Raw genomic sequence first — 224,077 nt, 5'->3', positions numbered from 1 at the left:
AATCATCCCGCCCACCGCTGAAAACGCCACCACGGCAGCGAACCGAAGAACCGCGCCATCCCCCGCCAAGGGGCTGAAGGCCACCACCGTGGCCAATGCCGTGCCGCCGAAACCGAGGGACAACAGACGGTGCGTGCGCCAACCCGCCCGCATCAAGCCGCCGGCCCCCAGGTTCCCCACCACATTGGCCGCGCAGGCCAGTGCGGTCAGCGCACCGGCAGCCACGCCGCTGACGCCCGCCTGCATGTAGATGGAGGGCAGAAACCCGATGACGGCCAGCCACTGGCAGGAGTACATGCCAAACGCCACCGCCACCACCCAGGGCCCGGGACTGGCCAGGGTGAGCCGCAGCCGCCGCGCCAGAAGGACCACCGCGGGAGACGGCGGGTCGGTGCGCGGCCGCGCCACGGTGGCGCGCAGCGCATCCGGGCCAACGGCCAGGGCCAGCCAGAGCCCCGCGCAGCCCGCCAGCACACCCAGCAGACCCCACCAGGCCTGCCAGCTCCACAGCCCCATGACCACCGGCCCCGCCAGAAGCGCCAGGGCAACGCCGGCGGGCATGTAGGCACCCCACAGCCCCATGAAGGCGGGCAGCCTGGCAGCGGGCACCAGCTGCCGCATCAAGCTGGGCGCCGGCAGCACAACCCACAGAAAACCCAGCCCCTCCAGCGCCCGCAATGCCAGCAGGTCCGCCGGATGGCGGGCCCCCACGCCCGCCAGGCTGGCGATACACAACACGCCCAACCCATACAGCATGCTGCGCCGCAGGCCAAAACCATCGGCCAGCGCCCCCACCAGAACGCCGAGCAGCATGCCCGCCAGCTGGACCGCCGACAGCAGGAAGCCCGCCTCGACCAGCGAGACCCCCAGCGTCTCCCGCAGCACGGTGATGGCGGGTGGGATCTTGCCGATGTGCAGCGCGGCCGCGAGCCCCGCCAGAAACACGGCGATGGGCGCGCGCAGGGGAAAGGAAGTCAACGGGGGCATCTTCAAGGCATGGATTCGGAAGGAAGGCGGGCGGATGGCATGCGCCCCCCACACCATAGCCGACAGCCCCGCCGGCCGCCCGTCACCGCTGCGGCATGTCCTTGACCGAGTAGCCCAGGCTCACCGTCGCGTCGTCCGGGATCGCGGGCATGGACGCATTCCATGCCTCCCAGGCCGCGCGCATCGTCCGCAGCCGCTCGGGTTCCACGGGAGCCCGGTTGGCGCGCTCGCGTTCGTCCTGCGACAGATCGAACAGGTAGTCGTTGCCGTCCACACGCAGGTATTTCCAGTCGCCCTGGCGCATGGCGCGCTGGCCCCGGTGGTTCATGCGCCAGAACAGGGGCGGCGCATCGTGCAGGGCGGCATCGCGCAGCACCGGCATCAGCGAGCGGCCGTCGAGCGGGTAGTCCCCATGCGCCGCCACGCCGGCCGCATCGAGCATCGTGGCCGACCAGTCCATGGTCATGCAGGTCTGCGGGCTCACGCCGCCCGGTGCGATCACGGCGGGCCAGTGGGCGATCCACGGCACGCGGATGCCGCCTTCGGTCAGGTCCATCTTGCCGCCTACCAGGGGCCAGTTGTCCGAGAAGCGCTCGCCGCCGTTGTCGCTGGTGAAGACCACCAGCGTGTCGCGCTCGATGCCGTGGTGGCGCAGCGCGTCCATCAGGCGGCCAATACCTTCATCCATGTGGTGGATCATGCGGCGGTAGGTCTCGATGTTGCCGCCATGCAGGTGGAACAGGTTGCCCTTCACCTCCTGCGCCAGCGCCCCGTCATCGCGCGTCTCCCACGGCCAGTGGGGCGCCGTGTAGTGCAGGCTCAGAAAGAACGGCGTGCCGGCCTGTGCGCCCGGCGCCATGCGCTCCACGTAGCCGAGCGCATGGTCGGTGATGAGGTCGGTGAGGTAGCCGTCCTGCTGTTTTTCCTCTTCGCCCAGGTACAGGTCATGGGTGCCGTTGGAACTGCAGTGCGTGAAGTAGTCCACCCCGCCCGACATGGGGCCGAAGAACTCTTCGTAGCCTGACTGCAGCGGCCCGAAGGCCGGCGGGTAGCCCAGGTGCCATTTGCCCATGAGCGCCGTGCGGTAGCCGCCCGCGCGCAGCAGCGAGGGCAGCGTGGGGTGCGACGGCGGCAGGCCCAGCGTGGTGCTGCCCCGGCTCTTGCTGTTGATGGGCTCCTCAGCCGCGCCGCGCAGGCGGTACTGGTAGCGCGCCGTCATCAGCGCGAAGCGCGTGGGCGAGCACACGGGCGAGTTGGAATAACCCTGGGTGAGCTTCAAGCCCTGCGCGGCCAGGCCGTCGAGCACGGGCGAGACCGGGCCGAAGGCCGCTTCGCGCCCGCCGTAGCAGCCCAGGTCGGCATAGCCCAGGTCGTCGGCGACGATGAAGATGATGTTGGGGCGGGTTTTGATGGTCATCTCGAAGTCCAGTTTCACTAAACCGCGCCCATTGCCTTTGCAACAGGCACGGCCGAGGCGAGGGGCGGCAAGCAAGGGCCGCCCCGCAGCAAGGCCGCCGTCCCCTTCGAGGGGGAAGCGGCAAAGCCGCTCAGGGGGTGCTTCCTGTCAAGGCTTGAAGCCCGAGCGCTGCACGACCGGCGCCCACTGCGCGCGGTAGGCCTTGAGCATGGCATCGGTCTGGGCCATGGTCGCCACCACGGGTTCCATCTTGGCGGTCTCGAACTTGCGCTGGGTGTCGGGGTCCTTCATCACCTCCACGATCAGCCCGGCCAGGCGTTCGGCCTGGGCCTTGGGCATGCTCATCGGGGCGAAGAAGGTGTTCCAGCCGGTGGCGGCCAGGTCCATGCCGGCTTCCTTGAAGGTGGGAATCTTCGGGTCCAGCGGGCTGCGCTTGGCGCTCGACACGGCCAGGATGCGGATCTTGCCGGCCTCGTGCTGGGGCAGCAGGGTGTCGAAGGTGTCGAACGCCACGGGCACCTGCCCGCCCAGCAGGTCGTTGAGCAGCGGCGCCGAGCCCCGGTAGCCCACCACCTCGGCGCGCACCTTGGCGGCATCGCCCACCATCAGCCCGAAGAAATGCGGCAGGCTGCCCGTGGCGGGCACGCCGAAGTTGGCCTTGTCCGGGTTGGCGCGCAGCCAGGCCATCAGGTGCGGCAGCTCCTTCACGGGCACGGCGCTGGCCACGGCCACGCCGAACTCGTAGCTGTTGACGTGGCTCACGGGACGGAAGTCGCGCTCGGGGTCATAGCCCGCGTCGGGGAACACCAGGGGCGCCACCAGCATCACGGCGGGGTTGGCCAGCAGCAGGGTGGGCTGGTTGGCGGGCGCGGCCTTCACGGCCTGGGCCGAGAGGCGGCCGCCCGCCCCGGTCTTGTTCTCCACGATCACGGGTGTGCCGAGCTTGGTGCCCAGCTTGTCGGCCACGATGCGGGCCACGCGGTCGGTGGCGCCCCCGGGCGCATAGCCCACCACGATGCGCAGGGGCGTCTCCTGCGCCTGGACCAGGGACGCGGACAGGGCAAGCGCGGCGGCGAACGCAAAGGCAAGGGGTTTCCACATGGTCGAAATATCTCCAGGGCAAGGGCATGGGCCCTGCGCGGCCGCGCAGGTGGTGAGGTTGATGGGCGCACTGTATTGGCCACACAATCAATTGATCTAATCAATTCTCGCCCGGAAATACCCTGATGCCCGCACCGCCCGGCCACCGCCTGACCGACCCGCAGGCCGCCAACGACCTGCTGATGTACCGGCTCAACCGCCTGCTCGCCGTGGCGGGCAGCCTGGTGGTGCGGCTGTGCGAGGGCGGCTACGGCATCACGCGGCGCGAGTGGGGCCTGCTCATGATGCTGGCCCAGCACCCCGGCATGCCCCCGGCCGAGCTGGCCCGGCGCCTGGGACTGGACCGCGCACGCACCTCGCGGGCCGTCACCTCGCTGCTGGCCAAGAAACTCATCACCCGCGACGCCATGCCCGGCGACCGGCGCCAGGCCGTGCTGACCCTCACGCCCGCGGGCCAGGCGGTGCACGACGGGCTGTTCCCGCAGGTGAAGGCGCTCAACCAGGAACTGCTGGCCGGCCTGGAAGCGCCGGATGTGCGGGCGCTGGACCATGCGCTGTCCGACATGCAGCAGCGCGCCGAGGCGCTGGTCGCGGCGCGCACCGACGTGCCGCGCACCTACCGGCTGCGGGGCGGACGGCACACCGACTGAGGGGCATCCCGCCGGCACCGCCCCAAAACAGGGATGAGGCGATATCCTTCCATTCCGCATGCCGCCGCCGCCGAAAAGCGGCCGCGCGCCCGCCCAGCCGAGTCTCTCCCGCCCGACGGCCCCACCACGACGCCCCCCGCAGACCACCTTTCATGTCCCAGCACCCAACCTCTTTGTGGAGCCCCTTGCGCCAACCCGCGTTCCGGGGGCTGTGGATCTGCGGTGGCATCTTTTTCGTGGGCAGCGGCATGCAGACCATGGCGGCCGCCTGGCTCATGGTGGAGCTCACGGGCTCCTCGTTCCTGGCCGCGCTGGTGCAGACGGCTGTGTTCATGCCCATGTTCCTGCTGGCCTTGCCGGCGGGGGTGCTGGCCGACACCACCGACCGGCGGCGCCTGATCTCCGGCGCGCTGCTGGCGCAGGTGGGGGCCAGCGCGCTGCTCACGCTGCTGGTGCTGGGCGGCTGGGGCGGCCCGGCGTCGGTGCTGTTCCTGGTGTTCGTGTGCGGCTGCTGCACGGCCGTGCTCACGCCCGCATGGAACTCCTCGGTCATCGACCCCGTGCCGCGCGACGAGTGGCCGCAGGCCATCACCGCCGTCAGCATTGCCTACAACGCCGCGCGCGCCGTGGGCCCCACGATGGCCGGCCTGGTGTTTGCCCAGCTGGGCGCGGGCTGGGTGTTCGCCGTCACGGTGACCACCACGCTGGTGATGTGGCAGTCCATCCGCCGCTGGCCGCCCAAGGCCCATCCCCCGTCCAAGCTGCCGGCCGAACGCCTGTGGGGCGGCACCTTGAGCGGCCTGCGTTTTGCCTGGCACTCGCGCATCATCCTCGCGCAGCTGGTGCGGGTGATGGCCTTCAGCGCGGCGGGCTCGGCCCTGTGGGCGCTGCTGCCGGTGATCGCCCAGCGCCAGCTGGGCACGGGCGCACAGGGCTTCGGCCTGCTCATGGGTTGCCTGGGCACCGGGGCCGTGGCCGTGGGCCTGGTGCTGGGGCGCCTGCGCGCGCGCTTTGGCATGGAGGCCATCGTGGGCGCGGGCGGGGTGGTGTTCGCCATGGCCATGCTGGTCGCGGCGCTGACCAAGATGGCCTGGCTGGTCTACATCGCGATGCTGTTCGCCGGGGCCGCATGGATGTCGGCCATGTCCACCTTCAACACCGCCACGCAGGCCAGCGCGCCGCAGTGGGTGCGCTCGCGCGCCGTGGCCATGCACATGGTGGCGGCGCTGGGCGCGTTCGCCATGGGCTCGGCGTTCTGGGGCGCGGCGTCCGACATCATGGGCCTGGCCCCCACGCTCTACGTGGCCGCCGCGCTCATGGGCGTGGGCCTGCTGCTGGCGCGCCCCATGCCGCTGCGCATGGGCGCGCTGCACGAGGTGACGCAGGCCACCCCCTGGGATGAGCTGTTCATCGAGGCCGAACCCCTGCCCGAGGCGGGCCCCGTGGCCGTGGAGGTGGGCTACCGCATCGCGCCCGGCACCGACGCCGCCTTCCTCGACACCATCAGCCAGATGAAGGCCCCGCGCCGGCGCGACGGCGCCACCTTCTGGCGCGTGTACAAGGACCTGGGCGAACCCTCGCGCTACGTGGAGCGCTTCATCGTCGAATCCTGGGCCGACTACCTGCACCAGCGCGCCCGCGCCACCATGGCCGACCAGGCGCTGGAGACGGAAGTGCGGGCCTTCTTGGCGCCCGGCGAGGTCGTGCGCATGTCGCACTACATCGCCGAGAGATAGCTCCCCCCTGAGCCGCTTCGCGTCTTCCCACTGAGGGGGGGACGCCACCCGTGGCCCGGCAAAGCCGGTTCCACGGTGGCGCTGGCAGAGGCGCGCCCTTGGCACAGATCAGCCGAGCCTCCGCCCACCCTGCGACAATCGGTGCATGAGCTTTGCACCCCTCTCCAACGACACCTTCCTGCGCGCCTGCCGCCGCCAAGCCACCGACTACACCCCCCTGTGGCTGATGCGCCAGGCGGGCCGCTACCTGCCCGAATACAAGGCCACGCGCGCCCAGGCCGGCAGCTTCATGGGCCTGGCCACCAATGTGGACTACGCCACCGAAGTCACCTTGCAGCCCCTGGAGCGCTTCCCGCTCGACGCCGCCATCCTGTTTTCCGACATCCTCACCGTGCCCGACGCCATGGGCCTGGGCCTGACCTTTGCCGAAGGCGAGGGTCCGCGCTTTGCCAAGGTGGTGCGCGACGAGGCCGCCGTAGCCGAACTGGCCGTGCCCGACATGGACAAGCTGCGCTATGTGTTTGACGCCGTCACCAGCATCCGCAAGGCCCTGAACGGCCGCGTGCCGCTGATCGGCTTCTCGGGCAGCCCCTGGACCCTGGCCTGCTACATGGTCGAGGGCAAGGGCAGCGACGACTACCGCCTCGTCAAGAGCCTGATGTACAGCCGCCCCGACCTCATGCACCGCATCCTGGCCATCAACGCCGACAGCGTGGCCGCCTACCTGAATGCCCAGATCGACGCGGGCGCCCAGGCCGTGATGATTTTCGACAGCTGGGGCGGCGTGCTGGCCGACGGCGCCTTCCAGGAGTTCAGCCTGGCCTACACCACGCGCGTGCTGGCGCAGTTGAAGCGCACCGGCGTGGACGGCACCGACGTGCCGCGCATCGTCTTCACCAAGGGCGGCGGCATCTGGCTCGAAGACATGAAGGGCATCGACTGCGAGGTGCTGGGCCTGGACTGGACGGCCCACCTGGGCAAGGCCCGGGCCATCGTCGGCGGCCAGGCCGGCGGCCCCGGCAAGGCGCTGCAGGGCAACATCGACCCCAACGTGCTGTTCGCGCCCCCCGCGCAGATCGCGCAGCAGGTGCGCCACGTGCTGGACAGCTTCGGCACGCCGCACACCGACCCCACCACCACCGGCCCCACCCACATCTTCAACCTGGGCCACGGCATCAGCCAGTTCACGCCACCCGAGCATGTGGCCGCGCTGGTCGAGGCGGTGCACGGCCACTCCCGGGCGCAGCGCCAGGGCTGAACAGGCCACCAGCGATGGCGGCACTGCCCGCATCGGCCCTGCTGGCGCCCCCGCCCGCGCTCGCTGGCTGCGTGCGCGCCTACATCTGGCGCGACCTGGCCGCGCTGCCCGCCGGCGCTCCGCGCGACACGCGGGTGCCGGCCAGCCCGTACCCCGGAATCCTCTGGCTGGTGCGCGGCGCCGTGCACCTGCATGAATGCGCGGGCCAGGCCACGGACCAATGGCTGCCCCGCACGGCGCTCTCGGGAGCGCACCGGCACGCCTACCACTCCACCTCCGAACCCGCGGGCGACTTCTTCTGCCTGGCCTTCCAGCCCGGCGCGCTCGCGCTGCTGACGGGGCAGGACCTGCAGCCCCTCACCGACCGCGTGCAGGACGCGCGCGACTGGCTGCCCGCCGGCCCCGGGCGCGCCGACTGGCTTTGCTGGCTCGAGGCGATGCACGCCGCCCCCGGCCACGGTGCCCGCATGGCCCTGTGCGAGGCGTTCCTGGCGCCCCGCTGGGCCGCCGTGGCGCGGCAGCATGCGGCCTGGCTGCGCGTGCTGCAGGGGCGCTGGGAGCGCCCGGCGCGCCAGGCCCTCGCCCGGGAGCTGGGCTGGACGCCCCGCCACCTGCAGCGGCGCGCGCACCAGATCACCGGCCTGCGCCCCGGCGAGGTCGAGCGCATGCTGCGCGCCGAGCACGCCCTGCTGGCCATGCGCGACGCGGGCGCGAGCGTCGTAGACGCGGCCCTGCGGCACGGCTACGCCGACCAGGCCCATTTCAGCCGCGAGGCACGCACGCTCTACGAGCGCTCCCCCGCGGCGCTCAGGACCCACGCGCAACAGCCCGCCGACGACGCGGACTGGCTGCTGCGCCGGCCCGCGCAAATGCCAGCGGAGCCTGGCGCGCGGCGCTAGCCGGTGCTAGCGCGGGATGACCCGGGGCCGCCGGATCCGGCCCTGCAGCTGCAGGATGCCGTAGAGCAGCGCCTCGGCCGTGGGCGGGCAGCCGGGCACGTACACGTCCACCGGCACGATGCGGTCGCAGCCCCGCACCACCGAGTAGCTGTAGTGGTAGTAGCCTCCGCCATTGGCGCACGAGCCCATGGAGATCACATAGCGGGGTTCGGGCATCTGGTCGTAGACCTTGCGGATGGCGGGCGCCATCTTGTTGGTCAGCGTGCCGGCCACGATCATCAGGTCGCTGTGGCGCGGACTGGAGCGCGGGATGATGCCGAAGCGGTCCAGGTCGTAGCGCGCCATGGCCGCGTGCATCATCTCCACGGCGCAGCAGGCCAGGCCAAAGGTCATGAACCACAGGCTGTCGGAGCGCGCGGCCTGGACCACGTCGTCCAGCCGGGCCAGCATGAATCCATCGCGCTCCAGCGTGGGAGCCGCCTCGGCGGGGAAAGGGGGGTGGGAGGAGAAGGAGGAAGCCATGGCGGCATCTTGGCGAGGCCGCTGCCCGCCGTCTTGAAGCAAAGCGACCTCAGGGCCGCCCGCCGCGCCCTGCGACAATGCCCGGCCGCGCGGGCGCATTTCCAGCCAGTCCGTGCGGCCGAAGGCCTGACTTATGCACAAAACTGGCGCAGGGCCCGCGCCGTCCGCGCGGCGCGGCACGCCAGGCAGGCCCGAACGGAAATATTCTCAACCAGCACGTAAGTCATTGATTTCAAAGGATGTAGCAGGACTGCTTTTTTTGCGGGCATTCCGGCGAAAGCACGGCGGCACAAGGGCTTGCACGCCAAACACAGGGGATATCAACAAAGTTATCCACAGAAATTCTGGATTTCTCGCAAAACCTGAAGCAAATCAAGCACTTGCGGCCTACATCGCAGGAAGGCCTCAGCAGGGAATGGGGCGGCTAGCACAATTTTGGGGCTTCCCCGGGCCTTGACGGCCGATCGATGTTCGACTTATGCACACAAATCTTGATGCGACGCAACATAATCGGGCCCGGCAGCCTTAGCACAGAATTTGTACCGAAAATCCTTCAGATGATTGATTCATAAGGATTTTTTGGAGCTGCCGATTTTGTGTGCAATCTGTTCAGGCCCAGTATTCATGCGGGTCGGCAGGGTGCTGGGGCAGGATGTCAACAAAGTTATCCACAGAAAGACGGGATTACTCGCTCGCTCCAACAAATCAAGCACTTAGCCCCCGAACCTCCACACCGCCTCCACAAGCCTCTGTAACTCGCTCCCGTCCGTGTCCGCCTCCCTCGCCATCGTCCACGTCGCGCTGCACACCCCGTCCCACAGCGGCGTGGGGGACCTGCTCAGCTACGCCAGCCCCCAGGCCCTGCCGCCCGGCACGCTGGTGCGGGTGCCGCTCGGAAGCCGCGAAGTGCTGGGCGTGGTGTGGGACGCGGCCGAGGGCACCGGCGAGTTGCCCGAGGGGGCCACCCTGCGCCCCATCGCGGGCGTGCTGGAGGGCGTGGCCCCGCTGGACCTGCCCTGGCGCCGCCTGGTGGCCTTCGCCGCGCGCTACTACCAGCGCGCGCTGGGCGAAGTGGCGCTGGCGGCCCTGCCGCCCCAGCTGCGCGATTTGCGGCCCGAGCAGCTGGCCCGCCGCCTGCGCCGCCCCGCGAAGGCGGCCGGGGACACCACGGACGCTATGCAAACAATAGCACTCACCGCTGAACAGGAAAGCGCCAGGGCCCGGATTTCTTCAGAATCCGGCCCCTTCCTGCTGTTCGGCAGCACCGGCAGCGGCAAGACCGAGGTGTACCTGCGCTGCGCCCAGGAGATGCTGGAGGCGGACCCGGCGGCGCAGGCGCTGGTGATGGTGCCCGAGATCAACCTCACGCCCCAGCTGGAGGAGCGCTTCGTCTCCCGCTTCGCCCCGCGGTTCGGCGCGGGGGCCGTCGTCTCGCTGCACAGTGGCATGACGAACCCCCAGCGCCTCAAGAGCTGGCTGGCCGCGCACGGCGGCGCCGCGCGCATCGTGCTGGGCACGCGCATGGCGGTGTTCGCGAGCATGCCGGGCCTCAAGCTCATCGTGGTCGACGAGGAGCACGACCCCAGCTACAAGCAGCAGGAGGGCGCCCGCTACTCCGCGCGCGACCTGGCCATCTGGCGCGGGCGCGAGCAGGGCGCCAAGGTGCTTCTGGGCTCGGCCACGCCCTCGCTGGAAAGCTGGCACGCCAGCCGCCCGCCCACGCCGGACGACCCCGAGGGCGGGCGCTACGCGCGCCTGGCCATGCCCAGCCGGATCGGCGCGGGCGCCCTGGCGCGGGTGCGCCGCGTGGACATGAACCAGCAGCCGCGCCGCGCGATCTTCAGCGCGCCGCTGCTGGCCGCCATCACCGAACGCGTGGCGCGCGGCGAGCAGAGCATGGTGCTGCTCAACCGGCGCGGCTACGCCCCCGTGCTGCACTGCGCCGACTGCGGCTGGAAAAGCGACTGCCCGCACTGCAGCGCCCACCAGGTCTTCCACAAGGCCGACCGCACCCTGCGCTGCCACCACTGCGGCTACACCGTGCGCGTGCCCCGCGCCTGCCCCACCTGCGGCAGCCCCGACATCCACTCCATGGGGCGGGGCACGGAGCAGCTGGAGGAGCAGCTCTCCACCCTGCTGTCCGAGGTGCTGCGACCCGACCGCACGCCCGCGCGCATCGCCCGCATCGACGCCGATACCACCAAGGCCAAGGGCGCGCTGGAGGCCCAGCTGGCACAGGTGCACGCGGGCGAGGTGGATGTGCTCGTGGGCACGCAGATGATCGCCAAGGGCCATGACTTCCGGCGCATCACGCTGGTGGCGGCCGTGCAGCCGGACGGCGCGCTGTTCAGCAGCGACTTCCGCGCGCCCGAGCGCCTGTTCGCGCTGCTCATGCAGGCCGCCGGCCGCGCGGGGCGCGACGCCGCCTACATGGCCGCGCAGGGCACCCAGTGCGAGATGTGGATCCAGAGCTACCACCCCAAGCACCCGGTGTACGAGGCGCTGCGCACCCACGACTACCCCGCCTTCGCCGCCCAGCAGCTCCAGGAGCGCGAGGAAGCCGCCATGCCCCCGTTCGCCTACCAGGCCCTGGTGCGCGCCGATGCCCGCACGCAGGAGGTGGCCCAGGGCTTCCTGGCCGCCGCCACGGCCGCCGCCCATGCCGCCGGCCTGCCGGGGCTGGACGCGGTCACGCTGTTTCCCCCGGTGCCGCTGACCATCCAGCGCGTGGCCAACGTGGAGCGCGCCCAGATGCTGATGGAAAGCCCGAGCCGCGCCGCGCTGCAGCGCTTCCTGGCCGCCTGGCAGCCGGTGCTGCAGGCCACGCGCGCCCAGCCCGCGCACAAGGGGCTGGTGCGCTGGCTGGTGGATGTGGACCCGCTGGTGATCTAGGCTCAAGATCCAGGGTTTTCATGGCCCTGGCGCTTGATGGACATGCGCGGATAGCTATTTAATTGATAGCAAATTCCGCCACATCCCGCGCATCCTCGCACCCGGCGGATTCCGGGCCGGGGTGCGCGCGGGCCATCCGGTCACCCCTGGCGGCACTGCCGGTCCACGTACTGCAGGGCGTCGGGCAACGCGTCGCGGAACACCAGCCACTCGTGGTCGCCGTCGATCACACGCAGCTCCACCTGCTTGGGCTGAATCTGGTACATCCGCCAGTACAGGGTGGCCGACATGGGAGCGATGCCCAGATAGTCGTGGTCGCCCGAGACGATCCACATCGGCACACGCGGCGTGCCCGCCTTGTAGGCGTCGAGCGCCGCCGCGTAGTTCAGCGACTTCCAGGTGTCGGGGTCAAACTGCCCGTCGCGCACGAACTGCGGGGTGCGCCGTGCCGCCGAGGTGTCCGGCGGCAGCGGGTCATAGATGGCGGGGCTGATCACCGCCGCGGCGCAGAACTGCGTGGGGTTGCGCAGCGACAGGTTCAACGCGCCGTAGCCCCCCATCGACAGGCCGCCGATGGCCCGGCCGCTGCGCTCCTTTTGCACGCGGTAGCGCGACTCGACGTAGGGCAGCAGGTCTTTCATGATGGCGGTGCCCGCCTTCTCGGCCGCGCCGTCGGCCCACCACGACGCCGGGCCCGCCGTGGGCATGACCACGACCGACGGGCGGATCAGCCCGCGCTTGATGAGGCCGTCCAGGGTCTCGACCGCGCCCCCCTTGGTGCGCCATTCGTTCTCGTCGCCGCCCGCGCCGTGCAGCAGGTAGACCACGGGATAGTTCACCGTGCCGCCGGGCTGGTAGCCGTCGGGCACATACACCGTGAACTTCACGTCGCGGCCCAGCGCGGCCGAGGGTGCCTGGTCGGCAAACACCTGGCCTGCCTGCGCGGTGGCGGCGGCGGAAAGAACGGCGGCCGCTGCCAGCCAGCTCCGAAAACAAGGCTTCGCAAAACGCATGGAGGTCTCCTCATGAATGGATGGATACGCCCATGCTGCAGTGGCACAGGCGATAGCATTGTGTGCGCACCACGCCACAGTGGACGTTTCGCCGGCGACAGGCGTGGAGGAAGGCCTTCCCGGGCGCTGCGCCCCCCCGACCGTCACGCGCGATGCGGGCGCGCATGCTGGACGACCACACCCATCCGTTGGAGGCCAGGGCGCTGATCCTGTCCGGCGCGATCGGCAACCCACGGTCGCGCGGGCCCGATAAAACTTGCCTGCCGTGGGCTTGCCCCAGATACTGCGGCCTGGCACTCCAGCGCCTCGGGGCGTGGCTGTGCTGCGCGGGTCCGGTGGACCCGGCATCCAGGGCCCGTCGACCGGCCCCGTTCCCCCTTCCCTCGTCAGAAAGCCTGCCAATGACCGCCATTGTTCGTGCCCTGATCTTGCTGGCCCTCCTCGCGGGGGGGACCGCCGTGCGCGCCCAGAACCTGCTCACCAACGGCAACTTCGACGCCGGCCTGGCCGGCTGGAGCACCTGGACGGCGCCGCCGGGCTTCTGGGATGGCACCTGGATCCACAGCAACGATTGCGACATCTGGGTGCCCACCCAGTGCCCCTTCGGGGGTGCGGGCACCTCGCACGCGCAGAAGAAGGGCAGCGGCGCGGGCAATGCGCACGGCGGCCTGTTCCAGACCGTGGCGGTGACCCCCGGGCGGGTGTACCGGCTGCGCGGCGCCTGGTCAGGGGGCGTGACGGGCAATGCGGGCGGCAACGCCACCTGGTGGGAGGTCGTGGCCTACGACGGCGCCGTGGGGGCCGCCACCATCGACGCCGCGCCCGGCCCGCTGGACACGATGATCGCCCGCCGCGACGTCTCGAACCTCGCGCTCAACGGGGTATTCCAGTTCCAGTGGGAGCCGTTCGATGCCACCTTCACCGCCGCCTCGAGCCAGGTGACCATCGCGCTGAAGACCGGCAGCTTCTTCACCTTCGACGCGGCGGGCTACCACGACGACCTCGTGCTCGAAGAGGTGGCGCCCAGCCAAATTCCCGTCAACTCGCCCTGGGCGCTGGCGATGCTTTGCCTGGTGCTTCTGGCGACCGGTGCCTGGCTGCGGCGGAGCCAGGGGATGCGCCCCAGGTAGGGGGCGGCACAAATTTTCAAGTGCTTCTTGGCCGCCAGCGCTTTGCCAGAAATCGCCTGCAGCTATCGAAAATATAGCAATCAGGCCAGCAGCGCCACCGCCGCCGAAAAGCTCAGGAACGCCAGCGCCGTGGACACCAGGATGATCCGCGCCACGCGCCCGTTGTTGGCGCCGAACTTCTCGGCCAGCAGCGAGACGTTGCTGGCGCTGGGCAGGGCCGCCAGCAGCACCAGCACCGTGAGCGCGAACGGCGTGAGCGGCACCCCGAGCGCGATGGCCGCCGTGCCCGCGCCCCACACCAGCAGCGGGTGCACCAGCAGCTTGGCCAGCGCGATGGGCACGTAGTCGCGCGCGGGCACCTGCTCGTGCTGGTTCATCTGCGAGCGGGCCAGCACCGCGCCGATGGTGAACAGCGCGACGGGCGAGGCCGCGTCGGCCAGCATGGCGATGGTCTTGTCGACCGGGCCCAGCAGAGTGAACTGCAGGGCCGATGCCAGCGCGCCCAGCGCGATCGACCAGGGCATGGGGTTGGTCGCCATGCCCTTGAAGGCGCTGCGCAGCGCCACGCCCACGCCGTGGGTGCCGGCGCCGTCCAGCCGCGACAGCGCGATGCACAGCGAGCTGGTGATGACCATGTCCACCACGATGGTGACGATGGCCGGGCCCGCGCTTTGCGCGCCCAGCAAGGCCACGAGCAGCGGGACCCCCATGAAGCCCGTGTTGGGAAAGGCGGCCACCAGCGCGCCGAAGGCCGCGTCGTTCCAGCCGATGCGCGCACTGCGCGTGAGCGCCACCGTGCCGCCCACCATGGCCAGGGCGCACACCACGTACACGCCCGCCACGGCCGGGTCCAGCAGCTGCCCGATGGGCGTGCTGGCGCCAAAGCGGTACAGCATGCAGGGCAGCGCGAAATACAGCACGAAGGCATTGAGCCCCGGGATGGCCGGCTGGGGCAGCACGCCGCGCCGCGCGGCCAGGTAGCCGCAGAGCACGAGCGCGAAGAAGGGGAAGGTGATGAGCAGGACGGAGAGCACGGGGCTATTGTCCGTGCTGCGCGGTGCGGCCGGTCGCCGGGCGCCGGCGGCGGCCAGCGCAAAGTCAGGCGGGGGCCATCACCCCTGGCGAATGCACGGCGCGAGCGCCGGCGCGGCGGTGCCCTTGCGCGCCACTACTGCTTGCGCTGCACGATCAGGTTGCGCTTGGCGTCCTCGGGGTAGGCGAAGGTGATGGCACCGTTCCTGACCATGCCGATGACCAGCATGTTGCGGGTGATGGCCTCCTTGTCCTGCACGCTGAACGGCTTGTCGTAGGTGGACACCACCCCGTAGTAGGTCTTCATCCTGCCCTCCAGCGATTCCTTGATGGCCTTGCCCGAGAGGTTGCCGTCGCGGATGCCGAGGAAGGAATACATCAGCAGGTACGTGGCGTCGTACGCGTTGGCCGCGGCCATGGGCACGGCCACCTTGCCGTTGTACTTGCGGGTGTAGCTCGACAGGAACGAGGCCCGGCGCTCGTTGCTCGGCTCGGCGATGAAGGTCTGCACCATGAGCGCGCCCTCGGCGGCGTCCTTGGCCCCTTCAAGGAAGAACGGGAAGGACAGCGGCCACGCGCCCACCTGGGGCACCTTCCAGCCCATCGCCTTCTTGCCGTTGGCGATGGTCGCGTTCTCCGGCCCCACGGTGTAGCTGTAGACCACGTTGGCGCCCGCGGCGCGGGCGGCCGCGAGCTCGGCCGTGAGGTCCTTCACGCCCAGGTCGAAGCGCGCCACGTGCACGGGCTTGAGGTTCTTGGCCGCCAGCGCCGCCACCACGTCGTTGTAGCCGCCCTCGCCGTAGCCCGTCTTGTCGGCGAAGATGGCCACCTTGTCCCAGCCGCGCTTGACGATGTCGTCCACCATGAAGGGCGCCTGCAGCGCGTCGCGGGCCTGCACCCGGAAGATGTAGCTGTCGGCGGCCGGGTACCTGGCCGTGACCGCCGTGCCCGTGGAGCACGGCACGATGAGCGGGCTCCTGGCCTCCTGGAACAGGTCGATGGCCTTGAGCGCCACGCCGGTGTTGCAAAAGCCGATGGTGGCGACCACCTTCTCGCCCAGCAGCTCCTGCGAGACCTTGCGACCCTGGTCCGGGTTGGCGGCGTCGTCCTTGATGACCAGCTCCAGCGGCCGCCCCAGGTAGCCGCCCACGGCGTTGATCTCGTCCACCGCGAGCTTGATGCCGTTGAGCATGGGCACCCCGAAATCCGCCGAAGGCCCCGTGAACGGGCCGACCACGCCGACACGCACCGGGGCGGTGCTGCCCAGCTGCGCGTGCGCCGGGGCCAGCGCGGCGGCGCAGGCCAGCAGGGCGGCGCCCAGGGCCCCACGGCCGCGGCGCCGGCGGGTACCAGGTTGCAGCGGTGCCCGGGCGCGAAGGGGGCGAAGGGCGCGGAGTGGGGCAGGAAGGTGCATGGTGGGACTCGTCACGGCGCGGCCACCCGGATCGGGCGAAAACCGATGGGCGTAGTATCAAAGTGTGACGATCCCGTCCCTAGCGGGGTTTCCCGCAGCGCGGGAGCGGCGTCAGGCCCCTGTCAGACCCCGCCGGGGCCGGGGCCGGCCGCGGCGCAACCCGGCCCCGCCGGAGCGCGCCGGTATCATTGCGCGCTCCGGCGGCGCTGCGGTACGCCCGCCCCTGGGTGCCCCCGGCCCCTTCTTCCTCTCCTGCTTTTTCCTTCTTCCTCCATCCATGTCCGCCGGTCTCAATCTCGCCCAGCTCCAGGCTGTCCACTACACCGACGGGGCCTGCCTGGTGCTGGCCGGCGCGGGCTCGGGCAAGACGCGCGTGATCACGCAGAAGATCGCGCACATGATCGAGAAGGGCATGGAGCCCAGGCGCATCGCCGCCATCACCTTCACCAACAAGGCGGCCGCCGAAATGCGCGAGCGCGCCAAGGGCCTGATCGGCCGGCGCGCCAAGGACGTGCTGGTGTGCACCTTCCACGCCCTGGGCGTGCGCATGGTGCGCGAGGATGGTTCGGTGCTGGGCCTCAAGCCCCAGTTCAGCATCCTGGATGCCGACGACGTGACGGGCATCCTGAAGGAAGCCTCGGGCGGCACCACCGACATGGCCACCGCGCGCCAATGGCAGTGGGTGATCAGCAAGTGGAAGAACATGGGCCTGACGTCCGAACAGGCCTTGGCCCAGGCGGTGGACGACAACGAGCGCATCATCGCCACGCTGATGGCGCGCTACGAGGAGCGCCTGGCGGCCTACCAGAGCGTGGACTTCGACGACCTCATCGGCATGCCGCTGCGCCTGCTGCGCGACTTCCCCGAAGTGCGCGCCAAGTGGCAGGCGGCGCTGAGCCACGTGCTGGTCGATGAATACCAGGACACCAACGCCACGCAGTACGAGCTGCTCAAGCTGCTGGTGGGCGAGAACGGGCACTTCACGGCCGTGGGCGACGACGACCAGTCCATCTACGGCTGGCGCGGCGCCACGCTGGACAACTTGAAGAAGCTGCCCATCGACTTCCCGCACCTCAAGGTCATCAAGCTGGAGCAGAACTACCGCTCCACCAGCGCCATCCTGCGCGCGGCCAACAACGTGATCGGGCCCAACCCCAAGCTGTTTCCGAAAACGCTGTTCTCCGAGCTGGGCGAGGGCGAGCCCGTGCGCGTGGTGGACGCCGACAGCGAAGAGCACGAGGCCGAACGCGCCGTGGCCCGCATCCAGAGCCTGCGCGCGGCCAGCAACCCGCCGCCCGACTGGAAGGCCTTCGCCATCCTGTACCGCGCCAACCACCAGGCCAAGCCGTTCGAGAAGGCGCTGCGCAAGGCCAACATTCCCTACAAGGTCTCGGGCGGCACCAGCTTCTTCGACCGCGCCGAGATCAAGGACCTGTGCGCCTGGTTCCGGCTGTGGATCAACAACGACGATGACCCGGCGTTCCTGCGCGCCATCACCACGCCCAAGCGCGGCATCGGCCACACCACGCTGGCGGCGCTGGGCGCGTTCGCCACGCAGCACAAGCAGAGCATGTTCGGCGCGCTGTTCAACGGCATGCTGCCGGCGGCCGTGCCCAAGCGGGCCATGGACGGCCTGCATGAATTTGGCCGCTACATCAACTACCTGGAGTACAGCGCGCGCCGCGTGCATGGCGCCGAGGAGTCGCGCACCTTCCTGAACGAGTGGCTCAAGGAGATCGGCTACGAGCAGCACCTGTACGACAACGAGGACAGCGAAAAGGTGGCCGCCGCGCGCTGGAGCAATGTGATGGAGTTCTGCGACTGGATGGCCCAGCGCGCGGGCGGCCAGATCGACGACACGGCGGGCGCCGTGGTGGCCAAGGAGACCAAGAGCCTGCTGGAGGTGTCGCAGACCATCGCGCTGCTGTCCACCATCAGCGAACGCGAGCAGGAACAGGACATGGTCACGCTCTCGACCCTGCACGCGAGCAAGGGCCTGGAGTGGCCGCACGTGGTGCTGGTGGGCGTGACCGAAGGCATGCTGCCGTTCAAGCTCGACGACGACGAGGGGCGCCAGCAAAAGGTGAGCGACGACACGCTGCAGCGCCTGCAGGAAGAGCGCCGCCTGATGTACGTGGGCATCACCCGCGCCCAGCGCACGCTGGCCGTGAGCTGGACCAAGCGGCGCAAGAAGGGCCGCGAGATGGTGGCCGCGCAGCCCAGCCGCTTCATCGCCGAGATGGGCCTGGACAAGACCACCGCCCGCGAAGACCCGCGCGAGAAGCTCAAGGCCCTGCGCGCCGAATTCGCCGCCAAGGCCCAGGCGACGAGCGCTGCCAATGCCGCCGTGGCCGCCCAGCCCGCGCCCACGGCCTGAGGCGCCCCATGCCCCGGCCGGCACCCGCACGCCCCCGCCCCGCGCCCCGGCGGGGGCCGCTTTTATTTTGATAGCTATCAGCGCTTATCCTACAAGCGCCCACCGCCGAAATGAACCACAATCCACGGCGGCGTGCCCCGCCGCGGCGGACAGGGGCCACCCGCGCCTGCGGGGCCGCTGGCTGGCCGAGCCGCCGGCCCCTGCGCCGGGCGCCACGGCCACGCCGCAGCTGGGGCACCACGCCGCACTGGCACACAGCGTGCGTGGTACCGTGCAGCGTGGCGGCACCACGGCGCCGGTCAGCGGCGACGCCGATGGCGGCGACCCGACCCTGGAAGAATCGATCAACGGCATGAACATCAGCACCCCCTGGACGGGCCAGGTGGTGGATGGATCGTGCGGCAAGGAAATACGCGGAACATGGAACAACGCCACCCCCACCCCTTCAGCTCCATCGGCCCCTTTCGCGCTGCGCAAGCAGGCGGGGTGGCCATGACCGCCACGCCCGCCGCCGCGCCATCGCGTCGCACGCTGGCGCTGCTGGTGGCCGCCGCGCTGGCGCCCGCCGGCGCCGCGCTGGCACAGGCGGTGGCACCGGCCGGCGCCACCGCCTCGGCCGCCGGGGGCGCCGAGAGCGCCTGGCGCCGCTGCACCGCCCTGTCCAGCGACAACCAGGCGCGCCTGGCCTGCTTCGACCAGTGGGCCGCCGACCAGCAAAGCTGGAATGCGCCGGGCGCCTCCGCCGCCGCCTCGGCCGTGCCGCCGCCCGTGGACACCACCCTGCCCGCCACCCGCGTCATCGACGTGGCCCGCACCGAGGGCTGCCGCGACCCGCAGTACAGCGACCTCTCGCGCTTCTGGGAGCTGGAATCGGGCAGCGACTGCGGCACCTTCAGCTTCCGGGGCTACCGGCCCATCACCGTGTCGGTGGTGGCGTCGAGCAACGTGAACCGCCAGCCCACGTCCGACGCGGCGGACCACTCGGCCACCGAATCCACGCCCTACCGCCGCACCGAGAACCGCATCCAGCTGTCGGTGCGCACCAAGCTCGCGCAGGGCCTGCTCACGCAGGGCCACCCCACGCTCAAGGATTCCGTGTGGTTCGGCTATTCGCAGCAGTCGTACTGGCAGCTGTTCACGCCCCAGATCTCGCGCCCCTTCCGCGCCACCGACCACGAGCCCGAGGTCATGTACGTCTACCCCTCCACGGCGCAGCTGCCGTTCGGCTGGAAGTGGCGCTACAGCGGCATCGGCCTGGTGCACCAGTCCAACGGCCAGAGCAAGCCCCTGTCGCGCAGCTGGAACCGCGTGTACCTCATGACCGGCATGGAGCTTTCCAACAGCTTCAGCGTGAACGCGCGCCTGTGGAAGCGCGTGCCCGAAAGCTCGGGCAGCGACGACAACCCCGGCATCAGCGACTACGTCGGCCGGGGCGAGCTGTCGGCGTTCTGGAACGTCAACAAGGACAACACCGTGGGCGCCACGCTGCGCCACTCGCTGTCGAGCAGCGACCGGGGCTCGGTGCGCCTGGAATGGCTGCAGACGGTGGGCACGGGCCTTTTCGGCAGCAAGAGCAACCTGCGCCTGCACACGCAGCTGTTCAGCGGCTATGGCGACAGCATGATCGACTACAACCGCAAGCGCACCGTGTTCAGCCTGGGGCTGAGCCTGGTGGATTTCTAGCAGGGACATCCCCCCTGAGGCGCTGTGCGCCGTCCCCCCGCTCTCGCTGCGCTGCGCTGCGCGGGCAGAGGGACGCAGCCCTCGCTGCGGGGCGGCCCTTGCTTGGCGGCTCTGGCGTGGGCCGCGCCAGTCGCATACGCCTTGGGCAACGCAACGGCCGGGCGCAACCAAAGGCCAGACGCGCCACACACTCTACTCACAACTCGTTACGACATCGCCCTCAAGTTTCGCGCGCTGGCGCCGGGGCGCCGCCACAATGGCACGCGCACAGAAACCAGCGCGGCCCTGGCGAACGGCTCCCGATAAGAGCCCCTTTCCCACCGTTTTACCTGCCATTGCCCGCACCGTGCGCCCTCGACAATGCCGACAGAGAGGAACACACCCATGGACATGCAATACCAGCTCAAGGCAGGCAGCTACTACCTCTACGACATGCGCGAGGCGCCCAGCGCCGTGACGGGTGAGCGCAGGTTCAAGCTGAAAACCGACACCGTGGCGATTGCGTTCGATGCGCACACGGGCGAGGTGCACCAGCACGGCAGCCCCACGCGCATCCAGTCCTGGGCCAACAACACGCGCCGCCGCCTGCGGGCCGCAGGAGCCCAGGACGTGGCCAACGACATCGTGGTGGTGTCGGGCCCGCTGCCCGTGGACGAGCTCAACAAATGCCTGTGGGTGCGCGGCTACGTGCGCCGCATGTTCTCGCGCCTGGCCACCCTGCCCCACGGCAAGCTGCAGCGGCCCGCGGCCGAACCGTTTCGCAAGGCAGCCTGACACGCCGGGCACCCGTCCTTCGAAGATCCCCGCCAGGGCCGCGCACAGCGGCCCTTTTCTTTTCAGGCCCCCCCGAAAAGATCTTGAACAGGTTCTCAGGCCTCGGTGTCTTCGGCCACGTCGCTTTCCAGCGCTTCCAGCACCTCGGCATGCTTGACGATGGTCACCGGCACCGGGCTCGCGTGCGCGACCTCCTGCGAGACCGAGCCCAGCAGCGCGCTGGTGATGGCGCCCTGCCCCTTGGCACCGATGATGACCATGTCGCAGCCCGAGCGCTCGATCATGTCCACCAGCGTGTGGGCCACGTCGCCCACGCCCACGTCGGTCTCGTAGGCCACGCCCGCCGCGTCGAGCAGCGCCCGCGCGGACGCCATGAGGTGCTGGCCGGCCTCCAGGCTGGCGGCGGCGATCAGGTCGGGGTCGCGCGTGGTCACCAATTCGTACAGCGTGGCGGGTTCCTGCACGTTGGCCAGGACCACGCTGGCCTTCAGGCCCTGGCCCAGGAGCGCCAGCGCATGGTGCACGCCGTCCAGGGAGAGTTCCGAGCCATCCACGGCGATGAGGATCTTGAGCATGTTGTTCTCCTTGTGATGGGCTGGTAGCCCGTCTGGAACCAGTGTAGCGATGCGGCGCGCCAACGCCAGCCCATGTCCCTGCGGCCTGCCCGCACAAGGCGGGGGCGGCCCGTCTGGGACAATCGCCCCATCATGCTGCAGTTCGACCTCCTCAAAACCGACCCCACCAGCCACGCACGCCGTGGCACGCTCACGCTCAACCACGGCGTGGTGCAGACCCCCATCTTCATGCCCGTGGGCACCTACGGCACCGTCAAGGGCGTGATGCCGCGCAGCCTGCACGACATGGGTGCGCAGATCATCCTGGGCAATACCTTCCACCTGTGGATGCGCCCGGGCCTGGACGTGATGCAGAGCTTTGGCGGCCTGCACGGCTTTGAAAAGTGGGACAAGCCCATCCTCACCGACTCGGGCGGTTTCCAGGTCTGGAGCCTGGGCGCGATGCGCAAGATCACCGAAGAGGGCGTGACCTTCGCCAGCCCCGTCAACGGCGACAAGCTCTTCATGTCGCCCGAGGTGAGCATGCAGATCCAGACCACGCTCAACTCCGACATCGTGATGCAGCTCGACGAGTGCACGCCGTACGAGACCAAGGGCCACCTCACCACCGAGGCCGAGGCGCGCAAGAGCATGGAAATGAGCCTGCGCTGGGCCAAGCGCTCGCGGGATGAATTCCAGCGGCTGGAGAACCCCAACGCGCTGTTCGGCATCGTGCAGGGCGGCATGTACAAGAACCTGCGCCAGGAATCGCTGGAGCGCCTGGTCGAGATGGATTTCCCCGGCTACGCCGTGGGCGGCGTGAGCGTGGGCGAACCCAAGGACGAGATGCTGGACATCATGGCCCACACGCCGCACCGCCTGCCCGCGCACAAGCCCCGCTACCTGATGGGCGTGGGCACGCCCGAGGACCTGGTGCAGGGCGTGGCCGACGGCGTGGACATGTTCGACTGCGTGATGCCCACGCGCAACGCGCGCAACGGCACGCTGTTCACGCGGTTTGGCGACCTGAAAATCCGCAACGCGCGCCACAAGGCCGACCACCAGCCCCTGGACACCAGTTGCACCTGCTATGCCTGCGCGGGCAGCGCGGGCGTGTCGTGGGACGAGGGCGGGCGCGAGGGTTTCAGCCGTGCCTACCTGCACCACCTGGACCGCTGCGGCGAAATGCTGGGCCCCATGCTCACCACCGTGCACAACCTGCACTACTACCTGAACCTCATGCGCGAGGTGCGCGAGTCGCTCGACGCGGGCGCGTTCGCGCAGTTCCGGGCGCGCTTCAAGGCCGAGCGGGCCCGGGGCGTGTAACCACGATCGGAAGCTATAAAAACAATAGCTATCCGCGCTGGATAGACAAGCGCCAGAGGCCCAAATCATTCCAAAAATCCTGCACCAACTGCTGCGCTGGCCCGCGCGCATGCTGACCGGCCTGGGCAGCGGGCTGCTGGCCCTGCTGATCCTGTTCGAGGAATGGGGCTGGGTACCGCTGCAGCAGTTGCTGGCACGCATCGGCCGCTGGCCCGGCCTGCGCTGGATCGAAGGCTGCGTGCGCGCCCTGCCGCCCTGGGCGGCGGTGGCCGTGTTCCTGCTGCCCACGGCGCTGCTGCTGCCCGTGAAGCTGCTGGCCCTGTGGGCGGTGGGCCGGGGGCACGTGGTGCTGGGCATGACCGTGATCGTGATCGCCAAGGTGGTGGGCACCGCCGTGGTGGCCCGGCTGTACAGCCTCACCCAGGCCGCGCTGATGCAGCTGCGCTGGTTCGCCTGGACCCATGCCCGCTGGATGGGCATCAAGCACGCCGTGCTGGAGCGCGCCCGCGCGTCATGGGCCTGGCGCGTGGCGCGGGTCATCCGGCGGCAGTGGCGGCTACGCTGGCGCCGCCGCTGAGCGCCTCCCCCATCGCGACCACGAACCACAGACCACGGTCCCCGCCTGGGACCGCCACCAACCCGCCATTGCACCGCGACATGGGCATACAGCTTGACCTCCCCACCGTACTCCTGCTCTACAAGACCGCCCTGGTGGCCGGGGCCCTGAGCATCTTTCACGTCAGCCGGCATTCCTACCGGCCCCAGGGGCTGCGGCCGCTGGCCGGGGCGTACCTGCTGCTGGCCATCGGCGCCGAACTGGCGGGCCGGGGCGAGTACCTCATCCTGCCGGACTGGCTCTGGACACACGGCAGCCTGCTGCTCGGCACGGTCGGCTATTGCCTCTTCTGGGCGGGCGTTCGGGCGCTGAGCGGGCGCAGGCGCATCCCGATGGGCTGGCTCGCCCTGGTGCCCGCGGGCTGGCTGGTGGCGGGCATCGCCACACAGTTTCCGCTGGACAACCTCCTGCGGGCCGGTGCCTTCCACGTGACGGCCACCGCAGCCCTGGTGGGCTCGGCCCATGAAATATGGCGCGACCGCCGCGCCGAGCCCCTGCCATCACGGGCCCTCCTGGCGGGGTTCCTGCTGGTCAGCGCCTTCATCTTCGCGCTGCGCCTGTTCTACATCGCCACCGAGAACGCCAGCTCCACCGGTTTCGCCCGGGCCTTCTACGTGCAGATGTTCTGCCACTTCGGCATCGCCCTCATGGTCTCGTCGCTCTCCAGCGAACGGGCCGAGGCGCGCCTGGAGCGGATGGCGCAGACGGACGCGCTCACGGGCGTGGGCAACCGCCACTGGGTCATGTCCCGGCTGCCCGCGCAGCTGCCGGTGGGCAGCGCCATCGCGCAGCTCGACCTGGACCACTTCAAGCGCATCAACGACCGCTTCGGCCACGCGGCCGGCGACCGCGTGCTGGTCGCCTTCGCCGAATGCCTGCGCCGCCAGCTGCGCGACTCCGACCTGCTCGCGCGCATGGGCGGCGAGGAATTCCTGGTCTACCTGCCCGATGTCTCGGCGGGCGACGCCGCCACCATCGCCCAGCGCCTGTGCACGGCCGTGGCGCAGATCCGGCTGACCGAGAATGGCGAGGACATCCCCGTCAGCGTGAGCATCGGCCTGGCCTGCGTGGCCCGCGCCGGCGGAACCTGGGCCGACTGGCTGAGCGCGGCCGACCACGCGCTGTACGACGCCAAGAGCGCGGGCCGCAACCGCGTGGCGGTGGTGCACGAACGCCCGGCCTGAGCCGCCCCTCCCGGCCGGGCGCGGACACACCGCGCCAGGGGGCGGTTGCTGCAGAATGCCACCCCATGCCCGCACCCCCCGCCGTTCCGAACGAGGCGCTCGCACTGGCCTTTCACCTCGCGCCCGTGGGCATGTGCGTGACACGCGACCGCGCCATCGAGCTGTGCAACGATGCCTTCGCCCACATGTTCGGCCATGCCCAGGCCGAGCTGCTGGGCCAGCCGCTGGCGCCGCTGTACCCGTCGTTCGACGAGTTCACGCACACCGGCCACCGGGGCCTGAAGGCCATGCGCGACACGGGCGGCTACAGCGACGAGCGCATCATGCGGCGGCGCGACGGGTCGCTGTTCTGGTGCCACGTGGCGGGCCGCGCGCTCGACCGGGCCGACCCGTTCGCGCGCGCCGTGTGGATGTTCGAGGACATCTCGCACCGCCGCCCCGTCAGCACGCCGCTGACCGTGCGCGAGCGCGAGATCGCGCAGCACATCGTCACGGGCGCCACCAGCAAGCAGATCGGGCGCCACCTGGACATCAGCCACCGCACCGTGGACGCCCACCGCGCCCGGCTCATGCGCAAGCTGGGCGCCAGCAGCACGGGCGAACTGGTGGCGCTGCTGCTGGCAGGCCCCCCCTGACCCTCGCGGCGGGCGTTTGAAATCGTCAACAACGGTGTCCCGGGGGTGCCGGGCGAGCCCCCCACCACGCCCGGCCCGGGGACAATCGGGGGCACCCCCGCCCACCGCCCTCCCGCCGATCCACCGCCATCCACCCATGTACCGCCCTTTCGCGCTCCTGCGACCGCTTCCGCCGCCCCTGGCCTGGCTGGGGCTGGCCCTGCTGATCTTCGCCGCCTGCCTGGTGGGCATCTTTGCGCGGCCCATCGGCTTCCTGTCGGCGTTCTGGCCCGCCAATGCGCTGCTGCTGGGACTGCTGGTCCGCTACCCCCGGCTCGCGCGGCCGCCGGCCTGGGTGGCGGCCGCCGTGGGCTACCTGGCGGCGGACCTGGCCACGGGCAGCGACTGGTCCATGGCACTGTGGCTCAACGGGGCCAACATGCTGGGCGCCACGGCGGGCTGGCTGGTGCTGCGCCGCCTGGACGAACGCATCCGGCGCCTGCAGCGCACGGTGTCGGCGCTGTACCTGCTGGTGGCGGCGCTGGTCGCCAGCACCGTGGGGGCCCTGGCGGGCTGCGGCGCCGCGCCGGTGTACTTCGATACCCCCTGGACCGACCTGCTGTCCCTGTGGTTCAGCACCGAACTCATGAACTACATGCTCATCGTGCCGGTGGTGCTGGCCGCGCCCCGCGCCGACGACCCGCCGCCCGCCATGAACGCCCCGCAGGGCCTGCCGGGCGCATCGCTGTTCTGGCGCGTGGCCCCCGTGAGCTCGCTGCTGCTGGCCGAGGGCATCCGCACCGTGGTCGGCGGGCCCGGCATGCTGGCCTTCGTGGTGCCGGGGCTGCTGTGGTGCGCGCTCAGCTACAGCCCGTTCACGTCCAGCCTGCTGTCGCTGGTGGTGTGCCTGTGGACCATGGCCGGGGTGGCCACGGGCGTGCTCAACTTCACGCCCGCGCATGCCAGCGACGTGTTCTCGCTGCGCGTGGGCGTCACGCTGCTGGCGCTGGGGCCGCTGGCCGTGGCCTGCGCCAGCGCCGCGCGCGCCGAGGCCCTGCGCCGCCTGGACCACGCCGTGCGGCACGACGATCTGACCGGCGTGCTCGCGCGCCGCGCGTTCCTGCAGCAGGGCGAGCGGCTGGTCGCGCGCTACCAGCGCGAATCCGCCGGCCTGGCCGTGCTGATGGTGGACGTGGACCATTTCAAGCAGGTCAACGACCAGCTGGGCCACGGCGCGGGCGACCAGCTCCTCGTCGGCCTCGCCCAGGCCATGGCCGGCGCGCTGCGCCCCCAGGACGTGCTGGGCCGCCTGGGCGGCGAGGAGTTCGCGGTGGTGCTGCCCGATGCCTCGCCCGCCGAGGCGCACGCGATCGCAGAGCGCCTGCGCAAGGTGGTGGAGCAGCAGACCTTTGGCGCCGCCGGGGACGTTCCACGGCATGCCACCATCAGCATCGGCCTGGTGCACAGCGCCACGCTGGGCGGCGATGCAGACATGGACATGCTGCTGCTCGCGGCCGACGCGGCGCTCTACCGCGCCAAGGCGCAGGGGCGCAACCGGGTGATGATGGGGTAGCCCCCCGCGCCGGCCCGCGGCGTCCCTCTACAGATACTGCGCCCAGAGCATGTTGGTCATCCGCCCCGCGGGGTCCCAGACGGCCTTGGCCGCGCGAAACCGGTCCGCCTGCGGGTAGGCCGCCGCGAACTGCGCCCGCGTGGCATGGCGCTGGTAGGGCAGGTAGTAGGTGCCGCCATGCTGCAGGGCCAGGTCGATCAGCGCACGCGTCCACAGAGCCACTTCGGCACAGGCCTCGGGGCGGGTGCCCTGCTTGTAGTACAGCACCCACGAAAACACCTCCTCGCGCGCCCAGGCCATGATGGCATCGGGGTCGGGCGGCGCATGGCGCACCGAGATGTTGAGCACCTGCGCCCCATGCTGCTGCAGGATGCGGGCCAAGCCCCGCGTGAAAGCGGCGAACCGGGCCACGGGCACAAAGTACTCCTGCAGCACGTAGGTGGACTGTGCGCGGCTCGCGGGCTCCAGCGAGGCGGCATCCAGGCTGGCCTCGTGGTTGCGCCACACCACCGGCTGGCCACGCAGCAGCGCCGGGCGCACCACCTTGTGCTGCAGCTGGTGGCCCCCCGGCAGTTCGGTCATGGCCCAGATCACGCTCTTGTCCAGGTCATACCGCTGGCCGCGCGGCACCAGGCGCCCGGGCACGGTCACGGGCTTGTCGGTGCGGGCCCAGGTCACGGCGGTGGCGCGGTCGAAACGGGGGGGCAGCAGGTCGGCGTTGTGCATCACGGCCCGCGCGTTGGCGGCCACCCTGGCGGCAAAGAAGCCGGGGTAGTCGTCCAGCGCCACCTGGGCCACGGTGCGCTCGATGGCGGTGTTGGCATCCAGGTCCAGCTCCACCTCGGTGATCACGCCCAGCCCGCCATAGCCGCCCAGCGCGGCACGGAACAGGTCGGGGTGCTGCTGGCGGCTGGCCTCGCGCACCTCGCCGCTGGACAGCACGATCTGCAGGGCCCGCACGGACGCGCCGATGGGCCCGTGCCCCACATAGCGGCCATGCACGTTCACCGACACGGAGCCGCCCACCGTGAAGTTCGAGTAGCTCTGCATGGTGCGCACCGCCAGGTCGTGGGGATCCAGGTGGTCCTGCAGGTCGCGCCAGCGCATGCCGGCCTGCACGCGCACCGTGCGCGCCCCGGTGTCCAGCCACACCAGGGCATTCATGCCGCGCATGTCGATGTGCAGGCCGCCTTCCACGCCGACCTGGCCGCCCATGCTGTAGCGCCCGCCGCCCACGGCCACCGCGCCGGGCCAGTTGCGCACGGCCTGCGCCACGTCCTGCAGGCTGGCGGGCACCACCACCCGCGACACGCGCACGGGGTACAGGCGGGTCACGTTCTCGATCAGCGCCCCGGGCGCACTGTGGGCCTTCAGCGGCGCACAGGACCCCGCCAGTCCGGCGGCGGCCAGCGCGCCCAGAAGCTCGCGGCGGCGCAGCCCCCCCATGGGTGTCACGCGGGGACCCGCTCAGTCATCCCGCGCCAGCCGCACCCCCGCGCCCGTGCCGCAGGCATGGCAGAAGCGGGCGAAGGCGCTCTTGCGCGTGGTGCAGGTGCCGCAGTGGTCGAACAGGCCGATGCCGCAGTGCGGGCAGAAGTCGATCTTCTCGTTCTTCAAGTCCACGGGCCGCTCGCAGCCGGGGCACACGCTCTTGGCCAGGCGGGCCAGGGCTACGTCGTAGCTCAGCTCCTTGCGGCGCTCCTGGTCGGGCAGGGTTTCGGCCAGCTTCTGGCGCTCCAGGTAGCGGTTGAGCGCGAGGATGGCGTAGCGCCCCACCAGCGCCGTGATGCCGATGCCCACCACGTAGCGCACATAGCCGCCGTAGCTGGGCAGGTAGGGCACCAGCTCCACGAAGAACGCGAACAGCGCGAAGAAGATGAAGCCCCACACGAACGGCCAGTAGGTGCCCTTGCGCTTCTTCACGAACAGCCAGCCGGCGATGGCCAGCAGCGGCAGGGTGAGCGCCAGGCGGTACAGGAACACGCGCAGCTCCACCTTGCGGCGCTCGGCCTCCAGCTTCACGTAGCCATCGGCTTCCATGCTGTTCAGGCGCTCCTGCGTGGCCGCCGCCGCCTGGCGCGCGTCGAGCGCGGCCTGCTGCTGCAGCTCCACCGCCTGCTGGGTCTTGCGCTCGGCGAGCTTGAGCACATCGAGCGCCTGGGTGCGCGCAATGACCTCCGGGTCCTGGTCGGCGCGCTGGGTGGCCGAGCGGGTGGAGAGCCAGTTGTTGAAGGTCTCGCGCGCGGCCTGCGTTTCGCTGCGGGCCTTGCTGCGCTGCAGCTGCGCCTGCTCCAGCGCGGTCTGCGCGTCCTGCTCGGCCTGGCGCGCGTCCTTGACCTGGGCGCGCAGCTTTTCGGCGGCCGGCTTGTCCAGGAAGTCATCCACGCGCAGCGGCGTCTCGACCTTGGGCAAATCGCCCACGATGGTGCCGCCCAGCCCGATGAGGAAGCTGGCGAACACCAGCGCCACCAGCCACAGGCCGCGGCGGAACCATTTTTCAGACAGCCGCAGTGATTTGCTCATGATCATTCCCCTCTGTAGATACTATGCATTTGATAGCTGCCAGCGCTTACCAGTCAAGCGCAATCGGCCCATTTCATCAATTCTTCACGGTCAGCACCACCGGCGCGGCCGCCAGCTGGGCCCGCTGCAGCCAGGCCAGCACCGAATCGACCGTGACGGTCTCGATGCGGTCCGAGAACCGCTTGTCGCCCGGGTGGTCGTCGAACGCGATGTTGGCCGAACCCACGCGCCCGCCCATCCGCGTGAGCGGCCCGAGCTTGAGCGTGGTCGGCTCGTAGCCCTTGAACTGCAGCCAGGCCTGCGCCTGCTCGCGGTTGCGCACCGTGGCGGGCTCCATGGCCACGGCCAGCGTTTCCAGCGCCCATTGGTTGGACTGCTGGTACTTGCGGCCCCACACGTAGCTCACCATGCTGTAGGGCGGGTGCTGCAGCGTCCTGGTGCGGGCCTTGTCCTGCAGCACGGCCAGCAGGCGCTGCTGCACCTCGGGCGTGGGCACGGCATACACGGCCTCGTAGCGCCACAGGTCGTCCAGGAAGAACTCGCCCAGGCCCTGCCGGTACAGGTGCCCCACGGCCGTGCCGCATTCGTTGAGCTTGTGGGCCACGCGCCAGGGGCCCTCGGGTGTCTTGTAGGCCCAGCCCAGGTGCGAATAGCGCAGGCCGTACTTGCTCAGGTCCTGCCCGGCGCGGGCGAGCACCACCACCTGGGCGCCAGACTTCGCATGCTCCGCGTCGAGCGCGGCGGAGGTCTGCTGCGCCAGTTGCATGCCGCGCTCGATCACCTTGGCCGGCACGGGCTTGGCGGCCTCGCAGGAGCGGCCCGCGTGGGCCGCTGGCGCCGCCAGCAGGGCCGCGCCCGCCACCAGGGCCAGGCCGAGCATGGCGGGGTTGAAGGAGCGCACGCGGGCATGCGCCGGGGTCGTCACGGTCATCTGCTGCACATCCATGGGGGTGCCCCTTACAGACGCTCGTTGTGCAGCAGCGCACGGCCGATGGCGTTGGGCACGAAGGCGATCGCCTCGCCCGCCACCGACAGCACCACGCCCGTGCCGATCACGCTGCAGGTCACCACCGTGCCCACGGTGTGCGCCGATGCGCCCACGCCCCGGCCCGCCACCTCGACGCTGACCTGGGCGCCGTCGGAGGCGCGCTCCAGCAGGTACACCGTGCCGGTGGCCGAGGCCTCCACCGTCTTCACGGTCAGCGCCGCACCCGCCACCGACAATGCGGCAGGCACCGCCACGACCGCGCCAGCGGCGGCGGACGCCACCGACGCCGTGCCCACCACCGAAGCGACAGGCAGCAGCGACAGCGCGGCCGAGGCCTCGCTCTGGGCGCGCGCGGGCAGGGCGGCCAGCGTGCACAGCAGGCCGGCGGCCAGGGCAAGGGTCAGGATCTTCGGCAATTTCTTCATGGTTTCACTCCTCACAGGAGGTGCTGCGCAGTAGCGCGGCAGCACCGGTTTTTTTCAGGGCAACCTCCGAGCATCCGCCATGGGGCCAGGGCGAACGCCGGAAACTCAGCTGGCGTTGTTACCAGACGTAGCAGCATGTGCTGCGGCAGCTTCGCGGCGGCCTTGCAGGCGTGCTTCCAGCAGGTCAGCCTCGTGGCGGTCGCGCAGCATCTTGGCCAGCGTGAAGGCAGTGGTGATCAGGTACAGCCAGCTCACACCCAGGAAGGCCTTGTAGGTCACGTTGATCTCCATGCCGAACAGGCCCCAGCCGGTGAGGCCCATGGCCACCACGAAGCCGCCCCAGACCACCAGCTTCCACATGGGCGTGTCGCCCGCACCGCGGCGCGCGGCGCTCTCGTTGTCCCGCACGAACTTGGCCAGCACGAACGCGGCCGAGAGGCAGAACACATAGCCCATCACCATGAACGCCTGCTCCAGTTGCTGGCCCGGCAGCCAGGCCAGCCCCACGGCGCACAGGAAGACGGCGATGCCGAACGAGACCCACACCTGCAGTTGCCAGGCACGGGTGTCACGCTGAACGAGGAAGGGGGCATTGGATGACATACAGAGGTGGGGCCCTTGTCAGGCCCGTGGTTGAACACGGACCTCATGGTGCCGGGCCCGGCCCCCGCCGCCCCCGCCGGGTTGCGCCAGTGGCGGCAGTCCGGCTTCACGGTATCGCCAAACGATACTTTTTGCCCATTGCAAGCGGCACCTGGGCGACATGCCGGCACCCGCTTGTCTTTCACAATCGCATCCCAGCAGCCGGCGGCCGCCCGCGGCGGCGCCCGCCCCTTCCCCCACCCGCACGCAGCAGTGCACGGAGACAGCCCATGACCAAACCCTTCGATCTTGTCGTCCACGGCGCCACCGGCTTCACGGGCCGCCTCGTGGTCGAGTACCTTTTGCAGCGCTATCCCGCCGGCAGCGGCCTGCGCTGGGCCATGGGCGGGCGCAATGCCGACAAGCTCGCCGCCGTGCGCGACGAAGTGGGCGCCCCGGCCGACACCCCGCTGATCGTGACCGACAGCACCGACCCCGCCAGCCTGCAGGCGCTGATGGACCAGACCCGCCTGGTGCTGACCACCGTGGGGCCCTACCAGCTCTACGGCAACGAACTGGTGGCCGCGTGCGCGGCGGCCGGCGTGGACTACGTGGACCTGTGCGGCGAACCCGCGTGGATGCGCCAGATGATCGACGCGCACGAAGCCACGGCCCGGGCCAGCGGCGCGCGCATCGTGTTCTCGTGCGGGTTCGACTCCATCCCGTTCGACCTGGGCGTGTACCTGCTGCAAACCGAGATGAAGGCCCGTTTCGGCCACCCCGCGAGCCGGGTGCGCGGACGGGTGCGCAAGATGAAGGGCACGTTCTCGGGCGGCACCGCCGCCAGCCTGAAGGCCACCATGGCCGCCGCCGCCACCCACCCCGCCGTGCTGGACCTGCTCAAGAACCCGTTCTCGCTCACGCCCGGCTTCGAAGGGCCGCGCCAGCCCTCGGGCAACAAGCCCATGGTGGACGAGGCCCTGGGCGAAGGAGTGTGGGTGGCCCCGTTCGTGATGGCCGCCATCAACACCCGCAACGTGCACCGCTCCAATTTCCTGCTGCAGCACGCCTACGGCACCGACTTCGTGTACGACGAAATGCTCATCACCGGCCCCGGCGAAAAGGGCGAGGCCATGGCCAATGCCGTGGCGGGCGACAAGTCGCTGGGCTCGGACAAGGGCCCCAAGCCCGGCGAGGGCCCTTCCCGCGAGGAACGCGAGAACGGCTTCTACGACGTGCTCTTCCTGGGCACCGACGCCGCGGGCAACAACCTGCGCGTGGGCGTCAAGGGCGACCGCGACCCGGGCTATGGCTCCACCTCCAAGATGATCACCGAGGCGGCCGTGTGCCTGCTGCAGGACGCCACGGACACCCCCGGCGGCATCTGGACCACGGCGCCCGCGCTGGGCGGCAAGCTGATCGCGCGGCTGCAGGCCCACGCGGGGCTGAGCTTCGCGGTGGAAGCGGCGTAACCCCCCGGGGTGGGCCCGGGCATGTCCGTTTTCGCACCAGGCCGGTCGTGAAACGCGCGGCCACGGACCCGCCGGTGCACCGAAAATACAGGGCATGAACACTGCCCTGCGCCCCCGCGATCTCGCCCTGGCCCTGCTCGTCATCGTGGTCTGGGGGCTCAACTTCGCCGTCATCAAGGTGGGCGTGGCCGGTGTGCCGCCCCTGCTGCTGGGCGCGCTGCGCTACCTGCTGGCGGCGTTTCCAGCGCTGCTGTTCGTCAAGCCCCCCAAGGTTCCGCTGCGCCTGTACCTGCTGTACGGCATGACCATGGCGGTGGGCCAGTTCGCGCTGCTGTTCACCGCCATCCACATCGGCATGCCGTCGGGCCTGGCCTCGCTGGTGCTGCAGTCGCAGTCGTTCTTCACGCTGCTGCTGGCGGCCTGGTGGCTGCGCGAGGCATGGCAGGGCAACCAGGTGGCGGGCCTGGCGCTGGCCGGCGTGGGGCTGGTGCTGATCGGCAGTGCCCACGGCGCGTCGATGCCGCTGGCGGGATTCGCACTGACCGTGGGGGCGGCGGCGATGTGGGGCTGCGGCAACATCGTCACGCGCGCCGTGGGACGCTACGGGCCGATGAACCAGTTTGCCTTCATCGTGTGGTCGAGCGTGGTGGCGCCGCTGCCATTCGTGGTGCTGTCCTTGCTGCTGGACGGGCCCGCGGCCGTGTGGGCCGCCGTGCAGCACCTGTCGCTGAAATCCATGGCCGCCGTGGCCTACATCGCCTGGATCTCCACGCTGCTGGGCTTCGGGCTGTGGACGTATCTCATGTCGCGCTACCCGGTGAACCGCGTCGCCCCCTTCACCCTGCTGGTGCCCGTGGTGGGCCTAACCACGGGCTGGTGGGTGTTCGGCGAGCAGTTGTTGCCCGTGCACTTTGCGGGCGCGGGGCTCTTGATGGCGGGGCTGGTGGTCAACGTGTTCGGCGGTCCGGCCTGGGCGGCCGTGGTGGGGCGCCTGCGCGGCGCCCCGTGAGCGGAGGGCTGGCCGCCGCTACAGCGCCAGCGGCAGCTCGGTGGTGGACAGCACATTGCGCAGCACCATGAACGAGCGCACCTGCCGCACCCCCGGCAGGTAGAGCAGCTGCTCGGCATGCAGCCGGTTGAAGCTGTCGTTGTCGCGCGTGCGCACCAGCATGAAGTAGTCGAACTCGCCGGTGACCACATGGCATTCCATGCAGCCGGACACCTTGGCCGCCGCCTTTTCAAACTCGGCAAACGACTCGGGCGTGGAGCGGTCGAGCACCACCCCAATCATCACCAGCATGCCCGCGCCCACGGCCTGGGGGTTGAGCAACGCCACGATGCCGTCGATGAGCCCCAGGCGCTTGAGCCGCTCCACGCGGCGCAGGCAGGCGGGCGGGCTCAGGTGCACCTTCTCGGCCAGCGCCACATTGGACAGCGAGGCATCACGCTGCAGCTGGCGCAGGATGGCCTTGTCGGTACGGTCCAGCTCGGCCGACACATCGGACTGCGGCACATTCTTGGCACGAACTTTTGTTGTGCGCATGATGATCTGTGAGAAATATTAGTTTTTCATATTCTCATACACAAACCTGAAACGCTGAAATCAGGAAGAAATTCGCAACCACTGTATGCGCGTGTTTTCCTACGATGAAGGCACTGCAAGCCACCTCTTGCACCATCCCTTCCATCGACCGGAAACCCGCCATGAACCTGCAGAAATTCGCCCGCCACCCGCTGACCTTCGGGCCCTCGCCCATCACCGCGCTGCCGCGCCTGTCGGCCCACCTGGGCGGCAAGGTGCACCTGTATGCCAAGCGCGAGGACTGCAACTCGGGCCTGGCCTTTGGCGGCAACAAGACGCGCAAGCTCGAATACCTCATCCCCGAGGCGATCGCGGGCGGCTACGACACGCTGGTCTCCATCGGCGGCATCCAGTCCAACCAGACGCGCCAGGTGGCCGCCGTGGCCGCGCACCTGGGCATGAAATGCGTGCTGGTGCAGGAGAACTGGGTCAACTACTCTGACGCGGTGTACGACCGCGTGGGCAACATCGAGATGAGCCGCATCATGGGCGCCGACGTGCGCCTGGACGCTGCGGGCTTCGACATCGGCATCCGCCCGAGCTGGGAGCAGGCCATGGAAGACGTGAAGAAGGCGGGCGGCAAGCCCTTCCCCATCCCGGCCGGCTGCTCCGAGCACCCCTACGGCGGCCTGGGCTTCGTCGGCTTTGCCGAGGAAGTGCGCCAGCAGGAGAAGGAGCTGGGCTTTACGTTTGACTACATCGTCGTGTGCTCGGTCACGGGCAGCACGCAGGCCGGCATGGTGGTGGGCTTTGCGGCCGACGGCCGGGCGCGCAAGGTGATCGGCATCGACGCCTCGGCCAAACCCGAGAAGACGCATGCCCAGGTGCTGCGCATCGCGCAGAACACGGCCAAGCTGGTGGAGCTGGGCCAGGAGATCACGGCCGAGGACGTGGTGCTGGACACGCGCTACGGCGGCCCCGAGTACGGCCTGCCCAACGAGGGCACGCTCGAAGCCATCCGCCTGTGCGCACGCCAGGAAGGCATGCTCACCGACCCGGTGTACGAAGGCAAGTCCATGCACGGCATGATCGACATGGTGCGCAAGGGCGAATTCCCCGAAGGCTCCCGCGTGCTGTACGCGCACCTGGGAGGGGTGCCGGCGTTGAACGCCTACAGCTTTCTTTTTCGCAACGGCTGACGCACCGCCGCGCGAGGAAACGGAGCAACAGCGCCTGTGCCGGCTGGCCGGGCTGTCCGTGATCTGAGCGCCCCCCGCTCTGCCCTCACAAGACCTGCGCATGCCGCCCGGTCTTCCACCGCCATGGTCCCGTGCCCTCATCTCATCGCCCTGGCGGCCTCGACAACTCCGCAGTAGCGACAGGCGTGGCCAGAGCGAGACGAAGACTGGTGCGCCTTCCCCTTGTTCACAGCCGCAACGCAGGGTGAACAACCCGCACCAGAAGGACCGCCACATGAAATGCCCACAGCCCAAAAGACGCCCCAGCGTCGCCTTGTTGTTCATGGCAGCCATCGCAGGCTTGGGTTGGGGGCGCATGGCGCACGCCGATGGCTACCCCGCCAAGCCGGTGCAGCTGGTGGTGCCCTTTCCGCCCGGCGGGGCCGTCGACATCGTGGGCCGGCTCATCAGCAAGAAGCTGGGCGAACGCCTGGGCCAGGCGGTGGTGGTCGAGAACAAGGCCGGCGCGGGCACCATCGTGGGCGCATCCTTCGTGGCCAACGCTCCGGCCGACGGCTACACGCTGCTGATCAGCTCGGGCTCCACCTTCACCGTCAACCCGGCGCTCAACAACAAGCTGCCGTACGACCCGGTCAAGAGCTTCGAGCCCATCGGCATGGTGGCGCGCGTGCCGCTGATCCTGCTGGCCCACCGCGATGTGCCGGTGGCCAACCTCCCGCAGCTGATCGCGGCGGTGAAGCGCGCTCCGGACAAGTTCTCCTACGGCTCGTTCGGCAGCGGCACCACGGGCCACTTTGCCGCCGAACTGATGTGGTCGGCCACCGGCATCCAGCTGATGCATGTGCCCTACCGGGGCAGCGCACCCGCCATGAGCGACCTGATCGGTGGGCAGATCCCGTTCACCATCGACACGGTGGCGGCCGCGCTGCCGCAGCTCAAGGGTGGCAAGATCAAGCCCATCGTAGTCACCGGCGCGGCGCGGGCCACGCAGCTGCCGGATGTGCCCACGGTGGCGGAAAGCGGCTTCGCGGGTTTTGCCGCGGATTCGTGGCTGGCCGTCGTGGCGCCGCGCGGCCTGCCCGCCGAAGTCAAGGCGAAGCTGGGCAAGGCCCTGGCCGAGACCATGGCGGATGCCGAGATCCGCAGCAAGCTCATCGCCAGCGGGCTGGAGCAGTCCTATGCCAGCGGCGACGCCGTGCTGGCGCGGATCGAGGACGAACTGCCGCGCATGCGCGCGATCGCCCAGCGCGCGAACATCCGGGCGGAGTGAGCGCGGCAGCGATGGGGCGCTGGCGCGCGCCGGATCACAGCGCCCAGCTCGCCTGCAACGATGGACGCTTTGAAAATGCCTCGTACCAGGCCGCAACGGCGGGATGGCGCTGGCGCCATCCGAAGTCCGCAAACCTGAGATCCAGGTACCACAGCGCACAGGCCACCGTGAGCGTGCCGATGTCCAGCCGCTGCGGCGCGATGAGTGCGGGGTTCGCGGACAGGTGGGCCAGCGAAGTCTCGGCCTTGTCCAGCTGCGCGGCGCGCCACTCGGGCCAGCGCAGCGGCTCGGGCCGCGCCACGTCCTCATAGCGGGCGATCAGCGCGCCGTCGAGGATGCCGTCTCCGAGCGCCTGCAGCGTCAGCGCATTCCAGCGCGCATCGCCACTGCGGGGAAACAGCGTTCCGTTGCCGATCTCGTCGAGGTATTCACAGATGACGCGGCTGTCGTACAGCACGGCGCCCTCGTCGGTGATGAAGGTCGGCACCTTGCCCAGCGGGTTCCTGGCGATGATGTCCTGGTCGCGCCGGACCGGGTTGGCGTTCGATGGCAGCAATTGCACGCGGTCATTGAGGCCCAGCTCGTGCGCCGTGACCAGGCATTTGCGCACATAGGGAGAGAACGGAGAGAAATAGATCTGCATGGAAGTTCACCGGTTCATGGATGGGAAGGCGCTGCCTGCGCCAGCTGGCGGCCCGCGATCCACCCGAAGGTCAGCGCGGGCCCCAGGGTGATGCCGGGCGCGGGGTACTCGCCGCCCATCACCGAATGCATGTCATTGCCCGCCGCGTAGAGGCCCGGGATGGGCTGGCCGGCGGCATCGAGCGCCTGGGCATTTTCGTTGCAGGCAATGCCCACGGCCGTGCCGATGTCGCCCGCGAACACCTTCACGGCATAGAACGGGCCCTGGCGCAAGGCACCGATGCAGGGGTTGGGCTGGTGCGCCGCGTCGCCCAGGTAGCGGTTGTATTCGGTGCTGCCCTTGCCGAAGTCGTCGTCGCGCCCCTGGTCGGCCTGCGCGTTGAAGCGCTCGGCCGTGGCCTGCAGCGCGGCGCCGCCGATGCCCAGGGCATCGCCCAGCGCCCGCAGTGTCGGCGCCTTCACCAGGTAGCCGGCCTTGACAAGGTGATCGCGCGGCCGCCCGCCCGGCAACGCCAGGCCCATGCCCCACTGCTCCATGAAGTCGCTGTCGCAGACCAGGTAGGCCGGCAGCGTGGGCACTGTCTCGTGCGAGCGGTACATCGCCCGCACGAACTCGTGGTACGACGTCGACTCGTTGACGAAGCGCTGGCCGGCACCGTTCACGGCCATGAGGCCGGGCTTGGCACGGTCCCAGACCAGGTGCGGGTAGCGCACGACCGAGCCATCGGGCCGCTGCAGCACGGAGACCGGGGCCCAGAACGCCGGACTGGTGTGGCCCTGCCCCAGCGTGGCACCCGCCTGGCACGCCAGGGCAATGCCCTCGCCGCGGTTGCCTTGCGGCGACATGGACCACGGCCCTGTCGGCGACGGGTAGTGCGCGCCGCGCAATTCCTCGCTCCAGGGAAAGCCCCCCGTGGCCACGACCACGCCCCGGCGCGCCTTCACCTGTACCGGCGTGCCGCCATGCACCAGCGACACCCCCGACACGGCGCCATCGACCACGTGCAGCTTTTGCACCGGCGTGTCCAGCCAGTAGTCGATGCCCCGGTCGAGCACGCTCTTGAAGAGGCGGGCCGCCAGCGCATTGCCCAGCACCAGGCGCGTGCCCCGGTGGTAGCCGCGCAGCCGGTCGGCGAAGTAGCGCAGCACGAGCTTCATGCCCTCGCGCCAGGCCGTGAACGAGCGCGTGACCGCCAGCAGGTGCCTGGCGTCGGTCATGTTGACCATCATTCCGCCCAGCACCATGAACTCGGGCAGGGGGTCGCGCAGTTCCCGGAAATGCGCGCCCAGTTCCCGCCCGTCGAACGTCGCCGGGTCGAGCGACCGGCCGCCGAAGGCCGCGCCCTCGCGGTCGGGGTAGTAGTCGGGGGAGTAGCTGCGCGCGACAAGCCGCACGGCGGTGTGCTTCTCGAAGTAGTCGACCATGCCGGCGCCGTGGCGCAGGAAGGCCTGCTGCATCCCTGCCGGCGCCGCGTCGCCCACCGTGTTGCGCAGGTAGGTCCATACCTTCTCGAAGCTGTCGGGGTGGCCCACCTGGGCCGACTGCGCGTTGAGCGGCGCCCACACGGCCCCGCCGGACACGGCGGTGGAGCCGCCCACGCGGTCGGTCTTCTCGACCAGCAGCACGCTGCAGCCTTCGATCTTCGCGGTCAGCGCGGCGGCCATGCCGCCCGCGCCCGCGCCGATCACGACGACGTCGTACTCGGCATCCCAGCGGGGGGCCGTCATGCGCCCGACCCACCCAGCGACTTGCCGCCATCGACGAACAGCACCTGCCCGGTGATGAAGCCGGTCTGCGGCGACACGAGGAAGGCCACCGCCTGGGCGATGTCTTCCGGCCTGCCGGCCTTGCCCGTGGGCTGCAGCGCGAGCTGCGCCGCCAGCCGCTCGGGCGTGAGCGCGCGCAGGATGGGCGTGTCGATCAGCCCCGGCGCGATCGCGTTGACTAGGATGCCGCGCGGCGCCAGCTCCATGGCGCTGGCGCGTGTGTAGCCCACCACGGCGGCCTTGGAGGCCACGTAGTGCGGGTGGTTCTTCGCCCCCAGGTACGCGCGCGAAGCGATGTTCACGATGCGGCCGCCCTCGGGCATGGTCTTGGCTACTTCCTGTGTGAGCGTGGCCACGGCGATGAGGTTGACCTCGTAGGCACGGCGGAAGTCGTCGTTGCTCACCTCCAGGAACTTGCGCTCGTCGAAGATGCCGGCGTTGTTGACCAGAGCGCGCACTGGGGGCAGGGAGTGCACCAGGCCGCGCACGGCCGCTTCGTCCGTCAGGTCGAGCACGCGGCACTGCACATCCAGGCCCAGGCTCTTCAAGCGGCCAGTCTCGCGCTGCGCCAGGGCTTCATCGCGGTCCACCATCACCACGGCGTAGCCGTCGCGGGCCAGGCGTTCGACCGTGGCCAGGCCCATTCCACCGGCCCCGCCGGTGACCAGGGCAATCGGTTTGCTGTTGCTGTTGTCGTCCATGTGTTTGCGAAGATTCCGATCAAGCCGAGAGAAAGCCGCCATCGACGGGCAGCACCACACCATTCACATAGCTGGCCATGTGGGAGGAAAGAAAGACCACGGGTCCGACGATTTCCTCGACCTCGCCGCCGCGGCCCGCGGGCACGCGCTTCATGTACCAGTCCGTGCCGCCGGGCACGGCCAGCTGCGGGGCGACCATCTCGGTCAGCATCAGCCCGGGCGCGACCGCATTGGCGCGCACCCCAAAAGGCGCCAGGTCGCGGGCCAGCACCTGGGTCAGCGAACGCACGGCGCCCTTGGAGGCGACATACCCGGCCGACGAGATGCCGCTCACGAACGCCACGATGGACGACAGGTTCACGATGCACCCCCGGGTCTTCTTCAACGCCGGCACGAAGGCATGCGTGACGTTGAACAGGCCCTGCAGGTTCACGTCGATGAGGCGGTCCCACACCTCGGGCGCGTGCGGGTCGTCGATGCGCGCGCGGCCGGAAATGCCTGCGTTGTTGATCAGCACGTCGATCGGGCCGATGCGCGCCTGCAGGTCCGCGGCGCAGGCCTGGACGGCGGCCCGGTCGCACACGTCCAGCACCACGCTCCAGGCCTCGCCGCCGGCATCGCGGATGCGCCGGGCCGTGGCCTCGGCCTTGTCCGCACCGATGTCGGCGCAGATCACCTTGGCGCCCTCGTTCGCGAAGCCCAGCGCAATGGCCGAGCCCAGCCCCCCGCCGGCGCCGGTCACCAGCGCGAGCTTGCCTTTCAACAAATCCATCCAATTTCTCCTGCTGAATGGGCGCCGTTCAGACGCCGAGGTAGGCCCGGCGCACGGCCGGGTCGTCCATGAGCTGGGCCGCCGCGCCCTGCAGCGTGATCTCGCCGTTTTCCAGGATGTAGGCGTGGCTGGCCACCGTGAGCGCCAGGCGCACGTCCTGCTCCACGAGCAGGATGGTGAGACCCTGCTCCCGGTTGAGCCGCTGGATCGCCTCGAAGATCTGCTCGACGAGCAGCGGCGACAGCCCCATCGAAGGCTCGTCGAACATGATCAGCCGCGGGCGGGACATGAGTGCGCGGCCGATGGCCAGCATCTGCTGCTCGCCGCCCGACAGCGTGGCCGCCCGCTGCTCGGAGCGTTCCTTGAGCCGCGCAAACAGGGTGTAGACCTTGTCCAGGTCCTCGGCGATCGCGGCGCGGTCGCGGCGCAGGAAGGCGCCCAGCTCCAGGTTCTCGCGCACGCTCATTTCCTTGAACACCTCGCGCCCCTCGGGCACCTGCACCAGGCCCCTGCGGACGATCTCGTCGGACGGCTGCCGGCGGATGGGCTCGCCGGCGAAGTGGACCTCGCCGGCGGTGGGATCGATGAGGTGCGAGATCGCGTTCAGCGTGCTGCTCTTGCCGGCACCGTTGCTGCCCAGCAGGGCCACGATGGCGCCCTGCGGCACGGCCAGGCTCACGCCCGAGAGCGCCTGGATGGCCCCGTAGGAGGCGCTGATGCCGCGCACTTCGAGCAGTGCGCCCTGGCTTGGTTGCTGCATGGGATCAGGCATGGGCCGCTCCCTTGCCGAGGTAGGCTTCGATCACGGTCGGGTTCTCGCTGATTTCCTTGGGGGTGCCTTCGGCGATCTTCTGGCCGAAGGACATGACGGTGATGCGGTCGGAGATCGACATCACCAGCTGCATCACGTGCTCGACCAGGAGCACGGTGATGCCGTCCTTCTGGGCCAGTTCGGTCAGCAGGTGGTCCAGGTTCTCGATGTCCCGGTTGCGCAGGCCGGCCGCCGGTTCGTCCAGCAGCAGCAGGCGCGGCTTGAGCGCCAGGGCACGGGCGATCTCCAGCAGCTTCTGGTGGCCGAAGTCGAGTTCCTTGGCGCGGGTCTCGCGGTCGTGGGTCAGGCCCACGCGCTCGATGAGGCTGTCCACCAGGTCGCGGATCTCGCCGCCGGGGCGGCGCAGCAGCCGGCCCAGCGTGTTCGCGCTGTGCGAGTGGCAGCCCAGCAGCACGTTCTCGTACACGCTCAGGTCGCCGAACAGCTCCAGGTTCTGGAAGGTGCGCGCGATGCCCATGCCTGCCATGCGCGAAGGTGCATGGTGCGTCACGTCCTCGCCGTCCACAACGATGCGGCCTTCGGTCGGCTGGTAGTAGCGGGAGATGCAGTTGAAGGTGGTGGACTTGCCGGCTCCGTTGGGGCCGATCAGCGCATGGATCGAGCCGCGCGCCACGTCGAACGAGAGGCTGTTCACGGCCACCAGCCCGCCAAAGCGCACGGTGATGCCGGAGACTTCCAGGAAGGGGCGCGTGCTCATGCCTGCACCCCCTTGGCGGGCTTGCGTGCCACGCGGCGGTTGCGGTCGGCGAACAGCCCCTTGGGCATGAACATCATGAACCCCATGAGGATCACGCCATAGATGATTTCCTGCACCGACATGAGCTGGCGCAGCAGCTCGGAGATGAGGCCGAAGGCAATGGCGCCGGCCACCGCGCCGCGCACCGAGCCCATGCCCCCCACGACGACCATGGTGAGGACCAGGATGGTGGTCTGGAAGCCCAGGCTCTCCGGGTGGATGAACGAGGTGAACAGCGTGTACATGCCCCCGGCGATGCCCGCGAAGGCCGCCGAGATGGCGAACGCGCTCTGCTTCATGGCCTTGACGTTGATGCCCATGGCCATCGCGGCCACATCGCTCTCGCGCACGGCCCTGAGCGACGAGCCGTACTGTGAGCGCGCCAGCGCCACGGTGAGCCACAGCATCAGCCCCGCCAGCACCACCACGAAGGGGTAGGCCTGCAGGTCGTTGGTCAGCCTGTAGCCGAACAGATTGGCCGGATCCATCTTCATGCCGTTGGAGCCGCCCGTGACGCGCTCCCAGGTGAGGAAGACCCATTGCATCGCCTCGCCGAAGGCGAAGGTGGCCAGGGCCAGGTAGATGTCGCGCATGCGCAGCGCCAGGTAGCCGATGAGGTAGCCGAGCACGGCCGACAGGGCCCCGCCGGCCAGGACGGACAGCACGAAGGGCGGATGCCATGCCGTGTTGATGATGCCGGCCGTGTAGATGCCGATGCCGAAGAACGCGGCGTGCGCCAGCGCGAACTGGCCCGATTCGCCGATCACGACGTGCATGCCCAGGGCCAGCACCACGAAGACCATCAGCAGGTTGACCACGTACAGGACATAGCCCGACACGGCGAAGGGAAGGATCAACAGAACCAGGGCGGCAGCGAGCAATGCCCAGTGATCGCGGGTCATGGTTTTCATACTTTCTTGACTTGGGGCTTGCCGCCCAGGATGCCCTGCGGACGCACGATCAGCGTGACCAGGATGGCCAGGAAGGGCGCGACCACGATGGCGTTGGTGGAGATGAACAGGCCCACCAGGTTCTCGACGATGCCGATGACGAGGCCGCCCAGCACGGCGCCCGGCAGGCTGGTGAAGCCGCCCACGATGGCCGCCGCGTAGGCCAGGATCGCGATGTGCGCGATGTCCGGCGTGATGAGGATCTTGGGGGTGATGAGCAGGGCGGCCAGCGCGGACAGCAGGCCCGCCATGGCCCACACCATCATGCGGATGCGCGACAGGCGGATACCGACGATCTGCGCGGCGCGCGGGTTCATGCCCACGGCCCGCATCGCCTTGCCGATGCGCGTGTGGTTGAACATCAGGTAGATCAGCACCATCGCGGTGATGGAGGCGGCGAAGATCGCCACGTCGAGCCGCGTGAGAAAGGCGTCGCCGATGATCACGGGGTCGTTGGAGACCAGGGGCGGCAGCGAGCGCGGCGTGTCGCCCAGTCCGGTCTGGCGCACCAGGCCCTTGAGCATGTAGGCCAGGCCCAGCGTGGCGATCACCAGCTGCGGGCCCACGCCCTTGGAATGGGTCACCCGCTCCATCACCACCCGCTGGAAGAGCGCCGCGCCCACCGCCACGGCGACCACCGTGACGGGGATGACCACGGCGTACGACCAGCCCGCGATCAGCAGCAGGGACAGCGCCACATAGCCGCCGATCATGAAGATCTCGCCCTGGGCGAAGTTCGGCACGTCGGTGGTCTTGAAGATCGCGACGATGGCGATGGCCAGCAGCGCATAGACGCTGCCCGTCACCAGGCCGGAAAGGATGCCCTGCTGCAGAAACAGCCAAATCTCACTGAAACTCATGGCGATGGAGGGGCGGCCGCACGCGGGCGTGGACCGGCCCCTTCTCCTGGTTGGTTACTTGGGCTGGTAGGTCCAGAGGCTGCGGTAGGCGCCGGGGACCGCGGTCATGTTGGTGCCGTCGAACTTCAGGTAGATGGCCGATTTCTGGCCCGCGTGGTCGGTGGGCGTGAGCTCGATCGGGCCGGCCATCACGTTCGACTCGAACTTGGTCTGCGACAGCGCGGTGAGGAACTTCTCCCGCGTGAGCTGCGGGCCCGCGGCCTTGAGCGCGTTGACCACGGTCATCGCCGACGGGATGCCGTAGGGCATGTAGGTCTGCGGATAGCCGGGCTTGGCGGCCAGCTCGGGGTAGTAGGCCTTGTACATGTCGTAGACCCACTTGAGCTTGGGGCCGCCGGCCACGTCGGCCATCACTTCCTGCAGGTAGACGTTCTTGAACGCATCCTTGCTGCCCACGTTCTCGACCAGCTGCTTGAGGTCGGCCGTGCCGTTGACGGCGATCACGATGGGTTTGGTCCAGCCCAGCTCCTGCGCCTTCTTGACCAGCAGGCTCACGGGGCGCGCGTAGGTGGTGATCAGCAGCACGTCGGGGTTGGCGGCGCGGATCTTGAGCATCGGCGCGGTCACGTCGGTCAGGTTCGGCGCGACCGACTGGACCTGCAGGTCCACCCCGAGCTGCTTGGCCTGGAACTCCGCCGCTTCGAGGTTCCACCCGCCATAGGCATCGTCGTGGTTGATGTAGCCGATCTTCTTGCCCTTGAGGTGCTCGGCGGCGAACTGCACCATCGAGCCGCCCACCGCGCGCTGGGAGATGGAGAACGCGCCGTAGATGTACTTCGACGGCGGGTACAGGGCGCCGTCGCCCGACGCGTTGAGCATCACCAGGGGGATCTGCGAGCGTTCCACGTACTCGCGCGCGCCCACCACGGCGGCAGAGCAGGAGCCCCCGTTGAGCGCGAAGACCTTGTCCTGCTCGGTGAGCTTCTTCACGGCGGCCAGCAGGTCGTTGGCGTTGCAGCGGTCGTCCTCGACCACCAGTTCGATCTTGCGCCCGTGGATGCCGCCGTCCTTGTTGATCTTGTCGTAGTACATCTTGGCCGCGTTCATCACGTCGAAGCCGTAGGCCATGGAGTTGCCCGACAGCGGCCCGAACAGGCCGAGCTTGATGGTCTTGTCGGTCAGGCCCGGTTCGGTCTGCGCCTGCGCGCAGAAGGTGGAAAGTGCGGCCACGCAGGCCACGAGCAAGGACTTGGCTGGTTTCACGAGAGTCTCCTTTTTTTGGGGGGGGTGAGGTAACGGGGAGCGCAATGGCGTCAGGCGGCCGGCTGTGCGGCCGTGTCCTTCTTCTCGAACCCTGGGCGGGGAATCAGGCCCAGCCAGGCCTGCGTCAGGCCGCCGTCGACGAGGAATTCCTGGCCGCTGATGTAGCTGGCCCGCTCGCTGGACAGGAACAGCACGGCGCCGGCGATGTCCGAGGGCGTGCTGATGCGGCCGGCGGGCACGATCTGTTCGCGCCGCAGGCGCACCGCGGGGTCCGTGTAGATGCCCTCGCTCATGGGCGTGCGGATCATCGCGGGGCTGACCACGTTGCTGCGCACGCCGTGCGCGCCCAGCTCGACGGCCAGCAGCTGCGACAGCATCTTCACGCCCGCCTTGCTCACGCTGTACGCCCCGCTGTAGGGCTGCGGAATGCTGGCCGAGATGGACGCGATGTGGACCATCGAGCCCCCGCCGTGGGCGATCATCTGCCGCCCGAAGGCCTGGGCGCACAGCAGGTAGCCGGTCAGGTTCACCGACAGCAGCTGGTTCCACTTGTCGACGGCGATGTCCATCAGCGCGTCGGCGTACAGGGCCGCGGCATTGTTGACCAGCAGATCCACCGCGCCCCAGGCCTTTTGCACCTGGTCCGCCGCCGCCTGCACGCTGTGCGGATCGGTCACGTCGCAGGTGATCGGCAGGACCCGGCCCGGGTGCTCGCCCAGTCCGCCGGCGATCTCCGCCAGGCGCTGTGCATCGCGGTCGAGCAAGGCGACGCGGGCTCCCGCGGCCAGCAGCTGCACGGCGATCTCCAGGCCGATGCCGCCGCCTGCGCCCGTCACCACACCGGTGCGGTTTGCCAACCCCAGCCAGCCGCCATCTTCACTTGCAACCCTTGCCATATCCACGCTCGCCCTTCTTGATCAAAATCACGCATGGTGCGTGAGCGAGGCAATTATGTATACATGACTACTGATTTATCTCAGGGATAACCCGTAAAAAGGCCGTTAATGGCATCACATGTATACTTGAAGAAAATTTCTACTGGAGCGGCAGGGATGAGAACTTTGGCCCAGGACGTGACCGAGACGCTGCGCAACTGGATCCTCAACGGGGAGATACGGCCCGACGAGCGGCTGGAGGAAATCCCCCTGGCCGAGAAGCTGGGCGTTTCGCGCACCCCCGTGCGCGCCGCCCTGAGCACCCTGGCCAGCGAGGGGCTGGTCGACCACCAGCCCAAGCGCGGCTACCTGGTGCGCGGCTTCAACATGGAGGAGATCGTCGCGGCCTACGAGGTGCGCGCGGTGCTCGAAGGCCTGGCCTGCCGCAACGCCGCCATGCGCGGACTCACGCCCGAACAGGCGCAGCGGCTGCGCGGGGCGCTGGCGGACGGCGACCGCATCCTGGACCTGGGAGAACTGAGGCCCGAAGACCACGAGCCCTACCAGCAGATGAACGTGACCATCCACGACACGCTGCTGGAAGCCTCGGGCAACCCCTGGGTCACGCGCTTCGCGGAGCAGGCGCAGAACATTCCCTTCGCCTCGGACCGCATCATCCTGTGGGACGACCATCCCATCATCCTGCGCTCGCACGGCGACCACCACCGCATCATCGAAGCGGTCATCGCGCGCGACTGTGTGCGTGCCGAGCAGCTGATGCGCGAGCACGTGTACTACGCAGGGCTGATCCTGCGGCGCAACTACGAGAAGCTGCTCTCGTGCGGGGACGCAGCGCCGGGGGCCAAGCCACCGGCGCGCCGGGGTGCGCCCAAAGACTGACCCGGCGACAGGCCAGGTGGAACCGCCCGAGGGCGGTTCCCGGCCCATGTATCCATGCCGGCAGGATCGCGGCTCAGGCGCGCAGCCAGGCCTGCAGGTGCGGATAGGGCGCAACGCCCGAAGAGGCGGCCTGTGCGGGCGATGCCGCGAGGCCCGCCGACACCAGCCCGGCAGCGCCCAGATACACGCCCAGCTCGAAGGTCATGCGCAAGCCCTGCGAGTGGCCGTGGTAGCCCCCTTCGTGGAACAGCACGGCCGATGGCAGCCGCAGATGCTGCAGGGCGGCCCAGGCCCATGCCGTGGCTTCGATCTCGCCGCCGTGCGGCACGGGGGGCAGTTCGGCAAGGGCATCGTCCATGCCCGCGCGCAGGGCTGCGGGCACCACGGCCAGGTGTCCGGCCTCGTGCAGCAGGTCGCCGGGCCACCGCAGCCGCGCCAGGTCCACCCTCAGGCCGCCGCGCGCGATGCGCACGCCGGGCAGGAAGCTGTTGCCGCCGGCAAGCTCGTCCTCGGCCACGTCCAGGCCGATCTCCCGCAGAAAGGCCATGATCTTGCGGGCCAGCGCGGTGCGCTCTTCCTGTTCCACCCGGTCCTGCTCCATGGCGGTCAGGCTCCGAGCAGGTCCGCCACGCGCGAGCGCAACAACGAAGGCTGCACGTCCGACGGCGCCACGGCGTGCCCCACGTTCAGGCCCACGCGGCTGTAGAAGCCCCGCCGGAAGGGCCGCACCATGGCCCCGCCCTGCTCGATGCGGCTGAAGTACGAGCCCCACAGATTGGTCAGCGCCATGGGAATGACGGGCGCTTCGATGCCCTCTTCGCGGGCACGCTCGATGATCTTCATGATGCCGCCCTTGAACTCCTGCAGTTGCCCGTCCTTGGTGATGCCGCCTTCGGGAAAGATGGCCAGCAGGTCGCCTTCGCGCAGCACCTGCGCGGCGCGGTCGAAGGCGGCTTCGTAGGTCTTGGGGTCTTCCTTGTAGGGAGCGATGGGGATGGCCTTGGCCAGGCGGAACAGCCAGCCGAGCACCGGCACGCGGAAGATGCGGTGGTCCATCACGAAGTAGATGGGGCGCGGGCTGGCCGCCATGAGCAGCACGGCATCCACAAAGCTCACGTGGTTGCAGGCCAGGATGGCCGCGCCCGTGCTGGGCAGGTTCTCGTCGCCCTGCACCTTGAAGCGGTAGACGAAACGCGAGGACACCCAGGCCACGAAGCGCAGCAGGTACTCGGGCACCAGCATGAAGATGTAGAACGCCACCACCGCATTGGCCAGGCCGGTGAACAGGAAGATCTGCGGCACCGTGAAGCCGGCGCCCAGCAAGGCACCCGCGATGAGCGAACTCGCGATCATGAACAGCGCGTTCAGGATGTTGTTGGCCGCGATGATGCGCGCGCGGTGCGTGGGCTGGCTGCGCATCTGGATCAGCGCGTACATGGGCACGCTGTACAGGCCCGCGAACAGGCTGAGCAGCGCCAGGTCGAGCATCACGCGCCAGTGCTGGCTCTGCGCGAGAAAGGTGCCAAGGCCCATGATCTCCGCGGGCGGCAGGCTGCGCGCGGCGAAGTACAGGTCGATGGAGAACACGCTCATGCCGATGGCGCCCAGGGGCACCAGGCCGATCTCGACATGGCGGCGCGAGAGCACCTCGCACAGCAGCGAGCCGATGCCGATGCCGATGGAGAACACCACCAGCAGCAGCGAGGCCACCTGCTCGTTGCCGTGCAGCACCTCCTTGGCCAGGCTGGGGAACTGGCTCAGGAACACCGCGCCGAAGAACCACATCCAGCTGATGCCCAGCAGCGAGCGGAACACCACGATGTTGCCATGCGCGAGCCTGAGGTTGCGCCAGGTCTCGGTGAAGGGGTTCCAGTTGATCGTGAGCCCCGGGTCGGTGGCCGGCACCGGGGGAATGAACTGCGCCACGGCGCGCCCCGCCAGCGCGGCCACCACACAGGCCACGGCCACCGTGGTGTGGCCGATGCTCGGCAGCGCCACCAGCAGGCCCCCCGCCACGTTGCCCAGCAGGATGGCCACGAAGGTTCCCATCTCGACCATGCCGTTGCCGCCCGTGAGTTCGCGCTCGTTGAGCACCTGCGGCATGTAGGCGAACTTGACCGGCCCGAACAGCGTGGAGTGCACGCCCATGAGGAAGGTGCACAGCAGCAGGACGGGCACGTTGCCCGCGATGAACCCGAAGGCGGCCACCAGCATGATGGCGATCTCCAGGTTCTTCACGAAGCGGATCATGCGCGTCTTGTCGTACTTGTCGGTGAGCTGCCCCGAGGTGGCCGAGAACAGAAGGAACGGCAGGATGAACAGCGCGCCGATCACCAGCCCCGCCATCGCGGGCGGCAGCCACGACACGCTGAGCTGGTACGTCACCATCACGGTGAATGCGAACTTGAAGAGGTTGTCGTTGGCGGCGCCGGAGAACTGGGTCCAGAAGAACGGGGCGAAGCGCCGCTGGCGCAGCAGCGCGAACTGGTTCGGGTCCTCATGCCCATGGCCCGGGCTGCCCGTGTGCTGCACGGAGTGCACGTGGGGCGCCTGGGGCACGCTGGCTGGGGTGGTCTCGGGGTTCATGCGTTTCTCCTCGTGTCCAATGGGTCGGCGGTGGCTGCTGTGTGTGTTGGTATGGCCCGGCGCACCCGGGGCTGGAGGCCCTGCCCGCGCGCGACACCCATGGTGTGGGCGCCATTCTGCCCGCACATGGCGGCAAATGCGGGGCGCGGTGCGCGGCTGTGGCGCGAAGCCGCCAGCGCATCCAGCGCCATCAGCACCGGCCAGGCAGCGCCAGCCGCCAGCACGTGCTTGAGGCTGTGGCCCGACACCCACTGCGCCGTGGCCTCGAACACAGCATGGTCGGCCGCCTCGAACAGCTTGGCCACGGCGTACATCGCGATCACGGCGCCCAGGTGCACCGGCAGCGTGCCCGCACGCCGGGGCAGCAGGGCCAGCGCCAGCACCACCAGCATCCCGCCCAGCTGCACCACGGCCCAGGGCAGCAGATTGCCGGTGGTGGACCACCACAGCACCGCAGCCGGACCCGCCAGCAACACCGTGCCTGCGGCGGCCCAGCCCGCCCGGGCGCTCACCCGACCACCCGCCGCCAGGCCCAGCAGGCCCGCGAAAGGCAGCACCATGCACAGCCGGTCCCACAGCAGGCCCAGATCGTCGGGCACCGCGTGGTACAGGCCGGAGCCCACGGCCGTGCACACCAGGCCCGCGAAGAACAGGGCCGCGAAGACCCGGGAGGCCGCATCCATGGCCGGGCGCTCCACGCGCCGCAGCCACCGCAGCCCCCACAGGCCGGCGGCGGCGAATGGCAGGTTGCTCAGGACATCCAGCGCGCAAGGGATGCCCCACAGCGCGCGCTGGTCCGCAAAGGCGTGCTGGTGGGTGCTGGCCGGCAGCGCCGGGCCCAGGCACGCCAGCCCCAGCAGCAGCACGGCGAGGCCCAGCAGGGCCCCCTCGGCGCGCGACGGGCCGGGGCGATGGCGAAAGGGAGCGGGAAGAACGGTCATGGTCGTCGTGTCCGTGGGCAGGTGGTGGATCGATGCCGCGCAGTGTCTTCAGCCCAACGGCCCCGGGCCGCGAAAAGTCGCACGGAGGGCCACCCGAAGCACCCTGGGTACCGATAATCGATACCCATGAGCACCACCGCCGACCTCGTTGCCGCCCTGAAAAAGGAACTCAAGACCGCGCAGATGACCTACGCGGACTTGGCCCAGGCCCTGGGCATGGCCGAGTCCAGCGTCAAGCGCATGCTGGCCAAGGGCGACATGCCGCTGTCGCGCATCGACGCTATCTGCCGCGCGCTGGCGCTGGACTTCGCCGACCTGGCGCGCCGCGTGGCCGACAGCCAGCCCTTGCTCAAGGAACTGAGCCAGGAGCAGGAGCGCGCGGTGGTGGCCGACAAGAAGCTGCTGCTCATGGCCATCTGCGTGCTCAGCCAGTGGACGCTGGAGCAGGTGACCACCACCTACCGCCTCACCGAGGCCGAGGGCATCAAGTACCTCGCGCAGCTCGACCGCATCGGCATCATCGAGCTGCGGCCGCTGAACCGCTACCGCCTCAAGCTGGCCAAGACCTTCCGCTGGCGGCCCCACGGGCCGGTGATGAACTACTTTCGCGAGCATGCGCTGCTCGACTATTTCGCGGGCGGCTTCGACGGCCCGGGCGAAGGCGTGCTGCTGGTGCACGGCACCATCAGCCGGGGCCTGGCGCCCGCCTTCATGGAGCGCATGCAGCGCGTGGCGCAGGACTTCGCGCAGCAGCACCTGGCCGACCAGAAACTGCCGCCGCGCGAGCTGGAGGGCTACACCCTGCTGCTGGCCATGCGCAGCTGGGAGTTCGAGGCCTTCACCGGGATGAGACGACTCCCCCCCTGAGCCGCTGCGCGGCGTCCCCCGCGGGGGACGCACCCGGTGGCCCGGCAAAGCCGGTTCCACGGGTGCACCGGCCTTGGGCGCGCCGGTTTCGGAGGGCGATGGCATGGCATGGCGGGGGGCCGGGCGAGCCAGCACAAACACTATCGTTTTGATAGCTTCTTGCGCTTTACCGACAAGCGGTAGAGGGCTAAAAGGTGCTCAGAACAGCCGCCTCCAGCGCACCGAATGCCCGTTTCAGCGCCGGTTGACTCTTTAATGTGAATACACTATTCTTTAAATAGTAAATTTTACCAATTTAAAGATATTAAATGAAGACCACCCGCCAGCAGCAAGATGCCACCCGCCGCCAGATCGTGGCCAGCGCGGTGGACCTCATGACCCGCCAGGGCTTCGACGGCACGACGATGAAGGACATCGCCCGCGCCGCCGGCATTGGCGACGCCACGATCTACAAATACTTCCCGACCAAGGACCGCATCGTGCTGGGCTACCTGGACGACGTGGCCCACCAGGCGCTGGCCGACACCCTGCAGACGCCCGGCTTCGCGGGCTACGGCCTGCAGGAAAAGCTGCAGCGCCTGACCGACGCGGTGCTGGAGCGCCTGCTGGCCGACCGCGAGTTCGTGGCCCAGGTGCGCACTCTGGCGCGGCGCTCGCCGCTGTCGATGCTGGCCGAGCCCCTGGCGGCGCGGCACAGCCTGCGCGAGGCCGTCGCCAGCTTTCTGGAAGCCGCGGAGGCCAGTGGCGAAATCGAGCCCTGCGACTTCAAGGGCATGGCGGGCGGGCTGTACACCGACTACCTGGCCGGTGTGGTGACGTACTGGCTGGCCGACACCTCCGAGGAATTTGCCGACACCACGCAGCTGGTGGACCTCTCGCTCGGCGTGCTGGTGCAGGCGCTGCGCGGAGGGCTCGTCAACCGCGTGTTGCAACTGGGTGGCTTTGTGCTGCGCAGCCAGATGGCCCGCATGGTGCAGCACAGCAGCGGCCTGATGGGCATGCTGCACCTAGCCAGACAGGCCATGGCCAGCGCACCGCCCGGCCCGGCCCCCGCCTACACGGCAGCCGCTGAACCATCCCGGTCGCCGGAGCCTTCCAAACCGCCGCGTGCGCCGCGCAAACCCCGCGCTGCCAGCCCGACACCCGCCGCACAGCCAGTGGCCACGCCCCGCAAGAGGAAGTCCGCATGACCACCGCCCCCGCCGTGCGCGAAATCCAGGTGCCCCCAGGCACCGTCATCCATGCCACCTTGCATGACGCGGATTTTTTTGACGCCTTCACAACGACCGATCCCCGCCCCGCCGCCAGCGCATTGCAGACCTGGCTGGAGGTCTTGGCCAGGACACCGCGGTGGACGGAGCAACTTCTGGCAGTCCGCAACAAGCTGGTGCGGCTGGTGGGCCTCAAGGGCGTGGGGCAGTTGCAGGACGTGCATCCGCTTGCCAGCGGAGCCTCTCCAACCAATGCGCGCAGCTACCGCGTCGGAGACCGCGTGGGCATCTTCCTCATCCGCCATCTGAGCGACACCGAAGTGGTGATGGGGCAGGACGACAAACACCTGGATGTGCAGGTCTCGCTGACCAAGCACGGCCAGCCTGGCAGTGCCCCCACGGTCGTCATCAGCACCGTGGTGCACATCCACAACACGCTGGGCCATGCCTACATGGCCGTCATCACGCCGTTTCACCGCCGCATCGTGCAGGCCATGCTGCAACAACTGGCCGCTTCAAACCATGGCCCGCGCTGACCCGCCGCGCACCAGCCGGCTTGCGCGCGGCACCATCACGGGCCTGGCGGCGGCACGCATCGGCATGGCCCAACTAGGCCATCGCGTGCGCAGCACGCCGTCTGCCCAGGCGCAGGCCGACCACGAGGCCGCCCTGGGCCGCATCCTCTTTGGCGCCCTGGGCCAGCTGCGGGGTTCGGCGCTCAAGGTATCGCAGCTGCTCAGCATGCACCCGGGCCTGCTGCCCGACGGCGTGCGGCAGGAGCTGGCGCGCGCCCACCACCAGGCGCCGCCGCTCAACCGCGCGCTGGTGGGGCGCGTGTTCCGCCAGGCCTTCGGCCAGGAGCCCGAGGCGCTGTTCGACCACTTCGAGCCCACGGCCTTCGCCGCCGCCAGCCTGGGCCAGGTGCACCGCGCACAGCTGGCGGGCCACGGCACGGTGGCCGTCAAGGTGCAGTACCCCGGCATTGCCGCCACCATCGCCAGCGACATGCAGCTGATGCGCACCGCGCTGCGCGCGCTGGCCCACACCGACATGCCCCTGCCCGCCAGCACCGTGGTGGACGGCGTAATGGCCGAGATCGAGGCCACGCTGCTGCGCGAGGTGGACTACCTGCAGGAAGCCGAGCAACTGCAATGGTTTGCGCAGCACGCGGCTTTGCCCGGCGTGGCGCTGGCGCGGCCCATCCTGTCGCACACGCGGGTCCAGGTGCTCACGCAGCAGTTCCTGCCGGGCCAGCACCTGCAGGCCTGGCTGGCCACGCAACCCACACAGCAGCAACGCGATCAGGCCGGGCAGCACCTGTGGGACTGGTTCATGCACTGCACTTTTGTGCTGGGCCGGGTGCATGCCGATCCGCACCCTGGTAATTTTCTGTTCGCCCCCGATGGCACGGTGGGTGTGCTCGACTTTGGCTGCACGCGCAGCCTCTCCGACGGGTTTCGGGCGCAAGTGACACAGGCGTGGTCCGCACTGCAGCGCCCTCCCTCCGACCCGCAGCGCGACGCGCTGGTGCTGCAGGCCTACCAGGCACTCGGGCTCGTCAACGCCGGCCTCTCCGTGCAGGCCTACGCCGCCGAACTCGCCCCCGCACTGGCTGACATGCAGGCCTGGCAGATGGAACCCTTCACGCAGGCGGTTTTCGATTTTGGCGCCAAGACGCCGCCACCCATCACCGCCGCCCGCCACCAGCGCGTGCTGGGCGATCATCTGGTGCAGGTGCCCGGCGAAATGCCGGCGTTCGAGCGCATGTGGATGGGCCTGATGCACCTGCTCACGGGGCTGGGTGCACGGGTGCGCACGCATTGCCCCGCCCTTCTTTCTTCCTAGGAACCCGCCCACATGACCACCCTGACCTCCCCCTCCCCTCGCTCTGCGGCCATGCCGCCTCGCAGCCGCTGGAAGGGCCCGTGGATGCTGGCCGTGGCGCTGCTGCACACGCTGTATGCCGCCGTCGTGTTTCCGACCCAGCTGCAGGAGATCGTGCGGCGCGGCGTTTTCAACAGCGTGCAAAAAGACCCGACCGTGGGCGCCGTGGTCTGGTTTGTGCTGTTCGGCGTGTTGTTCGCGCTGCTGGGCTGGGCCATCCTGCTGGCCGAACGCAACACAGCCATGGCGCCCGTCCCCATGCGCGGGCTCGGTGCCGGGTTGCTGGCACTCACGCTGCTGGGCATCGTGCTCATGCCCGCCTCGGGCTTCTGGCTGGCGCTGCCGCCCGCGCTGGCCCTGTGCTGGCCCCCAAGGCGCTGAAGGCGACGAAGACGGATCGCCGCGCCGCGTCTGCACCTTCCACGGCCACCCTGATTGACTTGAAAACTGTCCATGATGAATACTGCGCTGGTACTGGCAGCCGGGGGCCTCGCCCTGGTGGGCGTTGCGCACTCGGTGCTGGGTGAATTCCTCGTGTTTCGCGCACTGCGCACGCAGGGCGTGGTGCCCACCGGCGGCAAGCCCGTGCTGCACGAGCGGCAGGTGCGCATCCTGTGGGGCACCTGGCACCTGGCCACCGTGCTGGGCTGGGCCCTCAGCGCCCTGCTGTGGCGCCTGGGGACCGTACCCGGGGATGCCAACCTGGGGGCCTGGGTGGCTGACGTGGCCGGGCTGGCCACCTTGGTCAGCGGAATGCTGGTGTTCTATGCCACCGAGGGCAGGCACCCTGCATGGTTTGCCTTGCTGGTGGTGGCGGCCCTGGTGTGGTGGCGTTGACACGCGCAGGCCTGCACCGGACGGCCGCCTGCACGCCCCGGCGTGAAAGAAATCACGAAAAGCCCCGCCTTTGCCGCCACGGGAAACACAACTTCACAAGACTTCGCAATTCGCCTACACCGTCTTGACGCAGCATCTGCACCATGAAGTCTCCGGTTCCGCAAGGAATCATTTTGAGGAGACCATCATGGCCCGCAATGCACTCGCCGCTGCTTCCATCGCCCTGCTGTCGCTGGGCGCCGCGACCGTGGCGCAGGCACAGACCAGCGCCACCGTCGTCATCCAGTCGGGGCAGCCCCACCACTACCAGGCGCCGCCCGCGCCGGTGATGGTGCAGTACGGCCCACCCCCGCCACCGCGCTACGAAGTGGTGCCCCGCCCCCGCCGCGACATGGTGTGGGTCCCTGGGTACTGGGACTGGCGCGGCCACCGCCACGTCTGGATCCAGGGCCACTGGGTAAAGGCCCGCCCGGGCTACTACTACCGCGAGCCCCGCTGGGTGGAGCATGGGGGCCGCTGGGAAATGCGCCCCGGCGGCTGGGACCGCGATGGCGACGGCATCCCCAATCGCTATGACCGCGACCGCGATGGCGATGGCATTCCCAACCGCTACGACCGCGACCATGACAGGGACCGCGACGGCGTGTCCAACCGCCACGACCGCGACCGCGACGGCGACGGCGTGCCGAACCGCCACGACCGCCGCCCGGACAACCCCTATCGCAATTGACGGGGCCTGAGCGCCGCCCGCCCCCCGAGGGCGGCGGGCGCGCCAGGAACTGGCCCTCACCGCCTACGCACACCCCCGCAGGGCGCCTACGCGGCCCGGCTGCCCGTGCCGCCACCATGCAGTGACCGCTTCCGCAAGGAACATCAGGAGAATCCCATGACCTTCATGACCCGCAAGACATTCACCGCAGCCTCCATCGCCTTGATGGCGCTGTGGACCCTCCCGCAGGCGCATGCCGCCACGCAGGGCACCGTCATCGTCCAATCGGGCCAGCCGGAGCGCAGCTACCACGCCACGCAGTACCAGGTGAGGCCCGCGCCCCCTCCCCCCCGCCATGAAGCCGTGCCCCGCCCCCGCCGGGGCCAGGTGTGGGAAGAAGGCCACTGGGAATGGCGTGGCAACCGCTACCAATGGGTGCGCGGCCACTGGGTGCAGGCCCGCGCCGGCCACCAGTATCGCCAGCCGCACTGGGTGGAACGCGAAGGCCGCTGGGAGTTTCAGCGTGGCGGCTGGGACCGTGACGGCGATGGCGTCTCCAACCGCCATGACCGCGACCGGGACGGCGACGGCGTACCGAACCGCCGCGACCAGCAGCCCGACAACCCGCGCCGCAACTGACCCCACGCCCGGCGCGCGCGCCGCGCAGGGCGCCGCCGGTCAGCCCAGTTGAAGTTCGGCGCGCCCCAGGCCGGGAAACTCAGCCACCACCACCGTGCCCGGCGCCACCATCACGGTGCCGGTGCAGGACCCGGTGGTCACCCACTGTCCCGCGCGCAGCCCACCCAGGCTGTGCGCGCCGCCATTGGCCAGCCAGGCGAGCAGGCGCAAGGGATCGCCCGCCGGGTTGCCCCAGCCAGCGTGCCGCACGGCCTGCGCGCCATTCACCGACAGCACCACAGGCTGCCGCATCGGCTGCACCGACTGCGCGCTCTCCGCTCCCGACCCCACGATGAGTGCGCCATGGCAGGCCTGGTCGGCCAGCCGGCTCCACTCGCCTTGCTGCGCCCAGGCGGCGTAGCGCGTGTCGCAGACCTCGATGGCCGCCCGCACCGACGCCACGGCGGACAGCACCTCGGCCTCGCTGTAGGGCTGCGCCCGGGCAGGCAGATCGGCACCCAGTTCGTACACCAGTTCCGCCTCCACACCCAGCACGGCGAAGCCCGCGCAGGACAGGCGCACCACGCCCCCGCCGGCCATCGCAAACACCGAATCGCGCGCCAGGGCCGCCCGCGCAGGCAGCGCCTGCGGCGACGCCGCGCCCACCTTCCAGCCCGCGATCTCGCCGCGCTCGCGCACCACGGCGTCCTGCACGGCATAGGCCTGGGCAGCGTTCTGGGGACGCAATGCGGCGGGCAGGTCGAGCGGACGGGGCGTGCGCCCCAGGCGGGCCATGGTGAGCACGGCCGCGCTGGTCAGCGGATCAAAGGCGGTATCGGGCATCAAGGCGTCCTGGAGAGAAAGGCGAAGGTTCCGGCGGATTATGGCCAACCCCGTGCCCGCAGCATCAGCAACGATTGCGGCTCATTAGCGCGGACAAAGCGGTTTTTGCGCGATGCGGGCTCCTAGAATGGCCCCCGCAGGAGAGTCAGCGGCCCCGCCCGCTTCACCGAAGGCGCAAACTCCCATACACGCTCAGGTCCCGTACTGCACCATTCATCAAAGCCGTCTGGAGAGCCGCTTCGCGCAACGCGAAGCGCACCGAAGGAGCAAACCGCGCGCCATGTGGGCCGCGCGGTGAATCTCTCAGGTACCAAGGACAGGGGGAGCGGCAGCTTGGGCATTCATGCGCCAGCTGCACGCTATTGAATTCATAGCTGCCAGCGCATGTTGTTCTAGCGCCAGAGCCCAGAAAGGCTTTGAAAATCATGCGCGTGATCGTTTTGGGCGCCGGCTTGCTCGGCGTGACTTCGGCTTACTTCCTGCAACAGCGCGGCCACGAGGTGACCGTCATCGACCGCCAGGGTGCGCCCGGCGCCGAGACCAGCTTCGCCAACGGTGGCCAGATCTCGGTGAGCCACGCGGAGCCCTGGGCCAACCCGAGCGCGCCGCTCAAGGTGCTGCAGTGGCTGGGCAAGGAGGATGCTCCACTGCTGTTCCGCCTGCGCGCCGACATGCGGCAATGGCTGTGGGGCCTGTCCTTCCTGCGCAACTGCACGCCCGCGCGCACGCGCCACAACATCGAGCAGATCGTGCGCCTGGGCACGTACAGCCGTGACACGCTGCAGCAGCTGCGCGCGGCCACCGGCCTCCAGTACGACCAGCGCACGCAGGGCATCCTGCACTTCTATACCAACCAAAAGGAATTCGACGGCGCCCTGGCCCCTGCCGAGCAAATGCGCCAACTCGGCTGCGAGCGCCAGGTGATCAGCGCCGACGAGGCCGTGCGCATCGAGCCTGCCCTGGCCCATATCCGCCAGCAGCTGGCCGGAGCCACCTACACGGCCGAGGACGAATCCGGCGACGCCAACCAGTTCACACGCGAGCTGGCCAAGCTGTGTGAAGAGGCGGGCGTGCAGTTCCGCATGGGCCACCACATCACCGCGCTGCGCGAGGCAGGTGGCCGCATCGACCACGTGGAAGTGACCAATGCCGAAGGCCGCTTCGAGCGCGTGCGCGGCGATGCGTTTGTGCTGGCCATGGGCTCGTTCAGCCCACTGCTCGCGCAGCCGCTGGGCATCCAGCTGCCTATCTACCCGGCCAAGGGCTATTCGGTGACCATGCCGGTCAAGGATGCGGGCAAGGCGCACCAGGTGAGCCTCACGGACGACGAGTTCAAGCTCGTGTTCTCGCGCTACACCAGCGAACGGGGTGGCGACCGCCTGCGCATCGCCGGCACGGCCGAATTGAACGGCTACGACCGCCACCTGAACCAGGTGCGCTGCGACGCCATCGTGCGCCGCGTGGAGCAGCTGTTCCCCGGCGCGGGCGATGCCAGCCAGGCCCAGTTCTGGACCGGCCTGCGCCCCGCCACGCCCAGCAACGTGCCGCTGATCGGCGCCACCAAGGTGGCCAACCTCTTCCTCAACACGGGCCACGGCACGCTGGGCTGGACCCACGCCTGCGGCTCGGGCAAGGCCCTGGCCGACATCGTGAGCGGCCGGGTGCCCGAGGTGGACTTTGCATTCCAGGGTCTGCAGGGCTGCGCTCCCGGCAAGGCGCTGGTGCCATCGCGCACCACGGCCTGAACGGGAGCACAGCGGGGTTGCAGCACCGCCGCGCAGGCGGGCGCTGCCACCACGGGCCAGCGCCCGGCCTACCTGGCAGCGCCCGTGGCGTGCGCCACGAACTGCGCCACGGCCTGCATGTCCTTCTCGCTCATGCGTTCGGCATACGAAGGCATCACGCCGATGCCCGCCTTGAGCGCGCGCAGCACGCGGCCCGCGTCGGGCTTGAGCTCATCCAGCACCGGGCCCACCTGCCCCTCGGCACCGGCGGCCTGCAGCGTGTGGCACACGGCGCAGGCAGGCTGGATCTTGATGAACAGCTCCTTGCCCCGCGCCAGCTCGGCGGCATCCGCCGCCCAGCCGGCACCCGTCCACAGCAGCAGCACGCTCGACATGGCCGCGAGCGCAGGCACGCGCAAATGCTGGAAACCGATGCGCCCCAGCACCAGTGGCACCGCGGATCTGGCACGGCCAGTCCGGGGGGCGCGCGCCCCTCCAGGGAGGAAGGCGCGCAGCGTCTCAGGGGGGCGCCCGGTCACGCTGCGGTCACCGTGACCGCATGGTCGCGCCAGCTCGCGTTGTTGTAGCCGCCCAGGTTTTCCTCGCGCTGCTCGGCCTGCACATTGCCTGCGGCATCGGTGGCGCGGCTGGCCAGCACGTGCGTGCCCGCCGCCAGCGTCACCGGCAGCACGAACTGGCGCCACGCGAACTTGCCCAGATCGGGGCCGATGAGCCGCGCGGCCTGCCAGGTCTTGCCGCCGTCCACCGAGACCTCCACGCCCTTGATGGCCTGCGTGCCGCCAAAGGCCACGCCATGCACCTGCACCTGGCCGGCCTTGAGGGGGCCCTTCTCGGGCAGGGGGCCATTGATCCAGGACTTGACGCCCATCTCCCACACCGACGGCTGGTCGGGGCTGGCCTTGGAGCCGGGGGGCGACATGCGGTAGCCGTGCGACATGATGCGCGCCTGCGACTGTGCGCCGGTGAAGGCCACGCGCTTGACGTACTTGATGTTGTTCACGCCCTGGTAGCCCGGCACCACCAGCCGCAGCGGGCCGCCGTGCGCCAGCGAGATGGGCTCGCCATTCATTTCCCAGGCCAGCAGCGCGTCCTCGGTGGCCTTGATGGGCACGGAGCGCTCCACCAGCACGGACAGCGGGTCCACGCCCTCGGGCAGCTTCTCACCCCCCGTGCCCGTGAGGTAGGCCGCGCCATCGGCGAGCCCGCCCAGCGCCGCCACCACATTGCGCAGCGGCACGCCGCTCCACACGACGCACCCCGCCGCGCCCACGGCCCAGGGCGTGCCGCTGGGCTTGCTGGGGAAGAAGCCACGCCCGTTGCCCGAGCACTGCAGCACGGTGGCCACGGTTTCCACGCCCAGGGTCTTGAGCTCGGCCAGGGTGAGGCTGCGCGGGTTCTTCACGCCTTCGACCGACACCGTCCAGGCGTCCCGGTTGTCCAGGATGGCCGCGTCGGGCGCAGGCAGGTTGTTGCGCACATACAGCTGGTTGGAGGGCGTGATGACACTGGTGCCGAAAGCCGAGCGCCGGGTTTCCAGCGTGCTGCTGCTGTGCACGATGAGCGCATCGGAAGACTTCCATCCCGCGTACGCGGGCAGCGGCTTGGCGGGGCTGGCGGCCTGCTGCGCCCTGGCGCTGCCGGTCCATCCGGCCAGGCCCAGCGCGCTCAAGGCAGCGGCGCTTCCGGCCAGCATGTGGCGGCGCGGCAATGTCATGGAATCTTTCATGGAAACGGTCTCCAAAATAATGATTGAACAGGCAGGCTCGCGACAGCGGTGGGCAGGCCCCCGGCTTTCAGCCTAGGCCGCATTCTGTGCGGCAGCCCCTGCGCACCGCGCGCGACATGGCGTTAGTAAACGTAACAAATACAAAACATCGGAAACATTCGTACGCAGATACGGAGGGCGTGGGCATATTCGCCCTTTCTTTTGAGAGAGGGCGCGCGCCATGAACACTGACTGGAGACCCATGGGCGGCAAGCTCGCGGTGCTGCTTTTCGCGTGCGCGGCCTGTGCCGTGGCGCAGGCCCAGCTCACCGCCATGGTGGCGGTGGAGCCCACGGCCCGCAAGGCGGCCCACTCCATCCTGCGCACGGCCGCCGAGTCCGGGCTCTCCAAGGCGGCCGGCCAGACGGTGGCCCTGGCCACCAGCGACGAACTGGCCGACGTGATGCGCGCCACGCGCAGCGCCAGCCACGACATCTTCATCGGCCCCGCCCAGGTGGCCGCTTCCGCCCTGCAGCGCGGCTATGAACTGGTGGGCGCGACGCAGAAATCGGACAGGTACCTGCTGGTCGGCCTGCCGCAGATCGACGCGGTGCCGGCGATGAAGGGCCGCAGGCTCTACCTGCCCCAGCAGGATTCGCTCTATACCTACATGGCGCGCGGCATGCTCAACGAGGCGGGCCTGTCGTTCCAGGACCTGCGGGCCGTGCAGTACGAGAAGTTTCCCCAGGCGGGACTCACGGCCCTGACGCTGGGCACGGCCGACGCCACCGTGGTGCGGGAGGACGAGTGGGCGGAATGGTCCGCCGCGCACCCGGGCACCGCGCGCGTGCTGGCCACCTCGCAGCCGGTGCCGGGCGGGTTTTCCATCGTGGTGAAGAAGGACCTGCCCGCTGATGCGCGCGGCAAGCTGGCCCAGTGGTTTGGCGGGGCCTCGTCCGCCACCGGCCTGCCCCCGGTCGCCGTGCGCCCCGAGGCCGCGGAGTACCGGCGCGTTGCGGAGCTCGGCCTCTTCACGCCCACCAGCCTGCCCGGGGTGAACCGCATCACCGCGCGCGAGGCGCAGAGCCTGCAGGCCCAGGGCGCGACGCTGGTGGACACGCGCACCGAAAAGGAATTCAAGACCCGGCGCATCCGGGGCGCCGTGTTTGCCGCCTATGTGGAAAAGAGCCTCAAGGACGTGGCGTTCAACGCGGCCCAGGACGATTTCCAGGCGCTCGACAAGATTCCCAGCCTGGACAAGGCCAAGCCCGTGATCTTTGCCTGCAACGGCGCCGAATGCTGGAAGTCCTACAAGGCGGCCAAGGTGGCGGCGGCCAAGGGCTTCAAGTCCGTGTACTGGCTGCGCGGCGGGCTGCCCGAGTGGGACGCGACCGGGCTGCCCACCGAAGGCGGCTGAGCACGCGGCGCACGGGCCGCCACGGACCCCGCGCCAGGCCTGCCCTGCGGCCTGCGCGCCCTGCACCATCGGGTGCCGCGCGCGCAGGCGCCGTGGTCCTTGGGAAACCCGCCGCGCCCCCGTCCTTACAATCCCATACTCATCAACACCCAAGGGCGTGCAAGGCGCCCTTTGTATGGAAATAGCAATACTGTTCGCCCTCATCCTCCTCAACGGCCTGTTTGCCATGTCCGAGATCGCCCTGGTCACGGCCCGCAAAGCCCGGCTGCAGAAGCTGATCGATGAGGGCGATAGCGGCGCCGCCGCCGCCGTGAAGCTGGGCGAGGACCCCACCCGCTTCCTCTCCACCATCCAGATCGGCATCACGTCGATCGGCGTCCTCAACGGTATCGTGGGCGAGGCCGCGCTGGCCGCGCCGCTCGCGTCCTGGCTGGAGTCGCTGGGCGTGCCGCTGCCCTATGGCGGTTATGCGGCCACGGGGCTGGTGGTGGTGCTGATCACGTACTTCTCCATCGTCGTGGGCGAGCTCGTGCCCAAGCGCATCGGCCAGTCGTACCCCGAGACCTTCGCCCGGCTCGTCGCGCGGCCCATCAACTTCCTGGCGCTGGCCACCAAGCCGTTCGTGCTGCTGCTGTCCACGTCCACGCGCACGCTGCTGCGCCTCCTGGGCGTGAAGGAAACCAGCGGCAGCCCCGTGACCGAGGAAGAGATCCACGCCATGCTGGTGGAAGGCACCACGGCCGGCGTGATCGAGTCGCACGAGCACACCATGGTGCGCAACGTGTTCCGGCTCGATGACCGCCAGATCGGCTCGCTCATGGTGCCGCGCGGCGACGTGGTGTGCCTGGACATCGATGCGCCGTTCGAAGACAACCTGCAGCGCATCGAAGAATCCGACCATGCCCGCTTTCCCGTGGTGCGCGGCGGCATGGACAACATCCTGGGCGTGCTCAACGCGCGCCAGTGGCTGTCGCGCACGCTGCGCGACCGCGCCCACGGCCTGACCCAGCAGACGCTGCAGACCGCGCTGTACGTGCCCGAAACCATCACGGGGATGGAGCTGCTGGACAACTTCCGGCTGTCGGACGTGCACATGGCTTTTGTCATCGACGAGTACGGCGAGGTGCAGGGCATCGTGACGCTGCAGGACCTGATCGAGGCCATCACCGGCGAGTTCCAGCCGCGCGACCCCGAGACCTCGTGGGCGCTGCAGCGCGAGGACGGCAGCTGGCTGCTGGACGGCCACATTCCCGTGCCCGAGCTGAAGGACCGCCTGAACCTGGACACCGTGCCCGAGGAGGAGCGCGGCCGCTACCACACGCTCAGCGGCATGATCATGCTGCTGACCGGCCGCCTGCCCAAGGTGACCGACACGGTGCAGTGGGAGAACTGGAAGCTCGAAGTGGTGGACATGGACGGCAAGACCATCGACAAGATCCTGGCCACGCGGCTGACGCCCGAGGAAAAAGCCGAGTCCGACGAGAACGGCGCGGGCTGACCGGCGTTGGCGATTGCGGGGGCTGCCGCACCAGCCCGCCCCCTCTTCTACATCAGGACTGTGAGGGCTCGCCGTCCACAAACACGGTCAACACGCCGGTGTAGCCGTACAGATGGTGGTGGGCAATCTCGCCGCCCGCAAAAAAACCGGCCAGCGGCACATCGCCCAGCGCGTGGCGCACGATCTGCAGTTCGGCGCTGGGGCCGCCAAAATGCGGGCCGCCACGGCCCGAGCAGCTCACGTAGATCGCGCCGCAGATGCGCCGGCCCGCCTGCGGGGCGAGGCTGCCCTGGCCGCCCGCGGCGGGCCCGGCGGCCGCGCCCGCCGCGGCATCCGAGACCAGCGGCACGGGCTCCAGCTCCTCTGGCGACAGTTCCTCGCGGATCTCGGCGCAGATGCGCATGAGGTCGGCGCGCGCCGCGGCCACGTTGCGCTGGCAGAACGCCAGGTGCATGCCGGCCTCGACCTTGTCGGCCAGCGCCACGCCCCGGCGGGCGCCGTCCAGCCCCACGATGTGCCGCACCCGCGTGTCGGTGCCGAAGTGGCCCGTGCGGCGCTGGCCCTGGGGCTGCTCGCCCGCGCTGACCAGGCCCGCCAGCGTGGCGCGCACCTTGCGCAGGGCGGGCTGGGGATCTCCGTCGAGCGTGACGTCCAGCGTCTCCAGCAGCACGTCCAGCGCGGGTTCGCCGTCGAGCTGCAGCACCACGTTCTCCTGCGCGTCGGTGATGGTGCGCAGCGCCCCCACGGGCTGGCAACCCTGCGTGACGCGCGACACCAGCGCCACGCCGGCGCCAAACGCCACGCCCGACAGGCCGCCATCGAACACGCCGCCCGCCGCGCCCTGCCCGGCCATGTTCCCATCGCCCCCCACGGCGAACTGCACGCTCGCGCCGCGGCTTGCGCTCAGGCCCCCAAAGAGATAGCCCGTATCGGTGCGGGCCGCCATCTCCGCCAGCAGTTCGGCCAGCTCGGGCGTCTGGCCATCGGCATGCACCAGCGCGGTGTGCGCGACGAAGCCGCTGGCCGGGTGGCGCGGGTGGTTGGGCAACGGTGCCACGCCCGAGAACACGCGGTACTGGTCGGCGGGTACATCGAGCAGCATCACCGACAGCGCGGGCTCGTCAAAGTACTCGGCATTGTTGGCCGATACGCCCACGCCCACGGTGCCGCTCCAGTCCGTGACCTCGGGCAGTTCGCCACTGAGGTGGTCGAGCAGCGCTTGGGCCTCGCTGGCGTAGTGGTCGGTGATGTAGAGCAAGCCCAGCGTGGGCGCCGAGGCGTATTCGGACAGCGCCATCTGGGCGCGCAACTGCGCCAGAACCAGCGCGGCGGCCATGCGCCACTGGGGATGGGTGGCGTGGCCGGAAGGGAAAAGCTTCATGGTGTGGATCTCCGTGCCAGGGGCGGTGGCGGGGTGTCGGGCCCCCACGGGTTGCCACCCGCCCGCGTTGGCGTCAGCCCGCCCGCTTGCGGGCCGCCGGGCTGCGGGTGCTGCTGCCGGTTTTTTTGGCGGCGGGTTTCGCCGTGGTCTTGCGGGCCGCGGGCTTCTTGGTGGCGGCGGTCTTCCTGGCGGTGCCCGCCGCCGCGGCACGCTTGGCGCCGCCCTGCATGGTCTGCATGCCCTTGGCGGCGAACTGGGTGGCCATGCCGGTGGCCGTCTTGAGGGCTTCCTTGGCGAGGCCCGTGGCCATGTTCTTGGTGGTGTCGATGGCGGTCTGCTTGGCCGCGTCCTTCATGGCGTTGGCGGCGATCTGCTGGAACTGGCCGGTGAGCGCACCCCACCACTGCATCGGGTCCACCACGGTGGGCGCGGCGGCGGCCGATGCCGCCTTGCTGCCCTTTGCCTTGGCCTTGGCGGGCTGGGCGGCGGGCTCGGCGTCCTCGCCTTCGTCTTCTTCTGCTTCTTCGGCGGGGCTCGCGCGGCCCGTGACGCGGGCGGCGGCACCAGCGACGGCGCCGGCCGCGCCGCTCACCGTGTCGGCGGCTTTCTGCACGCCGCTCATCACGGTGTCGGCGGTCTTGAGCTTGAAGGCATTGGCCACGTCACCCATGCTGAAGTTCATGCCCTTGAGCGTGGCCAGGGTCATCTTTTGCACCTCCAGCGCCTGGATGGTGGCGGCCAGCGCGCGCGAGTTCTGCTCCAGCCAGAACTGCACGGCCTTGAGTTCGTCGATGCGCTTTTCGAGCTCTTCCACGCTGATGGTGGGCGCTACCCAGTTGCTCAGGTTGGGCAACTGCGGAATGCTGCTGGACGCCCCCTTGGCCAGGCTCTGCAGAAAGTCAAAACCGGGAACAAGTTTGCCGAAACCGAAATTCGATGTGTCGCTCATGGCCGCTCCGCAAGAGGTGGGTCTGTGGTGGGGTCACAGCTTACTCCAATGCGTTGCGGCCGCGAAGGCAGTGGCGCAGGCCAAATCCTCAGTGTTTGTGCTCATGCGCCTTGGCGCCGCCGGGCGCCGACGTGCCCACGGGCACGCTCAGCTCCAGCTTGCTCTCCGCGCCCTTGGCGTCCTGGAACACCAGCGTGATGGGCACCGAGCTGTCCTTGGCCAGCGGGGCCTTCAGGTCCAGCAGCATGACGTGGTAGCCACCGGGCTTGAGCTCCACGGTCTTGCCCGCGGGCAGGTCCAGCGCGGGCACGGCGCGCATCTTCATCACGTCGCCTTCCATTTTCATCTCGTGCACTTCGGTGACGCCCGCAGCGGGCGACTCGGCGCGCACCAGGCGAGCGCCGTCCCGGGCGGTCAGCTGCATGAATGCTCCGGTGCCCTTCTGGCCCTGCACGCTGGCGCGCGCCCAGGCGCCTTCGACCTTGACGGCGGCGGTCTGTGCCCACGCAGCAGGGGCGCTGGCCAGGGTCGCGGCCAGTGTGGAAACGAGGGCGGCGGTGCGAAGCAGTTTTTTCATGATGGATGTCTTTCGGATATCAGAAGGAAAATTGGATGGAACAAGCCCGTGGGCCTGACTGTCAATGATGGTGGGCAACGCCGCCGCCCGTGGGCAGAATCTCCAGCGCCGCCGCAGGGGACTTCAGGTCCGAAAGTTTCTGGCCCGCCTTGGGCACGTCAGTCCAGTCGTTCCGGCCTTCGGCGCAGGCCTGGCGCACGGGCCAGTACACGGTGCCCGCCTGCTCGGGCGCCTGGGCCACGAGCACGAACTCATCGTAGTGCGCGCTTTGCAGCATGTCCTCCGGGGTCTTGGCCGTCCAGGTGATGCGCACCACGTCCTCGGTGATGCTGCGGCCGTGGCTGGTGTACGGCTGGGCCAGCTTGTCGCGTTGCACATCGAGCGTCCAGCCCGGCTTGGGCATGGGGCGCGCGCCGCGCATGCCGGCCGGGATGTCCACCGCGATCTGCCGCGTGGGCGACGCGCCGCAGCCGTGGCCGACCTTGAAGCTCGCCTTGTAGCTGGCGCCCGCCGGGGCCACCTGGTATTCGAGCACCACATGGGCGGATGCAGAGCCCAAAATGCCTGCAGCGCTTAACAGTAAAGCGGTAGCCGCTATATTTTTCATAGTATTTGATTTCATATTCAGACCTTTCATTTCAACGATGCATTGCATTCAACACTGGCGCGCCCGAGGCGAGCGCCGCCGCGGAACCGGCTTCGCCGGGCCGCTGGAGGCGTCCCCCTTGGGGGATGCGGCGAAGCCGCTCAGGGGGCTATCTTTAGTTCTGCCATGTAGGTGCGCTGCGGGTAGGGGTGGAAGTTCCAGAACTGGTAGTTGTTGAGGTTGTCGATGCCCACGGCGGCGCTCACCTGCTTGGTGATCTGGTAGCGCACGCGCACGTCGGTGGTGAAGTAGCGGCTCGCGCCCTGGTAGGCAAAACCGTTCACATCGGTGTTGTCCAGCGTGCTGTACTGCCTGCCGCTGTAGCGCGCGCCCAGGGTGTACGACCATTTGTCGTCCGGCCGGTACGTGGCCACGGCACTCGCGCGCCACTCGGGGATGCGCGGCTGCCACTTGCCCACGCTGGCGGGAAACTTGTCGTTGCGGGTGATCCTGGAGTCCGTCCAGGTCAGGCTTGACCCGAGGTCGAGCCCACGCAGGAGCACATTGGCGGCCTGGTACGACAGCTCGATGCCCTTGGTGCGGATGGCGTCCACGTTCTGCACGTTGGTCACGTTGGGCGTGACGAGCACGTTGGTCTGCGAATACAGCGCGTCCCTGGTGCGCTCGAAGAACGCGGTCAGGCGCAGCAGCCCATTGCCCATATCGCGCTCGGCCGTGAGCTCGGTGGTCCAGCTCTTTTCGGGTTTCAGGTTCGGGTCGTTGTTGATGAGCGTGCCGCTGCCGCTGATGCCCCCCTGGTACAGCTCGGCCACGGTGGGCATGCGCACCGCGCGGCCGGTGGAGGCTTTCAGCACCCACAGGTCGCTGGCCTGCCAGGCCACGGCGGCCTTGGGCGAGAAGTACGTCTCGTTGCGCCTGGGGTGGTTCACCGTGGTGGTGGCGTTGCCGGTCTGGCCGTGGCTGGCGCTCCAGCGTTCGGCGCGGGCGCCCAGGACGGCCTTCCATTGGGGCGCGATCTTCCAGGTGTCTTGCGCCCACAGGCCCAGCAGCTGTGTGTCGCCGTTGAACGCCTGGTTGCGGGCGCCCGCAGCACCGTTGATCCAGTTCGCCGTGGCGTTCTCCACCGTGCGCAGCTGGTAGCTGTCGCGCTGCAGGCCGAAGTCCACGATGTGCGCGCCCTGGACGCCCTCTGGCCGCCAGGTGCCTTTGGCCGCCAGCGTGTTCCAGCCCGTGCCCTTGCTGTTGACGATGCGGCCCGCGCCGCCATGCAACGCGGTGGGCATCGCCACCGTCGCGGCACGCAGGGTGTCGGTCTGGTAGTCGTACAGGCTGGCGGCCACTTCCCAGTCGAACGTGCCCTGCGTGTGGCTCTTGACCGAGAGCCCGTGCATGAAGTGCGTGAGGTTCTCGTTGGACACATTGAAGTCGGTGGGCGCCAGCGTGTACGAGCGGCCGTTGATGTTGACCGTGCCGCCGTACACCGCATTGCCGTTGGCGTCGCGCAGGTAGCTGGCGGGGCGCCCTTCGGATTCGTTGTGCCACCAGCCCAGGGTGTAGGCCGCGCGCACGGTGGGCGAGACGTCGTAGGCGATCTTGGCCTTGATGTGGTCTTGCTGCGTGTGGTACTGCGTGGCCGTGCCCAGCAGGTACCAGGGCTGGTTGCCGCGGTTGTCGCCCAGCACGGCACCCGTCACCGGCGTGCCTGCATGGCCCACGGCGCCTGCAGACACGAGGCGCGTGGGGAAGGTGAGCGGCTGGCCCTCGCTGTCGGTCTTGTTGAAGTTGAGGAACCACGACCAGTCGCCATTCTTGTTGCCCACCGAGGCGCTGACCTGCTTGCCCGCGTAGGTGGCGCTGGTGCCGTACAGATCGAACGGCTGGTGCTGGTAGCTCACCTGCGCATGCGCCTCGAACTTTGTCGGCATGCGCGTCACATAGTCCACCACCGCGCCCACCGAGTTGCCGGCGTAGGCGGCGGAGAACGGGCCGTAGAGCACGTCCACGCGCTCGATCTCCTCGGGCGTGACCAGCATCCAGCGCGGCGCGTTGGTGGGGCCGTTGCCCAGGTAATTGCTCAGCAGGATGCCGTCGGCGAACACCATGGACCGCGCCGGGTTGCCCGTGCCCGAGGCGCGGGTGGACAGCACGGCGTGGTTGTAGTCGCCGATGTAGCGCTTGCGCACCAGCAGGCTGGGCAGGTACTTGAGCGCGTCTTCGCTGTCGGTGGCGTTGATCGAGTGCTCGATCTGCTCGCGCGTCACGCCCTCGATGGTGGTGGGAATCTGCGTGGGCAGCGACGTGGGCTGGCCGCCGGTGATGGTGACCACGCCCAGCTCCTTGACGGGCGTGCTGCTGTCAGCGGTCTGGGCCCACGCGGGCACGGCCCAGGACAGGGCAAGGGGAAAGGCGCCGGCCACGGCCAGCGCCATGCGGCTTTTGCGCATGGGAACTCCTGAATTTCAAGCCAAATAGGCCGTCAGCGCTTATCCATCAAGCGCAAACAGCTATCAAACAAGTAGCAATTTCAGGAGAAAGCGGGGGGCCCGCGCGGCGGCAGCGGCGCGGCGGTGCGCGCAGCGATGTGCGCGGCGGGGATGGGGCGCAGGGCGTGCGCCAGGGGGTGGACCACGGGCAGCCGGGCCTGGGACACGGGAGGCGGAGCGCCGACATGCGCGCACAGGGGGCAATCCAGCGTGTGGCTGGACATCTCCTGCATGCCATCGTCGGTCTTGACCAGCAGCTTGATCGCGCCCGAACCCGAGCAGATCAGCTCCATCGCCTGGGGGTTGACCAGGGGCGAGGCCACGGCCACGCCGATGGACAGGACAAACCACGCCAGCACAAGGCGGGCGAGCCAGCGAAGGCCGCGGATGGTTTGCAGGGAGGAAGGCATGGCAGGGTGATTGTAGGTGGCCCGGCCCCGGCCGCCTTGATCAGGGTCATCTGCGCGACGGACGCGGCAGGAGCGCCCGCCTACCATGCGCCTGTCATCCACAACTACAAAGGAGACTCCACCATGCTCACACTCTGCGGCTTTTCCGCCAGCAACTACTACAACAAGGCCAAGCTCGCCCTGCTCGAAAAGGGCCTGCCCTTCACCGAGGAGCTGGCCTGGGTCGGCGAGACCGACCGCAGCGCCAGCCCGCTGGGCAAGGTGCCCTACCTGCGCACCCCCCACGGGCCACTGTGCGAATCGGCCGTGATCGCCGACTACATCGAGATGGCCCACCCCCAGCCCGCCCTGCTGCCCGCGGACCCCTATCAGGCCGCCAAGGTGCGCGAGCTGATCACGTTCCTGGAACTGCACCTGGAGCTGGTGGCGCGCAACCTGTACCCCCAGGCCTTCTTTGGCGGCAGCGTGAGCGAGGCCGCCCGCGACAAGGTGGGCGCGCAGCTGGAGAAGAACATCGCGGCGTTCGGCCAGCTGGCGAAATTCAGCCCTTACGTGGCGGGCGACACGTTCACCATGGCCGATTGCGCGGCCATCGTTCACCTGCCACTGGTGAGCTCGGCCACCAAGATCATCTATGGCCGCGACTACCTGGCCGCGCTGCCCGTGCGCGACTACCTCGCGCGCATGGCCGAACGCCCGCACGTGCAGCGCGTGAACGCCGACCGCAAGACGAACACCGCCGACATGCTGGCGAGGAAGTGAAGCTTGAGCGAAGCCCCCTGAGCCGCTGCGCGGCTTCCCCCGGAGGGGGCTGCACCAGTTTCACGCGGCTGTGGATGTTGGTGCGGACGGGACCGGAGGGGCGCGGGCACTGCGCGTCGCGTGCAGTTGGTGGTCAGAACTTGGGGGCGCGCTTCTCGCGCAGGGACGCCACGCCCTCGCGGGCGTCGGGGCCGCCAAAGCCCATGAACTCGAGCGCCAGCGAGGTTTCGAACATCGGGCCCGCCTGGCGCAGCCACTGGTTGAGCGCATGCTTGGTCCAGCGGATGGCGGTCTGCGAGCCGGCCGCCAGCCGGTCGGCCACCTCGTAGGCGCGCGGCAGCAGCTCGGCCTCGTCCACGGCCAGCGATACGAGGCCGATGCGCTCGGCCTCCTCGCCGCTCACCGGGTCGCACAACAGCAGGTAGTACTTGGCCTTGGCCATGCTGCACAGCAGCGGCCACACGATGGCCGCGTGGTCGCCGGCCGCCACGCCCAGGCGGGTGTGGCCGTCCACGATCTTCGCGCCACGCGCCGCGATGGAGATGTCGGCCAGCAGGCCCGCCACCAGGCCCGCGCCCACGGCCGGGCCGTGGATGGCCGAGACGATGGGCTTGTCGCAGTGCACGATGTTGTAGACCAGGTCGCGCGCTTCCTTCCAGATGCGGCAGCGCAACTCGAAATCCTCGGTCATGTCCTGCACCATGGCCAGGTCGCCCCCTCCCGAGAAGCCCGCGCCTTCGCCGCGCAGCACGGCGCAGCGCACGCTGTCGTCGTCGCTCACGTCGCGCCAGACCCCGCACAGCTCGCGGTGGCCCACATGGCCCGCCGTGGGCAGCTTGCCGTTCAGCGCGCGCATCTGGATGTCCAGCACCGCGCCATCGGCGCCGCGGCGGGTGATGTTCAGCGTCTCGTAGCGCTGGTAGTCGGGGAAAGGAGCAGGCATGGCGGTGTGCGCGCGGCAAGCGCGGTGCAGTTGGGGAAGATGCGGCATTGTGGCGCGGGGACGGCGGCGCCGGAACCCGTGCGCGGCGCAAATCCCGCTGCTATCCTGTGCGCATGCGCAGCCTCTTTCACCTCGCCTTTCACGTCACCGACCTGGACGCCGCGCGCCGCTTCTACGGCGGCGTGCTGGGGTGCCAGGAGGGCCGAAGCACCGACACCTGGGTGGACTTCGACTTCTTTGGCCACCAGATCTCCCTGCACCTGGGAGCGCCTTTCGCCAGCGCCCCCACCGGCCACGTGGGAAACCACATGGTGCCCATGCCGCACTTCGGCGCCATCCTGGAGCTGCCCGGGTGGCATGCGCTGGCCGCGCGGCTGAAGGCGGCAGGCACGGCCTTCGTGCTGGAGCCGCAGGTGCGCTTCGAGGGCCAGCCCGGCGAGCAATGGACCATGTTCTTCCACGACCCGAGCGGCAACCCGATCGAGATCAAGGGTTTCCGGTCGCTCGATGGGGTGTACGCCGCGTGAGCTACACCTTCGCGTCCGCCACCATCCTGCTCCTGCTGATCACGGATCCGCTGGGCAACATCCCCATCTTCGCCAATGCCCTGCGCGGCGTGGTCCCCGAGCGCCGCGCCCGCGTGATCCTGCGGGAGGTGCTGATCGCATTCGCGCTGCTGCTGGTGTTCCTGTTCTTCGGCGCCCAGTTCCTGCAGGTCATGAACCTGAGCGACCTGTCGCTGCAGATCGCGGGCGCGGTCGTGCTGTTCCTGATCGCGCTGCGCATGATCTTCCCGCCGGACACCGCGCCGCAGACCGAGCTGCCCGGAGAACCCCTGATCGTGCCGCTGGCCATCCCCGCGCTGGCGGGGCCGTCGGCCATGGCCACGGTGATGCTGCTCGTGGCCCAGGCGCCCGAGCGGCGGCTGGAATGGGTGGGCGCGCTGTGCGTGACCATGGCGGTGTGCGCGGTCGTGCTCCTGATGGCCGAGCGCATCCAGCGCCTGCTGGGCGAACGCGTGGTCATGGCCTTCGAGCGCCTCATGGGGCTGATCCTGGTGGCCATCTCCGTGGAGATGCTCATTCGCGGCATCAAGCAGCTCGCCCACCAGCTGTAGCCACGGCGGCGGAGCTCCGGGCGCACCAGGAGCGCCGCCCCCTCAGCGGCGCTGCAGCAACGGGATCGTGCCGAGGGCAAAGACCGAGTTGGGCACGCCGACCCGCGCCATCAGGGGGCGGGGCTTGGCGCTCAGCTTGGGCCGCGGGGCCGCGGGCGCGGCCTCTTGCGGGACCACGCCCTTCTCCAGCTGCTGGGCAACGAGGTCCTGCAGGGTGACCGACTGCAGGTATTCCATCACCCGGGCGTTGAAGGTGGACCACAGCTCACCCGTCATCGACTTCACCTGCGCGGCCTGGCCGGGCGCCATGTTCTGGATGTCATCGGCCTTCAGGTTCTCGACCGCCAGGATGATCTCGGCCACGGAAATCTCGTCCGTGTTGCGTGCGAGGGTATAGCCGCCTCCGGGGCCGCGCGTGCTGTCCACGAGCCCGGCGCGCCGCAGCGCACTGAACAGCTGCTCCAGGTAAGACAGCGAGGTGCCCTGGCGCGCACTGATCGTCGACAGGGCCACGGGCCGCATTTTCTGGCGCAGGGCCAGATCGGTCATGGCCGAGACTGCGAGTTGTCCTCTGGTGGTGATCCGCATCTTTGACTCCTTGTGAACGGTGTATGGCCAGGGTTCGGTGCCCGAAGGGGCGTTCCGCGATCTGTCCATGAACGTACTGTAGGGATCTTGACACTTCGCGTATATTCGATTTATCGAGATTTTTACTTCGATTTTTACGAAGTATCAAGGAGACGGCATGAACTTCAAGCACCTGCGCTACTTCTGGACCACGGCCAAGGCGGGCGGCATCATGCGCGCCGGCGAGCAGCTCAACACCACGCCGCAGACGCTGTCGGGCCAGATCAAGCAGCTCGAGGAATGGCTGGGCCACGACCTGTTCAAGAAGCGCGGCCGGGGGCTGGAGCTGACCAGCGAAGGCCGCGTGGCGCTGGGCTATGCGGAGCAGATCTTCGCGCTGGGCGACGAGCTGGAAAAGTCCATCCGCCTGGCGCGCGGGCAGTCGCGCCCGCTGGAGTTCCGCGTGGGTGTGGCGGATTCGGTGGCCAAATCGGTCGCCTACCGCCTGCTGGAGCCGGCAATGGGCCTGGCCGAACAGGTGCACATGACCTGCCACGAGGGCAAGTTCCCCGAGCTGGTGGCGCAGCTGAGCCTGAACCGGCTGGACCTGGTGCTGGCGGACGAGCCGGTGTCCAAGAAGATCGGCGTCAAGGCCTTCAACCACGGCCTGGGCACCAGCTCCATGAGCTTCTTCTGCGCACCGGCCCTGCGCAGCCAGCTGCAAGGACCCTTCCCCAAGTGCCTGCATGGCGCGCCGATGCTGATCCAGGGGCCCATGTCCTCGGTGCGCCAGCAGCTCGATCACTGGTTCAACAAGCACCAGCTGCAGCCACGCCTGGTGGGAGAGTTCGACGACAGCGCGCTGATGAACGCCTTCGGGCGCGAGGGGCGCGGGGTGTTCACCTCGCCCACGGTGCTGGAAGAGGAGACCCAGGCCCAGTTCGGGGTCGAGGTGATCGGGCGCTCCACGGAGCTGGTCGAGGAGTTCTTCGCGATCTCGGTGGAGCGGCGCATCAGCCACCCCTGCGTGGCGGCCATCACCAAGGCCGCCCGCTCCGACCTGTTCGCAGCGTAATGGGGTAGCCCCCCTGAGCCGCTTCGCGTCTTCCCCCCAGAGGGGGACGCCCCCAGAGGGGGACGCCCCCAGCGCGGCGGGGCGGCCCTTGCGCGGGGGCACTCGCCCAGGTCGCGCCAGTTTCCTGAGGCTCCGACTATTGCCACGCTCCCCTTACATCAAGCCGTCACCTGCACCTGGCGCGCGTACGGCAACGGTGCCACAGCACCATAGCCCTGCACGGCCAGCGCGGCCGCCGCGTTGGCGTAGCGCGCTGCCACGAACACGTCGTCGCCCTGGGCCATGCGGGCGAGCAGGTTGCCGCAGAAGCAGTCGCCCGCGCCCGTGGCGTCCACGGGCGTGACGCGCAGGCCTGCGATGCGTTCCCTGCGCCGGCCGTCGCTGGCCAGTGCGCCCTCGGCACCGAGCTTGAGCACCACGGTGGCCGCGCCACGCGCATGGCCCCAGTCGACGATGGCCTCGGGATCGGACATGCCGGTCAGGGCCTGCATGTCCTCCAGGCTGGGCAGGAAGATGTCGCACAGCGAGACCGCATGCGCGATGCAGGCCTGGGCCCGCGCCAGCGGCCAGAGCTTCAGGCGCAGGTTGGAGTCGAAGGCCACCAGGGTGCCAGCCTCGCGCGCCAGGCGCATGGCCTCGAAGGCGGTGTCGCAGGCCTGCGGCGAGATGGCCAGCGAGATGCCCGACAGGTGCAGGATGCGCGCGGCCTGCAGCACGGCCGTGGGCTCGCCGGCCAGCCACTGCGGCGCCATGCGGCTCGCGGCCGACCCTGCGCGCAGGTAGCTGAACTCGTGCCCGGCCGCTCCATGCGAGACGAAGTAGATGCCGGTGGGGTGCTCGCCGTCGCTCTGCACGGCGCGGGTGTCCACGCCCTCGGCGCGCCACAGCGCGGTGAGCGCCTGGCCGAAGCTGTCCTGCCCGATGCGCGTGAGATAGGCCACGCGCGCGCCGGCCCGTGCCGCCGCAATGGCGGCATTGCTGGTGTCGCCGCCGAAGCCGCGCAGGTACTGCGGCTGGCCGGGGTGGAACTGGTTGAACTCGACCATGGCCTCGCCCAGCGCGGCCACGTCGAAGGTCTTGCCCACGGAGGTGGTGGAACGCTCAGGCACGGGGCTTGTAGGCGGTGACGTCGATCTCGACCTTGGCGTCGATCATGAGGCGCGACTCCACCGTGGAGCGGGCCGGCCGGTGCTCGCCGAAGCACTCCATGTAGACGCGGTTGAAGCTGCCAAAGTCGCGCGCATCGGCCAGCCAGACGCTGACCTTGGCCACGTCGGCCAGGGTGCAGTCGGCCAGGGCCAGGGCGTCCTTGACGCGCTGGAACACCTGGCGCGTCTGGGCCTCGATGCCGCCGACGATGACCTGGCCCTGGTCGTCCGTGGGCACCTGGCCCGAGACGAAGACGAAGTCGCCAGCGCGCGTGGCGGGCGACAGGGGACGCGCCTGGCGGTCGGATGCGATGGGGGACTGGCCCAGCAGTTCTACATGGCTCATGCAAGCTCCTTGTGTAATGAATTTACATAAATCGTCGGAAAAAACCCGTTTGACTTTCACAAACGAGTCATCTACGATTAAAAATGTAATGTTATTACTTATGGAGCCACGATGCAATCCTCATCCATCCGTGATTGGTTGACGCCCGGAAGGCCTGTTCAGGCCGCCAGGCGCAGCGTTCTGGGCCTGGCAGCAAGTGCTGCCGTGCTCGTGGCCCTGGGGTCGGGCCAGCCCGCCCTGGCCGCCCCCGCCAAGGGGGGCGCCGCCAACCTGGCCATGGTCGGCGAGCCCCAGGGGCTGGACCCCATGGTGAGCACGGCCGACCTGGTCGGCACCATCATGCAGCACGTCTACGAGCCGCTGTACACCTTCGATGCGAACTGGGCCGTGGCGCCCATGCTGGCCGAGGGCCTGCCCTCTGTGTCCAAGGACGGCCTGACCTACACCATCGCCCTGCGCAAGGAAGTGAAGCTGCACAACGGCCGCGACCTGAATGCCGACGACGTGGTGGCCTCGCTGCAGCGCTGGATGGAACTGTCGCCGCGTGGCAAGGCCGTGGGCAAGGAGGTGGCCTCGCTCACTGCCAAGGGCCCGCTGTCGGTGGAGCTCAAGCTCAAGGCGCCCTATGCACCGCTGCTGGCCCAGCTGGCGCTGCCTAGCGGCATGGCCGCCATCATGGCCAAGGAGAGCATCGCGCCGCAGCTCAAGGATTTCATCGGCACCGGCCCCTACAAGTTCAAGGAGCGCCGCCCCGACCAGTTCACGGTGCTGGTGCGCCACGACACCTACAGCGCCCGCAAGGAGGCCCCGAGCGGCTATGCCGGCCGCCGCGAGGCCCTGCTCGACGAACTGCGCTTCGTGCCCGTGCCCAATGCCAACACCCGCGTGGAGGGCGCCCTGTCGGGCCAGTTCCAGTACGCCGACCTGCTGCCCGTGGAAGCGGCCGGCCGCATCGACAAGGGTGCCCCGGCCGTGGTGCCCATCGTGACCAAGAACTTCGGCTTCCCTTACATCGTCTTCAACACCAAGGAAGGCGTGCTCGCCGCGCAACCGCTGCGCCGCGCGGTGCAGACCGCCGTGGGCTCGGGCGAGCTGCTGGCTGCGGGCTTTGGCGACAACCGCTTCTTCGTGGTGGAGCCCAACTTCTTCCCCAAGGGCACGCCCTACTACTCGGATGCGGGCGGCAAGCTGTACAACGAGCGCAACCCGCAGGCTGCCAAGGACCAGGCGGCCAAAGCCGGCTACAACGGCCAGCCGGTGCGCATCATGGCCAGCCGGCAGTACGAGTTCCACTACAACATGGCGCTGGTGATGGCCGAGCAGCTCAAGAAGGCCGGCTTCAAGACCGAACTGCAGGTGGTGGACTGGGCCACGCTGGTGCAGCGGCGCAACGATGCCAAGCTGTGGGACGTGTACTTCACGCACTCGGGCCTGTTCCCCGAGCCCATGCTCTCGCCGCCGCAGCTCGGTGACGGCGCGCCGGGCTGGTGGGATTCGCCCGCCAAGAAGGCCACGCTCACGGCCTTCAACCAGGAGACCAATGTCGCCAAGCGCGGCCCGCTGTGGGGTGCCGTGCAGCAGGTGGTGTACGACGAAGTGCCCTTCATCGAGGTCGGCAAGTTCAACGGCCTCTCGGCGCGCTCGGCCAAGCTGGAAGGCTACACGCCGGCGATCTGGCCGTTCTTCTGGAACACGGGCCTGGCCAAGTAAGCCCCCACTGCACGAAGGTTCGTTGCCATGCGTTTTCTGATGACCCGCCTGGGCGGCGCCCTGGTGGTGCTGGCCCTTGTCGCGGTGCTGGTGTTCGCGCTCACGCGCCTGGCCTCGGGCGACCCGGTGGCGCTGCTGCTGGGCGAGCAGGCCACGGCCGAGGACATCGCCGCGGCGCGCGTGCAGTACGGGCTGGACAAGCCCCTGCCCACGCAGTTCGTGCTCTGGGTGGGCGAGCTGCTGCAGGGCAACCTGGGCCAGTCCATCTTTCTGCAGCGCCCGGTGACGCAGGCGCTGCTCGAGCGCGCCGAGCCCACGCTGTTCCTGGCGCTGTTCGCGGTGGGCATCGCGGCGCTGATCGGCATCCCCTGCGGCATGGCGGCCGCCATCTGGCGCAGCAGCCCCGGTGACCAGGCCCTGAGCGGCGTGGCCATGCTGGGCGCCAGCGTGCCCAGCTTCTGGCTCGGGCTGATCCTGATCCAGCTGTTCGCGGTCAAGCTCGGCTGGTTCCCGGCCTCGGGCTATGGCGACCCGGCCTCGCCGCTGGCCGAGCGCCTGTCGCACCTGCTGCTGCCGGCGCTGGTGCTGGGGCTGCTGAACTCGGCGCTGATCATCCGCTTCACGCGCGCCTCGATGCTCGACATCCTGGGCGAGGACTACGTGCGCACGGCACGCGCCAAGGGCCTGGCCGAAGGCACGGTGATGGTCAAGCACGTGCTGCGCAATGCGCTGGTGCCCATCGTCACGGTGCTGGGCCTGACACTGGCGCTGATGATCGGCGGCACGGTGGTGACCGAGACGGTGTTCAACCTGCCCGGCGTGGGCAATCTGGTGGTGCGCGCCGTGCTGCGCCGTGACTACCCGGTGATCCAGGGCACGCTGCTGGTCATCGCGGCCATCTATGTATTCATCAACCTGGCCATCGACTTCCTGTACACGCTGGTCGACCCACGCATCCGGCTGGAGGGCAAGTGACATGGTGCAAGGCCTGATTCGCAATCTCAAGGACTACTGGCTGCCACTGGCACGCCGCCTGTTCGCACGCAAGGTGGTGCTGGCCTCGGCCATCGTGCTGGCCCTGGTGGTCGCGGTGGCCACGGTGTTCCCCTGGGTGTCGGACGCCGACCCCAACGCCATCTCGATCAGCGAGCGCCTGAACGCGCCCTCGGCCGCGCACTGGGCCGGCACCGACGAGCTCGGGCGCGACGTGATGCTGCGCATCGTGCACGGCGCACGCTATTCGCTGCTGATCGGCGGGCTCACGGCCGCGGGCGCCGTGCTGTTCGGCACGCTGCTGGGCATGTTCGCGGGCTTCTTTCGGCGGCTGGACGCGCCGCTGATGCGCGTGGTGGACGCGATGATGTCCTTCCCCGACATCCTGCTGGGCATCGCCCTGGTGTCCATCCTGGGGGCCTCGCTGTGGAACGTGATGCTGGCGCTGGTCATCGTCTACACGCCGCGCGTGGCGCGCGTGGTGCGGGCCAGCACCCTGGTGCTGCGCGAGTTGCTGTTCGTGGACGCCGCGCGCGCCCTGGGCGTGCGCACGCCGCGCATCCTGCTCAAGCACATCCTGCCCAACCTGGTTTCGCCCATCCTGGTGCAGGTGACCTTCATCTTCGCCTATGCCATCCTGGCCGAGGCGGGCCTGTCCTTCCTGGGCGTGGGCGTGCCGCCCGACATCCCCACCTGGGGCACCATGATCGCGGGCAGCCTGGAATCGGCCGACCGCGCGTTCTGGACGATTCTCTACCCGGGCCTGGCCATCGTGTTCACCGCCCTGTCGCTGCAGATGCTGGGCGACGGCGTGCGCGACCTGCTCGACCCCAAGCTCAAGAAGGCCGCATGAGCTTCTTTCACCGACCCACGCAAGCGCCCGCCCCTGGCGAGCGCGTTACGAAGGCACCCACCCCATGACCACCCCCACGGCTGCCCGGCTCGAAGTGCAGGGCCTGTCCACCTCGTTCGCCACCGACGCCGGCCGCATCCAGAGCGTGGCCGACGTGTCCTTCGCCATCCACCCGGGCCAGACGCTGGCGCTGGTCGGCGAGTCGGGTTCGGGCAAGTCCGTCACCAGCCTCACGCTGATGGGCCTGCACGCCAAGACCTCGCAGGCCAAGGTCGACGGCCAGGCCTGGTTCACCCGGCGCGATGGCCGGCGCGTGGACCTGCTGGCCCTGCCCGAGGCCGAGCGCCGCGCGCTGCGCGGCAACGAGATCGCGATGGTCTTCCAGGAGCCCATGACCAGCCTGAACCCGGTGCTCACCGTGGGTGAGCAGATCGCCGAATCGGTGCGCCTGCACCTGAAGCTCGACCGGCGCGCCGCCCTGGCCCATGCCCAGCGCATGCTGGAGCTGGTGGAGATACCGGCCGCGAAGCAGCGCGTGCACGAGTACCCGCACCAGCTCTCGGGCGGCATGCGCCAGCGGGTGATGATCGCGCTGGCCATGGCCTGCAACCCCACGCTGCTGATCGCCGACGAGCCGACCACCGCGCTGGACGTGACCATCCAGGCGCAGATCCTGGCCCTCATGGGCCGGCTGCAGAAGGAGACGGGCATGAGCATGCTGTTCGTGACCCACAACCTGGGCGTGGTGGCGCAGTACGCCGACGCGGTGGCCGTGATGTACGCGGGCCGCATCGTCGAGTCGGCCCCGGTGCACGATCTGTTCGCGCAGCCCGAGCACCCTTACACGCGCGGCCTGCTGGCCTGCCTGCCCGGCGTGGCCCGGCGCCATGCCGTGGCGGTGGCCGGGCAGCGCCCGCGCCTGGTGGCCATACCGGGCCAGGTGTCGAGCCCGCTCGCGCCGCCGCCGGGCTGCGCCTTTGCGCCGCGCTGCGAGCGCCGCATCGCGGCCTGCGATGCGCGCATGCCGGCCCTGTCCGACGGCAGTGCCACCGAGGCCGGCCGGCGGGTGCGCTGCATCCGTGTGGGCGAGCAGGCGCCGCAGGAGGTGAGCGCATGAACACCGTGGCCATGGCCCCGACCCCGGGCGACAACCTCATCGAAGTGCGCGGCCTGCGCAAGTACTTCGGCAGCGGCCCGCACCCGGTGCGTGCGGTGGACGACGTGAGCTTTGCCATCCGGCGCGGCGAGACGCTGGGCCTGGTGGGCGAGTCGGGCTCGGGCAAGAGCACCATCGGCCGGCTGCTGACGCGCCTGGTGGACCCGACGGCGGGGCAGATGCTGTACCACGGCGGCGAGGCCAGTGGGCAGGATCTGGCGGGGATGAGCCAGGGCCAGTTCCGCCCGCTGCGCTCGAAGATCCAGATCATCTTCCAGGACCCGTATGCCAGCCTGAACCCGCGCATGCGCATCCGCGAAGTGCTGGGTGAGGCACTGGACACACACAAACAGGCGCGCGGCGCGGCACGCCAGCCGCGCATCCAGGAGTTGCTCACGCAGGTAGGCCTCAGGCCCGAACATGCGGACCGTTTTCCGCACGAGTTCTCGGGCGGGCAGCGCCAGCGCATCGGCATTGCGCGCGCACTGGCGGTGCAGCCGAACTTCATCGTGGCGGACGAACCGCTGTCGGCGCTGGACGTGTCGATCCAGGCGCAGGTGGTGAACCTGCTGGGCGACCTCAAGCAGCAGCTGGGCCTGACCTTGCTGTTCATCTCGCACGACCTGGACGTGGTGGAGTACCTGTGCGACCGCGTGGTGGTGCTGTACCTGGGCCGCGTGATGGAGATCGCGCCCACCAGCGCGCTGTATGCGCGGCCAGCCCATCCCTACACGCGCGCCCTGCTGGCCGCGGCCCCCATCCCCGACCCGGCGCAGCGGCGTACCATCCCCCTGCTGCAGGGCGACCTGCCCAGCCCCGCCAATCCGCCCTCGGGCTGCGTGTTCCGCACGCGCTGCCCGCATGCGGTGGCCGAATGCGCCAGCGCCGACATGGCCCTGCGCCCCGTGGGCACCGAGCACTGGAAGGCCTGCTGGCGCGACGACATCTGACCGGCGCAGCCCCGCTGCGTCCCTCCAACATGACGAGACGACATGACGAACACCACCACTGACTTCACCCTGGACGCCACCAGCAAGAGCTTTCCCATCGCGGCGGCGCCCTGCCGCGCCAGCGAGATCGCCGCACGCGGCTGGAATGTGCTGGCCGACGACCTGGCCTTCCCGCTGGCAGTGCTCAGCCGCACGGCGCTGGCGCACAACCTGGCCTGGATGCAGGATTTTGCCAAGCGCAAGGGCATCGCCCTGGCGCCGCACGGCAAGACCACCATGTCGCCCCAGCTCTTTGCCCAGCAACTGGCGGGCGGTGCCTGGGGCCTGACCTTCGCCACCGCCTTCCAGGTCGCGGTGGGGGTGGAAGCCGGTGCGCGCCGCATCATCATCGCCAACCAGGTGGTCTGCGATACCGACCTGGATGCGCTCGATGCACTGCTGGCCCGTCACGCCGATCTCACGGTGTGGTTCCTTGTCGATTCGCTGGCGCAGCTCGCACTGGTGGAGGACTGGAAGCAGCGCCGCGGCAGTGCCCGCGTGTTCCACGTGCTGCTGGAGATGGGCATCCCCGGCCAGCGCACCGGCTGCCGCACGCTGGACGAGGCACTGGCCCTGGCGCGTGCGCTGGCGGCGTCGCAGGCCGTGCAGTTCGATGGCATCGAATGCTATGAAGGCGGCGTGGCGCGCTGCGACAACGAGCACGACGCCCGCGAGGTGACCGCCCTGGTGCGCCGCGTGATGGAATTGGCACGCGCCTGCGATACAGGGCACCTGTTCGCACAGGACCGCATCCTGCTCACGGCGGGCGGCTCGGCCGTGTTCGACCTGGTGGTGCCGCTGCTGCAGGCCCAGGGCCTGTCGCGCCCGGTGGAGGGCGTGCTGCGCTCGGGCTGCTATGTGACGCACGACCATGGCAACTACGCGCGCTTCCTCAAGAACGTGGAGCAGCGCGAAGGGCTCGATACCTCGCTGCGCCCGGCCCTCACGGTCTGGGCCATGGTGCAGTCGGTACCGGAGCCGGGCCTGGCCCTGCTGACCTGCGGGCGCCGCGACATCTCCTACGACCTGGAGATGCCCATCCCGGTGCAGCTGGCGCGGCGCGGCGAGCGCTCGGCAGCAGCCGCCCCTGCAGGCTGGAGCGTGAGCGCCTTGAACGACCAGCATGCCTACCTGCGCTTCGATGCCGCAGCCGGCGACGCCGGTACGCCGCGTGTGGGCGACCGCGTGGCGCTGGGCATCTCGCACCCCTGCACCACCTTCGACAAGTGGCGCTGGATGCCGCTGGTGGAAGACGATGGCGCCATCACGGGCGCCATCAGCACCCGGTTCTGAGACGCGGAGAAGCGCATGAACAGCAGCCTGCCTCCTTCGCCATCGTCCTCCACCCAGCCGCCCAGCCCCACGCCGGGCCTGCTGCAGCAACTGCGCGAGCGCCAGGACAGCCTGCCCGATGCGCAGCGCAGCGTGGTGCGTGCCGTGCTCGAAGACCCGCGCGCTGCCGTGGCGGCCACGGTGGAGCAGCTGGCGCAGCAGGCGGGCGTGTCCATGCCGACCATCGTGCGCACTTGCCGCAGCTTCGGCTACGACTCGGTGCGCGAGTTCATGCTGGCGCTGGCGCAGGACCTGGCGGTCTCGGGCTCCTACCTGCACCGCAGCGTGTTGGCCGAGGACACGGCGCAGGACGTCTCCAGCAAGATCATCCATGCGGCCGTCTCCTCGCTGACTGAGCTGGGCCGGCGCATCGACGTGGACGTGATCGACCAGGTGGCCGCGAAGCTCGCCAAGGCGCGGCGCATCGACTGCTATTCGGTCGGCGCGGCATCGACCTTCACGGCCAGCGAGCTGCAGAGCCGGCTGTTCCGCCTGGGCCTCACGGCCAACGCGATCTTCGACGCGCACCAGCAACTGGTCTCGGCCAGCACCCTGGGCCCCGAGGGCGTGGCCTTCGTGGTGTCGCACGTGGGGCGCATGCCCTACACGGTGGAGGCGGCGCGTTTCGCCCGCTCGCAGGGCGCCACGGTGATCGCGCTGACCCAGCCCGGTACGCCGCTGGCCGAGACGGCCGACCTGGTGCTGGCGGTGTCGGTGCCGCAGGATGCGGTGATGCGCGTGGGCACCGAGGCCTACCTGGCCCACCTGGTGGTGATCGAGATCCTGATGGTGCGCCTGGCGCAGCAGTTGGGGCCGGTGGCCACGCGGGGCCTGCAGCAGTTCAAGCAGCTTTTGCACAAACACGGATTCGACAGCGCCGAGTATTCGGGCGCCATGGACCACGGCCCGGGCATGCACAAGCCGGGCCAGAAAGACAATTGATGGTAGCAACGCAAGCAACCCTGCTGAAGAACGGAACCATCATCGACGGCACCGACCGCCCCGGATGGGTCGGCGACCTGCTGCTGGCAGGCGAGCGCATCGTGGCGCTGGCCGCGCCCGGCGCCATCGACCCGGCCTTGTTCGCCGGCCTGGAGCTACAGACCATCGACTGCACGGACCGCGTGATCGCACCCGGCTTCATCGATGTGCACACGCACGACGATGCGGCCGCCATCGACGCGCCCGACATGCTGCCCAAGCTGTCGCAGGGCGTGACCACGGTGATCGTGGGCAACTGCGGCATCTCGCTGGCCCCCATGGTGGCGGATGCACCGGCGGCGCCGCTGTCGTTGCTGGGCCAGCGCCAGTTCCGCCACGCGCGCATGGCCGACTACGCGCGCGCCGTGGATGCCGCGCAGCCCGGCGTGAACGTGGCTGCATTGCTGGGCCATACGGCCCTGCGCATGCGCCACCTTCCCGAACTGGGGCGCGCGGCCACGGCCAGCGAACGCGCTGCCATGGCGGCCGACATGCAGGAGGCCATGGATGCGGGCGCGCTGGGCCTGTCGTCCGGCGTGTTCTACAAGGAAGCCTATGCGGCCGACCTCACCGAGCTGACCGAGCTGGCCAGCGTGGCCGCGCGCAATGGCGGCGTGTATGCGACCCACATCCGCGACGAACTGGCCGGCATTTTGCCGGCGCTGCAGGAGGCCGCGCTCACGGCGCGCCAGGCCGGCCTGCCGCTGGTGCTGTCGCACCACAAGTGCGCCGGCGCCTCGAACTGGGGCCGCACGCGCGAGACGCTGCCGCTGATCGAGTCCCTCGCAAAGGGCCAGCCCATCAGCCTGGACGTGTACCCCTACACCGCGGGTTCGACGGTGCTGCGCACCGACCTGGTCGACGGTGTGATCGACATCCTGATCACCGGCAGCCAGCCCCACCCCGAAATGGTGGGTCGCTACCTCAAGGACATCGCCCGCGAATGGAGCATGAGCGAAGATGCAGCCTGCGACCGGCTGCAGCCCGGCGGCGCCTGCTACTTCCAGATGCGCGAGGACGATGTGGAGCGCGTGATTGCGCACCCCCTGTCCATGATCGGCTCGGACGGCCTGCCGCACGACGAGCGCCCCCACCCCCGCCTGTGGGGCGCCTTCCCGCGCGTGCTGGCCTGCTACTGGCGCGAGAAGGGCCTGCTGCGTCTGGAGGAAGCCATCCACAAGATGACCGGCCTGTCGGCCCAGCGTTTTCGCATCGGCGAGCGCGGGCGGCTGGAAGCCGGCTGCATGGCCGATATCGTGGTGTTCGACCCGGCGCGCGTGCGCGATACCGCGAGCTACGAACAACCCGTGCAGTTCAGCGAGGGGATCGAACAGGTTTGGGTCAACGGCGTGCTGAGCTACACCGCGGCTGGTCGTGCCACGGGCGCGCGGGCCGGGCGGTTCATCCGGCGTCAGGCACTGCCGGCCTGAAGGGGCGATTTGCCTGCGGGGCCTGGATCATCATCCATGCCCCCAGGAATTCCATCTTCTCCTGCCGAGCCTGCCGTCAACCGCGTGCAGTTGTGGCACCAAGACCCAGGAGTTTCGCCGTCTGGGCGGACTTGCCTGCAGGCACGGTGATCCGTCAGCTCACGGCTGAGCGGGTCAGCAGCAGCCGGATGCCTGCGTACACGAAGACTCCAGCCAGCAGCGCATTGAATGCGCGATGGATGCGGGCGTATGCCGCACGTGCCAACGGTGTCGAAAATGCCAGGGCATAGCCCATGAAGATACAAGCTCCGATGCCGGCGCAACACGCCACGACCGCCAGGGCATGGCTGCGTCCGGCGCCGGCGGGCACGCCGAGAGCGACGATGGAAAGCCACACAAAGACGGCCTTGGGGTTGGTCATGTGCATCGCCAGGCCGAGCCGAAAAGCCTGGAGGTGGTCGCCGCCCGTGGTGTCGGAGGCCTCGTGCAGGGCATTCGGCGTGAATGCGGCACGCGCCGCCTTCCAGGCCAGCCAGAGCATGTAGATGCCGCCCAGCACCTTCAGGACGAGCAAGGACCAGGAATAGCTGCGCATGAGTGCCGACATGCCCAGTGCAGCGGCCACACCCCAAAACACCGAGCCGAGGACCACCCCGGCAGCCAGGGCCATGGCACGCCTCCGTCCATGCGACATGGCGGCCGCCATGATCGCCAGATTGCTGGGGCCAGGGCTTGCAACACCAACTGTATAGGCCATGAGCGCCACCAGCAGGGTCGGGGACAGAAAACCTGCGTCCATGGAAGATGCCTCCTGGAATGCACACCCCACCAAAGAGGAAAGCCGCTCACTGCAATGGCAGGGCACAAACAAAAACGCCCACGGTGAAGTGGGCGTTTGCTGTGAGCGGAGACCGCTACATATTGGTTGCGCGAGAAGGATTTGAACCTCCGACCTTTGGGTTATGAGCCCAACGAGCTACCAGACTGCTCCATCGCGCGGTAAGAAATAAATTATACCCTATTATTCAGCTGCTGCCGAATTATTTTCGGTTTCTGCAGCACGATCCACCAATTCAACCAGGGCCATGGGTGCATTGTCGCCCACACGGAAACCCATCTTGAGGATGCGGGTGTAGCCACCAGGACGCACCTTGAAGCGGGGGCCCAGGTCGTTGAACAGCTTGGTCACGCTGTCACGGTCGCGCAGGCGGTTGAAGGCCAGGCGGCGGTTGGCAACGGAGTCTTCCTTGGCCAGGGTGATCATGGGTTCGATCACGCGGCGCAGTTCCTTGGCCTTGGGGACGGTGGTCTTGATGACTTCGTGCTCGATGAGCGAGTTCATCATGTTCTGCAGCATCGCAAGGCGGTGCGAGCTGGTGCGGTTGAGTTTGCGGAGGCCGTGACCGTGACGCATGGTGCTTTTTCCTTATTTAAAATTAAATCAGGCAGCCGTGTAAGGTACTGCCCGAGGCACTGTTCCCATCCAAGGGAACCAAAAACCGGGTTCCCGCGATTCGGGGAACCCAGAATTATAACTTAACGCTTGTCCAGACCGGCTGGTGGCCAGTTCTCAAGCTTCATGCCCAACGTGAGACCACGCGATGCGAGCACTTCCTTGATTTCGTTGAGCGACTTGCGACCCAGGTTAGGCGTCTTGAGCAGCTCGTTCTCGGTGCGCTGGATCAAGTCACCGATGTAGTAGATGTTCTCGGCCTTCAGGCAGTTGGCGGAACGCACGGTCAGTTCCAGCTCGTCCACAGGACGCAGCAGGATCGGATCGAACGTGGCATTGCCGCGCGGGCCTGCCGGTGCGTCGAACGCAGCCAGCTCGCCACCTTCCAGCTGCGCGAACACCGCCAGCTGTTCCACCAGGATCTTGGCCGATGCGCGCACTGCGTCTTCGGCAGTGATGGCACCATTGGTCTCGATCTCGACAACCAGCTTGTCCAGGTCGGTACGCTGCTCCACGCGGGCGCTTTCCACCGTGTAGCTCACGCGCTTCACAGGGGAGAACGACGCATCCAGCACGATCCGGCCAATCGACTTGGTCGACTCGTCGGCATAGCGGCGCAGGCTACCGGGCACGTAGCCACGGCCCTTCTCGACCTTGATCTGCATGTCCAGCTTGCCGCCGGCCGACAGATTCGCGATCACGTGGTCAGGGTTGACGATTTCCACGTCGTGAGGGGTCTGGATATCGCGTGCGGTAACCACACCTTCGCCATCCTTGCGCAGGCTCAGCGTGACTTCATCACGGTTGTGGAGCTTGAACACCACGCCCTTGAGGTTCAACAGGATGTTGACCACATCTTCCTGAACGCCGTCAATGGACGAGTACTCATGCAGAACGCCTGCAATGGTGACTTCCGTCGCTGCGTAACCCACCATGGACGAGAGCAGGACACGCCGAATGGCGTTACCCAGCGTGTGGCCGTACCCACGCTCGAACGGCTCCAGCGCGACCTTGGCACGGTTGTGGCCAAGCTGCTCGACATTGATCGCCTTGGGTTTCAGCAAATTGGTTTGCATTCAGACTTCCTCTCAATACCCCCAGCTCGTTACACCGGTAAGGCTGGTGAAGCGCCTAAACCGCGATGCCTCGCGGTTCAGGGACGGTTTTCTTGAAATATGTACCGAGCAATTAGCGCGAGTACAACTCAACGATCAGGGATTCGTTGATGTCGGCGCCAAACTCATCACGGTCCGGCACCTTCTTGAAGATGCCTTCGGCCTTCTCGGCGTTCACTTCCACCCACGCAGGCATGCCGACCTGGGCAGCCAGTTGCAGGGCTTCAACAATGCGGTTCTGCTTCTTGGACTTTTCACGCACGGCCACCACATCGCCCGTCTTCACGAGGTAGGAAGCGATGTTCACAGACTTGCCGTTCACCGTGATCGCCTTGTGCGAGACCAGCTGGCGCGCTTCGGCGCGGGTCGAGCCGAAGCCCATGCGGTACACCACGTTGTCGAGACGGGATTCCAGCAGGAACAGCAGGTTGGCGCCGGTATTGCCCTTCTTGCCTTCGGCGGCTTCGAAGTAGCGGCGGAACTGCTTTTCCAGCACGCCGTACATGCGCTTGACCTTCTGCTTTTCACGCAGTTGCAGGCCGTAGTCGGACGTGCGGGCACCGGAGGTACGGCCGTGCTGGCCTGGCTTGGAGTCGAACTTGGACTTGTCGGCAATCGAGCGACGTGCGCTCTTGAGGAACAGGTCCGTGCCTTCACGGCGGGAGAGTTTGGCCTTGGGGCCGAGGTAACGTGCCACTTGAGCTTCCTTTGTGTCATCTACCGCAAACCATTGCGGGAGCCGCCTGAGGCGCTTGCGCGTTCACAGGCGGCGGTGGGCTTAGAGAGAGATTAGATACGACGGCGCTTTTGAGGGCGGCAGCCGTTGTGAGGCACGGGGGTCACATCGGAGATGGACGTGATGCGAATGCCCAGGGCGCCCAGAGCGCGCACCGAGGATTCACGGCCTGGGCCAGGACCCTTGATTTCAACGTCAAGGTTCTTGATGCCTTGGTCGATGGCAGCGCGGCCAGCCACTTCCGAAGCCACTTGGGCCGCGAAGGGAGTGGACTTGCGCGAGCCCTTGAAACCTTGGCCACCGGACGATGCCCACGACAGGGCATTGCCCTGGCGATCGGTGATCGTGATGATGGTGTTGTTGAACGAGGCGTGCACGTGTGCAATGCCGTCCGAAACATTCTTCCGGACCTTCTTGCGAACGCGCTGAGCTGCGTTATTGGCAGGAGACTTAGCCATGATGATCTTTCAATCTCTTTATTTCTTCAGTGCAGCTGCACCCTTGCGCGGACCCTTGCGAGTGCGTGCATTGGTACGGGTGCGCTGACCACGCATTGGCAGACCGCGGCGATGGCGGAAGCCACGATAGCAGCCGATGTCCATCAAGCGCTTGATGTTCATCGTGGTTTCGCGGCGCAGGTCACCTTCAATGGTGAACTGCTCGATTTGCTCGCGAATTTTTTCCAGATCGCCATCCGTCAGATCCTTGATCTTCTTGGAGTAAGCGATACCAGTTGCTTCGCAGATCTTGCGAGCGCGGGTGCGACCAATGCCAAAAATGGCGGTCAAACCGATTTCCGCGTGCTTGTGCGGCGGAATATTAATGCCAGCGATACGTGCCATATGCGTCCTCTAATACTTTCCAATCAACCTTGGCGCTGCTTGTGACGCAGATCCGTGCAGATCACGCGCACCACACCCTTGCGGCGGATGATCTTGCAGTTGCGGCAGATTTTTTTGACCGAAGCCGAAACTCTCATTGCATTCTCCTAAAACTTTTCCATCCGTCCCGGCTGTTTCGCACGGAACACAATTTGTGCCCGCGAAAAATCGTGGGGCGCCAACTCAACCGATATCCAGTTCTGCAGGCAGTCGCCGCTATGCGATCAACTGCCTTCCTTCATCATCATCAACCGCCTGCGTTGCCCTTGAAATTGGCTTTCTTGAGCAGCGATTCGTACTGTTGCGACATCATGTAGTTCTGAACCTGGGCCATGAAGTCCATGGTCACCACCACAATGATCAGCAGCGATGTCCCACCAAAGTAGAACGGAACGTTGTACTTCAAGATCAGGAACTCTGGCAGCAAGCACACGAAGGTGATGTACACAGCGCCTGCCAAGGTCAGGCGAACCAGGATCTTGTCGATATAACGGGCCGTCTGCTCACCGGGCCGGATGCCTGGAATGAACGCACCGCTCTTCTTCAGGTTATCTGCAGTCTCACGGCTGTTGAACACCAGTGCCGTATAGAAAAAGCAGAAGAACACAATCGCGGCAGCGTAGAACATCACATAGATGGGCTGACCAGGAGTCAACGCACCCGAGATGTCCTTCAACCAGCGCATCGACTCGCCTGCACTGAACCAGTTCACCACCGTGGCGGGCAACAGGATGATCGACGAGGCAAAGATCGGAGGAATCACGCCAGCCATGTTCAGCTTGAGGGGCAAGTGCGACGACTGGCCGCCGTAGACCTTGTTACCTACCTGCCGACGGGCGTAGTTCACCAGAATCTTGCGCTGACCACGCTCCACAAACACCACGAAGTAGGTCACCAGACCGACCACGAGGACGATGAAGATGGCGGCCAGGATGCTCATGGCACCCGTACGAACCAGTTCAAGGAGACCACCGATGGAGCTGGGCAATCCGGCTGCGATACCTGCAAAGATCAGGATCGAGATACCGTTGCCCAAACCACGTTCAGTGATCTGCTCACCCAGCCACATCAGGAACATCGTGCCGGCGGTCAGGCTGACGACGGCGGTCATGCGGAACCCGAAACCAGGGCTCAGCACCAGACCTGCGGAGCTTTCCAGCGCGACGGCAATACCCAGCGACTGGAACAGGGCCAGGCCCAACGTTCCGTAGCGGGTGTACTGCGTGATCTTCCTGCGACCGGCTTCGCCTTCCTTCTTCAACTGCTCGAACGTGGGAATCACGTAAGTCATCAGCTGCATGATGATCGATGCCGAGATGTACGGCATGATCCCCAGAGCGAAGACCGTGAAACGCGACAGCGCACCACCCGAGAACATGTTGAACAGGTTCAGGATGCCGCCTTGCTGGCCACTGAACAGCTGCTGGAGTTGGGCTGGATCGATACCAGGCACAGGGATATGAGCCCCTATGCGATACACGACCAGCGCAAGCAACAGAAAAACCAGACGGCGACGCAGGTCGCCGAACTTGCCGGTCTTTGCAATTTGAGCCGCGCTAGTAGCCACAGATGCCTTCCTTCAGAGCCACACTCAGGCGACGCTGCCGCCAGCAGCTTCGATCGCTGCCTTGGCACCTGCCGTAGCGCCCACGCCATTGAGCTTGACAGCCTTGGTGAGGGAACCGCTCTTGATGACCTTGACCACCTTGGCCAGCTCGCCCACGAGGCCAGCTTGCTTGAGTGCCAGCACGTCCACTTCGGCCAGGCCGAGCTGATCGAGCGCCGTCAGCGTCACTTCTGCATTGAACTTGAGCAGGTGCGACTTGAAGCCGCGCTTGGGCAAGCGACGTTGCAGAGGCATTTGACCGCCTTCGAAGCCCACCTTGTGGTAGCCACCGGCACGCGACTTCTGACCCTTGTGACCACGGCCAGCGGTCTTGCCCAGGCCGGAGCCGATACCACGGCCTACACGGCGCTTGGCATGCTTGGCACCGTCTGCGGGCTTGATGCTATTGAGTTCCATGATCTATCTCTCAGAGGACTTTGACCAGATAGCTGATCTTGTTAATCATGCCGCGCACTTCGGGCGAGTCCTGCAGTTCGCTCACGCTGTTGAGCTTGCGCAGGCCCAGGCCACGGACGGTGGCGCGGTGCGATTCCTTGGTGCCGATAGGGCTGCGCACCAATTGAATCTTGACGGTTTGTTGCGTTGTCATTTTCAGGCTCCGATTCAGGCGAAGATGTCTTCGACCGTCTTGCCGCGCTTGGCTGCCACATTCGACGGAGTGGTCGAATTGACGAGCGCATCAAAAGTGGCACGGACCATGTTGTAGGGGTTGGAGGAACCATGGCTCTTGGCCACGATGTCCGTCACGCCCAGCACTTCGAAAACGGCGCGCATGGGGCCGCCAGCAATGATGCCGGTACCCTTGGGAGCGGGAGCCATCATCACGACAGCAGCGCCATGGTGGCCCGTCACGTTGTGGTAGATGGTGCCGTTCTTGAGCGATACCTTGACCATGTTGCGGCGGGCTTCTTCCATCGCCTTTTGCACGGCAGCAGGCACTTCCTTGGACTTGCCCTTGCCCATGCCAACACGGCCGTCACCGTCGCCAACCACCGTCAGTGCGGCGAAGCCGAGGATACGGCCGCCCTTCACGACTTTGGTCACGCGGTTGACCGCGATCATTTTTTCGCGCAGACCGTCGTCCTGACCTTCGCTCTGCACTTTGGGTTGAAATTTAGCCATTTTTTATTCGCTCCGCTTAGAACTGCAGGCCGGCTTCACGGGCTGCGTCGGCCAGGGCCTTGACGCGACCGTGGTAGGCAAAGCCTGCGCGATCAAATGCAACCTTCTCGACACCCGCAGCCTTCGCTTTTTCAGCGATGCGCTTGCCGATGATCTGGGCTGCAGCGGCATTGCCACCCTTGCCCGAACCGCCGAGCGACTTGCGCACGTCGGCTTCTGCCGTCGATGCACTTGCCAGCACCTTGCTGCCGTCGCCGGAGATCACACTGGCGTAGATATGGAGGTTCGTACGGTTCACGGTGAGACGCGCCACGCCTTGCTGTGCAATGCGGATGCGGGTTTGGCGCGAACGACGAAGACGCTGCTCTTTCTTGGTCAACATGTTGCAGCTCCTTATTTCTTCTTGGTCTCTTTGATCGTGATCTTTTCGTCCGCATAGCGGATACCCTTGCCCTTGTAGGGCTCGGGTGGACGAACAGCACGGATCTCAGCAGCGATTTGCCCCACACGCTGGCGGTCAGCACCCTTGATCACCACTTCCGTGGGCGTGGGGGTTGCGACCGTAATGCCAGCGGGCATTTCGATATTGACCGGGTGCGAATAGCCCACAGCCAGGTTCAGCTTGGAACCGGAAGCCGCAGCCTTGTAACCCACACCCACCAGGCTCAGCTTCTTTTCAAAGCCCTTGCTGACACCGACCACCATGTTGTTGACCAACTGGCGAATCGTGCCGCTCATGGCATTGGCTTCGCGGGAGTCGTTGACAGGCGCAAAGCTCAGCTTGCCTTCATTGCTCGACACCTTCACCAGCACATTCTGTGCGAGCGAGAGGGCGCCACCAGAACCCTTGACAGAGATCTGGTCATCTTTCACGGACACATCCACGCCAGCGGGGATGGTCACGGGCATTTTTCCTACTCGGGACATTTCAGTTTCTCCTCAATGCCGCGGGTTAGGCCACGTAGCAGAGCACTTCGCCACCGACACCGGTAGCGCGCGCCTTGCGATCGGTCATCACGCCCTTGGGCGTCGTGACAATTGCCACACCCAGACCGTTCATGACTTGTGGAATGGAATCACGGCCTTTGTAGACACGCAGTCCGGGGCGGCTGACGCGCTCGATGCGCTCAATCACGGGACGGCCTGCGTAGTACTTCAGGGCAATTTCGAGTTCCGACTTGCCAGCTTCGGTTTTCACCTGGAAGCCGTCGATATAACCTTCGTCCTTCAGCACCTGGGCGATGGCAATCTTCACTTTGGAAGAAGGCACCAGAACCGTGGCCTTGGCGACCATCTGTGCATTACGGATGCGGGTCAGCAAGTCAGCGATGGGATCACTCATGCTCATGTTTAATCTCTCCTGCCTGCTTACCAGCTGGCCTTGGTGACACCAGGGATGTCGCCTGCAAAAGCCAGTTCACGGATCTTGGCGCGAGCCAGACCGAATTGACGGAAGGTGCCGCGAGGACGACCGGTGATTTCGCAACGGTTGCGCTGACGCGTCGGGTTGGCATTGCGAGGGAGCTTTTGCAGGCCCAGGCGGGCTGCATCGCGCTCTTCGTCGCTGCGCTTGGCATCGCCAGCGATTGCCTTCAGTTCCGCATACTTGGTTGCGTACTTGGCTGCCAGTTTTTCGCGCTTCAGTTCGCGCTGGATCAAAGCTACTTTAGCCATGCTTCGCCTCAGTTCTTGAACGGGAAACGGAAACCAGCGAGGAGAGCCTTGGCTTCTTCGTCCGACTTGGCCGTCGTGGTGATGCTGATATTGAGACCGCGCAAGGCATCCACCTTGTCGTACTCGATTTCAGGGAAAATGATCTGTTCCTTGACGCCGATGTTGTAGTTGCCACGGCCGTCGAAAGCGCGGCCGGAGATACCACGGAAGTCACGAACGCGGGGCAGAGCCACGGTCACGAAACGGTCCAGGAACTCATACATCTGCACGCCGCGCAGCGTGACCATGCAACCGATGGCCTGGCCTTCGCGGATCTTGAAACCGGCGATAGCCTTCTTGGCCTTGGTCACCACGGGCTTCTGACCAGCAATCTTGGTCAGGTCGGCCACGGCGTTGTCCATCACCTTCTTGTCCGAGACTGCCTCGCTCACGCCCATGTTCAGGGTGATCTTGGTCAGACGGGGAACCTGCATCGGCGAGGTGTAACCGAACTGCTTGGTCAGTTCGGGAGCGATCTTGTCGCGGTAAATTTCTTGGAGTCGTGCCATGTTTACCCCTTAGGCCGCCTTGATTTCAGCGCCGCTGGACTTGAACACGCGAACGCGCGTACCGTCAGCCTGCACCTTGATGCCCACGCGATCAGCCTTGCCGGTCGCGGCATTGAAGATGGCCACATTGGACTGGTGAATCGGCATGGCCTTTTCAACGATGCCGCCCGTCGTACCCTTCATGGGGTTTGGCTTGGCGTGCTTCTTGACGAGGTTGATGCCGTCGATGACGAGGTGGGAGTCATCCTTGCGCAGCGACACCGTGCCACGCTTGCCCTTGTCACGGCCGGTCAGCACGATGACTTCGTCGCCCTTGCGAATCTTGTTCATGGCGCGTCCTTAGAGAACTTCAGGAGCCAGGGACACGATCTTCATGAACTTCTCGGTACGCAATTCACGCGTCACGGGTCCGAAGATGCGGGTGCCGATAGGCTCCAACTTTGCATTCAGCAACACTGCAGCGTTGCCATCGAATTTGACGAGCGAACCGTCGCCACGGCGAATACCCTTCGCCGTGCGAACGACCACCGCACTGTAAACCTCGCCTTTTTTGACGCGGCCACGTGGAGCGGCTTCTTTGATGCTCACCTTGATGATGTCGCCAACGCTTGCATAGCGACGCTTGGAACCACCCAGCACCTTGATGCAAAGGACGGACTTAGCGCCGGTATTGTCGGCAACCTCTAACCGAGATTCTGTCTGGATCATTTCAATATTCCCAACTTGCACCAGAAGACAACAGCCCCAGAGAACTTCTCAAGGGCTGCGGATCAGCCAGTCAGTCTTGGGCCCGTCGTCCGCACCGCAAACCATTTGCAGCACTTCCCGCTGGGCAGAAACTTCACGTAGGAAACGCGAAGCCCTCGATTATTGCAAAGGACTTCCAGGAAGTCAAGCGCCGCATCAGCCAGGGGCGTGCAGATACTGTTGCGCCAGCGCCAGAAAGTCGCCGAGACGAGGGTCCGAACCCAGTTCCTCCTGCAGGAGGTCAGCGACGGCGGGCGCCAGTTCAATGGCCTTGCGGGCATCGAGGAACAGCAGCCTGCAGCGGCGCGCCAGCACATCTTCCACCGTGCGGGCGTATTCATGCCGCGCCGCGAACCGCACCATCGCCTCCGTCAGGCCGCCGCCCAGATCCGTCTGTGCACCCGGCATTTCCTGAACGGCCGCCGCTTCGCTGCCATAGGAGTGCAGCCCCTGGGCATCGCTGATGCGGTGCCGCACAGGCCCCGGGGGCGTTCCCACCAGGGGCAAATGATTGGTCACGCCCGCGGGTTTTTCGGGCAGCAGGCCCGTGGTGAAGCATTTTTGCAACACATCTTCAGCCATGGCGCGGTAGGTGGTCCATTTGCCACCGGTCACGGTGATCAGGCCGCTGCGGCTGGCCAGGACGGTGTGCTCGCGGCTGATTTTCTTGGTGTTGTCGCCATCGTCGTCCTGCGGCTTCACCAAGGGACGCAGGCCCACCCAGATGCTGCGGATGTCCCCGATCTTGGGGGCGCGGGTGAGGTAGCGCGCCGATTCTTCCAGGATGAACTGGACTTCCTCGTGGAAAGGCTCCGGCTCCCGCACGATGTCCTGGCGCGGGCTGTCCGTCGTCCCCAGAATGAGCTTGCCCAGCCAGGGCACTGCAAACAGGACCCGGCCATCGGCCGTCTTGGGCACCATGAGGGCATGGTCGGAGGGAAGGAACTCGCGATCCACCACGATGTGCACACCCTGGCTTGGCGCCACGATCGGCTTGACGGGGCGGCCAATGGCCTCGCCGTCCATCTGGCGCAGGGCATCCACCCACACGCCGGTGGCATTCACCACGGTGCGGGCGCGAACCGTGAACTGCTGGCCGCTGTCGGCGTCCTCGCAGACAAGGCCCGCCACCTTTCCCGCCTCGTGGACCAGGGCCCGCGCAGGACAGTAGTTGACCACCAGGGCGCCCAGACCCGCCGCCGTCCGCGCCAGCGCCAGGGCCAGCCGGGCATCGTCGAACTGCCCGTCCCAGTACTTGACCCCTCCCTTGAGCCCCTCCGTCCGGGCCGTGGGCAGGCATTCCAGGGTGCGCGCACGGCCCAGGAACTGGGTGGCACCCAGTCCGGCTTTTCCGGCCAGGGCGTCGTACATCATGAGCCCGATGCCATAAAAAGGCGTCTCCCAGAAACGGTACGAGGGCATCACGAAAGGCAGGGGCTGGGCCAGATGCGGCGCGTTGTGCAGCAAGGTCGTGCGCTCGTGCAGCGCTTCGCGCACCAGCGCGATGTTGCCCTGGGCCAGGTAGCGGACACCGCCATGCACCAGCTTGGTGGCACGGGACGAGGTCCCCTTGGCGAAGTCGTGCGAGTCCACCAGGACCACGCTGAAACCGCGCGCCGCAGCATCCAGAGCGACTCCCAGCCCCGTCGCCCCGCCACCAATCACGGCAAGGTCGTAGTGGTGCGGCTGGGCCAGACGGGCCAGCAGGTCGGCGCGTCGCGTAGGGAGGGGGGCAGTGGCGATGGTCATGGGGTGATTGTCCATGGGCGGAACAAGAATTAAGGGTTTACCCTTGAATTCTTGGCACTTCCGGGATGAGAAACCGCCCAAGGGGAAGGAACTCCGGGGGGCGGCATGGAGTAAAAAAGCAGCCAGAGACCTTGTGAGCCCTGGCTGCCGGTGGCATCAGTCGTCAAGAAGCGACCGCCTCAGGGTCTCAACGCGCCTTGCCGTCCTTCCAAGCCTGCAGCAGCGTGCCGTACGCAATCGTCTGGCCCTTCGGCTTCTCATTGGCCAGCTTGGCCCAAGGCGCCTGCTTGTCGCTCAGCCACTTGGCGTTGTCGCTCTTCGGATTGAGCTTGGGGGCGCAATGCGCCATGCCGGCACGTTCCAGACGGGCCATCACCTGGTCCATTTCGTCGGCCAGCGTGTCCATGGCGCCCTGGGGCGTCTTTTCACCCGTGACGGCCTGCGCCACGTTCTTCCACCACAGCTGTGCCAGCTTGGGGTAGTCGGGCACGTTGGTACCGGTGGGCGACCATGCCACGCGGGCGGGACTGCGATAGAACTCCACCAGACCACCCAGCTTGGGCGCCATGTCGGTCATGGCCTTGGACTGGATGTCGCTCTCGCGGATCGGGGTCAGGCCCACGATGGTCTTCTTGAGCGACGTGGTCTTGGCCGTCACGAACTGGGCGTAGAGCCAGGCAGCGGCGGTCTTGTTGGCGTCGTGGTCCTTGAAGAAGGTCCAGCTGCCCACGTCCTGGTAGCCGTTCTGCATGCCCTGCTTCCAGTACGGGCCGTTCGGGCCGGGGGCCATGCGCCACTTGGGCGTGCCGTCGGCATTCACCACAGGCAGGCCGGGCTTGGTCATGTCGGCCGTGAAGGCGGTGTACCAGAAGATCTGCTGGGCGATCTGGCCCTGGGCGGGCACGGGGCCGGCTTCGCCGAAGGTCATGCCCGTGGCTTCCTTGGGCGCGTACTTCTTCATCCAGTCCACGTACTTGGTCAGCGCGTAGACCGCCGCAGGCGAGTTGGTAGCGCCGCCACGGGCCACCGAGGCGCCCACGGGCGTGCACTTGTCGTCGGCCACGCGGATGCCCCATTCGTCGATCGGCAGGCCGTTGGGCGCGCCAATGTCCGCCGTACCCGCCATGGACAGCCATGCATCCGTGAAGCGCCAGCCCAGCGAAGGGTCCTTCTTGCCGTAGTCCATGTGGCCATAGATGGGCTTGCCGTCGATGTTCTTCACGTCGTTGGTGAAGAACTCGGCGATGTCCTCATAGGCGCTCCAGTTGAGCGGCACGCCCAGGTCGTAGCCGTACTTGGCCTTGAACTTGTCCTTGATGTCCTTGCGGTCGAACAGGTCGGCGCGGAACCAGTACAGGTTGGCGAACTGCTGGTCGGGCAGCTGGTACATCTTTCCGTCCGGGCCAGTCGTGAACTTGGTACCGATGTAGTCCTTGAGGTCGATGCCGGGGTTGGTGAATTCCTTGCCCGCGCCGCCCATGTAGTCGGTCAGGCTCATGATCTTGCCGTAGCGGTAGTGCGTACCGATCAGGTCCGAATCCGAGATCCAGCCGTCATAGATCGACTTGCCGGACTGCATGGAGGTCTGCAGCTTCTCGACCACGTCGCCTTCCTGGATCAGGTCGTGCTTGACCTTGATGCCCGTGATTTCCTCGAACGCCTTGGCCAGCGTCTTGGATTCGTATTCGTGGGTGGTGATGGTTTCAGACACCACCGAGATTTCCTTCACGCCCTTGGCTTGCAGCTTCTTGGCTGCTTCGATGAACCACTTCATCTCGGCCATCTGCTGGTCCTTGCTCAGCGTGGAGGGCTGGAACTCGCTGTCAATCCACTTCTTGGCTTCCGCCTCGCCCGCCATGGCGGCCTGGCCCGTCATGACCGCAACTGCCAATGCCAGCGCTGTGTACCGCGTCTTCATAGTGCCTGTCTCCTCATAGTCATCTCCCCTTTTGGATGCAAGGGTCGCCCGGCTCCGGGGAAGGGTTGAGCCGCGCGACGGGAACCAACGGAATGAAAGCTGCCTGCGAACGCGCTACCCCTTGCGCAGGATCAGCGCCAGCAGCGCCATCGACAGCACGAAGCTGATCCAGATCGAAGGATCGCCCTGAAGGCTGAACCACTGGGCCAGCTTGCCGCTGATGCCCACAAAAATCAGATTCACGTAGGCCGCTGACAACAGCCCAATAAACAGCCGATCACCGCGCGTCGTCTCCAGCGGCAAAAAGCCCTTGCGCATCGTCGTGGGCGACTTGATCTCCCACACCGTCATGCCAATCAGCATCAGCACGATGCAAATGAAGAACACCGCCACGGGCAGCGTCCAAGCCATCCACTCAAACATGGCGATATCTCCTCAAACCCGGCCCATCGCGAAACCCTTCGCGATGTAGTGCCGAACAAACCAGATCACGATGGCACCCGGCACGATGGTCAGCACGCCGGCGGCGGCCAGCGTGGCCCAGTCCATGCCGCTCGCGCTCACCGTGCGCGTCATGGTGGCCACGATGGGCTTGGCATTCACGCTGGTCAGCGTGCGCGCCAGCAGCAACTCCACCCAACTGAACATGAAACAGAAGAACGCCGCCACGCCCACGCCGGCCTTGATCAGCGGCAGGAAGATCGTCATGAAAAAGCGCGGAAAGCTGTAGCCATCGATATAGGCCGTCTCGTCGATCTCGCGCGGAATGCCGCTCATGAAGCCTTCCAGGATCCACACCGCCAGCGGCACGTTGAACAAGAGGTGCGCCAGCGCCACGGCAATGTGCGTGTCCATCAGCCCCACGGTGGTGTAGAGCTGGAAGAACGGCAGCAAAAACACGGCCGGCGGCGTCATGCGGTTGGTCAGCAGCCAGAAGAACACATGCTTGTCGCCCAGGAACTGGTAGCGCGAGAACGCATAGGCCGCCGGCAGCGCCACGGTCAGCGATATCGCCGTGTTGATGGCCACGTAGATCAGGCTGTTGATGTAACCCGAGTACCAGGACTCGTCGGTGAAGATGGTCTTGTAGTTGTCCCACGTGAAGTTCTGGGGAAAGAACGAGAACGTCGAGAGGATCTCCGCGTTGGTCTTGAAGCTCATGTTGACCATCCAGTAGATGGGCAGCACGGCGAAGACCAGGTAGGCGATCAGGAACACCGACCGCTTGTGGAAGCGTTTTTCATTCATGGCCGGCCCCTTCGTTGCTGGCGGTGCCCACGCGCTGCATCCAGTTGTAGAGGATGAAGCACAGCAGCAGGATGATGAAGAAATAAATCAGCGAGAACGCTGCGGCGGGACCCAGGTCGAACTGGCCCACGGCCTTGGTCGTCAGGTACTGGCTCAGGAAGGTGGTGGCATTGCCCGGCCCGCCACCCGTGAGCACGAAGGGCTCGGTGTAGATCATGAAGCTGTCCATGAAGCGCAGCAGCACCGCGATCATGAGCACGCCGCGCATCTTGGGCAGCTGGATGTAGCGGAACACCGCGAACTTGCTGGCACCGTCGATGCGGGCGGCCTGGTAATACGCATCCGGGATGGAGCGCAGGCCGGCGAAGGCGAGCAGCGCCACCAGCGGCGTCCAGTGCCACACGTCCATCAGCAGCACCGTGAGCCATGCATGCGCGGCGTTGCCGGTGTAGCTGTACTCGATGCCCGCCTCCTGCAGCAGGCGCCCCATGAGGCCGATATCCGCGCGGCCATAGATCTGCCAGATGGTGCCCACCACGTTCCAGGGAATCAGCAGCGACAGCGCCACCACCACCAGCACGGCGGACGACTTCCACCCCTGCGCGGGCATGGACAGCGCGAGCAGGATGCCCAGCGGGATCTCCACCGCCAGCACCGCCAGCGAGAACGTGATCTGGCGCCACAGCGCGGCGTGCAGCTCCTCGTCGCGCATCACGGCGGCGAACCACTCGGTGCCCACGAACACCCGGCGCTCGGGCGAAATGATGTCCTGCACCGAGTAGTTCACCACCGTCATCAACGGAAGGATGGCCGAGAAAGCCACGCAGATGATGACCGGAAGGATCAGGAACCAGGCCTTCTGGTTCACGGGCTTGGTGGTGGTGCTCATGCCAACAGCTCCTCGTTTTGATAGAAGCACGTGTGCTCACCGAGCACCTGCAGCCAGACGGCATCCCCCGCGGAAGGCAGCCGTGCTTCCGGGCTGAAGCGCGCCTTGAGCGTGTGCTCACCCACCTTGGCGGTCAGCATCAGGTAGGTACCGATGTCCTGCACCTGCACCACTGTGCAGGGCAACGCACCGGCTTGGCCGGGCTCGGCCAGGGCCAGGTACTCGGGCCGCACGCCCACCTGCAACATACCTTCGGGCAGGGCGCGGTCCACCGGCGCGGCCAGGCGGTGGCCCGCCACCGACAACGCGGCTCCATCGCGCTGGGCGGGCAGGAAGTTCATGCCGGGCGAGCCGATGAAGTGGCCCACAAACACGTGTGCGGGCCGCTCGAACAGCGCGTCGGCCGAGCCCACCTGCACCGCCTTGCCGCGCGTCATCACCACCACCTGGTCGGCAAAGGTCAGTGCCTCGACCTGGTCGTGCGTCACATAGATCAGCGTGAGCTTGAGTTCGTGGTGGATCTGCTTGAGCTTGCGCCGCAGCTGCCACTTGAGGTGCGGGTCGATCACCGTGAGCGGCTCGTCGAACAGCACGGCCGCCACATCGGCGCGCACCAGGCCACGGCCCAGCGATATCTTCTGCTTGGCATCGGCCGCGAGGCCGGCCGCGCGCTGGTTGAGCTGCCCGCTCATCTCCAGCATCTCGGCGATCACGCCCACGCGCTGCCTGATCTGGTATTCGGGCACCTTGCGGTTGCGCAGCGGGAAGGCCAGGTTCTCGGCCACCGTCATGGTGTCGTAGATCACGGGGAACTGGAACACCTGGGCGATGTTGCGCTCCTGCGGGCTGGCGCGCGTCACGTCGCGGCCATCGAACAGCACCTTGCCGTGCGAGGGCACGAGCAGGCCCGACATGATGTTGAGCATGGTGGTCTTGCCACAGCCCGAGGGGCCGAGCAGCGCATAGGCACCGCCGTCCTCGAACTCCATCTTGAGCGGCAGCAGCGCGTAATCGCTGTCCTGCTGCGGGTTGGGCTTGTAGGAATGCGCCAGATCCAGACTAATGCGAGCCATTTCAGCGCCCTCCCTGGCGCGCGGGCGCCCATGCCAGCCGGCCGTCAGCGCCAAACACATAGGCCTGCGCCGGGTCCAGATGCAGCGTGAGGGGCGTGCCCAGTTCGAAGTAATGCACCCCCGTCAGCTGGGCGACCAGGTCACCCCAGGGCGTCGTGGCGTGCACGAAAGTGTCGGACCCGGAAATCTCGGCCAGCTCCACCACGCCCCCCACGCTGATGTCATCAGGGCGGGCATGTACGCGCAGCGCGCTGGCGCGCACGCCCACGGTGAGCCCCGCGGCCGTGGCCACACCCTGCGGCAGCGGCACGGCCAGCTCCACGCCGCCCTCCAGGCGCACGCCACGCGGGGTTGCCGATGCGGCGATCAGGTTCATGGGCGGGTCGCTGAAGGCACGCGCCACGCGCAGCGAGTTGGGCGCATGGAACACCTCCGCCGTCGGGCCGTACTGCAGCAGCTGCCCCTCGTCCAGCACGGCGGTGTAGCCGCCCAGCAGCAGGGCCTCGCCCGGCTCGGTGGTCGCATAGACCACCGTGGACTGGCCGGCAGCAAACAGCTGCGTCAGTTCTTCACGCAGCTCTTCGCGCAGCTTGTAGTCCAGGTTCACCAGGGGTTCGTCCAGCAGCATCAGGGGCGCACCCTTGGCCAGGGCGCGGGCCAGCGCCACGCGCTGCTGTTGCCCGCCCGACAGCTCGGCAGGATAGCGGTCCAGGAACATGTCGATGTGCAGGCGGCTGGCGATTTCGCGCACCCGGGCGTCGATGTTCTTTTCGCCGCGCAGCTTGAGCGGCGACGCAATGTTGGCCGCCACCTTCATCGAGGGGTAGTTGATGAACTGCTGGTACACCATGGCCACGTTGCGGTCGCGCACGGGCATGCCGGTCACATCCACGCCATCGACCGTCACGCGGCCCGCGGTCGGCGTGTCCAGCCCGGCCATGATGCGCATGAGGCTGGTCTTGCCTGCCTGCGTGGCGCCCAGCAGCACCGTCACGGCGCCGCTGTGCAGCGCCAGGCTCATGTCATGGAGCCAGGTCTGCGGACCAACCTTCTTGCTGATGCTGTCCAGTGCCAGCTGCATCACGCAACCTTTCTAATGGGCCCCTGAGGGCCGGGTGGATCTGGCTCCCTGCCGCGCACGCAGCAAAACGCCTCGTTTCGATTGCGTTCATTTTTGTTCTTTTTTGATCGTATTGAATCAAGGTTTACCCTTAACAGGTTCCTTTTTGTTCGATTTAAAGTATCTCCAATCCTCAGACCATTGATTCGCGTGAATACGAACCCCCGACAACTGCTGCTTCTCGAAGAAGTCCGCGCGCGCAAGTCCGCCACGGTCGAACAACTGGCCGACACGCTGGGCGTGACGCTGCAGACCGTGCGCCGCGATGTGCAGCGCCTGGCCGAGTCCGGCCTGCTCACGCGCTTCCATGGCGGCGTGCGCGTGCCCAGCTCCACGGTGGAGAACCTGGCCCACACCCAGCGCGAGACGCTGCATGCCGAAGGCAAGGCACGCATAGCGCGCGCCGTGGCCGAACAGGTGCCCAACGACTGCTCGCTGATCCTGAACATCGGCACGACCACGGAAGCCATCGCCAAGGCGCTGCTGCACCACCGCGGCCTGCGCGTGATCACCAACAACCTGAACGTGGCTGCCATCCTGAGCGGCAACCCCGAGTGCGAGGTCATCGTGGCCGGCGGCGTGGTGCGCGCGCGCGACCGCGGCATCGTGGGCGAGGCGGCGGTGGACTTCATCCGCCAGTTCAAGGTGGACATCGCGCTCATCGGCATCTCGGGCGTCGAGCCAGACGGCTCGCTGCGCGACTTCGACTACCGCGAGGTGAAGGTGGCGCAAACCATCATCGAGCAGTCGCGCGAGGTCTGGCTGGCGGCCGACCACAGCAAGTTCAACCGCCCGGCCATGGTGCAGCTGGCCACGCTGCAGCAGATCGACCGCCTGTTCACCGATGCGCCACCGCCCGAGCCCTTTCCCGTATTGCTCCAGGACGCCGAGGTCATCTGCACGGTCGCTGCATGACAGAAGGCCCCCCTGAGTCGCCTGCGGCGCCTTCCCCCGGTGGGGGACGACGCCCTCGCTGCGGGGCGGCCCTTGCTCGGCGTCCGCTGGCCTGGGCCGCGCGCTGATCGACCGCCGTGGACACTTACGTGGATTCATACATTTCGGAGCCCCTCGTCACCATGACCTACCTGCTCGCCCTCGACCAAGGCACCTCCAGCTCCCGCAGCATCGTTTTTGACGAAGGCGGCCACATCGTGGCGCAGGCGCAGCTGGAGCTGCCGCAGATCTACCCACAGCCCGGCTGGGTCGAGCATGACCCGCTGGAGATCTGGCGCACCCAGCTGGCCACGGCACGCGATGCGCTTGCCAAGGCGGGCATAGCGGCGAGCGCCGTGCGCGCGGTGGGCATCACCAACCAGCGCGAGACCACGGTGCTGTGGAACCGCAGGACCGGCCAGCCCGTGCACCACGCCATCGTTTGGCAGGACCGGCGTGCCGAACCCGCCTGCGCACAGCTGCGCGAACAAGGCCACGCAGCCACCATCCAGGCCAAGACCGGGCTGCTGGTGGACGCCTACTTCTCGGGCACCAAGCTGCAGTGGCTGCTGGACCATGTCCCCGGTGCGCGCGAAGCCGCCGAGCGCGGCGACCTGGCCTTTGGCACGGTGGACAGCTGGCTGATGTGGAAACTCACCCATGGCCAGGTGCATGTGACGGACGTGAGCAACGCCTCGCGCACCATGCTCTTCAATGTGCACACCAACCAGTGGGACGACGAGCTGCTGGCGCTGCTGCGCATTCCCAGGGCGCTGATGCCCGCAGTGCTGCCGTCGAGCGCCCACTTTGGCGACATCGCCCCCGACCTGCTGGGCCACTCCATCCGCATCGGCGGCGTGGCGGGCGACCAGCAAAGCGCGCTGTTCGGCCAGGCCTGCTTCACGGCCGGCATGGCCAAGAACACCTACGGCACCGGCTGCTTCATGCTGATGCACACGGGGGGCGTGTTCCAGACCAGCCAGAACGGCCTGCTCACCACCAGCGCGGCGCAGGCAGGCACGGCGCCCGAATACGCCATGGAGGGCAGTGTCTTCGTGGGCGGCGCCGTGGTGCAGTGGCTGCGCGACGGCCTGCGCGCCATCTCCACCAGCAACGAGGTCGAGTCGCTGGCGCAGAGCGTGCCCGACTCGGGCGGCGTGATGATGGTGCCCGCCTTCACGGGCCTGGGCGCCCCGTACTGGAAGCCCGATTCGCGCGGCACCATCACGGGCCTCACGCGCGGCACCACGCTGGGCCACATGGCCCGCGCAGCGCTGGAAAGCATCGCCTACCAGAGCGCCGCCCTGCTCCTGGCCATGAGCCGCGATGCCGTGGTCGCCGGCGGCGCACCGGTCAGCGAGCTGCGCGTGGACGGCGGCGCCTGCATCAACGACCTGCTGATGCAGTTCCAGGCCGACCTGCTGGGCATCCCGGTGGTGCGCCCGGCCGTCATCGAAACCACGGCCCTCGGTGCAGCCTATCTGGCGGGGCTGTCGAGCGGCGTGTACCGCAGCACGGACGAACTCTCGCAGCTGTGGCGCGCCGACCGCCGCTTCGTTCCCACGCTGGGCAGCGCGCGCGCGCAGGAGCTGATGGCGAACTGGGAACACGCCGTGCGGCAGACCACGGCCGCATAGGCAGGCTCACCGCCTTCAGGCCGCGGGCGGCATGGCCCCGGGCGGCTGCGCCTGCTCCTGCGGCAGGTAGATGCGCGCCAGCCCCCGCGTGATCGCGTCCACGATCTGGTCGCGCCGCAATGCGATGTGCGCGGACAGCAGACGCTCGCTCAGGGCCGGGTCCCGCGCGCGCAGGGCTTGCAGGATGTCCTGGTGCTCATGCTGGGTGGAATCGCGCCCGACGTTTTCCATGTCAATCCAGCGGATGAACCGGATGCGTTCATTGAGGCTCAGCAGCATGCGCCGCAATTCGGAATTGCCCGCCATGTCCGCGATGCGCATGTGAAAACCCTCGTCCAGCTCCACCAGCCGCTGCACCGCAGCCGCGGCGGGAACGCGCCGGCTCTCCTCCAGGTAGGCACGGGCCTCTTCCACCTGGGCGTCCGTTGCCCGCTCGATCGCCAGCCGCATGCATTCGCGCTCGATCGCCACGCGCGCTTCATACAGGTCCAGCGTTTCCTGCACGTCGAGCGGGCGGCGCATGTAGCCCCGCGTGGCCGGCTGCAGGAACCCTTCCGTCACCAGCCGTCCCAGGGCCTCGCGCACGGGCGTGCGGCTCACGCCCAAGCGCTCGGCCAGCTCGATTTCGCTCAGGCGCTCTCCGGGTTTGAACTGGTAGGCAATCGCCATGTGCCGCAGCGTGTTGTAGACGCTGGAACCTCTCTCGCGGCGAATCTTGGCAATGGGGGCTGTCATGGGGGTGTATTGTGCACGCGCTCTTTCAGAATTCATTTAGGTATACTTAAATGAATTCTCGCGAATCACCCCAACCCGACGAAGGCCCTCCGACATGACGACCCCTTTCAATGGCGCCGATGCGATGGTGCGCATGCTGCAGCACAACGGCGTGAAGCACATCTTCGGCCTGTGCGGCGACACCAGCCTGCCGTTCTATGACGCCCTGGCGCGCCTGGACCACGGCATCGACCACATCCTCACCCGCGACGAGCGCAGCGCCGGCTACATGGCCGACGCCTACGCCCGCGTGACCGGCAAGGTGGGTGTGTGCGAGGGCCCCAGCGGCGGGGGCGCCACCTACCTGCTGCCCGGGCTGGTGGAGGCCAACGAGTCCTCCGTGGCGGTGCTGGGCATCACCTCGGATGTGTCGGTGGGCGCGCGCGGCAAGTTCCCGCTGACCGAACTCGACCAGCAGGCGCTCTACCGCCCCCTGACCAAATGGAACACCACCATCGACCGGGTGGACCAGATTCCGCATGCCGTGCGCAGTGCTTTCCGTGCCATGACCACGGGCCGCCCCGGCGCGGCCCACATCTGCCTGCCCTACGACGTGCAAAAACATGCCATCGACCCCGCGGAGGTGTGGGCGCAGCCAGGGCATGGCCAGTTTCCCGCCCACCGCTCGGCACCCGACCCCGCGGCGGTGGACGAGGCCGCCGACCGCCTCGTGGCGGCCACGTCGCCCGTGCTCATCTGCGGCGGCGGCGTGGTGATCGCTGGCGCCAGCGCGGCGCTCGACGCCCTGGCCAGGCTGCTCAACGCGCCGGTCTGCACCAGCGTGAGCGGCCAGGGCAGCCTGGCCGACACGCACCCGCTGAACGCGGGCGTGGTCGGCACCAATGGCGGGATCGATGCCACCCGCGCCGTGGTGGCGCAGGCCGACCTCGTCCTGTTCATTGGCGCGCGCGCGGGCTCCACCACCACCGAGCACTGGCAGATGCCGTCCCGCAAGGTCACCATCCTGCACCTTGACGTGGATGCGATGACCATCGGCACCAACTACCGCACCGACGTGGCGCTGGTCGGGGATGCCCTGCTCGGCCTGCAGGCGCTGCACGCCGCGGTGCAGGCGCGCATCGGGCGCCGCCCCGCCCACGCGGCCGATGGCAGGGCGCTGGCCGGCGAGGCACGCGCCCGCAAGCAGGCCTTCTTCGCACCGCTGGCGGCATCGCTGGACCGCCCCATCAAGCCCGAGCGCGTGGTGGACGTGCTCAACCGGCTGCTGCCGCCCCGCGCCATCGTGGTGGCCGACCCCGGCACGCCCTGCCCCTACTTCACCGCCTACTTCAACGCACCGCAATCAGGGCGCCACTTCATCACCAACCGGGCGCACGGCGCGCTCGGTTTCGCCATGTCGGCCGGCGTGGGCGCGGCGTTCGGGCAGCCGGACTCGGTGGTGGTTTCCGTCATGGGCGACGGCAGCTTCGGCTTCACCTGCGGGGAGCTGGAGACCATCGTGCGCCGCAACGTGCCCCTGAAGATGATCGTGTTCTCCAATGCGGTCTATGGCTGGATCAAGGCCAGCCAGAAAACCGGCTACGACGGGCGCTACTTCTCCGTGGACTTCAACCGCACCCACCATGCGCGCGTGGCCGAGGCCTTCGGCGTGAAGGCCTGGCAGGTGGAGGACCCCGCCGACCTCGAGGGCGCCATCAGGGCGGCCCTCCTGCACGACGGCCCGGCGCTGGTCGATGTGGTCTCGCAGGAACTGCAGGACACGGCCGTGCCCGTGAGCCAGTGGATGGGCTGAGGCCCGCCCCCCGGCATGTCCTCGGGCGCCAGCCTTGGCGCCCGCCGCTGATTCACTTGAAGAGGAGTTTCCATGACCCGCACCGCGTCCCGCCGCCAGATCCTGGCGGCCGCCCTTGCATCCGCCCTGGGGCTGGGCGGCCCCGCGCTGGCCAGCAACGATGCCAACCTCAAGCTGGTGATCACCTTTCCACCGGGGGGCAGCACCGACATCGCGGCGCGCATCCTGCAGCCCCGCCTGGCCGAGAAGGCGGGCCGCCCGGTGGTCGTGGAGAACCGGCCCGGCGCGGCCAGCCAGATCGCCACGCAGTACGTGGCCAAGTCGGCCCCGGACGGCAACACCGTGCTGGTGAGCTTCGACACCCACGCCATCAACCCCATCGCCAAGCCCCGGCTGCCCTACGACACCTTCAAGGATTTCGCGGGCGTCTCGCTGGCGCTGCGGTTTCCGCTGGTGATCGGCGCCGCCGCCTCCGTGCCGGCCAAGGACCTGCGCGGCTTTCTCGACCTGGCCGCCAAGGCGCCCGGCAAATACAGTTACGCATCCACCGGCCTCGGCTCGATGAACCACCTGGTGATGGAGGACATCAAGCGCCGCTCCGGCACCTTCGTGCTGCATGTGCCCTTTGGCGGCGGCGGCCCCGCCGTCCAGGCGGTGCTGGGCGACGTGGCCAGCCTGACCTTGCTCAGCTATGCGGCGCTGCGCGGCCAGATCGCCGCGGGCAAGATCAAGCCGCTGGCCGTGACGGGCGCCCGGCGCCTGCCCGAACTGCCCGACGTGCCCACCGTGGCCGAATCGGGATTCCCCGGCTTCGAGGCCTATTCCTGGATCGGGCTGTTCGTGCCCGCCGCGACACCGGCCGCCACGGTGCACCAGCTGACCGAGGACTTCCAGGCCACCCTGCAGACGCCCGACATCAAGGCCAGGCTCACGCAGGCGGGCTTTGAAGTCGTCGCCAGCGACGGGCCGGGCCTGGAGCGCCACGTGCGCGAGGAATACGAGCGCTGGGGCAAATTCGTGCGCGAAACCCGGTTGAAGCTGGACGAATGACCATGGAGCCCCACGCCATGCCCTTCGCCCTGGACCACATCGTCATCGCCGTGGCCGACCTGCAAGCCGCCATCGCCGACTATCGCGCCCTGGGCCTGCAGGTGCTTCCCGGCGGGCAGCACCCGGGGCGCACCTCGCACAACGCCCTGGTGGTGTTTGCGGACGGCGCCTACCTGGAACTCATCGCATGGCGGGCCCCGGCCCCCGAAGAGCGCTGGTACCGCACGCTGCGCGACCATGGCGAAGGCCTGGTGGACTTCGCGCTGCGTGCGCCGGACACCGTGCAGGCGCTGGCGGACGCACGCGCGCGCGGGCTCGGCACCCTGACCGGCCCGGTCGACGGCGGCCGGCTGCGGCCCGACGGCGCGCAGCTTCGCTGGCAGACCGCGCGCCACGCCACGCCGGACGTTCCCTTCCTGTGCGGCGACATCACCCCCCGGGCCCTGCGCGTGCCCGAAGGCGCCGCCCGCGTCCACCCCAACGGCGCAGAGGGCGCTGCGGCGCTGACGGTGGCCGTGCACGACCTGGATGCCACCCTGGCGCGCTACCAGGCCCTGCTGGGCGCGCAGGCGCAGGCCGCCACCCTGGCCAGCGCAGGCGGAATCCGCACCGCGCGGCTCCCGCTGGGCAGCACGCTGCTGTGGCTGCAGAGCCCCGAGCGCGCGGCCAGCGCCCCCGGCGCGGCAGAACCGCCCGCCGCCCAGGCGCTGCGCGAGCGGCTGGCCTCGCGCGGCGAAGGGCCCTGCGCGCTGGTCCTTCGCCGCCGCGCTGACACGCTCCCGCCCGGCACCGCGGCCACCCACGGCGTCGCGCTCCAATGGCTGGCCGCCGAGATTCCCTAAACTGCCAGCTTTTGATTCCCTCCGCCTGCCCGACATGAACACCACCGCCGCTCCCACCTCCCTGCCCGTCATCGCCTTCATCGGCGGTGGCAACATGGCCAGCGCCATCATTGGCGGGCTGATCCACCAGGGCCACCCCGCCCGCGACATCGAAGTGGTCGAGCCCTGGCCCGAAGCGCGCGAGGCGCTGCGCAAGAACTACGGGATCGAGGCCCAGCCCGAAGCCGGCCCCGCCCTGCAGCGCGCCCGCATCGTGGTCTGGGCCGTCAAGCCCCAGACCTTCAAGGACGCGGCCGCCCAGGCCCGGGCCCACACGCAGGACGCGCTGCACCTGAGCGTGGCCGCCGGCATCCGCTCGGACAGCATCGCCCAATGGCTGGGCACCGAACGCATCGTGCGCACCATGCCCAACACGCCGGCGCTGGTGGGCAAGGGCATGAGCGCGCTGTATGCCCGCCCCGCCGTGGACGCGGCCGCCCGCGTGCAGGTCGAGTCCATCATGGCGTCCACCGGGGAATTCCTGTGGGTGGAAAGCGAAAAGCAGCTCGACGCGGTCACGGCGCTGTCGGGTTCGGGCCCGGCGTATGTCTTTTACTTCCTGGAAGCCATGACCCGGGCGGGCGTCGGCATGGGGCTGTCGCAGCAGCAGGCGCACCAGCTGGCCGTGGGCACGTTCGTGGGCGCATCGGAGCTGGCGCGCCGCTCCGACGAGCCGCCCGCCGTGCTGCGCCAGCGCGTCACCTCCAAAGGCGGCACCACCTACGCGGCGCTGCAGTCCATGGAGGCCGCGGGCATGGGCGCGAGCTTCGAGGCCGCCATGCGCGCCGCCGAGCAGCGGGCGCTTGAACTGGGCGATGAATTCGGCGGCTAAGCCCCGAGGCGCTGCCCTGGCCGGGGCCATGCCGTCCGCGGCCAGCGGGTACCGCGCAGCCCCGTGACAGGCGGAGACACCGTCTGCAAACGGGTCAATGGGCCGCCAGCTGGCGCAGCAGATAGCTGCCGGCGATCCCCGCGAACACCGTGGCGCCGAGCCAGTGGTTGACCCGGAAGGCCTTGAAGCACCCCTCGCGGGTGCGGTGGCGGATCAGGCGCCAGTGCCACAGCACCTGCACGAGCGCACCGGCGATTGCTATGTAAAACATAGCACCTAGCGCATACCGATAAAGCGCTACAGCCCAAATGGACAGGAAGAGCAGATAGAACGCCACGATGGCCGCCACGTCCAGGCGGCCCAGCGTGATGGCCGAGGTCTTGATGCCGATCCGCAGGTCGTCGTCGCGGTCCACCATGGCGTATTCGGTGTCGTAGGCCAGCACCCAGAACAGGTTGCCCAGCCACATCCACCAGGCCACGGCAGGCACCGCGCCCTGCACCGCGGCGAACGCGATCACGATGCCGAAATTGAACGCGATGCCCAGCACCGCCTGCGGCATGGAGATCACGCGCTTGGAGAACGGGTAGGCGATGGCCACCAGCAGCGCGGGCACCGACCAGGCGATGGCCGCGGCGTTGGTGGTGAGCACCAGGCCGAACGCCAGCAGCGCCAGCACCGCGCCCAGGGCCAGGGCTTCCTTCACGCCCACGGCGCCCGTGGTGACCGGGCGCTGCGCCGTGCGCTTGACATGCCTGTCGAAGTCGCGGTCGGCCACGTCGTTCACGCAGCAGCCCGCGCTGCGCATGAGGATGGTGCCCAGCACGAACACCGCCAGCAGGTGCCAGCCCGGAAACCCTTCCGCCGCGATCCACAGCGCGCTGAGCGTGGGCCACAGGCATACCAGCCAGCCGGCGGGGCGGTCCCAGCGGATGAGGTCAAGGTACAGGGCGAAGCGGCTGCGCAAAGATACGGACGGCATGCGGGCTGAGCGGAAAAGGACGGTGGAAACCCGCCGGACACGCGGGCGCACCGAATGTAGCAGGGAGGGTACGGGCAGCCCGAAGAACCGGTAAAGTCTCGCGTTCCCTTCCACTACGGACCAGCCCGCATGCCCCGATCATCGAGCCCCCAGGCCGCCACGCGCTTTGCCATCCCCCGCACGCTGCTGGCGGGTTTCGTGGTGGCGGCCCTGGCCACGCTGGTCATCGCGCTGGTCAATTTCCGCGCCTCGGAACTGCGCGCCGACGCGGTCGATGCGATGGACCGGACCACCCTGGCGATGCGCCAGCTCAATCTGCTGAGTTCGGCCCTCAAGGACGCGGAGACGGGCCAGCGGGGCTACCTGCTGACGGGCGAAGCCCCCTACCTGCAGCCCTACCAGCTCGCGCTCACCGCGGTGGAGCGGCAGATGTCCGCCCTGAAGGCCAGCACGGCGGACAACCCCGTGCAGCGGCGGCTGGTGGTGCAGATCGATGACCTGGCCCAGCAAAAGCTGCGCGAGCTGAACGAAACCATCGAGCTGCGCAAGGCCGGCAATGCCGACGGCGCGATGGCGCTCGTGCGCACCGATGCCGGCAAGAACCTCATGGACCGCGTGCGCGACCTGGCCGCCGACCTGTTCACGCTGCAAAGCCAGCAGCTGGAAGCCCGCCGCCAGCAGTGGGTGGATGCCGCCACGGCCTCCGCCTACTATTCGTGGGGCGGCTCGCTGGTGCTGCTGGTGCTGATCTGCGTCTCCGCCGCGCTGACCGCGCGCGAATACCGCGCCAAGGCCCTGCAGTCGTGGGTGGCGGCGGGCCTCACCGGCCTGGGCCAGCGCATCCAGGGCGACCACCGGCTCGAGGACATCGGCGAGCTGGCCCTGGAATACCTGGCCACCTACCTCAAGGCCTCCGTCGGCGCGGGCTATGCGGCCAATGGCCACGGCAGCTTCGCGCTGTTTGGCGGCTATGCCCTGCCGCGCGAACGCCTGGAGCAGAAACTCCTCGCGGGCGAGGGCCTCGTCGGGCAGGCCGTGCGCTCGCGCCAGCTGCTGCATGTGCGCGATGTGCCGCCGGGCCACCTGCAGGTCGCCTCGGGCACCGGGCAGTCCGGCCCGGCCGAGCTGCTGGTGGCGCCCGCGGTGGAAAACGGCGAAGTCTTCGCCGTGATCGAGCTGGGCTTCTACCGGCCGGTGGGCGAGGCCGAGCGCGACCTGATGGAGCGCGCCTCGAAGATGCTGGCCGTGGCCATCCGCTCGGGCATCGACCGCACGCGCCTTGAATCCCTGCTGGAAGAAACCCAGCGCCAGTCCGAGGAGCTGCAGATGCAGCAGGAAGAGCTGCGGGTCAACAACGAGGAGCTGGAGCAGCAAAGCCGCGTGCTGCAGGAATCGCAGGCGCAGATGGAAGTGCAGCAGACCGAGCTGGAGCAGACCAACGCGCACCTGGAAGAGCAGACCCAGCAGCTCGAGCACCAGCGCGAACAGCTCCTGCGCGCCCAGAGCGCGCTGACCGACAAGGCCCGCGAGCTGGAACTGTCGAGCCAGTACAAGAGCGAATTCCTGGCCAACATGAGCCATGAGCTGCGCACGCCCCTCAACTCCACGCTGATCCTGGCCAAGCTGCTGTCGGACAACAAGCCCGGCAACCTCAGCGGCGACCAGGTGAAGTACGCGCAGACCATCTACGCGGCCGGCAACGACCTGCTGGCGCTCATTAATGACATCCTGGATCTGTCCAAGATCGAGGCAGGCCAGGCCACCGTGGCCGTGGAGCCGGTTTCCATCGCACGGGCCGTGCAGGCACTGGTGGACCCGCTGCGCCCGCTGGCCCAGGAAAGGGGCCTGGCGCTCAACGCCACCGTGGCCCCGGACGTGCCCGCGACCATGGACACCGACCCCCTGCGCCTGGGACAGGTGCTCAAGAACCTGCTGTCGAATGCGATCAAGTTCACCGAGCAGGGCTCGGTGGCGCTGCACGTGTCCCGCAACCCCGGCGACACGCTGTCGTTCGTGGTCAAGGACACCGGCATCGGCATTCCCGCGCACCAGCAGGAACTGATCTTCGAAGCCTTCCGCCAGGCCGATGGCAGCACCCACCGCAAGTACGGCGGCACGGGCCTGGGCCTGTCGATCTCACGCGACCTGGCGCAGCTGCTGGGCGGGCACATCACCGTGGAAAGCACGCCCGGCCAGGGCAGCGTGTTCACGCTGGTCCTGCCCCTGCAGCTGGAAGCGGCCATGCCGGTGGCGCCCCTCCTGCCCGCGCGCGTGCGCGCGGAGTCCGCCCCGCCCGCCGATGCGCCCGCGCGGCTGCCTGCCGCGGCGCCGCAGGACGCCCCGCCCCCTCCGGGCACCCGCGCGGGCCCGGCGCCACTGCCGCGCGCCGGTGCGCGCAGCATTCTCATCATCGAGGACGACGAACGCTTTGCGCACATCCTGCGCGACCTGGCCCAGGAAATGGGCTTCGAGTGCGCCGTGGCCCTGAACGCCGCCGACGGCATGCTGGCCGCCACGCAGAGCCTGCCCAGCGCCATCGTGCTGGACGTGAACCTGCCGGACTTCTCGGGACTGGGCGTGCTCGACCAGCTCAAGCGCAACCCGGCCACGCGCCACATCCCCGTGCACGTGGTGTCGGTGGCCGACTATTCGCAGGAAGCCATGGGCCGGGGCGCCGTGGGCTACGCGCTCAAGCCGGTCAAGCGCGAGGAACTGGTGCATGCGCTGGAGCGCCTGGAGGCCAAGTTCACCCAGAACATGCACCGCGTGCTGGTGGTCGAAGACGACGAGCGCCAGCGGGAAAGCGTGCGCCACCTGCTCAGCCGCGATGGCGTGGAGATCGTCTGCGCCGGCACCGCCGCCGCCGCCCTCGAACACCTGCGCGGCGCGACCTTCGACTGCATGGTGATGGACCTGAACCTGCCCGACCTGAACGGCTACGAGCTGCTGCAGCAGATGACCGAGCAGGACGGCGTGTCGTTCCCGCCCGTCATCGTGTACACCGGCAGGGCGCTGTCGCGCGACGAGGAACAGCTGCTGCGGCGCTTCTCCAAGTCCATCATCATCAAGGACGCCCGCTCGCCCGAGCGGCTGCTGGACGAAGTCACGCTGTTCCTGCACCAGGTGGAGTCCGAGCTGTCCGCCGAACACCGCCAGATGCTGCAGGTGGCCCGCAACCGGGACACGGCCCTGGAAGGGCGCACCGTGCTCGTGGTGGAGGACGACGTGCGCAACGTGTTCGCGCTCTCCAGCATCCTCGAGCCCTCGGGCATCCGCGTGGAGATCGCCCGCAACGGCCGCGAAGCGCTGGACGCCCTGGCCCGCGCCGACAGCGGCGCAAGCGCCCATGCCATCGACCTCGTGCTCATGGACATCATGATGCCGGAGATGGACGGCTACACCGCCATGCGCGAGATTCGCGCCCGCCCGGAATGGCGGCGCCTGCCCATCATCGCGCTCACCGCCAAGGCCATGAAGGACGACCAGGAAAAATGCCTGGCGGCCGGAGCCAACGACTACATCGCCAAGCCGCTCGACGTGGAAAAGCTGCTGTCGCTGGTGCGGGTCTGGATGCCCAAGTAACCCGGCAGCGCACCATGCCCCACCGCAAGAAGGCACGCACGGCGGACATCGAGCAGCGCCTGCTGATCGATGCGATCTACCACCGCTACCACTACGATTTCAGGGGCTATGCGCAGGCGTCCCTCAAGCGGCGATTGAACACGGCCCTGCTGCAGTTCCAGTGCCAGACGCTGTCGCAGCTGCAGGACCGCGTGCTGCACGAGCCCGCGGTGTTCCCGGCACTGCTCGAGTACCTCACGGTGCAGGTCAGCGACATGTTCCGCGACCCAAGCTACTTCCTGTCGCTGCGCAACGAGGTGGTGCCCCTGCTGCGCACCTACCCGTCGCTCAAGGTCTGGGTGGCGGGCTGCAGCGCGGGCGAGGAGGTGTATTCGCTGGCCATCCTGCTGCACGAGGAAGGCCTGCTCGAGCGCACGCTGATCTACGCCACCGACATCAACCCCCATGCGCTGCATGCCGCCGAGGCCGGCGTGTTCGACGTGGCCCGTGTCGCGTCCTTCACCGAGAACCATGCCCGCTCGGGCGCGCGCAGCTCCCTGTCGGACTACTACTCGGCCCACTACGGGCGGGCGGTGTTCGACAAGTCGCTCAAGGAGCACATGGTGTTCTCGGACCACAGCCTGGCCACCGACAGCGTGTTCGCCGAGATGCACCTGGTCTCCTGCCGCAACGTGCTCATCTACTTCGAGCGCGAACTGCAGGACCGGGCGCTGGGGCTGTTCCGCGACGCGCTGTGCCACCGGGGCTTCCTGGGCCTGGGCTCCAAGGAGTCGCTGCGGTTCTCCGGCCAGGCGGATGCCTTTGACGACCTCGTGCCCGAGGACCGCATCTACCGCAAGAAGGCGGGCCTGTGACGCGGCCACGACACCCGCCAGCCGAGCCCCTGGAGGGCTACGACGCCATCGTGGTGGGCGGGTCCTCCGGCGGCATCGATGCGCTCATGCAGGTGCTGCCCGCGCTGCCCGCCAGCCTGCGCGCCGCGGTGCTGATCGTGCTGCACCTGCCCCGCGACCGGCGCAGCCTGCTGGCGGAGATCTTCCGGCAACGCTGCGCGCTCCCCCTGCACGAAGCGCAGGACAAGCAGTCCATCGCCCCGGGCACGGTGTACTTCGCGCCGCCGGACTACCACCTGCTGGTGGATGCGGGGCCGGGCATCGCGCTGTCCGTGGACGCGCCCGTGCATTTCTCGCGCCCCTCGATCGACGTGCTCTTCGAATCCGCGGCCGACCAGTATGGCGGCCGCCTGGTGGGCATCCTGCTCTCGGGCGCCAACGAGGACGGGGCCCACGGCCTGCGGTCCATCCGCGCCGCGGGCGGGCTGGCCATCGTCCAGGAACCCGCCAGCGCGGCCATGCCCACCATGCCGCAGGCCGCGCTGGCCTGCACCGAGGCCCACCACGTCCTGCCCCCCAAAGGCATTGCCGATCTGATCGCAGACCTGCACCGCCAGCGCCTGCTGTGATGCACCGCGCCCTTACCCACCCCGACGCCCACATCCTCTCCCCGCACGCGAAGACCATGCCACACACCGACCGCATCAAATGCCTGCTCGTCGATGACATTCCTGAAAACCTGATCGCGCTGGAAGCGCTGCTGCAGCGCGACGGCCTCGACATCCTGAAGGCCCAGTCCGGCCCTCAGGCACTGGAGCTGCTGCTCGCCCACGGGGACGTGGCGCTGGCCCTGCTCGATGTGCAGATGCCGGAGATGAATGGCTTTGAGCTGGCCGAACTGATCCGCGGCAGCGAGCGCACGCGCCATATTCCGCTGATCTTCATGACCGCCGGTTCCCGCGAGCAGAACTGGCAGTTCCGGGGCTACGAAAGCGGTGCGGTGGACTTTCTGTACAAGCCCATCGAACCGCACGTGCTCACCAGCAAGGCCAACGTGTTCTTCGAGCTGCACCGGCGCAAGCAGGCCCTGGCCCACGAACTGAAGGAGCGCACGGCGGCGCTGCGCATCAACGAGATGTTCATGGCGGTGCTGAGCCACGACCTGCGCACGCCCCTGATGTCGATCACGGCGGCCGCCACGGTGCTCAAGCGCCAGCCCGATGCCGAGAAGGTGAGCGCGATGGCCGACCGGGTGCTCAGCAGCAGCCAGCGCATGGGCCGGATGATCGAAGACCTGCTGGACGTCACCCGGATACGCCACGCGGGCGGGCTGGCCCTGCAGCTGGGCCCCGTCGACATGCAGGCCGTGGTGCAGCGCGCGCTGGACGAGGTGCAGACCGGGTTCCCGGCCCACCGCATCGAGTCCACGCTGGCGGGGGACCTGGCCGGGGTCTGGGACGCCGAGCGCATGTGCCAGGTGATGACCAACCTGGTGGGCAATGCCATCCACCACGGCGATCCCGCACAACCCGTGCGCATCGCGGTGGACGGAACCCAGGCGGGGAGCGTGTCGGTCTCGGTGGCCAACGGGGGCGTGATACCGCCAGGCATGCTGCCCCATCTTTTCGACCCGTTCCACGGACGGGAAAGAGAGCCGGGACGCCACCAGGGGCTGGGGCTGGGACTGTTCATCGCGCACCAGATCGTTCGCGCGCACTCGGGGAACATCGAGGTGTGCTCACAGGACGCAAGCACCTCTTTTCGCGTGACCCTGCCCCGGGTCTCGTCTGCGCCCGGCGATCGCAAGGCACCGCCGGCCTGAGCCGGCACGGCGGTGGCGTGTCAGGCGACGGGGCGCGCCACGGCCTCGCGGATGGAACTCAGCAGCTGCTCCAGGTCCTCCAGGTCGAAGGGCTTGAGCAAGGTCCGGACATTGGGGCCCCAGGCGCCGGGATAGTGGCCCAGTTCATAGCCCGAGCACAGGACCACCCAGCGTTGCGGGTCCTGGGCCAGCAGCCGGCGCGCGAGATCCGTCCCCGAAATGCCGGGCAGGCTCACGTCCGAGACCAGCAGGTCGTAGGACTGCAGGGCATCAAGCTCCAGGGCTTCTTCGGCCGTGGCGCACGAAGTCACCGTCTGGCCTTCGCCCTCCATCAACATGCCAATGGTCTCGCGCAGTTCGGCGTTGTCTTCCACGTAGAGGATTCGCATACATCACAGATTTTCTTGTCCTCCATGCCCCTGACGTCGCCCCACGGCAGCAGGCGGCATGCCCAAGCCCGGATCATCCACACAAGCCAGGCGGCCCCCTGTAGGACAACGCGCACTTCCGTCCCCTGGGGGCGCACGCGGGCGCCGCCCCGCGTCCAGGGCTGCGGTGCGGCTACTCCTCCAGCAGCGAGCGCAACATCCACGCCGTCTGCTCGTGCACCGTCAGGCGCTGCGTCAGCAGGTCCGCCGTGGGCTCGTCGCTGGCCTTGTCCGCCAGCGGGAACAGGCTGCGGGCGGTGCGGGCCACGGCCTCGTGGCCTTCGACCAGCACACGCACCATATCGAGCGCCTTGGGCGGCTTGGCGGGCGCGTCGGGCACCGTGGCGAGCTTGCCGAACTCGGCGTACGAGCCGGGCGCCACATGGCCCAGCGAGCGGATGCGCTCGGCGATCGGGTCCACCGCGTTCCACAGTTCGGTGTACTGCGCCATGAACATGGTGTGCAGCGTGTTGAACATGGGGCCCGTCACGTTCCAGTGGAAGTTGTGCGTGGTCAGGTACAGCGTGTAGGTGTCGGCCAGCAGGCGCGAGAGGCCTTGCGCGATGGCGGCGCGGTCCTTGTCGCTGATGCCGATGTTGATGCTGGGGGCTGCGGTGGTCTTGGGGGCCTTGGCCATGGGAAGCTCCTTCGTTGGAATGGGGGTCAATCGATGGAATCCGCCGCGCCATCGCAGCCCGGAAGGCTCCGGGCCACGGCGCACGGCGGCTGGTGGTCACTGTAGCGCAGGCGCCAAAGCCATCACTGCATCTGGCTCAAATTCCCGATGCGCACGAGCATCTCGGTGAACATCTGCATGTCCGCGTCCAGGTCCACCACTTCCTTGAACTCCTTGGCGTTGTGGGCCGTGTACTTCTTGCCGGGCATGGCGGGTCCGAAGTTGATGGCGTTGGGCATGAGCTTGGCCGTGGTGCTGCCGGCGGTGGGCACGGGCTTGGCTTCCAGGCCCGTGATGTCGCCAAAGGTGTTGAGCAGCGTGGAGAGCCAGGCGCCCTGGGGGTCGCGGGCCATCCAGTTGCCCTGTTGGTGGTCCACCTCCACCGCCACGCCGGCCTGGGCGCCCCAGGCCTTGATCTTCGCGGCCGTCGCCTGGGAGAGCGCCTCGGGCGTGCTGCCGCGGGGCATGCGCACATTCACCAGCACATCGACCTTGCCGTCCTTCTCGCGCACGAGGTTGGGCGACATGGTCAGCGGGCCCATGAAGTCGTCGGCATACGCTAGGCCCAGCGTACGGCCCAGGTAGTCGGTGCCGTACAGGTCGGTGAGGTAGCGCACGGCCTGCGCGTAGCCGTTGGGTGCCAACGCCACGCCCGATTCCTTGAGGAACAGCGCCAGGCGTGGCAGCGGGTTCACGCCCTCTTCGGGGCGCGAGCCGTGGGCCGATGCGCCGGTGACCTTGACCTGCACGGCCGCGCCGTCCTGGGCCACGTCGATGCCGAAGGGCCCGCCCTGCGGCTTGTACTTCTCGACGAACGCCGCCTTGGCAGCGTTCAGGCGCGCAGCCACGTCGGCGGTGTTGCCTCCCTGCAGCCTGGCCGTGGCGGTCTGCGGCACGGCGTTGGCCGATGCGGCGCCGGCCATGGCGGTGATGGCGGTGGCGCTGACGCTAGCCATCGATCCCAGCGCGAACGAGGCGCGCAGCGCGCCGGAGCCCTTCTCGGCCACCACGGCGGGGTACTTGCTGTCGAGCACGATGTTGTACTCGGGCAGTTCGGTCCTGGCGCGGTAGTACTTCATGGCGTCGCCACCGGTCTCTTCCGTCGTCTCGATCATGAGGCGGATGGTGCGCGACAGCGGCAGGCCGCTGTCCTTGACCGTCTTCATCGCATACAGCACGGCGGCGATCGAGCCCTTGTCGTCGATGGAGCCGCGGCCGTACAGGTTGCCGCCCACGCGCGTGAGCTTGAACGGGTCCAGGCGCGTGCCGTCGTCCAGCACCCATTCGTCGGCCACCACGGGCACCACGTCGGCGTGCGTGAGGATGCCGAACTCCTCCTTGCCCGTGCCGGGCAGCTTCACTTCAAAGATGCGGTTGTCCACATTGCGGTACTGCAGGCCAAAATCGCGGGCCATGCGTTCCACCAGCGCGCCGAAGGCGATGATGGACTTGTCCTCGTGCGGCGGCACTTTCTCGGACCGGAAGGTGGGGAGCGCCACCATCTTCGCCGTGGCGTCGATCACCGCGGATTGGTTGTGCAGGCGGTTGTACAGGCCCAGCAGGCGGCCGATGTTGACCAGGTCATCGCCCGCCAGCGGCTGCTTGGCCGCATAGGCCGAGACGCTGGCGCGCAGCAGCGGGTTCTCGCGCGCGGCCTGGGCCAGGAACTCGGTGAAGCTGCCTTGCGCTGCGGCGGGCAGCACGGCCACCAGGCGGTCCATGTCGGCCTTCTTGACAGTGCCCGCCGAGGGTGCGTTGGTGGGCATGCTGGTGCACGCGGCCAGGCCCAGGGCCAGGCCGGCGGCCATCAGGATTTTTTTCATCTATTGCTTTCCTTGGGTTGTGGAGTGCGCAGGGCGCCCGCGGTGCGCATGTGGCGCAGCCCCGCGGTGCGGACGGCCCGTTGGCGCCGCCCGCGGCGTGCCGCCCGAAAGCAGCCGCACGCCATGCGGGGCGAGAGTGTAGTCCCGCGCAGGCGGGGTCAGGACAGGCGCTTGACGCCGGGCAGCTCGCAGGCATACACGGCGTTGCGCAGTGCCGCGATGGCTTCGTAGCGCGTGAAGCTGCGCCGCCATGCCAGCACCACGCGGCGCATGGGCGGCGGCCCCCCATCCTCTTCACGGATGGGCAGGTAGCGGATGTAGGTCTCGTCGCTCTTGCGGCGGCGCGACACGGTCAGCAGGGCGTCGCGCGGTACCGACAGGCGCGGCACCAGCGTCACGCCCATGCCCGCGGCCACCATGTGCTTGATGGTCTCCAGCGACGAGCCCTCGAAGGACTTGCGGATGCCCTCGGCATTGCTCGCAAAGCGCGCGAACTCGGGGCAGACCTCCAGCACGTGGTCGCGAAAGCAGTGGCCCGCCCCCAGCAGCAGCATGGTTTCACTCTTGAGTTCGGCGGCCGTCACGGATTTCTTGGCCGCCAGCGGGTGCGAACTGGGCACCGCCGCCATGAAGGGCTCGTCGTACAGCGGCGCCATGGCCAGGCCCGTGTCCGGAAACGGCTCGGCCAGGATGGCGCAGTCGATCTCGCCCGTGCGCAGCATTTCCAGCAGCTTCACCGTGAAGTTCTCCTGCAGCATGAGCGGCATTTGCGGCGAGCGGCCGATGGCCTGGCGCACCAGGTCGGGCAGCAGATAGGGCCCGATGGTGTAGATCACGCCCAGGGTCAGCGGGCCGGCCAGCGGGTCCTTGCCGCGCTTGGCGATTTCCTTGATGGCCGCCGCCTGTTCCAGCACGCTCTGGGCCTGGCGCACGATCTCCTCGCCCAGCGGCGTGACCGAGACCTCGCCCGCGCTGCGCTCGAAGAGCTTCACGTCGAGCTCTTCCTCCAGCTTCTTGATCGCGACCGACAGCGTGGGCTGCGAGACATAGCAGGCATCGGCCGCATGGCCAAAGTGCTTCTCGCGCGCCACGGCGACGATGTACTTGAGTTCGGTCAGGGTCATGGTCTGTTCCTGGGCTGGGGGTGAATGGCAGTCCCCTGCCCATGCTGCGCGCGCGGCAGCGCGCGGCGGCTTGGGGGGAGTGTCATCTTCATGCCTTCAGATAGTCCGATTTTCCACCCAACCAGCGCGCCACGTGTTGCGCCGCCAGGTCCGGGTGGCGGTCCAGCATCACCGGCGCCAGTTCGCGGGCCCAGTCGAGCAGCACGGTGTCGGTGGCCAGGTCGGCAAAACGCAGCAGCGCGTCGCCCGACTGGCGCGCGCCCAGGAACTCGCCGGGGCCCCGGATCTCCAGGTCGCGCCGGGCGATCTCGAAGCCGTCGTTGGTCTCGGCCATGGCGCGCAGGCGCTCCTTGGCGGTCTCGCCCACGCGGCCGCTGTCGTTGGTGGCATACAGCAGCACGCAGGCGGACGCCGCCGCGCCGCGCCCCACGCGGCCGCGCAGCTGGTGCAGCTGCGACAGGCCAAAGCGCTCGGCATGCTCGATGACCATGAGCGAGGCGTTGGGCACGTCCACGCCCACCTCGATCACGGTGGTGCTGACCAGCACGCCCATCTGGCCGCTGGTGAACAGCGCCATCACCGCCTTCTTCTCGGCGCTGGGCATGCGCGAGTGCAGCAGCCCGACCATGACGCCGGGAAGCGCTTCGCTCAGATCGGCATGCGTCGCGGTGGCATTGGTCAGGTCCAGCGCCTCGCTCTCTTCGATCAGCGGGCACACCCAGTACACCTGCCGCCCGGCCTCCACCTGGGCGCCGATGCGCTCGATGACTTCGTCCTTGCGGCTGTCGGCGATCAGCTTGGTGACGATGGGCGTGCGGCCGGGGGGCAACTCGTCGATCACCGAGACGTCGAGGTCGGCGTAGTAGCTCATGGCCAGCGTGCGCGGAATCGGGGTCGCGCTCATCATCAGCATGTGCGGCTCCATGGGAACCTTGCGCCCCCACGCTCCGCCGCTGCGCGGGTCGCTGCCCCCCGAGGGGGCCGCGTCCCCTTGGGGCGGCCCGGCGGCGACGCCCTCCGCCAGCTTTTGCCGCAGCGCCAGCCGCTGCGCCACGCCAAAGCGGTGCTGCTCGTCGATGATGGCCAGCGCCAGGTTCCTGAACCGCACCTGCTCCTGGATCACGGCGTGGGTGCCCACCACCAGGGCGGCCTCGCCGCTCTCGACCAGCGCGAGCATGGCGGTGCGGTCCTTCTTCTTTTGCCCGCCCACCAGCCAGGCCACCCTGCGGCCGCGCGCGGCCAGCAGGGGTTCGAGCCAGCCGATCATCTTGGCGAAGTGCTGCTCGGCCAGGATCTCGGTGGGCGCCATCAGCGCGCACTGCCAGCCCGCGTCCATGGCCAGGCACGCGGCCAGGGCCGACACCACGGTCTTGCCCGATCCCACGTCGCCCTGCAGCAGCCGGTGCATGGGTACCTGGCGCGCCAGGTCGGCCGCGATCTCCTCGCCCACGCGGCGCTGCGCGGCGGTCAGGCTGAAGGGCAGCACGGCCATCAGTTGCTCGTGCAGCGGCAGCGCACCATCGGTGGGCCGACGCACCTTCAGCACCGGCGCACGCAGCATGTCCCGCGCGCGGCGTGATTGCTGCTGCGACAGCTGCTGGGCCAGCAGCTCCTCCACCTTCAGGCGCTGCCACGCGGGGTGGCTGTGGTCTTCCAGCGTGGACAGTGCCACGTCCGGCGTGGGGTGGTGCAAAAAAGTGAGCGCCTCGCGCAGGCTGAACAAGCGCGGGAGGCCATTCTGGCTTGTAAAACGCGCATACGGCGGCTCGGTGCCGGGTGGCAGCGTGTCCGACAGGTCCACCCGGGCCAGCGCGCCAACCACCGCGCGGCGCAGGTAGGGCTGCGGCAAGCCGGCCGTGGTGGGGTAGACGGGCGTGAGCGCGGCGGGCAGCTCGCCGCCCGCGAGGCGGAACGCGGGGTGCAGCATCTGCCTGCCCCAGAACCCGCCCTTGACCTCGCCCCGGATGCGCAGGCGCGCGCCCACGGACAGGGTCTTCTGGTGCGAGGGGTAGAAGCTGAAGAAGCGCAGCTCGCACGTGCCGGAGCCGTCCTCCACCTGCACCACCAGCTGGCGGCGCGGGCGCAGCTGCACCTCGCTGGCGGTCACGGTGGCTTCGATCTGGACCATCTGCCCGTCGCGCGCGCTGGCCAGCGGGGTGATGCGGGTTTCGTCCTCGTAGCGCAGGGGCAGGTGCAAGGCCAGGTCGATGTCGCGCTTGAGGCCCAGCTTCTGCAGCGCCTTCTGGGCCACCGATGCACCGCCCTTGGGCACGGCAGGCGCCGCCGCCGCCGGGGGGCTAGGGCGAATCGGCATTCACATGTCCCCTAGGGGAAACTCTGGATACGGCGGCGGGCATGTAGCGGGTTTTACGAACGACACGAATGGGCAAAAAGGCTACCATGGTTACCACTGCCAGCGCGTCAAGGCAGGCGCCTTTTCCGAGTCCAGGGGTCTTCTTGCCATGCTCAAGCGCATCCAAATTCAGCACCTTACCCTGGGCATGTATCTGCACGAGTTCTGCGGCTCGTGGATGGAGCACCCCTTCTGGCGGGCCAAGTTCCTGCTGAGCGACCCCAAGGACCTCGCCCGCATCCAGGCCACCGCGATCCATGAATGCTGGATCGACACCTCCCGGGGCCGGGACGTGGCCCCCGGCACCGCCTCGGTGTCCCGTGAGGAGGTGGACGCCCAGATCGAGACGGACTTCAGCCGGCTGGAGGACCTGCCGCCCATCAAGGTCACGCTGCCCTCCCCACCCCCGCCGCCCAGGCGCGACCGCAAGCCCGCCGACATGAAGAGCGAGCTCAAGGCCGCCGCCGCCCTCTGCGTGAAATCCAGGGAGGCGGTGATTTCGATGTTCAACGAGGCACGCCTGGGGCGCGCGGTGGACTCCGCCAGCGCACAGAGCCTGGTGGAGGAAATCTCGGACTCCGTCACCCGCAACCCGGGCGCGCTCATCAGCCTGGCGCGCCTGAAGACGGCGGACGACTACACCTACATGCATTCGGTGGCCGTGTGCGCGCTCATGGTGGCGCTGGCCAAACAGCTCAGGCTCAAGGACGACCAGCAGCGGCTGGCCGGCATGGCGGGCCTGCTGCACGACCTGGGCAAGGCCGCGGTACCGCTCGCGGTACTCAACAAGCCCGGCAAGCTCACCGACCAGGAGTTCACCGTGGTGCGCAGCCATCCGGTGCAGGGCTTTCACATGCTCAAGGAAGGCGGCAACATGCCCGACGCGGTGCTGGACGCGTGCCTGCACCACCACGAGAAGGTGGACGGCTCCGGCTACCCGGACAAGCTGCAGGGCGACGGCATCAGCGTGATCGCGCGCATGACGGCGATCTGCGACGTGTACGACGCCATCACCTCCGACCGCCCCTACAAGCGCGGCTGGGACCCCGCCGAATCGCTGCGCCGCATGGCCGAATGGACCCAGGACCACTTCGACGCGCGGCTGTTCCAGGCGTTCGTCAAGAGCATCGGCATCTATCCCGTGGGCTCGCTCGTGCGGCTGACCTCGGGGCGCATCGGCGTGGTGACCGAGCAATCGGCCGCGGCGCTCACCACGCCCCACGTCAAGGTGTTCTTCTCCACCAATTCCGGCCTGCGCGTCCCGCCCGAGACGGTGGATCTCTCCGCCCCGGGGTGCCACGAGAAGATCGTCGCCCGCGAAGACCCGGACAAGTGGCGCTTTCCGGACCTGAACGAGCTGTGGTCGGGCTTTCCCGAAAAGACCTGGTAGGCCCGGCCCCCGGCCCCGCCGTGGGAAAATGGCGGCCTCCCCGCTTTTTTCTTGGCACGGGCCTGTCCGGCCCTCAAGCCCCATGACCGCATCCAGCCCGCCTGCCCCGCGCACCTACACGCTCAGCGACTTCGACTTCTCGCTGCCTCCCGAACTCATTGCCCAGCACCCCGCCGCCGAACGCAGCGCCTCGCGCCTGCTGGACGGACGCGCCATCGAGCCCGTGGACCGCATCTTCCGCGAGCTGCCCGGCCTGCTGCGCGAAGGCGACCTGCTGGTGTTCAACGACACCCGGGTGGTCAAGGCGCGCATCTTTGGCGAGAAGGCCAGCGGCGGCAAGCTGGAGCTCTTGATCGAGCGCGTGCTGCCCGCCGAAGCCGGCGGCACGGGCAACGAAGTCGTGGCCCACATGAAGGTCAGCAAGAAGCCGCTGCCCGGCAGCACCGTGCACATGGCGGGCGGCCGCCACGGCGGTGGTTTCGACGCCACGCTGCTGGGCCGCTGGCCCCATGACGACGGCCCGCTGTTCCGCTTTGCGCTGCACGGCCCCGCAGGCGAGTCGCCGTGGGAGCTGATGGACCGCCACGGCCACCTGCCGCTGCCGCCCTACATCGAGCGCCAGCAGAACACCGGCCACGACCCCGACGAAGCCGAGGACAGCCAGCGCTACCAAACGGTGTTTGCGCGCGCCCCCGGCGCCGTGGCCGCGCCCACCGCCGCGCTGCACTTCGACGAGGGCGTGCTGGCCGGCCTGGCCGCGCGCGGCATCGAGCGCGCCAGCGTCACGCTGCACGTGGGCGCGGGCACCTTCCAGCCCTGCAAGACCGAAAACCTGGCCGAGCACCAGATGCACAGCGAGTGGTACGAGGTGCCGCTGGCCACGCTGGCCGCGCTGGAGCGCTGCCGCCAGCGCGGTGGCCGCGTGGTGGCCGTGGGCACGACCACGGTGCGCACGCTCGAATCGTGGGCGAAGACCGGTCTGGCCACGGGCGACACCAGCATCTTCATCACGCCGGGCTTTGCTTTCCAGGTGGTGGATGTGCTGGTCACCAACTTCCACCTGCCCAAGAGCACGCTGATGATGCTGGTGAGCGCGTTCGCGGGCTATGCGCACACCATGGGCCTGTACCGGCACGCCATCGCGCAGGGGTACCGGTTCTTCAGCTACGGGGATGCGATGCTGCTGGAGCGCCCGCGCGGCGCACCGTGACAGTGCCCGCCCGCGTCCCTGGCGCAGGCGCCACGCGGCAGCGCGCGGCGCTGACCGGCATTGTGCTGACGGTGGTGGCCTGCGCCTGCTTCGCGCTGCTGGACACCGCCACCAAGCTCGTGAGCACGGGCGTGCCGCTGGTCATCGCGCTGTGGATGCGCTACCTGTTCCAGTCCGTGCTGACCACGGCCTTCGTGCTGCACCGCGAGGGGCCGCGTGCCCTGCGCACCACGCAGCCGCGCTTTCAGGCCCTGCGCGGCGCCCTGTTCGCGGCCACGAGCCTGTTCGGATTCATCAGCATCATGCACATGCCGCTGGCCGAGTTCACGGCCATCGTGGCAACCACGCCGCTGTGCGTCACCCTGGTGGCCGCGTTGTGGCTGCACCAGCGGGTCAGCCCCTGGCGCTGGCTGCTGGTGGCCCTGGGCCTTGCAGGCACGCTGGCCATCATCCGGCCGGGCGGCGAGTCCTTCACCTGGGCCACGCTGTGGCCGCTGTGCCTGCTGGCCGCCGGCACGGGCTACCAGATCCTCAGCAGCCGCATGGCCGGGCATGAAAGCCCCGCCACCACGCAGCTCTACACCAGCTGGATCGCCACCGGCATCGTGTCGCTGGGCGTGCCGTTCGCATGGCAGTCGGTCAATGACCCGTGGATGTGGCTGGGCATGTTCACCATGGGGCTGTCGAGCGCGGTGGGCCACATGCTGCTGCTCAATGCCTACGCACGCACCACCCCGGTGTCCATCGCGCCGTTCCTGTACTCGCAGATCGGCTTTGCAATGCTCGCGGGGTGGATGGTCTATGGCCATGTGCCCGACGACTGGTCGCTGGCCGGCATTGCCGCCATCGTGCTCAGCGGCGCCATGAGCGCCTGGCTCACGGTGCGCGAAACACGCTGAGCCCGTGGTTCTGGCAGGCCCACACCACACGCCTCAGCGGCAGGTGCGCACCGGCGCGATGCGCGGTGCCGCCCCCATGGCCGCAGGCTGATTGGCCGGCGCAAGCTCCACGCAGTAGCTGCCCCACGGCCCCGCCACCCGGGCCGTGCGGGTGCCGTCCGCGCCCCGCAGGTCGCGCTCGGCGCTTCCCGCGCCCAGGCCCGCCGTCGCCGGGGCCACATCCCAGCGCCGCGGCGGTGGCGGTCCATGCTGGCGTTGCCAGGTCCGCTCGCGCTCCAGCGCGCGCGCCACATCCTCCACGCCGGGCGCAGACGGTGGCGCCAGCACGGGCCCGGACGCTGGCGCACGCGGCGCGGGAGCGGCAACCATGGCGGAGGGCGCCTCCCGGAGGGCGGCCTCGGGCCCCGGGGCCGGGCCAGGCGGCCGCAGGCCAGGGGCGGGGTCGTGCGCCCTGCCCAGCATCCTTGTGGCAGGCGGATGCGCCGAAAGCGCGCCGCTGCCGGCATGGCCCGCGGGCCGAGAGACGGCAACCGCACGCGGCGCATCGGGCAGAGGGGGCGGGGTCGGTGGCGGCGTGACCGCCACCCACACCATGGCGGGCGCGGCCCCGGGAGCGGGCCGCAAGGGCCCGGAGGTTTTCCACAGCACCACCCAGCCCAGCCCGTGCAGCAGCAAGGCACCACCCACCGCCCAGGCCAGGCGCCGGCGCCCATCCCCGGTGCAGGGCCCTGGGCTAATCGTCCTGCGCCAGGCCACCGGCCACACCACCCGAAGGCGCCGCCCCCCCCTCCGCATCCGGGGCCCACGCCAGCAGGTCTCCGGGCTGGCATTGCAGGTACTCGCAGATGGCCGAGAGCGTCTCGAAGCGCACGCCCTTGACCTTGCCGCTCTTGAGCAAGGACAGGTTGGCCTCGGTGATGCCCACATGGGCCGCCAGGTCCCGCGACTTGACCTTGCGGCGCGCGAGCATTTCATCCAGGGTCACAACAATCGCCATGGGGAATACGGTACCTGGGAGTGGCTACACAAACGCATCCGCTTCGGCCTGCAGGCGGCAGCCCTCGGCCAGCACGTGGGCCAGGAGCAGCATCATCAGCCCCACCACCAGCACGCTCATTTCAAACGAGCCCACGCCCAGCGCGATGAGCCCGCCCTGCTGGCCGGAGGCCAGCCACGACAACAGCGCCGTCACGCCCACCTGGTAGACCAGCGAGGTCGCGAACATCGCCAGAAAGCCCCAGCCCACGCCCCGGAACCCGCGCACGACCACCGGCCCGAACACGGCGCCCGCCAGGAAGGCCCGGCAGATGCGATGCACGCACAGCACCGCGTACAGCATGGCCAGGGCCGGAATGCATTCCAGCGCCACGCCCACCCACCGCCATTGCGTCTCCATGGACTGCGGCGGGGTCAGCCCGACCAGCAGGGCCTGCGTCGGCACCACCGTCAGGGGCATCCACCCACCCCAGCCGGTCTCGTGCCCGATCGCCGCCCAGCGCGCCAGCGAAAATACCAGCGACACCAGGGCACACACCCAGCTGGCGGCCAGCAGCCCCCAGGCCAGCCGGCGGAATGAAGGGCTGTGGACGGGGGAGACCGGGGTGGCCAGAGTTCGCGTCATGGTTTGGCAATTTTTTCTGTAAAACAATAATAATATACCGTTAAACAGAAATTTCAACACCGTCCGACCCGCATGACACCCAGCCCGCCCATCCCTTTTCGCAGCGGCACCCGCCTGCTCCGGGGCCCTATTTCACCCGTCCGGCCGCCATGGCGGCGCGGGGCGGGCCTTGGCGTTCTCATCCTGTGCACGGCACTGCTGGCCGCCTGCGGCACCGTGCCGGTGTCGTCCCTGTGGAAGCTGCGCAAGCTCCAGCTGGAGACGCTCGACCCCGCCGCGCTGCGCGCCGCCGTGGTGCACGGCCCCGGCCTGCGGCTCCATGGCCCGGCGCTGGAGCTGACGGTGAGCGTGTCCCGCAAGGTGCGCCAACCCGGCGGCACCACCACCACCGAGCGATGGGAAGAAAAGCTGCCGCTGCAGGAGCTGAGCGGCACCGCAGAGCGCAGCCCGCTGGCACCCTATGACACTGCCCGCACCGCGGTGCAGGTCTGGCGCATCGACCCGGAGGCATTGCCCCGGCTGCAGGCACTGCGCGCCAAGGCCCTGGCCTGGAAAACGGTGGACGACGGCCCGCGCGAGCTGGGCCTGGGGGTGGAACTGGCAGGCTGCCAGAAGGGCAGCGCCGGGAACCGGCTGGTGACCACGCTCATGCGCTTCACGGATCCCGGGGAGTACATCCCCCTCGCGCACAACATGGACCTGGCGGAAACCATGCCGGCAGCGGAGCTGGCACGGCGGTTTCCGGACTGCGCCGCCGGTTGACCAGGGAACCTGGCAGGTTCTCAGAACGCGACCGCGTGCCCGTCCTTGCGTGGGTCCGACCCGGCGATGTAGTGCCCGCCGTCGCGCAGGACCAGCTGGGCCCCGCCAAAGGCGAACACGCCGTTGCCCTCCTCCACCGTGACCTCGTGGCCGCGCGCACGCAGCGCCGCCACCACGGCGGGATCGAACGCGGGCTCCACGGCCACGCCCTTGCCGCCCGTCACGCGCCAGCGGGGCGCGTCGGCGGCGGCCTGCGGGTTCTGGCCGTAGCGCAGCACGCGCAGCGCCATCTGGGTGTGGCCCTGGCTCTGCATGGGGCCGCCCATCACGCCGAAGGCCATCTGCGGCGTGCCGTCCGAGTGCATCGCGAACGCCGGGATGATGGTGTGCGAGGGGCGCTTGCGCGGGCCCACTTCGTTGGCGTGGCCTGGCTTGAGGTTGAAGCCGTGGCCCCGGTTCTGCAGGCTGATGCCCGTGCCAGGCACCACCACGCCCGAGCCGAAGCCCATGTAGTTGGACTGGATGAACGAGACCATCATGCCCTGGCTATCTGCCGCCGCCAGGTACACCGTGCCGCCCGGGCGCGGCGCGCCGTGGCCCGGGTCGCCCGCGCGCTCGGGGTCGATGAGCGCCGCGCGGCCGCGCAGATAGTCCGCCTCCAGCAGCTCCTTCGGCGCGACACGCATCGCACCGATGTCGGCGTTGTACTGGTCCAGGTCGGCCAGCGCGAGCTTCATGGCCTCGATGCTCGCGTGCACCGTCTCCACGCTGTCGAGCGGGTGCGCGCCGATGCCGTGCGCGTCCAGCATGCCCAGCGCCATCAGCGCGGCAATGCCCTGGCCGTTGGGCGGGATCTCGTGGATCACCGAGTCGCCGAAGCGCTGCTCGATGGTGCCCACCCAGTCGGCCTGGTGCGAGGCGAGGTCTTCGAGCGTCATCGCGCCGCCGTGGGCCTGTGCATGGGCCACCATGCGCTCGGCGATCACGCCCCGGTAGAACGCCTCTCCCTGCGTTTCGGCGATCAGTTCCAGCGTGCGCGCATGGGCCTCGCTGCGGAAGATCTCGCCCGCCCGCGGTGCGCGGCCACCGGGCAGGAAGCACTCGGCAAAACCGGGCTGCGCGCCCAGCTTGGCGCCACCCAGCGCCCACAGGCGGGCGATGGTGGGCGACACCGGAAAACCATTGCGCGCGTAGTCGATGGCGGGTTGCGCCAGCTGTGCGAAGGGCAGCTTGCCCAGGCGCCTGGACAGCGCCACCCACGCCGAGACGGCGCCCGGCACGGTCACCGCGTTCCACCCCGTCTCGGGTATGCCGCCCAGCTTCTTGAAATACTCCGGCGACCACGCGGCCGGTGAGCGGCCCGAGGCATTGAGGCCGTGCAGTTCCTTGCCATCCCACACGATGGCAAAGCCGTCGCTGCCGATGCCGCAGCCCGTGGGCTCGACCACCGTGAGCGCCATGGCGGCGGCGATGGCGGCATCCACCGCGTTGCCGCCCGCCAGCAGCATGCGCAGCCCCGCCTGCGCGGCCAGCGGCTGCGAGGTGGAGACCACATTGCGCCCCATGACCGCGCTGCGGTGGGAGGCGTAGGGATGGGACCAGTCGAGGGTTGGGTTATTCATAGCGTTCTGACTCCGTGGCTCGCAAGGGTTGCGGTGCGTGGAAACTGGCGCGGCGCAAAGCGAGAGACGCCAAGGAAGGGCCGCCCCGCACCGAGGGTGTCGTCCCCCTCGGGGGGAAGGCGCCGAAGGCGACTCAGGGGGGCTACTCCACCGCGATTTTGTGCTGCCGGATCACCGTCGCCCAGCGATTGCTGTCCGCCTGCACCATGGCACCAAACTGCGCGGGCGTGCGCGGCGCGGCAGGCTCCACGCCCAGCTTGGCCAGGCTCTCGGCCACTTCGGGCGCCTGCACTGCCTTGGCAAAGGCCTTGTGCACCTTGTCGACCAGCGCGGGCGGTGCGCCCGCGGGCAGGTACACGCCGAACCAGGTCACCGACGAATAACCGGGCAGGCCGGACTCGGCCAGCGTGGGCAGCTCGGGCGCCAGCGTGCTGCGCTTCTCGCTGGTCACGGCCAGGGCCCGCAGGCGGCCGGCCTTGGCGTGCGGCATGCCCGTGGGCAGCGAATCGAACAGCACGTGGGTCTGCCCGGCGATCAGGTCCGGAATGGCCAGCGCCGTGCCCTTGTAGGGGATGTGCGTCATCTCCACGCCGGCCTGCGCGCTGAAGGCTGCCGTGTTCAGGTGCACGATGGTGCCGTTGCCGCTGGTGGCGTAGTTGAGCTTGCCTGGATGGGCCTTGGCGTAGGCGATGAGTTCGCCCACGGTCTTGACCGGCAGCGAGTTGGTGACCAGCAGCACGCTGGGTGCGTCAGCCACGTGGACCACGGGCACAAAGTCCTTGCGCGGGTCGTAGGCCAGCTTGGGCATCAGATGGGGCGAGATGGCATGCGTGCTGCTGGTGGTCAGCAGCAGGGTGTAGCCATCGGGTGCGGCCTTGGCCGCCTCGGCCGTGCCCAGGGTACCGCCGGCGCCGGGCTTGTTGTCCACGACCAGCTGCTGGCCCAGGTCGGCCGCCACGCGCTGGGTGACCACCCGGGCCACCAGGTCGGTGGCGCCGCTGGCCGGAAACGGCACGATGACCCGTACGGGCCGGTCGGGCCACGCGGCCTGCGCCTGTGCGCTGGCGCCCCACACCATCAACCAGGCCAGGCACACGACGCCACGGCCCCAGGGAAAAAGACGCATACAGGTACTCCAGAAGAAGGGGAAACGCGCGATGCCGGACCGCGCACGCAGACAGGGACAGGGGGAGCCGCAGGGCCCCGCCCGGGGGCAACCAGACAGCCATCTTAGGAAGCCAGCCCCCGGAAGACCAACGCCAAATAGGCAAGCAGCTTTGCCGCAGCGGCAAACCACTTCATACTTTGGGCCACCACCCGGCAATACGCCCCACTCCAGCCCCCTGCCCTGCCCATGCGCCCCCAGCTCCTGCAAGACACCGCCCTGCGCTACTTCCTGGAGGTGGCACACAGCGGTTCGCTCACCGAAGCCTCGGCACGGCTGCACGTGGCCGCTTCGGCGCTCAGCCGCCAGATCGCCGGGCTGGAGGCGCAGCTGGGCACGCCGCTGTTCGACCGCCACCCGCGCGGTATGGTGCTCACCGCGGCCGGAGAGATCCTGGCCGTGCACGCCCGGCGCACGGTGCTGGACGCCGAACGCGCGCTGGGCGAGATCGGCGCGCTGCAGGGCCTGCGCGCGGGGCAGGTGCGTCTGGCCACGTCGGACGCATTTGCCAACGAGTTGGTGCCGCGCCTGTGTGTGGAATTCCAGCGCACGCACACGGGCATCCAGTTCAGCGTGATCTCGCTGCCCACCGCCCAGGTGCCCGACGCGGTGCGCAGCGGCGCGGCCGACATCGGCCTGTGCTTCAGCCGTGCGCCGCACAAGGACATCGAGGTCGCCTACCGGCAAGGCGCTCCGGTGCTGGCACTCATCCCGCCCGGCCATGCGCTGGCGGAATCGGCCAGCGTCACGCTCGCGCAGATGGCCGCCTACCCCCTGGCCCTGCCGCCCGCCGAGACCACGGTGCGCCAGATGATTGACATCGTGTGCAGCCGCCAGGGCCTGCAGCTGGAGGCGGTGCTCATCAGCAACCATGCCAAGACGGTGCTCAACTTCGTGGCGCATGGCGGGGGGCTGTCGGTGGCCAGCGAGATCGCGGCACGCCACCTGGTGGCGGCGGGCGCCGTGGTGGCCGTGCCCATCAGCGACCCGGGCATGGACCTGCGCGACCTGGAGGTGCAGACCCTGGCGGGCCGCAGCCTGCCCGTGGCGGCGCAGGCCTTTCTCGACCTGCTCAAGGAGCGGCTGCCGGGGCGCTGGTAGACCGCGGGGGCGCAGCGCCGCCGCGCTGGCGCCTCAATACCCGTGCTGCGCCCGGAACGCGCGCGCCTTGCCGAAATGCCCGTTGCCGATGAATGGCACGGGCGGGCGCAGGGCGGACAGCGGCGAGGGGTGGTTGGACAGGAGCAGCAAGTGGCCTCGGTCCTGGGGGATCAGGGCGCGCTTGGATTGCGCGTGCGAGCCCCAGAGCATGAACACCATGGGCCGCTCGCCCTCGGCCACATGGCGGATGACCGCGTCGGTCAGGGCCTCCCAGCCCTTGCCGGCATGGCTGGCGGGCTGGCCCTCTTCCACCGTGAGGCCGGTGTTGAGCAACAGCACGCCGTTCTTCGCCCACTTGACCAGGCTGCCCCCCGGGTTCGGAAACGGCGGGAAAGCCACGCCCAGGTCGCGCTGCATTTCCTTGAAGATGTTTTGCAGCGAGGGCGGCAGGCGCACGCCCGGCGCCACCGAGAACGCGAGCCCCTCGGCCTGGCCGCGCCCGTGGTAGGGGTCCTGGCCCAGGATGACCACGCGCACCTCGTCCGGCGGCGTGAGTTCCAGCGCCCGCAGCGGGCGGGGCGGGAAGATCACCGCGCCCGCATCGAGCCGCGACTGCAGAAAGGCAAGCAGCGACTGGCCGCGCACACCGGCAAAGAAGTCATCGACCAGCGGCTGCCAGCCGGGGGCTACCGGCCAGTCCGCGGGGTCAGCGCTTTGCAGCTGGGTGGGGTTTGCAGCGGCGTCATTCATGGTCAAAAGGCCTCTACCGCTTGATGGACAAGCGCAGCAAGCTATCAAATAATGAGCAAACGCAGAATCAGGCGAACAGTTTCGCCAGCGCTTCGCCCGGCTCCGGCGCGCGCATGAACGCCTCGCCCACCAAAAACGCGTGCACGCCGGCATCGCGCATGCGCTTCACGTCGTCAGGCTTCAGGATGCCCGACTCGGTGACCAGCAGCCGGTCGGCCGGCACGTCCTTGAGCAGGCCCAGGGTGGTGTCCAGCGTCACCTCGAAGGTGCGCAGGTTGCGGTTGTTGATGCCCACCAGCGGCGTCTTGAGCCTGAGCGCGCGCTGCAGTTCGGCGCCGTCGTGCACCTCCACCAGCACCGCCATGTCCAGGCTGCGCGCGATGGCTTCGAAGTCGGCCATCTGCGAATCATCCAGGCTGGCCGCGATCAGCAAGATGGCATCCGCCCCCATCGCCCGGGACTCGTAGATCTGGTACGCATCGACCATGAAGTCCTTGCGCAGCACCGGCAGCTGGCAGCTGGCACGCGCCTGCTTGAGGTAGTCCACGCTGCCCTGGAAGAACTGCTTGTCCGTCAGCACCGACAGGCAGGCGGCGCTCACCTTGCCGTCGCCATCGGCATAGCTCTGTGCGATGTCGGCGGGGATGAAGTCGGCGCGCAGCACGCCCTTGCTGGGGCTGGCCTTCTTGACCTCGGCGATCACCGCCGCCTGGCCCTTGGCGATCTTGGCGCGCAGCGCGCCTTCGAAGTCGCGCGTGAGCACGCGGCTCTCGGCATCGGCGCGGATGGCGTCGAGGGGCATGCGCTTCTTCGCAGCGGCCACTTCTTCGTGCTTGACGGCCACGATCTTGTTGAGGATGTCGCTCATGGGAAACCTGCCTTTTCAACCCCGGCGGGGTTGCGATTGAACGTTGAAACATGGCGTGAGCGCAACGCCCGCGCGGCCCGAAGCGGAGGACACCGCAGCGCTGGCCTTGTCAGGCTGCGGGTGTCGCCCCCCTTTCCGCAGGAGAAGGGGGAAAGCGGCATTGCCGCTCAGGGGGTTGATCTTCATGCAGCCAGCGCATGCGTGCGCGTGACCATCTGCTCAAGTTTGGCCAGCGCTGCGCCGGAGGCGACCGCAGCCCGCGCTTTGGCCAGACCTGCGGGCACCGAGTCGACCACGTTGGCCGCATACAGCGCCACGCCCGCGTTCAGGCAGACGATGTCCTGCGCGGCGCCGGGCTCGCCCTTGAGCACGCCGATCAGCATCTCGCGCGACTGCTCGGGGGATTCGACCTTCAAAGCGCGGTTGCTGGACATGGACATGCCGAAGTCCTCGGGGTGGATTTCGTACTCGGTGATCTGCCCGTTCTTCAGCTCGCCCACCAGCGTGGCCGCGCCCAGGCTGACCTCGTCCATGCCGTCGCGGCCGTAGACCACCATGGCGTGCTCGGCGCCCAGGCGCTGCAGCGCGCGCACCTGGATGCCCACGAGGTCGGGGTGGAACACGCCCATCAGGATGTTGGGCGCACCGGCCGGGTTGGTCAGCGGGCCCAGGATGTTGAAGATGGTGCGCACGCCCAGCTCCTTGCGCACGGGGGCCACGTTCTTCATGGCCGGATGGTGGTTGGGCGCGAACATGAAGCCGATGCCGACCTCAGCGATGCACTGCGCGATCTGCTCGGGCTTGAGGTTGATGTGGATGCCCAGGGCCTCCATCACATCCGCGCTGCCGCTCTTGCTGGACACGCCGCGCCCGCCGTGCTTGCTGACCTTGGCGCCCGCCGCTGCGGCCACGAACATGGAGCAGGTGGAGATGTTGAAGGTGTTGGCGCCGTCGCCGCCCGTGCCCACGATGTCCACCAGGTGCTTACTGTCGGGCACATGGACCTTGGTGGAAAACTCGCGCATCACCTGCGCGGCGGCCGTGATCTCGCCGATGGTTTCCTTCTTCACGCGCAGGCCGGTGACGATGGCCGCCGTCATGACGGGCGAGAGCTCGCCGCTCATGATCATGCGCATCAGGTGCAGCATCTCGTCATGGAAGATTTCGCGGTGCTCGATGGTGCGCTGCAGCGCTTCCTGGGGGGTGATGGACATGGTGATAAATCCTGTCTGCGTTAATTCTTCAATGGCGCGTGGCAGCTGGCGCATTCCACGATACGGGCGCTGCCAGGGCGAGTGCCCCCGTGGATCCGGGCCACCGGGTGCGTCCCCCTCCCGCAGGCGAGGGGGATGACGCGAGGCGGCTCAGGGGGTGCTTCATTTTGACGGCTGGTCTGTGAAGGCCAGCTTGAGGCCAAAGCCGATGAACATGGCGCCCGCCACGCGGTCCAGCCAGTGCATGCCGCGCTGCACCGCGCCCATGCGGCGCGCCATCCAGCCCGCGGCCAGCGCCCAGCCCGTGTTGACGGGAATCGCGTTCACGTTGAACAGCACGCCCAGCAGCACGAAGGCCAGCGCCTTGTTCTCGGTGCCCGGCGCAATGAACTGCGGCACGAAGGCCAGGAAGAAGATCGCGACCTTGGGGTTGAGCACGTTGGTCCAGAAGCCGCCCATGAAAATCTTGGACAGCGGCGTGGCAGCAGCACCGGACGATGCCCCCGCCTGCGCCGCCGCGATGGCCGCTGCGCTGCCGCCATCGCCCGACGGTTTGGACAGCAGCATGCGCACGCCCATCCACATCAGGTAGGCCGCGCCCACCCACTTGAGCACGGTGAACGCCGTGGCCGAGGTGGCCAGCAGCGCGCCCACGCCCACGGCGGCCGCGAAGATGTGCACGAAGCACCCGGCGGTGATGCCCAGGCCCGCGACGATGCCCGCGCGGGTGCCGGACTTGAGGGCGTTGGAGACGATGTAGAGCACGTCCGGGCCGGGCGTGAGGTTCAGCAGCCAGCCGGCCGCGATGAACATGAGCAGTTGGTGGCTGTCGGGCATGGTGTTACGACCAGCGTCGCTCCGGTTGCAGGCGGTGCAGGAAGGTGGTGAGCGAGTCGCGCGGCAGCGGCACCGCATGCCCCGCCAGGATGCGGCCGGCCGCGCCCCGGTGGTAGGTGCCGTGGACCACCACGTGGTTCAGTATCTCGGCCCGCGTCATGGTGCCGGTGTCGCCGTCGGTGAAGCGGAACTGCACGGGCTCGGCCAGCTGGTCTGCGGTGAGGCCGCCGGCGTACTGCAGGTACCAGTCGTCCGACGCGCGCACGGCCTCGCGCAGGGCTGGCAGTGCGGGCGTCTCTTCGGTGTTGGTGGCCGCGTAGGCGGTCTGCGGCAGGCCCTGCAGGTGGCTCGCGAAGATGCGGTCCACCACGTAGGTGTGGTTCAGGATGCGCACAAAGAGCCGGCGGTCGCCCTCGGGCAGCGTGGCCTGCGAGGCTTCGCCCAGCGCAAGCAGTTCGTCGTTGGCCCAGCGCTTGTACTGGAACAGCTGGGCGAACGAGCCCGAGGAAGCGGCTGCAGCATCGGCCGGCGCCGTCATGCGCGCTGCTCCAGAAAGTTCTTCAGCATCGCGTGGCCGTGTTCGGTGAGGATGCTTTCGGGGTGGAACTGCACGCCCTGGATGGCCAGCTCCTTGTGGCGCACGCCCATGATCTCGCCGTCATCCGTCCAGGCCGTGACCTGCAGCACGTCGGGGCACGCGGCGCGATCGATGGCCAGCGAGTGGTAGCGGTTCACGGTGAATTTTTCGGGCAGGCCCGCGAACACGCCCTGCTGTGTGGTGGTGATGACGCTGGTCTTGCCGTGCATCAGCTCCTGCGCGCGGACGATGGTGCCGCCGAAGGCCGCGCCGATGCTCTGGTGGCCCAGGCACACGCCCAGGATGGGCAGCTTGCCCGCGAAGTGCTGGATCGCCGCCACCGAGATGCCGGCCTCGGCGGGCGAGCACGGGCCGGGCGAGATCACCAGGCGGTCGGGCGCGCGCGCCGCAATGCCTTCAAGCGTGATTTCATCGTTGCGGAACACCTCGACCTCGGCACCCAGCTCGCCGAAGTACTGCACGATGTTGTAGGTGAAGCTGTCGTAGTTGTCGACCATCAAGAGTTTCATGCGGCGCTCCCGGCAGAGGCGGATTCGCGCAGGCGGGCGAACTCGCGGTGTTCATAGGCAATGCAGGCTTCCATGAGGCTGCGGTAGATGGCTTCCATCACGTCGGCATCGCCGCCTTCGGCCAGCGCCTGCTCGCGCACGCGGTCCACGATGGCCTGTATGCGCGCCTCATCGCGCACCTGGGTGGCGTCTTGCTTGATGCGCGCGGCCTGCGTCATGTAGCCCACGCGCTCCACCAGCAGGGGCACCAGCACGTCGTCCAGCCTGTTCACCTCGCGGCGCACGTCCGGCATGGCGGCGCAGGATTTGACTTTGTCGATGGCGCGGGTCATTCGAGGCCCTCCTCGACCAGCTCCGCCGCGCGCAGCAGCGCACGGGCCTTGTGCTCGGTTTCCTTCCATTCCAGCTCGGGCACCGAGTCGGCCACCACGCCGGCGGCCGCCTGCACGTAGAGCGTGCCGTTCTTCACGATGCCGGTGCGGATGGCGATGGCCACGTCCATGTCGCCGGCGTAGCTCAGGTAGCCGCAGGCGCCGCCGTACAGGCCGCGCTTGGTGGGTTCGAGCTGGTCGATGATTTCCATCGCATGCACCTTGGGCGCGCCGGTGAGCGTGCCGGCGGGGAAGGTGGCCTTGAGCACGTCGATGGCCGTCATGCCGTCGTTGAGGATGCCTTCCACGTTGCTCACGATGTGCATCACGTGGCTGTAGCGCTCGATGGCGAAGGCCTCGGTCACCTTCACCGTACCGGTCTTGGCGATGCGGCCGATGTCGTTGCGCGCCAGGTCGATCAGCATCACATGCTCGGCGCGCTCCTTGGGGTCGTTGATGAGCTCGACCTCGGCGGCCTTGTCCTTCTCCAGCGTGGCGCCACGGGGGCGCGTGCCGGCCAGGGGGCGGATGGTGACCTTCTGGCCGTCGGGCGTGTTCTCCTGGCGCACCAGGATCTCGGGGCTCGCACCCACCACGTGGAAGTCGCCGAAGTCGTAGAAGTACATGTACGGCGACGGGTTCAGCGAACGCAGCGCGCGGTACAGCGAGAGCGGGCTTTCGGTGTAGCGCTTGTGGATGCGCTGGCCCACCTGCACCTGCATGAAGTCACCCGCGGCGATCAGTTCCTTGGCGCGGTCCACGGCGGCGAGGTAGTCGGCCTTGGAGAAGTCGCGCTGCGCGGGGTGGCTTTCGGTGGGCTTGACGATGGGCGCGCTCACCGAATACTTGAGCTGGTCCTTCAGGTCGCGCAGGCGCTTCTTGGCCTTGGCGTAGGCCTCGGGCTGGGCCGGATCGGCGTAGACGATGAGGTAGAGCTTGCCCGACAGGTTGTCGATGACGGCCAGCTCCTCGCACTGCAGCAGCAGGATGTCGGGGCAGCCCAGCGTGTCGGGCGGGCAGGTGTCTTCGAGCTTCTTTTCGATGTAGCGCACCGCGTCGTAACCGAAGTAGCCGGCCAGGCCGCCGCAAAAGCGCGGAAGGCCGGGGCGCAGGGCCACCTTGAAGCGCTTCTGGTACGCCTCGATGAAGTCGAGCGGGTTGCCCGCTGCGGACTCCACCACCTCGCCGTTGGTCACCACCTCGGTCTTGGCGCTGGCGCCAAAACCGCTGGCGCGCAGCAGCGTGCGCGCGGGCAGGCCGATGAAGCTGTAGCGCCCGAAGCGCTCGCCGCCCACCACGGATTCGAGCAGGAAGCTGTGCTTGCCGCCGTCCTTGCTATGCGCGAGCTTCAGGTACAGGGAGAGAGGGGTTTCCAGGTCCGCAAAGGCTTCCGCCATGAGCGGAATGCGGTTGTAGCCTTCGCCGGCCAGGCTTTTGAATTCAAGTTCTGTGATCACGGGGAGAGCTCCCAGCTGTGGCAGCGCGTGTCCCCCGGGCAATAAAAGGGGGCGCTGCGGTCCATTCAATCGGCCCCGGTAGGGCCACGGGTGCACGCTGGGGCGATTGCCCAGGTGCCATCAGGCGTTCAAGGAGACAGGCTGACGCCAGGGCCAGGCTCCCCGGTCGCTGCAACCTGTGATGAACACGTGGTGAATGAACATGGCCCAAAGTGTAGCAAAGGTTCCCGGCCGCCCCGCTTTTGACACACCGCAACGCCGCGCCGCGCAACCACTCGAAAACCCTGTTGCGGCAAAAAGCAGGTGCAGCAACAATTTGAAACGAACGACCGTTCTTTTTTAGGAGTTGCGCATGAAGTTCCTCCAGCGATGCGCCGCAGCGGCAGCGTTGTGCCTGCTGACGGCCGGTGCCATTGCCCAGACCATCACCGTGGCCGACGTCAAGTACGAAGAAACCACCAGCCTGAGCGGCAGCAGCCTGCAGCTCAATGGGGCGGGCGTGCGCTACAAGGCGGTCTTCAAGGTCTACACGGCCGGCCTGTATCTCGAAAAGAAAGCCCACACGCCGCAGGACATTGCCGCGCTCAAGGGCCCCAAGCGCATGAGCATCACCATGCTGCGCGAGATCGACTCCACCGAGCTGGGCAAGCTCTTCTCGCGCGGCATGGAGGACAACATGGACCGCGCGGCGTTCTCCAAGCTGATTCCCGGCGTGCTGCGCATGAGCCAGATCTTCTCGGACCACAAGAAGCTGCAGGCAGGCGACCAGTTCATGATCGACTGGATACCCGGCACCGGCACGGTGATCACGGTCAAGGGCAAGCCGCAGGGCGAGCCTTTCAAGGAGCCGGAATTCTTCAACGCGCTGCTGGGCATCTGGCTGGGCAACACACCGGCCGACTGGAAGCTCAAGGATGCCTTGCTCGGCAAGCCCGCATAGCTGCCCGCGCCGGTTGCGCGTCCCGGGACACCACCGCTACGGGCAAACCCCCATGAAACCATGCCTGCGGCTGTCACCCGCCCGACAGCGGCGGGCCACACCGGGGCGTAACCTTTGATCCAGGGAATTCAGGGCCTTCGACGCAACCTGCACCGCATGCCCCTGCGGCGCCACCCGCGCCATGTGATGCCACGCACAGCCCGGCCCGGGCGCCCTGCGCCACCCGCATGCGCCACGGCCCTTGCCACCCCAGAGCCCCAGCCCCGCCCCCAGACACCTTTTTTGCGCCCGCCATCACCATGAAATTCAGCAACCTTTCCGTCGGCCTGCGCCTGGGCGCTTCCTTTGGGGCCATCCTGCTCATCACCGCCCTCATCGCAGCCACCGGCATATGGCGCATCGCCAGCCTGCAGAACGCCAGCGAGCGTGTCGCCACGCAGGAGATCGAGCAACAGATGCTGGTGGAAGACTGGGCCTCCGACATCCGCCTGAACTGGGTCCGCACGGAGGCATTCCTCAAGGCCATCGACCGCGACTACATGGACAAGCTCGCCGCGGACACCCAGGCCACGGCCAAGGGCATGGATGCCAAGGTCCAGCGCATCGAGGCGCTGGTGCAGGGCGAGCCTGGCCGCGCACTGCTGGCCGCCATTGCCACGGCGCGCGCGGCCTACAACGACAAGCAGGCCGAGATCCGCGAACTGCACCGGGGCGGCGAGCCGAACGTGCCCGCCCTCGTGGACAAGGACCTTCGCCCGCTGGCCGACAAATACCTGAAGTCACTGGACGACCTGCGCACGGCCATGGCCACGCAACTGGCTGAAAGCCAGGCCGACACCGGTACCCTTGCCAAGGCCAGCCAGGCACTCCTGGGCGTGGGCACCCTGGTGGCGGTGGCGCTGGGGGCCCTGCTGGCCTGGACGGTCACGCGCTCGATCGTCCGGCCCGTGCAGCGGGGCAAGCAGGCGGCGGAGAGCATTGCCAGCGGCGACCTCACGCACGCCATCGAAGCCCATGGCGGCGACGAGACAGGCCAGCTGCTCCAGGCGCTGTCCACCATGCAATCGCGCCTGGCCACCATCGTGGGCAATGTGCGCCACAGCGCCGAAGGCGTGGCCACCGCCAGTGCCGAAATCGCCTCAGGCAACAACGACCTGTCGGCCCGCACCGAGCAGCAGGCCTCGGCGCTGCAGCAGACGGCCGCCTCGATGGAACAGCTGGGCTCCACGGTGCGCCAGAACGCGGACAACGCGCGCCAGGCCAACCAGCTGGCGATGAGCGCCTCCACCGTCGCCCAGCAGGGCGGCGACGTGGTGGCCGAGGTGGTGGACACCATGAAGGGCATCAACGACAGCAGCCGCAAGATCGCCGACATCATCAGCGTGATCGACGGCATCGCGTTCCAGACCAATATCCTGGCGCTCAACGCGGCGGTGGAGGCGGCACGCGCGGGCGAGCAGGGCCGGGGCTTCGCCGTGGTGGCGGGCGAGGTGCGCAGCCTGGCCGGGCGCTCGGCGCAGGCCGCCAAGGAAATCAAGGCCCTGATCGGCACCAGCGTGGAGCGCGTGGAACAGGGCACCGCGCTGGTGGACAAGGCGGGCGCCACGATGACCGAGGTGGTCGGGGCCATCCGCCGCGTGACGGACATCATGGGCGAGATCAGCGCGGCCAGCAGCGAGCAGAGCCAGGGCGTGTCGCAAGTGGGCGAGGCGATCACGCAGATGGACCAGGCCACGCAGCAGAACGCGGCCCTGGTGGAGCAAAGCGCCGCAGCGGCCGACAGCCTCAAGACCCAGGCAGGCCAGCTGGTCGATGCCGTGGCCGTGTTCCGGCTGGGCAGCGACGCTGGCGCTGGCGCGCCAGCGCATGCGGCACTCGTCACCACGGCACCACCGGCCCGTACAGCCGGCAGCGCACGGGTGCTGTCAACGGCTGCGCAGCGCCGTATCGCGGCCTGATCAGCCCGCGAACGCGCTCAGCGCATCCGCGAAACCATCGGCATCCACCGCCCGCGCGGGCTGGCCGTGGTTGTAGCCGTAGGTCACCAGCACCACGGGGCAGCCGGCGGCGCGCGCGGCCTGCGCATCGTTGCTGGAATCGCCGACCATCAGCGTGCGCGCGGGCGCGGTGCCCAGGGCCTCGCAGGTCTTGACGAGGGGCAGCGGATCGGGCTTCTTGCGCGCGAAGCTGTCGCCACCGAACACCTGCGAAAAGTAGCCGTCGAGCCCCTTGGCCTTCAGCAAGGGCACGGCGAAATCCAGGGGCTTGTTGGTCAGGCATGCCAGGCGCAGGCCCGCGGCCTGCAGCGCCTGCAGGCCGGCCACCACGCCGGGGTACACCTGCGCATACTGGCCGTTGATGGCCAGGTAGTGCTTCTGGTAGCTGGCCCAGGCCGCGGGGTACAGCGATCCGACCTGCGCCGCATCGGCCGGCTGGCCCTCGGATGCCAGCACATGGGCCAGCACCGACCGCAGCAGGTGCTCCGAGCCTTTGCCCACCATGCGCTCGATGGAGGGTGCCTCGATGGGTGGCAGCGCCAGTTCGCGCAGCATGCGGTTGAGCGCCTCGGCAAAGTCCCCGAGCGTGTCCACCATGGTGCCGTCCAGGTCCACGATGGCGGCGTCCACGCGGGACAACAGGGCGGACAGGGGCGAGGATGTGGACATGCGAAAAAAACCTTGCAGTGCAGACGAGGAAAGGCCGGGCATCTTGCCCGGCCTGCCTGGATTTTAAAGGGCCCATCTTCGTCGCACATCGCGACCGCCATGCATGGCCATTGCCCCGTGAAACTGGCGCGCCCAAAACCAGTGCTCCCGCGCAAGGGCCGCCCCGCCGCGCTGGGAGCGTCCCCGCCCAGACTGCGAAGCAATCTGAGAGAGGGGGAAGGCGCGAAGCGACTCAGGGGTGCTCATCTCAAGCTCAGTGTCTGGCGCTTCCAGGCCGGGTCCTGCCAGCGCTGGAACAGGGGCAGCGCGGCCACGTCACCCGTCACGCGCTCGGTGGCCAGGCCTTCCAGGCGCACGATCTCGAAGCTCTTGCGGTAGCGGCCCTGGCCCCGGGCCTCGCGCGCCACCAGCATCTGCTGGCCGCCGGGCACCCAGCCAGCCCACTCGGCCACGCCGGTTTCGGGCGCCGTGGCGGCGGGGGGCAGCACGTCGACCAGCCAGCCCTCGGCGGTCTTGCGCATCACCCACAGCTCGCGCCAGCCTTCCAGCGGCTGCACGGCCAGGGCCACGGCCGTGCCCTCGCGGTTCACGCTGGCCGAGGCAGCCCAGACCACGCCGTAGGTGCAGCGGCGCAGCAACGGGGTCTTCACGCCCCTGTGGGCATCGACCAGCAGCACGCAGGTCTCGCCGGGCGCACCGGGCTCGGTCACGATGCCCGGGCGGCTGCCCTGGGCCACCGGCAGGCTGGCGGGCACCAGGGCCCAGCGCACGGCGCCCACGCGCATGGCGGCGTCGTTGTAAGCCGGCTGGTCCTCGTCGGGCAGGTCGTTCCTGCTCACACCAGAGAACTCGGCCAGGGCGCGGGCCGCAGCAGCGGCCACGGCCGGGCCGACGGCATCCTTGCGCGCCTGCTGGAAGGCCAGGGCACTCCACACACTGGCACGGCGCACCTGGATGCGGTTGCGCACATAGGAGGGCAGGCCGGCCACGTCCACGCGTTCGAGCACATCGGACTGCCATTCCTGCACGCGGGCACGCTCGTGCGGCGGCAGGTCGGGGTTCACGCATTCGGGCCGCGTCAGGGCCAGTGCCGCGCGGGCGCGCTGCTCAGCATCGGCCACGGGCATGGCCAGCACGCGGCGGAAGGCCTCGCCGTCGTAGCAGACCTGCATGCGGCCTTCGACCTCGTAGGTCGAGAAGCGCACGCCGTAGCCGTTGGCCACGTCCAGGTGGGCCGACAGCGCGGCGCCCGAGGCCTTGCCCGGCACTGCGGCCGAGGCGCGGCGCGCCAGCCGGTCGGCCAGCGTGCCCAGCGCGTCGAAGGCCTGGGCACCTTGCTCACCGGCCAGCGCACTGGCGGGCGCGGCCTGCAGGTAGGCGGCCGTGATGCCGATGCCCAGCGCCTCGGCCCCCGGGCTGTCGCGCACGAAGCGCAGCACCGACAGCAGGGCCGGGCCCTCGGCCTCATCGAGCGCCACGCGGCGCACGTCGCTGGCGCGGATGAAGCCGCCGCGTTCGCGCTTGTGGTCCCAGACCTGCAGGTAGTCGAGGCGCTCGCCGCGCACCTCGAGCACCTCGCCCTGCCACAGGGCGGACTGCTGCTGGGCCGAGTCGCGCGGGGCGGCGCGCAGGCTGGCCTGGTCCTGCACGACGATGGCGCTGCCGAATGTGCTGGTGGGCGCGGGGGGCACGGCGGCGGTGGCGACCATGGCGGCGGCAGAGGCGATGGCTGCGACGAGCGTGAGGGTGGTGCGGTCCATGTTCATTGCTCCGTGGCGGGGGTCGTGGCGGTGTCGTCGGCACCGGCGGCAGCCTGCGCGGCCACGGCCTGGGCATTGCGGTTGCCGCCCAGCAGCGCCGCACCGATGAAATCGCCATTGGTCGGCGGGGGCGCGATGATGACCTGGATCTTGTCCGACAGCTTGTCGGCCAGCGTCTTCTGGATCAGCAACGGGTGGCGCGTGACCAGGGCGCCTTCGCGCGCCATCTGCTCGGCGTTGACCTTGCCGATGCGGTCCATGCGATAGGCCTCGGCCTCGGCCAGCTTCTGGCGCGCATCGGCCTCGCCGTTGGCTTCGATGCGGCGCGCCTGGGCGCTGCCCTCCGCGGCCTTGATGCGCGAGACCTTCTCGGCCTCGGCCTCCAGCTGGCGCTGCTCGATCTGGCGCTGCTTGAAGGGCAGCACGTGCTTCATGGCCTCTTCCTGGGCGCGGGCGGCGATCACCTGCTCGCGGGCGGCGGCTTCGGCAGCCACCTCGCGGCGCACCTTGTCGGCGCTGGCGTCGAGCTCGGTCTCCTTCACGCGCTTGTCCTTGAGCTCCAGCGTGTAGCGCATCTTCTCGGACGCCAGCTCCTCGGCCAGCAGGCTGTCCATGCCACGGCGGTATTCGGCGGGCAGGTCCACCTTGCCGATCTGCACATGGCGCAGCAGCACGCCTTCGGCGGCCAGGCGGGTGCGCAGTTCGGCTTCAATGGTCTGCGCGATTTCGGTGCGCTTGGACGAGAAAATCTCGCGCACCGTGTAGCGGGCAAACACCCTGTAGACCAAGCCCTGCACGGCAGGCGCCACGATGTCGGCGTCCACGTCATCGGGCAGGCGGCCGGCCCGGACGGCGTCGGAGGCCGGATCGAGCGCGTAGCGCACGCTCAGGTCGAGCCCGAACGACAGGCCTTCCACCGATTGCAGGGGTGCGCTGCCGTTGGCCTGGCGCATCGCTTCAGGGCGATAGCTCTGGTCCCGCAAGGAGAAGATGCGCACACTGTGCAGGCCCGGCACCACCCACATGCTGCCATCGCGCCACTGACTCACCGAACCGGTGAACTGGTTCATGCGGACCGCCAGCTCGCCCTGGCCCAGTTGCTGCACCGGTGGGTGGCGCACCACCAGGGCACCGGCGGCCACCATCACGGCTGCGGCCGCCATCCAGCGCGCCGTGCTGGCCGTGGGCAGCAGGTAGGCCCAGTGGATGCGCCCTTCGGCCGCGGATGCTGGCGTGGGGGCGTCGGCTTCCACAGGTGCCGCAGCTTGCGGCCCTTCGGCACGGGCGTCCAGCGGGTGGGCGGCGGCGTTGCGGCCACGCAGGGCTTGCACGATGCGGTTCCAGGCGGTTCTCATGGTGTTTCTCTCTCTTGGGTGGTGAATTTGTTGTCTGCCTCTGAGTGGCCCAAGCGGGCTGCTCATTGGGGACTGATTCTTCGGATTCACCCCGGAAGCAACAATGCAGCGCAGCCCCCAAAGCCCTCACGCCCGCCGCGCAAACCCTCCGGGCCCGGAAGAAACCTTCACACCGGGCAAGCCAGGCGCCCCGGATAATCCACGCACACCCACCCACTCCGCGCCCCACCATGACCCGCATCGCCGTGATCGAAGACGACCTGCCCACCAGCAACCAGCTGGCGGGCTGGATTGCGAGCGCGAAAAACGGCATCGTGATCGACCAGTGGTTCACGCGCGACGACGCCGAAGCCGCCCTGGCGCGCGAGCACTACGACGCCGTGGTGCTCGACATCGAACTGGGCCGCGAGCGCCATGCGGGCGTGGCGCTCATCAACGCCATCAACAAGCGCCGCCAGGGCACGCCGGTACTGGTGGTGTCGGCCATGCCCGCCGCCATCTACCGCAGCATCATGAAGGCGCTGGACGCGTGGGACTACCTGCAGAAGACCACGTTCGAGGAGGCCGACTTCATCGAGACCTTCCTCGACATCCTGCGCACCACGCAGGCCCCGGCGAACGCCGCCACGTCCTTGTCCGCGCCGGCGCCGGATGCGCTGGTACTGGACCCGCTGTGGCAGCGCACCCCCACCTGGCGCGGCGAGCGCATCAACCTGCCGCTGACGGCCCAGCGCATCCTGGCCACGCTGCACCAGCGCAGCGGCGAGGTCGTGTCGTACGACGAGCTGTTCGAGGTGGTCAAGAGCGGGCGCAACCGGGACAACGTGCGCAAGCATGTGAGCACCATCCGCGAAGCCCTGCGCGAGGTGGACCCCGCCTTCGAAGGCATTGAAAACGTGCCCATGCGGGGCTTTCGCTGGGTAGGCAAGTGAGGCATCCCCCTGAGCGGCTTCGCCGCTTCCCCCTTCTCTCGAACGGCTGCGCCATTCGGGAAGGGGGACGCCGCCAGTGCGGCGGGGCGGCCCTTGCACGGCGGCCCTGGCCTGGGCCGCGCCGGGTTCAGGCGCCGTGTGCAGTGCTTTCACGCAGGGGGACCTGAAATGAAACGCCTGCTGCGCCCCACGCTCGACATCCCCAAGCTGGAAATGCCCCGCCTGGGCCTGCCCGCCTTCCGGCTGCGGATTCTGGTGCGCGGTGTGTTTGTGCTGCTGGTGCTGGCCACCGTCGCGCTGAGCGTGGTGCTGCTCAAGGAAGAAAAGGAGCGTGGCTGGCAAAGCTACCGGCACGGCTTCGCGCGCAGCCAGTCCGAGGTCATGGCCCGCCTGCGCCACCCCTCGGGGCAGCTGGCCCTGCTCAACGCGGGCAGCCGGGGTTCGGCCCCGGCACCGCTCGCACCCTTGCTGCTGCCCTATGCGGCGCTGGACTTCGACGACCAGAACAAGGCCCAGCAGGCGGTGGAGATGGCAGGCTGCGCGGTGCAGTACCCCGACGGCGCGTCGGTCTGCGCGGCCATCGGCAACAACCCGTATGCCGGGGGCTTCATCTATCTGGTGGGCAGCTTCTACGCGGGCGCGCTGGTGCCGCGCGAACGTGGTGCCCTGGACCTGCAGGCGGTGCACCGCGCCCGCGTCACGCTGGACATGCGCGGCGCCACATCCCGCTGGGTCGCGCCCTTTGAAGCACTGCCCCCCCAGGGCACGATCAGCACCCGGGGCCGCCTGACGGGTTTCGTGGACGGTGGCGAGGAATCCCTGGACGCCCGCGCCCGGCCGGTGCGGGATTTTCGCGGCTGGCTCTGGCAGAACGGCCAGTGCCGGGACCTCGCGGGCGCCGCGCCCGATTGCCTGCGCCGCACCTTCTACTCCATCCGCCTTCCCGTGGAGCTGTTCCGCGAAGCGCTGTTTGACAAGCAGCGCCTGGTCTGGCCGCCACAGGATCTGGGCAGCATGCGCGTGCGCGTGGAAATGCTGGCGCCCGGTGCGGCTGCGCCCCTGTTCGACAGCAACGCCCCCGGAGCCCAGGCCGCCGCATCGCTGGCGGACGTGGCGCGCACCCTGCTGCCTGGCGAACAGGTACAGATCCGCAAGCTGGGCACGAGCGACAGCGAAGCGATCACGCTCAAGGGCTCCGAGGTGCAGGCAGATCCGTCGGCGCCCTGGCTGCTGCGCCTCATCAGCTGGCTGCCGCTGGAGTGGCAGGCCGCTGGCGACAACAGGACGCAGCCCGTACCGGCGGGCCTCGACATTCTGGACACTCCGGCGGGCAACTATGCCGTGACCTTCACCGGCAACCTGCGCGGCGTGGAGCAGGGGCTTGCGGCCGTGGCCACCCGGGTGTCGTGGTACCTGGGCGCGATGCTCGCGGCCATCGCGCTGGCCTGGCTGGTGGTGGAAGTGGGCCTCATCCGCCGCGTGACCGCCCTCACCCGCCGCGCGGCAGCGGTTTCGTACAACGTGCAGGAGGGGCACATCGGCCCGCGCCTGGGCGACCTCGACGTATCGGACCTGCGTGGGTCGGACGAACTGGGCATTCTGGCCGGAGGCCTGGCCGACCTTCTGCAGCGCGTGAAGGACGACATCCAGCGCGAACAGTTGCGCGCCCAGCAGGAGCGCGACATGTGGCATGCCGTGGGGCACGAGATCATGTCCCCCTTGCAATCGCTCATGGTGCTGCACGGCGGCGCAAGCGACCCGGGCCACCGCTACATCCAGCGCATGCAGCAGGCGGTGCACGTGCTCTATGGCACTGCATCCCCGGCGGAGGCCTTGCAGGCGGCGGACGTGCCGCAGGGGCGGCTGGACCTGGACGCCTTCCTGCGCCATGTGGCCGGCAACGCGCACTTTGCCGGCATCGACCAGGTGGTCTATGAAGGCGGCGCGGGGCCTGTCATCGTGCGTGCGGACGAGTTTGCGCTGGAGGACGTGGTGACCCACATCCTGCGCAACGCCGACCGCTACCGCCCGGCGGGCACGGCGATCACGCTGACGCTGGTGGCCTCCGAATCCACCGCCAGCGCCACGCTGCACAACCAGGGCGCCACCATCGACGAGGATCTGCTGGGGCGCATTTTCGAGCTGGGCGTCTCCGACCCCAGCCTGCCCATGCCCGAGGGCGAGACCGGGCACCGGGGCCAGGGCCTGTTCGTGGCCAAGACCTACATGGCCAAGATGGGCGGCACCGTCAACGCGCGCAATACGACCGATGGCGTGGCCTTCGTCCTGACCTTTCAGCGCCTGGGCTGACGCCTTCGCCCCACGCGCAACGGGGGGCAGCGGGGTTGCACCGGCCACCGCGCATCAGGTTCCCGCGGCTGCGCCACAGCGCGTTGCGAGATGCCTGCGCAGCACCCGGTCCGGGTGCTCCCAGGGCATCACTCGAATTGAACTTCGGTGGCCTGAAGTACCCCGGAAACCACCTGGCGGCCTCGCACCGTCACGCGAACGCCATTGCGCAAACCCTTCGCCGTCCCGTTGGCGAACACCACGCCCTCACCGGAGGCATTCACGGGCTGTCCGTTCACACGGAAGTCATGGATGGACCGATACTGCCCAATGGCACCGATCAGCTCAAAGGTGGCAGGCCCGCCCGTCCCCGGCACATGGCGAATGCGCGCCCGCTGGGCCACCAGCACACCGCCGGACATCGTTCCGGCGACTTCGAGCTTGACGCCATTTCCAATGGCCGTGGCGGGCCCGCCCGTGATGAGCGCGGACGCGGCATTCACCCGCGTTCCGTACAGCGAGAACTCGGCATTCAGATGACTGAAGTTCGACACGATGCCCAGCAGGTTGGCCGCGAAGCTCCCCGCCGTGGGCAAGGTGTGGCCTCGCCGGATCTGTTGAGCGTTCAGCACGCCATCAACGGGCGGCGCCATGGCCCGCACGTACACCACCATGCCATTGGCCAATGAAGTGCCGAGCAACGTGCCCTTGAAAGACGCGGCCGCGTAGCTCACCAGATGGCCGCCCAGCCGGAAGGTCCTGGAAGCACCATCAAGCTGTTCAATGGCACCCGCCATGATCAACGGCATGCCCGGGTCCTTGCGTTCGACCCGGCTCGCACGCCACCGGCCATCCCCCACCGGCAGCGCATAGATCTGCAAGGTGGTGCCCACAGCCATCGAGGACAGCCCCGCCAGGCCGTCGTACACCGTGGTCGCATCCACCGCAATCCGGTTCCCCCAGATTTCGAATTCGCCTGCGGCCACTTTCAGTGCCGTGACCGGCCCCCGGAACTCGGGGACCGAAAGCACGCTGGTCGCGACCCCCGTGGCCAGGTCTGGCCGGATGGAGCCGCTGATCAACGCGGTCATCCCCAGGCGCAACGCGTCCGAATCCTCTGTCGTGATCTGCGCAGTGTCGGTGGCAAATCGCACGCCATTGACAATCACGCTGCCAAAACCGTCCGCAACGCCGATGCCCACGGCGGAAGCCGTCACCCCCGTGCCTCCGGAGCCCACGCCGCCCGCGTCCCCTGGGGCGGCAGCAACACCATCTCCCACCCCATCGCCTGTGCCCGTGCCCGTGCCTGTGCCTGTGCCTGTGCCCGTGCCCGTGCCCGTGCCCGTGCCTGTGCCTGTGCCTGTGCCTGTGCCTGTGCCTGTGCCTGTGCCTGTGCCTGTGCCTGTGCCTGTGCCTGTGCCCGTGCCTGTGCCCGTGCCGGCATCAGTGCCCGAACCCGAACCTGTGCCTGTGCCTGTGCCTGTGCCGGCATCAGTGCCCGAACCCGAACCTGTGCCGGCATCAGTGCCTGGGCCCGAGACTCCACCGCCTCCCACTCCTGCGGGCGCAGTGCCCTCCTGCGACCCACCGCCACAAGCTGCCAAGGCGAGCCACAGAGTCAGCAAGACTGACCGAATCAACACATTCATGGGATATCTCACTGTTATTCTTTCAACGGATCAGATGCTCTCGGCTGGCCGGCCCCTTGGAGAGGCACCACGGGCGCCTCGATGCCGTGGGGCCGATCCCGTTCGTCCTCGTAGTAGGCGTAGATCCCGACACGCATGCGCCCCGCCCCCTGCCCGTCGCTCTGTTCCACGGCGTCTGTCATCTCCCGCACGAGCAGATGGTGGGTCGCCTCCCAGTGCTGGCGTGCGACCTGATGTATGCGCTCGCAGTCCTCCAGTGTCAAGCCGGAGGCATAGACCGCGCGCTCCAGCATGCGGGGCTGCTGGCCCAGCGTGTTGGATACCGCGGCCTGCAGATGGTCTCGCACGTTGTCTCCCAGGAAGGCGAGCATGTCGCGCACGCTGGCGGTGGGCAAAAAGCTGTCCCCCAGCAAGTGGACCTCACCGTCCGACAGAGCGACCAGGTTCAGCCTCAGCAACTCTTCCAGCACGGTGCGGTGGTGGACATTGCCACGGGTCGCGAACCGGGACAGCAGTTCGAAGGAATGGCCCTTCCCAGAATCCGCCAAGGGCAATGTGCGCTGCGATTCATCTTCCGAGACCACCTGGAGCCAGGCCGTGTAGGCCTTCGCCGCCGCAGAACCCTCGGTGGCAGGCAACACGGAGCGCGTGTCGCGCACCCGGGCTGTCACGTCCTTGCGATTGAGCCCGGTCGTGGTGGCCAACTGGCTGAGATTGGGTTTCGCCCCATCCTTCGCGAGCCATAGAGTCCTGGCCTCGTCGACCAAGAGGTCGCGCAGCACCTCTTCGAGCTGCGGATGCTTCAGACCCATCGCCAGGGCCAGACGCACCGCTGGCCGCAGGATGCGTGCCAGGGCGGCTTGGGTCCAGGAAATTCGATCTTGCATGAATGTTCGGAATAACCCGCGATTTTCCGCGAATTTCGCGGCATTTGCCATGCTGCCCAAGGCGCCACGGACTCACCTTCCAACGCGGTTGTCTGCTGTCGCTCCATCGACCACGACACCGCCTCCAGCCCACCTCCGTGCAACATTTTGCAATAGAATGAATGTGATAATTTCACATTTCATCGCAACACCGCAGCTTGGCAGAGGAGAACCGACATGGATCGGAACAAGGGGTTTACCCTGATAGAGCTGATGATCACAGTGGCTGTGATCAGCATCCTGGCTGCCGTCGCCTATCCCTCTTACCAGGAGCACGTGCGCAAATCACGCCGTGCAGAAGCGCAATCGGTACTCATGAACATCGGCACCCGGCAGCAACAAATGCTCCTGGACACGCGCAGTTACGCGGCGACGGCGGCCGCCCTGAATGTCGCGGTTCCTCCTCAGGTCACCGCCAACTACACCATCACTGTCAGTGCACCGGCCAGCACCCCTCCTTCCTTCACCGCCACAGCGACACCCCAGGGCAGCCAATTGAACGACAAGTGCGGCACCCTGGGCGTGGACCACACGGGAGCAAAGACCGCCGTGAAAAACGGAAACGCCCAGACGGGCTGCTGGTAGGGGAAGACGCGCCATGCATACCCTCAGACACCGCCCGGCCGCCGGGTTCACGCTCATTGAGCTGATGGTCACCGTAGCCCTGCTGGCGGTGGTGGTGTCCTTGGCGGCCCCGTCCTTTCGCAACTTGCTGGAAATGCAGCGCATGCGTGCCGCGGCCTTCGACCTCATGGCGGACCTGACACTGGCCCGCAACGAAGCCCTCAAGCGCGGCCAGCTTGCCACCCCGGTCACGCTTCGCCCCACTTCAGGCGATGCCTCCCACTGGGAGTCCGGCTGGAGCGTGATGGTGGGCACAGAGGTCGTGAGCCGCAAAAACCCCGTCGGCAACGGCGTGACTTTCACCGGACCAGCGCTTGTCACATTCGATCGCAACGGTCGCGTCTCCAGTTCCACCACCGTGGCCCGTTTCGCCCTGATGAACAGCGATGCCAATCGCAGCCGCTGCATTTCACTCGATCCCTCGGGTCGCCCCAAGAGCGCCACCACCGCTTGCCCGCCATGAAGTCCTCTTCCTCTCCCCAGCAAGGTGTCGCGTTGATCGAGGCGCTGATTGCCATGCTGATCGTTGCATTTGGCGTACTGGGTTTTGTTGGCCTGCAGGCCCGCACCACCGTGGCCAATCTCGAGGGATATCAGCGATCACAGGCACTCATCCTGGTCAATGACATGGCTGAGCGCATGAAATTGAACCGTGGTGATGCGGTGGCCTATGTAGCCAGCAGCATCGGCACGGCGGCGCCAGGCGATTGCACCAATGCGGCCCTCACGACCGCGCAGCGGGATATGTGTGAATGGGCCACGACCATCCAAGGGGCAGGGGAGGTGCAGGGCGGCACCAAGGTGGGCGCCATGCTGAACGCACGCGGCTGCATCACCAATCCGGCAACCAACCAGTACTTGATCTCCGTGGCATGGCAAGGCCTGCAGCCCAGCGGGTCTCCCGCAAACGCCTGTGGCCAGAACGCGTACAGCAGCGAGGACACCCGCCGCGTCGTTTCCGTCGTGATGCAGGTGGCCCAGCTCACGGATCCCGCACCCTGAACCGCCCATGAAACCTACATTCGCAGCCTCGCACACGCCGTCTGCACGCCTGCGCCTGCGCCAGCGCCAGCGCCAGCGCGGATTTTCGCTCGTGGAGCTGATGGTGGGCCTTGCCATCGGCCTGGTGCTGGTCGCGGGGCTGGCTCTGCTGTTCGCCAACAGCAGCCAGTCGGGGAACGAACTCGAAAAAAGCATCCGGCAGATTGAAAACGGCCGCTATGCGGAGGAGCTGCTGCACGACGATCTCGCCCTTGCGGGCTTCTACGGCGAGGTGCCGGCGGACTTCCTGGGCTATACCACCCCCGACGTCTGCGCGACTGCGCTGCCCGACCTGGGCTGGGACAAAACCGTTCCATCAGACCCCAAGGTACCGCTGCCCCTCATGGGCCTGACAGCGGCACAGGCTCAAGCCTTGCCGGCGACATGCATCACAAACCACAAGGCTGGAACCATCGCGTTTGCAATCCATCGGCTGGGGGCCGATCTCGTGGCGCCCGCAGCCAAGGTTGCCAATGCGCCCTACGTGCAGACATCCCGATGTGTCACCGATCCTGTGGCCGACCCCTTCCTCGTGTCCGCAACCTCGGGGGATTTCACCCTCAGGAACTTGCAGTGCAATGGCATCAACCCGGTCCGGCAATACGTTTCCCGCATCTACTACATCGCCGACTGCAACGAGTGCGGTAGCGACACGACGCCCACACTCAAGATGGCGGAGCTGCGTGGGACCCAGATGGTGACCGTGCCGCTGGCCGAGGGGATCGAGAATCTCGTCCTCGAGTATGGTTTCGACACCACCGATCCCGCCGATGCGGACCCCGCAACCGATGCCAGCAAAGGTGGCCCTGATGTGTTTCGCCCCGGGCTGAGCGGGGTCGTGAGCGCCCGCGACAACGACTGGGCGAACGTCGTTGCCGTGCGTCTTCATCTGCTCTCCAGGACCACGGAAAAGTCTCCGGGCTACAGCGACAGCGGCAAGACCTATGTCATGGGCCCCTCCAGCATCTCCGGAGACGGCAGCGGCTTCAAGCGCCGCGTGTACACCACCACGGTGCGCCTCACCAACGTGGCAGGTCTGCGCGAGGTTTCTCCCCCCGCCACGCCAGCGTCATCACCATGAACACCCATACCACCCAGCGTGGCGCCACCTTGGTGGTCGCCCTGATCTTCCTGGTGCTGATGAGCCTGTTTGCCATCAGCGCGTTCAACAGTTCGTCCGGAAATTTGCGCATCATCGGCAATACGCAGGCGCGCCAGGAAGGGCTTTCCGCGGCACAGCTGGCGGTGGAGAAAACCATCAGCGCGTCCACCTTCCATACCAACCCCGACGGGGTGGCTGCCTCGCCGGTTCTGGTCGACATGGATGGCAACGGGACAACGGACTACTCCGCGGTGCTTTCGCCAAGACCCCAGTGCACGCGCGCCAAACCCATCCTTGCCGGCGACCTTCCCCCGGCGCCGAAGACGCCAACCACCATCGATGTCTACGCGCCCTGCCGTGCCGCTCCCAAGCAGGGGGGAACGTTCGTGGACCTGGAAACACCGATCGCCGGCGCAGACCCTGAAAGCTGCGCCAACAGCGAGTGGAATGTCAGGGCGCAAGTCAGCGATCCACAGACTCAAACCAAGGTCGCCGTCAACCAGGGCGTCGCCGTCGTGGTCTTCGGCAACGAAGTATCCAGTTTCTGCAAGTAGCCACAGGAGTTTCACCATGCAAGGCTTCACAACCCGTCAACTGCGCCGGTGGACCGTCCTGGCGATGGGGCTGGCAGCCACCCTGCCCTGCCTCGCTCAGTACACCAGCGACATCGATATCTACAGCGGCACATCCACCTCGGATCCCCCCAACGTACTCATCCTGCTGGACAACACGGCCAACTGGAACAATGCGTTTACCAACGAAATTGCCGCCATGGTGAGCACCATCAATGCCTTGCCGGCTGGCAAGTTTCGCGTAGGCCTGATGCTGTTCACGGAAACCGGCAACCCCAACAACAACGTCGATGGCGGCTATCTGCGCGCGGCCATCAGGCCATTGGACGCTGCCTACAAGACCACGTTCACCAACATGCTCGGCAGCCTGGACAAGCTGGGGGACAAATCCAATGGCGGGAAGGCCGGCAAGACGATGGCCGAGGCCTACTACTACTTCACGGGTGCTGCGCCCAACTCTGGGAACAACAAGGTCAAGGCGGACTACGCAGGCAATGCTTCAGGCACGGCATTTTCCAATGCCATCTACGCACAGCCCAACAATGCCCTGCCGTCTTTCGCGGGATCCCCCTATCGCAGCCCGCTCGTTGACGCCTGCGCGCGCAACTACATCATCTACATCAGCAACGGCGCAGCGCAAGACAACAACAGCGACAACACCGATGCATCCACCCGCCTGTCTGCAGCCTACGCAGCAGCCGGCCTTGCCCGTCCAGCCGATATCACGGACCTGTCGCCGAACGGTTCACAAAGCAATTTTGCCGATGAGTGGGCGCGCTTCATGAAGAAGTCGCCCAGCAACATCACAACCTACACCATGGATGTGGACCGTGTCACGACCGGCCAGGGCCCGGGATGGAGCGCCTTGCTTGGAAGCATGGCGGTCAACAGCGGTGGGGAATACTTCGCCGTCAGCTCCGCGGGTACTGATATCGCTGAGAAGCTGGTATCCATATTCAACCAGCTCCAGGCGAGTGACAGCGTGTTTTCGTCCGCCAGCCTGCCCGTCAGCGTGAATGCCCGAGGCACCTACCAGAACCAGGTGTTCATGGGCATGTTCCGACCTGACCCTGACTCTCGTCCCCGCTGGCGCGGCAACCTCAAGCAGTACCAGTTCGGATACGACGTGCCCACGGACACCCTCTTCCTGGCGGGGGCGGATGGAAAGGCGGCGGTCAGCGGTGCGTCCGGCTTCATCTCGCCCACAGCGATTTCCTTCTGGACATCACCCAGCACTTTCTGGGCCAAGGATCCCATGGGCACGCCTCCCAGCGCATCGGACTCACCGGATGGAGAGGTTGTCGAAAAAGGCGGCGTCGCACAACTGATCCGGAGCGCCTATGCCACCAACCAGGCTACACGGAACCTGTATACCTGTATCGGATGTGCCACAGGAACCAACCTTGCAACCAGCACTTCCGCCCGGTTCAGCACTTCCAACTCGTCACTCACTTCCACACTGGACACCAGCACCATCAACTGGGTGCGTGGCACCAACAACGCGGCGGAAGCGGGCCCCACCACCACGCCGGCAACGACGATCCGACCGAGCGTGCACGGCGATATCCTGCATTCACGTCCAGCCGTTGTGAACTATGGAGGGAATACGGGTGTCGTGGTGTTCTATGGCTCGAACGACGGCATGCTGCGAGCCATCAACGGCAACCAGAGCGGCAATGATGCAGGCGCGGAACTCTGGGGATTCATCCCGCAAGAGCATTTCGGCAAGCTCCAACGGCTGCACGACAACACGCCGGATATCCGCTTGTCCACGACGCTCGTGATTGACGAGACCTCCGCCAGCAAGCCCCAGCCCCGCGACTACTTCGTTGATGGGCCGATCAGCGTCTATCAAAAAGTGAACGCGGACGGCTCCAATGCCAAGGTGTACCTGTATGTGGGCATGCGTCGTGGCGGACGCTTCATCTATGCGCTGGACGTCACGGACCCAACACAACCGAAGTTCCTCTGGAGAAAATCCAATACCGACACGGACTCTCGCTTGAGCGTGCTGGGGCAGACGTGGTCCGAACCCAGAGTGGCAAAGATCAAGGGGCATGCCGACCCCGTGCTGGTGATGGGCGGGGGCTACGATGCCGCTGCGGAAGACGCGGCCACACCCGGTAGCACCACGATGGGCAATGCGGTCTACGTGCTCGACGCATTCACGGGATCGGTTCTCAAGAGGTTTGACACCGCGCGCAGCGTCCCCGCGGACGTCACCCTTGTCGACTCAGACTATGACGGCTACACCGACCGCGCCTACGCGGTGGACACCGGTGGCAACATCTACCGCATCGATCTGGAGACCCCCTCCTCCTCGGCCGTCTCGGATTGGGGCATCTACAAGCTGGCGGCGCTGGCAGGAACGGACACCCGAAAGTTCTTCTACGCGCCTGACGTGGTACCGACAAAAACATTTACCGCTGTGCAAGTGGGATCTGGCGACCGGGAAAAGCCCTTGAAGGGCACAACAGCCGGCACCGACCGCTTTTTCACCGTGTTTGATGACCGGACCGCCAAGGGTACGGCGACATCCTTCACCCCGATCTTGCCGGGCTCTCTCGGTTTGTCCGGCAGCACCACCGACAACATGACCAATGGCTGCTACTTTCCCATGACGGCGGGCGAAAAGGTGGTGAATGCGGCGACGACCTTCCGTGGCCAGACTTACTTCGGCACCAACAAGCCGACACCGCCGGGCAATACATGCTCAGCCAACCTGGGAGAGGCACGCACCTACGCTGCGCCGCTCTTTTGCCGAGCTCCGGCAAGCCAGAAGCTCAATGGCGGCGGCCTGCCCCCCAGCCCCGTGGCGGGATTCGTGACCATCACCTACACCCAGACCAACGCAGATGGCACAACGTCGGAAGTGACCAAGCAGAAGGAATTCGTGATCGGGGCACCGAACCCCAAGGAATCAGGGATTGAAGCAGGGAAATCCACGGCCACCTTGGGCATTCCTCGCAAGCGCCGCTTCTGGTACCAAGAGAACGCACGTTGAGCCACGGTGTCCCAGGCCAAAAAGGCTGACATGAAGTCGGCCTTTTTTTGTTTGGCGCCGTGCCCATCCGCCGGGCGCGCCAAGGCATTCGCGCGGACACGTGAACGCTCCGCACGAACGAAGCGGCAGCATGCTCCATGAAAGAAGGAAGGCGCGAGGGCGCACGGAGGCGGGAGGCGGTGTCTGACAGGGTCGCAAGGCGCCCGGGGCTACGCTGAAGCCAGCCCGTTTGTGATTACCGAGATTGCCAGGAGCCCTTACATGACCCGCACCGCTTTTTTTGCCCCCGTCCTCACGGCGACCCTGTTCGCAGCCTGCGCAGGCGCCCTCGCCCAGACGCCGCCCCCGGATGCCCGTGCGCGCTACGAGCAGGAGCGCGAGAAGTGCATGACCAACAACACCCAGGACAGCCTCGCGACCTGCCTGCGCGAGGCGAACAACGCGCTGGACGCGTCCCGCAAGGGGCAGCTGAGCAACCCGGGCGCCGCCGCCACGGACAACGCCACGCAGCGCTGCGCGGCGTTCCCGACGGCGGCGGAGCAGACGGAATGCGTGCGCCGCATCCAGAACAGCCCGGCCAGCGGCTCGGTGCCCGGTGGCGGGGTGCTGCGTGAATCCACCACGACCACCGTCGTGCCGCAATAGGCAGTGGCAGCCCCGTATTGGTAATCGTGCCGCGGCAGGCCGCAGCGGCGCGGCCTGGCCAGCCGCCGTGGACGTCAGGCCAGCTGCACGCGCATGGCGTCGATCACGCCCTGGTAGTCTGGCTTGCCGAAGATGGCGCTGCCCGCCACGAACGTATCGGCGCCCGCATCCGCCACACGGCGGATGTTGTCCGTCTTGATGCCGCCGTCCACCTCGAGGCGGATGTCCTTGCCCGTGGCATCGATGCGGCGGCGCACCTCCTCGATCTTGCGCAGCGCCGAGTCGATGAAGCTCTGGCCACCAAACCCTGGGTTCACGCTCATGATGAGGATCAGATCGATGTCGTCGATCACCCAGTCGAGCACATCCAGCGGCGCGGCCGGGTTGAACACCAGCCCGGGCTTCACGCCCTTGGCGCGGATGGCCTGGATGCTGCGGTGCACATGGGCCGAAGCGTCCGGATGGAAGCTGATGTAGTCGGCCCCGGCGTCGGCGAACGCGGCGGCCAACGCATCCACGGGCTCGATCATCAGGTGCACGTCCACCGGAACGGGCACGCCGGCGGCGGTCCGGGCATGCGGCTTGAGTGCCTGGCAGACCATGGGGCCGAAGGTCAGGTTGGGTACGTAATGGTTGTCCATCACGTCGAAGTGGATCCAGTCCGCGCCAGCGGCGATGACATTGCGCACCTCTTCACCCAGGCGGGCGAAGTCGGCGGAGAGGATGGAGGGGGCGATGCGGAAAGAACGGCTCATGGGGGCAATTGTCGCAGTTCAGCGGTTCCACAGGGCAAGCCTCGCCTATTGCGCTGCGTGCCCGCGACGTGCCCCCGCCCGGGCGCCGCCGCGCACTCTGGCCCCGGGCACGCGGGGTTTCTGCACCATTGGCTTACCATTCGCCCCATGCCAAAGTACCAGTTCGCCGTGGAGGTGCGCCCCGAATACCTGCCCGAGCAGTCCGCCCCGGACACCGGCGTGTTCAGCTTCGCCTACACGATCACCATCACCAATGCGGGGGAAGCGCCAGCACAGCTGATTTCGCGCCACTGGATCATCAGCGATTCCCGCGGCCACACCGAGGAGGTCAAGGGCCTGGGCGTGGTGGGCCACCAGCCGCTGCTCAAGCCCGGTGAATCGTTTCAGTACACCAGCGGATGCCGGCTGCGCACCGCCAGCGGCACCATGCACGGGACGTTCCACTGCGTGGCGGAGGACGGGGAGCCTTTCAACACGCCCGTGCCGCTCTTCGTGCTGGAAGCGATCAACCACGGCCCGTCGGGTGAGCCGCTGAGCGGTCGGGTGCTGCATTGAAGCGTGGCAAGACCACCCCGGACCTGGCCAGCCTGCTGTCGGCGCTGGATCCGGCAGCCGACCTCGCGCACCGCCACCTGTGGCTCATCCACCTGCTGGACTGGGTGCGGGGCGAGCGCGACTCCGTGGCCTCCGCCGTGGGCCGCGTGCAGCTCTTCCTGGATGCGGTGCAGGCACGGCCCGACATCCAGCTGCGGCTTCAGGCGTGGTGGGCCACGCTGGTCGACCAGGTGGACATCACCACCCTGCTGGCGGATTTCGGCTTCGCGCCCCGCACCGCGCTGGTCAGCGAGCTGGCCGAACGCCTGCGCACCAAGCTGCTGCCGGGCAGCCCTGAAACCATCGACGCGTCCGAGCTGTTCATGCTGGCCCTGCCCGGGGAGTTCGACGCGCAGTGGCTGTCGGCCCTGGAAGAAGCCCAGCTCACCCGCCTTGTGGCGCTGCTGGCGCCCCCCAGCACCGAAGGCAACCCAGGCCCCTCGCGCTGGCAACGGGCCCTGCTGGATGCCATCACCTACTGCGCCGGACAGATTCTCTCCACGGGCTTCGCACCCGAGCTGCGCCTGCGCATGAGCGAATCCGCCCGCGAAGCCCAGCCCTTTCATGCCCTGATCCGCGACGTGGAAAGCCTGCGCGTGGAGGTGCTGCATGCGCTGCGCACGCCAGACAGGCTCAACGAGGCCGCGCAGCGCCTGCGCGAGCGGCTGGAGGCCTGCCGCGCCGCGGCCGCCACGGTCTACACCCATTTCGAGGACAACGGCATCTCCGTGGGCCTGGTCTTCCGCCTGCGGCAACTGCGCGAGCGCATCCTGCGCGTGCGCGAGCTGCTGGACTGCCTGCTGTCGCCCAAGCCGTCCGTCACCGCCGCCCGGCTCATGGCACGCCTGGTGATGGTGGGCCAGGAACGGCGCAGCCTGCGCGCCCTGCTGGCGTCCAACTCCTCGCTGCTGGCGGCCAAGGTGGTCGAGCGCAGCGCGGAAACCGGCGAACACTACATCACGCGCACCGCGGCCGAGTACCGGGCCATGGTCCGCAAGGCGGCAGGGGGCGGCGCGGTCATGGCCTTCACCACGCTGGCCAAGTTCGGCCTCTATGCGCTGGCGCTGTCGGCCTTCTGGGGCGGCTTCTGGGCGGGCGTGAACTACGCCGTCACGTTCGTGCTGATCCAGCTACTGCACCTGACCGTGGCGACCAAGCAGCCCGCGATGACGGCGCCCGCCATGGCCGCAAAGCTCAAGGAGCTGGGCGCCAGCGACGCCATCGAGTCGTTCGTGGACGAGATCACGCACCTGGTGCGCTCCCAGGTGGCCGCCGTGCTGGGCAATGTGTTCGTGGTGTTCCCGGCGGTGCTCGGGCTGGCCATGCTGATCGCGCTGGCCACCGGCAGCCCGGCCATCAGCGAGCGCGAGGCAGCGCACGTGTTCGAGTCCCTGCACCTGCTGGGCCCGTCGCTGCTCTTCGCGGCATTCACCGGGGTGCTGCTGTTCGCCTCCAGCATCATCGCGGGCTGGACCGAGAACTGGTTCGTGCTCAACCGCCTGGACTCGGCCATGCACTACAACCCGCGCATCACCCGCATGCTGGGCACGGAGCGGGCCGCCCGCTGGGCGCGTTTCCTGCGCGAGAACCTCTCGGGCTTCGCGGCCAACATCTCGCTGGGCTTCATGCTGGGGCTCGTCCCGGCCTTTGCAGGGTTTTTCGGACTGGCCCTGGATGTGCGCCATGTCACACTGTCCACAGGCCAGGTGGGCGCGGCCAGCGCCGCGCTGGGCCTGGGAGTGCTGCACATGCCCGCCTTCTGGTGGGCCGTGGCGTCGCTTCCCTTGCTGGGCGCGCTGAATGTCACCGTCAGTTTCTACCTGGCCTTCAGCCTCGCGCTGCGCGCGCAGAACGTGAGCGGCGTGGACCGGTCGCGCATCTACGCGGCGATCCGCGCGCGCATGCGTTCGGCGCCCCTGAGTTTTTTCATGCCCGAACGCCGCACCGTGCCCTGAGGCGCAGCGGCGGGTGGAACCAAGCGCCGCCCCTGTCCTACAGAGACGTTTTGTTTCCGCCTGTAAATTCAGGCCACGCCAGGCGCACCCCTTCCCCCGCGGAGGCGGTGTGCGCCCGCTCCTTCACACCGACGGGCCAGCCCGTCTGACGCAGAGGTCCCGAAACATGAATGAAATCCTGAGCTTCTGGGCGCAATGGCTGCGCCCCTCGGCCGGGTTGCCCACGGTGCAATGGTCGCTGCTGCTCGCGGTGGCGGCCATGGTGGGCTATCTCACGCAGCGCCACACCGGCCTGCCCAAGGTGCTGGGCTACTCGCTGGTGGGCACCGCCGCCGGGCTCGCAGGCTTCAGCGGCGCCGTGTGGCCGCTGCAGGGTATCGGCCTGTTCCTGCTGGAGCTGGGGATCGCCCTGGTGCTCTTTGAATGCGGTGGCCGCATCCCGCTGCGCTGGTTCCGCCACAACCCCATGGTGCTGGTGCAGAGCATTGCCGAATCCGTGCTGACCTACTTTGCCGTGTACTGGGTGCTGGTGTGGCTGAACCTGCCCCCGCAGGTGGCCGGCCCGCTGGCGCTGGTGGCCCTGGCGGCATCGCCCGCCGTGCTCACGCGCGTGGTGGCGGACACCCGCGCGGCCGGCCCGGTGACGGAGCGCGCCATCGTGCTCACCACCCTGTCCACCCTGTATGCGCTGACGCTGGGCAGCGCGAAGGCCGAGCTGATCAACCGCCAGAGCCTCACCGTGGTGGAGACCGTGTACCCGGTGATCGTGGTGCTGGGCGTTTCCATCGTGGTGGCGGCCGTGCTGGCGCTGGTCTTGCGCATGGCGCTGCGCTTCATGAGCCCCACGAGCGAGAACACCTCGATGCTGTTCCTCGCGCTGGTGGCGGCGGGCACCGCCGTGGCGGCGCACATGGGCGGTTCGGCGCCGCTGGCGGCGCTGCTGGGTGGCATGCTGCTCAAGCAGCTCAACCCGCGCCCCTGGGCGTGGCCGCGCCAGCTGGGCAATGCGTCCTCGCTGCTGACCATGCTGATGTTCGTGCTGGTGTCCACCGTGGCCGCCCAGGCGGACTGGAGCGCGCCGGTGGCGGGCGTCGTGCTGGCACTGATCGCCGTGCGCCTGCTGGCCAAGGCCACGGGTGTCGCCCTGGGCAACGTGGGCAGCGGCGCCAGCTGGAAGCAGGCCCTGTGGGTGGGCTGCGCCATGACGCCGATGTCGTCCATCGCGCTGCTGATTGCCTCGCAGTTCGTGCTCGCCTCGCCCTCCACGGGCCACGTGATCGCCGGCGTGGCGCTGCCCGCCATCCTGCTCATGGAAGTGCTGGGCGCCGTGATCGCCACCGTGGCCATCTACCGCGCGGGCGAGAGCTCTAAACCCTGGGCGCCACTGACGACCCGTGGCCACAACGGAGACACCCCATCGTGAGTCTTGAAGCCTTCAACCATTCCGAACCGCTGACGCTGGGCGTCGAGCTGGAGCTGCAGCTCGTCAACACCAACGACTACGACCTGGCCCCCTATGCCGAGGACATGCTGCGCCTCATGAAGAAAACCCCGCTGCCCGGCAGCGTGGTGCCCGAGATGACGAACAGCATGATCGAGATCTCCACGGGCATCTGCCATTCCAGCAGCGAGGTGCTGGGCCAGCTCACGCCCATCCGCGACGCGCTGGTCAAGAGCGCCGACAAGCTCAACATCGCCGTGGTGGGCGGCGGCACGCACCCATTCCAGCAATGGCACGAGCGGCGCATCTACGACAAGCCGCGCTTTCGCGAGCTGTCGGAGCTGTACGGCTACCTGTCCAAGCAGTTCACCATCTTCGGCCAGCACGTGCACATCGGCTGCCCCGACGCGAACGCCGCGCTGCTCATGTTGCACCGCATGTCGCGCTACATCCCGCACTTCATCGCGCTGTCGGCATCGAGCCCCTACGTGCAGGGACAGGACACGGCGTTCGACTCTGCGCGCCTGAACTCGGTGTTCGCGTTTCCGCTCTCGGGCCGCGCCCCGCTGGCGCTCACGTGGGAGGACTTCACCGCCTACTTCGACAAGATGACGCGCACCGGCGTGGTCAAGAGCATGAAGGACTTCTACTGGGACATCCGCCCCAAGCCCGAGTTCGGCACCATCGAGATCCGCGTGTTCGACACCCCGCTCACCATCGAGCGCGCCGCCGCGCTGGCGGGCTACGTGCAGTCGCTGGGCGCCTGGTTTCTGGCCGAGCAGCCCTTCATGCCCACCGAGGACGACTACCTGGTCTACACCTACAACCGCTTCCAGGCCTGCCGCTTCGGCATGGACGCGGTGTACGTGGACCCGGCCACGGGCGACCACATGCCGCTGCGCGAGCACATCCTCAAGACCATGGACAAGATCGCCGGCCACGCCGCCGTGCAAGGCGCATCGAGCGCCATGCACATGCTGCGCACCGAGGTCGAAGCGGGCCAGAACGATGCGCGCTGGCTGCGCGAGCGCCAGCGCGAGGAGCAACTGCTGGCCGAGGTCAGCCGCCAGGCGGCGCAGCGCTTTCGCGGCGCCACGGCCTGATCCTGCGCGGCCCCGCCGTCACGCCGGCAGCACCGCCAGCTGGCGCGAGCGCTGCGTGCGCCCGCCATGGCCCCAGTCGCTGGCGGGCAGCTCCCGCACCACCACGTAGCTGGCGGGGGCCAGCACGCCGTCCCCGGCCAGCTGGCGCTGCAGTTCCGCGAACGCCGCCTGGATGAAGGCGGCCTTCTCTTCCTGCGTGTTCGTGCCCTGCGTGATGCTGATCTCCAGCAACGCCGTGGGCTGTTCGGCCGGCGCACCGCCGATGTGCCAGCGCGCGGCGGGCAGGTCGTCGATGACCACCGCCGTCACCTCGCGGCGCTTGCCCAGCAGGTCCACCGTGAGGTCCGTCAGCGCGCCGGCCAGTTGCCGGTAGCGTTCGGGGTTTTGCAGCGGGGCCAGTTTCAGAACGAGGGTTGGCATGGTGTTGTCTTCCTTTCTTGCGGGGTGGGAGCAGCAGGGGACGGCGTGTTCAGCCCGGCGCTGCGCAAAACCCAAAGGCCCGCGCGCGCCAGAGTGCGCGCCAGCCAGGCGTGGGCGTCACGAAGGGCCTGCTGGCGCAGCCGCAGCGCGTCGCGCCGGGCGCAATCGCGCAGCCTCTGGTACTCAGCGGGGTGCATGGGCTGGTGCATGGCGGTTCCTTTCGAGGGCTGTTTTGCAGGGCTTGAAGCCACTGTAGGCAGCCCCGGGCGCGGCGGAAACGGCCCACGGCGCAAGACCGTTTTGCGCGGATTGCAAGGCCCCGCCGTTACCATCGCCCCATGCGCGAGATCCGCTTTGAAGACATGCACCTGTTCGTACGCGTGGCCGACCTGGGCTCGCTCTCGGCGGTGGCGCGCGAGCGCGGCGCGCCGGTGAGCCAGGTCTCGCGCACCCTGTCGCGCATCGAGCAAGCCTGCGGCGCGCGGCTGCTGCACCGCTCCACGCATGGCCTCGCGCCCACACCCGAGGGACTGACCTTCCTGGACTACTGCCGCCGCATCACGGGCACGCTCGACGAGCTGGAAGGCGAATTCGCCCACCAGAGCGGCCAGCCCCGTGGCTGGGTGCGCGTGGCGTCCAGCTCGGTCGTGGCCGAGCACCTGTTGATTCCGAGCTTTGACAGCCTGCAGCGGCAGCACCCGCAACTGCGCGTGGAGCTGCTGGTGGATGACCGCATGGCCGACATGGCGCGCGATGGCATCGACATCGCCATCCGCACCGGCCCCCCGCTGACCGACACCGTGGTGGCGCGCCCGCTGGGCACCTTGGCACGCGCCCTGTACGCCACGCCCGGCTACCTGCAGGCCCATGGCGCGCCAGAACACCCCGACGACCTGCACGCGCACCGCCTCATCGCCAACAGCGCGGTGGCTTTCCTGAACCATTGGCCCTTCCTCGTCGATGGAGAACCCCGCGTGCTGGTGGCCGAGGGCCACTGGCGCTCGGGCAGCACCGCCATCACGGCGCGCATGGCGCTGCAGGGCCTGGGCATTGCGCGCCTGGCCACGGTGGTGGCCGAGCCCCTCGTGCGCCAGGGCCTGCTGGCGCCCGTGCTCGCCGACTGCGTGGACCTGCAGCCCAGCCCGATCCATGCCATCACCCTCACCCGCAGGCACCGGCTGCCCAAGATCCAGGCCTGCATCGACCACTGGGCGCGGTGGTTTGACCCGCGCTAGCGCACCACCATGCCACGCTCTTTTTTGCTGCCGCACATGTTTTCTGATTCTTGGCCCTCCCCGGCCCACCATCCACACCGCACACACCCCATGACCACAAGGCCCTGCCATGGGTGAGTTCGACCTGATCGCCCGCTACTTCACCCGCCCCGCGCGCCCCGGCGGCGCCGTGGCCCTGGGCGTGGGAGACGACTGCGCGCTGCTGGCGCCTGCGCCCGGCATGCAGCTGGCCATCTCCAGCGACATGCTGGTGGAGGGCCGCCACTTCTTTGCGGACGTGGACCCCGAGGCCCTGGGCCACAAGGCGCTGGCCGTGAACCTGTCGGACCTGGCGGCCTGTGGCGCGCGCCCGCTGGCGTTCACCCTCGCCCTGTCGTTGCCCCGGGTGGACGAGGCCTGGCTCGCGGGCTTCTCGCGCGGGCTGCTGGCGCTGGCCGACGCCCACGGCTGTGCGCTGGTGGGCGGCGACACCACGCAGGGCCCGCTCAATATCTGCATCACGGTGTTTGGCGAGGTCCCCCCGGGCCAGGCCCTGCTGCGCAGCGGCGCACGGGCCGGCGACGACATCTATGTCAGCGGCACGCTGGGCGACGCCCGCCTGGCGCTGGAAGCCCTGCTGGGCCACGCCCCCCTGCCCGCCGGCGTGCTGGCCCGCGCGCGCCAGCGGCTGGAGCGCCCCACCCCGCGCGTGGCCCTGGGCCTGGCCCTGCGCGGGGTGGCCAGCAGCGCCATGGATGTGAGCGACGGGCTGCTGGGCGACCTGTCGCACATCCTCAAGGCCTCGGGCGTCGGGGCCCGCATCGACACGCACACTACTTCAAAAATGATAGCATACAGCGCTTACTCATCAAGCGCCAACGGCCAAATTGGCTTGGAATTGATCCACCAATGCACGCTGGCAGGCGGCGACGACTACGAGCTGGCCTTCACCGCCCCGCCCGCACGGCGTGACGCCGTGGCCGCCGCGTCGCAGGCCAGCGGCACGCCCGTCACCCGCATCGGCACCGTGCGGGCCGAGCCCGGACTGCAGCTGCTGGACGCGCAGGGCCAGCCCATGGACAACCGCTACGCCTCGTTCGACCATTTCCGGTGACTGGCCCCGGCGGCCGGCGGCCACTTTTTTTCGCGGACCATGAATCCTTTGGCGAAACCAGCGGCTCTTGGTGGGGGAGGCGCCCTGTGCTGGCACCTCCTTCAACCGACCAAGGAACCAATTCCCATGCTGTACCGCAAGAACATCACCCGCCCCGAAAGCCTGCTGCGCGTTGTGGGGGGCGTCGCCCTCATCGCTGCGGGGCTGTGGTGGCTGGCCGCATCCCCCTTGGGCCTGGCGCTGGCCGCCGCGGGCGTCGGCAGCATCCTGAGCGGCGCGTTGGGCTACTGCCCCGCCTGCGCCATGGTGGGCCGCAGGCCCGTGGAATGACATGAGACATTCCTCCCTCGAGTCGCTTCGCGCCTTCACCCCCCGCTCTCACGCTGCGCGCGGGCAGGAAGGCGCAGCCAGCGCGCCGGTCTCATGGGCTGCGGGTGGCGCAATGCACCGTGGAGAACTGAGAAGATGAGCCCCGCCCAACCACTACCCACGCTCGCCCAGCTGCTGCCCGCAGCGCGCAGCGGCGACGCCGTGGCGATGGAGCAGCTGCTGCGCCTGACCCGCCCCGACATCCGCCGCTATGCGCTGCGCCACTGCGCGGCCACCACGGCCACCGACGACGTGGTGCAGGAGGCGCTCATCATCGTCTACCGCCGGGTGGGCGCGCTGCGCGAGGTGGCGGCGTTTGGCGGCTGGGTGGTGCGCATCGTGCAGCGGCTGTGCATGCGGCCCATGCTCGCGTGGCTCAAGGCCGAGCCCCTGGCGCAGGTGGAGGACACGCTGGCATGGTCGCACCGGCCCGACCACGAACTGCGCCACGACCTGGCCCTGGCCATCGACTCGCTGCCCCCCCTCTACCGCGACGCGCTGCTCCTGCGCGACTTCGAGGAGCTGACCATCGAGGAGATGGCCCAGCGCCTGGGCGTGACGCGCGAAGCGGCCAAGAGCCGCCTGCACCGCGCGCGGGCCCTGGTGCGGGAGTACCTTTCCGCGCCCGCCGGCACCCCGGGGCCTTGAGGCCAGGCGCCAAAGCGGCCGCGCTGCGCAATAGTTCACGCGGCGCCCTGCGGGCTTTTGCAACGCCAGGCCCGCAGCGTGCAACATCACGCCCCATGGCCTACACCTACCTGTTCTTTCAACCCGCCCGGCTGCCGCTGCGCACGGAGGACCTCTCGCCCGACACCGTGCTGGTGCTGCGCGACATCGAGCACATCAAGGCATCGCTCGCCCAGGTGCTGCCGGGGCTGGAATGGGCCCTGCCCACCTGGGGCCATGCCACGGTGCTGGGCCACGGGGTGGAGTTCCACCTTCCCGAGAACGTCTCCGAAGGCCCGCTGGCCATGCATTGCTCGCTGCGCACCGACTACACCGCGTGGGTGCAGGCGCTGTGCGACACGCTGGGCTGGCTGGCCTTCGACGAAACGCCCATGTGCCTGCAGCCCCACGGGCCGCCCTTTCCCGCTTGACGCGCCGCGCGCGAAGCCCCGGTTCGACGCCGCCGCCCGGCGGGAACGGGAAGCCGCCCCGGCCCTCCAGCCAACCAGCCAGCCGGCAAACAGGCCTTCCTTGCGCGGCGACCGCCCCGCTCAGGCGCGCACGAACTGCGCCAGCGGCCGGCGCGGCGTGGCGGGCACCTCGCCCTGCGGGTAGCCGATGCGGCAGAACATCTGCACCGTGGCATCGTCCGCGCTGCGCGGCGCGGGCCGCCCCAGCACCAGCTGGTGCACGCGCTCGTAGTGCGGCGCCATCTCGGCGAACTCCTGCAGCGCCTGGCTCATGGGGTGCATGCCCACGCCCAGCGCCGTGGCCCGCAGCTGCAGGCGCGCGTAGGCCCGGCCCGCCTGGACCTGGTCGGCGCGCGTGTTACCGCCCGCGATCCACACAAAACCCATGGCCGTGCGGCTGTGGCCTTCGAAGCGGCCCATCGCGCTCTTGTAGGCCGCGCTGCCTTCGGCGGGCGGCGCCGTGCGGTCGAACATGCCCAGCGCCGCCACCGCCCGCACGAAGGGCGAGTTCAGGGAGATGCCGTCGCGGTGGCGCAGGATTTCGGAGGGGCCCACGCGCGTGAGGTGGATGCTCTCCATCATCGTGCGCGGGGTGAGCAGCTCGACCTGTGCGGATTCCCAGCACAGCGCGCGCAGCGGCCCCAGGCGGGCATCGTCCACCGTTCCCCCGGCCTGCAGCGGCGCCCCGGGGCGCTGGCTGGCCAGCAGCGCGGCCAGCACCTCGGGCGCCACGGGGCGGGCCGTGTCGAAGTCGCTCTTGGGCGTGCGGCGCTGCAGCACCTGCGCAAACAGCGGATCGGGCTGGCCCGCGGGCTGGAGGGTGACACGCGCCACGGGCCGGTCGTCCCAGGCGGTCAGCGCCTCGGGCAGCGGGCCCTGCGGCCACAGCTGCACCTCGCTGCCCGCGCCTTGCTGCGCCAATGCCAGCACCAGCAGCTCCAGGAACGCCCCGTGGCCGATCAGGATCTGTCGGCCCAGCGGGTCGGTGTGCGGCAGCACGCGCTCGCGGTCGGTGCGCAGGGTAATCACGCCGTCCTCGCGCAGGTCCACCACCCAGGGCTGCAGGTTGTGCGGGTTCGGCGCGGTGATGGCGTAGGCCACGGCGCGGCGGCGCACCTCGGTCTCGCCCACGGGGCCCTGCCAGGCCTCGACCGCCTCGGCGGGGTAGTGCGGGCCGGCCACGCCACACGCGGCCAGCGTGCCCGTGGCGGCGGCGATGGTGCCACCACCGGCCAATCGAATGAAGTTGCGGCGATGCATGGAGACGCTCCTTGGAGGGGTGAGAAAGACAGACACGGGTCAGGCCAGCGCGGCACGGCGCGCCTGCGGCGCCAGCAGCCCCAGGTCGGCGAGCGCCTGGCGCACCGCCTGGTCGAAGGGCGTGTGGGGTTCATCGCCGATGAGCGCGCGCAGGCGCGTGTTGTCCAGCCGGTGCGGCATGCTCCACAGGTAGCGCATGGCCGCCAGCGCGGCGAACGTGGGCGCCACGGCGCCCGCGATGCGCAGCAGCGGCCAGGGCAGCCGCCCTACCCGCAGCGCGCCGGCATCGGGCAGCCAGCCCTGTTCCGCGGCAATGGCCGTGAAGCTGTGCAGCCATTGCCGGGCGCTGGCGTGGTGCCCCGCGAAATGCAGGCATTCAAAGGCGGCCAGGCGATGCCGCTCCTGGGCCACGCGCACGAAGGCACGCGCCAGGTCGGGCAGGTAGGCCCAGGGCGTGGCCACGTCCAGCGGGCCGGGCCAGGTGATGCGGCCCCGGGGCAGCTCCCTGGCGATGGCCTGGTCGAGCCAGCTGCCCGTGCCGCTGCCAAAGAAGTCGCCCGCGCGCACCACCACCGCCCGCAGTCCGCCGTCCCGCGTGGCGGCGGCCAGGCGCTGCTCGAGCTGCACGCGCAGGCGGCCCTTGAAGCCGGTGGCGGCCTGGGGCGTGTCCTCGCGCAGCACGGCGGGCATGGCCTCGCCGAAGTTGTAGACGTTCCCGGGCAGCATGAGCGTGGCGCCCAGCGTGCGCGTGACGGCGACCGCCGCCTCCATGAGGGCGGGCGCCTCGTCGCGCCAGGCCTTGTGCGTGTAGGCCGGGTTGAGCGCATGCACCACCACCTGGGCGCCCCGGGCCTGCGCCGCCAGCGCGGGGGTGTCCTGCACCGCCGCGGGCAGCCACCACACGCCGGGGATGGCCGGCAGTGCCGCTCCCTGGGCGCCCGGCCGCACCTGCGCCAGCACCTGCCAGCCCGCCTGGGCGAAAGCGCGGGCGGCGGCCTGCCCCAGGCGGCCCCGGCCTCCAAGGATCAGCACGGTGGAAGCCGCCGGGGCGGCGGTGCTGGGCGTGGCGCTGGTGGTCATTGGGGGCCTTTGTGAAAAGAAGGAATGGGGTGATTGTGGAAATGCGCGGCGAACTACACAATTGCCTAACTTTTCATATCAGCAATTCATTTTTGAATAGCAAGGCCCGCAGAAACCGGAGCACGCCGCCGCCCCATGAATCAGACCTTCGACTGGAGCCTGGTGCAGTCCTTCCTGGCCGCGCTCGACCAGGGCAGCCTGCTGGGCGCGGCGCGCGTGCTGAACGCGAGCCAGCCCACCATCGGCCGCCACATCGCCGAGCTGGAGGCACAGCTGGGCGTGGTGCTGTTCGAGCGCACCGGGCGCGGGCTGCTGCCCACGGCCACGGCGCTCCAGCTGGCCGAATCGGCGCGCGCGATGGAGGCCGGCGCGCACCAGCTCGCGCGCAGCGTGTCGGGCGCGCAAGCCGGGGTGAGCGGCACCGTGCGCATCACCGCCAGCCAGCCCGTGGCCTGCGCGCTGTTGCCCCCCGTGCTCGCGCGCATGCGGCAGGCGCTGCCCGAGGTGCAGGTGGAGCTGGTGGCCAGCAACGAGGTCACCAACCTGCTGCGCCGCGAGGCCGACATCGCGCTGCGCATGGTGCGCCCCAGCCAGGCCAGCCTGGTGGCCAGGCGCATCGGCGCGGTGACCCTGGGCGCCTACGCCCACCGCGACTACCTGCGCCGCAAGGGCGTGCCGCGCCAGCCGGCCGACCTGCTGCAGCACGAGCTGATCGGCAACGACCGGCACGAGGACATTCCGCAGGGCTTCGCGGCCATGGGCTACCCGGTGGAACGCCAGCATTTCGCGTTCCGCACCGACGATCTCATGGCCTACTGGGCGGCCGTGCGCGCGGGCCTGGGCATCGGCTTCGTCGGCCGCTACCTGGCCCGCACCGATCCCGAGGTGGTGGCCGTGCTGCCCCTGCTGCCCCTGCCCGAGCTGCCCATCTGGCTCACGGTCCACCGCGAGATCCGCACCAGCCGCAGGATCCGCGCCGTGTATGACTTCCTGGCGCACGAGGTCCCGGGGATGCTGTGAGCATCCGGCAACGCCACACGGCTGCTAGCATCCCATTTCCGTTTGTCCACCGCGCCCGAGGAACCCCGTGATCCACTTCCCCATCGCCCTGCGCTTGCGCGCTCCACGCCCGCTGCGGCACACGTGCCTGGCCTGCCTGGCCGTGCTGTGCAACGCGGCCCCGGCAGCCCTGGCCCAGGACACCTCGCGCATCACGCGCGTCACCGTCTATCCGGGCAGCGCCACCGTGGAGCGCGTGGCCAAGGTGCCCGCCGGCGCGCGCAGCCTCACGCTGGCCTGCCTGCCCGCGTCGCTGGATGCGCAAAGCCTGCAGATCAACGCCGACCCCGGCGTGCGGGTGGGCGAGTTCAATGTGCTCACCGAAGACCGCGATGTGGTGGCCGCCTGCGCCAGCCCCCTGGACGGCCGCATCCGCGAGCTGGAGGACCAGATCGCCGGCGTGAAGGCCGAGGCCTCGGCGCTGCAGTTGGTGGATAGCTACCTGCGCGGCGTGGCCCACGCGGGGCCCGCCCCCGGCGATGCGGCGGCGGCGGGCCGCACCGGCGGCCTCGCCCCCGCACCCGCGCAGATCACCGCGACGGCCGAGGTGCTGCGCAAGTCCGGGAAGGACAGCTTTGCGCGCGCGCACCAGCTCCAGCGCAAGCAGGAATCGCTGGAACTGGCGCTCAAGCCCCTGGTGGCCGAGCGCGAGCGCGTGGCCAGCCAGCGCGCGCGCGTGGTGTCGGTCACCATCAACCTCGCCACCGAGCGCGAGGCCGAGTTGCGCCTGTCCTACCAGGTGCGCGGCCCGGGCTGGCAGCCCACCTACCGCGCCACGCTGGACGCCGGCCAAGCCAAGGTGCTGGTCGAGCGCCAGGCGCTGGTGGCGCAAAACAGCGGCGAGGACTGGGGCAACGTGCAGCTGACCCTTTCCACCGGCCAGCCCGGCCGCGCCACCCAGGGCCGCCTGCCGCGCGCCTGGACGCTGGACGTGGCACCGCCGCCGCAGCCCGTGGCCGCGGCGGCCCCCATGATGGCCATGGCCCCGCCCGCCCCCGCGCCCGCGGCCCGCGCGCGCAATGTGGCCGAGGAGGCCATGCCCACATTCGACGTGAGCGCCACCGACAAGGGTTTCGCCACCGAATTCGCGGTGCCGCAGCGCATCACCGTGCCATCGAGCGGCCAGCGCGTGACGCTGGCGCTGGGCAGCCACGCCGCGCCCGCCACGCTGATCACCCGCACGGCCCCCGCCGTGGAAGAAGCCGCCTACCTGGTGGCCGACATCGCCCAGCCGCCCGGCGTGTGGCCCGCGGGCCCGGCGGGCCTGTACCGCGACGGAGCGTTCGTGGGCAGCGGGCGCATCGACTTCGGCACGCCCAGCCCGGGCGCTCCGGCGGGCAGCACCAGCCTGTCGTTCGGCCGCGATGAACTGGTCACGGTGCGGGCCGAGCCCGCGCAGGACCTGACCGGCAGCACGGGCTTCACCGGCTCGCGCACCGAGCGCAAGACCCGCCGCGCCTACAGCGTGGAAAACCGCCACAAGACCGGCATCACGCTGCAGGTGCTGCATGCCGCGCCGGTCTCGCGCAACGAGAAGATCGAGGTCGAATCGCGCTACCATCCCCAGCCCGCCGACATGGCCTGGAACCGCACGCCCGGCACCGTGGCCTGGCAGCAGGCCCTGGGCGCGGGCGCCACGGCGCAGTTCAGCGCCGAGCACACGATCCGGTATCCCAAGGATGTGGAGCTGCAAGAGCGCCAGTAAATGATGAGGCACCCCCTGAGGCGCTTCGCGCCTTCACCCCTCTCTCGCTGCGCGGGAAGGGGACGCACCCGGTGGCCTGGCAAAGCCAGTTTCACAGGTACGCTGGCCTTGTGCGCGCCAGCTCCATACGCCGTGGGTTGCACGAAGCACCGTTGATTGTTGATATGACCCCCAGCTCTCCTTCCGCCCACACACCCGCCCCCCGGCGCCCCACCGTGGCGTTCATGTTTTCTCACCCGGCCCACTTCATCGCCCTGGGTTTTGGCGCCGGGCTGTCGCGCGTGGCGCCGGGCACCGTGGGCACGCTGTGGGCCTGGCTGAGCTACCTGGTGCTGCAGCAATGGCTGTCGCCCCAGCACATGGGCCTGCTGATTGCAGGGAGCACCGTGGTGGGCTGGTGGGCCTGCACCACCACCGCCCGCAACATGGCAGTGGCCGACCCCGGCAGCATCGTGTGGGACGAGGTGGTGGCCTTCTGGCTGGTGCTGTGGCTGGCCATGCCCATGGGCTGGTGGGGGCAGCTCGCGGCATTCGCGCTGTTCCGCTTCTTCGATGCCGCCAAGCCCGGCCCCGTGGGCTGGGCCGACAGCCTGTTCAAGGGCTTTGGCTGGCGCGGCGGCTGGGGTATCTTGTGGGACGACTTTGTGGCAGCCTTCTGCACGCTGCTGGCCATTGCACTGTGGAGGTTCCTATGACAACCGCATCGCTATCGAATGAAGAGCTGCTGGCGCTTGATACATCAGCGCTGGAGGCCAATTTGACGCAAATTTCCCTGCGGCTGCTGAAACACAGCCACCTGCTGGCCACCGCCGAGAGTTGCTCGGGCGGCATGATCGCGGCGGCCTGCACCGACCTGGCGGGCTCCAGCCAGTGGTTCGAGCGTGGTTTTGTCACCTACTCCAACACCGCCAAGGTCGACATGCTGGGCGTGCCCGCCGCCCTGATCGAACAGGACGGCGCCGTGAGCGAGTCCGTGGCCCGCGCCATGGCCGACGGGGCGCTCACCCATTCCCAGGCGCAGGTCAGCCTGGCCGTGACCGGCGTGGCCGGCCCCACGGGCGGCAGCGATGCCAAGCCCGTGGGCACGGTGTGGTTTGCCTGGTGCGTGAATGGCGAAACCCACAGCGAGATGCAGCACTTTGCGGGCGACCGCGCCGCCATCCGCACGGCCACGGTGCGCTATGCGCTGCAGCGGCTGCTGGCCTGGTTGCCCGCCTGAGGCGGCGTTGCCTTGCGCCGTCTCACGCCGTTGATTCGCGTTGCCGCGGTACCGCACCGTCTGCGGCTTCCGCTTGGGCTATACGGTTGAACGCACATCCGCATGAGACGGCGCCCGCAGGCCGGTCGGCCTATGCGCGGCCGCGAAAAACACCGCGCCGCCTTGCAGGGATCGCTGCCAGCCCGAGCAGACCTGCCAGCAGCACCAGCCCCCACGACGAAAGCGTGGGCACGGCCATGGCCGCCCCCAGAGCCACGGCAAACACCCCCGACAGCAGGCCCAGGTTCTGCGGATTGCCGTGGGCGTCGCGCGCTCCCGTCACCTGCACGTCGACCGCCGGGAGCACCAGATTTCCCGCGCCCACGGTGAAGCTCTGCAGGTAGTGCGTGCTGTCCGTCCAGCTGCCGCCCGTGGGCGTCAGTACGGCAGCCAGGCCCGGCTGGTTGGGGAAGCTCAACACCGGCGTGCTGGCGGTGTCCATGGGTTCGCTGAAAGTGATCGTCAGCGTGAAGAGCTCCCCGGCGCGCAGAATGCTGCCGCCCCGCTGCGTGGTCAGGTCGCTGCGCAATACGGCGGTGCTGGGCGCGACCGCCAGGACGCTGGGGTTCCTGGTGTCGATGCTGAACACGCCCGTGAGTTCGAAATCGGTGTTCTTGTTGTCGGGGTCGTCCTTGCGCCCCACGCCGCCGGCGATCAGCACGTTGATGCTGTCGAACTGCTCGTCGCCATCGGCAATCGTCCAGGTCACTATGTAGCGGTTGCGGTTCGCCCATGTGGATGTGACATTGCCGAGCGTGAGCGGCGTGCCACCCGTGTTGGTGAACACCAGGTTCGTGCACAGATAGTTGAGCGGCACCCCATTGGGGCACCCGCCATAGTCGCTGGCAATGTCATACCGGATAACGAATGTGACGGTTTTCCCGATGTCGGCGTCGGTGAGGACATGGCCGCTGCCGGCCGGGTGCACCAGGATGCCGCCATCGATGACACCCTTCATGTCGACGACATGCGGGGGAGGGATGTAGAGAATCTCGAACACGTCGGCCTGAAAGCCGGGGGACTGGACCGCGCCCACGGTGTCCTTCGCGCCGCTGACCGCCACGTCCACCGGGCTGATGTTCACGACCATGCTGGCGGTGCCATAGTTCTGCCGGAACGTCGTGGCATCGAGCCAGGTCGAGGTGGTGGGCACCAGAAACGCCCCGGGGTCTTCACCCACCGTGGGAAACGAGATGACAGGATTGACGGCGGTGTCCATGGCGACGTCGTAGGTCACCGTCAAATGAAAGGCGTCACCGCCCGACACCGGGGAGTCGCTGGGCACGACCGATACCATCGCCGGAGCCGCCAGCACAAACGGTGCCGCCAGGCACAGGCACCACGGCAGCAGCAGCCGTGCCATCAGCCGGCCCCGCCCCCTTGAAATCACGCCCACCCCAAGCCCCGCCCCGCCTGTACAGGCCATCTCTGTCGTACCCACAACCATTCCTTTTTCGGCCCACAGGGCCTGTTTCTTTTTTTCGCGCCGAGCACCTTGCCGAACCACCGGTGGAATTCAGAACCTGCGAGGGAAAACCCGGTGCCACGCGGGGCCGCCGCGCACCGCGCCCCAGGCTGCTGCCGGCTGCATGCGGACACCCCGGGGTGCCACCGCGCGAGCCGGCCGTCAGTGTAACTTTACGTAAGCAAAGACGATCCGGCGGCGGCCCGCGGCGCGAACTGGGGCACCCGGTCGCCAACGCGCCCCTCGCGCGCACCCACCACCGCGTCCACCGCCAGCGCGCTCTTGCGCTGCAGCGCTGCGGTGTAGCATGGGCGCACCTCATTCGCGGCGCACACCATGCACTGGTTCCAAGGATTCAACACCCAACGTATCGCCACGGGCGGGGCAGATATCTTTGTGCGCACGGGCGGCAACGCCGAGGGGCCGCCGCTCTTGCTGCTGCACGGCTTTCCGCAAACGCATGCGCTGTGGCACCGCGTGGCGCAGCAACTGCAGCACGACTACTTTTTGGTGATGCCCGACCTGCGCGGCTATGGCGACTCGTCGCACGCCCCCGGCCTGCCCGGCCACGCCAACTACAGCAAACGCGCGATGGCGCAGGACATGGCCGAGGTCATGACGGCGCTGGGCCATGAGGCGTTCTTCCTGTGCGGCCACGACCGGGGCGGCCGCGTGGCGCACCGCCTGGCGCTGGACCACGCGGCGCGCGTGCGCAGGCTGTGCGTGATCGACATCGCGCCCACGCTCGACATGTACGCCCGCACCGACATGGATTTCGCGCGGGCCTACTACCACTGGTTCCACCTGATCCAGCCCGCGCCGCTGCCCGAGACCATGATCGGCGGCAACGCGCGCGCCTACCTGCACGCCAAGCTGGGCGGCTGGGGCAGCGCGGGCCTGGCCCACATCGAACCCCAGGCCCTGGCCGACTACGAGCGCTGCTTTTGCACGCCCGAGGCCATCCACACCGCGTGCGAGGACTACCGCGCCAGCGCGGGCATCGACCTGGACCACGACCGCACGGGCCGCGCGCAGGGCGAGAAGATCGCCTGCGACACGCTGGTGCTGTGGGGCGAGCACGGCGTGGTGCACCGGCTGTTCGATCCGCTGGCACTGTGGCAGGCGCAGTGCGCGGGCGCCGTGACCGGCCAGGCCGTGCCCGCCGGGCACTTCATCCCCGAGCAATTGCCCGAGGCCACGGCCGGCGCGCTGCGCGCCTTCATGCGCTGACGGCGCGGGCCCGGGCCGCGCACGGACCACAATCGCCGCGGCAGGCGTGCATTTGTTCACGCAGGCCCCGGCCGGCGCCTGCCGCCGGGCACGCGCAGGGGCTCCGGCGTTCCTAGAATCCGCCGCTTCGCAGCTGCGGAATCCGTTGCGAACGCCTGTGCGCAGGCACCCCGTTTTCCGCAGCGCCCCCCAAAACAAGCCCTGCCGATTGCGCGACCATGCCCCCTTTCACCGCCACCCAGAACCAACTGCTCACCGAGCACCTGCGCAGCTTTCTGCACGGCATCGAGCCCGAGGCGCTGGAGCTGCTGCGGGCCCACCTGGAATGGGTGGAGGTGCCCGGCGGCAGCACGCTGATGGCGCAGGGCGAGCCGGGCGAATCGATGTACCTCACGGTGAGCGGCCGCCTGCGCGCCTATGTGCGTGGCGACGACGGCCACCAGCGCCGCGTGGCCGACATGGGGCGCGGCCAGGTGATCGGCGAGATCAGCCTGTTCACCGATGCCCCCCGCGCCGCGACCGTGGTGGCCGTGCGCGACTCGGTGCTGGTGCGCCTGACCAAGGACGTGTTCAAGACCCTGCTGGCCAGCAGCGCGCAGGTGTCCATCGCGCTCACGCGCCAGATCATCCAGCGCCTGCAGTCCGGGACGGCCGCCAACGTGGCCGCGCTGGAGCGCCCCGTGGCCATGGGGCTGCTGCCGATCAGCGCCGGGGTGGACCTGCAGGGCTTCGGCCAGGGCATGGCACGCCAGCTGGGCCTCATCGGCCGTGTGCGCGTGGTGGATTCCGCCACGGTGGACGCCGAACTGCGCGAGGCCGGCATCGCGCAGCGCGAGGGCGCCGACGCCACGGCCAACCGGCGCATCGCCATGCTGCTCGACGAGATCGAGGCGCGCAACGACTTCGTGCTGCTGGTGGCCGACCCCGAGCCCACGCCCTGGACCCGCCGCGTGAGCCGCCACTGCGACGAGCTGCTGCTGCTGGCCGACGCGCAGGCCGAGCCCGCCCTCCACGCCATCGAGGAGCAGTGCCTGCTGCGCCGCGCGCCGCTGGCCGAGGCCGCCGAGATCCTGGTGCTGCTGCACCCGGCCGGCACCCGGTGCCCGCAAGGCACCCAGCGCTGGCTGGACCGCCGCCCCGTGGCCGACCATCTGCACGTGCGCCCCGCCCTCGACCGCGACATGGCGCGCCTGGCCCGCATCCAGAGCCGCACGGCCGTGGGCCTGGTGCTGGCCGGTGGCGGCGCGCGCGGCTTCGCGCACCTGGGCGTCTACCGCGCGCTGCAGGAAGAAGGCGTGGAGATCGATTGCGTGGGCGGCACCAGCATCGGTTCGGTGATGGCGGCGTACGTCGCCTCCGACCAGCCTCTGGAGGCCGTGATGGCCAATGCGCGCGAGGCCTTTCGCACCAACCCCACGGGCGACTTCAACCTGCTGCCGCTGCTGTCGCTCATCAAGGGCCGGCGCCTGCGCCACATCCTGCACGCGGCCGTGGAGCGGCTGGTGGGCTTCCCCGCGCAGATCGAGGACCTGTGGAAGAACTACTACTGCGTGGCCACCAACTACTCCAAGGCAAGCGAGCAGGTCGTGCGCCGGGGCAGCCTGGTGAAGTCGCTGCTGGCCAGCATCTCCATCCCCGGCGCGCTGCCGCCCGTGGTGCACGAGGGCGACTTGCTGTGCGACGGCGGCACGTTCAACAACTTTCCGGTGGACGTGATGCGCGGCATGCGCGGCGTGGGCACGGTGATCGGCGTGGACCTGAACTTCAGGAAGCCCCGGCGCATCGACCTGGACGACGTGCCCACGAGCTGGGCCCTGCTGCGCGACAAGCTGCGGCCGCGCGCCAAGCGGCGCTACCGGCTGCCGTCGCTGGCGAGCTACCTGATGAACGTGACCATCCTGTACAGCATGTCGCGCCAGCGCCAGTCGCAGCAGCTCACCGACCTGTACTTCAACCCGCCCATGGACCGCGTGGGCATGCTGCAGTGGAACCGCTTCGAGCAGATCGTGCAGCAGGGCTATGCGCACGGTACCGAGGTGCTCGACGCGCTGGATGCCGTGCGCCGCCAGCGCATCGGCGGGCTGCGGGCGGCCTGAGAAGCAGCCCGCGCGGTGCGCGGGTTTCAAATCAAAAAAGGCCGCGGCGCTTGCGTGACAAGCGCCAATTGCTATTTATTTAATAGCAAACCGACCGATAGAGACCGGGACTCAGGTCGCCCCGTGGCACTTCTTGTACTTCTTGCCGCTGCCGCAGGGGCAGGGGTCGTTGCGGCCCGGCTCGGGGGCCTTGCGCACCGTTTCCACGCGCGGGCCCATGCTCTTCCAGATCTGGCGCAGGTCGTACACGGCCCAGATGGCTTCGCCGAAGGCCTCGACGCGCGCCTGGCTGGTGCTGGGCGGGCCGTCCTCGCTGTACATGCAGACCTCGGGCTTGCCGGTGTCGTCCTCGGTCAGCGCGACGATGCTGTCCAGCGCGTCGTCCAGCCACCGGGCGGCCTCCTTGTCGCGCGGGGCGGCCCAGTCCTCGGGCCAGTTCTCCACCGCGAACATGAAGCCCAGGGCCCAGACCTGGCCGAAGGACGGGATTTCCTGGTCGTCGCCCATCTCCGCGCGCTGCTCGTCGGTGAGGCTGGCCACCGCGCCGCGCATGTCCATGGCCTCGGGCTGGAAGGTGCGGTCGTCATCCAGCGTTTCGACCTTGGTGTCCAGCTGCGCCACGATCTCGTTCCAGCGGCGGTCCCACAGCGCGAGGAAACGCGCCTGCTGGGCGGCATCCGCGAAGGCGGGCAGCAGCGGCAGGGGCTCGCCCTCGGCCACATCGAGCTCGGCGCCGTCGCCCAGCAGCATGGGCAGGTATTCGGCGGGGGCGATGGGGCGGCGGCTGCAGATCACGGCGGTCATGAAACCGTCGCAGAACTCCCACTGCGGGATTTCCTCGCCGCGCGAACGCAGGTCGTCCAGGATGTTGTCGATCTCTTCGAGTTCGTCGGGGCCCAGCCCCAGGGGGGCGGCGGCAGGCGTGGTATCGGTCATGGCAGGGCTCCGGTCAATCGCTCAGGGGCGAGGAAGAACAATTTTTTACTTCTATGATGCTGCGCAGGTCCGCCGCTTGCGGCCGGGCCTGCGAAAAGGCGGCCAGTGTAGCCCTCTCGCCGCCTTGCGCCCGGCATCCCGCAGAATCAGGACCCCCATGATCCACCAACTCAACTCCCTGTACCCGGTGCGCTACACGGCCTTCGCGCTGTGCGTTTTCGGGCTGCTGCTGTCGCTGTTCGCGCTGGTGGCCTTTAGCGTGGGACTGCCCGTGGTGCTGGTGTTCGCCGCCCTGGTGGCCGTGGGCGTGTACGACCTGCAGCAGTCGCGCCACGCCATCCTGCGCAACTACCCGGTCATCGGCCACATCCGCTTCATGCTCGAATACGTGCGGCCCGAGGTGCGCCAGTATTTCATCGAAAGCGACAGCGAGGCCGCGCCGTTCTCGCGCGCGCAGCGCTCGCTGGTGTACCAGCGCGCCAAGGGCGACCCGGACAACCGCCCCTTCGGCACCCACCTGGACGTGGGCGCGCAGGGCTACGAATGGGTGAACCACTCGCTCGCGCCCACGCAGCTGCCGTCGCACGACTTTCGCGTGTGGATCGGCGGCAGCCCGGACGCGCCATCGCGGTCCGTCTCACCCTGCACCCAGCCCTACCACGCGAGCGTGTTCAACATCTCGGCCATGAGCTTTGGCGCGCTGTCGGCCAACGCCATCCTGGCGCTCAACCAGGGCGCCAGGAAGGGCGGCTTCGCGCACGACACGGGCGAGGGCAGCATCAGCCAGCACCACCGCGTGCACGGCGGCGACCTGATCTGGGAGATCGGCTCGGGCTACTTCGGCTGCCGCAATCCCGACGGCACGTTCAGCGAAGAGCGTTTTGCGGCCAACGCCACCGACCCGCAGGTCAAGATGATCGAGCTGAAGCTGAGCCAGGGCGCCAAGCCCGGCCACGGCGGCGTGCTGCCCGGGGCCAAGGTCACGGCCGAGATCGCGGCCGCGCGCGGCGTGAAGGAAGGCGAGGCCTGCATCTCGCCCGCCAGCCACAGCGCCTTCCGCAACCCGGTGGAGATGATGCAGTTCATCGCCAGGCTGCGCACGCTCTCGGGCGGCAAGCCCACGGGCTTCAAGTTCTGCCTGGGCCACCCGTGGGAGTGGTTCGCCATCGTCAAGGCCATGCTGGTCACGGGCATCACGCCCGACTTCATCGTGGTCGACGGCGCCGAGGGCGGCACCGGCGCGGCCCCGGTGGAGTTCAGCGACCACGTGGGCGCGCCGCTGCAGGAGGGCCTGCTGCTGGTGCACAACACCCTGGTGGGCGTGAACCTGCGCGACCGCGTGCGCATCGGCTGCGCGGGCAAGGTCATCAGCGCCTTCGACATCGCCCGCATGATGGCGCTGGGCGCCGACTGGTGCAACGCGGGGCGCGGCTTCATGATGGCGCTGGGCTGCATCCAGGCGCAAAGCTGCCACACTGGCCACTGCCCCACGGGCGTGACCACGCAGGACCCGCTGCGCCAGCAGGCCCTGGTGGTGCCCGACAAGGCCACGCGCGTGGCGCAGTTCCACCGCAGCACGCTGCACGCGCTGCAGGAGCTGGTGCAGGCCGCCGGCCTCACCCACCCCAAGGACATCACGGCCCACCACATCGTGCGCCGCATCAGCGACACCGAGGTGCGCCTCTTGTCCAACCTCATCACGCGCATGCTGCCCGGCGCGCTGCTGGGCCCGCTGGACGCGCAGCACAACGTGTTCCGCCTGTACTGGCCCCTGGCCAGCGCGCACAGCTTCCAGGCCAGCGAGCCCGCGCTGGAGCCCTCCATCCCGCACCATGTGGAGCTGGTCCATGCGGCGGCGGCAGGCACCGCCGCCGCGGTGGCAGGGGACGCGGCCGTATGACGATGGACCCCCCCGGGGACACCCCCGACTACGGCGCCTTCCTGCAGCAGCACCTGGCCACGCAGCCCCACGCCGTGATGGCCCACGTGCTGGGCGGCGAACAGATCTGGATCAAGCGCGCGGGCGCGCCCCACGGCACGGGGCGCTACCGCGCCATGGCCGCGCTGGCCGGCCTGCTGCGGCTCCCGGTGCTGCGCCCCGTGCCCAACCCCGGCGGCACCGCCGCCATCGCCACCGAGGTGCGGCGCCTCACGGACCTGGCGGCGCGGGGTGTGCGCGTGCCCGTGGTGCTGGCCGCGCAGCGAGATGGCTTCGCGATGCGGCACCTGGGCCGCACGGGGGAGGAGACCCATTCGCTGGGCAACGAGATCGACCATGCCGTGCAGGCGGGCGACACGGCGGCCGTGCTGGCACTGTGGCAACAGGGGCTGGACACACTCGCCCATGTGCACCGCCAGGGCACGTGCCTGAGCCAGGCCTTTGCGCGCAACCTGGTGCGCTGCCCCGATGGCGAAGTGGCCTGCATCGACTTCGAGGACGATCCTGCGTCCGTGCTGCCGCTGCCGGTATGCCATGTGCGCGATGCGCTGTGCTATGCGCATTCCACGGCCATCTATCTGCACCAGAGCGGCACGCTGGGCGAGGGGCGCGAGCTCTGGGCGGCGTGGGTGGCGCGGGGGAGCACGGAAATGCGGGAGGTGCTGGCGACCAGCGTTCGCCGGATGGGGTGGATGCGGCAACTGCCTGCGAGCCGCAAGCTGGGGCGGGACTTGCAGCGGGTGCGGGCGGCGTATGACTTGCTGGCCCCCTGAGCCCCGCGCGAGCGGCCGGGTCGCCCAAGGGCGAGAGAAGAGGTCGCGCGGCCGTCCTTAATACGCCGTAGGCATTGGCTGACAGGGCCTTGCGGGCGGCGCACCTATCGTGCAGGCAGGTGCGCCGCACCCTTCAAGACCTCCGCAATGCCCAACTCCTCTGCCGCCGCTGCCCTGCCCGAACCCCACCCCGCCGCGGCGCCGCCTCCCCCCACCATGAAACCCCGCCGCAGGCGCCCGCCGACCCTTTCCCTGGCCGCCTGGAAACAGTTCATGGCCGTGGCCCGCCCGTACTGGACGGGCGACCGGAAACGCACCGCCTGGGGTCTGCTCGCGCTCCTGGTGGGCCTCATGGTCTGCGAAACCCAGCTGGCCGTGATGCTCATCGACAAGACCGGGGAAATGACCTCGGCCCTGGCCGCGAGGCAGGCGGACCGGTTCTGGGCCGCCGTGCGCGCCTGCCTGGTGGTGCTGGCCTTCGCGGTGCCGGTGTACGCCTTCTACTACTACATGCGCGACGCCTTCTCCAACCACTGGCGCCGCTGGCTCACGCACCGGTTCCTGGACGGCTACCTGGGCGAGCGCCACTACTACGAGATCGGCGCGGGCAACGACATCGACAACCCCGACCAGCGCATCAGCGAAGACATCAACACCTTCACCGGGCGTTCCACGCACTTCCTGCTGATCTTCCTGGGCTCGCTCATGCAGCTCGTGGCGTTCAGCGCCGTGCTGTGGTCCATCTCGCACACACTGGTGGCCTTCCTGGCGGTGTATGCGCTCATGGGCACCTTCGGGGCGCTGTACCTGTTCGGCGCGCCGCTGATCCGGCTGAACTTCTGGCAGATCCGGCGCGAAGCGGATTTCCGCTTCGGCCTGATGCGGCTGCGCGAGAACGCGGAATCCATCGCCTTCTACCGGGGCGAACCGCAGGAGCGTGCGCAGATCGACCACCGGTTCGAGGCCGCGTTCACCAACTATGCACGGCTCATCAAGAAGCAGCGCTCGCTCAATCTCTACCAGCGCTCGTTCAGCCAGCTCACGCTGGTGCTGCCCAGCATCATCCTGGCTGGCCAGGTGCTGTCGGGCGAACTGGAGGTCGGGCGCGCGATCCAGGCGGCGGGCGCATTCGCCGCGGTGCTCACGGCCGTCTCGCTGATCGTCGACAACTTCGAGAGCCTGAGCCGCTTCGTGGCGGGCATCGACCGGCTGCACGCCCTGTCGCAGGTGGTGCTCAAGACTCCCGCCACGCCCACGCCCTGGGCCGAACAACCGGCTGCCGCGCCCTCCACGCCCCCGGCCGCACTGCCAGAGACGGAGGCCGCGCCCCCGCCGCAGATCGCCCGGTGCGCGGGGGACGCGCTGGCGCTGGAAGCCCTCACGCTGTACACGCCGCAGTTCGGCCGCCTGCTGGTGCAGGACCTGTCGCTGCGGCTGCAGCCGGGCGATGCGCTGCTCATCACCGGGCCCAGCGGCTGCGGCAAGAGTTCGCTGCTGCGTGCCATCGCGGGCTTGTGGCGCACGGGCAGCGGCACGGTGCGGCACCCGCCGATGGAAGAGGTGTTCTTCCTGCCGCAGCGCCCCTATATGCAGGTCGATACGCTGCGCAGCCAGATCATCTACCCCAGCAAGCAGACGGAACTGCCCGACGAGCGCCTGCTGGAACTGCTGCAGGAGGTGCACCTGGAATCCCTGGCCGGGCGCGTGGGCGGGCTCGACGCCACGCATGACTGGGAAAAGCTGTTGTCCACCGGCGAACAGCAGCGCCTGGCCTTTGCGCGGGTGCTCGCGCATGCCCCGCGCATCGTGGTGCTGGACGAGGCCACGAGCGCGCTGGACAGCGCCAACGAAGCCGCGCTCTACGAGCGCCTGCGCGCCAGCGGCACCACGCTGGTCAGCATCGCGCACCGCCCCGCCGTGCTCCGCCACCACACACACGTGCTGGAGCTGCGCGGCGAGGGGGCATGGCAGGTGCACGCGGCGGGCGACTTCAGCTTCGAGCGCTGAGCACCACCGCCGCGGGCCGGGGCCTGTGCGCCCCGCCGTGCGCGGCCTCCGTCAGGCCAGGGCAGACGCTGGCTCGGCGGCGGGCTGCAGCACCAGCGCCGTCGCCACGTGCGCATCCAGCGCGAGCAGCCGCTTGCGCATGCAGACCACGGCCTTGTCCTTGCTCAGCAAAATCGCCCGGTGCGCGGCGGCCAGGTCGATGAACTTCTGGTCGTCCGCGTCCTTGCACACATAGGCCACCTTGGGCGCAACATCCACCAGCTGCACCTGCACATCAAACGCGGACAGCACCTGCGCCGCGTCCACGCGGTAGTAGTCCATGCGCTCTGCGATGTGCGGGTAGGCCAACACCCGCTCCAGCTCATCGCGCATGACCTGCGTGGCGATCCATGACAGGCGCCCCTGGGCCAGCAGCGTGCGCAGCGGCGCGGTACGCGGGTCGCTGAAGATCAGCAGGTCCAGCGCCACGTTGGTGTCCACCACCACGGGGCGCGCGGGCTCGCCCTCAGCGGCCTCGGCGGGCAGCGAAAGCTCAACCCGCATCGCGCGGGCCGCCGGCATCGGGCGCCTGGGGCGGCGCCTTGGCACCGCGGTCGCGCACCGCGCCCTTGATCATGTCGAAGCGGAACATGCGGCATTCGATGGGGCCGTTCCACATCGGCACGCGGCGCGACTCCTTCAGGCGCATCTTGCCGGGCAGCTTGAGGTCGGGCGTGAGCATCCAGGCCGTCCAGCCGCTGTAGTTCTTCTTCCAGTGCGCGGCCAGCTGGCTGAAGAACTCGCCGCCATCGTCGGTATGGGCTTCTTCACGGCCCACGGCCAGGCCCTGGGCACGGTCGGCCGCGCGCTCGCTGGCATTGCGGCCCGCGGCACCGGCCGCGGCGATGCGTTCGCCGTACGGGGGGTTCAGGAGCATCACGCCGGGCTGCTCGCACGGCGGCATGCGCTGCAGCGCATCGCCTCCGCGCAGCTGCACGGCGCCCGCCACGCCGGCGCGCTCGGCATTGCGCTCGGCGAAATCCACCATCCGGAAGGCGACGTCACTGCCAAAAATAGGTACAGCGCTTGTCTGTATTGCGCCTTCAGCTTCATTTTTAATAGCAGACCAGACATGGGCCTGGTAGGGCAGCAGTTTCTCGAACGCAAAGCGGCGCAGCCTGCCCGCCGGAATGCGGCAGGCGATCTGCGCGGCCTCGATGGCGATGGTGCCGCTGCCGCAGCAGGGGTCGTACAGCGGCTGGGGGTTGTCACCGTGCGGGTCCCAGCCGCTGGCGGCGATCATCGCAGCGGCCAGGGTTTCCTTCAGCGGGGCGTCGCCCTTGTCCTCGCGCCAGCCGCGCTTGAACAGCGGCTCGCCCGAGGTGTCGATGTAGATGGTGGCTTCGTCGGTGGTCAGGTGCAGGTGGATGCGCACGTCGGGCCACTGCGTGTTCACGTCGGGGCGCACGCCGCTCTTGGCGCGAAAGCGGTCGGCCACCGCGTCCTTGACCTTGAGCCCCGCGAAATTGAGGCTCTGCAGCGGGCTGTGCTGGGCGGTCACCTCGACCTTGAAGGTCTGGCGCGTGGTGAACCAGATTTCCCAGGCCACGTCGCTGGCGGCGGCGTAGAGGTCGTTCTCGGAGCGGTACGGGCGGTGCGCCAGCTGTACCAGCACGCGCTGGGCCAGCCGGCTGTGCAGGTTCAGCAGCAGCGCGTCGCGCCACGAGGCGCGCAGCAGCACGCCGCCCCGGCCCACCAGCAGGTCCTGCCCCGTGAGGCCGGTGATGCCATGCACCTCGTCGGCCAGGAAGCCCTCCACACCGGCGGCGCAAGGGAGAAAAAGTTGGAGTTGATTCATGACGATGGTGAGGATACGCGCTCGGAAAGTGCGTGTGAATCCGGCGCGCCGGCACGGGCCAGCAGCAACTGGCGGATGGAGTCCGGGATCGGCGCCACCTTGCGGTCGGCCTTGCCGATGAAAACGATGCCGATCTTGCCGCGCGCCACCTCTCGGCCCGAGGTCTTCTCGGTCATGCAAAAGACAAGGTCGAACCCATAGCGGTTGAAGTCCGCAGGCGCCATCTCCACGCGCATGGTCTCGCCGTGGAACCCCTCGGACTTGTACTGCGCCACGATGTCTCCGACCACGATGGACAGCCCGCCCACGTCGGCCTCGGGGTAGCCGAGTGACTGGAAAAACCGCACCCGGGCCTCGGACACGAGGCTCAGCAGCTGCGCGTTGTCCAGGTGCCCGCCCTGGTTGACGTGGCTGATGTAGATCTGCATTTCGGTGGCGAAACCGAAGTGCGCGGGAAGGTCGAAGACGATGCGGGCCATGGACGGGGTGGCGAAGTAAGGGGGAAAGACGGCAACGGAGCGGAAAAACGGGCCACCAGGCGCATGCGCCGCGCACACGCCCGCACGGCGCCTACAGCGCCTTGCGCAGATTCGCCGGCGCGATCTTGAGCGCCTCGCGGTACTTGGCGACGGTGCGGCGCGCGCACTCGATGCCCTGCTCCTTGAGCATCTCGGCGATCTGGCTGTCGGACAGCGGCTTGGTCGGGCTCTCGGCGGCCACGAATTGCTTGATGAGGGCACGCACGGCGGTGCTCGACGCATTGCCGCCGGTCTCGGTGCCCAGGCCCGAGCCGAAGAAGTACTTGAGCTCGTAGGTGCCGATGGGCGTGGCCATGTACTTGGCCGTGGTCACGCGGCTGATGGTGGACTCGTGCAGGCCCAGCTCGTCGGCGATGTCGCGCAGCACCAGCGGGCGCATCGCGAGTTCGCCGTGGGTGAAGAAGTTCTTCTGCCGCTCCACGATGGCGCGCGAGACGCGCAGGATGGTGTCGAAGCGCTGCTGGATGTTCTTGATGAACCAGCGCGCCTCCTGCAGGCGCTGCTGCATGCCCTGGTGGCCCTCGCCGCCCTTGTGGCCGCGCAGGGCGCCGGCATAGATGTCGTGCACGCGCAGGCGCGGCATCACGTCGGGGTTGAGCTGCACGATGAAGTTGTGCTGCCCGTCGCGGCCATTGGCGCGCCCGGCCTTGCGCACGATCACGTCGGGGATGATGATGTTGCGCTCCACGTCGGCGAAGCGGCGCCCCGGGCGCGGCTCCAGCCGGGCGATCAGCGCCATGGCGGCGCGGGTGCGCTCCTCGCTGTCGCCGCAGGCCTGCGTGAGGCGGCGCACGTCGCGCCGCGCCAGCATCTCCAGCGGCTGCTGGCACACGCGCAGCGCGGTCTGCACGGTGTCGGGGTCGATGTCGCTGTCCTCGTCGGCGGCCAGCGCCTTGAGCTGCAGCGTCAGGCACTCGGCCAGGCCGCGCGCGCCCACGCCCACGGGCTCCAGGCTCTGCAGCAGCCGCTGTGCCACGGTGAAGCGGTGCACCAGCTCCTCGATCTGCTCCAGGTCGTCGGGCCCGGCCAGGCTGATGGCCAGCTCTTCGAGCGGATCCTCCAGGTAGCCGTCGTCGTTGAGCGATTCGATCAGGAAGCGCAGCGCGGCGCGGTCGATCTCGGACAGGCGCAGCGCCAGCGCCTGTCGGTGCAAAAAGGCGGTCAGCGATTCGTGCGTGCGGGCCAGCTCGGTGGCGTCGGCCTCGTCGCCTTCGGCGTCGTTGCGGTTGCGGGCGGGGGCGTCGCCGCCCCACTCGGCGTCGTTGGGCGCCATCTCCACCGTGCCGTCGCCGCTCCAGTCGGGCTCGTCGGCGCCCGCGCTCGGTGTTTCAGCATCATTTTGAGCCTCAGCGCTGGTACTGCTTGCGCTGGTAGCTCCTGAAAAAATAGCATCATCCGCGCTGTAGTCGTCGGCCTGGGCCGGCGTATCGGCGGCTTCCAGGCCAAACTCCTCGCGCGGCGCCTCGTCGGCGTTGCGTTCGAGGAACGGGTTTTCGTCGAGCATCTGCTCGACTTCCTGCGAGAGTTCCAGCGTGGACAACTGCAGCAGCCGGATGGACTGCTGAAGCTGGGGGGTCAATGCAAGATGCTGCGAGACACGCAGCGAGAGTCCAGGTTTCATTGATTGAGCGCCGCCGGGCCGCCCCAAGGCGCGAAGGCCCCCTCGGGGGGCAGCGAACCACGCGCAGCGGGGAGCGTGGGGGTACCGTACCGCGCCGCCGGGCCGCCCCAAGGCGCGAAGGCCCCCTCGGGGGGCAGCGCAGTACACGAAATGACAAGCGTGGAGGCCATGTCTACATGCGGAAATGTTCGCCCAGGTACACCCGGCGCACTTCGGCGTTGTCCACGATCTCGGACGGCGTGCCCTGGGCCAGCACCTGGCCATCGCTGATGATGAAGGCGTGGTCGCAGATGCCCAGCGTCTCGCGCACGTTGTGGTCGGTGATGAGCACGCCGATGCCGCGCGCCTTGAGGAAGCCGATGATGCGCTGTATCTCGATCACGGCGATGGGGTCGATGCCCGCAAAGGGCTCGTCCAGCAGGATGAAGCGCGGCTGCGTGGCCAGCGCGCGGGCGATCTCGACGCGGCGGCGCTCGCCGCCCGACAGGGCCATGGCGGGCGAGGCCCGCAGATGGTCCACGCGCAGCTCCTGCAGCAAGGCCGTGAGACGCTCTTCGATGGCCTCGCGCGACAGCGGCTTGCCGTCGTCGTCCGCGCGCTGCAGCTCCAGCACCGCGCGCACGTTCTCTTCGACCGTGAGCTTGCGGAAGATGGAGGCTTCCTGCGGCAGGTAGGACAGCCCCAGCCGCGAGCGGCGGTGGATGGGCATGTGGGCCACCGAATGGCCGTCGATGCGGATGTCGCCCGCGTCGCTGCGCACCAGGCCCACGATCATGTAGAACGAGGTGGTCTTGCCCGCGCCGTTGGGGCCGAGCAGCCCGACGACCTCGCCCTTTTGCACGACCAGCGACACATCCTTGACGACCTTGCGGCTGCCATACGACTTGGCCAGGTGCTGCACCTCCAGGCGGCTGCCCGCCTGGGTGTCAGGACCGGGGCTGACGGGCTGCGCGCTCACTTGGAGCCGCCGCCAAGGCTGTTGCTGGGGCGCAGCACCGGCGCCGATGCCGGGGGCGCGGCCTCCGGCGCGGCGGTACCGGCGGGCGGGTCCTTGGGCGCGAGCACCGCCCGCACCCGGCTGCCGGGCGCGGGCGCATCGCCCGCCGCATTGGTCGCGGGGGTGCGCTTGCCGTCCACGGTGAACACATCGGTGAGGTTGTTGTAGACGATCACGGCGCCGGTGATCTCGTCGCTGAGGACCGCCCCGCGGTAGCGGCGCAGTTCGGCGCGGGTGATGAAGCGCACGTTGTCGGCCTTGCCGTCGTACTCGATGACTTCGCTCTCGCCTTCGATGAACTCGTCCGGCGCGCCGGCCACGGTATCGCGCTTCTGGCGGAAGAAGGCCCGCTTGCCCGCCTCGGCCGTGACCACGCCGTACTGGTAGCCGTCGGCGTCCTGGCGCACGTCCAGCCGCGCGCCGCGCAGCACGATGGAGCCCTTGGTCATGACCACGCGGCCCGAGAACACGCTGGTCTGCTTGAGCTCATCGTGTCGCAAGGCGTCGGCCTCGATGTTCATGGGCTTGGCGCGGTCGGCCTTTTCGGCGTGCGCCGCGCCCAGATGGCAGGCCAGGGCGACAAGCAGGAGGTGGGGGAGGATGCGGTAGTTCATAGGGCACGAATCTTGCAGGTCATTGTAGCCACCCCACGGCGCGCGCCATGAAAAAAGCCCGCATCCGCGGGCTTCTTCTTGGGGCATCCGAGGCCGTCGGCGCTTGGAAGCCGCCGCCTGCACCCGTGGAGCCGGCGCTGCCGGGCCGCCGGGTGCGTTCCCCTGGGCAGGAAGGCGGCTCACGAGGGCCACGCTTCCTTCAAGGAGGCGTCACCCCTTTTTCGCCGTGGCGGCCAGGTGCTCCACCACCTGCAGCACGTTCTGCATGTTGCCGGCCATGGTGCCATCGGTGTAGTACTTGCCGGCCACGCCCATGGAAGGCACGCCTTCCACGCCATACGCGTCCTGCAGTTGCGACGCACGGCGCACCTGGTTGGACACGGTGAAGGAGCCGTAGACCTCCTTGAACTTGGCGGCATCGACCCCCTGCTGGGTCACCCAGGCCAGGATTTCGTCGTCCTTGGCCAGCTTCTGCTTTTCCACATGGATGGCGCGGAACACCTTGGCGTGCAGCGCGTCGAGCTTGCCCATGCCTTCGAGCGTGTAGTAGAGCTTTTGCTGCGGCACGAAGCTGGCATTGAAGGCCACGGGCATGCGGCGGATGCTCATGTCCTTGGGGGCGCTCTTCACCCATGCGTCGAGCGTGGGCTCGAAGGCGTGGCAGTGAGGGCAGCTGTACCAGAAGAATTCGATCACATCGACCTTGCCGGCGGGCGCATCGGGCGCCACGGGCTTGTCCAGCCGCTTGAAGTCCTTGCCCTCCTTGAACTGGCGGGCCTGGGCCAGCGCGGGGGTGGCCACTGGCAGCGTCAGGGCGGAAGCGGCAACCGCCGAGGCGGCGGACAAAGAAAACTCACGGCGTTTCATGGCAAAGACTCTCCTGGTTCTGGTCTGGGGGATGTGAGCCATGCCCCCGCAAAAAGTTCAGCTCCCGCTGCGCGGCAGTTCAGCGCTGCACCCGCACCAGGGCCGATTCCACCCCGGCGCCGTCGAGCTTTTCCTTGAGCTGCTCGGCATCATCGCGCTTGGTGAACGGGCCCACGCGCACGCGGAACACGGCCCGCCCATTTTGCTCGCGCTCGCTCACCCGGGCCTCCCAGCCCAGCATGGCCAGCTTGGCGCGCTGGGCATCCGCATCGGCCTGGGTACGGAATGCCCCGGCCTGCACGAAGTAGTCGAACGGGTCCAGGTTGCCCTTGGCGGCGGCCTTGGCGACGGCCAGATCGCCCAGCGGGTCGGCGCCGGGCTTGCTTTCGGCCTTGGCCGCCTCGGGCTTGCTGGCAACCGGCTTGGGCGCGGAGGCGGCCGCCCGCACCTCGGGCGCCGCCACGGAGGCGGGCGCGGAAGCCGCCGCCACCGCCGGCGCGGGGGGACGCGCGGGGTTCTTGCCGTACAGCGGAGAGTTCGGGTCCCAGTTCTTGTTCTTCTGGGATTCGGCGGCATCCATGTCCACGCCCCGCCCGTTGCCCTTGTTGAGGAAAGGCACCGGCACCTTGGTCACGTACACGGCCACCGCCAGTGCGGCCCCCAGGCCCACGATGACCCCGACGATGAAGCCGATGATGGTCCCACCCGTCTGTTGTTTCTTCATAGTGACTGCTTACATTCTGGCCGGAGCCGACACGCCCAGCACGGCCAGGCCATTGTGCAATACCTGCGCGGTGGCGGCGACGAGGGCCAGCCGGGCCCGCTTGACGGTTTCATCGTCCACCAGGATGCGCTCGGCGTCGTAGTAGCTGTGGTAGCTGGCGGCCAGGTCGCGCAGGTAGAAGGTCACGTCGTGCGGCGCCTCGCCGTCGGCGGCGGCGGTGAGCATCTCGGGGTACTTGGCCAGCTGCAGCATCAGCGCCTGGGCCTGCGGGCCTTCGAGCGCCGACAGGTCCGCGCCCTGGAGCGAGGCCACATCGCCGCCGCCCTGCTCGGCCCAGCCGCGCAGCACCGACTGGATGCGCGCGTGGGCGTACTGCACGTAGTACACCGGGTTGTCGTTGTTCTGCGCCACGGCCAGGTCCACGTCGAAGGTGTACTCGGTGTCGGGCTTGCGGCTCAAGAGGAAGAAGCGCACCGCGTCCTTGCTGGTCCATTCGATCAGGTCGCGCAGCGTGACATAGCTGCCCGCGCGCTTGCTGATCTTGACCTCTTCGCCGCCCTTGACCACGCGCACCATGGTGTGCAGCACGTAGTCGGGGTAGCCCTGCGGAATGCCCACGCCGGCTGCCTGCAGCCCGGCGCGCACGCGGGCGATGGTGCCGTGGTGGTCCGTGCCCTGGATGTTGACGACCTTGGTGAAGCCGCGCTCCCACTTGGCGATGTGGTAGGCCACGTCGGGCACGAAGTAGGTGTACGTGCCGTCCTTCTTGCGCATGACACGGTCCTTGTCGTCGCCGTAGTCCGTGCTCTTGAGCCACAGCGCGCCGTCCTGCTCGTAGGTCTTGCCGTTGGCCACGAGCTTGCCCACGGTGGCCTCGACGCGGCCGCTGGTGTACAGGCTCGACTCGAGGTAGTACTCGTCGAACTTCAGGTTGAAGGCCTGCAGGTCCTTGTCCTGCTCGTTGCGCAGGTAGGCCACGGCGAACTGGCGGATGGACTCCACATCGTCCACGTCGCCGCTGGCGGTGAACTCGCGGTCGTCGGCCTTGACGGTCTTCTTCGCGAGGAAGTCGTTGGCGATGTCCTGGATGTAGTCGCCGTTGTAGAACGCCTTGGACGCCGGGTTCTCCGGGTCGGTGGGCCAGCACTCGTCGCCGGGCTTGAAGCCCTTGGCGCGCAGCTGCGTGCTGGTGGTCAGCGTCTGGATCTGCACGCCCGCGTCGTTGTAATAGAACTCGCGGTGCACCTTCCAGCCCTGGGTGGCAAAGAGGTTGCAGATCGCGTCGCCCAGCGCCGCCTGGCGGCCGTGGCCCACGTGCAGCGGGCCGGTGGGGTTGGCCGAGACGAACTCGACCAGCACGCGCTGGCCGTTGTCGGCCTGGTAGCCAAAGCGGTCTCCGGCACCCAAGACCTCGCGCACCACTTCCTGCTTGGCGGCGGGCTTGAGGCGGATGTTGAGAAACCCGGGGCCGGCGATCTCGATGGCATCGACCCAGCGGGCAAACGCGGGCGTGGCCTCGAGCGCGGCCTTGAGCTGCTCGCCCAGCGCGCGCGGGTTGAGCTTGAGCGGCTTGGCCAGCTGCATGGCCGCCGTGCAGGCGAAGTCGCCGTGGGCGGCCACCTTGGGGGATTCGAACGCAGCGCGCCCGGCAGTGCCGGGCGACAATTTTTCCAGCTCGCCGGCGAGCGCCGCGAGCAATTCCTGTTTGACGGAGAGCATGCGGGGATTCTACGGGGGCGCCCCGTCATCCCATCCCGCCGCTGTGGCGTTATGCTGAATGGCCCGGTGTCCACCGGGCCGTCCATCCCCCTACCCGCAGGAGCATTACATGAAGAAACTGCTTTCCCTGATGACGGCCATCGGCCTGACCCTCTCCCTGGCCACGGCCCATGCCGCCGACGCGCCTGCTGCCGCGGCCTCCGCGCCGGCCAAGGCGCCCACCGCGCAGCAGAGCAAGATGGCCACCTGCAATGCCGACGCCAAGGAAAAGAAGGGCGACGAGCGCAAGGCCTTCATGAAGGAATGCCTGTCTGCCAACAAGCAGGAAAAGCAGCAGACCAAGATGAAGACCTGCAACGCAGACCCCAAGGCCAAGACCCTCAAGGGCGACGAGCGCAAGGCCTTCATGAAGGAATGCCTGAGCAACAAGCCCGCCTGACACACCTTGGCCCCCAAACAAAGCCCCGCACGCGGGGCTTTGTGCTTTCTAGCGCGTGCCCACGCCCCGCGCCAGGAACACGGCCAGCAGCGGAATCACCACCAGCAGGTGAGCCTCGATCATCACGAGGCGGCGCGTGCCGCGCACCTCGGCCTCGGTGGGCAGCGCACCCGTGGCGCGCAGCTGCTTGCGCCAGCGCAGAAAGCGCACCGTGGGCACGATGGAGATCAGGCCGATGACCACGAACAGCGTGACCTTGGTGTGCAGCAGGGGCTGCGACCAGTACCACCCCGCGCCCTTCATGCCCCACCAGGTGCGCGCCAGGCCCGTGGCCAGCACGGCGATGGCGGAGATGCCATAGACCATGTCCACCCGCGCCAGGCGCTCCACCACCGCGGCGTTGAGCCACTCCTTGCGGCACAGGGCCGCCTCGCTGGCCAGGAAGACGGTCATGGTCAGGATGGCCAGAAAGTGGGCGTAGGCCAGCAGGGCTTCAGTGGGCATGGGGCGCCTCGTGACAATGGGACTGGCAATGCTAGCGCATCCGGAAAAAACTCCTGATTTGATAGCTTTCAGCGCTTTCTCATCAAGCGCTGGAGGCCGATCCGGCTTGAAACCTGCGCAGCGCTGCCAGCCCCAGCAGCGCCGCCAGCACGAGCAGGCCCCATTCGGACAGCGTAGGAATCGCCTGCGCGGCGGCGGCCAGCAGCAGCATGGCGTGCGGGTCGGCGATGGCGCCGGGGGCGGGGTCGTTGTCGCCCGTGCCGTTGTCGGTGACGGCAAAGCTCACCGTGTCGCCGCTGACCGCGCCATGCGGGAACCAGAGCGCCGTGGCACCGGCCGCGGCGGGGCCGAACTTGCGCGGCACCAGCCCCGCCAGGCTGCCGCCGGGGTAGGTGATGGCCACCGCGAGCGTGGCACCCGCGCAGCCCGTGGCCGTGAAGCGCAGCACGCCCAGCGGTGCGGTCGCGCCTGCGGGCAGGTTGTCGCCCGGGGCGGCGGCGGTCAGCGCCAGGCTGCCCACGGTGCAGCCCGCCGGGCCGCCGGAGATGCTGGCCTGCGCCATGCCGCCGCCGGGCACCGCCAGGCTGGCCTGGCCCACCGTCAGCGCCAGAGGCCCGCCCGTGGCGCTGGTGTTGTTGGCATCGCCCGCATAGCTGGCGGTGATGGCGTGCGCGCCCACCAGCAGGCCGCTGACGGTGCAGGCGGCCACGCTGCCCGTGATGGCGGGCGGGGCCGCGCAGGCCAGCGGCAGGCCGCCCGCGCTGAAGCTCACCGTGCCCGTGGGGTTGCTGGCGCTGCCGAACGTGGCGGTGAGGGTGATGCTGGCCCCCAGTGCGCTGGGGTTGGCGTTGGCCGCCAGCGCCAGCGTGGGCGCCGCCATCACGGCAAAGGTACGCGCTACGGGCGCCGCCGCCGCCCAGGCCCCGCCGCCCGGCTGGCTGGCCGTCAGCGTGCACGAGCCCGCGCCGCTGAAGCTGGCCACGCTGCCCGCCACGCTGCACGCGCCCGTGGCGCTGTAGGTGATGGGCAGGTTCGACGTCGCCGTGGCGCCCAGGGTCAGCGTGGTGCCCGCAGCCTGCGCGGGGATGGTGGCGGGGAGGAAGGTGATGCTCTGCGCGCCCAGGGGCGTGACCGCGTTGGTCACGGCGGCGTCCGAATCGGGTTGCGTGGGGGATCCGTTGTGCGCCACCACGCGGAACGTGTAGCTTGTTCCATTGGCCAGGTTCGCCACGGTGCAGCTGTGCCCGGAGCCGGTCACGGTGCAGGATCTGGCGGGATCTTGCACGGCGGTGGCGGTGTAGCTGGTGATGGGGGCCCCATAGGCGTCCGCCCACCGTTCCGGGCTCCAGTCCACCGTCGCCTCGGCGTCGCCCGCGGTGGCGGTGGCGCTGGCCGGCGGGGGCGGCTTGCCTGCCTGCACCGTGATGGAAGTGGGCAGCGACGCCGAGCAGTGGCGGCTGTCCGTCACCGTGGCCGTGAAGCTGAACGTGCCCGTGGCCGTGGGGGTGCCGGAAATGGCGCCTGCAGCCGACAGCACCAGACCCGGCGGCAACGCCCCCGCCGCGACCGCGAAGGACGACCCGCCCACCGCCCCGGCCTGCGCCAGCGTGTAGGCATAAGCGGCCCCGGCCGTGCCGTTGGCGGGCGTGCCGGTGGCCGTCATGGCGGGGGCGGGGCAGAGCGTCACGTCGTCGATGCCGATGTAGTCGCCGTTCGCGCCGAAGGTGCCGGCGCCGGTCACGAAGTAGCGGAACGCGACGCGGCCCGAGGTGGGGGCGGACAGCCCGGACACGGTGATGCGGTACTGCGTCCAGGCGGCGGGGTAGCCGCCCGCCGCCAGGCCAGGGTTGATGCTCGTCAGCAGCGTGGTGAAGTCTCCCACGTCGGTGGCGGTGGTGCCCACGTCCGTGCTGGCGCCCTGCGTGCTCATGCGCACTTCCAGGCGATCGGGGTAGTCCGTTGGGTTGGGGACCGGCTTGCGCGTGTAGAAGGTCAGCACGTCGCCATTGCTCAGTGTGCGGTTCGGCATGACCAGCCAGTTGCTGATGGTGCCGCTGCTGCCCGTGTTCCTGAAGTTGGCCGCTATGTAGGCATTGGCTGCGCCACTGTAGGCGTCGAACGGGCCGGGGTCCGGCAAGGCAGAGATGGGGGTGCCCTGGAACCAGCCCATGGCGCCCACCGGGGCGCTGTTGTTCTGCATGACCCAGCCATTGCCCGATAGCGTGAAGGTGTCGTCAAAGCCTTCGTACAGGACTTGCGCAGGGGCCGCGCCCGGCAGCGCAGCCGCGGCGGCCAGCAGCAGGCCCGCAAGGCGGGCGGTGGTGAAGGGGAATGGCATGGGTGGGCTGGTGGCGATGAAGATGCGCCATGTTGCCGTTGCCTGCCGCTTTTGTATGTCCTCAGAACTGAGGACAAGGCCCTGCCAGGGTTCTATGCAAAAAATAGCCCCCAGCGCCCACCCATCAAGCGCCAGCAGCTACAAAAAGAGAAGTGATTCACACCACCCGCCTTCCCACGCGGCCCGCTGACAGCGCCACCAGGGCCAGCAGGGCCGACAGCAGCAGCAAGCCCCCTTCGGACAGCGCCGGAATCGCCTGCGCGCCGGCGGGCCCGGCGGCCAGCAGCAGCATGGCGTGCGGGTCGGCGATCGCGCCGGGGGCGGGATCGTTGTCGCCCGTGCCGTTGTCGGTGACGGCAAAGCTCACCGTGTCGCCGCTGACCGCGCCATGCGGGAACCAGAGCGCCGTGGCACCGGCCGTGGCGGGGCCGAACTTGCGCGGCACCAGCCCCGCCAGGCTGCCGCCGGGGTAGGTGATGGCCACCGCGAGCGTGGCGCCCGCGCAGCCCGTGGCCGTGAAGCGCAGCACGCCCAGCGGGGCGGTCGCGCCTGCGGGCAGGTTGTCGGCGCCAGTGGCCGCGCTCAGGCCCAGGGTGTTCACGGTGCAGCCGGGTGGGCCGCCGGTGATGCCGACCTGCGCCGTGCCGCCGCCGCCGCCCGGCACGGGCACGGCAGCGGTGTTGACGGTGTGCGCCAGCGGGCTGGCGGTGGCGGGCGCGTTGTCGGCGTCGCCCGTGTAGCTGGCGGTGATGCTGTGCAGGCCCATGGCCAGGCTGCTGGTGGCGCAGGTGGCCACGCCGCCGCTGAAGGTGGCCGTGGTGCAGGCCAGCGGCGCGCCATCCACGCTGAACGCCACCTGGCCCGTGGGGCTGGCGGATGCGCCGTTCAGCGTGGCGGTGAAGGTGACGCTGGCGCCCACGGCGCTGGCGGACAGGGCCAGCGTGGGCTGGGCCTGCGTGCCCAGCAGCAGCGCGTTGGACGCCATGCCGTTCACGAACGCCCGCAGCGCATACCGGCCGCTGGGCAGCGCGCCCGGCGCGGCCACGTCGATGCTGGCGGCGGTGGAGCCGGTGGGCGCGAGCCAGGTGCGCGCGCCGTTGTCCAGCCGCGTCAACTGCACCAGCGGCAAGGGGGTGGGCGATGCGCTGGTGCTGCCGCCGCTGGCCTCGCTGTCGCCACGCAGCCGCAAACCGGTGAGGGTGAAGGCCGCGCCGCTCAACCGGGCGGGGCCGCCGGTCAATGTGGGAATGCGGGCCGGGGGCACTGCGCCGCCGGCAGGGTCGTAGCGCTCGGCGGTGGCGATGCCGCTGGTGGCCGTGACGCCGTCGCGCCCCCCGGCGGCGAGCACCGTGCCATCGGGCAGCACGGTGGCGGTGTGGTAGGCGCGCACAGTGGCCAGCGCGCCGGTGGCGGCCCAGGCGCCCGTGGCGGGGTCGTACAGTTCGGCGCTGCCCAGGTAGCCGCCACCACCCCCCCCAGCGGCCAAAACCTTGCCGCCGGGCAGCAGGGTGGCGGTGTGGCCGGAGCGTCCGGTGTTGAGCGGGCCGGTGGGGCTCCATGCGTTCAGGGCGGGGTCGTAAAGCTCGGCGCCGCCGAGGTCGGTGCCGTCGTGCCCCCCCGCGACAAGCACCTTGCCCTGGGGCAGCAGGGTGGCGGTGTGGGTCCAGCGTGGGCTGGCCATCGTGCCGGCGCCGCTCCAGGTGCCCGAGGCGGGGTCGTACAGCTCGGCGCTGCCCAGGGTGCCGCCGCTGCCATTCCCCCCCGCGATGAGCACCCTGCCGGTAGGCAGCAGGGTGGCCGTGGGCCATTGGCGTGCGGCGCTCATCGCGCTCGTGGCGGACCAGAGGCCGGTGGCGGGGTCGTACAGCTCGGCGGTGGCGGTTTGGCTGTTGCTGATGTTGCTGCCCAAGCCCCCCACGACCAGCACCTGGCCGCTGGGCAGCAGGACGGCGGCGTGCCGCAAGCGGGGGCTGGCCATCGCGCCGGTGCCGCTCCAGGTGCCCGTGGCGGGGTCGTAGAGTTCGGCGCTGGCGAGCACGGCGCCTGCGCTGCCGAGGCCGCCCACGACGAGCACCTTGCCGCCGGGCAGCAAGGTGGCGGTGTGGTAGATGCGCGCGGCGGCCAGCGGGCCCGTGGCGGCCCAGGCGCCGGTGGCGGGGTTGTACAGCGCGGCAGCGCCGATGAGCTGCCCGGCGCCAAAACCGGCGCCCCCGCCCGCGACGAGCACCTTGCCGTCCGGCAGCAGGGTGGCCGTGTGCTCCGTGCGCTGGCCTGGCAGCGCGCCGGTGCCCGCCCAGGTGCCGATGGCGGGGTCGTAGAGCTCGGTGCTGGCGAGCAGCGCGCCGAGGTCGCTGGCGCCCCCGATGAAGAGCACCTTGCCCTGGGGCAGCAGGGTGGCGATGTGGCGCCAGCGCCCGTCGTTCAGGCCGCCGGCGGCGGTCCATTGGTTGGTGTCAGGGTCGTACCGTTCGGCGCTTTGGAGAGCGCTGCCGCTGCCGAAGCCTCCCGCCACGAGCACCTTGCCGCCGGGCAGCAGCGTGGCGGTGTGGAATAAGCGCTTGCTGTTCAGCGGGGCGGCAGGCGCCCAGGTATCGCCCTGGGGGTCGTACAGCTCGGCGCTGGCAAGCTGCTCGCTGCCGCTGTTTCCGCCCACGGCAAGCACCCTGCCGTTGGGCAGCAAGGTGGCGGTGAAATCGCTGCGCGGCCCTTGCGGCAGCGGGGCGGCGGAGCCCCAGGTGTTGTCGCTCGGGCGGTACACCTCGGCGGTGGCGAGGTAGCCGGTGCCGTTGCCGCCGCCGACGACGAGCACCCGGCCGTCGGCCAGCAAGGTGGCGGTATGGCCCTGGCGCGCTTCGGCCAACTGCCCGGCGGGGGACCAGGCGCCGGTGGCGGGGTCGTACAGTTCGGCCTGGGCCACCTGCCCCCCGCTGGCGTGGCCGCCCGCGACGAGCACCCGGCCATCGGCCAGCAGGGTGGCGGTGTGTTCCGTGCGCGGCTGGGCCAGCGCGCTGGCACCGCTCCACAAGCCGGTGGCGGGGTCGTACAGCTCGACGCTGGCGATGAATGCGCTGCCGTCGTAGCCACCCGCCACGAGCACCTTGCCATGGGGCAGCAAGGTGGCGGTGTGGCCGCGGCGCGCGTGGGCGAGCGGGCCGGTGGCGGCCCACTGGCCGGCGGCGGGGTCGTACAGCTCGGCGCTGGCAAGGTGGCTGAGGCTGCCGCCGCCATAGCCGCCCGCGACGAGCACCTTGCCGTTGGGCAGCTGGGTGCTGGTGTGCCATTGGCGCCCATCGCCCAGGCTGCCGCTGGCCGCCCAGGTGCCCGCCTGGGCGTGCGCGGCGGGCCAGGCGGCCAGGCAGGCGATGGCGATGAACACGAACTGGAGCAGCAGGGCGCGCAGGGCGCAGGGGCGGCGGGGCATGGCGGGGCCTTGGTGTGTGACGAACCGCCGGAATGTTAAGAAATTGCAACACGCCTGTATGTCCTCAGAACTGAGGACAAGGCCTTGCCGGGGTTTGATGCCCAACAGGCCTCCAGCGCTTAGCAGGCAAGCGCCCGCAGCTATCAAAAGAGTAGTTCTTCAATCACCGCGCGCCAGCGGCAGCCACAGGGTGAATTCGCCCCCGCCCTCCCATGCCGCCCACTGGCAGCGCCCGCCCAGGGCCTGGGCGCGGTGGCGCACGTTGAGCAGGCCCTGGCCGGCCAGGGCGGCGGGCGGGCCTTCGGACAGCACGAAGGCGCCTGCGTTGTCGCGGATGCGCACCACCACGCCCGCGCCGCCCTGCCCGGCTTGCGCCTGCGGCGCGGTGGCCACGTCGATCAGGGTGGCCTGGGTGTGCTTGAGGATGTTGGCCAGCACTTCTTGCAGGATGCGCAGCACGTGCAGCGCGGACTGCGGGTCGAGCCAGGGCAGCGGGGGCAGGTCCTGCACGTTCCAGGCAAGGGTGATGCCCGCGGCCTTGAGCCGGGGCGCCAGGCGAAAGCGCACGGCCGCCAGCAGCGCCAGCAGGTCGGCATCGGCGGGGTCCAGCGAGTCGATGGCGAGCTTGAGGTCGTCGATGCAGTCCTTGAGCACCTGGGCCGTGTCGGCCGTGCTGGCCTGGCCGCGCTCGACCATGCGCAGCGCGCTCATCAGCGACGAGCCGATGCCGTCGTGCATGTCCTGCATCATGCGCTGGCGCTCGGTGGCCAGGGTCTGCTGGCGCTCCAGCGCGCGCAGTTGCTCGTGGCTGGCGGTCAGTTCGCGCTCGCGGGCGGCGAGCTGGCTTTCCAGCCCGGCGTTGGCCACCTCGACCGCGTGGATGGCGCCCACGTAGCGCCGCCAGACGATGGCCAGGAAGATGGCGAACAGGCCGATGGCGTTGTAGGGCGCCAGATAGACATGCTCCATGTCGATGCGGTAGTTGACCATCAGCAGGTCGTGCGCGCCCGCGGGCACGTTCAGCGAGAACCAGGCGAACAGCACCAGCCCCTCGCGCGACCGCGCGCGCCACGAGGCCCACAGGCCCGACGCGGCCACCACCGCCGTCAGCACGGTGATGACGAGATAGACCAGCGGCAGCATGGCATCGAGGTACGGCAGCAGCGGCGGCAGCGGCAGGGTGAGCACGGTGCCCAGCGACACCAGCCCCGCGATGCCCAGCGCCAGCGCGGGCATGCGCCGCCCGTGCACGCGGAAGGCGAAGGCGAAGGTGCACACCATGGCCCAGCCCAGCGAATTGACGGTCATCCAGCCGAACCAGTCGTCGGGCACGGGCAGGGGCCGGTCGTCCACCACGTAGTGCAGGCTGCGCAGCAAGGTGGTGACGGAGATGGCGAAGAACAGCAGGTAGATGGGCTCGCGGCGGCGCACGCAGCCCACGGCCAGCGCGAACAGGCCAATGGCCAGAAAGGCGGCGCCGGTCAGGCTGATGAAGTCGTTCTGCACGAAGCGGCGCACGCTGTAGCGCCACAGCAGGTTCTGCTCGGTGCCCACCCAGGCGCTGGAGACGGCCCCGCCCACGCCGCGCTGGCTGGCCATGCGCAGCCACACGGTGCGGGGCGGCTCGCCACCGGCGGCTTGGTTGCCCAACGCCACCCACAGGGGCCGGTTGAAGCTGTTCCACACGCGACTGCCGCGCGTGCGGTAGGCCATGCGGCCATCGACATAGACGGCGACGATGCCGATGGTCTGCCAGCGCGGCAGGTACAGAAACAAGTCCTGGCCCGGCGCGCCCGATGCGCTGGGGGCACCGGGTGTACCGGGCGGGGGCAGGTCGAGCCGGTACCAGGCCACGTCGGGCGGGGCCCGCAGCGAGGCGCCGCCCTCGGCCAGGCTGCGCTCCCGCGCGTGGGGCAGCGGCACGCTGGCCCACGCGCCTTTCTCCTCCTCCCCAGCGAAGGGCGGCGCGGGCGGAGGTTCCCAGCCCGCGCCGGGCTCCATGCGGAAGGCGGCCTGCCGCAGGTGCGTGGGGTTATCGGTAGCGCTGCCGCCGCCGCAGGCCGCGAGCCAGGCGGCCAACAGCAGCGCGGCGCACCACCTACCCGTTCGCCAGAAGGCCTTGCCTGTGGGCGGCATGGATGGCCTCGGCGCGCGTGTTGACCTGCAGCTTGGCGTAGATGCGCCGCACGAAGGTGAGCACCGTGGTGCGGGAGACGCCCATGGTGCGGGCCGTCTCCTCGGTGGTGAAGCCCTTGCTCACGCAGCGCAGCACCTCCTGCTCGCGCGCGGACAGCAGCGCGGCGGGCGGCTCGGTGGCGGGCGGCAGGCTGGCGGCGGCGCGCGCCAGGATCTTGCGCGCCACCATGGGGCTGATGGGGCTGCCGCCCGCGTGGATGCTGCGGATTTCCTCGGCCAGCTCGGCGGCGCTCACGTCCTTGAGCAGGTAGCCCATGGCCCCGGCCTCGATGGAGCGCAGCACGTGCGTTTCATCGCCAAAGATGGTGCTCACCAGCACGCTGCAGCCGGGCCACTGCGCGCGCGCGGCGCGGATCACGTCCAGGCCCGAGCCGTCGGGCAGGCCCAGGTCCACCAGCAGCACATCCATGGGCGACTGGGGCAGCAGCGCCAGCGCCTCGGCCCGGCTGGCCGCCGCCATGGCCAGCGCCAGGTCGGGCTGCGCGCCGATCATGGCGATGAAGGTGTCGCGGCAGGCCGGGTCGTCCTCGACCACGCCCACCCGCAAAGGAGCAGGCAGGCGCGCGGGCCAGGGGGCGGGCAGAGGCGGGGCGGTGTCGGGGGCCATGGGCTGGATTATGGGCAAGCGCCGGGCAGCAGCGCCATGTCATCAGTTCTGAGGACAGACAGGCGCATGGCCAATCCCTACCATCTGTGACTTCACGCCAATGCTTTCAATTTCATAGCTGCCTGCGCTTTCTGCGTGGGCGCTGGAAGCCTTTTTCATGCCCAAACGAATCGCCCTCGCCGCCGCCTGCCTGCTGGCCGCCAGCCTGGCCCCCGCGGCCACCATCACCGTCAACACCACGACCGTCATGGGGGGCGACGGCCTGTGCAGCCTGACCGAGGCCCTCGGCAGCGCGGTGACGGATACCGTCTGGGACGCCGACTGCGCGCTGGGCAGCGGCGCCGACACCATCGCGTTCGACCCCGCCGCCTTTCCCGCAGGCAGCACCATCACGCTGGGCAGCGCGCTGGACATCTACCAGGCCTCGAACACCACCATCGACGGCGGCGGGCGCGTGACCCTGGACGGCGGCGGCGCCACACCCCTGGTCACCGCCACGCTGGCGGGCACCACGCTCACGCTGCGCGGGCTGACGCTGGCCGGCGGCAATACCGCCGGCGGCGGCCCGACGGATGGCGGCGGCATCTACGCGGACGGCGTCACCCTGAACATCGACCACAGCGTCATCACCGGCAACACGGCCCTGGCCAACGGCGGCGGCCTCTTCAGCCGCGACAGCACGGTGACCATCACGGACAGCCAGTTCACCGCCAACACCGCCAGCCTGGGCGGCGCCGTCTACAGCACGGGCAGCGGCTCGCTGACGGTGACGAACAGCCGCTTCACGGGCAACATCGCCGGCCAGCAGGGCGGCGCCCTCTACAGCGGCGTGAACACGCTGGTCACCGGCAGCATCATTGCCAACAACGCCAGCCCCGCCGCAGGCGGCGCGAACAGGGGCGCGGGCGTCCGGTTCAGTGCTCCGGCCGGGCACACGTTCACGCTGAACCACAACCAGATCACCGACAACACGCCCGGCGACAACTGCTATAGCGCCATCCCCTTCACCGGCACGGGCAACCAGTACTGGCCGGAGAGCGACACGAGCTGCCCCGCAGCCGCGGGCCGCTTCGTCAACCCCCTTGCGCCGCCCGCGACCATCCCCGTGGATGCGCCCTGGGCGCTGGCGCTGCTGTCTGCGCTGGTGGCCGCGCTGGGCTTGCACCGGCGGCGACGCGGCGTTTAAGGCCAAAACACCCTTCAACGCCCGCTCAGCAAGCGCAAACAGCTATCAAAACAAAAGCAAACAAACCATGTTCCACACCCCGTGCCCCCATCCCCTGCGCGGGCTGGCCTGCGCCGCCGCGCTGGTGGCCGCTGGCGCCGCCCAGGCGGCCAGCCTCACCGTGACCAACGGCAACGACAGCGGCCCGGGCAGCCTGCGCCAGGCGCTCGCCGATGCCAACGCCAGCGGCGACACCATCGCCTTCGCGGGCGGCGTGTCCCGCGTGGCGCTGCTGGGCCAGCTCGTCATCGGCAAGAGCGTCACCATCGACGGCCCCGGCGTCACGCTGGACGGGCAGCTTCGGGGCCGCGTGCTGTGGGTCAACGCGGGCGCCACCGCCACCCTGCGCGGGCTGGTCATCACGCGCGGGCTGCTGGCAGGCAAGGGGATCGACGTGGGCGGCACGGCGCAGTCGGGCTCGTCCTGGGGCGCGGGCATCCGCAACGATGGCACGCTCACGCTCGACGGCGTGCAGGTGCAGGGCAACTACGCCACGGGCGGCGGGCAGAGCGGCATGGGCGGCGGCGGCGGGGGCAGCGGCGTGGGGCTGAACATCGGCCAGCCGGGCGAGATCAAGGGCGCGGGCGGCAGCGGAGGCAATGGCAGCAGCCTCAATGGAGGCGGTAGCGGCGCCATCGATACACCAACGGGTGGGGAGGGTTTCAGCAATGGCGGCAGCGGCAGCCATGGCGGGGGCGCGGGGGGCGGTGGCGCCGGTGGTGGCGGTGCCGGCGGCGGTGGCTGGGCGGGCGGCGGTGGCGGTGGCGGATGGTACGGCGCGGGAGGTGGCGGCTATGGCGGCGGCGGCGGGAACACCGACGCCGGGAACGGCAGCAACGGCAGCAGCGGCGGCGCAGGCGCAACCCTTGCAGGAAACGGCGGCACCGGCAGCACGGGCTTTCCAGGAAATGCTGGTGACACGGGCGGCGGCGGGGGGTATGCCACGCTCGGCGGCGTCTGGGTGGGCGGCGGCGGGGGCGGGGGATGGATTAGCGGCGGCGGAAATAGCGCCGGCGGCGCGGCGGCCGGCGGCATCTACAACGCGCCGGGCGCGCAACTCACGGTGCAGGGCGCGGGCTGCGCCATCAGCGCCAACCTGGCCGCGGGCGGTGGCGGTAGTGGTCACCCTGCCAGCTTCGCTGGCGGCCAGGCCGTGGGCGGGCTGTGGAACGATGGCCAGCTGACCCTGGCGCCCGGCTGCGAACACAGCGTCAGCGGCAACGCGGCCGGCGCCGGGATGCGGGGCCGGAACGCAGGCCCTGACCGCGCCGACGCCGACCTGCGCGACGACAAGCTGCTGCAACTGGCCGTGCTGTCCACGGGCGGCAGCGTGGGCGCCACGGCCCCGCCCACCCCCACGGCAGGCCAGATCACCAACTGCATTGCGAGCAGCGGCACCTGCCAGGCCAGCTACCTCGCGGGCGGCGTGGTGACCCTCACGGCCACGCCCGTCACCGACTGGCACGTGGTGTGGGGCGGCGACTGCGCCGGCAGCGCCACCACCTGCACCGTCACCCTGGACCAGGCGCGCAGCGTGACGGCGAGCTTCGCCATCAACACCCATGCCCTCAGCGCCAGCGCATCGCCCGCCGGCGGCGGCATCGTCACCTGCCCGGCGAGCGTGAACCACGGCGGCGGCGCCACCTGCACCGCCAGCGCGCCCCACGCGGGCTTCACCTTCACCGGCTTTACCGGCTGCGACGGCGTGGACCTGCCCAGCCGCACCTGCACCCTCGCCAACGTGCAGGCCCCGCGCAGCGTGCAGGCGCAGTACGCGGCCATCACCACCGCCACCGGCACCACCGTGCCGGCCGGCGGCGCGGGGGGCGCGGCCAGCGCCAGCTTCACCGGCGGGGGGGCGGGCTGCCGCTTCGACCCGGCGGCCACCGGGTTCATCGCGGCGGCCGCAACGCCGCCAGGCCACACCGCGCCGCAAGGCGCATTCCGCTTCAAGCTGGTGGGCTGCACCCCGGGCGCGACGGTGCGCGTCACCACCATCTGGCCGCAGGCCGTGGACGACTTCATCAAGCACAGCCATGGCAACTTCATCACGCCCGGCAACCTGCTCATCAACGGCAACACCGTGGGCTTTGACGTGACCGACGGCGGCGTGGGCGATGACGACGGCCTGCAGAACGGCGAGATCCTGGACCCGGCGATGCCCCTGGCCGCCGCACCCCCCAGCGCCCATGGCATCCCGGTACTGGGCGGATGGGGCTTGCTGCTGCTCACGCTGCTGGCGGGCTCGGCAGGCATGGTGGCGCAGCGGCGCAAGGCATTCGCCTGAACACAAACGGGGACCAGCGCTTGCCCAGCAAGCGCAAGCAGCTATTACATCAATAGCAAAAAAACAGCGGCGCAAGCCCCCGGGGCCTGCGCCGCTGCGGCGGCGAGTGGCGGCGTATCAGGCCGCGGAGCGGGCCACCGCGCCCAGGGGCACCTCGGCGGCGGCCACCACCCCGGGGGCGGGCAGCGGATGGCCGTTCAGCGCGGCGTCCAGGCGTTCGTGGTCCAGCGCGTTTTCCCAGCGCGAGACGACCACGGTGGCCACCGCGTTGCCGATGAAGTTGGTCAGCGAGCGGCACTCGCTCATGAAGCGGTCCACGCCCAGGATCAGCGCCATGCCGGCCACCGGCACCTCGGGCACCACCGCCAGGGTGGCGGCCAGGGTGATGAAGCCCGCGCCGGTCACGCCCGCCGCGCCCTTGGACGACAGCATGGCCACCAGCAGCAGCGCCACCTGGTGGCCCAGCGAGAGTTCGGTGTTGGTGGCCTGGGCGATGAACAGCGCGGCCAGCGTCATGTAGATGTTGGTGCCGTCCAGGTTGAACGAGTAGCCCGTGGGCACCACGAGGCCCACCACCGACTTGCTGCAGCCGGCCTTTTCCATCTTCTCCATCAGCGACGGCAGGGCCGATTCGGACGACGAGGTGCCCAGCACCAGCATCAGCTCGGCCTTGAGGTAGCGGCACAGCTTGAGCACCGAGAAGCCGCACAGCCGGGCCACGAAGCCCAGGATGACCACCACGAACAGCAGCGAGGTGATGTAGAACGAGCCCACCAGCCAGGCCAGGTTGACGAGCGAACCCAGGCCGAACTTGCCGATGGTGAAGGCCATGGCGCCGAACGCCCCGATGGGCGCGGCCTTCATCACGATGCCCACCACCTTGAACACGGGCGTGGTCAGCGCTTCCAGAAAATTCTGCACCGGGCGGCCGGCCTCGCCCACCATGGCCAGCGCGATGCCGAACAGCACGGCCACCAGCAGCACCTGCAGGATGTTGTCGCCCACGAAGGGGCTGACCAGCGTCTTGGGGATGATGTCCATCGCGAAGCCGGTGAGCGACATCTCGTGCGACTTGGCCACGTAGGTCTTCACGGCCGTCTGGTCCAGGTCGGCGGGGTTGATGTTCATGCCCGCGCCGGGCTGCACCACGTTGGCCACCACCAGGCCGACGACCAGCGCCAGCGTGGAGAAGAACAGGAAGTACGCCATGGCCTTGCCGAACACCCGGCCCACGGTGGAGAGCTGCGACATGCCCGCGATGCCGGTCACGATGGTCAGGAAGATCACCGGGGCGATGATCATCTTCACCAGCTTGATGAACGCGTCGCCCAGCGGCTTGAGCGCCTCGCCGTAGGCCGGCTCGAAGTGGCCCAGCAGCACCCCGAGGACGATGGCGACCACCACCTGGAAGTACAGTTGCCGGTAAAAGGGAAGCCGCACGGGATGGGCGGTGGGGGCGGTAATGGCGTGCATGGGGATGTCTCCTGAAATCACGGTGACTGCACCAGCGGGGTGCGTCGAGGGTGCCGTTTGTACCGCCGCCCCCGGATTCAGCCGATAACCTATTGGTATTAGTCGGTGGCACCGCCAGAGGGCGCCCCGTGCCCCAATATAGGGAAAACCCCTAGGTGCCAGCGAGGTGAGGCACACTCGCTGCCCTCACCATCACAGCCCGGAGCACGCTCCCGGCCCCCTGATTTCTGCCCCATGACGACGCCGCGCCTTCGCAAATTCTGGACCCTGCTGATCCTCCTCACCGGCATGGCGGGCAGCATGTTCGTGGCCGGGCAGTGGGCGTGGCAGCGTTCGCTGCACGAGGAGAGCGACAGCGTGCAGCAGCAGCTGACCCTGTACGGCCAGACGCTGGCCCAGCGCATCGACCGCTACCGCACCCTGCCCGAGGTGCTGGCGCTGGACGCGCAGCTGCAGGATGCGCTGACCCGCGCCCTGAGCCCGGCGGAGGTGGAGCAGCTCAACCTCAAGCTGGAGCAGGCCAACGGCGCGAGCCAGTCGTCCACGCTCACCCTGCTCAACCGCGAAGGGCTGGCCGTGGCGGCCAGCAACTGGCGCACCACCACCAGCAACGTGGGGGTGGACTACAGCTTTCGCCCGTATGTGCAGGAGGCGCTGGCGCAGGGGCGCGGCAGCTTCTACGGCATCGGCGTGACCACGGGCGAGCCGGGCTACTTCCTGTCGCAGGCCATCCGCGACGCCAGCGGCCACACGCTGGGCCTGGTGGCGATCAAGATCGCGCTGCAGGAGCTCGAGCGCGAGTGGCTGCAGACGCCGGACATCGTGCTGGCCTCCGACGCGCACGGCGTGGTGTTCCTGGCCAGCCAGGACGCGTGGCGCTACCGCCTGCTGGAGCCCCTGGGCGACGAGGAGCGCCGCGAGCTCAACGCCACGCGCCAGTATTCGAACCAGCCGCTGCGCCCGCTGGCCTGGCGCGTGGACGACCACATGGACAACGGCGGCCGCCTGGTGCGCCTGTTGTCGCCCGACCTGCCGCCCCTGCCCGGCCGCGTGCTGTGGCAGACCCAGCCGCTGCCCGGCACGCCCTGGCAGCTGCACCTGGTGCACGACACGCACAGCAGCATCGCCGACAGCCGCTGGGCCGCGGCGGCCGGCGGCGGCGGGTGGCTGGCACTGGCCCTGCTGGTGCTGTTCGTGCGCCAGCGGCAGCGCCTGGCGAACCTGCGCCAGCGCAGCCGCCAGGAGCTGGAGACCGTGCTGCAGCAGCACGCGCAGGAGCTGCGCACCGCCCAGGACGGCATCGTGCAGGCGGCGCAGCAGGCCGCCCAGCAGACCGACACGGGCCTCTCGCGCAGCCTGGAGCACCTGCCCCAGGGCGTGGTCATCATCGATGCCGACCTGAACCTCGTGGCCTGGAACTCGCGCTACGTGCAGCTGTTTCGCTACCCCGCCGACCTGATGCGCGTGGGCCAGCCCATCGCGGACCTGCTGCGCCACAACGCGCGCCGCGGCCTGCTGGGCCCCGGCCCGGCCGACGAGGCGATCGAGCGGCGCCTGTCGCACCTGCGCAGCGGCCTGCCCCATCTGCACGAGAGCGCCAAGGGCGATGGCACGGTGCTCGAGATCCGCGGCAACCCGCTGCCCGAAGGCGGCTTCGTGACCAGCTATGCCGACATCACCAGCTACAAGAACGCCGCACGCGAACTGCGCAGCCTGGCCGATGCGCTGGAGCAGCGCGTGGCCGACCGCACGCGCGACCTGGACGCCGCGCGGCGCGAGGCCGAGCGCGCCAACCGCTACAAGACCCGCTTCGTCGCGGCCGCCGTGCACGACCTGCTGCAGCCGCTCAATGCCGCGCGCATGTTCACCTCGCTGCTGCGCAGCCACCTGCAGGACGACGCCGAGCGGCGCACGGTGGACAGCATCGACGGCGCGCTCGCTTCGCAGGACGCGATCCTGAGCAGCCTGCTCGATATCTCGCGCATGGAGTCGGGGCAACTGGACGTGCACATCCACGACGTGGCCCTGGGCCCGCTGCTGCAGGTGCTGGCCCACAACTTCGGCGTGCTGGCCGAGGGCCAGGGCCTGAAGCTCCGCTGCGTGCCCACGCGCGCCGTGGTGCGCACCGACGAGAACCTGCTGCGCCGCATCCTGCAGAACTTCGTCTCCAACGCCATCCGCTACAGCCGGCAGGGGCGCATCGTGGTGGGCTGCCGCAGGGCCGGGGACCACCTGCGCATCGAGGTGCACGACCAGGGCCCGGGCATCCCCGAGGCGCTGCAGCGCGAAATCTTCGAGGAGTTCCGCCGCCTGGACGAAGGCCGCGCCGACGACCGGGGCGCGGGCCTGGGCCTGGCCATCGTCGAGCGCCTGGGCCGCCTGCTGGGGCACGAGATCGGGCTGCGCTCGCAGCTGGGGCGCGGCAGCGTGTTCTGGGTGCGCGTGCCGCTGGGCGACCCCGCCGCCGCGCGGCAACAGCCAGCCGCCGCCGCCACGGCCGCTCCACGGCAGCCGCAGGAAGACGCCCCGCTGCAGGGCAGCAGCGCCTGGGTGATCGAGGACGACGGCCCCACCTGCGCCGCGACACGTGCCCTGCTGGAGCGCTGGGGCTGCCAGGTGCCGCTGGCCGGCGGCGCGCCCGAGGCGCTGGCCCAGGCCGAACGCGGCCAGGCGCCGCAGCTGGTGCTGCTGGACGTGCACCTGGGCGCCCGCCACCATGGCCCCGATGTCTACGCCCAGCTGTGCGAACGCTGGGGCCAGGCCCCCGCGGTGATCCTGGTCACCGCCGAGCACGACGCCACGCTGCGCCGGCAGGCGGCCGAACGCGGCTGGGGCTTTCTGGCCAAGCCGGTGCGGGCGCCGGCGCTGCGTGCGCTGGTGAGCCAGACGCTGCTGAGACAGGGAGCATCCCCCTGAGCCGCTGCGTGGCTTCCCCCTTCTTTCTCTCTGCGCGCTGCGCGCTACGGGAAGGGGGACGGCGCCAGTGCAGGCACCGTGTGCTGGCGGCCCTCGCACGGCGTCTCGCACATGGTGCTGCGCCCGGTTGGGGAGGCTGCGCTCATTGCTACGCTTTTAGTAGCTGCCAGCGCTTGATGAATAGGCGACAGCGGCCGTTTTGATTCAGATCCCGACCTCAGGAAGACACGCCGTCTTCCGTCTCCAGGCTTTTCACCAGCACCGCCGCCTGCGTGCGGCTGTAGCACGCGAGCTTTTTCAGGATGGCCGTGACATGCACCTTCACGGTGTTCTCCGCCAGGCCCAGCGCGGCGGCGATCTGCTTGTTGAGCAGGCCGTCGGCCAGGCACAGCAGCACGCGGAACTGCTGGGGCGTGAGCTGCGCGAGCCGCGCGGCCAGTTCGGCGTCGGCCTCGGAGCGCTCGGCCGCCATGGGCGGGAACCAGCTGCCGCCGTCGAGCACGGCCTCGATGGCCTCGCCCATGGCCTCGGCCGGCGCGGACTTGGGGATGAAGCCCGCCGCGCCGAACTGCTGCGCGCGGCGGATCACGCGCGGGTGGTCGTTGGACGAGATGATGACCACCGGCAGCTCGGGGTACTCGCCGCGCACGTGCAGCAGCGAGGAGAAGCCGCGCGCGCCGGGCATGCTCAGGTCCAGCAGCACCAGCTCCACCTCGGGGTGCTCCTGCAGCGCCGTGCCCAGCGTGGCGGCGCTGGCCGCCTCCAGCGTGCGGAACTGCGGCAGGCGCTCATGCAGCACATGCAGCACGGCGGCGCGGAACAGCGGGTGGTCGTCAGCGACGAGAAGCGTGGGCTCGGCCATGGAGTGCGCAGTCTGCCACGGGGCGGTCCATCAGCACCACACGTCGCACGGAGCGGGCCAACGCATGGGGCGCGCCAAGGCCAGCGCTACCGTGGAACCGGCTTTGCCCCCGGAGGCATCCCGCTTCGCGTCGGAGGAAGGCGCGCAGCGGCTCAGAGGAAGTCATTCGCCTTTCCAGAACGCGGGCTGCGCGTACTGGTGTTTCAGGAAGTCGATCCACAGCCGCACGCGCAGCGGCAGGTGCTTGCGCTGGGGGAACACCACGTAGATGCCGTTGGGCGGCGCGGCGAAGTCCTCCAGCACCGCGACCAGGCGACCAGCGGCGATCTCGGCCTCGACCTCCCAGGTGCTGCGCCAGGCAATGCCCCAGCCGCCCAGGCACCAGTCGTGCAGCACCTGGCCGTCGGAGCAGTCGAGCGGCCCGCCGGGCTTCAGATGCATGACCTCCGTGGCGCCATCCGCAAGGGGCACCCGGAACGCCCAGCCGCGCGTCTGCGATGCGTCGCTGGACAGCGTGAGGCAGTCGTGCTGCACGAGTTCGGCCGGCGCGCGCGGCGTGCCGCGCCGGGCCAGGTATTCGGGCGTGGCCACGCACAGGCGGCGGTTGTCGGCGATGCGAACGCTCACGAGCGACGAGTCGGGCAGGTCGCCCACGCGCACGGCGCAGTCGAAGCCTTCCCCCGCGAGGTCCACCACGCGGTCGCTGAGGTTCAGCGAGATGGTCACGTCCGGGTGCGCCGAGCGAAAACGCGGCACCAGCGGCGCCACATGGCGGCGGCCAAAACCCGCGGGCGCGGTGATGCGCAAATGGCCCGTGGCCTTGACCCCGCCTTCCGACACGCTGGCCTCGGCATTGGCCACGTCGGACAGCAGGCGCTGGCAGTCTTCCAGGAACGCGCTGCCCTCGTGCGTGAGGCTGATGCGCCGCGTGGTGCGCACCAGCAGCTTCACGCCCAGGTGCTCTTCCAGCGCGTCGAGCCGCCGCCCCATGATGGCGGGCGCCACGCCCTCGGCCTTGGCGGCGGCCGTGAGGCTGCCGCGCGTAGCCACCGACACAAAGGATTCGAAGGCCTTGAGTTTGTCCATGGGCAGTGATTATGGAGACATCCGAGGGCGTGCAAGCCCGGCGCCGCACGGGCCTTACGCCCCCGGCCTTGAAGCAAAAACAGCGTCCAGCGCCCGGGGGCATTGCGCCAATAGCTATTGTTTTTATAGCATTCAGAACAGGCGCGACTTGAGGAAACCCACCGTGCCATACCGCTTGACGTCCGCGTAGTGGTCGCGCGTGAGCCCCTGCACCATGGCGGTGTAGGCATCGGCCAGGTCGGGCGCGATGGTGAAGTGGTCGTAGTTCACGATGACCTCCACGCGCTCGCCCTGGGCGGCAAGCGGTGCCAGCAGGCGGCGCACCTCGTGCTCGATGGCGTCGATGGTGGTGGCCGTGTTGATCTGCAGGCCCGAGAAGTCGATGTGCAGCAGCCTGCGCGCGGCGTCGAGCTCGAAGCGCTGCACCAGCGGGCGGTTGAGCAGCTGCTCGCGCAGGCCCAGCGGGCCGGGCTCGAACAGGCGCATGTCCATGGCCTGCAGGCCCGGGCTGATGCGCGGCGTGAAGGCCATGTGGGCCAGCACGTCGCGGTGCAGGTCGATGCCGGGCGCCAGCTCGATCAGCTCCAGCGCGCCGCCACCGCCCTCCTCGCCCGAGGGCACCAGGCGGAACACGCAGCGCTCGGTGACGTACAGCACGCGCTGGCCGCGCCGCAGCGCCTCCGCGCCGCTGAAGGTGCGGTGCTCGACCTCGCGCACCAGCTTGCGCGCGCCGCCTTCGTGCAGGATGTGCAGGTGGCCGTCGACCGCCTCCACCTGCAGCGCCCCCGCCGTGAAGGTGCCGACGAACACCACGGTCTTGGCGTTCTGGCTGATGTTGATGAAGCCGCCCGCACCCGCCAGGCGCGGCCCGAACTTGCTCACGTTGAGGTTGCCGTGCTGGTCGGCCTGCGCCAGGCCCAGGATGGCGATGTCCAGGCCGCCGCCGTCGTAGAAGTCGAACTGGTTGGGCTGGTCGATGATGGCCTGCGGGTTCACGGCCGCGCCGAAGTTCAGGCCCCCGGCGGGGATGCCGCCGATCACGCCGGGCTCGGCCGTGAGCGTGACCAGGTCGATGATGCGCTCCTCGGCCGCCACGTTGGCCACGCCCTCGGGCATGCCGATCCCCAGGTTCACCACCTGGTGCGGGCGCAGCTCCAGCGCCGCGCGGCGGGCGATGATCTTGCGCTCGGTCAGGGGCATGGCCTCCAGCGTGTCCACGGGCACGCGCAATTCGCCCGCGAACGCGGCGCTGTAGGGCTCGGCAAAGGTCTGGTGGTGGTGCGCGGGCTCGGTGGCCAGCACCACGGCGTCCACCAGCACGCCGGGCACCTTCACCTGCCGGGGGTTGAGCGTGCCGCGCTCGGCGATGCGCTCGACCTGCGCGATGACCACGCCGCCCGAGTTGCGCGCGGCCATGGCGATGGCCAGCGCTTCGAGCGTGAGCGCCTCGCGCTCCATGGTGAGGTTGCCGTCCGCGTCGGCCGTCGTCGCGCGGATGATGCCGACGTGGATCGGGAAGGCCTTGTAGAACAGGTAGTCCTGCCCGTCGATGGGCAGGACGCGCACCAGCTCCTCGGTGGTGCGCGCGTTAAGCTTGCCGCCGCCGTGGCGCGGGTCCACGAAGGTGTCGAGGCCCACGCGCGTGAGCGTGCCGGGCTTGCCCGCGGCGATGTCGCGAAACAGGTGCGTAATCACGCCCTGCGGCAGGTTCCAGGCCTCGATCTGGTTGTCCACCGCGAGCTTCTGGATGCGCGGCACCAGGCTCCAGTGCCCGCCGATCACGCGCCTGAGCAGGCCCGCGTGGCCCAGGTGGTTGAGGCCGCGCTGCTTGCCATCGCCCTGGCCTGCGGCGTAGACCAGCGTGAGGTCGCGCGGGGTCTGTGTGGCCTCCCAGCGCTGGGCGAGCGCCACGGCGATGCTCTCGGCAAAGCCGATGCCGACGAAGCCGCCCGTGGCCACGGTGTCGCCATCGTGGATGAGCAACACCGCGTCGGCGGCGCTGACGATCTTGTTCTTGTAGGCTGCGTTCAGCGCGCCAGCGGCCAGGGGTGCCTGCATGGGTTTGTCTCCCGGTGGGTTTGTTGTGTGCGCAGCGTAGTGGGTAACCGGCCAAAGCACCATTCCGGGCGACTACGGACGGCCACCAGTTGTGCGTAAAAGTCACTGGTTTAGAGATTTTCAGCGTATTTATGTGGGCAAATATTTGCAATACAGTCTGCCCATGGCCTGCTCATACAGGTCCCGTTTTCTTTTTCATTGATCCACGTTTGCACAACTTTCTAGGCACCCCATGACCGATCGCACCAAAGTCCACGGCCTGCAAGTGGCCACCTCCCTGTACCGCTTTGTCGAAGACAAGGTGCTGCCCGGCACGGGTGTCGATGCCGCCGCCTTCTGGAAGGGCTTTGACGCCATCGTGGCCGACCTGGCCCCGCGCAACATCGCCCTGCTGGCCGAGCGCGACCGCCTGCAGACCGAGCTGGACACCTGGCACAAGGCCAACCCCGGTCCCATCAAGGACATGGTGGCCTACCGTGGTTTCCTGGAAAAGATCGGCTACCTGGTGCCCCAGCCCGCCGATGTGAAGGCCACCACCGCCAATGTGGACGACGAGCTGGCCACGCAGGCCGGCCCGCAGCTGGTGGTGCCCATCCTGAACGCCCGCTACGCGCTCAACGCCGCCAACGCGCGCTGGGGCAGCCTGTATGACGCGCTGTACGGCACGGATGCCATCAGCGAAGAAGGCGGCGCCGAAAAGGGCAAGGGCTACAACCCCGTGCGCGGCGCCAAGGTGATCGCGTTCGCGCGCCAGGTGCTGGACGACACCGCGCCGCTGGCTGCAGGTTCGCACAAGGATTCGACGGGCTACAAGGTGGAAGGCGGCCAGCTGGTCGTCTCGTTCGCCAACGGGAGCACCACGGGCCTGAAGGATCCCTCGCAGTTCAAGGGCTACCAGGGCAACGCCGCGGCACCTTCGTCGGTGCTGCTGCAGCACAACGGCCTGCACCTGGACATCCAGATCGACCGTTCCACGCCCATCGGCCAGTCCGATGCGGCGGGCGTGAGCGACCTGGTGCTGGAAGCCGCGCTCTCCACCATCCTGGACCTGGAAGACTCCGTGGCCGCCGTGGACGCCGAGGACAAGGTGCTGGGCTACAGCAACTGGCTGGGCATCATCCAGGCCACGCTGACCGAGCAGGTCGCCAAGGGCGGCAAGACCATCACGCGCGGGCTGAACCCTGACCGCATCTATACGGGCCCGCAAGGTGGCGAGGTGCGCCTGCACGGCCGCTCGCTCATGTTCCTGCGCAACGTGGGCCACCTGATGACCAACCCGGCCATTCTCTGGACCGACGCGCAGGGCGCGCAGCGCGAGATCCCAGAAGGCATCATGGATGCAGTGGTCACAACGGCCATCGCATTGCACGACCTGCAAGGCCACGGCGCGAACGGTATCCGCAACTCCCGCAAGGGCAGCGTCTACATCGTCAAGCCCAAGATGCACGGCCCCGCCGAGGTGGGCTTTGCCGCCGAGCTGTTTGGCCGCGTCGAGAAGCTGCTGGGCCTGCCCGACAGCACCGTGAAGCTGGGCATCATGGACGAAGAGCGCCGGACTTCTGTCAACTTGAAGGCCTGCATCGCTGCCGCATCGGCGCGCGTGGCGTTCATCAACACCGGCTTCCTGGACCGCACCGGTGACGAGATGCACACCGCCATGCACGCCGGCCCCATGGTGCGCAAGGGCGACATGAAGACCAGCGCCTGGATCCAGTCGTACGAGAAGAACAACGTGCTGGTGGGCCTGAGTTGCGGACTGCGCGGCAAGGCACAGATCGGCAAGGGCATGTGGGCCATGCCCGACCTGATGGCCGAGATGCTCAAGCAAAAGATCGCCCACCCCAAGGCCGGCGCCAACACCGCCTGGGTGCCCAGCCCTACCGGCGCGACGCTGCACGCGCTGCACTACCACCAGGTCAACGTGGCCGAGATCCAGATCGGCCTGGAAAAGACCGACGTGAACGCCGAGCGCGACAACCTGCTGACCGGCCTGCTCACCGTGCCCGTGGCAGCCGCCCCCAACTGGAGCGACGCCGAGAAGCAGCAGGAGCTGGACAACAACGCCCAGGGCATCCTGGGCTATGTGGTGCGCTGGGTGGACCAGGGCGTGGGCTGCTCCAAGGTGCCCGACATCCACAACGTGGGCCTGATGGAAGACCGTGCCACGCTGCGCATCAGCAGCCAGCACATGGCCAACTGGCTGCTGCACGGCGTGGTGACCGAAGCGCAGGTGCGCGAGACCTTCGAGCGCATGGCCGCGGTGGTGGACGGCCAGAACGCGGGCGACCCGCTGTACCAGCCGATGGCGGGCCACTTCGCCACCAGCATGGCCTACCAGGCCGCCTGCGACCTGGTCTTCAAGGGCCAGGAGCAGCCCAGCGGCTACACCGAACCCCTGCTGCATGCCTGGCGCCTGAAGCTCAAGGCCGCACAGGCCGCCTGATTCCGGGAACGCCGCGCGCAAAGCGCGCCACGCTCACCTATTGATAGCTGCCAGCGCCTGCCCACCAAGCGCTGGCAGCTATTTTTTATGGATTGCCCTGGCTGCGGCGGGCCACGTGCCAGTGGTGCGCGGCACGGACCGCCCGCCGCGCATGGCACCAGCGCCCAGGCTTTCCCGCTGCGCGGAAGACGGTACGCCGCAGGCGCCTTACACTGGGCCCGCAGCCGCCTCCCATCCACAGCGGGCGCGTGCCGCCCGCCATCATGCCGCCCTCCAGTGCTCCGCCATCCGCTGCGCCGTCTTCCTCCCCCTTCTCCAGCTGCCCCCTGTGCGGCCAGCCGAACCAGTGCGCCATCGCGGCGGGCCAGCCCGCCGAGAGCTGCTGGTGCATGGCGCGGGTGATCAACCCGGAAGCGCTGGCGGCTCTGCCGGCCCCAGCACGGGGCCAGGTGTGTATCTGTCCTGCGTGCGGCGCGCGGGGCGCTCCACCGGCGCCCCGGCCCGGCGCCTCTGAAGACGCGCCGGCGCCGATATGATTTCCGCTTTTGTTTTCTGCAACTATCTCCAAGGAGGCTGATATGCCCACGTACCACGTCGAAATGATGGAAGGCCGCACGGTCGAGCAAAAGCGCAAGCTGGTGGAAGAGATCACCCGCGTCTCCGTCGAGGTGCTCGGCGGTTCGCCCGAGTCGGTGGACATCCTGATCACCGACGTCAAGCGGGAGAACTGGGCCACGGGCGGCAAGCTCTGGTCGGAGAGGAGCTGACATCCCCGAGGCACTGGGCGCCGTCCCCCTGCTCTCGAATTGCTTTGCAGCAATCCGAGAAAGGGAGGGCCCGGTCCTCGGTGCGGGGTGGCCCTTCCCTGGCTGCGCTGGCCTGGGACTGCGCCAGCCCACTGAAGAGCCCGTGCTTCTTCGCAACTGAACGCCAGCCCACCGATCCATGACAACACAGCCTTCTTCTGGTTCCCTCGCCGCCCTGCGCGAACGCCATGGCGAGCGTTACCGCTGGCTGCTGCTGCTGTCCGTCATGGTCGGCACGATGGCGTCGATCATGTCGTCGACCATCGTGAACGTGGCCATCCCCGACATGAGCCACTACTTCACCCTGGGCCAGGAGCGCGCCCAATGGGTCACCTCGGGCTTCATGGTGGCCACCACGGTCTCGATGCTGACCACGCCGTGGCTCCTGTCCCGCTATGGCTACCGCGCCACCTATGTGGGCGCCATGCTCCTGCTGCTGGCCGGCGGCATCGGCGGCGGGCTGGCCCGTGATTTCGGCCTGGTGCTGGCCGCCCGGGTGGCCGAGGGGCTGGCGGCCGGGGTCGTGCAGCCCATTCCCGCCGTCATCATCCTCTACGCCTTCCAGCCCCACGAGCAAGGCCGCGCCAGCGGCATCTTCGGCATGGGCGTGGTGCTGGCGCCCGCCATCGGACCGAGCATCGGCGGCCTGCTGGTCGACTGGTTCGGCTGGCGCTCCATCTTCTTCATGGTCGTGCCGCTGTGCCTGGCCTCCCTCTGGCTCGCCTACAAATTCGTGCCCGTCACCGCGCCGGGCGGCGTGGCCGCCAACCGCCAGGGCGAGGCGCTCGACTGGCGCGGCCTGGCGCTGGGCACGGCCGGGACGCTGTGCCTGCTCAATGGGCTGGTGGCACTGCATGGGGGCACCGCATCGGAGGCCATCCTGCTGCTGGCCGGCGCCGTGGTCGCCACGGGCCTGTTCATCGGCTGGCAACGCCGGCAATTGCGGCAGGGGCGCAAGCCGCTGATGGATTTGCGGCTGTTCCAGTACCGGCAGTTCGCCATGGGCAGCATCGTGGCGTTCATCTATGGCACGGCGCTGTTCGGCTCCACCTACCTGTTGCCGGTGTTCATGCAGCTGGGGTTGTCGCTCTCGGCCTCGCACGTGGGCACCATCATGCTGCCCGCGGGCTTCGTGCTGGCCATCACCATCGCCCTGGTGGGACGGCTGGCCGACAGGCAGCCCACGCACCTGCTGGTGAGCATCGGCCTGGCCCTGCTGGCCCTGTCGTTCGGGCTCATGGTGCTGGTGGGCCTGGGCTCCGCACTGTGGATGCTGGTGGCTTTTGCGATCCTGGGCCGCATCGGACTCGGTTTCATCCTGCCGTCGCTCAACCTGGGGGCCATGCGGCCGCTGGACAAGTCGCTGATCTCGCAGGGATCGAGCGCCATCGGCTTCCTGCGCATGCTCGGCGGGGCCGCAGGTGTGAGCCTGTGCGGTATCGTGCTGGAGTGGCGCCTGGGGGCGCATGGTGCATCGCTGACCTCGGGCGCAAGCAACACGGCCCGCATCGACGCCTTTGGCGAGACCTTTCTGATGCTGACCGCGCTGTGCCTGCTGGCCCTGGTGGCCGCATGGCAGCTGCGCGAAGCACCTGCGGCCCCGGCCGATACCTCTCCCCCTTCACCCCCGGCCTGATGGCCGATTGATCCGGACTTTGCTCGACCATGTGCCAACTGCTCGGTATGAACTGCAACACGCCGACCGACGTGACCTTCAGCTTCACCGGTTTCGCGCAGCGCGGCGGCAACACAGCCGACCATGCCGACGGCTGGGGCATCGCCTTTTTCGAAGACCGGGGACTGCGGCACTTCGTGGACCATCTGCCCGCCGTGAATTCACCCGTGGCGGAGTTGATCCGTCGCTACCCCATCCAGAGCCGCAACGTGATCGCGCACATCCGCAAGGCCACCCAGGGTGTGGTGAGCTTGCAGAACTGCCACCCCTTCGTGCGCGAGCTGTGGGGCCGGTACTGGGTGTTCGCCCACAACGGTGACTTGAAGGACTTCCGCCCCCGCCTGCATGCGCATTTCCATCCGGTGGGGGATACCGACAGCGAGCACGCCTTCTGCTGGATCATGCAGGAGCTGGCCAAGTCCCATGCCAGCGTGCCCAGCATTGCCGAACTGACCATCACCTTGAAAGAGCTGGCCGCGCGCATCGCGCCGCATGGCACCTTCAATTTCCTGCTCTCCAACGGCCAGGCGCTGTGGGCCCATGCATCCACAGGGCTGTACTACATCGAGCGCAAACACCCGTTCAGCGAGGCACAGTTGTCGGACGAGGACGTGCGCATCGACTTCGCCACCCGGACCACGGCCACGGACCGCGTGGCCGTGATCGTGACGGCCCCCCTCACCACCAATGAGGAGTGGACGGCCTTCGGCAAGGAAGAACTGCTGGTGTTCGTGGACGGACAGCGGCAAGGCGGTTGAGCCACCGGGCTTTCGCGCAGGCCCTTCCCTCGATCCTCGGGGTGTACCGCCCGCGCCTGCCGGACTTAGCTTCCATAAACGCCAGTGGTGTCACGGAAGACGCACTACCCACAACGTGCTTTTTGCCGTTCCCCAAAGCAAAAAACCCCAGTCATTGCTGACTGGGGTTTTCTGGGCTGTAAGAGCCTGACGA

210 protein-coding genes, 1 tRNA gene and 1 riboswitch (1 of these 212 cut by a window edge) are annotated in these 224,077 nt (G+C 68.8%); of the genes, 96 read left to right on the top strand and 115 right to left on the bottom strand.

Annotation, left to right across the window (positions count from 1 at the left end; translation table 11 throughout):
* The 3 genes from AC1RVY_RS20810 to AC1RVY_RS20800 form a co-directional block, all read right to left on the bottom strand.
* A protein-coding gene (locus tag AC1RVY_RS20810) for an MFS transporter (RefSeq protein ID WP_492808062.1) crosses the window boundary here: on the bottom strand, positions 1 to 987 show its 5' portion. The gene continues 234 nt to the left of window position 1, outside the view; the window shows 987 of its 1,221 coding nt (coding positions 1-987); its start codon is at positions 985 to 987; its stop codon lies beyond the left edge, outside the window.
* Positions 988 to 1,069: 82 nt separating this feature from the next.
* Positions 1,070 to 2,404 (bottom strand): sulfatase family protein, encoded by a 1,335-nt coding sequence (locus AC1RVY_RS20805; protein ID WP_492807986.1) that lies wholly within the window; start codon positions 2,402 to 2,404, stop codon positions 1,070 to 1,072.
* Between the two features lie 147 nt (positions 2,405 to 2,551).
* Positions 2,552 to 3,505: a tripartite tricarboxylate transporter substrate-binding protein gene (locus tag AC1RVY_RS20800; RefSeq protein WP_218296898.1), complete on the bottom strand. Its 954-nt coding sequence runs from the start codon at positions 3,503 to 3,505 to the stop codon at positions 2,552 to 2,554.
* Positions 3,506 to 3,630: 125 nt separating this feature from the next.
* Between AC1RVY_RS20800 and AC1RVY_RS20795 the strand changes: the two genes are divergently transcribed.
* The 4 genes from AC1RVY_RS20795 to AC1RVY_RS20780 all read left to right on the top strand — a co-directional run bounded on the left by AC1RVY_RS20795 (position 3,631) and on the right by AC1RVY_RS20780 (position 8,048).
* Positions 3,631 to 4,155 (top strand): MarR family winged helix-turn-helix transcriptional regulator, encoded by a 525-nt coding sequence (locus AC1RVY_RS20795; RefSeq protein WP_369643533.1) that lies wholly within the window; start codon positions 3,631 to 3,633, stop codon positions 4,153 to 4,155.
* 152 nt (positions 4,156 to 4,307) lie between these two features.
* The gene (locus AC1RVY_RS20790) at positions 4,308 to 5,891 is read left to right on the top strand and encodes an MFS transporter (protein ID WP_218296896.1); all 1,584 of its coding nucleotides are present in this window, start codon (positions 4,308 to 4,310) and stop codon (positions 5,889 to 5,891) included.
* 145 nt (positions 5,892 to 6,036) lie between these two features.
* Positions 6,037 to 7,149: a uroporphyrinogen decarboxylase gene (gene hemE, locus AC1RVY_RS20785; protein ID WP_492807984.1), complete on the top strand. Its 1,113-nt coding sequence runs from the start codon at positions 6,037 to 6,039 to the stop codon at positions 7,147 to 7,149.
* 14 nt (positions 7,150 to 7,163) lie between these two features.
* A complete protein-coding gene (locus AC1RVY_RS20780) occupies positions 7,164 to 8,048 on the top strand; it encodes a helix-turn-helix transcriptional regulator (protein WP_492807983.1) in 885 nt (294 codons plus the stop codon).
* A 6-nt stretch (positions 8,049 to 8,054) separates the two neighbouring features.
* On the opposite strand, the gene AC1RVY_RS20775 is transcribed toward AC1RVY_RS20780, so the two are convergent.
* Entirely contained in the window at positions 8,055 to 8,498 is a 444-nt protein-coding gene (locus tag AC1RVY_RS20775) for a NuoB/complex I 20 kDa subunit family protein (protein ID WP_370627860.1), read from the bottom strand.
* An 840-nt stretch (positions 8,499 to 9,338) separates the two neighbouring features.
* Here AC1RVY_RS20775 and priA point away from each other — a divergent pair.
* Positions 9,339 to 11,462 carry a replication restart helicase PriA gene (gene priA, locus AC1RVY_RS20770; RefSeq protein WP_218296892.1) on the top strand — a complete coding sequence of 708 codons (2,124 nt, stop codon included), beginning with the start codon at positions 9,339 to 9,341 and terminating at the stop codon, positions 11,460 to 11,462.
* Positions 11,463 to 11,602: 140 nt separating this feature from the next.
* Here priA and AC1RVY_RS20765 read toward each other — a convergent pair whose 3' ends face one another.
* Positions 11,603 to 12,475, bottom strand: coding sequence for an alpha/beta hydrolase (locus AC1RVY_RS20765; protein ID WP_218296891.1), 873 nt, complete (start codon positions 12,473 to 12,475; stop codon positions 11,603 to 11,605).
* Between the two features lie 401 nt (positions 12,476 to 12,876).
* On the opposite strand from AC1RVY_RS20765, the gene AC1RVY_RS20760 reads away from it, so the two are divergent.
* Positions 12,877 to 13,605: a hypothetical protein gene (locus AC1RVY_RS20760; protein ID WP_218296890.1), complete on the top strand. Its 729-nt coding sequence runs from the start codon at positions 12,877 to 12,879 to the stop codon at positions 13,603 to 13,605.
* An 80-nt stretch (positions 13,606 to 13,685) separates the two neighbouring features.
* Here AC1RVY_RS20760 and AC1RVY_RS20755 read toward each other — a convergent pair whose 3' ends face one another.
* Both AC1RVY_RS20755 and AC1RVY_RS20750 read right to left on the bottom strand, forming a co-directional pair.
* Positions 13,686 to 14,639 carry an AEC family transporter gene (locus AC1RVY_RS20755; protein ID WP_492807980.1) on the bottom strand — a complete coding sequence of 318 codons (954 nt, stop codon included), beginning with the start codon at positions 14,637 to 14,639 and terminating at the stop codon, positions 13,686 to 13,688.
* Positions 14,640 to 14,773: 134 nt separating this feature from the next.
* Positions 14,774 to 16,051 carry an ABC transporter substrate-binding protein gene (locus tag AC1RVY_RS20750; protein ID WP_255591627.1) on the bottom strand — a complete coding sequence of 426 codons (1,278 nt, stop codon included), beginning with the start codon at positions 16,049 to 16,051 and terminating at the stop codon, positions 14,774 to 14,776.
* Positions 16,052 to 16,328: 277 nt separating this feature from the next.
* Here AC1RVY_RS20750 and AC1RVY_RS20745 point away from each other — a divergent pair, with 277 nt between their 5' ends.
* The 4 genes from AC1RVY_RS20745 (at position 16,329) to AC1RVY_RS20730 (ending at position 20,885) form a co-directional block, all read left to right on the top strand.
* Positions 16,329 to 18,428: an ATP-dependent helicase gene (locus tag AC1RVY_RS20745; protein WP_492807979.1), complete on the top strand. Its 2,100-nt coding sequence runs from the start codon at positions 16,329 to 16,331 to the stop codon at positions 18,426 to 18,428.
* Positions 18,429 to 18,687: 259 nt separating this feature from the next.
* Positions 18,688 to 18,924, top strand: a complete 237-nt coding sequence (locus tag AC1RVY_RS20740) for a hypothetical protein (protein WP_492807977.1) — start codon at positions 18,688 to 18,690, stop codon at positions 18,922 to 18,924.
* A complete protein-coding gene (locus tag AC1RVY_RS20735; RefSeq protein ID WP_492808060.1) occupies positions 18,921 to 20,111 on the top strand; it encodes a phospholipase A in 1,191 nt (396 codons plus the stop codon). Before AC1RVY_RS20740 ends, AC1RVY_RS20735 begins: the two co-directional genes overlap by 4 nt.
* 384 nt (positions 20,112 to 20,495) lie before the next feature.
* Positions 20,496 to 20,885 (top strand): hypothetical protein, encoded by a 390-nt coding sequence (locus AC1RVY_RS20730; RefSeq protein ID WP_010466226.1) that lies wholly within the window; start codon positions 20,496 to 20,498, stop codon positions 20,883 to 20,885.
* Positions 20,886 to 20,980: 95 nt separating this feature from the next.
* On the opposite strand, the gene AC1RVY_RS20725 is transcribed toward AC1RVY_RS20730, so the two are convergent.
* Positions 20,981 to 21,460, bottom strand: a complete 480-nt coding sequence (locus AC1RVY_RS20725) for a universal stress protein (RefSeq protein WP_218296886.1) — start codon at positions 21,458 to 21,460, stop codon at positions 20,981 to 20,983.
* A gap of 132 nt (positions 21,461 to 21,592) precedes the next feature.
* Here AC1RVY_RS20725 and tgt point away from each other — a divergent pair, with 132 nt between their 5' ends.
* The 5 genes from tgt (at position 21,593) to AC1RVY_RS20700 (ending at position 26,752) form a co-directional block, all read left to right on the top strand.
* On the top strand, positions 21,593 to 22,765 hold the full coding sequence (gene tgt / locus AC1RVY_RS20720) for a tRNA guanosine(34) transglycosylase Tgt (RefSeq protein ID WP_218296885.1): 1,173 nt from the start codon (positions 21,593 to 21,595) through the stop codon (positions 22,763 to 22,765).
* A 109-nt stretch (positions 22,766 to 22,874) separates the two neighbouring features.
* Positions 22,875 to 23,342, top strand: a complete 468-nt coding sequence (locus tag AC1RVY_RS20715; RefSeq protein WP_255591624.1) for a hypothetical protein — start codon at positions 22,875 to 22,877, stop codon at positions 23,340 to 23,342.
* Positions 23,343 to 23,422: 80 nt separating this feature from the next.
* Positions 23,423 to 24,565 carry a GGDEF domain-containing protein gene (locus AC1RVY_RS20710; protein WP_369643540.1) on the top strand — a complete coding sequence of 381 codons (1,143 nt, stop codon included), beginning with the start codon at positions 23,423 to 23,425 and terminating at the stop codon, positions 24,563 to 24,565.
* Between the two features lie 65 nt (positions 24,566 to 24,630).
* Positions 24,631 to 25,200, top strand: coding sequence for a LuxR C-terminal-related transcriptional regulator (locus AC1RVY_RS20705; protein ID WP_218296883.1), 570 nt, complete (start codon positions 24,631 to 24,633; stop codon positions 25,198 to 25,200).
* Positions 25,201 to 25,336: 136 nt separating this feature from the next.
* On the top strand, positions 25,337 to 26,752 hold the full coding sequence (locus tag AC1RVY_RS20700; protein ID WP_218341280.1) for a GGDEF domain-containing protein: 1,416 nt from the start codon (positions 25,337 to 25,339) through the stop codon (positions 26,750 to 26,752).
* Positions 26,753 to 26,779: 27 nt separating this feature from the next.
* Here AC1RVY_RS20700 and AC1RVY_RS20695 read toward each other — a convergent pair whose 3' ends face one another.
* From AC1RVY_RS20695 to AC1RVY_RS20675, 5 genes are all read right to left on the bottom strand, one after another.
* Entirely contained in the window at positions 26,780 to 28,198 is a 1,419-nt protein-coding gene (locus AC1RVY_RS20695) for an FAD-binding oxidoreductase (protein WP_492807976.1), read from the bottom strand.
* 21 nt (positions 28,199 to 28,219) lie between these two features.
* Entirely contained in the window at positions 28,220 to 29,275 is a 1,056-nt protein-coding gene (locus tag AC1RVY_RS20690; RefSeq protein ID WP_218296880.1) for a serine endopeptidase, read from the bottom strand.
* A 76-nt stretch (positions 29,276 to 29,351) separates the two neighbouring features.
* Positions 29,352 to 30,155 (bottom strand): DUF2145 domain-containing protein, encoded by an 804-nt coding sequence (locus AC1RVY_RS20685; RefSeq protein WP_218297003.1) that lies wholly within the window; start codon positions 30,153 to 30,155, stop codon positions 29,352 to 29,354.
* Between the two features lie 77 nt (positions 30,156 to 30,232).
* Positions 30,233 to 30,688, bottom strand: coding sequence for a hypothetical protein (locus tag AC1RVY_RS20680; RefSeq protein ID WP_218341278.1), 456 nt, complete (start codon positions 30,686 to 30,688; stop codon positions 30,233 to 30,235).
* 105 nt (positions 30,689 to 30,793) lie between these two features.
* Complete coding sequence (locus tag AC1RVY_RS20675; protein WP_218341277.1) at positions 30,794 to 31,291, bottom strand: YiaA/YiaB family inner membrane protein; 498 nt, start codon at positions 31,289 to 31,291, stop codon at positions 30,794 to 30,796.
* A 269-nt stretch (positions 31,292 to 31,560) separates the two neighbouring features.
* On the opposite strand from AC1RVY_RS20675, the gene AC1RVY_RS20670 reads away from it, so the two are divergent.
* A complete protein-coding gene (locus tag AC1RVY_RS20670) occupies positions 31,561 to 32,742 on the top strand; it encodes a saccharopine dehydrogenase family protein (RefSeq protein WP_218341276.1) in 1,182 nt (393 codons plus the stop codon).
* Between the two features lie 106 nt (positions 32,743 to 32,848).
* The gene (locus AC1RVY_RS20665; protein ID WP_492808058.1) at positions 32,849 to 33,751 is read left to right on the top strand and encodes an EamA family transporter; all 903 of its coding nucleotides are present in this window, start codon (positions 32,849 to 32,851) and stop codon (positions 33,749 to 33,751) included.
* A gap of 18 nt (positions 33,752 to 33,769) precedes the next feature.
* Here AC1RVY_RS20665 and AC1RVY_RS20660 read toward each other — a convergent pair whose 3' ends face one another.
* Positions 33,770 to 34,285: an Lrp/AsnC family transcriptional regulator gene (locus AC1RVY_RS20660; RefSeq protein ID WP_218341274.1), complete on the bottom strand. Its 516-nt coding sequence runs from the start codon at positions 34,283 to 34,285 to the stop codon at positions 33,770 to 33,772.
* Positions 34,286 to 34,446: 161 nt separating this feature from the next.
* Between AC1RVY_RS20660 and AC1RVY_RS20655 the strand changes: the two genes are divergently transcribed.
* Positions 34,447 to 35,463: a 1-aminocyclopropane-1-carboxylate deaminase gene (locus AC1RVY_RS20655; RefSeq protein ID WP_218296875.1), complete on the top strand. Its 1,017-nt coding sequence runs from the start codon at positions 34,447 to 34,449 to the stop codon at positions 35,461 to 35,463.
* A 322-nt stretch (positions 35,464 to 35,785) separates the two neighbouring features.
* Positions 35,786 to 36,733 (top strand): Bug family tripartite tricarboxylate transporter substrate binding protein, encoded by a 948-nt coding sequence (locus AC1RVY_RS20650; RefSeq protein ID WP_255591622.1) that lies wholly within the window; start codon positions 35,786 to 35,788, stop codon positions 36,731 to 36,733.
* A 34-nt stretch (positions 36,734 to 36,767) separates the two neighbouring features.
* Here the strand turns inward: AC1RVY_RS20650 and AC1RVY_RS20645 are convergent, their stop codons facing one another.
* Genes AC1RVY_RS20645 through AC1RVY_RS20600 form a run of 10 tightly spaced genes read right to left on the bottom strand, consistent with a single transcriptional unit; the run spans position 36,768 to position 46,152 of the window.
* Positions 36,768 to 37,376 carry a glutathione S-transferase gene (locus AC1RVY_RS20645; protein ID WP_492807973.1) on the bottom strand — a complete coding sequence of 203 codons (609 nt, stop codon included), beginning with the start codon at positions 37,374 to 37,376 and terminating at the stop codon, positions 36,768 to 36,770.
* A gap of 14 nt (positions 37,377 to 37,390) precedes the next feature.
* A complete protein-coding gene (locus tag AC1RVY_RS20640) occupies positions 37,391 to 39,103 on the bottom strand; it encodes an FAD-dependent oxidoreductase (RefSeq protein WP_492807971.1) in 1,713 nt (570 codons plus the stop codon).
* Positions 39,100 to 39,843, bottom strand: coding sequence for an SDR family NAD(P)-dependent oxidoreductase (locus AC1RVY_RS20635; RefSeq protein ID WP_492807969.1), 744 nt, complete (start codon positions 39,841 to 39,843; stop codon positions 39,100 to 39,102). Before AC1RVY_RS20635 ends, AC1RVY_RS20640 begins: the two co-directional genes overlap by 4 nt.
* 19 nt (positions 39,844 to 39,862) lie before the next feature.
* The gene (locus AC1RVY_RS20630; RefSeq protein WP_218296870.1) at positions 39,863 to 40,615 is read right to left on the bottom strand and encodes an SDR family NAD(P)-dependent oxidoreductase; all 753 of its coding nucleotides are present in this window, start codon (positions 40,613 to 40,615) and stop codon (positions 39,863 to 39,865) included.
* Positions 40,616 to 40,643: 28 nt separating this feature from the next.
* Positions 40,644 to 41,387 carry an ABC transporter ATP-binding protein gene (locus AC1RVY_RS20625; RefSeq protein ID WP_492807968.1) on the bottom strand — a complete coding sequence of 248 codons (744 nt, stop codon included), beginning with the start codon at positions 41,385 to 41,387 and terminating at the stop codon, positions 40,644 to 40,646.
* Positions 41,380 to 42,144: an ABC transporter ATP-binding protein gene (locus AC1RVY_RS20620; protein WP_218296869.1), complete on the bottom strand. Its 765-nt coding sequence runs from the start codon at positions 42,142 to 42,144 to the stop codon at positions 41,380 to 41,382. The genes AC1RVY_RS20625 and AC1RVY_RS20620 overlap by 8 nt, the downstream gene beginning before the upstream one ends.
* Positions 42,141 to 43,085, bottom strand: a complete 945-nt coding sequence (locus AC1RVY_RS20615; RefSeq protein WP_218341269.1) for a branched-chain amino acid ABC transporter permease — start codon at positions 43,083 to 43,085, stop codon at positions 42,141 to 42,143. Before AC1RVY_RS20615 ends, AC1RVY_RS20620 begins: the two co-directional genes overlap by 4 nt.
* A 5-nt stretch (positions 43,086 to 43,090) precedes the next feature.
* A complete protein-coding gene (locus AC1RVY_RS20610) occupies positions 43,091 to 43,993 on the bottom strand; it encodes a branched-chain amino acid ABC transporter permease (protein WP_218296867.1) in 903 nt (300 codons plus the stop codon).
* Positions 43,994 to 44,047: 54 nt separating this feature from the next.
* Positions 44,048 to 45,256 (bottom strand): ABC transporter substrate-binding protein, encoded by a 1,209-nt coding sequence (locus AC1RVY_RS20605; protein WP_218296866.1) that lies wholly within the window; start codon positions 45,254 to 45,256, stop codon positions 44,048 to 44,050.
* Positions 45,257 to 45,306: 50 nt separating this feature from the next.
* Positions 45,307 to 46,152 carry an SDR family NAD(P)-dependent oxidoreductase gene (locus AC1RVY_RS20600; protein ID WP_218341267.1) on the bottom strand — a complete coding sequence of 282 codons (846 nt, stop codon included), beginning with the start codon at positions 46,150 to 46,152 and terminating at the stop codon, positions 45,307 to 45,309.
* Positions 46,153 to 46,308: 156 nt separating this feature from the next.
* On the opposite strand from AC1RVY_RS20600, the gene AC1RVY_RS20595 reads away from it, so the two are divergent.
* A complete protein-coding gene (locus AC1RVY_RS20595) occupies positions 46,309 to 47,031 on the top strand; it encodes a GntR family transcriptional regulator (protein WP_369643547.1) in 723 nt (240 codons plus the stop codon).
* A gap of 73 nt (positions 47,032 to 47,104) precedes the next feature.
* On the opposite strand, the gene AC1RVY_RS20590 is transcribed toward AC1RVY_RS20595, so the two are convergent.
* The 3 genes from AC1RVY_RS20590 to AC1RVY_RS20580 are packed head-to-tail and all read right to left on the bottom strand — an operon-like array spanning position 47,105 to position 50,558.
* The gene (locus AC1RVY_RS20590) at positions 47,105 to 47,632 is read right to left on the bottom strand and encodes a hypothetical protein (RefSeq protein WP_255591620.1); all 528 of its coding nucleotides are present in this window, start codon (positions 47,630 to 47,632) and stop codon (positions 47,105 to 47,107) included.
* 5 nt (positions 47,633 to 47,637) lie between these two features.
* A complete protein-coding gene (locus AC1RVY_RS20585; RefSeq protein WP_492807965.1) occupies positions 47,638 to 49,617 on the bottom strand; it encodes an MFS transporter in 1,980 nt (659 codons plus the stop codon).
* Positions 49,614 to 50,558 (bottom strand): hypothetical protein, encoded by a 945-nt coding sequence (locus AC1RVY_RS20580; protein ID WP_492807963.1) that lies wholly within the window; start codon positions 50,556 to 50,558, stop codon positions 49,614 to 49,616. The genes AC1RVY_RS20585 and AC1RVY_RS20580 overlap by 4 nt, the downstream gene beginning before the upstream one ends.
* Positions 50,559 to 50,684: 126 nt before the next feature.
* Here AC1RVY_RS20580 and AC1RVY_RS20575 point away from each other — a divergent pair, with 126 nt between their 5' ends.
* From AC1RVY_RS20575 to AC1RVY_RS20540, 8 genes are all read left to right on the top strand, one after another.
* Positions 50,685 to 51,425, top strand: a complete 741-nt coding sequence (locus tag AC1RVY_RS20575; protein ID WP_218296863.1) for a helix-turn-helix domain-containing protein — start codon at positions 50,685 to 50,687, stop codon at positions 51,423 to 51,425.
* A 308-nt stretch (positions 51,426 to 51,733) separates the two neighbouring features.
* Complete coding sequence (locus AC1RVY_RS20570) at positions 51,734 to 52,615, top strand: TetR/AcrR family transcriptional regulator (RefSeq protein ID WP_492807961.1); 882 nt, start codon at positions 51,734 to 51,736, stop codon at positions 52,613 to 52,615.
* On the top strand, positions 52,612 to 53,172 hold the full coding sequence (locus tag AC1RVY_RS20565; protein ID WP_492807960.1) for a DUF2867 domain-containing protein: 561 nt from the start codon (positions 52,612 to 52,614) through the stop codon (positions 53,170 to 53,172). Before AC1RVY_RS20570 ends, AC1RVY_RS20565 begins: the two co-directional genes overlap by 4 nt.
* The gene (locus AC1RVY_RS20560) at positions 53,159 to 54,481 is read left to right on the top strand and encodes an ABC1 kinase family protein (RefSeq protein ID WP_492807958.1); all 1,323 of its coding nucleotides are present in this window, start codon (positions 53,159 to 53,161) and stop codon (positions 54,479 to 54,481) included. Before AC1RVY_RS20565 ends, AC1RVY_RS20560 begins: the two co-directional genes overlap by 14 nt.
* A gap of 12 nt (positions 54,482 to 54,493) precedes the next feature.
* Entirely contained in the window at positions 54,494 to 54,901 is a 408-nt protein-coding gene (locus AC1RVY_RS20555; protein WP_255591616.1) for a DUF6463 family protein, read from the top strand.
* 75 nt (positions 54,902 to 54,976) lie between these two features.
* A complete protein-coding gene (locus AC1RVY_RS20550) occupies positions 54,977 to 55,357 on the top strand; it encodes a hypothetical protein (RefSeq protein ID WP_218296859.1) in 381 nt (126 codons plus the stop codon).
* A gap of 187 nt (positions 55,358 to 55,544) precedes the next feature.
* Complete coding sequence (locus AC1RVY_RS20545; RefSeq protein WP_218296858.1) at positions 55,545 to 56,087, top strand: YXWGXW repeat-containing protein; 543 nt, start codon at positions 55,545 to 55,547, stop codon at positions 56,085 to 56,087.
* 165 nt (positions 56,088 to 56,252) lie between these two features.
* Entirely contained in the window at positions 56,253 to 56,705 is a 453-nt protein-coding gene (locus tag AC1RVY_RS20540; RefSeq protein WP_218341312.1) for a thrombospondin type 3 repeat-containing protein, read from the top strand.
* A gap of 39 nt (positions 56,706 to 56,744) precedes the next feature.
* Here AC1RVY_RS20540 and AC1RVY_RS20535 read toward each other — a convergent pair whose 3' ends face one another.
* Positions 56,745 to 57,527 (bottom strand): 2-keto-4-pentenoate hydratase, encoded by a 783-nt coding sequence (locus AC1RVY_RS20535; protein WP_218296857.1) that lies wholly within the window; start codon positions 57,525 to 57,527, stop codon positions 56,745 to 56,747.
* 216 nt (positions 57,528 to 57,743) lie between these two features.
* A riboswitch (glycine riboswitch) is annotated at positions 57,744 to 57,857 on the top strand.
* A 95-nt stretch (positions 57,858 to 57,952) separates the two neighbouring features.
* On the opposite strand from AC1RVY_RS20535, the gene AC1RVY_RS20530 reads away from it, so the two are divergent.
* Positions 57,953 to 59,272: a D-amino acid dehydrogenase gene (locus tag AC1RVY_RS20530; protein ID WP_218296856.1), complete on the top strand. Its 1,320-nt coding sequence runs from the start codon at positions 57,953 to 57,955 to the stop codon at positions 59,270 to 59,272.
* Between the two features lie 68 nt (positions 59,273 to 59,340).
* On the opposite strand, the gene sorU is transcribed toward AC1RVY_RS20530, so the two are convergent.
* Together sorU and sorT are read right to left on the bottom strand one after the other, a co-directional pair.
* The gene (gene sorU / locus AC1RVY_RS20525) at positions 59,341 to 59,646 is read right to left on the bottom strand and encodes a SorU family sulfite dehydrogenase c-type cytochrome subunit (protein ID WP_304505101.1); all 306 of its coding nucleotides are present in this window, start codon (positions 59,644 to 59,646) and stop codon (positions 59,341 to 59,343) included.
* 140 nt (positions 59,647 to 59,786) lie between these two features.
* The gene (sorT, locus tag AC1RVY_RS20520) at positions 59,787 to 60,998 is read right to left on the bottom strand and encodes a SorT family sulfite dehydrogenase catalytic subunit (RefSeq protein ID WP_218296855.1); all 1,212 of its coding nucleotides are present in this window, start codon (positions 60,996 to 60,998) and stop codon (positions 59,787 to 59,789) included.
* Between the two features lie 220 nt (positions 60,999 to 61,218).
* On the opposite strand from sorT, the gene AC1RVY_RS20515 reads away from it, so the two are divergent.
* Together AC1RVY_RS20515 and AC1RVY_RS20510 are read left to right on the top strand one after the other, a co-directional pair.
* Positions 61,219 to 62,394, top strand: a complete 1,176-nt coding sequence (locus AC1RVY_RS20515; RefSeq protein ID WP_255591614.1) for a rhodanese-like domain-containing protein — start codon at positions 61,219 to 61,221, stop codon at positions 62,392 to 62,394.
* 175 nt (positions 62,395 to 62,569) lie between these two features.
* Positions 62,570 to 63,892, top strand: a complete 1,323-nt coding sequence (locus tag AC1RVY_RS20510; RefSeq protein ID WP_218296854.1) for a hemolysin family protein — start codon at positions 62,570 to 62,572, stop codon at positions 63,890 to 63,892.
* A gap of 52 nt (positions 63,893 to 63,944) precedes the next feature.
* Here AC1RVY_RS20510 and AC1RVY_RS20505 read toward each other — a convergent pair whose 3' ends face one another.
* The 6 genes from AC1RVY_RS20505 to AC1RVY_RS20480 all read right to left on the bottom strand — a co-directional run bounded on the left by AC1RVY_RS20505 (position 63,945) and on the right by AC1RVY_RS20480 (position 70,299).
* Positions 63,945 to 65,273: an FIST signal transduction protein gene (locus AC1RVY_RS20505; protein WP_492807955.1), complete on the bottom strand. Its 1,329-nt coding sequence runs from the start codon at positions 65,271 to 65,273 to the stop codon at positions 63,945 to 63,947.
* A 73-nt stretch (positions 65,274 to 65,346) separates the two neighbouring features.
* The gene (locus AC1RVY_RS20500; protein WP_492807953.1) at positions 65,347 to 66,222 is read right to left on the bottom strand and encodes a PhaM family polyhydroxyalkanoate granule multifunctional regulatory protein; all 876 of its coding nucleotides are present in this window, start codon (positions 66,220 to 66,222) and stop codon (positions 65,347 to 65,349) included.
* A gap of 88 nt (positions 66,223 to 66,310) precedes the next feature.
* On the bottom strand, positions 66,311 to 66,799 hold the full coding sequence (locus AC1RVY_RS20495; protein WP_218296851.1) for a copper chaperone PCu(A)C: 489 nt from the start codon (positions 66,797 to 66,799) through the stop codon (positions 66,311 to 66,313).
* 61 nt (positions 66,800 to 66,860) lie between these two features.
* Positions 66,861 to 67,421 carry a YcnI family copper-binding membrane protein gene (locus AC1RVY_RS20490; protein WP_218296850.1) on the bottom strand — a complete coding sequence of 187 codons (561 nt, stop codon included), beginning with the start codon at positions 67,419 to 67,421 and terminating at the stop codon, positions 66,861 to 66,863.
* Positions 67,422 to 67,546: 125 nt separating this feature from the next.
* On the bottom strand, positions 67,547 to 69,850 hold the full coding sequence (locus AC1RVY_RS20485) for a TonB-dependent receptor (protein ID WP_492807951.1): 2,304 nt from the start codon (positions 69,848 to 69,850) through the stop codon (positions 67,547 to 67,549).
* Between the two features lie 80 nt (positions 69,851 to 69,930).
* Positions 69,931 to 70,299: a DUF2946 family protein gene (locus AC1RVY_RS20480; protein WP_218341257.1), complete on the bottom strand. Its 369-nt coding sequence runs from the start codon at positions 70,297 to 70,299 to the stop codon at positions 69,931 to 69,933.
* Positions 70,300 to 70,422: 123 nt separating this feature from the next.
* Here AC1RVY_RS20480 and AC1RVY_RS20475 point away from each other — a divergent pair, with 123 nt between their 5' ends.
* Entirely contained in the window at positions 70,423 to 71,061 is a 639-nt protein-coding gene (locus AC1RVY_RS20475; protein ID WP_218296847.1) for a glutathione S-transferase, read from the top strand.
* Between the two features lie 133 nt (positions 71,062 to 71,194).
* Here AC1RVY_RS20475 and AC1RVY_RS20470 read toward each other — a convergent pair whose 3' ends face one another.
* Positions 71,195 to 72,004 (bottom strand): enoyl-CoA hydratase/isomerase family protein, encoded by an 810-nt coding sequence (locus tag AC1RVY_RS20470; RefSeq protein WP_369643558.1) that lies wholly within the window; start codon positions 72,002 to 72,004, stop codon positions 71,195 to 71,197.
* 113 nt (positions 72,005 to 72,117) lie between these two features.
* Between AC1RVY_RS20470 and AC1RVY_RS20465 the strand changes: the two genes are divergently transcribed.
* Both AC1RVY_RS20465 and AC1RVY_RS20460 read left to right on the top strand, forming a co-directional pair.
* Entirely contained in the window at positions 72,118 to 72,531 is a 414-nt protein-coding gene (locus AC1RVY_RS20465) for a VOC family protein (RefSeq protein ID WP_492807949.1), read from the top strand.
* Positions 72,528 to 73,121 carry a MarC family protein gene (locus AC1RVY_RS20460; protein WP_492807948.1) on the top strand — a complete coding sequence of 198 codons (594 nt, stop codon included), beginning with the start codon at positions 72,528 to 72,530 and terminating at the stop codon, positions 73,119 to 73,121. Before AC1RVY_RS20465 ends, AC1RVY_RS20460 begins: the two co-directional genes overlap by 4 nt.
* A gap of 42 nt (positions 73,122 to 73,163) precedes the next feature.
* Here AC1RVY_RS20460 and AC1RVY_RS20455 read toward each other — a convergent pair whose 3' ends face one another.
* Complete coding sequence (locus AC1RVY_RS20455; protein ID WP_218296843.1) at positions 73,164 to 73,709, bottom strand: Rrf2 family transcriptional regulator; 546 nt, start codon at positions 73,707 to 73,709, stop codon at positions 73,164 to 73,166.
* 157 nt (positions 73,710 to 73,866) lie between these two features.
* Between AC1RVY_RS20455 and nhaR the strand changes: the two genes are divergently transcribed.
* Positions 73,867 to 74,763 (top strand): transcriptional activator NhaR, encoded by an 897-nt coding sequence (gene nhaR / locus AC1RVY_RS20450; protein WP_369643561.1) that lies wholly within the window; start codon positions 73,867 to 73,869, stop codon positions 74,761 to 74,763.
* Positions 74,764 to 74,921: 158 nt separating this feature from the next.
* On the opposite strand, the gene AC1RVY_RS20445 is transcribed toward nhaR, so the two are convergent.
* Positions 74,922 to 75,872 (bottom strand): sugar kinase, encoded by a 951-nt coding sequence (locus AC1RVY_RS20445; RefSeq protein WP_492807947.1) that lies wholly within the window; start codon positions 75,870 to 75,872, stop codon positions 74,922 to 74,924.
* On the bottom strand, positions 75,865 to 76,257 hold the full coding sequence (locus AC1RVY_RS20440) for a RidA family protein (protein WP_007849612.1): 393 nt from the start codon (positions 76,255 to 76,257) through the stop codon (positions 75,865 to 75,867). Before AC1RVY_RS20440 ends, AC1RVY_RS20445 begins: the two co-directional genes overlap by 8 nt.
* Before the next feature lie 111 nt (positions 76,258 to 76,368).
* Between AC1RVY_RS20440 and AC1RVY_RS20435 the strand changes: the two genes are divergently transcribed.
* The 8 genes from AC1RVY_RS20435 (at position 76,369) to AC1RVY_RS20400 (ending at position 85,701) form a co-directional block, all read left to right on the top strand.
* A complete protein-coding gene (locus AC1RVY_RS20435) occupies positions 76,369 to 77,967 on the top strand; it encodes an ABC transporter substrate-binding protein (protein ID WP_492807945.1) in 1,599 nt (532 codons plus the stop codon).
* A gap of 27 nt (positions 77,968 to 77,994) precedes the next feature.
* Positions 77,995 to 78,942, top strand: coding sequence for an ABC transporter permease (locus tag AC1RVY_RS20430; RefSeq protein ID WP_492807944.1), 948 nt, complete (start codon positions 77,995 to 77,997; stop codon positions 78,940 to 78,942).
* A 1-nt stretch (position 78,943) separates the two neighbouring features.
* Entirely contained in the window at positions 78,944 to 79,813 is an 870-nt protein-coding gene (locus AC1RVY_RS20425) for an ABC transporter permease (RefSeq protein ID WP_007849605.1), read from the top strand.
* 64 nt (positions 79,814 to 79,877) lie between these two features.
* Positions 79,878 to 80,930, top strand: coding sequence for an ABC transporter ATP-binding protein (locus AC1RVY_RS20420; protein WP_492807942.1), 1,053 nt, complete (start codon positions 79,878 to 79,880; stop codon positions 80,928 to 80,930).
* Complete coding sequence (locus tag AC1RVY_RS20415) at positions 80,927 to 81,919, top strand: ABC transporter ATP-binding protein (RefSeq protein WP_492807940.1); 993 nt, start codon at positions 80,927 to 80,929, stop codon at positions 81,917 to 81,919. The genes AC1RVY_RS20420 and AC1RVY_RS20415 overlap by 4 nt, the downstream gene beginning before the upstream one ends.
* Before the next feature lie 42 nt (positions 81,920 to 81,961).
* Entirely contained in the window at positions 81,962 to 83,251 is a 1,290-nt protein-coding gene (locus AC1RVY_RS20410; protein ID WP_492807938.1) for an amino acid deaminase, read from the top strand.
* Between the two features lie 15 nt (positions 83,252 to 83,266).
* On the top strand, positions 83,267 to 84,232 hold the full coding sequence (locus tag AC1RVY_RS20405) for a MurR/RpiR family transcriptional regulator (protein WP_492807936.1): 966 nt from the start codon (positions 83,267 to 83,269) through the stop codon (positions 84,230 to 84,232).
* Complete coding sequence (locus AC1RVY_RS20400) at positions 84,232 to 85,701, top strand: N-acyl-D-amino-acid deacylase family protein (protein ID WP_492807934.1); 1,470 nt, start codon at positions 84,232 to 84,234, stop codon at positions 85,699 to 85,701. Before AC1RVY_RS20405 ends, AC1RVY_RS20400 begins: the two co-directional genes overlap by 1 nt.
* A gap of 154 nt (positions 85,702 to 85,855) precedes the next feature.
* Here AC1RVY_RS20400 and AC1RVY_RS20395 read toward each other — a convergent pair whose 3' ends face one another.
* The 26 genes from AC1RVY_RS20395 to AC1RVY_RS20270 form a co-directional block, all read right to left on the bottom strand.
* Complete coding sequence (locus AC1RVY_RS20395; RefSeq protein WP_492807933.1) at positions 85,856 to 86,500, bottom strand: LysE family translocator; 645 nt, start codon at positions 86,498 to 86,500, stop codon at positions 85,856 to 85,858.
* Between the two features lie 123 nt (positions 86,501 to 86,623).
* Positions 86,624 to 86,700 (bottom strand) — tRNA-Met (locus AC1RVY_RS20390).
* Between the two features lie 22 nt (positions 86,701 to 86,722).
* Positions 86,723 to 87,115 carry a 50S ribosomal protein L17 gene (rplQ, locus tag AC1RVY_RS20385; RefSeq protein WP_008906513.1) on the bottom strand — a complete coding sequence of 131 codons (393 nt, stop codon included), beginning with the start codon at positions 87,113 to 87,115 and terminating at the stop codon, positions 86,723 to 86,725.
* Between the two features lie 122 nt (positions 87,116 to 87,237).
* Entirely contained in the window at positions 87,238 to 88,230 is a 993-nt protein-coding gene (locus AC1RVY_RS20380) for a DNA-directed RNA polymerase subunit alpha (protein ID WP_008906514.1), read from the bottom strand.
* Between the two features lie 112 nt (positions 88,231 to 88,342).
* A complete protein-coding gene (gene rpsD, locus AC1RVY_RS20375) occupies positions 88,343 to 88,966 on the bottom strand; it encodes a 30S ribosomal protein S4 (protein ID WP_218296832.1) in 624 nt (207 codons plus the stop codon).
* Between the two features lie 92 nt (positions 88,967 to 89,058).
* Positions 89,059 to 89,463, bottom strand: coding sequence for a 30S ribosomal protein S11 (gene rpsK / locus AC1RVY_RS20370; RefSeq protein WP_005793662.1), 405 nt, complete (start codon positions 89,461 to 89,463; stop codon positions 89,059 to 89,061).
* A gap of 18 nt (positions 89,464 to 89,481) precedes the next feature.
* Complete coding sequence (gene rpsM, locus AC1RVY_RS20365; protein WP_008906516.1) at positions 89,482 to 89,847, bottom strand: 30S ribosomal protein S13; 366 nt, start codon at positions 89,845 to 89,847, stop codon at positions 89,482 to 89,484.
* Positions 89,848 to 89,870: 23 nt separating this feature from the next.
* A complete protein-coding gene (rpmJ, locus tag AC1RVY_RS20360) occupies positions 89,871 to 89,984 on the bottom strand; it encodes a 50S ribosomal protein L36 (protein WP_005793651.1) in 114 nt (37 codons plus the stop codon).
* A 149-nt stretch (positions 89,985 to 90,133) separates the two neighbouring features.
* Complete coding sequence (gene secY, locus AC1RVY_RS20355; protein WP_218296831.1) at positions 90,134 to 91,453, bottom strand: preprotein translocase subunit SecY; 1,320 nt, start codon at positions 91,451 to 91,453, stop codon at positions 90,134 to 90,136.
* A gap of 24 nt (positions 91,454 to 91,477) precedes the next feature.
* Positions 91,478 to 91,909, bottom strand: coding sequence for a 50S ribosomal protein L15 (gene rplO / locus AC1RVY_RS20350; protein ID WP_055395677.1), 432 nt, complete (start codon positions 91,907 to 91,909; stop codon positions 91,478 to 91,480).
* Positions 91,910 to 91,919: 10 nt separating this feature from the next.
* Entirely contained in the window at positions 91,920 to 92,102 is a 183-nt protein-coding gene (gene rpmD, locus AC1RVY_RS20345; RefSeq protein ID WP_007861725.1) for a 50S ribosomal protein L30, read from the bottom strand.
* Positions 92,103 to 92,116: 14 nt separating this feature from the next.
* Positions 92,117 to 92,635 carry a 30S ribosomal protein S5 gene (gene rpsE, locus AC1RVY_RS20340; RefSeq protein ID WP_218296830.1) on the bottom strand — a complete coding sequence of 173 codons (519 nt, stop codon included), beginning with the start codon at positions 92,633 to 92,635 and terminating at the stop codon, positions 92,117 to 92,119.
* A gap of 16 nt (positions 92,636 to 92,651) precedes the next feature.
* Positions 92,652 to 93,017 carry a 50S ribosomal protein L18 gene (rplR, locus tag AC1RVY_RS20335; protein ID WP_005793639.1) on the bottom strand — a complete coding sequence of 122 codons (366 nt, stop codon included), beginning with the start codon at positions 93,015 to 93,017 and terminating at the stop codon, positions 92,652 to 92,654.
* 11 nt (positions 93,018 to 93,028) lie between these two features.
* Positions 93,029 to 93,562 (bottom strand): 50S ribosomal protein L6, encoded by a 534-nt coding sequence (rplF, locus tag AC1RVY_RS20330; RefSeq protein ID WP_218296829.1) that lies wholly within the window; start codon positions 93,560 to 93,562, stop codon positions 93,029 to 93,031.
* A 25-nt stretch (positions 93,563 to 93,587) separates the two neighbouring features.
* The gene (gene rpsH / locus AC1RVY_RS20325; RefSeq protein WP_008906523.1) at positions 93,588 to 93,983 is read right to left on the bottom strand and encodes a 30S ribosomal protein S8; all 396 of its coding nucleotides are present in this window, start codon (positions 93,981 to 93,983) and stop codon (positions 93,588 to 93,590) included.
* 20 nt (positions 93,984 to 94,003) lie between these two features.
* Positions 94,004 to 94,309: a 30S ribosomal protein S14 gene (gene rpsN, locus AC1RVY_RS20320; RefSeq protein ID WP_007861712.1), complete on the bottom strand. Its 306-nt coding sequence runs from the start codon at positions 94,307 to 94,309 to the stop codon at positions 94,004 to 94,006.
* 8 nt (positions 94,310 to 94,317) lie between these two features.
* Positions 94,318 to 94,857, bottom strand: coding sequence for a 50S ribosomal protein L5 (rplE, locus tag AC1RVY_RS20315; RefSeq protein WP_005793632.1), 540 nt, complete (start codon positions 94,855 to 94,857; stop codon positions 94,318 to 94,320).
* A gap of 9 nt (positions 94,858 to 94,866) precedes the next feature.
* Positions 94,867 to 95,187: a 50S ribosomal protein L24 gene (rplX, locus tag AC1RVY_RS20310; protein WP_184860255.1), complete on the bottom strand. Its 321-nt coding sequence runs from the start codon at positions 95,185 to 95,187 to the stop codon at positions 94,867 to 94,869.
* 9 nt (positions 95,188 to 95,196) lie between these two features.
* Positions 95,197 to 95,565, bottom strand: coding sequence for a 50S ribosomal protein L14 (gene rplN, locus AC1RVY_RS20305; RefSeq protein WP_007861702.1), 369 nt, complete (start codon positions 95,563 to 95,565; stop codon positions 95,197 to 95,199).
* Positions 95,566 to 95,760: 195 nt separating this feature from the next.
* The gene (locus tag AC1RVY_RS20300; protein ID WP_492807929.1) at positions 95,761 to 97,353 is read right to left on the bottom strand and encodes a glycerol-3-phosphate dehydrogenase/oxidase; all 1,593 of its coding nucleotides are present in this window, start codon (positions 97,351 to 97,353) and stop codon (positions 95,761 to 95,763) included.
* 187 nt (positions 97,354 to 97,540) lie between these two features.
* Positions 97,541 to 99,271, bottom strand: coding sequence for an ABC transporter substrate-binding protein (locus AC1RVY_RS20295; RefSeq protein WP_492807927.1), 1,731 nt, complete (start codon positions 99,269 to 99,271; stop codon positions 97,541 to 97,543).
* Positions 99,272 to 99,385: 114 nt separating this feature from the next.
* Positions 99,386 to 99,694 carry a DUF2160 domain-containing protein gene (locus AC1RVY_RS20290; protein ID WP_218296826.1) on the bottom strand — a complete coding sequence of 103 codons (309 nt, stop codon included), beginning with the start codon at positions 99,692 to 99,694 and terminating at the stop codon, positions 99,386 to 99,388.
* A gap of 12 nt (positions 99,695 to 99,706) precedes the next feature.
* A complete protein-coding gene (locus tag AC1RVY_RS20285) occupies positions 99,707 to 100,519 on the bottom strand; it encodes a carbohydrate ABC transporter permease (protein WP_218296825.1) in 813 nt (270 codons plus the stop codon).
* A complete protein-coding gene (locus AC1RVY_RS20280; RefSeq protein ID WP_218296824.1) occupies positions 100,512 to 101,408 on the bottom strand; it encodes a carbohydrate ABC transporter permease in 897 nt (298 codons plus the stop codon). Before AC1RVY_RS20280 ends, AC1RVY_RS20285 begins: the two co-directional genes overlap by 8 nt.
* Entirely contained in the window at positions 101,405 to 102,481 is a 1,077-nt protein-coding gene (locus AC1RVY_RS20275; RefSeq protein WP_492807925.1) for an ABC transporter ATP-binding protein, read from the bottom strand. The genes AC1RVY_RS20280 and AC1RVY_RS20275 overlap by 4 nt, the downstream gene beginning before the upstream one ends.
* 1 nt (position 102,482) lies before the next feature.
* Positions 102,483 to 103,562, bottom strand: a complete 1,080-nt coding sequence (locus tag AC1RVY_RS20270) for an ABC transporter ATP-binding protein (protein ID WP_218296822.1) — start codon at positions 103,560 to 103,562, stop codon at positions 102,483 to 102,485.
* Between the two features lie 189 nt (positions 103,563 to 103,751).
* On the opposite strand from AC1RVY_RS20270, the gene AC1RVY_RS20265 reads away from it, so the two are divergent.
* Complete coding sequence (locus AC1RVY_RS20265; protein WP_218296821.1) at positions 103,752 to 104,516, top strand: DeoR/GlpR family DNA-binding transcription regulator; 765 nt, start codon at positions 103,752 to 103,754, stop codon at positions 104,514 to 104,516.
* 161 nt (positions 104,517 to 104,677) lie between these two features.
* Positions 104,678 to 106,171 carry a glycerol kinase GlpK gene (gene glpK / locus AC1RVY_RS20260; RefSeq protein WP_492807924.1) on the top strand — a complete coding sequence of 498 codons (1,494 nt, stop codon included), beginning with the start codon at positions 104,678 to 104,680 and terminating at the stop codon, positions 106,169 to 106,171.
* Between the two features lie 15 nt (positions 106,172 to 106,186).
* Here the strand turns inward: glpK and AC1RVY_RS20255 are convergent, their stop codons facing one another.
* Positions 106,187 to 106,906: a GntR family transcriptional regulator gene (locus AC1RVY_RS20255; RefSeq protein WP_492807922.1), complete on the bottom strand. Its 720-nt coding sequence runs from the start codon at positions 106,904 to 106,906 to the stop codon at positions 106,187 to 106,189.
* A 94-nt stretch (positions 106,907 to 107,000) separates the two neighbouring features.
* Here AC1RVY_RS20255 and AC1RVY_RS20250 point away from each other — a divergent pair, with 94 nt between their 5' ends.
* The 4 genes from AC1RVY_RS20250 (at position 107,001) to proC (ending at position 111,461) form a co-directional block, all read left to right on the top strand.
* The gene (locus AC1RVY_RS20250; protein WP_218341242.1) at positions 107,001 to 108,698 is read left to right on the top strand and encodes a thiamine pyrophosphate-binding protein; all 1,698 of its coding nucleotides are present in this window, start codon (positions 107,001 to 107,003) and stop codon (positions 108,696 to 108,698) included.
* Between the two features lie 72 nt (positions 108,699 to 108,770).
* The gene (locus AC1RVY_RS20245) at positions 108,771 to 109,748 is read left to right on the top strand and encodes a tripartite tricarboxylate transporter substrate binding protein (RefSeq protein WP_492807920.1); all 978 of its coding nucleotides are present in this window, start codon (positions 108,771 to 108,773) and stop codon (positions 109,746 to 109,748) included.
* Between the two features lie 17 nt (positions 109,749 to 109,765).
* Positions 109,766 to 110,590 carry a VOC family protein gene (locus AC1RVY_RS20240; protein WP_492254065.1) on the top strand — a complete coding sequence of 275 codons (825 nt, stop codon included), beginning with the start codon at positions 109,766 to 109,768 and terminating at the stop codon, positions 110,588 to 110,590.
* A 34-nt stretch (positions 110,591 to 110,624) separates the two neighbouring features.
* Complete coding sequence (gene proC, locus AC1RVY_RS20235; RefSeq protein WP_218296815.1) at positions 110,625 to 111,461, top strand: pyrroline-5-carboxylate reductase; 837 nt, start codon at positions 110,625 to 110,627, stop codon at positions 111,459 to 111,461.
* Positions 111,462 to 111,555: 94 nt separating this feature from the next.
* Here the strand turns inward: proC and ubiA are convergent, their stop codons facing one another.
* A complete protein-coding gene (gene ubiA, locus AC1RVY_RS20230) occupies positions 111,556 to 112,443 on the bottom strand; it encodes a 4-hydroxybenzoate octaprenyltransferase (protein ID WP_492807918.1) in 888 nt (295 codons plus the stop codon).
* Positions 112,444 to 112,572: 129 nt separating this feature from the next.
* Here ubiA and AC1RVY_RS20225 point away from each other — a divergent pair, with 129 nt between their 5' ends.
* From AC1RVY_RS20225 to AC1RVY_RS20210, 4 genes are read left to right on the top strand one after another with little or no spacing between them, the layout of a single operon-like run.
* Positions 112,573 to 116,025 carry a response regulator gene (locus AC1RVY_RS20225; protein ID WP_492807916.1) on the top strand — a complete coding sequence of 1,151 codons (3,453 nt, stop codon included), beginning with the start codon at positions 112,573 to 112,575 and terminating at the stop codon, positions 116,023 to 116,025.
* Between the two features lie 14 nt (positions 116,026 to 116,039).
* Positions 116,040 to 116,879, top strand: coding sequence for a CheR family methyltransferase (locus AC1RVY_RS20220; RefSeq protein ID WP_218296812.1), 840 nt, complete (start codon positions 116,040 to 116,042; stop codon positions 116,877 to 116,879).
* Entirely contained in the window at positions 116,876 to 117,487 is a 612-nt protein-coding gene (locus AC1RVY_RS20215; protein ID WP_369643577.1) for a chemotaxis protein CheB, read from the top strand. The genes AC1RVY_RS20220 and AC1RVY_RS20215 overlap by 4 nt, the downstream gene beginning before the upstream one ends.
* Before the next feature lie 56 nt (positions 117,488 to 117,543).
* Positions 117,544 to 118,680, top strand: a complete 1,137-nt coding sequence (locus AC1RVY_RS20210) for a hybrid sensor histidine kinase/response regulator (RefSeq protein WP_492808055.1) — start codon at positions 117,544 to 117,546, stop codon at positions 118,678 to 118,680.
* Positions 118,681 to 118,700: 20 nt separating this feature from the next.
* On the opposite strand, the gene AC1RVY_RS20205 is transcribed toward AC1RVY_RS20210, so the two are convergent.
* The 5 genes from AC1RVY_RS20205 to recG all read right to left on the bottom strand — a co-directional run bounded on the left by AC1RVY_RS20205 (position 118,701) and on the right by recG (position 125,045).
* Entirely contained in the window at positions 118,701 to 119,069 is a 369-nt protein-coding gene (locus tag AC1RVY_RS20205; protein ID WP_218296811.1) for a response regulator, read from the bottom strand.
* A 172-nt stretch (positions 119,070 to 119,241) separates the two neighbouring features.
* Positions 119,242 to 119,745, bottom strand: a complete 504-nt coding sequence (locus tag AC1RVY_RS20200) for a Dps family protein (RefSeq protein ID WP_218296810.1) — start codon at positions 119,743 to 119,745, stop codon at positions 119,242 to 119,244.
* Between the two features lie 122 nt (positions 119,746 to 119,867).
* Positions 119,868 to 121,607 (bottom strand): dipeptidase, encoded by a 1,740-nt coding sequence (locus AC1RVY_RS20195; protein ID WP_492807913.1) that lies wholly within the window; start codon positions 121,605 to 121,607, stop codon positions 119,868 to 119,870.
* 158 nt (positions 121,608 to 121,765) lie between these two features.
* Positions 121,766 to 122,731: a LysR substrate-binding domain-containing protein gene (locus tag AC1RVY_RS20190; protein WP_218296808.1), complete on the bottom strand. Its 966-nt coding sequence runs from the start codon at positions 122,729 to 122,731 to the stop codon at positions 121,766 to 121,768.
* Positions 122,732 to 122,819: 88 nt separating this feature from the next.
* Positions 122,820 to 125,045: an ATP-dependent DNA helicase RecG gene (gene recG / locus AC1RVY_RS20185; RefSeq protein WP_492807911.1), complete on the bottom strand. Its 2,226-nt coding sequence runs from the start codon at positions 125,043 to 125,045 to the stop codon at positions 122,820 to 122,822.
* Positions 125,046 to 125,193: 148 nt separating this feature from the next.
* Here recG and AC1RVY_RS20180 point away from each other — a divergent pair, with 148 nt between their 5' ends.
* The 3 genes from AC1RVY_RS20180 (at position 125,194) to AC1RVY_RS20170 (ending at position 128,583) form a co-directional block, all read left to right on the top strand.
* Entirely contained in the window at positions 125,194 to 126,474 is a 1,281-nt protein-coding gene (locus AC1RVY_RS20180) for a cyclic di-GMP phosphodiesterase (RefSeq protein ID WP_218296806.1), read from the top strand.
* Positions 126,475 to 126,556: 82 nt separating this feature from the next.
* The gene (queA, locus tag AC1RVY_RS20175) at positions 126,557 to 127,684 is read left to right on the top strand and encodes a tRNA preQ1(34) S-adenosylmethionine ribosyltransferase-isomerase QueA (RefSeq protein ID WP_492807909.1); all 1,128 of its coding nucleotides are present in this window, start codon (positions 126,557 to 126,559) and stop codon (positions 127,682 to 127,684) included.
* Complete coding sequence (locus AC1RVY_RS20170) at positions 127,681 to 128,583, top strand: DMT family transporter (RefSeq protein ID WP_492807907.1); 903 nt, start codon at positions 127,681 to 127,683, stop codon at positions 128,581 to 128,583. The genes queA and AC1RVY_RS20170 overlap by 4 nt, the downstream gene beginning before the upstream one ends.
* Before the next feature lie 33 nt (positions 128,584 to 128,616).
* Here the strand turns inward: AC1RVY_RS20170 and AC1RVY_RS20165 are convergent, their stop codons facing one another.
* The 3 genes from AC1RVY_RS20165 to AC1RVY_RS20155 all read right to left on the bottom strand — a co-directional run bounded on the left by AC1RVY_RS20165 (position 128,617) and on the right by AC1RVY_RS20155 (position 130,204).
* The gene (locus AC1RVY_RS20165; protein WP_492807905.1) at positions 128,617 to 128,952 is read right to left on the bottom strand and encodes a hypothetical protein; all 336 of its coding nucleotides are present in this window, start codon (positions 128,950 to 128,952) and stop codon (positions 128,617 to 128,619) included.
* Between the two features lie 364 nt (positions 128,953 to 129,316).
* Positions 129,317 to 129,580 carry a helix-turn-helix domain-containing protein gene (locus AC1RVY_RS20160; protein ID WP_492807903.1) on the bottom strand — a complete coding sequence of 88 codons (264 nt, stop codon included), beginning with the start codon at positions 129,578 to 129,580 and terminating at the stop codon, positions 129,317 to 129,319.
* Positions 129,581 to 129,604: 24 nt separating this feature from the next.
* A complete protein-coding gene (locus AC1RVY_RS20155; protein ID WP_492245046.1) occupies positions 129,605 to 130,204 on the bottom strand; it encodes a DUF2975 domain-containing protein in 600 nt (199 codons plus the stop codon).
* 72 nt (positions 130,205 to 130,276) lie between these two features.
* Between AC1RVY_RS20155 and AC1RVY_RS20150 the strand changes: the two genes are divergently transcribed.
* Entirely contained in the window at positions 130,277 to 130,966 is a 690-nt protein-coding gene (locus AC1RVY_RS20150) for a hypothetical protein (protein ID WP_492807901.1), read from the top strand.
* 20 nt (positions 130,967 to 130,986) lie between these two features.
* On the opposite strand, the gene AC1RVY_RS20145 is transcribed toward AC1RVY_RS20150, so the two are convergent.
* Both AC1RVY_RS20145 and AC1RVY_RS20140 read right to left on the bottom strand, forming a co-directional pair.
* On the bottom strand, positions 130,987 to 132,588 hold the full coding sequence (locus AC1RVY_RS20145; protein ID WP_492807899.1) for a gamma-glutamyltransferase family protein: 1,602 nt from the start codon (positions 132,586 to 132,588) through the stop codon (positions 130,987 to 130,989).
* Positions 132,589 to 132,730: 142 nt separating this feature from the next.
* Positions 132,731 to 133,714 (bottom strand): Bug family tripartite tricarboxylate transporter substrate binding protein, encoded by a 984-nt coding sequence (locus tag AC1RVY_RS20140; protein WP_218296800.1) that lies wholly within the window; start codon positions 133,712 to 133,714, stop codon positions 132,731 to 132,733.
* Positions 133,715 to 133,942: 228 nt separating this feature from the next.
* Between AC1RVY_RS20140 and AC1RVY_RS20135 the strand changes: the two genes are divergently transcribed.
* A complete protein-coding gene (locus AC1RVY_RS20135) occupies positions 133,943 to 134,854 on the top strand; it encodes a LysR family transcriptional regulator (RefSeq protein WP_218341229.1) in 912 nt (303 codons plus the stop codon).
* A 33-nt stretch (positions 134,855 to 134,887) separates the two neighbouring features.
* Here the strand turns inward: AC1RVY_RS20135 and AC1RVY_RS20130 are convergent, their stop codons facing one another.
* The 8 genes from AC1RVY_RS20130 to trpE all read right to left on the bottom strand — a co-directional run bounded on the left by AC1RVY_RS20130 (position 134,888) and on the right by trpE (position 141,458).
* Positions 134,888 to 135,604, bottom strand: coding sequence for a uracil-DNA glycosylase (locus AC1RVY_RS20130; RefSeq protein ID WP_492807896.1), 717 nt, complete (start codon positions 135,602 to 135,604; stop codon positions 134,888 to 134,890).
* A gap of 67 nt (positions 135,605 to 135,671) precedes the next feature.
* A complete protein-coding gene (gene trpC / locus AC1RVY_RS20125) occupies positions 135,672 to 136,472 on the bottom strand; it encodes an indole-3-glycerol phosphate synthase TrpC (protein ID WP_492245041.1) in 801 nt (266 codons plus the stop codon).
* A 182-nt stretch (positions 136,473 to 136,654) separates the two neighbouring features.
* Positions 136,655 to 137,686 (bottom strand): anthranilate phosphoribosyltransferase, encoded by a 1,032-nt coding sequence (gene trpD, locus AC1RVY_RS20120; RefSeq protein ID WP_396504892.1) that lies wholly within the window; start codon positions 137,684 to 137,686, stop codon positions 136,655 to 136,657.
* A gap of 162 nt (positions 137,687 to 137,848) precedes the next feature.
* A complete protein-coding gene (locus AC1RVY_RS20115) occupies positions 137,849 to 138,523 on the bottom strand; it encodes a LysE family translocator (RefSeq protein WP_492807894.1) in 675 nt (224 codons plus the stop codon).
* Positions 138,524 to 138,527: 4 nt separating this feature from the next.
* The gene (locus tag AC1RVY_RS20110) at positions 138,528 to 139,061 is read right to left on the bottom strand and encodes a DinB family protein (RefSeq protein WP_492807892.1); all 534 of its coding nucleotides are present in this window, start codon (positions 139,059 to 139,061) and stop codon (positions 138,528 to 138,530) included.
* Positions 139,058 to 139,630, bottom strand: coding sequence for an aminodeoxychorismate/anthranilate synthase component II (locus AC1RVY_RS20105; protein ID WP_218296793.1), 573 nt, complete (start codon positions 139,628 to 139,630; stop codon positions 139,058 to 139,060). Before AC1RVY_RS20105 ends, AC1RVY_RS20110 begins: the two co-directional genes overlap by 4 nt.
* Positions 139,627 to 139,962: a chorismate mutase gene (locus AC1RVY_RS20100; protein WP_218296792.1), complete on the bottom strand. Its 336-nt coding sequence runs from the start codon at positions 139,960 to 139,962 to the stop codon at positions 139,627 to 139,629. The genes AC1RVY_RS20105 and AC1RVY_RS20100 overlap by 4 nt, the downstream gene beginning before the upstream one ends.
* The gene (gene trpE, locus AC1RVY_RS20095; protein WP_218296791.1) at positions 139,959 to 141,458 is read right to left on the bottom strand and encodes an anthranilate synthase component I; all 1,500 of its coding nucleotides are present in this window, start codon (positions 141,456 to 141,458) and stop codon (positions 139,959 to 139,961) included. The genes AC1RVY_RS20100 and trpE overlap by 4 nt, the downstream gene beginning before the upstream one ends.
* A 352-nt stretch (positions 141,459 to 141,810) precedes the next feature.
* On the opposite strand from trpE, the gene AC1RVY_RS20090 reads away from it, so the two are divergent.
* Together AC1RVY_RS20090 and AC1RVY_RS20085 are read left to right on the top strand one after the other, a co-directional pair.
* Entirely contained in the window at positions 141,811 to 142,398 is a 588-nt protein-coding gene (locus AC1RVY_RS20090; protein ID WP_218341223.1) for a chalcone isomerase family protein, read from the top strand.
* Positions 142,399 to 142,697: 299 nt separating this feature from the next.
* Positions 142,698 to 144,356 (top strand): methyl-accepting chemotaxis protein, encoded by a 1,659-nt coding sequence (locus tag AC1RVY_RS20085; RefSeq protein WP_492807889.1) that lies wholly within the window; start codon positions 142,698 to 142,700, stop codon positions 144,354 to 144,356.
* Here AC1RVY_RS20085 and gph read toward each other — a convergent pair whose 3' ends face one another.
* From gph to AC1RVY_RS20070, 3 genes are all read right to left on the bottom strand, one after another.
* Positions 144,357 to 145,064, bottom strand: a complete 708-nt coding sequence (gene gph / locus AC1RVY_RS20080) for a phosphoglycolate phosphatase (protein ID WP_492807887.1) — start codon at positions 145,062 to 145,064, stop codon at positions 144,357 to 144,359.
* Positions 145,065 to 145,306: 242 nt separating this feature from the next.
* Positions 145,307 to 146,773, bottom strand: coding sequence for a hypothetical protein (locus AC1RVY_RS20075; protein WP_492808053.1), 1,467 nt, complete (start codon positions 146,771 to 146,773; stop codon positions 145,307 to 145,309).
* Positions 146,774 to 146,826: 53 nt separating this feature from the next.
* The gene (locus AC1RVY_RS20070) at positions 146,827 to 148,179 is read right to left on the bottom strand and encodes an SPFH domain-containing protein (protein ID WP_492807885.1); all 1,353 of its coding nucleotides are present in this window, start codon (positions 148,177 to 148,179) and stop codon (positions 146,827 to 146,829) included.
* Positions 148,180 to 148,409: 230 nt separating this feature from the next.
* Between AC1RVY_RS20070 and AC1RVY_RS20065 the strand changes: the two genes are divergently transcribed.
* Positions 148,410 to 149,111 (top strand): response regulator transcription factor, encoded by a 702-nt coding sequence (locus AC1RVY_RS20065; RefSeq protein WP_218296786.1) that lies wholly within the window; start codon positions 148,410 to 148,412, stop codon positions 149,109 to 149,111.
* Between the two features lie 168 nt (positions 149,112 to 149,279).
* Positions 149,280 to 151,421, top strand: coding sequence for a sensor histidine kinase (locus tag AC1RVY_RS20060; protein WP_492807883.1), 2,142 nt, complete (start codon positions 149,280 to 149,282; stop codon positions 151,419 to 151,421).
* Between the two features lie 128 nt (positions 151,422 to 151,549).
* On the opposite strand, the gene AC1RVY_RS20055 is transcribed toward AC1RVY_RS20060, so the two are convergent.
* Together AC1RVY_RS20055 and AC1RVY_RS20050 are read right to left on the bottom strand one after the other, a co-directional pair.
* Positions 151,550 to 152,617, bottom strand: coding sequence for a DUF5666 domain-containing protein (locus AC1RVY_RS20055; RefSeq protein WP_492807881.1), 1,068 nt, complete (start codon positions 152,615 to 152,617; stop codon positions 151,550 to 151,552).
* A gap of 446 nt (positions 152,618 to 153,063) precedes the next feature.
* The gene (locus AC1RVY_RS20050) at positions 153,064 to 153,936 is read right to left on the bottom strand and encodes a DUF6502 family protein (protein ID WP_492255431.1); all 873 of its coding nucleotides are present in this window, start codon (positions 153,934 to 153,936) and stop codon (positions 153,064 to 153,066) included.
* Positions 153,937 to 154,152: 216 nt separating this feature from the next.
* Between AC1RVY_RS20050 and AC1RVY_RS20045 the strand changes: the two genes are divergently transcribed.
* The 7 genes from AC1RVY_RS20045 to AC1RVY_RS20015 all read left to right on the top strand — a co-directional run bounded on the left by AC1RVY_RS20045 (position 154,153) and on the right by AC1RVY_RS20015 (position 160,963).
* Positions 154,153 to 154,560, top strand: a complete 408-nt coding sequence (locus AC1RVY_RS20045; protein WP_369643592.1) for a type IV pilin protein — start codon at positions 154,153 to 154,155, stop codon at positions 154,558 to 154,560.
* Between the two features lie 13 nt (positions 154,561 to 154,573).
* Positions 154,574 to 155,062 (top strand): GspH/FimT family pseudopilin, encoded by a 489-nt coding sequence (locus tag AC1RVY_RS20040; protein ID WP_218341220.1) that lies wholly within the window; start codon positions 154,574 to 154,576, stop codon positions 155,060 to 155,062.
* The gene (gene pilV / locus AC1RVY_RS20035; protein ID WP_492808051.1) at positions 155,059 to 155,601 is read left to right on the top strand and encodes a type IV pilus modification protein PilV; all 543 of its coding nucleotides are present in this window, start codon (positions 155,059 to 155,061) and stop codon (positions 155,599 to 155,601) included. Before AC1RVY_RS20040 ends, pilV begins: the two co-directional genes overlap by 4 nt.
* A gap of 7 nt (positions 155,602 to 155,608) precedes the next feature.
* Complete coding sequence (locus tag AC1RVY_RS20030; protein ID WP_492807879.1) at positions 155,609 to 156,721, top strand: PilW family protein; 1,113 nt, start codon at positions 155,609 to 155,611, stop codon at positions 156,719 to 156,721.
* Positions 156,718 to 157,296 carry a pilus assembly PilX family protein gene (locus AC1RVY_RS20025; RefSeq protein WP_218341217.1) on the top strand — a complete coding sequence of 193 codons (579 nt, stop codon included), beginning with the start codon at positions 156,718 to 156,720 and terminating at the stop codon, positions 157,294 to 157,296. Before AC1RVY_RS20030 ends, AC1RVY_RS20025 begins: the two co-directional genes overlap by 4 nt.
* 16 nt (positions 157,297 to 157,312) lie before the next feature.
* Positions 157,313 to 160,318 (top strand): pilus assembly protein, encoded by a 3,006-nt coding sequence (locus tag AC1RVY_RS20020; RefSeq protein ID WP_492807877.1) that lies wholly within the window; start codon positions 157,313 to 157,315, stop codon positions 160,316 to 160,318.
* A gap of 261 nt (positions 160,319 to 160,579) precedes the next feature.
* On the top strand, positions 160,580 to 160,963 hold the full coding sequence (locus tag AC1RVY_RS20015; protein WP_218341215.1) for a hypothetical protein: 384 nt from the start codon (positions 160,580 to 160,582) through the stop codon (positions 160,961 to 160,963).
* A 74-nt stretch (positions 160,964 to 161,037) separates the two neighbouring features.
* Here the strand turns inward: AC1RVY_RS20015 and rpe are convergent, their stop codons facing one another.
* On the bottom strand, positions 161,038 to 161,718 hold the full coding sequence (gene rpe, locus AC1RVY_RS20010) for a ribulose-phosphate 3-epimerase (RefSeq protein WP_218341214.1): 681 nt from the start codon (positions 161,716 to 161,718) through the stop codon (positions 161,038 to 161,040).
* A gap of 147 nt (positions 161,719 to 161,865) precedes the next feature.
* Here rpe and apaG point away from each other — a divergent pair, with 147 nt between their 5' ends.
* The 4 genes from apaG (at position 161,866) to AC1RVY_RS19990 (ending at position 166,811) form a co-directional block, all read left to right on the top strand.
* Positions 161,866 to 162,273 carry a Co2+/Mg2+ efflux protein ApaG gene (gene apaG / locus AC1RVY_RS20005; RefSeq protein ID WP_218296781.1) on the top strand — a complete coding sequence of 136 codons (408 nt, stop codon included), beginning with the start codon at positions 161,866 to 161,868 and terminating at the stop codon, positions 162,271 to 162,273.
* A complete protein-coding gene (locus tag AC1RVY_RS20000) occupies positions 162,270 to 164,267 on the top strand; it encodes a site-specific recombinase (RefSeq protein WP_492807875.1) in 1,998 nt (665 codons plus the stop codon). The genes apaG and AC1RVY_RS20000 overlap by 4 nt, the downstream gene beginning before the upstream one ends.
* A gap of 166 nt (positions 164,268 to 164,433) precedes the next feature.
* A complete protein-coding gene (locus AC1RVY_RS19995) occupies positions 164,434 to 165,690 on the top strand; it encodes a cation:proton antiporter (RefSeq protein WP_218296779.1) in 1,257 nt (418 codons plus the stop codon).
* Positions 165,687 to 166,811 carry a YbdK family carboxylate-amine ligase gene (locus tag AC1RVY_RS19990; RefSeq protein WP_218296778.1) on the top strand — a complete coding sequence of 375 codons (1,125 nt, stop codon included), beginning with the start codon at positions 165,687 to 165,689 and terminating at the stop codon, positions 166,809 to 166,811. Before AC1RVY_RS19995 ends, AC1RVY_RS19990 begins: the two co-directional genes overlap by 4 nt.
* Positions 166,812 to 166,829: 18 nt before the next feature.
* On the opposite strand, the gene AC1RVY_RS19985 is transcribed toward AC1RVY_RS19990, so the two are convergent.
* Positions 166,830 to 167,231: a tautomerase family protein gene (locus AC1RVY_RS19985; RefSeq protein WP_492245026.1), complete on the bottom strand. Its 402-nt coding sequence runs from the start codon at positions 167,229 to 167,231 to the stop codon at positions 166,830 to 166,832.
* A 338-nt stretch (positions 167,232 to 167,569) separates the two neighbouring features.
* Between AC1RVY_RS19985 and AC1RVY_RS19980 the strand changes: the two genes are divergently transcribed.
* From AC1RVY_RS19980 to AC1RVY_RS19960, 5 genes are all read left to right on the top strand, one after another.
* Entirely contained in the window at positions 167,570 to 168,466 is an 897-nt protein-coding gene (locus AC1RVY_RS19980; protein ID WP_218296776.1) for a LysR family transcriptional regulator, read from the top strand.
* Between the two features lie 109 nt (positions 168,467 to 168,575).
* Entirely contained in the window at positions 168,576 to 169,559 is a 984-nt protein-coding gene (gene thiL, locus AC1RVY_RS19975; RefSeq protein ID WP_218296775.1) for a thiamine-phosphate kinase, read from the top strand.
* Positions 169,560 to 169,685: 126 nt separating this feature from the next.
* The gene (locus AC1RVY_RS19970; RefSeq protein WP_218296774.1) at positions 169,686 to 169,889 is read left to right on the top strand and encodes a YgaP family membrane protein; all 204 of its coding nucleotides are present in this window, start codon (positions 169,686 to 169,688) and stop codon (positions 169,887 to 169,889) included.
* A gap of 135 nt (positions 169,890 to 170,024) precedes the next feature.
* Positions 170,025 to 170,576, top strand: coding sequence for an RNA polymerase sigma factor (locus tag AC1RVY_RS19965; protein ID WP_492807872.1), 552 nt, complete (start codon positions 170,025 to 170,027; stop codon positions 170,574 to 170,576).
* Between the two features lie 95 nt (positions 170,577 to 170,671).
* Positions 170,672 to 171,025, top strand: coding sequence for a hypothetical protein (locus AC1RVY_RS19960; RefSeq protein WP_218296772.1), 354 nt, complete (start codon positions 170,672 to 170,674; stop codon positions 171,023 to 171,025).
* A 120-nt stretch (positions 171,026 to 171,145) separates the two neighbouring features.
* Here the strand turns inward: AC1RVY_RS19960 and AC1RVY_RS19955 are convergent, their stop codons facing one another.
* Positions 171,146 to 172,324, bottom strand: a complete 1,179-nt coding sequence (locus AC1RVY_RS19955) for an Acg family FMN-binding oxidoreductase (RefSeq protein ID WP_218296771.1) — start codon at positions 172,322 to 172,324, stop codon at positions 171,146 to 171,148.
* A 39-nt stretch (positions 172,325 to 172,363) separates the two neighbouring features.
* A complete protein-coding gene (locus AC1RVY_RS19950) occupies positions 172,364 to 173,404 on the bottom strand; it encodes an NAD-dependent epimerase/dehydratase family protein (RefSeq protein ID WP_492807870.1) in 1,041 nt (346 codons plus the stop codon).
* 135 nt (positions 173,405 to 173,539) lie between these two features.
* On the opposite strand from AC1RVY_RS19950, the gene AC1RVY_RS19945 reads away from it, so the two are divergent.
* From AC1RVY_RS19945 to AC1RVY_RS19930, 4 genes are all read left to right on the top strand, one after another.
* A complete protein-coding gene (locus AC1RVY_RS19945; RefSeq protein ID WP_492807869.1) occupies positions 173,540 to 174,424 on the top strand; it encodes a LysR family transcriptional regulator in 885 nt (294 codons plus the stop codon).
* 67 nt (positions 174,425 to 174,491) lie between these two features.
* Positions 174,492 to 176,168 (top strand): DUF4139 domain-containing protein, encoded by a 1,677-nt coding sequence (locus AC1RVY_RS19940; protein ID WP_492807868.1) that lies wholly within the window; start codon positions 174,492 to 174,494, stop codon positions 176,166 to 176,168.
* A gap of 164 nt (positions 176,169 to 176,332) precedes the next feature.
* On the top strand, positions 176,333 to 176,863 hold the full coding sequence (locus AC1RVY_RS19935; protein ID WP_218341206.1) for a phosphatidylglycerophosphatase A family protein: 531 nt from the start codon (positions 176,333 to 176,335) through the stop codon (positions 176,861 to 176,863).
* On the top strand, positions 176,860 to 177,387 hold the full coding sequence (locus AC1RVY_RS19930) for a CinA family protein (RefSeq protein ID WP_218296767.1): 528 nt from the start codon (positions 176,860 to 176,862) through the stop codon (positions 177,385 to 177,387). The genes AC1RVY_RS19935 and AC1RVY_RS19930 overlap by 4 nt, the downstream gene beginning before the upstream one ends.
* A 130-nt stretch (positions 177,388 to 177,517) precedes the next feature.
* Here AC1RVY_RS19930 and AC1RVY_RS19925 read toward each other — a convergent pair whose 3' ends face one another.
* Entirely contained in the window at positions 177,518 to 178,789 is a 1,272-nt protein-coding gene (locus AC1RVY_RS19925) for an IPTL-CTERM sorting domain-containing protein (RefSeq protein WP_492807867.1), read from the bottom strand.
* 438 nt (positions 178,790 to 179,227) lie between these two features.
* Here AC1RVY_RS19925 and AC1RVY_RS19920 point away from each other — a divergent pair, with 438 nt between their 5' ends.
* Entirely contained in the window at positions 179,228 to 180,121 is an 894-nt protein-coding gene (locus tag AC1RVY_RS19920) for an alpha/beta fold hydrolase (protein ID WP_218296766.1), read from the top strand.
* Between the two features lie 218 nt (positions 180,122 to 180,339).
* Entirely contained in the window at positions 180,340 to 182,217 is a 1,878-nt protein-coding gene (locus tag AC1RVY_RS19915) for a patatin-like phospholipase family protein (protein ID WP_218296765.1), read from the top strand.
* 111 nt (positions 182,218 to 182,328) lie between these two features.
* On the opposite strand, the gene AC1RVY_RS19910 is transcribed toward AC1RVY_RS19915, so the two are convergent.
* Positions 182,329 to 183,153, bottom strand: coding sequence for a UPF0149 family protein (locus AC1RVY_RS19910; RefSeq protein ID WP_369643606.1), 825 nt, complete (start codon positions 183,151 to 183,153; stop codon positions 182,329 to 182,331).
* 157 nt (positions 183,154 to 183,310) lie between these two features.
* On the opposite strand from AC1RVY_RS19910, the gene AC1RVY_RS19905 reads away from it, so the two are divergent.
* The 3 genes from AC1RVY_RS19905 to AC1RVY_RS19895 all read left to right on the top strand — a co-directional run bounded on the left by AC1RVY_RS19905 (position 183,311) and on the right by AC1RVY_RS19895 (position 187,872).
* A complete protein-coding gene (locus tag AC1RVY_RS19905) occupies positions 183,311 to 185,053 on the top strand; it encodes an FMN-binding glutamate synthase family protein (RefSeq protein WP_218296763.1) in 1,743 nt (580 codons plus the stop codon).
* Positions 185,050 to 185,865 (top strand): BUD32 family EKC/KEOPS complex subunit, encoded by an 816-nt coding sequence (locus tag AC1RVY_RS19900; RefSeq protein ID WP_492807866.1) that lies wholly within the window; start codon positions 185,050 to 185,052, stop codon positions 185,863 to 185,865. The genes AC1RVY_RS19905 and AC1RVY_RS19900 overlap by 4 nt, the downstream gene beginning before the upstream one ends.
* Before the next feature lie 147 nt (positions 185,866 to 186,012).
* Complete coding sequence (locus tag AC1RVY_RS19895; RefSeq protein WP_492807865.1) at positions 186,013 to 187,872, top strand: ABC transporter ATP-binding protein/permease; 1,860 nt, start codon at positions 186,013 to 186,015, stop codon at positions 187,870 to 187,872.
* Between the two features lie 51 nt (positions 187,873 to 187,923).
* Here the strand turns inward: AC1RVY_RS19895 and AC1RVY_RS19890 are convergent, their stop codons facing one another.
* The 9 genes from AC1RVY_RS19890 to argS form a co-directional block, all read right to left on the bottom strand.
* Complete coding sequence (locus tag AC1RVY_RS19890) at positions 187,924 to 188,415, bottom strand: putative toxin-antitoxin system toxin component, PIN family (RefSeq protein ID WP_492807863.1); 492 nt, start codon at positions 188,413 to 188,415, stop codon at positions 187,924 to 187,926.
* A complete protein-coding gene (locus tag AC1RVY_RS19885) occupies positions 188,405 to 189,709 on the bottom strand; it encodes a THUMP domain-containing class I SAM-dependent RNA methyltransferase (RefSeq protein WP_218296759.1) in 1,305 nt (434 codons plus the stop codon). The genes AC1RVY_RS19890 and AC1RVY_RS19885 overlap by 11 nt, the downstream gene beginning before the upstream one ends.
* Positions 189,706 to 190,188 (bottom strand): acyl-CoA thioesterase, encoded by a 483-nt coding sequence (locus tag AC1RVY_RS19880; protein ID WP_492807862.1) that lies wholly within the window; start codon positions 190,186 to 190,188, stop codon positions 189,706 to 189,708. Before AC1RVY_RS19880 ends, AC1RVY_RS19885 begins: the two co-directional genes overlap by 4 nt.
* Positions 190,189 to 190,279: 91 nt before the next feature.
* Positions 190,280 to 191,869: an RNA polymerase factor sigma-54 gene (locus tag AC1RVY_RS19875; RefSeq protein ID WP_218296757.1), complete on the bottom strand. Its 1,590-nt coding sequence runs from the start codon at positions 191,867 to 191,869 to the stop codon at positions 190,280 to 190,282.
* A gap of 172 nt (positions 191,870 to 192,041) precedes the next feature.
* Entirely contained in the window at positions 192,042 to 192,827 is a 786-nt protein-coding gene (lptB, locus tag AC1RVY_RS19870; protein WP_218296756.1) for an LPS export ABC transporter ATP-binding protein, read from the bottom strand.
* Positions 192,824 to 193,480, bottom strand: coding sequence for a lipopolysaccharide transport periplasmic protein LptA (gene lptA / locus AC1RVY_RS19865; protein ID WP_218296755.1), 657 nt, complete (start codon positions 193,478 to 193,480; stop codon positions 192,824 to 192,826). The genes lptB and lptA overlap by 4 nt, the downstream gene beginning before the upstream one ends.
* Before the next feature lie 210 nt (positions 193,481 to 193,690).
* Positions 193,691 to 194,347, bottom strand: coding sequence for a thiol:disulfide interchange protein DsbA/DsbL (locus AC1RVY_RS19860; protein WP_218296754.1), 657 nt, complete (start codon positions 194,345 to 194,347; stop codon positions 193,691 to 193,693).
* Between the two features lie 79 nt (positions 194,348 to 194,426).
* Entirely contained in the window at positions 194,427 to 195,071 is a 645-nt protein-coding gene (locus AC1RVY_RS19855; protein WP_369643613.1) for an SPOR domain-containing protein, read from the bottom strand.
* Positions 195,072 to 195,080: 9 nt separating this feature from the next.
* On the bottom strand, positions 195,081 to 196,790 hold the full coding sequence (argS, locus tag AC1RVY_RS19850) for an arginine--tRNA ligase (RefSeq protein ID WP_369643614.1): 1,710 nt from the start codon (positions 196,788 to 196,790) through the stop codon (positions 195,081 to 195,083).
* Positions 196,791 to 196,899: 109 nt separating this feature from the next.
* Between argS and AC1RVY_RS19845 the strand changes: the two genes are divergently transcribed.
* Positions 196,900 to 197,229 carry a PsiF family protein gene (locus AC1RVY_RS19845; RefSeq protein ID WP_218296751.1) on the top strand — a complete coding sequence of 110 codons (330 nt, stop codon included), beginning with the start codon at positions 196,900 to 196,902 and terminating at the stop codon, positions 197,227 to 197,229.
* Positions 197,230 to 197,277: 48 nt separating this feature from the next.
* On the opposite strand, the gene AC1RVY_RS19840 is transcribed toward AC1RVY_RS19845, so the two are convergent.
* From AC1RVY_RS19840 to AC1RVY_RS19820, 5 genes are all read right to left on the bottom strand, one after another.
* Positions 197,278 to 197,733: a DUF2214 family protein gene (locus tag AC1RVY_RS19840; protein WP_492807858.1), complete on the bottom strand. Its 456-nt coding sequence runs from the start codon at positions 197,731 to 197,733 to the stop codon at positions 197,278 to 197,280.
* 82 nt (positions 197,734 to 197,815) lie between these two features.
* Positions 197,816 to 200,071, bottom strand: a complete 2,256-nt coding sequence (locus AC1RVY_RS19835; protein WP_492807856.1) for an IPTL-CTERM sorting domain-containing protein — start codon at positions 200,069 to 200,071, stop codon at positions 197,816 to 197,818.
* Between the two features lie 157 nt (positions 200,072 to 200,228).
* On the bottom strand, positions 200,229 to 203,492 hold the full coding sequence (locus AC1RVY_RS19830; protein WP_492807854.1) for an IPTL-CTERM sorting domain-containing protein: 3,264 nt from the start codon (positions 203,490 to 203,492) through the stop codon (positions 200,229 to 200,231).
* A gap of 159 nt (positions 203,493 to 203,651) precedes the next feature.
* Positions 203,652 to 205,628, bottom strand: a complete 1,977-nt coding sequence (locus tag AC1RVY_RS19825) for a sensor histidine kinase (protein WP_492807852.1) — start codon at positions 205,626 to 205,628, stop codon at positions 203,652 to 203,654.
* Positions 205,591 to 206,295: a response regulator transcription factor gene (locus AC1RVY_RS19820; protein WP_218296746.1), complete on the bottom strand. Its 705-nt coding sequence runs from the start codon at positions 206,293 to 206,295 to the stop codon at positions 205,591 to 205,593. Before AC1RVY_RS19820 ends, AC1RVY_RS19825 begins: the two co-directional genes overlap by 38 nt.
* Positions 206,296 to 206,452: 157 nt before the next feature.
* On the opposite strand from AC1RVY_RS19820, the gene AC1RVY_RS19815 reads away from it, so the two are divergent.
* Together AC1RVY_RS19815 and AC1RVY_RS19810 are read left to right on the top strand one after the other, a co-directional pair.
* Positions 206,453 to 207,481, top strand: coding sequence for an IPTL-CTERM sorting domain-containing protein (locus AC1RVY_RS19815; protein WP_492807850.1), 1,029 nt, complete (start codon positions 206,453 to 206,455; stop codon positions 207,479 to 207,481).
* 67 nt (positions 207,482 to 207,548) lie between these two features.
* Positions 207,549 to 209,807, top strand: a complete 2,259-nt coding sequence (locus AC1RVY_RS19810; protein WP_492807848.1) for a choice-of-anchor U domain-containing protein — start codon at positions 207,549 to 207,551, stop codon at positions 209,805 to 209,807.
* Positions 209,808 to 209,924: 117 nt separating this feature from the next.
* Here AC1RVY_RS19810 and AC1RVY_RS19805 read toward each other — a convergent pair whose 3' ends face one another.
* Complete coding sequence (locus AC1RVY_RS19805; RefSeq protein ID WP_492807847.1) at positions 209,925 to 211,280, bottom strand: dicarboxylate/amino acid:cation symporter; 1,356 nt, start codon at positions 211,278 to 211,280, stop codon at positions 209,925 to 209,927.
* Between the two features lie 234 nt (positions 211,281 to 211,514).
* Here AC1RVY_RS19805 and AC1RVY_RS19800 point away from each other — a divergent pair, with 234 nt between their 5' ends.
* Positions 211,515 to 214,196 (top strand): hybrid sensor histidine kinase/response regulator, encoded by a 2,682-nt coding sequence (locus AC1RVY_RS19800; RefSeq protein ID WP_492245009.1) that lies wholly within the window; start codon positions 211,515 to 211,517, stop codon positions 214,194 to 214,196.
* 217 nt (positions 214,197 to 214,413) lie between these two features.
* On the opposite strand, the gene AC1RVY_RS19795 is transcribed toward AC1RVY_RS19800, so the two are convergent.
* The 3 genes from AC1RVY_RS19795 to AC1RVY_RS19785 form a co-directional block, all read right to left on the bottom strand.
* The gene (locus AC1RVY_RS19795) at positions 214,414 to 215,058 is read right to left on the bottom strand and encodes a LuxR C-terminal-related transcriptional regulator (RefSeq protein WP_218296742.1); all 645 of its coding nucleotides are present in this window, start codon (positions 215,056 to 215,058) and stop codon (positions 214,414 to 214,416) included.
* Positions 215,059 to 215,220: 162 nt separating this feature from the next.
* Positions 215,221 to 216,144: a LysR family transcriptional regulator gene (locus tag AC1RVY_RS19790; protein WP_218296741.1), complete on the bottom strand. Its 924-nt coding sequence runs from the start codon at positions 216,142 to 216,144 to the stop codon at positions 215,221 to 215,223.
* A gap of 132 nt (positions 216,145 to 216,276) precedes the next feature.
* Positions 216,277 to 218,202, bottom strand: a complete 1,926-nt coding sequence (locus AC1RVY_RS19785) for an acyl CoA:acetate/3-ketoacid CoA transferase (RefSeq protein WP_492807844.1) — start codon at positions 218,200 to 218,202, stop codon at positions 216,277 to 216,279.
* 232 nt (positions 218,203 to 218,434) lie between these two features.
* Between AC1RVY_RS19785 and AC1RVY_RS19780 the strand changes: the two genes are divergently transcribed.
* From AC1RVY_RS19780 to AC1RVY_RS19760, 5 genes are all read left to right on the top strand, one after another.
* Positions 218,435 to 220,645: a malate synthase G gene (locus tag AC1RVY_RS19780; RefSeq protein ID WP_492807842.1), complete on the top strand. Its 2,211-nt coding sequence runs from the start codon at positions 218,435 to 218,437 to the stop codon at positions 220,643 to 220,645.
* A 263-nt stretch (positions 220,646 to 220,908) separates the two neighbouring features.
* Positions 220,909 to 221,181: a cysteine-rich CWC family protein gene (locus AC1RVY_RS19775; protein ID WP_492807841.1), complete on the top strand. Its 273-nt coding sequence runs from the start codon at positions 220,909 to 220,911 to the stop codon at positions 221,179 to 221,181.
* Between the two features lie 24 nt (positions 221,182 to 221,205).
* Positions 221,206 to 221,412, top strand: coding sequence for a 4-oxalocrotonate tautomerase (locus AC1RVY_RS19770; RefSeq protein ID WP_370627859.1), 207 nt, complete (start codon positions 221,206 to 221,208; stop codon positions 221,410 to 221,412).
* A gap of 178 nt (positions 221,413 to 221,590) precedes the next feature.
* Complete coding sequence (locus AC1RVY_RS19765; RefSeq protein WP_492807839.1) at positions 221,591 to 223,087, top strand: MFS transporter; 1,497 nt, start codon at positions 221,591 to 221,593, stop codon at positions 223,085 to 223,087.
* A gap of 29 nt (positions 223,088 to 223,116) precedes the next feature.
* Positions 223,117 to 223,884 (top strand): class II glutamine amidotransferase, encoded by a 768-nt coding sequence (locus tag AC1RVY_RS19760; protein WP_218296735.1) that lies wholly within the window; start codon positions 223,117 to 223,119, stop codon positions 223,882 to 223,884.
* The last annotated feature ends 193 nt before the right edge of the window (positions 223,885 to 224,077 follow it).

The organism is Acidovorax sp. GW821-FHT11A03 (genome assembly GCF_058809075.1).
Note: the sequence above shows the minus strand (reverse complement) of the source record. Positions and strands in the feature narration are given on the sequence as shown.

Coding starts and splice junctions, on each gene's coding strand:
- AC1RVY_RS20805 (WP_492807986.1), bottom strand. CDS start 2,404: ATGACCATCAAAACCCGCCCCAACATCATCTTCATCGTCGCCGACGAC.
- AC1RVY_RS20800 (WP_218296898.1), bottom strand. CDS start 3,505: ATGTGGAAACCCCTTGCCTTTGCGTTCGCCGCCGCGCTTGCCCTGTCC.
- AC1RVY_RS20795 (WP_369643533.1), top strand. CDS start 3,631: ATGCCCGCACCGCCCGGCCACCGCCTGACCGACCCGCAGGCCGCCAAC.
- AC1RVY_RS20790 (WP_218296896.1), top strand. CDS start 4,308: ATGTCCCAGCACCCAACCTCTTTGTGGAGCCCCTTGCGCCAACCCGCG.
- hemE (WP_492807984.1), top strand. CDS start 6,037: ATGAGCTTTGCACCCCTCTCCAACGACACCTTCCTGCGCGCCTGCCGC.
- AC1RVY_RS20780 (WP_492807983.1), top strand. CDS start 7,164: ATGGCGGCACTGCCCGCATCGGCCCTGCTGGCGCCCCCGCCCGCGCTC.
- AC1RVY_RS20775 (WP_370627860.1), bottom strand. CDS start 8,498: ATGCTGGCCCGGCTGGACGACGTGGTCCAGGCCGCGCGCTCCGACAGC.
- AC1RVY_RS20765 (WP_218296891.1), bottom strand. CDS start 12,475: ATGCGTTTTGCGAAGCCTTGTTTTCGGAGCTGGCTGGCAGCGGCCGCC.
- AC1RVY_RS20760 (WP_218296890.1), top strand. CDS start 12,877: ATGACCGCCATTGTTCGTGCCCTGATCTTGCTGGCCCTCCTCGCGGGG.
- AC1RVY_RS20750 (WP_255591627.1), bottom strand. CDS start 16,051: ATGCACCTTCCTGCCCCACTCCGCGCCCTTCGCCCCCTTCGCGCCCGG.
- AC1RVY_RS20745 (WP_492807979.1), top strand. CDS start 16,329: ATGTCCGCCGGTCTCAATCTCGCCCAGCTCCAGGCTGTCCACTACACC.
- AC1RVY_RS20735 (WP_492808060.1), top strand. CDS start 18,921: ATGACCGCCACGCCCGCCGCCGCGCCATCGCGTCGCACGCTGGCGCTG.
- AC1RVY_RS20730 (WP_010466226.1), top strand. CDS start 20,496: ATGGACATGCAATACCAGCTCAAGGCAGGCAGCTACTACCTCTACGAC.
- AC1RVY_RS20725 (WP_218296886.1), bottom strand. CDS start 21,460: ATGCTCAAGATCCTCATCGCCGTGGATGGCTCGGAACTCTCCCTGGAC.
- tgt (WP_218296885.1), top strand. CDS start 21,593: ATGCTGCAGTTCGACCTCCTCAAAACCGACCCCACCAGCCACGCACGC.
- AC1RVY_RS20715 (WP_255591624.1), top strand. CDS start 22,875: ATGCTGACCGGCCTGGGCAGCGGGCTGCTGGCCCTGCTGATCCTGTTC.
- AC1RVY_RS20710 (WP_369643540.1), top strand. CDS start 23,423: ATGGGCATACAGCTTGACCTCCCCACCGTACTCCTGCTCTACAAGACC.
- AC1RVY_RS20705 (WP_218296883.1), top strand. CDS start 24,631: ATGCCCGCACCCCCCGCCGTTCCGAACGAGGCGCTCGCACTGGCCTTT.
- AC1RVY_RS20700 (WP_218341280.1), top strand. CDS start 25,337: ATGTACCGCCCTTTCGCGCTCCTGCGACCGCTTCCGCCGCCCCTGGCC.
- AC1RVY_RS20695 (WP_492807976.1), bottom strand. CDS start 28,198: ATGGGGGGGCTGCGCCGCCGCGAGCTTCTGGGCGCGCTGGCCGCCGCC.
- AC1RVY_RS20690 (WP_218296880.1), bottom strand. CDS start 29,275: ATGAGCAAATCACTGCGGCTGTCTGAAAAATGGTTCCGCCGCGGCCTG.
- AC1RVY_RS20685 (WP_218297003.1), bottom strand. CDS start 30,155: ATGCTCGGCCTGGCCCTGGTGGCGGGCGCGGCCCTGCTGGCGGCGCCA.
- AC1RVY_RS20680 (WP_218341278.1), bottom strand. CDS start 30,688: ATGAAGAAATTGCCGAAGATCCTGACCCTTGCCCTGGCCGCCGGCCTG.
- AC1RVY_RS20675 (WP_218341277.1), bottom strand. CDS start 31,291: ATGTCATCCAATGCCCCCTTCCTCGTTCAGCGTGACACCCGTGCCTGG.
- AC1RVY_RS20670 (WP_218341276.1), top strand. CDS start 31,561: ATGACCAAACCCTTCGATCTTGTCGTCCACGGCGCCACCGGCTTCACG.
- AC1RVY_RS20660 (WP_218341274.1), bottom strand. CDS start 34,285: ATGCGCACAACAAAAGTTCGTGCCAAGAATGTGCCGCAGTCCGATGTG.
- AC1RVY_RS20655 (WP_218296875.1), top strand. CDS start 34,447: ATGAACCTGCAGAAATTCGCCCGCCACCCGCTGACCTTCGGGCCCTCG.
- AC1RVY_RS20650 (WP_255591622.1), top strand. CDS start 35,786: ATGGCAGCCATCGCAGGCTTGGGTTGGGGGCGCATGGCGCACGCCGAT.
- AC1RVY_RS20645 (WP_492807973.1), bottom strand. CDS start 37,376: ATGCAGATCTATTTCTCTCCGTTCTCTCCCTATGTGCGCAAATGCCTG.
- AC1RVY_RS20640 (WP_492807971.1), bottom strand. CDS start 39,103: ATGACGGCCCCCCGCTGGGATGCCGAGTACGACGTCGTCGTGATCGGC.
- AC1RVY_RS20635 (WP_492807969.1), bottom strand. CDS start 39,843: ATGGACGACAACAGCAACAGCAAACCGATTGCCCTGGTCACCGGCGGG.
- AC1RVY_RS20630 (WP_218296870.1), bottom strand. CDS start 40,615: ATGGATTTGTTGAAAGGCAAGCTCGCGCTGGTGACCGGCGCCGGCGGG.
- AC1RVY_RS20625 (WP_492807968.1), bottom strand. CDS start 41,387: ATGCCTGATCCCATGCAGCAACCAAGCCAGGGCGCACTGCTCGAAGTG.
- AC1RVY_RS20620 (WP_218296869.1), bottom strand. CDS start 42,144: ATGAGCACGCGCCCCTTCCTGGAAGTCTCCGGCATCACCGTGCGCTTT.
- AC1RVY_RS20615 (WP_218341269.1), bottom strand. CDS start 43,085: ATGACCCGCGATCACTGGGCATTGCTCGCTGCCGCCCTGGTTCTGTTG.
- AC1RVY_RS20610 (WP_218296867.1), bottom strand. CDS start 43,993: ATGAGTTTCAGTGAGATTTGGCTGTTTCTGCAGCAGGGCATCCTTTCC.
- AC1RVY_RS20600 (WP_218341267.1), bottom strand. CDS start 46,152: ATGGCAAGGGTTGCAAGTGAAGATGGCGGCTGGCTGGGGTTGGCAAAC.
- AC1RVY_RS20595 (WP_369643547.1), top strand. CDS start 46,309: ATGAGAACTTTGGCCCAGGACGTGACCGAGACGCTGCGCAACTGGATC.
- AC1RVY_RS20590 (WP_255591620.1), bottom strand. CDS start 47,632: ATGGAGCAGGACCGGGTGGAACAGGAAGAGCGCACCGCGCTGGCCCGC.
- AC1RVY_RS20585 (WP_492807965.1), bottom strand. CDS start 49,617: ATGAACCCCGAGACCACCCCAGCCAGCGTGCCCCAGGCGCCCCACGTG.
- AC1RVY_RS20580 (WP_492807963.1), bottom strand. CDS start 50,558: ATGACCGTTCTTCCCGCTCCCTTTCGCCATCGCCCCGGCCCGTCGCGC.
- AC1RVY_RS20575 (WP_218296863.1), top strand. CDS start 50,685: ATGAGCACCACCGCCGACCTCGTTGCCGCCCTGAAAAAGGAACTCAAG.
- AC1RVY_RS20570 (WP_492807961.1), top strand. CDS start 51,734: ATGAAGACCACCCGCCAGCAGCAAGATGCCACCCGCCGCCAGATCGTG.
- AC1RVY_RS20565 (WP_492807960.1), top strand. CDS start 52,612: ATGACCACCGCCCCCGCCGTGCGCGAAATCCAGGTGCCCCCAGGCACC.
- AC1RVY_RS20560 (WP_492807958.1), top strand. CDS start 53,159: ATGGCCCGCGCTGACCCGCCGCGCACCAGCCGGCTTGCGCGCGGCACC.
- AC1RVY_RS20555 (WP_255591616.1), top strand. CDS start 54,494: ATGACCACCCTGACCTCCCCCTCCCCTCGCTCTGCGGCCATGCCGCCT.
- AC1RVY_RS20550 (WP_218296859.1), top strand. CDS start 54,977: ATGAATACTGCGCTGGTACTGGCAGCCGGGGGCCTCGCCCTGGTGGGC.
- AC1RVY_RS20545 (WP_218296858.1), top strand. CDS start 55,545: ATGGCCCGCAATGCACTCGCCGCTGCTTCCATCGCCCTGCTGTCGCTG.
- AC1RVY_RS20540 (WP_218341312.1), top strand. CDS start 56,253: ATGACCCGCAAGACATTCACCGCAGCCTCCATCGCCTTGATGGCGCTG.
- AC1RVY_RS20535 (WP_218296857.1), bottom strand. CDS start 57,527: ATGCCCGATACCGCCTTTGATCCGCTGACCAGCGCGGCCGTGCTCACC.
- AC1RVY_RS20530 (WP_218296856.1), top strand. CDS start 57,953: ATGCGCGTGATCGTTTTGGGCGCCGGCTTGCTCGGCGTGACTTCGGCT.
- sorU (WP_304505101.1), bottom strand. CDS start 59,646: ATGTCGAGCGTGCTGCTGCTGTGGACGGGTGCCGGCTGGGCGGCGGAT.
- sorT (WP_218296855.1), bottom strand. CDS start 60,998: ATGAAAGATTCCATGACATTGCCGCGCCGCCACATGCTGGCCGGAAGC.
- AC1RVY_RS20515 (WP_255591614.1), top strand. CDS start 61,219: ATGAACACTGACTGGAGACCCATGGGCGGCAAGCTCGCGGTGCTGCTT.
- AC1RVY_RS20510 (WP_218296854.1), top strand. CDS start 62,570: ATGGAAATAGCAATACTGTTCGCCCTCATCCTCCTCAACGGCCTGTTT.
- AC1RVY_RS20505 (WP_492807955.1), bottom strand. CDS start 65,273: ATGAAGCTTTTCCCTTCCGGCCACGCCACCCATCCCCAGTGGCGCATG.
- AC1RVY_RS20500 (WP_492807953.1), bottom strand. CDS start 66,222: ATGAGCGACACATCGAATTTCGGTTTCGGCAAACTTGTTCCCGGTTTT.
- AC1RVY_RS20495 (WP_218296851.1), bottom strand. CDS start 66,799: ATGAAAAAACTGCTTCGCACCGCCGCCCTCGTTTCCACACTGGCCGCG.
- AC1RVY_RS20490 (WP_218296850.1), bottom strand. CDS start 67,421: ATGAAATCAAATACTATGAAAAATATAGCGGCTACCGCTTTACTGTTA.
- AC1RVY_RS20485 (WP_492807951.1), bottom strand. CDS start 69,850: ATGCGCAAAAGCCGCATGGCGCTGGCCGTGGCCGGCGCCTTTCCCCTT.
- AC1RVY_RS20480 (WP_218341257.1), bottom strand. CDS start 70,299: ATGCCTTCCTCCCTGCAAACCATCCGCGGCCTTCGCTGGCTCGCCCGC.
- AC1RVY_RS20475 (WP_218296847.1), top strand. CDS start 70,423: ATGCTCACACTCTGCGGCTTTTCCGCCAGCAACTACTACAACAAGGCC.
- AC1RVY_RS20470 (WP_369643558.1), bottom strand. CDS start 72,004: ATGCCTGCTCCTTTCCCCGACTACCAGCGCTACGAGACGCTGAACATC.
- AC1RVY_RS20465 (WP_492807949.1), top strand. CDS start 72,118: ATGCGCAGCCTCTTTCACCTCGCCTTTCACGTCACCGACCTGGACGCC.
- AC1RVY_RS20455 (WP_218296843.1), bottom strand. CDS start 73,709: ATGCGGATCACCACCAGAGGACAACTCGCAGTCTCGGCCATGACCGAT.
- nhaR (WP_369643561.1), top strand. CDS start 73,867: ATGAACTTCAAGCACCTGCGCTACTTCTGGACCACGGCCAAGGCGGGC.
- AC1RVY_RS20440 (WP_007849612.1), bottom strand. CDS start 76,257: ATGAGCCATGTAGAACTGCTGGGCCAGTCCCCCATCGCATCCGACCGC.
- AC1RVY_RS20435 (WP_492807945.1), top strand. CDS start 76,369: ATGCAATCCTCATCCATCCGTGATTGGTTGACGCCCGGAAGGCCTGTT.
- AC1RVY_RS20430 (WP_492807944.1), top strand. CDS start 77,995: ATGCGTTTTCTGATGACCCGCCTGGGCGGCGCCCTGGTGGTGCTGGCC.
- AC1RVY_RS20425 (WP_007849605.1), top strand. CDS start 78,944: ATGGTGCAAGGCCTGATTCGCAATCTCAAGGACTACTGGCTGCCACTG.
- AC1RVY_RS20420 (WP_492807942.1), top strand. CDS start 79,878: ATGACCACCCCCACGGCTGCCCGGCTCGAAGTGCAGGGCCTGTCCACC.
- AC1RVY_RS20415 (WP_492807940.1), top strand. CDS start 80,927: ATGAACACCGTGGCCATGGCCCCGACCCCGGGCGACAACCTCATCGAA.
- AC1RVY_RS20410 (WP_492807938.1), top strand. CDS start 81,962: ATGACGAACACCACCACTGACTTCACCCTGGACGCCACCAGCAAGAGC.
- AC1RVY_RS20405 (WP_492807936.1), top strand. CDS start 83,267: ATGAACAGCAGCCTGCCTCCTTCGCCATCGTCCTCCACCCAGCCGCCC.
- AC1RVY_RS20400 (WP_492807934.1), top strand. CDS start 84,232: ATGGTAGCAACGCAAGCAACCCTGCTGAAGAACGGAACCATCATCGAC.
- AC1RVY_RS20395 (WP_492807933.1), bottom strand. CDS start 86,500: ATGGACGCAGGTTTTCTGTCCCCGACCCTGCTGGTGGCGCTCATGGCC.
- rplQ (WP_008906513.1), bottom strand. CDS start 87,115: ATGCGTCACGGTCACGGCCTCCGCAAACTCAACCGCACCAGCTCGCAC.
- AC1RVY_RS20380 (WP_008906514.1), bottom strand. CDS start 88,230: ATGCAAACCAATTTGCTGAAACCCAAGGCGATCAATGTCGAGCAGCTT.
- rpsK (WP_005793662.1), bottom strand. CDS start 89,463: ATGGCTAAGTCTCCTGCCAATAACGCAGCTCAGCGCGTTCGCAAGAAG.
- rpsM (WP_008906516.1), bottom strand. CDS start 89,847: ATGGCACGTATCGCTGGCATTAATATTCCGCCGCACAAGCACGCGGAA.
- rpmJ (WP_005793651.1), bottom strand. CDS start 89,984: ATGAGAGTTTCGGCTTCGGTCAAAAAAATCTGCCGCAACTGCAAGATC.
- rplO (WP_055395677.1), bottom strand. CDS start 91,909: ATGGAACTCAATAGCATCAAGCCCGCAGACGGTGCCAAGCATGCCAAG.
- rpmD (WP_007861725.1), bottom strand. CDS start 92,102: ATGACAACGCAACAAACCGTCAAGATTCAATTGGTGCGCAGCCCTATC.
- rpsE (WP_218296830.1), bottom strand. CDS start 92,635: ATGGCTAAATTTCAACCCAAAGTGCAGAGCGAAGGTCAGGACGACGGT.
- rplR (WP_005793639.1), bottom strand. CDS start 93,017: ATGTTGACCAAGAAAGAGCAGCGTCTTCGTCGTTCGCGCCAAACCCGC.
- rplF (WP_218296829.1), bottom strand. CDS start 93,562: ATGTCCCGAGTAGGAAAAATGCCCGTGACCATCCCCGCTGGCGTGGAT.
- rpsH (WP_008906523.1), bottom strand. CDS start 93,983: ATGAGCATGAGTGATCCCATCGCTGACTTGCTGACCCGCATCCGTAAT.
- rpsN (WP_007861712.1), bottom strand. CDS start 94,309: ATGGCTAAAGTAGCTTTGATCCAGCGCGAACTGAAGCGCGAAAAACTG.
- rplE (WP_005793632.1), bottom strand. CDS start 94,857: ATGGCACGACTCCAAGAAATTTACCGCGACAAGATCGCTCCCGAACTG.
- rplX (WP_184860255.1), bottom strand. CDS start 95,187: ATGAACAAGATTCGCAAGGGCGACGAAGTCATCGTGCTGACCGGCCGT.
- rplN (WP_007861702.1), bottom strand. CDS start 95,565: ATGATCCAGACAGAATCTCGGTTAGAGGTTGCCGACAATACCGGCGCT.
- AC1RVY_RS20300 (WP_492807929.1), bottom strand. CDS start 97,353: ATGACCATCGCCACTGCCCCCCTCCCTACGCGACGCGCCGACCTGCTG.
- AC1RVY_RS20295 (WP_492807927.1), bottom strand. CDS start 99,271: ATGAAGACGCGGTACACAGCGCTGGCATTGGCAGTTGCGGTCATGACG.
- AC1RVY_RS20290 (WP_218296826.1), bottom strand. CDS start 99,694: ATGTTTGAGTGGATGGCTTGGACGCTGCCCGTGGCGGTGTTCTTCATT.
- AC1RVY_RS20285 (WP_218296825.1), bottom strand. CDS start 100,519: ATGAATGAAAAACGCTTCCACAAGCGGTCGGTGTTCCTGATCGCCTAC.
- AC1RVY_RS20280 (WP_218296824.1), bottom strand. CDS start 101,408: ATGAGCACCACCACCAAGCCCGTGAACCAGAAGGCCTGGTTCCTGATC.
- AC1RVY_RS20275 (WP_492807925.1), bottom strand. CDS start 102,481: ATGGCTCGCATTAGTCTGGATCTGGCGCATTCCTACAAGCCCAACCCG.
- AC1RVY_RS20270 (WP_218296822.1), bottom strand. CDS start 103,562: ATGCAGCTGGCACTGGACAGCATCAGCAAGAAGGTTGGTCCGCAGACC.
- glpK (WP_492807924.1), top strand. CDS start 104,678: ATGACCTACCTGCTCGCCCTCGACCAAGGCACCTCCAGCTCCCGCAGC.
- AC1RVY_RS20255 (WP_492807922.1), bottom strand. CDS start 106,906: ATGACAGCCCCCATTGCCAAGATTCGCCGCGAGAGAGGTTCCAGCGTC.
- AC1RVY_RS20250 (WP_218341242.1), top strand. CDS start 107,001: ATGACGACCCCTTTCAATGGCGCCGATGCGATGGTGCGCATGCTGCAG.
- AC1RVY_RS20245 (WP_492807920.1), top strand. CDS start 108,771: ATGACCCGCACCGCGTCCCGCCGCCAGATCCTGGCGGCCGCCCTTGCA.
- AC1RVY_RS20240 (WP_492254065.1), top strand. CDS start 109,766: ATGCCCTTCGCCCTGGACCACATCGTCATCGCCGTGGCCGACCTGCAA.
- proC (WP_218296815.1), top strand. CDS start 110,625: ATGAACACCACCGCCGCTCCCACCTCCCTGCCCGTCATCGCCTTCATC.
- ubiA (WP_492807918.1), bottom strand. CDS start 112,443: ATGCCGTCCGTATCTTTGCGCAGCCGCTTCGCCCTGTACCTTGACCTC.
- AC1RVY_RS20225 (WP_492807916.1), top strand. CDS start 112,573: ATGCCCCGATCATCGAGCCCCCAGGCCGCCACGCGCTTTGCCATCCCC.
- AC1RVY_RS20220 (WP_218296812.1), top strand. CDS start 116,040: ATGCCCCACCGCAAGAAGGCACGCACGGCGGACATCGAGCAGCGCCTG.
- AC1RVY_RS20210 (WP_492808055.1), top strand. CDS start 117,544: ATGCCACACACCGACCGCATCAAATGCCTGCTCGTCGATGACATTCCT.
- AC1RVY_RS20205 (WP_218296811.1), bottom strand. CDS start 119,069: ATGCGAATCCTCTACGTGGAAGACAACGCCGAACTGCGCGAGACCATT.
- AC1RVY_RS20200 (WP_218296810.1), bottom strand. CDS start 119,745: ATGGCCAAGGCCCCCAAGACCACCGCAGCCCCCAGCATCAACATCGGC.
- AC1RVY_RS20195 (WP_492807913.1), bottom strand. CDS start 121,607: ATGAAAAAAATCCTGATGGCCGCCGGCCTGGCCCTGGGCCTGGCCGCG.
- AC1RVY_RS20190 (WP_218296808.1), bottom strand. CDS start 122,731: ATGACCCTGACCGAACTCAAGTACATCGTCGCCGTGGCGCGCGAGAAG.
- recG (WP_492807911.1), bottom strand. CDS start 125,045: ATGCCGATTCGCCCTAGCCCCCCGGCGGCGGCGGCGCCTGCCGTGCCC.
- AC1RVY_RS20180 (WP_218296806.1), top strand. CDS start 125,194: ATGCTCAAGCGCATCCAAATTCAGCACCTTACCCTGGGCATGTATCTG.
- queA (WP_492807909.1), top strand. CDS start 126,557: ATGACCGCATCCAGCCCGCCTGCCCCGCGCACCTACACGCTCAGCGAC.
- AC1RVY_RS20165 (WP_492807905.1), bottom strand. CDS start 128,952: ATGGTTGCCGCTCCCGCGCCGCGTGCGCCAGCGTCCGGGCCCGTGCTG.
- AC1RVY_RS20160 (WP_492807903.1), bottom strand. CDS start 129,580: ATGGCGATTGTTGTGACCCTGGATGAAATGCTCGCGCGCCGCAAGGTC.
- AC1RVY_RS20155 (WP_492245046.1), bottom strand. CDS start 130,204: ATGACGCGAACTCTGGCCACCCCGGTCTCCCCCGTCCACAGCCCTTCA.
- AC1RVY_RS20150 (WP_492807901.1), top strand. CDS start 130,277: ATGACACCCAGCCCGCCCATCCCTTTTCGCAGCGGCACCCGCCTGCTC.
- AC1RVY_RS20145 (WP_492807899.1), bottom strand. CDS start 132,588: ATGAATAACCCAACCCTCGACTGGTCCCATCCCTACGCCTCCCACCGC.
- AC1RVY_RS20140 (WP_218296800.1), bottom strand. CDS start 133,714: ATGCGTCTTTTTCCCTGGGGCCGTGGCGTCGTGTGCCTGGCCTGGTTG.
- AC1RVY_RS20135 (WP_218341229.1), top strand. CDS start 133,943: ATGCGCCCCCAGCTCCTGCAAGACACCGCCCTGCGCTACTTCCTGGAG.
- AC1RVY_RS20130 (WP_492807896.1), bottom strand. CDS start 135,604: ATGAATGACGCCGCTGCAAACCCCACCCAGCTGCAAAGCGCTGACCCC.
- trpC (WP_492245041.1), bottom strand. CDS start 136,472: ATGAGCGACATCCTCAACAAGATCGTGGCCGTCAAGCACGAAGAAGTG.
- trpD (WP_396504892.1), bottom strand. CDS start 137,686: ATGTCCATCACCCCCCAGGAAGCGCTGCAGCGCACCATCGAGCACCGC.
- AC1RVY_RS20115 (WP_492807894.1), bottom strand. CDS start 138,523: ATGCCCGACAGCCACCAACTGCTCATGTTCATCGCGGCCGGCTGGCTG.
- AC1RVY_RS20110 (WP_492807892.1), bottom strand. CDS start 139,061: ATGACGGCGCCGGCCGATGCTGCAGCCGCTTCCTCGGGCTCGTTCGCC.
- AC1RVY_RS20105 (WP_218296793.1), bottom strand. CDS start 139,630: ATGAAACTCTTGATGGTCGACAACTACGACAGCTTCACCTACAACATC.
- AC1RVY_RS20100 (WP_218296792.1), bottom strand. CDS start 139,962: ATGACCCGCGCCATCGACAAAGTCAAATCCTGCGCCGCCATGCCGGAC.
- AC1RVY_RS20090 (WP_218341223.1), top strand. CDS start 141,811: ATGAAGTTCCTCCAGCGATGCGCCGCAGCGGCAGCGTTGTGCCTGCTG.
- AC1RVY_RS20085 (WP_492807889.1), top strand. CDS start 142,698: ATGAAATTCAGCAACCTTTCCGTCGGCCTGCGCCTGGGCGCTTCCTTT.
- gph (WP_492807887.1), bottom strand. CDS start 145,064: ATGTCCACATCCTCGCCCCTGTCCGCCCTGTTGTCCCGCGTGGACGCC.
- AC1RVY_RS20075 (WP_492808053.1), bottom strand. CDS start 146,773: ATGGTCGCCACCGCCGCCGTGCCCCCCGCGCCCACCAGCACATTCGGC.
- AC1RVY_RS20070 (WP_492807885.1), bottom strand. CDS start 148,179: ATGAGAACCGCCTGGAACCGCATCGTGCAAGCCCTGCGTGGCCGCAAC.
- AC1RVY_RS20065 (WP_218296786.1), top strand. CDS start 148,410: ATGACCCGCATCGCCGTGATCGAAGACGACCTGCCCACCAGCAACCAG.
- AC1RVY_RS20060 (WP_492807883.1), top strand. CDS start 149,280: ATGAAACGCCTGCTGCGCCCCACGCTCGACATCCCCAAGCTGGAAATG.
- AC1RVY_RS20050 (WP_492255431.1), bottom strand. CDS start 153,936: ATGCAAGATCGAATTTCCTGGACCCAAGCCGCCCTGGCACGCATCCTG.
- AC1RVY_RS20045 (WP_369643592.1), top strand. CDS start 154,153: ATGGATCGGAACAAGGGGTTTACCCTGATAGAGCTGATGATCACAGTG.
- AC1RVY_RS20040 (WP_218341220.1), top strand. CDS start 154,574: ATGCATACCCTCAGACACCGCCCGGCCGCCGGGTTCACGCTCATTGAG.
- pilV (WP_492808051.1), top strand. CDS start 155,059: ATGAAGTCCTCTTCCTCTCCCCAGCAAGGTGTCGCGTTGATCGAGGCG.
- AC1RVY_RS20030 (WP_492807879.1), top strand. CDS start 155,609: ATGAAACCTACATTCGCAGCCTCGCACACGCCGTCTGCACGCCTGCGC.
- AC1RVY_RS20025 (WP_218341217.1), top strand. CDS start 156,718: ATGAACACCCATACCACCCAGCGTGGCGCCACCTTGGTGGTCGCCCTG.
- AC1RVY_RS20020 (WP_492807877.1), top strand. CDS start 157,313: ATGCAAGGCTTCACAACCCGTCAACTGCGCCGGTGGACCGTCCTGGCG.
- AC1RVY_RS20015 (WP_218341215.1), top strand. CDS start 160,580: ATGACCCGCACCGCTTTTTTTGCCCCCGTCCTCACGGCGACCCTGTTC.
- rpe (WP_218341214.1), bottom strand. CDS start 161,718: ATGAGCCGTTCTTTCCGCATCGCCCCCTCCATCCTCTCCGCCGACTTC.
- apaG (WP_218296781.1), top strand. CDS start 161,866: ATGCCAAAGTACCAGTTCGCCGTGGAGGTGCGCCCCGAATACCTGCCC.
- AC1RVY_RS19995 (WP_218296779.1), top strand. CDS start 164,434: ATGAATGAAATCCTGAGCTTCTGGGCGCAATGGCTGCGCCCCTCGGCC.
- AC1RVY_RS19985 (WP_492245026.1), bottom strand. CDS start 167,231: ATGCCAACCCTCGTTCTGAAACTGGCCCCGCTGCAAAACCCCGAACGC.
- AC1RVY_RS19980 (WP_218296776.1), top strand. CDS start 167,570: ATGCGCGAGATCCGCTTTGAAGACATGCACCTGTTCGTACGCGTGGCC.
- thiL (WP_218296775.1), top strand. CDS start 168,576: ATGGGTGAGTTCGACCTGATCGCCCGCTACTTCACCCGCCCCGCGCGC.
- AC1RVY_RS19970 (WP_218296774.1), top strand. CDS start 169,686: ATGCTGTACCGCAAGAACATCACCCGCCCCGAAAGCCTGCTGCGCGTT.
- AC1RVY_RS19965 (WP_492807872.1), top strand. CDS start 170,025: ATGAGCCCCGCCCAACCACTACCCACGCTCGCCCAGCTGCTGCCCGCA.
- AC1RVY_RS19960 (WP_218296772.1), top strand. CDS start 170,672: ATGGCCTACACCTACCTGTTCTTTCAACCCGCCCGGCTGCCGCTGCGC.
- AC1RVY_RS19955 (WP_218296771.1), bottom strand. CDS start 172,324: ATGCATCGCCGCAACTTCATTCGATTGGCCGGTGGTGGCACCATCGCC.
- AC1RVY_RS19950 (WP_492807870.1), bottom strand. CDS start 173,404: ATGACCACCAGCGCCACGCCCAGCACCGCCGCCCCGGCGGCTTCCACC.
- AC1RVY_RS19945 (WP_492807869.1), top strand. CDS start 173,540: ATGAATCAGACCTTCGACTGGAGCCTGGTGCAGTCCTTCCTGGCCGCG.
- AC1RVY_RS19935 (WP_218341206.1), top strand. CDS start 176,333: ATGACCCCCAGCTCTCCTTCCGCCCACACACCCGCCCCCCGGCGCCCC.
- AC1RVY_RS19930 (WP_218296767.1), top strand. CDS start 176,860: ATGACAACCGCATCGCTATCGAATGAAGAGCTGCTGGCGCTTGATACA.
- AC1RVY_RS19925 (WP_492807867.1), bottom strand. CDS start 178,789: ATGGCACGGCTGCTGCTGCCGTGGTGCCTGTGCCTGGCGGCACCGTTT.
- AC1RVY_RS19920 (WP_218296766.1), top strand. CDS start 179,228: ATGCACTGGTTCCAAGGATTCAACACCCAACGTATCGCCACGGGCGGG.
- AC1RVY_RS19915 (WP_218296765.1), top strand. CDS start 180,340: ATGCCCCCTTTCACCGCCACCCAGAACCAACTGCTCACCGAGCACCTG.
- AC1RVY_RS19910 (WP_369643606.1), bottom strand. CDS start 183,153: ATGACCGATACCACGCCTGCCGCCGCCCCCCTGGGGCTGGGCCCCGAC.
- AC1RVY_RS19905 (WP_218296763.1), top strand. CDS start 183,311: ATGATCCACCAACTCAACTCCCTGTACCCGGTGCGCTACACGGCCTTC.
- AC1RVY_RS19900 (WP_492807866.1), top strand. CDS start 185,050: ATGACGATGGACCCCCCCGGGGACACCCCCGACTACGGCGCCTTCCTG.
- AC1RVY_RS19895 (WP_492807865.1), top strand. CDS start 186,013: ATGCCCAACTCCTCTGCCGCCGCTGCCCTGCCCGAACCCCACCCCGCC.
- AC1RVY_RS19890 (WP_492807863.1), bottom strand. CDS start 188,415: ATGCGGGTTGAGCTTTCGCTGCCCGCCGAGGCCGCTGAGGGCGAGCCC.
- AC1RVY_RS19885 (WP_218296759.1), bottom strand. CDS start 189,709: ATGAATCAACTCCAACTTTTTCTCCCTTGCGCCGCCGGTGTGGAGGGC.
- AC1RVY_RS19880 (WP_492807862.1), bottom strand. CDS start 190,188: ATGGCCCGCATCGTCTTCGACCTTCCCGCGCACTTCGGTTTCGCCACC.
- AC1RVY_RS19875 (WP_218296757.1), bottom strand. CDS start 191,869: ATGAAACCTGGACTCTCGCTGCGTGTCTCGCAGCATCTTGCATTGACC.
- lptA (WP_218296755.1), bottom strand. CDS start 193,480: ATGAACTACCGCATCCTCCCCCACCTCCTGCTTGTCGCCCTGGCCTGC.
- AC1RVY_RS19860 (WP_218296754.1), bottom strand. CDS start 194,347: ATGAAACGCCGTGAGTTTTCTTTGTCCGCCGCCTCGGCGGTTGCCGCT.
- AC1RVY_RS19855 (WP_369643613.1), bottom strand. CDS start 195,071: ATGAAGAAACAACAGACGGGTGGGACCATCATCGGCTTCATCGTCGGG.
- argS (WP_369643614.1), bottom strand. CDS start 196,790: ATGCTCTCCGTCAAACAGGAATTGCTCGCGGCGCTCGCCGGCGAGCTG.
- AC1RVY_RS19845 (WP_218296751.1), top strand. CDS start 196,900: ATGAAGAAACTGCTTTCCCTGATGACGGCCATCGGCCTGACCCTCTCC.
- AC1RVY_RS19840 (WP_492807858.1), bottom strand. CDS start 197,733: ATGCCCACTGAAGCCCTGCTGGCCTACGCCCACTTTCTGGCCATCCTG.
- AC1RVY_RS19835 (WP_492807856.1), bottom strand. CDS start 200,071: ATGCCATTCCCCTTCACCACCGCCCGCCTTGCGGGCCTGCTGCTGGCC.
- AC1RVY_RS19830 (WP_492807854.1), bottom strand. CDS start 203,492: ATGCCCCGCCGCCCCTGCGCCCTGCGCGCCCTGCTGCTCCAGTTCGTG.
- AC1RVY_RS19825 (WP_492807852.1), bottom strand. CDS start 205,628: ATGCCGCCCACAGGCAAGGCCTTCTGGCGAACGGGTAGGTGGTGCGCC.
- AC1RVY_RS19820 (WP_218296746.1), bottom strand. CDS start 206,295: ATGGCCCCCGACACCGCCCCGCCTCTGCCCGCCCCCTGGCCCGCGCGC.
- AC1RVY_RS19815 (WP_492807850.1), top strand. CDS start 206,453: ATGCCCAAACGAATCGCCCTCGCCGCCGCCTGCCTGCTGGCCGCCAGC.
- AC1RVY_RS19810 (WP_492807848.1), top strand. CDS start 207,549: ATGTTCCACACCCCGTGCCCCCATCCCCTGCGCGGGCTGGCCTGCGCC.
- AC1RVY_RS19805 (WP_492807847.1), bottom strand. CDS start 211,280: ATGCACGCCATTACCGCCCCCACCGCCCATCCCGTGCGGCTTCCCTTT.
- AC1RVY_RS19800 (WP_492245009.1), top strand. CDS start 211,515: ATGACGACGCCGCGCCTTCGCAAATTCTGGACCCTGCTGATCCTCCTC.
- AC1RVY_RS19795 (WP_218296742.1), bottom strand. CDS start 215,058: ATGGCCGAGCCCACGCTTCTCGTCGCTGACGACCACCCGCTGTTCCGC.
- AC1RVY_RS19790 (WP_218296741.1), bottom strand. CDS start 216,144: ATGGACAAACTCAAGGCCTTCGAATCCTTTGTGTCGGTGGCTACGCGC.
- AC1RVY_RS19785 (WP_492807844.1), bottom strand. CDS start 218,202: ATGCAGGCACCCCTGGCCGCTGGCGCGCTGAACGCAGCCTACAAGAAC.
- AC1RVY_RS19780 (WP_492807842.1), top strand. CDS start 218,435: ATGACCGATCGCACCAAAGTCCACGGCCTGCAAGTGGCCACCTCCCTG.
- AC1RVY_RS19775 (WP_492807841.1), top strand. CDS start 220,909: ATGCCGCCCTCCAGTGCTCCGCCATCCGCTGCGCCGTCTTCCTCCCCC.
- AC1RVY_RS19765 (WP_492807839.1), top strand. CDS start 221,591: ATGACAACACAGCCTTCTTCTGGTTCCCTCGCCGCCCTGCGCGAACGC.
- AC1RVY_RS19760 (WP_218296735.1), top strand. CDS start 223,117: ATGTGCCAACTGCTCGGTATGAACTGCAACACGCCGACCGACGTGACC.